Source organism: Micromonospora sp. SCSIO 07396 (assembly GCF_053667945.1).
The window spans coordinates 881,416-1,112,101 of record NZ_CM132210.1 but is presented as its reverse complement, the minus strand read 5'-3'; the positions used below and the strand labels follow the sequence as shown (position 1 = coordinate 1,112,101).

Here is a 230,686-nt window from a genome sequence, read left to right as displayed (position 1 = left end):
CGCCGGGCCACCCCCGACTTCGTCCGCACGCACACCGGGCAGGTGATCGGCGGGGTCGCCCCGGTCGGCCACCCCGGGCCGCTGCGCACCCTGGTCGACACCGCCCTGGCCGGGCACCAGCAGGTGTGGGCCGCCGGTGGCGTACCGCAGGCGGTCTTCCCCACCACCTACCCGGAGCTGCTGCGGATCACCGGCGGCACCCCCGCCGAGGTGGCGTGAACACCACCCCGGAGCTGGTCACCCTGCACGTGTGGCGGGTGCCCCGGGCCGCCCTGGGCCGGGCGTTGGCCCGGATGGCCCGGCATCCGTGGCAGCTGCGACGCACCCCCGGCGTACGGTTCGGCAAACTGCTCGGCACCGGGACCGGCACCGGCTTCGGCCCGGGGGACGCCGACCTGACCCGGTGGGCCGCGCTGGTGGTGTGGGACTCCCCCGCCGCGGCCGTCGACTTCGACGCCTCCCCGGTGGGCCGTTCCTGGGCCCGGATCGCCCGCGCCTCGGCCCGGCTGGAGCTACGCCCGGTGACCAGCCGGGGCGAGTGGTCGGGCCGGCGTCCGTTCGGCGAGCCGGCGGGCGGCCGGGTCGACGGGCCGGTGCTGGCGCTGACCCGGGCCCGGTTGCGTCCCCGCCGTGCGCTCACCTTCTGGCAGGCCGTCCCGCCGGTCGCCGCCGCGCTGAACGCCGCGCCGGGGCTGCTCGCCCGGTTCGGTGTCGGCGAGGCGCCGCTGGGTTGGCAGGGCACGGTCAGCGTGTGGCGCGACCCGACGGACCTCGTGGCCTTCGCGTACCGTCACCCGGAGCACCGGGCGGCGATCACCCGCACCCCCACCGAAGGGTGGTACGCGGAGGAGTTGTTCGCGCGCTTCGAGGTGCGCGCAGTGGTCGGTGACCGGTCGGTGCTGGGCTGGGTCGCCGACGGTGATCCGCAACCGTGAGAGGACGCGCATGAGGTTGGTGCGGTGGACGCCGGAGGATCTCGTCCGGCGGCTCGACGACGTGGTCGCGGTGTACGGGGAGGCGATGGGCTACCGCAGCGACCTGCTGGAGGCCCGCCGTGGTTACATCGCCACCCACGCCCGCCGGCCCGGGTTCCGCGCCGTCGCCAGCCTCACCAGCGAGGGCCACCTGGCCGGCTTCGGGTACGGCTACCTCGGCGCGGGTGGCCAGTGGTGGCACGACCAGGTCTACCGGGCGCTGCCCCCGGACGCCCGGCGGCGCTGGCTGACCCACTGTTTCGAGGTGGTCGAACTGCACGTCCGACCGCCCGCGCAGGGGCACGGCCTGGGCGCCCGGCAGCTCACCGCCCTGCTCAGCCTCGCCGAGGGCGGCACCACCCTGCTGTCCACCCCGGAGGCCGACGAGCGGGCGTCGCGGGCCTGGCGGCTGTACCGCCGGTTCGGCTTCGTCGACGTGCTGCGGCACTTCCGGTTCCCCGGTGACGAACGACCGTTCGGGGTGCTCGGCCGGGACCTGCCGCTGCCCCGACCCGACACGTCCGGCCCGGCCTCGTCGTGACCCGCCGGCACGTCCCCTGGCTGCTGCTGGCCCTGCTGGTGCTGGTCCAGATCTGCTACCCGCTCACCACCGGGGTCACCCGGGCCCGGCTCACCGTCGCCACGGTCGTGCTGGGTTACCTGCTCGCGGTGGGGCACGCGCTGCTCACCCGGGGTGCCCGTACGGCGGCGGCGCTGGTCGCGGTGGCCACCGGCGGCGGGTTCGCCATCGAGGCGCTGGGGGTGGCCACCGGCTTCCCGTTCGGCAGCTACGACTACTCGGGCGAGTTGGGGCCGAAGCTGGCCGGGGTGCCGTTGATCATCCCGCTGGCCTGGACCTGGATGGCCTGGCCCGCCTGGCTGGCCGCCGTCCGGCTGACCACGCCCACCGGTCGGGGACCCGACGCCGCGTCGGCCGGGTGGGCGGGGCGCGTCGGGCGGGTGGCGTTGGCCACCGTCGGACTGGCCGGCTGGGACCTCTTCCTCGACCCGCAGATGGTGGCCGAGGGCTACTGGGTGTGGCGCGACGCCACCCCGGCGCTGCCCGGACTGCCCGGCATCCCGGTCAGCAACTACCTGGGCTGGCTGCTGTTCGCGGTGCTGCTGATGAGCGCGTTGCGCCCGTTGGCCGGGCCGGCCGTCGCGGTCACCGGCCCCCGCGACGACCCGATGTTCGCCCTCTACCTGTGGACGTACTTCTCCAGCGTGCTGGCGCACGCCGTCTTCCTCCGACTGCCCGCCTCGGCGATCTGGGGCGCGGTGGGCATGGCGGTGGTGGCGGTACCGCTGGCGGTGACCCTGCTGCGCGCCCGCCGCCGGCCCGCCGACCGGCCGGCACCGCGACGCACCGGCGTCGACACCCCGGCATGACCGGCACCCGGACCGGCCCGCCGGCACGACGCGGGCCGACGCCGACCCTGTGGCAACCCCGGCCCGGGTCGACGGGGGCGTGGCGGTGACCGTCGTCGCGCTCGTGCTGGCCGTCGCGGTGACCGCGCTGACCGCGCACACCTGGGTCAACGCCCGGTACTTCCTGCGCCGGCCCGTCGACGGGCCGGTCGGGGTCGACGAGACGGTGGCGGTGCTGCTGCCGCTGCGCGACGAGGCCGACCGGGTCACCCCGTGCCTGCGCGCGCTGCTCGCCCAGCAGGGGGTGCCCGGCCTGCGGATCGTGGTGCTCGACGACGGTTCGACCGACGGCACCGCCGAGGTGGTCCGCGCGGTGGTCGGCGACGACCCCCGGGTCACCCTGCACACCGGGGTCACCCCGCCGCCGGGCTGGCTGGGCAAGCCGCACGCCTGCCACCAGCTCGCCGGGCACGCCGGGCCGGCCGCCACCGTGTACGCCTTCGTCGACGCCGACGTGGTGCTCACCCCGTACGCGGTCGCGGCGGCGGTGGGCGAGCTACGGGCGGCGCGGGCGACGCTGCTGTCGGCGTACCCGAGGATTCTGGTGCGGACGGTGGGTGACCGGCTGGTGCAGCCGCTGTTGCAGTGGTTGTGGCTGACCTTCCTGCCGCTGCGCGCGATGGAACGCTCGCCGCGGCCGTCGCTGGCCGCCGCCGGTGGGCAGTTCCTGCTGGTGGACCGGGCCGGCTACGAGCGGGCCGGCGGGCACGCCGCCGTCGCCGACCGGGTGCTGGAGGACATCGAGCTGGCCCGGGCGGTGAAACGCGCAGGCGGCCGGATCGCGCTGGCCGACGGCTCCCGGCTGGCCACCTGCCTGATGTACGAGAGCTGGCCGCAGCTGCGCGACGGCTACACCAAGTCGCTCTGGGCCACCTTCGGCCACCCGGTGGCCGCCGCGGCCGTGGTCGCCGCGCTGCTGCTGCTCTACAGCGCGCCGCCGCTGCTGGCGGTGGCGGCGCTGGTGGCGGGTTCGCCGCCGGCCGCCGGGCTGGCCCTGACCGGGTACGCGGCGGGAGTCGCCGGGCGGATGGTGAGCGCCCGCGCCACCGGCGGCCGGGCCTGGCCCGACGCGCTGGCCCACCCCGGCTCGGTCGTGGTGCTCGGCTGGCTGACGCTGCGGTCGTACCATCTGCGGAAGCGGCGTCGCCTGTCCTGGCGTGGCCGTCCGGTCAGCTAGGAGGCACGGCATGGCGCGGATCGTGGTCATCGGCGCCGGCGTGGGCGGGCTGGCCACCGCCGCCCGGCTCGCCGTCAGCGGGCACGAGGTGACCGTCTTCGAACGGTCCGACACCGTCGGCGGCAAGCTCGGCCGGCACGTCCAGGACACCCCGGCCGGCAGCTTCCACTTCGACACCGGGCCGAGCCTGCTCACCCTGCCGCAGGTCTTCCACGAGCTGTTCGAAGCGACCGGCGCGAAACTCGACGAGTATCTCGACCTGGTCCCGCTGGACCCGATCGTGCGGCACGTCTTCCCCGGCGACGGGCCGGCCCTCGACTCGTGCGCCGACCCCGACGAGTTCGCCGCCCGCATCGGTGCCGCCCTCGGCGACCGGGCCGCCGCGGACTGGCGGCGGCTGTGGCGGCGGGCCGCCCGGGTGTGGACCGCGTCGCACCGGGACATCCTGCGGCGTACCGTCGACTCGCCACGCGACCTGGCCGCGCTGGCCTGGCGGCTGGGTGACCTGGCCGCGATCGGGCCCGGCCGCACCCTGCGCGGGCTGGGCCGCAGCCAGCTGTCCGACCCCCGGCTGCGGATGCTGCTCGACCGGTACGCCACCTACACCGGCGCGGACCCGCGCCGCGCCCCGGCCGCGCTGGTCGCCGTCCCCTACGCCGAGCTGACCTTCGGCGGCTGGTACCTGCGCGGCGGGTTGGGCACCCTGGCCGACGCGCTGCTCTCCCGCTGCCTGGACCTGGGCGTGACGATCCACACCGGGGGGACCGTCACCCGGATCGACGCCGCCGGCGGCCGGGTGCACGGGGTACGCCTGGCCGGGGTGCACGCGCCCGTCCCCGCCGACGTGGTCGTCGCCAACGCCGACGCGCTCACCGTCTACCGGGACCTGCTGCCGCACCCGGGCCGGCTGGCCGCGCTCACCGACCGCAGCCTCGCCGGTTTCGTGCTGCTGCTCGGGGTACGCGGCGACTCCGGGCTGGCCCACCACAACGTCTTCTTCCCCGCCGACTACGACGCCGAGTTCGACGCCGTCTTCGGCGACCCCGGGCGTGGGGTGCGGGCCCGGCCAGCGACCGATCCGACGGTCTTCGTCACCGTGGCCGACGACCCGACCGCCCGCCCGGCCGGGCACGAGGCATGGTTCGTGCTGGTCAACGCCGCCCGCCACGGCACCGCCCCGGACGCCGTGGACTGGCGTCGGCCGGGGCTCGCCGACGCGTACGCCGACCGGGTCCTCGACGTGCTCGCCGCGCGCGGGGTCGACGTGCGGGACCGGCTGGTGTTCCGTGAGATCCGTACCCCCGCCGACCTGGACGCCACGACGGCCGCGCCCGGCGGGTCGATCTACGGCACGGCCGGGGGGCTGCTCCGCCCGGCCAACCGGGGCCCGGTGCACGGGCTGTGGCTGGTCGGCGGCTCCACCCACCCCGGCGGCGGCCTGCCCATGGTCACCCTGTCCGCGCAGATCGTCGCCGACGAGATCGGCCCCGCCTGGTAGGCCCCCGCCCCTGCCCGACCCGTCGGGGCGGGCGGGTCAGCCGGCGTCGAGCAGGGCCCGGCGGACAGTGGACAGCAGCTGGCCCAGGCCGAAGCCGGCCAGCAGCACCCAGACGGCGGCGGCCATGGTGATCGTGCCGGCGGCCAGATCGGGGTCGATCAGCCCGGTCAGCCCGGCCAGCAGCAACCCCACCAGGGCGACACAGACCCGGGTGGGCCGCTCCCCCACGGTGACCGCGCCGATCTCCCGCATCCCGGCGGCGACCGCGCGGGCCCGCACGTACTCGTGCAGCCAGGACAGCGCGCCGGCCGCGACCACCAGCGCTCCGGGCGCTCCGACCAGCCAGAACGCGGCCAGCCAGGCGATCTCACCGAGCCGGTCGGCGACCGAGTCGTAGACGTAGCCGAGCCGGGTGGTCCGGCCGGTGGCCACCGCGACCGCCCCGTCGACGCTGTCGGCGACCGAGGCGAGCAGCACGAACAACGCGCCGACGATCGGCCCGTGGGCCGACCGGGCGCTGAACAGCGGCACGCACAGGCAGAGCAGCACCCCGCCGACGGTCACCGCGGTCGGGGTCACCCGCAGCCGACCCAGCACGTAACCGACGTGGTACGCGAAACGCAGCCAGGCACGGACCACCGGCGCGGCGACCCGGGGGTCGAAGCCGCCGTGCAACCGCGCCCACGCGGTCGCGTACTCGTCCCACTTCAGCTGTGTGCCCACCATCGGTCAACCGTCGCGGCGCGGTCGAGGTGTCGGGGCCGGCGCGTTCACACCCGGGCGTCGGCCCGCAGGCTGCGCCACACCTCCCGGGTCGCGGGAGAACGGTTGAGGGTGATGAAGTGGATGCCGGGCACCCCCTCGTCGAGCAGCCGGGCGCACATCTCGCTGGCCTGTTCGATGCCGAGCCGGCGGACCGCCTCCGGGTCGTCGGCGACCCGCTCGAACCGCGCGGCCAACGCGGGCGGGAACGGCGCGCCGGACAGCTGCACCGAGCGTTCGATGGTGCCGATCTGGGTCACCGGCATCACCCCGGCCAGGATCGGCGTGTCGCAGCCGGCCGCCGCCACCCGGTCGCGCAGCCGCAGGTAGTCGTCGGCGTCGAAGAACATCTGGGTGATGGCGAACTCCGCGCCCGCCCGGCACTTACGCACGAAGTGCGCGGTGTCGCTGGCCACGTCGGCCGAGCGGGGATGCTTGTACGGGAAGGCGGCCACCCCGACGCTGAAGTCGCCGGCCTCACGGACCAGCCGGACCAGGTCCTCGGCGTAGTCGACGCCCTCCGGGTGGCGGACCCACTCGCCGCCCGGGTCGCCGGGCGGGTCACCCCGCACGGCGAGCACGTTGCGTACCCCCACGCCGGCCAGCCGCCCGATCACGTTGCGCAGCTCGGCGACGGAATGGTTGACGGCGGTCAGGTGCGCCATCGGCAGCAGCGTGGTCTCGGTGGCGATCCGCTCGGTCACCGCGACCGTGGTGTCCCGGGTCGAACCGCCGGCCCCGTAGGTGATCGACACGAACGACGGGCGCAGCGGCTCCAGCTCCCGGATCGCCTGCCAGAGCAGCCGCTCCCCCTGCGCCGTCTTGGGCGGGAAGAACTCGAAGGAGAACGTCGGCTGGCGGTCGCGGATCAGCTCCCCGATCGCCGGCTGGGGATTGGGAAGGACGGAGGGAAGACCGAGCGCCACGAGACGACTCTAGCGGGCGTCGCCGCCCACCCCCACGCACTTCCCACCTGAGCATCGACGCCCACCGAAACCCGGTGGCGGTCGCCCGTCGTACCCCGGGGGTAGAACGAGGGGGCGCGGGTGGCGTCGGTGGGGGCCGACGCCCGGGGTCACGCGCGGGGGTCGGCAGCACACGACAGCGGCACGTCGGCCGCCCTGCGGGGCGGGCGGGCCGCGCCGACAACCGCCGGAGGCCCGATGACCCCGTCCGACCCCCGCCCGCTCGGGCGGCTGATCACGCAGCTCCGGCTGGCCCGGGGCTGGAGCCAGCGGCGGCTCGCCGACGAACTCTGCGCCGCCGCCGGCACCGCCACCCTGACCCGGCACGAGGTGTCCCGCTGGGAACGCTCGGTGCGCGTCCCGGGCGACCGCTGGCGGCGGCAGCTCGCCGTCGTGCTCGACGCCCCGATCGGGCCGCCGGCCGCCGGACCGCCGTCGGGGGTCCGCCGGCCGGACCGCACCCGTCGGGCCGGTCCCCGGACGCCGGGCCGTCCCGGGCCGGCCGTCGGTCGGGCCCGGTGCGGGCAACGGCCGGCCCCCGCCGTCGCGGTGCCGCGCCCGCCTGTCGTACGGGGCGGGAGGCGGACCGGGTGACGCGCCGAGACGCTGGTGAGGCGGCAGCGGCGGGGACCGGCTAGCGTCGTGGCGTGACCCACGCTGCTCCCGTCTCCCCCGTCGACCGTGCCGGCCTGCGGCAGCGTGTCGACAAGGCGCTGACCGAGTTCCTGGCCGGCCGGCGTAGCTGGATGGCCGGCATCGACGACGCCCTGACGCCGATCGCCGAGACCGTCGAGGGGTTCGTGCTCGGTGGCGGCAAGCGGCTGCGGCCGGCGTTCGCCTACTGGGGATTCCGGGGCGCCGGCGGGGTGGACGCCGACCAGGTGGTGACCGCCCTGGCGGCGCTGGAGTTCTTCCAGGCCAGCGCCCTGATCCACGACGACCTGATGGACCGCTCCGACACCCGGCGTGGCGAGCCCGCCGTGCACCGGCGGTTCGCCACCCGGCACCGCGCCCACGGGTGGGGCGGCGACCCGGACGCCTTCGGCGACGCGGCGGCGATCCTGCTCGGTGACCTGTGCCTGGTCTGGTCCGACGAGCTGCTGCACTCCGCCGGGCTGGACCCGCACACGGTGGCGCGGGCCCGGCCGGTCTTCGACGAGATGCGCGGCGAGGTCACCGTCGGGCAGTACCTCGACGTGTTGACCCAGGCCACCGGGGAGGTCTCGCTGGACCGGGCGGGCAAGGTGGCCCGGTACAAGTCGGCCAAGTACACCGTCGAGCGGCCGTTGCTGCTCGGTGGCGCGCTCGCCGGCGCGTCCGCCGACGTGTGCACCGCCTACTCGGCGTACGGGTTGCCGCTCGGCGAGGCGTTCCAGCTCCGCGACGACGTGCTCGGGGTGTTCGGCGACCCGGCGCAGACCGGCAAGCCGGCCGGCGACGACCTGCGCGAGGGCAAGCGCACCTACCTGGTCGCGGCGGCGGTCCAGGCCGCCGACGAGGCCGGTCGGGAGCTGTTGCTCGGCCGGCTCGGCGATCCGCAGTTGGACGCGGACGGGGTGGCCCGGCTCCGTGAGGTGATCGCCGGCACCGGCGCGCTGGCCCGCACCGAGCAACGCATCGTCACCCTGACCGACACCGCGCTGGCCGCCCTGACCGGCGTCGACCTCGACACCGAGGCCCGGCAGGCCCTGGTGGACCTCGCCATCGCCGCCACCCGCCGCGCCGACTGACCCACCCCGCTCCCGGCCCGGCTTGAGCACGTCGCTCGGTCGCGTCGCTCGGTCGCGTCGCTTGGGCACGTCGCCGGGTCGCGTTGATCAAGAGGTTTGCGTCACGGATGTCCCCGGGGATGACCGAAACCTCTTGATCAACGCGGTTCGGCGGGCGGCCGGCGCGGTGAAGGCCGGCGGGATCAGGAGTGGGGGTGGGGTCAGAAGCCGAGGGCCTGGGCGCGGCGTTTGACCTCGCGGGCGTGGTCGCCGCCGAGGGTCACCGCGCCCGTGCCGCCGGAGAGGGTGTCGTCGGGCTCGTAGAGCCAGCGCAGGGCGGCCTCGTCGTCGTAGCCGGCATCGGCGAGCAGGGTGAGCACGCCGGGCAGGTGCTTGAGCACCGTCTTGTTGGCGACCAGGTCGGCGGGGATCCGGCGGACACCGTCACGGCGGACGGCGAGCAGCTCGCGGTCCCGGATCATCTGGTGCACCTTGCTGATCGACAGGTCGAGCCGCTCGGCGACGTCCGGGAGGGTGAGCCACGCGGCCGGGTCGCTGGGACCGGCGAGGTCGCTGCCGGCGGCCTGGTCGGCGGGTACGGGTTCGGTCACCCGACCACCCTGCCACGTCGCCCGGCCACCCGTGCAGCGGCACCCCGCCGGGCCGGGGGTGAGCGCGGCGGGACGGACCGGTGCCGGCCCCGGCTGTAGCATCCTGTTCAACCTTCACCCTCAGGACACATAGACTCCCTGCCGATGGACATACAGGTCGCCGACACGTTGCTGGGCTCGCTGCTCGACGGGCGCTACCGCATTCGCGGTCGCGTGGCCCGTGGTGGCATGGCGACCGTGTACACCGCCACCGACGAGCGCCTGGAGCGTACCGTTGCGGTGAAGATCATCCACCCGTCCCAGGCCGCGCAGGCGCGGTCCCGGCTGGCGGGCTTCCCGGACCGGTTCACCGACGAGGCCAAGGCCATCGCCCGGCTGACCCACCCCAACGTGGTCGCCGTCTACGACCAGGGCACCCACCAGGGGCTGCCCTACCTGGTGATGGAGTACGTCAGGGGTCGCACCCTGCGCGAGGTGCTGGCCGAACGCCGCCGGCTCAACCCCGACGAGGCGCTGGCGATCATGGAGCAGATGCTCGCCGCGATCGCCGCCGCGCACCGGGCCGGGCTGGTCCACCGCGACGTCAAACCGGAGAACGTGCTGGTCGCCGAGGCACCCACCGGCGGGGTCGCCAACCTGGTCGACAGCGTGGTCAAGGTCGCCGACTTCGGCCTGGCCCGCGCGGTGGAGGCCAGCGCCGAGGAGGGCGACGGCAACCAGCTGATGGCGACCGTGGCGTACGTGGCGCCGGAGCTGGTCACCGACGGACGCGCCGATCCCCGTACCGACGTCTACTCGGCCGGCATCGTGCTGTTCGAGATGCTCACCGGCCGGGTGCCGTACGACGGGGACCGTCCGGTCGACGTGGCCTGGCAGCACGTCGACAAGGACGTGCCGGCCCCGTCGGTCCTGGTGCCCGGCCTGCCCCGGGTGCTCGACGAGTTGGTCGCGCGGTCGACCCGGCGGGATCCGGGCGCCCGCCCGGCCGACGCGGGTGCCCTGCTGGCCGAGGTGCAGGTGGCCCGGGACGACCTGGGCAACCCGAACGCGCACACCGCCGTGCTGGGCCGGGTGGCCGGGGAGCTGCCGGCGGTGGCCGAGCCGACGATGGTGGTCGCGGCGGTCAGCCCGGTGACCCGGCCGACCTGGGCCCGGCTGCCCGAGCCGGCCGCCCCGCAGCGCCCGCACCGGCGGCGGGCCGCCGAGGACACCGACCTGCGGTCCCGGCTGGCGGAGCTGCGTACCCGGGTGATGGGCACCCCGCGCGGCCGGTTGTCGGTCGCGGCGGCCGTGGTGGTGGTCGGCCTGCTCGCCGCGATGGGCGGCTGGTGGGTGGGGGTGGGCCGGTACACGGTCGCGCCGCAGCTGGTGAACCTGAGCCGGGCCGACGCACAGGCGCAGGCGGACCGGGCAGGCTTCCAGATCGCCTTCGCCGCGCCACGCTACGACGAGAAGGTCCCCCGCGACGGGGTGATCACCCAGGACCCGGGCTCGGCTGCCAAGATCCTCAAGGGTGGCACCATCACGCTGACGCTCTCCCTGGGCCCGGAGCGGTTCCCGCTGCCGGACGTCGTCGGCAAGGAGTTCGACCTGGCCGAGGCCGACCTGACCAGCGCGAAACTGGTGGTCGCCAAGGGCACGCCCCGCTACGACGACAACCTGCCGGCCGGGGTGGTGGTGGACACCAACCCGAAGGTGGGCACCGAGGTGAAGCCGGGCACCAAGGTGACGGTCATCCTGAGCCGGGGCCGCGCCCCGATCACGGTGCCCGACCTGGTCGGCAAGAGCCTCACCGACGCCCGCAGCACCCTGTCCCGGCTCGGCCTGGAGCTGGTCGAGACGTACAAGGAATCCGACAAGCCGCGCGACGAGGTGCTCGGGCAGAGCCCGGCGGACGGCGCGGGCGTGGAGAAGGGCACCAAGGTCAAGCTGGACGTCAGCAAGGGCCCGCCGCAGGTGACCGTCCCCCGGGTGGTCGACCTGCCCTGCCAGCAGGCCAAGCAGCAGTTGGAGGGCGCGGGGTTCACGGTGAACGTCCAGTTCAACCCCAACGGCATCGTCCGGTTCCAGAACCCGGGCGAGAACTCGCAGGTGCCCCCGGGCACCCCGGTCACCCTGGGCTGCCTGTGAGCGCCCACCGGCCGGTCGGCTCGCACACCCCCACCTCGGGTGGGCTGGCCAGGGCGGCCCTGCCGTACGTGGACGCGACCGGCTCCCGGGTGGTGCAGGTCTACGTCGCCAACTCGCGGGGCTGGGCGCTGCCGCCCGGCGACCCGGCCCAGGACGCGCTGTTCGCCGAGGGCTGCGCCGCCCGGGGCGTACCGGTCTACATCCACGCGTCGCTGCTGGTGAACCTCGGTTCGCCCACGGCCGCGACGGTGGAGAAGTCGGCGCAGACGCTGGCGCACGCGCTGCGTCGGGGGCGGGCGATCGGGGCCCGGGGCGTGGTGTTCCACGCCGGCAGCGCGGTCGACGCCGGCTACGCCGAGACCGCCCTACGGCAGGTACGTGAGTCGCTGCTGCCGCTGCTCGACGAGACCACGGCCGGCGGCGGTCCGCTGCTGCTGGTGGAGCCGAGCGCCGGGGGTGGCCGGTCACTGGCCTCCCGGGTGGAGCACCTCGGCCCCTACCTGGACGCGGTCGACAGGCACCCGGGGCTGGGCGTCTGTTTCGACACCTGTCACGCCTGGGCGGCCGGGCACGACCTGGCCGTGCCGGGCGGCATGACGGCGACCCTGGACACCCTGGTCGCCACGGTCGGGGCGGACCGGCTCAAGCTGATCCACGCCAACGACTCCAAGGACCTGTGCGGCTCGACCCGGGACCGGCACGAGAACATCGGCAAGGGCAACATCGGTGAGCCGGCCTTCGCCGAGTTGATGGCCCACCCGGCGACCGCCGGCATCCCCGTCGTCGTGGAGACCCCCACCGAGAAACACGAGGGCCACGCCACCGACATAGCCACCCTGAACCGCCTCCACCCCTGACAGCCCCGTCCTCTCCCCCCGCCCGACACCGCCGGCTCCACGCCCTCGGTGATCAAGAGGTTTGCGCGGTGATCAAGAGGTTTGCGTCAAGTTTGATCTCCACGCTGACGCAAACTTCTTGATCAACACCGGAAGCCGGGAAGGGAATGGAAGGGCGGGGCGGGGCGGCACCGGTAGCGGGGGTCAGGGAGCGAGCAGGTCGGGGAGGATCTTGGCGGCGTGGTCGATGGCGGCGTCGTCGACGTCGAGGTGGGTGACCAGACGGGCGGTCCGGGGGCCGAGCACCGACAGCAGCACCCCCTCCGCGCGGGCGGCGGTGGCCAGGGCCCGCGCGTCGAGCCGGTGCCCGGTCAGGTCCAACGGCACGATGTTCGTGCGTACCGGGCCGGCGAGCACCCCGCACGGGGCGAGCGCCTCGGCGAGCCGGGCGGCCCGGGCGTGATCGTCGACGAGCCGGTCGAGGTGGTGGGCCAGGGCGTACCGGCCGGCGGCGGCGAGCACCCCGACCTGCCGCATCCCGCCCCCCATCCGCTTACGCAGGAACCGGGCCCGCTCGATCCGCTCGGCACTGCCCACGACCAGCGAGCCGACGGGTGCACCGAGGCCCTTGGACAGGCAGACCGACAGGGTGTCGAACAGCGCGCCGTACTCGTGCAGCGGCACCCCGTCGGCGACGTGCGCGTGCCAGATCCGGGCCCCGTCGCAGTGCAGGGCGAGGCCGGCGGTGTCGGCGACCCGGCGCAGCTCCCGCAGGGTCGCCAGCGGGATCACCCCGCCACCGCCCCGGTTGTGGGTCTGCTCCACGGCGATCGCCCGGGTCGGCACCGCGAAGTAGCCGTCCGGCCGGATCATCGCCTCCACCACGCCCGGGTCCAGGCCCGCGCCGAGGGGCGGCCAGGTCCGCGTGGAGATCGCACCGTACGCCGCCGCCGCGCCGACCTCGTACGTCACCACGTGCGCGTCGGCGTCGCAGAGCAGTTCGTCACCGGGTGGGACGACCAGTTGCAGGGCGAGCTGGTTGGCCATCGTCCCGGTCGGGGCGAAGAGCGCCGCCTCGTGCCCGAAGAGCGCGGCGACCTCGGCCTCCAGCGCGTTGACCGTCGGGTCCTCGGCGTAGACGTCGTCGCCGACCTCGGCGGCGGCCATCGCCTCCCGCATTCCGGCGGTGGGTCGGGTCACCGTGTCGGAACGCAGGTCGGCCACCGGGCCGACGCCCGTCGTCGGGTCAGCCACGGAGCATCTCCGCCACCAGGAAGGCCAGCTCCAGCGACTGCTGGGTGTTCAGCCGGGGGTCACACGCCGTCTCGTACCGGCCGGGCAGGTCGAGGTCCTCGATGCCCTGGGCCCCGCCGAGGCACTCGGTGACGTCCTCGCCGGTCAGCTCGACGTGGATGCCGCCCGGGTGGGTGTCCAGCCCCCGGTGCACCTCGAAGTAGCCGAGGACCTCGTCGACGATCCGGTCGAAGTGCCGGGTCTTGTAGCCGTTGGAGGACTCGTGGGTGTTGCCGTGCATCGGGTCGCACTGCCACACCACCTTCGCCCCGGCGGCGGTGACCTTGGCCACGATCGGCGGCAACGCGTCGCGGACCTTGTGGTTGCCCATCCGGCTGATCAGGGTCAGCCGGCCGGGGATGTTGTCCGGGTTGAGCTTCTCGCACAGCTCGATCGCCTCGTCCGGGCTGGTGGTCGGGCCGAGTTTCACGCCGATCGGGTTGGCGATGCGGGAGATGAAGTCGATGTGCGCGCCGTCGAGCTGCCGGGTCCGCTCGCCGACCCACAGGAAGTGCCCGGACAACCCATATGCCCGACGGTCGGAGACCCGGGTCAGCGCCCGGTCGTACTCCAGGGCCAGCGCCTCGTGGGAGCAGTAGAGGGTGACGGTGCGCAACGCCTCGTCCTCGGTCATCCCGCAGGCCCGGATGAACGCGATGGCCCGGTCGATCTCCCGGGCGATCGCCTCGTAGCGCTCCCCCGCCGGGGAGTTCTTGACGAAGCCCTTGTTCCAGTCGTGCACCGCGTGCAGGTCGGCCAGTCCGCCGGCCAGGTAGGCGCGCAGCATGTTCATCGCGGCGGCCGAGTTCGCGTACGCCCGGATCATGCGCTGCGGGTCGGCGACCCGGGCGGCCGGGTCGGCCTCCAGCGCGTTGATCATGTCGCCGCGGTACGCGGGCAGCCCCCGGGCGTCGGTCGGCAGCGACCGGGGCTTGGTGTACTGGCCGGCGACCCGGGCCACCTTCACCACCGGCAGCGACGCGCCGTAGGTGAGCACGATCGCCATCTGGAGCAGGGTGCGGGCGTTGGCCAGCAGGTGGCTCTCGGTGTTGTCGGCGAAGGTCTCGGCGCAGTCGCCGCCCTGGAGCAGGAACGCCTTGCCCTCGCAGACCAGGGCCAGCTTGCGGCGGAGCTGGTCGACCTCGTAGGGGGCGACCACCGACGGCACGGTGTCGAGCACCTTGCACACCTCGGCGACCTGGGCCGGGTCGGACCACGGCGGGATCTGCTCACGGGGCAGGTCACGCCACCTGTCGAGACCGAGGGCGGCGTCCTCCGCCGAGTCGACGGTGGGGCGGCTGGTCTGCAGCCCGGGGCTGCTCACGGCGGGGTAGCTCAGCTGATGCCACTCATGGCGCATGGCAGAAAGCGTACGGCGACGGTCCGGACGTCGCGGCCCCGAGGGGCGGGGTTCCGGCAGTTGGGAGTCACGGGGTCGGCGACGGCGCGGGACTGTGCCCGCCGGGTTCCTCGCCCGCGATGCACCAGTCCGCGCCGTCCCGGGTGACGGTGAACAGCAGCCGCCTGGTGACCTTCGTCGATCCCACCGAAACGGTCACCGTGGTGCTGACCTCCTGCCCCCGGGCACCGGTGCGGATGTCGGTGACGGTCGCCCCGGGCACCTCGAAATGGTCGGCGAAATCACCGTTCGGCCCGGTCGCGGCGGCGTCGAACCCCGCCTGCATCGTCGCGCAGAGCTGGTTGCGGCCGGCGGCCGGGTCCTTGGCGGTCATCGCGTCGAGGTACGCCTGGACCCGCTCGCGGGCCTTGGCCGACGCCTCCTCGGCGGGCACCCTGGTGGGCCCGCCGTCGGCCTCGCCGTCGCCGCTCTGGCCGCAGCCGAGCAGGGCGAACGGCAGCAGGGCCAGCGGTACGACGCCGGCGGTGCGGAGCCTGCGACCCATGCGTCCTCCCCGGGTGCGGATGTCGACGGTGCGGATGTCGACCGGATGCCGAGCGGCGAGTCTGCCACACCGCACCCGTCAGGTGGCAACCCGTCACGGCCGCGCCGCGCCGCCCGGCCGGCGTTTCGTCGGGGCCCGCCACAGCCGGACGGGGAGGGACCGGTGGCCGGTCCCTCCCCGCGCGGGTGGTGCGTCGGACGCTCGGCTCAGCCGAGGCCGCCCTTGATGGCGCCGATCAGCTCACCGTTGCCGGTGTCGCCGGAGAGTTCCCAGAAGAACGCGCCGCCGAGGCCCTGGTTCTTCGCGTAGGTCATCTTGCCGCCGATGGTGGCCGGCGTGTCGTAGCTCCACCAGTTGCTGCCGCACTTGGCGTACGCCGTACCGGCGATCGTGCCGGTGGCCGGGCAGGTGTTCTTCAGCACCTTGTAGTCCTCGATGCCCGCCTCGTAGGTGCCGGGGGCCGCGCCGGTGGCGGTGCCGCCCGGGGCGGCCTGCGTCACCCCGGTCCAGCCGCGACCGTAGAAGCCGATGCCGAGCAGCAGCTTGTTGGCCGGCACGCCCTTGGACTTGAGCTTCTGGATCGCCGCATCGGAGTTGAAGCCCTGCTGCGGAATTCCGGTGTACGAGGTGAGCGGCGAGTGCGGGGCGGTGGGACCCTGGGCGTTGAACGCGCCGAAGTAGTCGTACGTCATCGGCATCAGCCAGTTGAGGTTGCCCACCGCACCGGCGTAGTCGGTGGCGTCGATCTTGCCACCGTTGCTGCCGTCGGCGGTGATCGCGGCGGTGACCAGGGCCGACGAGCCGAACTTGGACCGCAGTGCGGAGATCACGTTCTTGAACGCGTTCGGGCCGCTGCTGTCACAGCTCAGACCGCAGGCGTTGGGGTACTCCCAGTCGACGTCGATCCCGTCGAAGACGTCCGCCCAGCGCGGGTCCTCGACCAGGTTGTAGCAGCTCTCGGCGAACGCGGCCGGGTTCTGCGCGGCCTGGGTGAAGCCACCGGACCAGGTCCAGCCGCCGAAGGACCAGATCACCTTGAGGTGCGGGTACATCTTCTTGAGTTTGCGCAGCTGGTTGAAGCTGCCGCGCAGCGGCTGGTCCCAGGTGTCGGCGACGCCGTCCACGCTGTCGGCCGCGGTGTACGCCTTGTCGTAGTCGGCGTAGCTGTCCCCGATCGTGCAGCGGCCGCCGGTGGTGTTGCCGAAGGCGTACAGGATGTGGGTGAGCTTGGCGGCGGAGCCGCTGGTGGCGATGTTCTTGACGTGGTAGTTGCGGCCGTAGACGCCCCACTCGGCGAAGTAGCCGACGACCTTCTTGTCCCCGCTGGGCGGCGGGGTGGTGGGCGGTGGGGTCGTCGGGGGCGGGGTCGTCGGCGGGGCGGTGGTGGGTGGCGGGGTCGTCGGCGGCTTCGTGGTGGTGGGCGGGGTGCCCCCGCCGCACGACACGCCGTTGATCGTGCAGTTCAGCGGCGCCTTGTACGGCCCGGTGCCGTTGTAGCCCCAGCTGAAGCTGGCCCCCGGGGCGAGCGGCCCGGCCCAGCTCTTCTTCACCGCCACGTAGTGGTTGCCGCTGCTGGTGACGTCGGCGTCCCAGAAGCTGCTGATGGTGGTGCCGGACGGCAGGTCGAACTCGATACGCCAGGTGCTGACGCTGGCGCTGGAGCCGTTGGTGACGGTGACCCGCCCTTCGTGGCCGGTCCCCCAGTCCTGCGCCGAGGCGAATGTCGCGGTGACGCTTCCGGCGCCGAACGCCGAGGTCACCGGTACCGCCGCCACGGTCAGCGCCACGACGGCGCCGGCCCAGAGGGCGCGGCGGAGCGATCTCTTCATGAGGCGCCTCCTCAAACAGTTAGGAAACTTTCCAAATCGATGGGGAGACGCTACTCACACCGTCATCACTTCGTCAAGATGCGTATCCGTCGATTCATCGCACCGACCACGGCCAGGTGGCAGGGCGACCTGGCGTGGCGGGGGGCGCGGCGGCGGCGAACCGGCGGGAGGGCCGGGCAGCGGGAGGGCTGGGCGGCGGGGCCGGGCGCTAACCTCGCGGGATGACCGTCTTCGACATCGAGATCGACGCCCTGGCCGGCGGCCCGGCCAACCTGGCCGGCGGCCCGGCCAACCTGGCCGGCCACCGGGGCCGGGCGCTGCTGGTCGTGAACGTGGCCTCCCGCTGCGGCCTCACCCCGCAGTACGCCGGCCTCCAGGCGCTGGCCACCGAGTACGCCGACCGGGGCCTGGTGGTGCTCGGCGTGCCGTGCAACCAGTTCGCCGGGCAGGAACCCGGCACGGCCACCGAGATCGGCGAGTTCTGCCAGGTCAACTACGGGGTCACCTTCCCGCTGACCGAGAAGGTCGACGTCAACGGCCCGGCCCGCCACCCGCTCTACGCGGCGCTGGTCGACACCCCCGACGCCGAGGGGCACACCGGCGACGTCCGGTGGAACTTCGAGAAGTTCCTGGTCGCCCCGGACGGTACGGTCGCCGCCCGGTTCGCGCCGACTGTCGCTCCGGACTCGGCCGAGCTGCGGGCCGCCATCGAGAAGGTCCTGCCCGGCTGAAAGCCCTCCCCCACCGCGGCCCGCCGCCCACCGGTCCGACCCGGGACACCTCGGCCGAGGGCCGGCTGGGCCGCCGCCGGCCGGCGGCGGCCCGGCCCACCCAGCACCGCCCGTGACGCGCACCACCCGCCGCCACCGATGCCCCTCCGCGCCTTTCGACCTGACGACATCAACGGATCACCCCGTCGGCTGGCGCGGATCACCCGTCGGCCGGCCGGCTGGACTTCCGTCGGTCGCCTCGCCCCTCCCCGCCGGACGCCGCCGACGCCGCGTCGACCGGTGGGGCGGTCGGTCCGGCCGCGCACCGCCCACACCGCAGACGGCCGCCCCGCCACCAGCTATGTCCCTCCACACCCTTTCGACCTGACGACCTCGACGGATCACCCCGGCGGAGAGGGCGGGCGGGGTCACGTCACCTCCTCGCACCGGAAGCAGCGATCGGGCCGCGACCCGCGCCGGGCAGCACCTTTTCGGCTCCGGGTCGGCAACACGCCACGTGGTCACCTGCCGATCACGACAACCCGCCGGGCCGGGAATCCCGCCGGACAGTGCAGTACCGACGACCACCCACGCGCTGCGGGCGACCGGGGCTGCCTCCACCACGCCCGACCCGGAGGGCCCGAGCAGCCCGAACAGCCTGAAGGGCCCGAGCAGCCCGAACGGCCCGAGCAGCCCGAGCAGCCCGAACGGCCCGAACGGCCCGAACGGCCCGAACGGCCCGAAGCGACGGTTCAGGGCTGCACCGAGCACCGAGCACCGACAAACGAGCACCGACAAACGGGCACCGACCAGCGAGTCGTCAACGTCATCAGCTCTAAAGCGTCCGCGACGACTAGGGTCGACGCCGGCGTCCAGCCGGGCCGCTGGCATCCACCGGCCCGGAAGATCCATGGGTCGGCCCGTTCGACGTCCGTCACCGGCAGCCCGGCCGCGCCCGGAAAGCCGGCCCACCCCCGCGTGGTGACCGGCCCACGCAGGGACCGGCCGCGCCGGGTCGCCGTCGGCCAGACCCTGGGCGGCGCACAGCGGGGCCTGCGGACCGGACCGGCAGCCGGCGATCCGGGAAGCGGCCGTGACCGCGCCGCCCCCGGACAGGGCGACGCGGTCACGGTAGAGCCGGGGAACGCGGGTCAGGTCAGCCGGCGGCGGACCGGAAGACCGGGTAGTAGCCGCCGGACTGGCCGGCCGCCGTCGGGTGGTAGGAGACACCGAGGTTGGCGAAGTTCAACGCGTGCAGCCACTTCTCGCCGTAGCTGCACAGCTGGTGGCCGACGAAGATGGACCGCACGTCGGCGAACGTGAAGCCGGCCGAGGTGGCGGCGGTACGGGTGATGTCGTCGATCAGGTTGATACCTTCGTTGATCTTCGTGCGGGAGTTCGCGCTGAGCCCCACGCAGACCGTGCCGAGCTGGTAGAAGACCGGGTAGCCGACGACCACCACGCGGGCCGACGGGGCGCGGGACCTGATGCCGTTGTAGACGGTGGCGAGTTTGGCGGGCAGTTCCGCGCGGGCCTTGTTCTCGGCGGCCTGCACCGCCGCGATGCACTGGGTCTCCCCCTGGAGCACGCAGGTCGACATGATCGAGGTGAAGCCGACGTCGTTGCCGCCGATGGTGACGCTGACCAGGGTGGTGGTGGAGCTGAGCGCGGAGAGCTGGCTGTTGACCACGTCGGTGGTGGTCGCGCCGGAGCAGGCCACCGACTTGTACGATGCCGGCTTGATGTTGGTGTTGTACAGCGCCGGGTACGCGTTGGTGCTGCGCTGGCAGGAACCGCTCTCGGAGGTGTAGCTGCCGGCGCCGACACCCGAGGCGTACGAGTCGCCGAGGGCCACGTACCGGTCGGTGGGGGCGGCCTGGACGGGAACCGCCGCTCCGAGGGTCACGCCGATGGACGCCGCGAGACTCACGGCGAGGGTCACGAGTCGGGATCTCCGCACGTCGCACTCCTGGGGGTGGGGAAGTGGTGGTGGGAGATAGATATCACTCGATCATGTGTTTGGGGAAGGTTGTCGATGGGCAACAGGGGTAGCTAGGGGTTCGCCGGCCCCGACGCTGCGCGACGCCCTGGCCGCCGGCCCACCGTGGTCAGCGGGCCGGGTGCCACTCGTCGGCCAGCACCGCCCAGATCTCCATGTCCACCGGGCCCGCCGGCCCGAGGGCGACCTGCCGCAGGGTGCCCTCGTGCCGCATGCCGAGCCGCCGGGCCACCGCGATGCTGCGGACGTTGCCGACGCTGGTCCGCCACTCGACCCGGCGAATGCCGCGTTCCCGGATCGCCCAATCCACGATCCGGGTCGCCGCCCGGGTGACCAGGCCCCGCCCTTCGGCGGCCGGCTCCAGCCAGCAGCCCGCCTCGGCAACCCCGGTCGCGGTGCTGAACGACACGAACAGCACCCCGCCGACCAGGGTGCCGTCGAGCCAGATCCCCCAGATGCCCCCGGCGTCGTCGGCCCACTTGTCGGCGGACCGGCGCAGCACCCGGCGGGCCGACTCCAGGTCGGTGGCCACGAAGGACGCACCCACCCACGGGGCGATGTGTTCCCGGGCCCGGTCCAGGTGGGCCAGGAACTCCTCGGCCTGCCACGGTGCGAGCGGGCGCAGCTCGGCGTCCCCGGTCAGCGCCAGCGCGAACATCGGTCAGTTCCTCCGGTCCGTGACGGGCAGGCTCAGCCGCAGTGTGGGCCCGGGGGTGGCGACGAAGCCCAACGACCGGTAGAGCGGCTCCCCGTCGGTGGAGGCCCGCAGGTCGACCTTGCCGACCCCGCGCTGCCGGTACCAGTCGAGCAGCGCCTCCAGGCAGGCCCGGGAGTAGCCGCGCCGCCTGTGCACCGGCTCGGTGACCACGTTGAACACGTACCCGGTCAGGCCGTCGGGGTTGCCGGGGCCGCCGAGTCGCTGCTCGATGGTGCCGGTCGCGCAGGCCGCCAGGGCACCGGGCCGGTCCGGGTCGTCGACGACGAAGACCGCCATCAGGTCGACCGGCTCGGCCAGCCGCCGGTGCAGCACCTCCCGGGCCGCCTGCTGCCAGGGTCCCGGGGCGGGCGTCATGTGGTCGATGTCGGCCAGCATCACCCCACGCAGGCGAACGATCTCACCGGCGTCGGCGACCACGGCCCGTCGAACGTTGATCACGAACGGACGGTACCGGATGGCGGGGACGGGCCCCCGGACCGCACCGGGCTGATCGGAAACGACAGGACACGACGGCCGGCCAACTTGCGATCGGGTCCCGTCCACGGGACGCTGAGGGTCGGCACCGACACCACGCCCGGAGGCGAGATGCCCCAGCTCCGTACCGCGCCGCGCCGGCTGCTCGCCGCCGCCGGCACCCTCCTGCTCGGCACCGCACTGGCCACCGTCGGCGGCACGCCGGCCGGGGCGGCGGCCGGCGACGTCGGCTACGTCCGGCTCGCCCACCTCTCCCCCGACACCCCGGCCGTAGACGTCTACCTCTCCGCCCCGGGCGCGGCGACGCCGCAGGTCTTCCCCGCCGTCGGCTACGGCGTCGTCTCCCGTTACCTGCCGCTGGCCGTCGGCCGGTACGCGGTGGCGATGCGGCAGGCCGGCGCCCCGGCCAGCGAACCACCGGTGCTCACCACCGAAGTGGCCCTGCGCGCGGGCGAGGCGTACACGGTGGCCGGGGTGGGCCGGTACGCCGACCTCGGCCTGCGGGTGCTCGCCGACGACCTCAGCGCCCCGGCGGCCGGCCGGGCGAAGGTGCGGGTCGTCCAGGCGTCCGTGCGCGCCCCGGTGGTCGACGTGGCCGCCGACGACGGGCCGGCCATCGCCGACGCCGTCCGGTTCGCCACCACCACCGACTACCGGCAGATCGAGCCGGGACGTTGGCGGCTGCGCCTCGGTGGGGGCAGCGGGCCGGGCACCGAGGCCGAGGTGACCCTCACCGGGGGACGGGTCTACTCGCTGCTGGTGCTCGACGGCAAACAGGGCGGGTTGACAGTCGAACTGCGCGAGGACGCCCGGGACGGCGGGACCGCACCTGCGGGCGGGGTGCCGGCGGGGGCCGGCGGGCTGGCCGGGGGCGGGCTCGGGGCGTACCCGATGATGGCCGGCGGGGTGCTCGCGGGGGCCGTGGTGGTGGGCACGACGGTGCTGGTGCGGCGTCGGCGGCGACCGGTCTGGTGACCCGGCCCGGCTTCGCGGTCCGCCGGCACCGGGCCCGGCCCGCGCCGGCCACCGTCCTGGTCGCGGCCGGCGCGGCGTGCTGCCTCGCCGCCGGCGTCGGCGTCGTGCTGACCGCCGCCACCGGCCTCGGCGGGCCGGGCGGAGCACCCCGGCCGGTCGCGGCAGCCGGATTCTGGCAGCCCGGCTGCGGAACCGGTTGCGCCACCGGGGCCGGCACCCCGCGCGCCACCGGGGCCTCCCCCACCCGGGTACGCGTCGCGCGGATCGGCGTCGACTCCCCGCTCACCGCCCTCGGGCTGGACGGGGCCGGCGCCCTGGTCCCCCCGGCGGACTTCACCCGGGCCGGCTGGTACGGCGGCGGCCCGACGCCGGGCGACCCGGGGCCGGCGGTGATCGCCGGTCACCTGGACTCGCGGCGCGGCCCGGCCGTCTTCGCCCGCCTCGGCGAGTTGCGCCCCGGCGACCGGATCGAGGTGTGGCGGGGCGACCGCCTGGTGACGTTCCGGGTCACCGGCACGCTGCGTACGCCCAAGGACGCCTTCCCCACCGCCACCGTGTACGGCCCGACGCCCGGCCCGGAGCTACGGCTGATCACCTGCGGGGGCGACTTCGACAGGCGCGTCGGCCACTACCGGGACAACGTGGTGGTCTTCGCCGTCGCCGACCCGCCGGTCGACCCCCTCCCCCGGTCCGCAGCCGACTGACCCGCCCACCGGCACGGCCCCGCATACCCCGCTAGGCTCCGGCGGTGCGACTGACCAGCGTGGACGACGTCCTGGCCGCCGAACGCCGGCTCGCCGGGCGGATCGTGCGGACCCCGCTCCTGCCCTGCCCGCAACTCGGCGACGAGTTCGCGCTCGACGTCGCGGTGAAGGCGGAGAACCTCCAGCACACCGGCAGCTTCAAGGTCCGGGGCGCGTTGAACGCGCTCCTCGCCCTGACCGAACGACAGGCGACTCCCACCGGGCTGACCGCCTTCTCGGCCGGCAACCACGCCATGGCGGTGGCCTTCGCCGGGCGTACGTTCGGACTGCCGACCGTCGTCTGCATGCCCCCGCACGCGGTGTCCACCAAGATCGAAGCGGTCCGCCGGTGGGGTGGGGAGGTCGTGCTCACCGACGACCTGCTCGCCACCTGCGAGCAGATCACCGCCGAACGCGGCTACCACCTGCTGCCGCCGTTCGACGACCCGGACGTCATCGCCGGCCAGGCCACCCTGGGGCGGGAACTGCTCGCCGACGGTCCACCGCCGGGCCTGGTACTGGTCCCGGTCGGCGGCGGCGGACTGATCAGCGGGGTGGCCGCCGCCGTCCGGGCCGCCGTCCCGTCCGCCCGGATCGTCGGCGTCGAGCCGGCCACCGCCAACGTCGTCGGCCACGCGCTGCGTACCGGCGGCGGGACCCCGGCGATCCGGCCGGTCTCGATGGCCGACGGGCTGGCCGCCCCGTTCGCCGGCCGGCTCACCCTGGCCCACGTCCGGGACCTGGTGGACGACCTGGTGGAGGTCACCGAGGCGGACATCCGAGCCGCCTGGTGGGACCTGATGGCGGCCACCAGGCTGCTGCTCGAACCGGCGGCCGCGGTCACCCTCGCCGCACTGCGCACCGGCCGGGTGACCGCCACCCCGGGCACCCGCACGATCCTGGTCCTCAGCGGCGGCAACGTCTCCCCCACCCACCTGTCCACCCTGCCCTGACCCCCCACCCCCGCCCAGCCCTCGCCAGACCCGTCGCGCGGCCCCCGCCGGACCCGTCGCGCGATCTTGGACTTGTGGTGCCGGACTCGCATTCATATGCACCCTTTTGCGCCCACCACAACTCCATGATCGACTCGGGGGTGGGGTGGGGGGGGTGGGGTGGGGGGGGTGGGGGGGGTGGGGTGGGGTGGGGGGGTGGGGTTAGCGGAGGGGGCGGCGGCCGGCGAAGCCGCACTCGACGCGGTGGTACCAGCGCACGTCGGGGTCGCCCTCCAGCCAGCACCAGAGCACCGCCCGGCCCTCGTGCTCGCCGGGGAAGTCGAGCAGCACCGGGGCGATCCCCTTGACCTGGATGTCGTGCGAGTTCAGCTCCTCCAGCACGCCGTGCAGCCGGGCCTCCAGGGCCTTGACCTCGGCCCGGCCGCCCAGCGCCGACATTCCCGAGCCGGCCAGGTCGGCCCGCAGCTCGGCCAGGTCGGCCCGGATGGCGATCAGCTCGTGGATGCGGGGATGCAGGGTGGCGACCAGGTACCGCGCCTGGGCGAGAGTGAACACGGGGCCAGTATGGGGCACCCGCGTGATCCGCACCGACCCGTCCGCCGGCCTCAGTCGACTTCCGGGCCGGAGCTTCCTCGGGTGACCTCGTCAGCCAGGACCCGGATGTGAGCCAGGAGCGCCGATGGGTCGGCGGCCAGGTCGAGTGCGTGGCAGACGATCTCGATCCCGGCGTTGCGTACGACGTGCCGGGTCGGTGGGTGCGCACCGAGGGCGTAGACCAGGTGCCCGCGAGACAGCCGGTAGGCGACGCAGTAGGCGAGCATCTGGTAGACGTCCTCGCGGGCGGTGTCGGCCTTGTACTTGGCATCGACCACCGCGCCCACCTCGGCCCGGCTCCGCCGCCATACGATGTCCGGCCGCAGTTCCAGGCGGTCCCGGTCGTCCAGGTGGTGACGTGCCTGGAAGCTGACCACGCCGCCGTGTGTGGACACGATCGCCGTACGGAGGGCGGCCGAGAGGAAGTCCTCGTACACCCGCCACATGTCGAGTAGGAAGGCGTTGGACAGAACGCCACCCCGGCCAGCCTCGATGGAGGTGCCGGCGAGCACCAGTTCGGCGAGCCGGAGCGCGATGACCAGCCGTTCGTTGAGCCGCGTCCGACGCCACTGCGGCGCGGGCTCCCCGGGTCGCAGCCGGGGGATGCCGGCCAGCCGCGCGGCGAGGTGTCGGAGCATCCGCCGGGAGACGGCGTCGATCCCGGGCACGCGCAGCATCCGGTCGATCGCGGTGGCGAGAATGCGGTTCTCCGGGATGTCGACCGTGTACTCGTCGTGGCGGATCTCCAACGGCAGGGGCAGGCCCGGCCGCCGACTCAGTTGTGCGGTCTCGCGGAGACGACCGCGCAGCACCGGGGAGGTGTCGTCGACCGTCCGGTAACCCTGGAGCAGCCCCTGACGCAGCGCCCGGTCGGTCTGCCGCCACAGGGCAGCCGCCAGTGCCGGCACCAGCCCCGCGTGGGCGGCCAACGGTACGGTCTCGTCGCGCCAGCCCGTCGGGTTGCGGGCGTAGCCGACGAGGAACAGCAGTCGTTCGATCGGCACCTTGGGCTCGATGTGCAGCTCGACGGTGCCGATCCGGGCCGCACCGACCTTCCTGCCGGCGCGTACGGTCCACAGCCCGGCAGCCGGTCCGGGCCGCACGTCGACGACACCGGCCACGGCCAGCCGGCGGGCCTCGTCGGCGTCGAGGCGCACCTGCACGGCGGGGCCGGCCTCGCGGAGCTGGACCAGCGTCATGGCCGGGGCGGCAGTGACTCGCGCAACGCGTCGAGGCCGTACCGCTGCTCGACGTCGATATCGTCCGCGTAGTGGTGCTCGACGAGCAGCGGCAGGATGTCGTGCCGCCACACCCGGTCCAGCCCGTCGGGTCTGGTGTGCACCGACTCCCGCATGAGGTGCGACGGGCCGACCGCGTAGTCGGCGTCGGCGAGCCGCCCGTTGAGCGCGTCGAGCAGGTCCGGCGCGTCCGAGTCCAGGCCCTCCCGGTCCAGCCAGCGGCGCAGCAGGCCGGCGACCGGGGGCTTCGTCGGATGCAACTCGACGAACGCGAAGCGACGTCGCATCGCCGCGTCGACCAGGGCGACGGACCGGTCGGCGGTGTTCATGGTGCCGATGACGTAGAGGTTCGTCGGCAGGGTGAAGTCCCCGGCCGAATACTGCAACCGGATGCGCTGGTCGCGGTATTCGAGCAGGAAGTACAGCTCGCCGAAGATCTTCGCGAGATTACCCCGGTTGATCTCGTCGATGATCAGGATGTAGGCGGTGGAGGGGTGTTCCCGGGCTTCGTCGGCGAGCTGGCGCAGTGGACCGGAGGTGAGCTTGAACCGCAGCGTCCCGTCGTCGCCGCTTTCCGGTCGGAAGCCCTCGAAGAAGTCCTCGTAGGTGTAGGAGGGGTGGAACTGGATCAGCTGCACGGCGTGCGGCTCGGTCAGCCGGGCGGCCAACTTCTGGGCCAGGTATGTCTTGCCGGTCCCCGGCGGCCCGTAGAGGATCACCTGTCGCCGCTCGGCGAGCAGGTCACGCAGATCGGTCAGCCACCCGATGTCGGTGAGCACCTCGGCGGCGGTCTGCGGGGTCACGTCTGCCAGCCGGGCCTCCGGGGCAGGTTCGACCCTCGGCTGCTCGGGCACCAGGTCCGCGAAGAGCCGGTCCAGCGCGTCGAGGGCGTCGGTCAGGTCGATCAGGTCGTCCTGACTCTGCGTCAGGGTGGGCAGCGGCCCGACCAGGTCGGTGAGGTCGCGGGGCGATCCCACGTTGAGCCAGCGGGCCGGGCGACGCAGGTTGGATCGCCGGTCCGGCGACTCGACGAAGTAGGCGGACCCGTCGACGTGACCGAGATAGACCTCGCCCCGGTGCATGGTCATCAGGTAGTCCCCGGGCCGCATCTTGCGCAGGAACGCGCTGAAGTAGCCGAACAGCTTCTCGCGGACCGAGTAGCTCTTGTGTCGGTACTCCTCCTCGACGACCTGCTGGAGGCGCTGCGCGTCCACCTCGTCGTCCAGCTCGGGTAGCTGTGAGGCGGCGAGCGACACCCAGCCCCGGGCCAGCCAGTCCGGTACGAGGTCCACGCCATCGACGTTCGAGCCGCGCACCAACCAGGCCCGGCGGGGGGCACTCTCCAGTCCCATCGTCTCGGCCTCCGTCAGCCGCTCCCACAGGAAGTCGGCGGTAATCCGCTGTGCGGCGTTGGCGTGCCGGCCCTCGAACTCGACCCCCTCCTCGGCCAGCTGGGCACGAAGGTCGTTGCCCCGGTGCTTGACGTGTTGGTGCATCGCCAGCGGCACCTGGCCGTCGGCCTGGAGGACCCGGTGCGAGTTCTCGACGTAGGTCTCGGCGAGCAGGTGGGCGATGTCGTCGGCCGAGCCGTCGACGAGGTCGGCGAGGTCGTCGTAGGCGGTCCAGGAGCCGGAGGGGACGAGTTCGAGTGCGCTGGCGAGGGTGTGCAGTCTGCTCTCGTACTTCTTGCGGGCCAGCTTGCGGTTCCGGTACACCTCGCGGTACCGGCGACCGATCTCGGCGTAGAGGTCTTCGGGGGTCGGATAGGTGTCGAGGGCCTTCCGGCCCGCTTCGGTGATCCACCACAGGCCGTCCCGTTTCACCAGCCAGCCGGCCGTCGCGGCGTCTCCGGTGTGGAACCTGGCCGCCACGTTCCAGGCGGGCACGCCGTTCTTGTGCGGTTTCCGTTCGACCTCGGTCAGGTCGATCCGTTTGGCGACCTCGTCGAGCACCTCCCGGCCGTGCATCCGACCGCCGTTGTCGCTCAGCACCTCCAGACAGGTGCGCACCAGCAGCCCGTTCCGGATCGTCTCTGACATCACGCTGACCTTTCGGAGGCGGCGATCGGCGATCACGACACCCTACGGTCCGTGGACACGAGGGAGCTACGGGTGTCCGGCGTCGCGCGGTGGTGGGTCTGGGCGGGCAGGTGAACGGTCAGGCGACACCGGCCACCGGATGACGCGGTCCGTGCCCGGGAGCGGGTGCCAGCGGGGACACGAAGGGCTGGCCCGACCGGATGGTGCGGGTCATGGCGTCGTACCGGTCAAGGATCAGATGCTTCGTCCGGTACTCGCCGTGCGTCCGCTCCTCACGTTGCCGGAACACCGTGAAGGAGTCCAGGACGTGCTCGACCTCGTCGCGGGCGAGGCCGTAGAGCTGGAAGTAGGCCGCGTCCAGCTCGGCGCGGATCAGCTCCCGCCGCTGCGGGTCCCAGACGAACGGTGGTCCGTCGTCGCCCAGGTCGCGGGCGTATGGCGTGAGGTCGTCGGCGGTGTAGGTCAGCTCCAGCACCCGGGCGGTGATCCAGGCCGCCAGGTTGGGCGCGGCCGGCTCCCACGGCACCGGCTGCTCGTAGCTCTCCGGCGGCATCACCGGCAACTGCTTGACGACGAAGTACGCCAGCGAGGTGCCGGAGAGCTTCTGCCGTGTCACGTAGTCGGCCACCATCGCGCTGAGGTTGGCATGCAGGCAGGCTGCGGAGGCGGCGGCGGGGAACATCAGCGGAAACTTGTGGCCGACGCCTGCTCGCGGAATGACCGCCGGGATCAGCGAACGTTCGTCGGTGCTGCGGCAGATGTCCCGCCAGCCGAGCAGCCAGCCGCGCGGCCACCGCTGTCCGAGCCGGTCCGCCACGTCCTGTTCGGCAACCCAGTAGCGCGGCAGCACGGTCGCCGTCGGGTCCCGGTGGGCCTCGTCGCCGAGCCTGGGCAGCGTGCCGACGTTGAGCTGGGCTTGCGTGGCCCCCGCGTACGTGCCGAGCCGGTGGTCGAAGTGGTGCACCATCTTCGCCTCGTGCAGGGGCAGCATCCGCTCCCCGCTCCGGACGAAGACGTTGCGGTCGAGCCGCCAGCCCGCTTCGACGAGTCGGTCGAAGGTGTGGAACAAGGCCGAGTCGGTGGCCATGTTGAACAGGCCCTGACGCAGCCAGAGTCCCCACCGGTTGCCGTCGGGGTCGTCCTCCCGCCAGAGCACGGGCACGCGACGGTAGATGTCGAGGGTGATCTCGGCGTCCCGACGGGACAGGAAGACCGGGCAGGTGCCGGTATTGGGGTTGAGCAGTTCGATCTCGCCGGGCGTCAATCGGTAGGCCCGGGACGCGAGGTCCGCGACCTTCCGGGCCCGGAAAGCCAGCGAGGCCGTGGGCGCGGTTCGCGGGGGCCCGGCCATCGTCAACAGGGCGAAGCGGAGGGCGTGGTGCACGTTCGCGAAGAGCTTCTCCTCATTTTCGAAGTCGTGGAGCGACACGAGGCTCCCGCCGCTCACCACATCCTTGAAGAAGGCCTGGGTGGTCGCGTCGGTCGCGATCCCGGTGGGCAGGATCATCCCGAGCATGCTGTTCGGCGCGGCGACGGCCCGCGCGGCTTCGGCGAACACGACGTACGTGTTGAGTCGGCCGGCACCGGTGAGCGGGTATCTGCCCGAGGCGCGGATGAGGTGGCTCACTCCGCTCACCTCGCGTTGCGCGGTGAGCAGCTCGCCGTGGAGCTCCTGGCCGGTCGTCCGCAGGGCTCGGACGAGTTCGCGGCGGGCGGCGGCGTGCTGCGCCCCGGCGATCCCCTGGTCGCGGCCGGCGAAGAACTCCTCCTGCTTGAGTTCGATCTTCTCCCAGGGCGGGTTGGTGAGGATGCAGGAGAAGCCGCCGGTCCAGCCGGTCGCCGGGTCGACGCCGACGCCGTCGGGTGGGACGGGGAAGATGTGCGGGAACTCGATGTGCCAGTGGAAGAAGCGGTACTGCCGGCTCATCGTCGCCACGATCTGGCGGGCCGCGTCGACCGCGCCGCCCTGTTCTCCCTCGGCCAGTCGTTCCCGCATCCCCTCGGTGATCGCGTACGGGCGGGTGCGTTCGGTTTTCGGCCCGACGAACGCCGCGCACCAGGCGTCGGCGAGCAGCCGCTTGTGCGCGCGTTCCTCGTCCAGCGACGCGGCGCGTTTGGCCTGGACGTGCACGTCGGCCAGTGACTCGCAGGGGGCCAGGTGGGCGATCGCCCGCGCCTCCTCGGCGAGGTCGAGGTTGACGCCCCCGGTGTCGCCAAGGGGCCGCTGGCCGCGCCGTTCGGCGGCGTTCTGCTTGCGGAGCGCGGTGACGACCGTGCGGTCGTCGCCGTCGAGGGCGGCGAAGGCCGAATCCGGGACGCCACCGCGCAGCATGGCCGGCGTCGCGCCGAGCAGGGAGTTGCCGACCCGGATGTTGGCGTCGAGATAGCCGAGCGGCTTGCCGGGTTCGACCGCTTCCAGCCAGAGCGACACCTTGGCCAGTTCGGCGGCCATCTCGTTGAGGTCGACGCCGTAGCAGCACCGGCTGACGACGGTGCGCAGCGCGGCCCGGACGGCGTCGACGCCGGGTTCCGGCTCGTCGGTCTGCTCGGCGGCCAGCCGTTTGGCGAGCCGCCGGGCGGCGGCGATGAGGAAGTGCCCGGACCCGACGGCCGGGTCGCAGATGGTGATGGCGAGCAGGGCCGCCTCCCGTTCGGCCCGGGTCGGCTTGTCGCACGCCTCGTCGAGCAGCGGCTCCAGCGTGCCGTCGAGGAGGCTGTCGACCAGTGTGGTCGGGGTGTAGTAGCTGCCGCTGCGCTTGCGGTCGCTGCCGTTGAGCCGGGAGAAGTGGAATCGCCTGCGGGTGGCGTCCCAGTGCGGGTGCAGTTCGAGGAGGGCCTCGTAGACGCTGCCCAGTTCCTCGGCCCCGAGGTGCCGGAAGTCGACGAGTTGCCGGCCGCCGCGACGCCTGGCCAGCACGCTCAGCGCCTCGACCGCCTGGAGCAGCGCGGCGTTGGTCAGTTCCGCGCCGCAGAGCGGGTCGTCCAGGACGCTGTGCTCGAAGATCCCGCCGATGCCGGGCAGGCCGACGGTGCGGGAGCCGGTTTCCGAGCCGAGAATGCGGAACACGAGTTTGACGCTCTGCCACAGGTCGCCGTGGCGGGAGTAGCGGCGGACCATCGCGAGCCGGCGCAGCCGCTGCGACGACAGGTAGGTGTCGTAGTGCCGGTGCGCGACCTGGTCGGCTGCCGGGTCGAGCAGCAGGTCGCGGTCCTCGACGACCATCCAGAAGAGCAGCTTGTAGATCAGCCGGAGCAGCGAGCGCTTGAAGTCGCCCAGCGACAGTTCGGTGCCGATGACGTCGCGCAGGTGCTGGTTGGCCGGGTGGTCGAGGAAGCCGGTGCCGAGGATTTCCAGGGCGGCCTCGACCCCGCCGCGCAGCCGGGTGAGGGCCCGCTCGCCCTGCTTCGCGCCGTACGCCCGCCACTGCTCCAGCAGGCAGGACGGCGGCCCGACCTCCTCGTCGCGGACCTTGAGCCGGCTCGCGTGCGCCATGCGGAAGAGCAGCACGAAGTCGGGGAACAGCTCGCCCTCGAAGATCGACTGGAGGTCGAACTCGATGTACGAGGACCCGACGAGGCTGGTCGAGTCGCGCAGCAGGCGCAGCCGTTGACCGTTGGACAGCACCGCCCACAGGTGCCTGTCGCTCTGGTTCAGCAGTTGCTGGACCATGGCGTGCGGTGCCGCGCCCGCCGGGCCGCCGGCCCGACCGGTCCGCCGGTCGAGCTCGGCGTGCCACGGCAGCAGGTGCATCGGCACGGTGCGCCGCCACCAGTGGCTGACCGGGAACGACCGTTCCTCGACGGGGATGCCGCCGGCCAACGGCTCGTAGTCGCCGTAGTGCAGCTCCCGCAGCAGCGGACGGAGCCATTCGTCGCGGGTCAGTCGCGCGACCGACGCCGAACGGCGCGTCCGCCGTTTCGTGAAGTCGAGGTAGGTGTCGCGTAGGTAGAGGTATTTGGCATTGGCCAGCCGCCGCACGGATTCGCTGGCGGCCAGGTCGTAGGAGGCCGGGTCGATGCCGGGGACGTCGGGATCGCCCTCGCCGATGCGCTGTACCACGCCGCCGGGCAGCAGGCCCCCGACCACCTGCACGGCCGGATACGACAGTGCCATGTCCGCCCTCCCCAGGCCGGCAGAACCCAGAGCTGACACCCGGCAACGAAATGATCACTCGGGGTGTCGAACCGAGCCTATAGATCCACCTGCATGCCTACAAGGCCGCAGGGGGCGACCGGTTGTCGCCTTGTCGTCACCGGAGCTGACCGCGTCGCTGCGGGACGGGGCCGCCCGCCAGGCGGGACCCGACGAAGGGCCGCCAGCGACAGTCCACATTGGCCACCGGTCGGCCCCGCGTGGCGGGTGCCGGCAACGCGCACCATGATCCAGGATCTTGGGGCGCGCGGCCCTTACGCGCCTTGTCCCCGACGCCCGCACGTACGGGTGCATCCGCTCGACCGAACCAGGAGTCCACAACGTGATCAACAGATTCGCCGGCAACTGCGGCACGTGCCGACGACGGGTGCAGGCCGGGGCCGGACAGCTGATCAGGAGCGGGGCCGGCTGGATCACCTACCACGACGGCTGCGCCCCGGTCGTGACCGCCCCGCCGCCGGGCACCCACCACGGGTGGCACGACCTGCCGGTGGTGGGCTTCGACATCGAGACCACCGACAACGAGCCGTTGGACGCCCGGATCGTCTCCGCCGCGCTGGTGTACTCCGACGGCACGACCGCACGGTGGCTCATCAATCCGGGCGTGCCGATCCCACCCCGCACCACCGAGATCCACGGGATCACCGACGAGATGGTGCGTAGCACCGGACGACCGGCCGGGGAGGCGCTGGCAGAGCTGGGCGCGGCCGTCGGGAAGGTGATCGCCGACGGGACGCCGCTCGTCGCCTTCTGCGCCCACTTCGACGTCACGACGTTGCACGCCGAACTGGCCCGGCACGCCCTGCCGGCGCTGGACTGGGACCGCGCCGTCATCGTCGACCCCTCGATCCTGCACCAGGAGGTCGAACCCCGCTGGTACGGCAGCCAGAAGCTCGGTGACCTGTGCCGGTACTACGAGGTGCAGCTCAGCTCCGCCCATGACGCCACGAGCGACGCCCGCGCCGCCGTCGGGATGGCGCTGTCGATCGCGGCCCGGCACGAACGCATCGCCCGGATGCTCCCCGACGACCTCCACCGGGCGCAGGTCACCTGGTACGCCGCGCAGAAGCGCAAGCTCCAGGCGTACTTCGACCGGCAGGGCCGCGACGAGCGGGTCAGCCTGGAATGGCCGCTGGAGACCAGGCGACGCCGATAGGCCACCCCTTCTCAGCCGCCAGTCCGCACCGAATCGAAACAGGTCAGGGCCAACTACCTTCGGCCAGTTGAAGAGAGACCCGGTGCGCGAACCGGATCGCCCGGCAACCGGCCAGGCCGTTCAAGACGTCGTCCACGCTGAGCTTCGGCCGTCCACCTCTCCCGGTGGCCTCTGCCTGCTGCACGATGATGTCCGCGATTCGTTCCGGGTCATCGTCCAGCAGCAGGCAGAGGAAGTCGTCCGGGTGCAGCGCCTCAATGGCGTACGGTGCGAGCGCGTGGTCCGGGAAGTCGCGAAGGTTGGCGGTGACGATCACCTCCGCGTCGGCGGCCACGGCGGCGGCGAGCACATGGCGGTCCTTGGGATCGTTGGTCATTTCGGCGACGAGGTGCTCATAGCCCGCGACCATCGCGGTTGGGAAGTGTTCTCGCATGACCTCGACCCTGCGTTCGGCCTTGGCACCGGGCACCGACGGCGGCAGGTTCCGGCGAACCTCGTCGAGGATTGCCCGCGTCCAGAGCGGACGGTACAGGTCCTGCTCGGCGCAGCGCAGCAGGGTGTCGGCGAGGACGCTGGGCACGAGGACGCAGGCGTCCAGCACGGCAACGATCATCAGCGGTCGGTCACTCGTCCGGCTGGTCGGCTGACTGCTGGCGACCGCGCCGGATCGCTTCGTCATAGACGCCCATGTCGATTGCGTCCGCCGTCAACTCGTCCAGGGCCTCACGGCGCGCTCTCGACCGGCGTTCCTTGTAGGCCAGCACGTCGTGCAACGCGACGCGGCGGCTGGAGTTGGGGCGGGTGTAGGGCAGCACCCCGTCGTTCATCAGCTTGACCACCGTCGGGCGGGTCACGCCCAGGATCGCGGCGGCCTCCCCGGTCGACAGCTCGACGTTCTCCGCCATCACCCGCACCGGCCGCCCGCGACCGAGGATCGACACGACTTCGGCGAGGGCCTCACCCACCACGGGCGGCACGTCGACCGGTTCTCCGCCGTCGACGATCAGTTGCAGCCGCCGCCCCCGCAGCGACCGCCGGGCGAAGCGCCGCAACTCGTCACCGTTGGGCGCCGATCCGCCTGCTGGTACCACCGTCACAAGACCCTCCGGCGTCATCGATCCCGCCACCACGATACCCGCCAAAGCGAAAAAAACGATAGGGTTAGCCGACAGGCCCGGTCGGCAGGTGGATGCGGTCGGCCGGCACCCCGGCGGCGAGCAGCCGCAGCCGCGACCCGGCCAGCATCGGCGGCGGCCCGCACAGGTGGACCTCCTGCCCCGGCCGGTAATGGTCCAGCGCCACGGTCAACGCGTCGCCCCGCTCCCCCGCCCCGGCCAGCGGATCGTGCGAGAACGCCGGCACCAGGGTGAGCCAGTCGTGGGCGCACTGGAGCTTGTCGAGGCTGATCGCGTCATGCAGGTCGGCGAAGGTGCGTGCGCCGACGACCAGGGTCACCCGCCGCCCGGCCGGTGCGGCGGCGACCTGCTCGACGAGGGCGCGCAGCGGCGCGAGGCCGGTGCCCCCGGCCACCAGCAGCAGGTCCGCCCGCGAGGTCGGGTCGAGGCCCAGCCCGACGTCGTGTGGTGGGCCGAGCCAGAGCGGGTCGCCGGGGCGTACCGCGTGGACCAGCGCGCGGGAGACTGCGGCGACCGCCCGGACATGCAGTTCGACGGTGCCGTCGGGGCGCGGGGCGTTAGCCGGTGAATACCAGCGCCACCGGCCGGGCCAGCGCCCGGTGCAGACCGGCACCGCCTGGCCAGGGCGGAACGGCAGGCGTCGCCAGGGGCGTACGGTCAGGATGGCGACGCCGTCGGCGGGCCGGTCGTGGTCGATCACCTCGGCCGGCCACCAGGCCGGGCCACCACCGGCCCGGGCGACGGCGGGGGTCACCGCCGCCGACGCCCGCCGGGCGGCCACCGCCCAGGCCGCCGCCAGCTCCGGCGTCCCGGGCGCGTGCCGGCCGACGGTGGCGGTGAGCGCGGCCTCGACGGCCACCTGGTGCGGCAGCAGGCGGTAGCGGCGGTAGGCGTGGCCGAGCACGGCCAGCAGCGCCGCCCGCCCGGCCGGGTCGTCGCCGCCGCTGGCGAGCCGCCCCAGCGCGGCGAGGAACACGGCCGCCTCCCGCTCCGGCAGCCGCCCCGGGCAGCGCTCCTCGACCGCGCACCAGAAGTCGTCGGCCGCCGCGCGGGCGTACCGCAGGGTGGTGGACCACGACGCGGCCAGGGCGGCGGTCACGCGCCGGCCTCGTCGGCGAAGGCCCGCCGGGCCGCGTCCACCGCGCCGGCCGGCACGTCCAGCGCCCACAACACCCCGGCCAGGTAGTCGACCACCCGGCAGTGCTGCTCCTCGGTCAGGCCCAGGCCGCGCCACGCCCCGGCCGCCGGCCGGGCGATGTCCCCCGCCGGCCCGCCGAGCGCCACCGTGAGAATCAGCGCCAGGTGTCCGGCGAGCCGGACCCGATCAACCCCGATGAGGTACGGCGCCAGCTCGGCGTCCGCCGCCACCAGCCGCAGCCACCGGGCCACCGCGTCGCGCACCCCCGCCGACCCGAGCGCTTCCAGGGGGTACGGCCCGAGCCCGGTCACGCCCGGATCCAGGTGAAGTCGTCAAGCACCACCGCCATGGCACGCCCTTCCGTCGAGATCGCGAAGTGGACCGGCACCGGGGCGGGCGGGGACGGCGCAGACGCGATGGGGGCCGCGCCCCGCCGGAACCCAGCACCCGCCCCGGGCCATGCGTCCACCCTGGCCAGAACGGCACTCCCTCGGTACGACTACGCTCTGCACCTACGCTGTACCAGTTCTGAAGTCGAGTCGCTGAACTGTTGGCGGCCGGTATCGAAGCGATCGGGGGCGGATGGATGACGACCGTGCAGAGGTGGACCGGCCGGGAAACCCGGGCGCTGCGCCACGCCCTGCGGATGAGCATCCGCGACTTCGCCGAGCACCTCGGCGTCAGCGATCGCACGGTGTCCAAGTGGGAGGCCGGCCGGGAGACGGTGCAGCCCCGACCCGAGATGCAGGCAGCTCTCGACACCGCCCTGCGGAGGGCCAGCGAGGAGGCGGTGAGCCGGTTCAGTGCAATGGCGGGTGAGAGTGCCGTTCCTGCTGCCGCTGGCGGATACCGCATCCAGTCCCACAAGTTCATCCCCGCGTTCATCGGAGCGGAGGCAGCGAAGATCCTGGCCGGACTGCCGCAGGTGAATCCGCGTCCACACGAGTGGCTACAGGTTTCGGCGACGAGGGTCCCGCATCCGAGCGGTCAGTGCACGGCTCACGTCTTCGCCTGCGGCGTGGTGGTGTTCCACCTCGAACAGGAACTCACCCACCCGAACCTTGCCGAATTCGCCGCCTGGCGGTACGCCAGTTACGAAGAAGACCTGCCCTGGGCCACCCGTGAGGTTGGACAGCTCCTGTCGGATCAGACCGAGTGCCGGGCGGCGGCACCGGAGTATGTGATGTCGATGTATCTCCTGCACGAGCCGGGATGCCGCCGCGAGGACCTGGACAACGCCGTGCGATTGTTGAGCCTGCCAGCTGTCCTGGTCGACCGCCACGCGACGCCTCGACCACAGCCCGTTCCGGAGCAGGTGGAGCGAGGGCTGTTGACCGAGGGAGTCGACCAACTCCCCGCCGAGCCATTCGGCATCGCTGGCGTGTCCGTCGGCTTCGCCGCCTGGTCGGGGCTGGCCTACCACGCGATCTCGCCGGACCGTGCCCTCACCGCTGATGAACTGCTCTCGCTGGAGATCGACGTGCAGATGTTCTGGGCCTACTGCCGGCACATCCAACAGGCAGTGGAGGAGGGTCGAGACCCCGTGATGCCGCAGCGGTTCGGCTGGCGCTTCCTGAGGGCCGCCCACTCGCGACTCACCACTGCACGAGTCCAGGAAACGGCACAGCACTGCCTGATGCGTGAGGCAGCCGTGACGACGAGCGGCCTACCGGACCGCCTGGCACAGGCCCAGGCGGCGCTTCGCGAGGCTGAGACGATGAGAGTCGGAGTCAGCGCATGAGCAGCACGCGGGCGGCGTTGGTCGTCATCGACATGCAGAACGGCTTCATCAACGACCAGAGCCGGCACGTCATCCCCAAGGTCGTGGAGCTGGTCGAGCGGTGGGAGGCCACGGGACGGCCGGTCGTCTTCACCCGCTACCACAACTACCCGGGCAGCCCCTTCGAAAGGCTGATCCACTGGTCGAAGGTGCAGCACGCCCCGGAGACGGACATCGTTCCCGAGCTACAACCACACGCCGATCGGGCGCGTGCGGTGATCGACAAACGCATCTACTCGTACTTCACCAGCGAGGGAGCGGACATCGTTGCCCGGGAGGGCTGGACCGACCTCGTGTTCTGCGGTGTCGCCACCGAAAGCTGCGTGCTGAAGTCAGCGGTGGACGCCTTCGAGCGTGATCTCACCCCATGGCTCGTCACGGACGCCTCGGCAAGCCATGGCGGTCCAGTCGCCCACGACGCCGGCCTGCTGGTTGCCCGCCGCTTCATCGGAGCAGGGCAGCTCATCAACGCCAGCGAGGTGAACGTGGATGCCCGCGGGCGGGTTGGCAGCCAAATCGATCCGTCGTAGGAGTCCGCTTGGATATCGACGGGGCAAAACGCGAGGTGCGCGAAGCGGTTTGGTCACGGCTGGAGCAGGCCGGCCAGGCGCTTTCCCCCGGCGCTCACGGGCGCATCCCCAACTTCGTCGGAGCCGGGTGGCCGCCGAGCGGCTTGCACGACATAACGCGTGGCGTAGCGCCAGCGTCGTCATGTCCAACCCGGACCAGGCCCAACTGCCCGTAAGGCTTCGGGCGCTTGCGGACGGCAAACTCCTCTACATGGCGGTGCCGAAGATCGCCGACATCCGGCCCTTCTATCTGCTAGATCCTGCCGACCTGAACGCGGCTCCCGCCGACGTCGCGACCGGCAGCGGCGCGGCGGCCCATGCGCCGAAGGTCGGCATCAGCGAGATGCGGCCGGTGGATCTGGTGATGTGCGGCAGCATCGCGGTCAACCGTGACGGCGTGCGGATCGGGAAGGGCGCGGGCTATTCGGACATCGAAGTCGGGCTACTCACCGAGGCCGGCTTGGTCGGCTCGTCCACCATCCTCGCGACAACGGTCCATCCGTTGCAGATCGTTGACGGGCCACTCCCCGAGTCGTCACACGACTTCGGCCTCGATCTGATCATCACTCCGGATGAGGTGATCGAGTGTCGGCGACGACAACGTCCGACCGGTATCTACTGGGACAGCCTCAGCGCGCAGAAGATCGACGCCATTCCAGTCCTCAAATCATCAGCGACATCCGGATGAGGCCGGTGGGTGTCACTCCTGACAGCCTTAATCGTCAGCCCATCCGGCCACTTCAGAGATGAATTATCCGCCACAACTGGCCTGATATGAGAGATGTTCCCCATTTACGACAAGACCGGCAGTCACCAACTTCTGCAACCCGTCAATGCCATGCGATTCGACCATCTCTGAAACCACTATCGCCTTGTAAGACGAGAGCGCGAGAATCAGCCTTTTGGCCGCCGGAGCCGCCAAGGGAGCAACAACAAGGATGTACTCCTCGGCGTCGCGCTTCAGCCCTCGCAGTTCGTCACGAGCGGGTGACGTCAACCCACTCGTTATCGGCCCGAGGCCCTGGTGCCAGGCGTCATAGGCTTCCCTCTCCGCTCGGCAGGAGTTGCTGACGGAAGCGCTGGGCGATGAATCAGCCCATCCAACAATTGGCCATGGCGACGAGGACGGCGAGGGCCGCGCCTGTTTATCGAGGATCGCAAGGGCACGCCTCCTCTGCTCCTCTTTGGCAACGGGATCGTCCGCGGCGGGGGATCCTAACCAACTCACGAAATTTCCCACCAAGAAGGCCATCACCATGAACGCGATTATACGCCCAACCTTTCCCAATCGCTTTGGTTGAACGGGCGGGGAATAGGGCCGGTAACTCGACTGGGGATTATACAAGGACGGAGGAGGGGAAGGTAGCCAGCCACGCCCGGTCGACAGCCTCGAATGATCACCTCGCCAATGACCTTCTACCCAGAATCCATTACGATAATGACCACGAACGTAGTGGCCCCGAACATGATGCCGCCGCATTTTTATCCCTACCCTCGACTACCTGGAGGGGGGTCCAACGGGGTTTCGTATGCCTGCCCACCGTTAGAAGCTAGAGTCATAGCGTCGTAGCGGTCGAGGATGAGGCGCTTGGCGCGGTATTCGCCGTGGGTGGCTTCGTCCTTCTGACGGACGACCTTGAAGGTGTCCATGATGTAGTCCACGTCATCGCGGTCGACGCCATAGAGATGGAAGTACGCCGCATTCAGCTCAGCACGAACAAGATCACGTCTAGCTGCATCCCAGCGAAACGGTGGACCGTCATAGCCTAGATCGCGAGCATAAGGAGCAAGATCATCGGCAGTATAAGTTAGCTCCACTACCCGCTCCGCGATCCAGTCGGCGAGCGTCCCGCCATTTCGACTCCACGGCACTATGTCGTCATAGCGCACTGGCGGCAGAATTGGAAGCTGCTTGAGTACGTAGTACTTCAAGTGGGTGCCTGATGCTTTCTGCCTGACCACGAAGTCAAGCACAAAAGCGCTGAGATTCGCCTGAAGCCCCGCAGAGACGATCGCCGGAAGTGCCAGCAGGTATGTGTCTCCCACCGCTGCTCGCGGGATGACAGTGGAGATCAGAGTCCGCTCGTCGGTGCTGCGACAGATATCACGCCACCCAAGGATCCAATTTCGCTGCCATGACTTGCCAGCGAGCCGCTCTTTCACCTCCTCGCTGGCCACCCAGTATCGCGGGATCGGCAATTTCCTCGGATCAGCGTGCGCGGTATCATCGAATCGGGGAAGGGTGCCCATACTCGCTTGAGCCTCGGTCTGCCCCTCGTAGCTACCAAGCCGATGGTCGAAATGATGAGCCATCTTGGCCTCATAGAGCGGCAGCATTCGCTCGCCACCCCGAACGAAGGCATTGCCGTCGAGCCGCCAGCCCTGCTCCGACAGTTCTTCCGAACCACGGAAGAGGCCGGAATCATTGGCCATGTGGAACATGGCCATGAATGACAATCCCCAGGGATTACCGTCGGCCACATACTCTCGCCAGAGCACCGGCACCCGGCGATAGATACCGAGCGTGATCTCGGCGTCGCGTCGGGACAGAAAGACCGGGCAGGTGCCGGTGTTCGGGTTGAGCAGGGTGATCTCTTCGGGCGTTAGCGAGTAGGCCCGTGCAGCGATCTGACTTGCTTGGCGCACTCGAAACACCAGCGACACCTGCTCGGCAATCCGCTCGCTTCCGCTGACGGCTAACAGCGCGAAACGGAAGGAGTGATGCACGTTCGGGAAGACCTTGTCTTCGTTCTCGAAGTCGTACAGCGACACCAGAGTCTTGGTGACCACCAGGTCCTTGAAGAAGTCCTGGGTGGTGGCGTCGGTAGCGATGCCTGTGGGGACGATGATGCCGAGCTGACCTCGCGGGTGCAGCACCACCCGGGCCGTCTCGGTGAACACCGAATACGTGTTGATGTCGCCCTTGCCGGTCAGCGGATACCGCCCCGACGACCGGAGCAGGTGACTGAACCCGTCCGCCTCGTGCAGGGCAGCAATCCACTCCGCGTACAGCATCTTCTGGGCCGGCTCGTCGCTGTCGGCCAGTGCGGCGATGGCCTTCTTGCGGGCGGCGGCGTTCTTCGCCCCGGCGATCTCCGGGTCGCGGGAGGCGAAGAACTCCTGCTCCTGGAGCTTGACCCGCTCCCACGGCGGGTTGCCGAGGACGCAGGAGAAGCCGCCCTCCCAGCCCGTCGCCTCGTCCGCCGGGCCGTACTCCGGCACCCGGAAGATGTGCGGGAACTCGATGTGCCAGTGGAAGAAGCGGTACTGCCGGGTCAGCTCCTCCACCAGCGACTCGACCCGGTGCATGTCCAGCGAGGCTTCGCCCTTGTCCAGGCGTTCCAGCACCGCCTGGGTGATGGCGCTCTCCCGGGTCTCCTCGGTCTTCGCCTGGACGAAGGCGGCACACCAGGCGTCGGCCACCGTCTTCGCGTGCCGGCGCTCTGCGTCCAGCGCCTGCGCCCGCTTGGCCTGCACGTGCACGTCGGCGAGCCGGCGCGGCAGCTCCGCGTACACGATCTCTTTGACCTCGGCGGCGAGCGCGCTGTTACCGACCTCGATGCCCGCCGCGCCGAACAGGTCGCCCTGGCCGGTGTTCTCCTTGGCGTTCTGCCGCTTGAGGGCGTTCACCACCGCGCGGTCGTCGCCGGTGAGGGCGGTGAAGGCGGCATCGGGGATGCCCTGCTTGAGCAGCTTCGGGGTGACGCCGAGCAGGGAGTTGCCGACCCGGATGTTGGCGTCGAGATAGCCGAGCGGGCGACCCGGCTCCATCGCCTCCAGCCAGAGCGACACCTTCGCCAGCTCGGCGGCCATCTCGTTGACGTCCACACCGTAGATGCAGCGGGCCACCACCCGGCGCATCGCCGAGCGGACCGCGTCCGGGGCGGGCTCCAGCTCGTCGGTCTCCTCGGCGGCGACCCGCTTGGCGATGCGGCGGGCCGCCGCGATGAGGAAGTGCCCCGACCCACAGGCCGGGTCGCAGACGGTCAGGGCGAGCAGCGCCGTGATCCGCTCCTCGGGGGTGGGCAGCGCCGTGGCCTCGTCCAGCAGTGGGTCGAGCGCCGAGTCGAGCAGGCACTCCACCAGCGACGACGGGGTGTAGTAGGAGCCGGTGGTCTTGCGTTCGTTGCCGGCGAGTCGTTCGGTGTGGAAGCGGCGGGCCGGGGCGTCCCAGCGGGGGCGCAGCTCCAGCAGCGACTCGTAGACGCTGCCCAGCTCCTCCGCGCCCAGGTGCTGGAAGTCGACCCGCTGCCGGCCGGTGCCCCGGCGCGCGGGCAGCACGGCCAGGGCCTCGACGGCGCGCAGCAGCGCGGTGTTGCTGAGGCTGGCCTCGGCGATCGGCCTGTCGAGCGGGCCGGGCTCGTAGAGGCCGCCGATGCCGGGCAGGCCCAGGGTCGCGTTGCCAGCCTCCTCGCCGAGGAACCGGAAGACCAGCCGCACCGCCTCCCACAGGTCGCCGTGGCCGGAGTGCCGGCGGCGCAGCGCCAGCTCGCGCAGCCGACGGGCCGAGAAGAACGCGTCGTAACGCTGCCGGGCCTGCGGGGCGGCCTCCGGGTCGAGCAGGGCGGTGCGGTCCTCGGCGACGAACCAGAACAGCAGCCGGTAGACCAGCCGCAGCAGGGAACGCTTGTAGTCCTCCAGCGACAGGGTGACCTCGATGCGCTCCCGCAGGGCCGCGTTGTCCGGGTGGTCGAGGAAGCCGGTGCCGAGAATCTCCAGCGCCGCCTCCACCCCGTCGCGGAGCTGCGCCAGGGCCCGTTCGCCCTGCTTGGCTCCCTCCGTACGCCAGGCTTCCAGCAGGCACGACGACGGCCCGGCCGCCGCGTCGCGGACGGCGAGCCGGGAGGCGTGCGCCACCCGGTAGAGGAGCACGAAGTCGGGGAACAGGTCGCCCTCGAAGATCGCCTCCAGGTCGAATTCGAGGTACGCGGTGCCGACCAGGCTTGTCGAGTCGCGCAGCAGCCGCAGCCGCTGACCGTTGGCGACGATCCCCCACAGGTGCTGCTCGGCGCGGTTGAGCAGCTGCTGCATCAGCGAGTGCGGGGCGGCAGCCGCCGCGCCGCGCATGCCCGGGGTCCGCCGGTCCAGGTCCGTGCCCCAGCCGAGCAGATGCACGGGTACGGCCCCGAAGCGGTGGCTGACCGGGAACGGCTTCTCGTCCACCGTGATGCCGCCGGGCAACGACTCGATGCCGTCGTAGCCCAGCTCCCGCAGCAGGATCAGCAGCCAGCGCTCCCGGGTCAGCCGGGCCGGCGGGTTGTCGCCGGCCCGCTCCCGCTGCCGCGTGAAGTCCCGCCACACCTCCTGGAGGTAGGCGTAGGAGCGGTTGGCGTAACGGCGCACCGACTCGCCGGACTGGAGGCCGTAGCTCGCCGGGTCCGCGCCGGGCAGCTCGGCGGCGCCGTCGCCGATCCGCTGCACCAGGCCGGCGGGAAGCAGCCCGCCCTCGACCCGTACGGCGGGGTAGGTGACGGCGGTCATGCGGCGGCCTCCGGGAGGTAGACGTAGACGCCGAGCACGTCGGCGGGCTTCTGGGCGGTGACGGCGACCTGGCGGCGGACCCGCTGGCCGGCCGCCTCCCGCACCCGGATGTGCGCGCCGCGCAGCGCCTCAGCGAGGCCGTCGGCCGTCGCGTCGAGGTGCGGCACCACCGCGTCCAGCCCGCCGATCACCCGCTCCAGCAGCGGGGTCGCGGCCTCGGGCAGCACGTTGCCGCTCGGGGTGGCCGCCAGCAGCGCGGCCACCTCCCCATCGGGCAGCCACTCGGCCGCCGCCGGCGCACCCCGGAACGCCAGCAGCCGGGCCTCCTCGGCGACCATCCGGCGGGGCTCGGCGTCGGCGGCCCGGGTGGGCAGGGTCAGGTGCAGCCGGAACCGCACCAGCAGCAGGGTGGTCCGCTTGGCCACCGCCGACGTGCGCATCACCCCGGCCCGACGGGCGGGCCGCTGGTCGGCCGGGACCGTCCGGTCCAGCGCGCTCTCCAGCAGATAGCGGGCCAGCGCCGAGACGTACGGGTCGGTGCGGTCCAGGTGGGCGGCGCGGGCCGGGGTGGGCAGCTCGCGGCGCAGGGCGAGGGTGGCCGGGTAGCCGGCCGGGAAGGCGTCCCGCAGCGGCAACGGCAGCATGCCCGTTGTCGCGTCGAAGCCGTCGCCGTTGGGCACGACGTCCGCGCCGAGCGCGGCGAAGCCGACGCGGGCGAACTCGGCCACCTCGTCGGGTGCGCCGAGGCTGGCCCGGATCTCCGCCAGCTCCGGCTTGACCTCTTCGAGCTGGGCTGCGATGGCGCGCTGGGCGTACTTGGTGCGGGACTTCTTCTCCCGCTGGGCGGCGCTGTCCCACTCCCGGTGCAGCTCCTCGCGGTGCGCCACGCCGAGGCCCTCGATGGTGAGCTGTTCCGGCGTGTCCGGGGCGAGCAGCAGTTCCTGCGCGATGGTCTGCAACACGTCGTCGCTGCGGTCCGGCACCGGCACCGAGACGCCGAGCGCCCTGCGGATCTGCTCATGCTTGCGCAGCAGCACCCGGAGCACGATCTCGTCGATCCGGTTGTCCGTGCCGTAGATCATCACGGCGCGGACCTTCGGCGCACGCTGGCCGAACCGGTCGACGCGGCCCTCCCGCTGCTCGTGCCGGGTCGGGTTCCACGCCAGGTCGTAGTGCACCACCGCCTGGAAATGCTCCTGGAGGTTGACGCCCTCGGAGAGGCAGTCGGTGGCCACCAGCACCGGACGGCGCTTCGGGTCGCCGGTCAGCTCCCTGATCCGCTCCATGCGCTCCTCCGGCGGCAGCGCGCCGGTCACACAGCCGACCGTGAACGCCTTGCCGAGCGCGGCGGTCAGCCGGTCCGCAACGTATTCTGCGGTGTCGATGTAGCGGCAGAACACGACCGGGTTGAAGCCGTCGCCGAGCAGCGCCTTGACCTCCTTGACCAGCAGGTCGAGCTTCGCGTCGCCCTTGGCGGCGAGCGCCTCGGCGCGACGGGCGAAGGCGAGCAGCCGACGCCGCTCCGGGCCGGCCGAGACCTCGGTGTCGGCACCGGGCACCAGGTCCACCGACTCCTGGGTCTCGTCGTCGGGCAGATCCAGCACGGCAGCCCGGCCCAGGGCGTCGGCCTCGGCGGCGTCGGTGGCGTCGGCGTTCGCCGCCCGGGTACGCAGCGTCGCGGCGGCGGCCTGCGGCGAGGAGGCCAGCGCCCGCAGCAGCGCCAGCGCCGACCAGTAGCGCACCCGCTGGCGCACCTGGCCGCCGATCGGGTCCCGCACGGTCTGCCGGGCGTAGCCGACCACGTCGTCGAAGAGGCTGCGGTAGTCGCCGGTCAGCCGGTAGGCGCGCTCGGTCGAATCCCGGTCCTCCGGGAACGGGGTGTCCTCCAGGAAACTGCGGATGTCCACCCGGCGGCGCTGCACGAAATGCCGGGCCAGCAGCTCCCGGCCCTCGACCAGGTCGAGGTCGATGGTCTCCAGGCGCGGGTCGAGCAGGCCGACGAGGTTGCGGAAGCCGGCGTCCTTGCCGCTGTGCGGGGTGGCCGTGACCAGGATCAGGTGCCGGTCGGCGCGGGCGGCCAGCCGGCGGACCAGCTCGTGACGCAGCATCCGCGACCTGCCGCCGGAATTGCTGTCGTCGAGCACGCACGAGTGCGCCTCGTCGACGATCACCAGGTCGGGGGCACCGCGCAGGAACTGGTCGCGCAGCTCGGGCCGCTTGATGTAGTCGGTGGAGACCACCACGTGCCGGTAGCGGTCGAAGATGGACTGCGCGCCGACCAGGTCCCGCTCCAGCCGGCGTACGGTGCCGGGCAGCACCAGCTCGGCGGCGATGCCGAACTTCTCGGCCAGCTCCCGCTGCCACTGCTCGGCCAGGGCCGGGCTGCACAGCACCGCCAGCCCGTTCGCGTCGCCCTGGGCCAGCAGCTCGGCGGCGATCAGGCCGGACTCGACGGTCTTGCCGATGCCCACGTCGTCGGCGATCAGCAGCCGGACGGTGTCCTGCCGCAACGCCATCAGCAGCGGCACGAGCTGATAGGGCCGGGGCTCGACGGCCAGCGCGCCGAGGGACCGGAACGGCCCACCCGTGGAGCGGAAACCGATCCGCAGCGCGGTACGCAGCAGGGCGGCGCGGCTGGCGTTGCCGGCGTCCGACGGGTCGGGGTAGGCGAACGTCGCCGACGCGACGTCCTCCAGGTCGGGTAGGACGGCGGCGCGCTCGTCGTCCGAGCCGCCGAGGGGCCGCAGCACCAGCAGCTCCGGCTCCGACTCGGGGAGCACCACCCACTCCCGGCCCCGCGCCCTGACCAGCGTGCCCGGCTCGAACCGCGCTGCGGTCACCGTCATCAGTTGCTCCCCGTCCTGTGCTGCCCGAACACGCTCGGATACCGGTCCACCGCCTGCTGCCACCCGCCCACCGGCACCCGGATCGGCGTCCACCCCGCGTCGATGAGATTCTCCTCGGCGTCGTCGTCGCGGCCCTCGCCGAAGGGCTCGCCGGGCACGTCGACGAACACCGCCGCCCGCTGCTCCCGGTAGACCAGGTCGGGCGTCGCCCCGGCGACCTGTTCCCGCCCGCCCTCCGGCGTCCGGTAGCCGGCCTGCGTCAACCAGGCCACGAAGTCCGCCGCCGGGCCGGTCAGGTGCAACCCGGCGGCGGGTCGGCCGGCGCTGGTGTTGGTCGTCGTGGACGCGGCCAGGTCCAACAGCACGTCGACCACGAGGTGCCTGTCGACCAGCTTGTGGAACGGCTGGTTGGAGTACGACAGCAGGCAGTCGTAACAGCCCTGGACGCAGCGGTCGCCGCCGGCCACGACGTCCTGCGGCACTTCGTCGCCGGTCTCCGGGTCGAAGTGCGCGATCTCCAACGCCTTCGCCGCCACCCGGCTGATCTTGTCGGGTTCCTCGACGAGGCGACGGAGCACACCGGCCCCACCCTCGGCACTCTCGATGAACAGCATCCGCCCCTGGTCCTCGGAATCGGGCAGCAGCTCACCGGTGAGTTCCGAGTCCTCCACCTGGAAGGTCGCCTCGATGCCCCGCTCGACGGCGTACAGCAGCGAGATCGCCTCCTCACGGCTGGCCTTGCGGGTCAACCGCAACACCAGGACGTTGCGCCGGTCCTCGACGTAGGGGATCACCCGCTGCTTGCGCTTGATGTCATCGGCGGCCCCGACGTCCTCCTCGTCGCTCGTCTTCTCGCCCGCTTTGGACTCCGAGAGCCAGTCCCCGCTGGTGGTGTCCAGGAAGAAGCCACGCTTCCTGCCGTCCTTACGCCTGATCAGCCCCAGGTTGGCCCGGCGCACCGTAGCGGCGTCACCGTAGACCAGGGTCGCCACGGCCGGCGCGTCCTGCGGCCCGACCGTCGCGGTGAGCTTGCCCGGCCGCCCGCCGTGGTGGTGGAAACGGTAGGACGTCTCGATCTCGAAACCGGCCCGCCGCCGCTCCTCCTCGTCGGAGGAGATCCGCTCCCGGCGCTGGGTCCGTACCGTGTAGAGCCGCAGCAGGTTGTCGTCGATGCCGCCGAGCTGCTCGCCGCAGCTCTCGCAGACGTCGACGCCCGCGACATCGTCGTGCAGGTGCCCGCAGGCGCGGCAGCGCCGGGCGGACGTGGTGAACACGCTGTCCCTGCCCGGCTCCGCCGCCTGCTGCAACTGCACGCCCCGCACCATGTAACGCGCACCCTCGTGATAGATCAGCGACTGCGGACCGAACTCGCTGATGCCGATGAACCGCGGCCGGTGGATGTAGTCACCCTGCCGCTGCCCGTTGAGCCCCGGAATGTAGGCGGCCAGCGGCAGCCGGGGAAACGAGTAGCCCGGCAGGAAGCCCTCGGACGCGAGATAGCGGTAGGTGTAGAAGTCGGTCTGCGGCTCGTCGGAGTCCTCGTTGCGCAGCAGGTCGAGCTGTACCCGGGCGTCGTTGGCCCGACGACGTGCCTCCTCACGGCCCTTGTGCGAGACGTTCGTGTCGACCGCCCGGCGGCCCTGCACCTCGTACTCCCGCAACGCGGCGTGATAGAGCTTGCGCCACCGGCCCAGGGCGTTCTCGAAGGTGCGGGGGGCCTGGTCGATCATCTCCGCCGGCCAGCTGGGACGCCACCAGGGGGAGCTGGCCAGCTCTCCCACCACATCCCCGGCGAGCGTCGCCTCGGCCCTGACCAACGCCCGGCGACGGGCCTCCGGATCCTCGACCGACCTCTTCAGCTTCGGCAGCAGTTCCAGCGACGGATTCTCCCCGCCGGTCTCCATCACGGCGGCCAGCGAGCTGGGCAGCTCCTCCCCCGTCTCGGCCAGCCAGATCGCCTGGAGGTGCGAACGGACCAGGTCCTCGTTGGCCAGGTCGAGGCGGGGCGGCTGCACCGCGCCGCCGACCATCAGCGTGGGCCGCTTGAAGTAGTACTGGTCGTGCGCGCTGCCGGTCGAGCAGTAGGTGACCACCAGCGCGGGCTGCCCGGAGCGGCCGGCCCGGCCGGCCCGTTGGGCGTAGTTGGCCGGCGTGGGCGGCACGTTGCGCAACGCCACCGCGTTGAGCGCGTTGATGTCGACGCCGAGCTCCATCGTCGGCGAACAGAACAGCAGGGGCAGATCCCCCTCGCGGAACTCGCGCTCCCGCTCCTGCCGGACATCAGGCGTCACCTGTGCCGTGTGCTCCTTGGCCTGTAGGCCGGTGAGCAGGTGTGAGGTGTCCCGGTAGAGATCGCGGAAGAAGGTGTTGACCCGGGCGCCGACCTCACCGGAGAGCTGCTTGCGGACCCGGTCCTCCGCGCCCGCCCTGCCATCGCCGGCCTGCCACCTCAGCGCATGCGAACGCAGCTGGTAACCGCCGATCAGGTCGTCGCCCTCGGCAGGCGCGGCCTGGATCACCAGGTCGGCCTCGGTGAGCGCCGCCAGTAGATCGCGGATGATGTCCTGGGCGTCGGCGACGCTGCACGGCTGCCGACGCTTGTCGTACTGACGTTTGAGGTACTTGCCCAGCGCACCGCGCCCCGACAGGTGCAGGTGGGAGCGGGGGCGGCCCTTGCCGCTGGGCTTGGGAAAGGCTACCGCCGCGACGGTGGCCCGCTCCCGCAACCCGAGCGCCCACGGCTCGACCAGGTGCTGCTCCGACAGCCGACGGATCTCGTCGAAACCGTCACCGGTGAGGCACCGCACGTCGATGGCCAGATTGCGACGCATCTCGTCGAGCAACGTCGCCGCGATCTCGTAACGGTGCTCCGGGTTGTCGTCGCGCAGGAGATGGTGGCTGCGCTCCCAGATCTCCTGGTCCGCCGCGACCTCGTCCAGATAGCGGTAGCCGACGCGGAGCAGGCCGGTCTGTTCGAGGTTGGGCATGGTCACCCGCCAGCCCCGCTCCAGGTCGAGGTAGAGCCGGTAGTTGACCACCTCGCGCAGGGCCCGCCAGATCTCCTCCCTGCCGAAGCGGGCCTCCGGCCGGCGGGCGAACTCGGTCAGCTGCAACCCGAGCGCCTCGGTGACCCGCTGGGCCACCAACTCGTGGGTGAGACCGTCGGGCTCCTCCGCCGCCGCCCGGTACAGGGCGCCCCGCAGCTGCACCACCTGCACGAAGTCGTTGAAGTGGCCGGCCTGGAGGGAGGCGTCCTGGCGGTTGTCGACGAACGACAGCAGCTTGCGCGCCGGCTTGTCGAGGGTCGGATCGGCACGCAGCGCCCGCACGATGCTGGCGCCGACCACCGAGAGCGCGGAGCTGCGTCCCTCGGTGGAGAGCTTGGCCAACTGGGCGAAGTCCTTGCCCCGCTGCCGCTCGTAGGAGACCCGGCAGCGCAGACAGAAACGGAACGGTGCGGCGACCCAGGCGGCGGTGATCCCCTTCCCCGCCGCGACCTCGAAGCCCTCGGCGTCGACGTGCACCACCTCGGGCAGGTGCTTACGCTTGTCCTCGGCCGGGACGGTGCTGCCGTCGTCGGCGAGGACCGTCCACGAGTACGGCAGCCGGCCGTCCTGCACCGCGATCTCCAGGCTGGCGGGCCAGGGCTGGTCGTCGCTGAGGTAGAGGTAGCCACCGTCTTCGCTGGTGTCCGAATCCTGCCGCGCCTCGAAGCCGTTCGCCGTCCGGCGAACCGTCAGGTATTCCTGCCCGCACTCCCGGCAGAAGGCCAACGGCACGAGGATCTTCCGCTCGGTGGGGCCGCTGTCCGGGGAGACGGTCTGGTAACGACTCGTGATGTGCCGCCGAGCTGGTGACTCGACGGTGACGTAGACGTTGTCGCCCTTGGAGAGGAACTGGTGCAGCCGGAACGCGAAGACCGGTCGCCCGGTCTCCGGGTGCCTGATGCTGGCGCCCGCCTGGAGCACGGCCTGGATGGCCGTCTGGCAGTCGGTGACCGGTTCCCGCGTCAGCTCGGTCAGGTTCTCCGCCGCCTCCGGGACGGTACGCGGGACCCGTCGGCGGACCGGCCGGCCGGTCTCCTCCTCCGGCTCGATGCCGAATGCGCTCTCCACCCAGTGCGCCAACGGATCCGCGCGGAAGTCGTCGATACCCGGTTCATGACCGCCCCGGCACCAGAGCCGCACCTGCTGCGCGAGCGCGTCGGCGCCTGGCTGCCCACCCGTCGTGGCGCGATGGAGCGTTTCGCCGATGATGTGCTCCGGCGCGACCGGCTGACCGAACAGCCGGGTCGCCACGTCCGCCACCGCCTCCCGCTGGTGTGCGGCGTCGCCCTCGGTGGTCATGGTCGCCGAGGTGCCGATGCACTGGAGATCCGGTGCCTGGCATGCCTCCCGCGTCCGGCGGACGAGGAACGCCACGTCGGCGCCCTGTCGCCCCCGGTAGGTGTGCAGCTCGTCGAGGACGAGGAACCACAACCCGCTGGCGGCCCTGATCAGGCGGTCCCGTTCCCGGCGTCGGGTCAGCACCAGTTCCAGCATCACGTAGTTGGTGAGCAGGATGTCCGGTGGATTCTGGAGAATCCGACGTCGGGCCTCCTGGTTCTCCTGACCGGTGTAACGGTCGAACGTGACAAGCGGCGTTCCGTCGGTAAAGCCCCAGCAGAGGAACTTCTCCAACTCGTGCAGCTGACTGTTGGCCAGTGCGTTCATCGGATAGACGATGATCGCCTTCACCCCGGGCCGATAGCTGCCGTCCGCCTTGGCCCGCAGCACCCGGTCGACGATCGGCACGATGTAGGACAGGCTCTTACCCGAGCCGGTGCCGGTGGTCAGGACGTAGCTGTGCCCGGCACGGGCCGTCGCGATGGCCTCCCGCTGGTGCTGGTGCAGCCGCAACGGCTGACTACCCGGGTCACGCGGGTGATCCTTGCGGCGGAAGATCCGCTCGTTGTCCGGATGGAGCAGGCCCGCCGCGACGAGAGCGTCCACAGTGCCACCGGAGGCGAAATTCGGATTCAGTGACAGATAGGGCGCGGGCCACTGGTAGCCGGAGGCGGCGAGCTGCTCGACATGCCTTCTGATCTTCGGATCCCGGGGGTCGACGAAGCTCGATGTGAACTCCTGGTAGTCCCCGATGAGTCGATCACGCACATCGAAGACATCCATTTGTACTCCTCAGGCCCCCACCATTGCAGGCTGATTCAACCATTCCCACACCCCGATTGCGCGTCCCAGGTGCGCCCCGGACCTCAGCGTGACCCGAGCGGTAGGCCATTCCGGCCCGTCCGGGCACGGGTCAAGCGTCCAATCGCCAGACACGAGATCGGAAACCCGACAAGCACGCATGCGCCGGCCCGTCGGCCCCACGCCTGACCCGGCAAACCGGGTCAGTCGGCCTGGGCGGCGAGTTCGCGGGCGCGGTCGCGGGCCGCCTCCAGCGCCGCCAGCAGCGCCGCGCGTACCCCGTGCTTCTCCAGCTCGCGGACGGCGGCGATGGTGGTGCCGGCCGGGGAGGTGACGGCCTCGCGGAGCTTGACCGGGTGTTCGCCGGAGTCGCGCAGCATCACGGCCGAGCCGATCGCGGTCTGCACGATCAGCTCGTGCGCCACCTGCCGGGGCAGGCCGAGCAGGATGCCCGCGTCGATCATGGCCTCGACCAGCAGGTAGAAGTAGGCCGGGCCGGAGCCGGAGAGCGCGGTGACCGCGTCCTGCTGCGACTCGGGCACCCGCAGGGTCGCCCCGAGCGGGGCGAACATCTCCTCGGCCAGGGCCAGGTGTTCGCCGGTGGCGTGGGCGCCGGCCGAGATGGCGCTCATCGCCTGGTCAACCAGGGCCGGGGTGTTGGTCATCACCCGCACCACCGGGGTGCCCTCGGGCAGCCGGCGGCTGAAGAAGCTGGTGGGCAGGCCGGCGCAGAGCGAGACGACCAGCTTGTCGGCCGGCACCTTGGGGCCGATCTCGTCCAGCAGGACGCCGGCGTCCTGCGGCTTCACCACGATGGCCAGCACCGCCGCCTCGTCGACGGCGGTCAGGTTGTCGACCACCCGTACGCCGTACCGGGTGGCCAGCTCCTCGGCCCGGACGGGTCGGCGGGTGGTCGCCAGCAGTCGCTGTGCCGGCCAGCCGGACCGCAACAGCCCGGAGAGCATCAGCTCGCCGATCTTTCCCGCCCCGATCACCGCGACGGTGTGTCTCGCCGCCCCCATGTCACCCTTCCGTCCCGCTCGTCCGGTCCCGTGCCCCTTCCCCTCCGGCGTAGCGGAGGGGAAGGGGGTGGGCTGCGGTCAGCTGCCGAAGAAGACCTCGGCCTCGTCGTAGCGCTCGATCGGGACGGTCTTCAGCTCGCGGGTGGCCTCGGCCAGCGGCACCCGGACGATGTCCGTGCTCTGCATCGCGACCATCTTGCCCCAGTCGCCCTCGTGGGCGGCGTCGATGGCCTGCAGGCCGAGCCGGGTGGCGAGCACCCGGTCGAACGCGGTCGGGGTGCCACCGCGCTGGATGTGCCCGAGCACGACGGTGCGGGCCTCCTTGCCGGTCTTCGCCTCCAGCTGCTCGGCCAGCCACTGGCCGATGCCGCCGAGCCGGACGTGCCCGAAGGCGTCCAGCTCCTGGTTGTGCAGGACCATCTGGCCGTCCAGCGGCTGGGCGCCCTCGGCGACCACGACGATCGGGGCGTACTGGTGCTGGAAGCGCTTCTCGACGTAGCCGGCGACCTGGTCGACGTCGAACTTGCGCTCGGGCAGCAGGATCACGTTGGCGCCGCCGGCGAGGCCGGCGTGCAGGGCGATCCAGCCGGCGTGCCGGCCCATCACCTCGACGACGAGGGTGCGGTGGTGGCTCTCCGCGGTGGTGTGCAGCCGGTCGATCGCCTCCATGGCGATGTTGACGGCGGTGTCGAAGCCGAAGGTGTAGTCGGTGGCGCCCAGGTCGTTGTCGATCGTCTTCGGCACGCCGACCACGTTGACGCCCAGCTCGTGCAGCTTGGTCGCGACGCCCAGGGTGTCCTCGCCGCCGATCGCGACCAGCGCGTCCACGCCCTGCGCGGCGAGGTTCTCCTTGATCCGCTCCACGCCGTTCTCGATCTTGAACGGGTTGGTGCGGGACGAGCCGAGGATGGTGCCACCGCGCGGGAGGATGCCCCGCACCTCGGGAATGCCGAGCGGCTTGGACAGGCCCTCCAGCGGACCCTTCCAGCCGTCCCGGAAACCCACGAACTCGTGACCGTAAGTAGCGACGCCCTTACGGACCACCGCCCGAATGACCGCGTTGAGACCTGGGCAGTCGCCGCCGCCGGTGAGCACGCCGATACGCATGATCTGCTCATCCTCCTGGAACGTCAGGTGAAGCCCGGATAAGCCCCAGGATATGTGTCCGCTCAGACCATCGGCGTCGTTGCCGGCCCGGGGCGGGCCGTCAGTGCGCACTGTAGTCGGCTCGGGTGTACGCCGACACCGCGCCCCGGCCGGTCCCGCCCACCCGGGCGACTACCGGTCAGTAGCTGACCTCGTGGTTCTCCCCCAGCTTCGGCGGCGTCCCGGTCACCGCCGCCTTGGCGAAACCGAGCAGGTTGACCACCGTGCCGCCCGGGGAGTCCCAGTACTCGGCCGAGCTGGCGTGCACCTTGAGCAGGGTCAGCCCGGGGGTGTCCAGCCCGTCCGGGAACCACGCCTTCAGCACCGGGTTCCACAGCTGCTCGGCCCGCGCCCGGTCGTACGCCTCCTGGGCGGTGCCGGAGATCGACACCCAGGCGTGGTGACGCTGGTCGGAGAAGGCGACGTTGACCTCCGGGTTGACCCGGACCTGGCGCATCTTGGCCGAGTCGGCGTAGGCGAAGAACCACAGGTCCCCGTCGAACTCGGCCGCCTGGAGGCCCATCGGCCGGCTGAGCATCCGGCCGTCCACCCCGATGGTGGTCAACATGCAGATCCGGGCGTCCCGGATCAACTCGGTCACCCGCCGCCGGGCGTCGGTGATGGTGGTCGCGTCGTCGGCCATGGCGCACTCCCTCGGATCGGCTCGCCCGAATCCGGTGCCCCCGACGGGACCTGTCAAACCTGCCGATCGTCACCGGCTGTCAGCACCGACGGCCGGCCCCCGGCACCGGGCCACCGAGGCCGGAAACACCGGCGCCGGGCCGCCGAGGCCGGGGTCACCCCGGGCGGGCCGTCATCGCCCGCCAGCGGGCCAGGTTGTGCCGGGCGTCGACCAGCGCGTCGTGCCGCTCAGCCGCCGCCTCGGGCAGCCGTGGCCGGCCGAGGTCGTCCCAGAGCTGCCGCAACTCCTTGGTGAACCGGGGGATCTCCCGGGGCAGCGCCGGCATCGCCCCCCAGAGCTGGGCCAGCACCACGTGGTCGTACGCGGCGTACCAGGCCCACAGCTCCAGTTGCTCGCCCGGCCGGTCCCGGATCGGCTCCAGCAGGAACTCGTGCAGGTCGTCGCGGATACGCGCCCGGGAACGCCAGGCCCGGTCGGCCGGCGAGGGGAGCTTGTCCAGCACGTTACGGCGGACCCAGGGCACGGCGCGGGAGTCGTCGAACTCGGTGGAGACCGCGTAGAACTCGCGGCCGTACTCGTCGACGACACCGATCGACACCAGGTCGACCAGCCGGCCGTCCTCGATGAATTCGCAGTCGTAGAAGTAGCGGTAGACCATCGCCGTCCATCCTCGCCCACCGCCGGTGACCGTCGGCGGGCGGGGCGGGCACCGGCGGCGTCGCCCACCCGCCCGGAACCCCGCCGGCCCCCGGTCCGGCGGTCCGCCGCAGCTGGCGCAGGGTCACGGAAAGGTTTACAGGGGTGTACAGCAAGCGACTGGGCCGTCATGATCTGATGTGTACCGCTACCGGACGCCGAAGCGGTGTCAGTTCACCTCTTGCGGGGCCGTCAGGGTTCACCCGGTGAGCGAAAATTGTGGTCCGTGACCGGGGGAGGGGTGGGGCCGTGGAAATGCGCCTGCCGGAGCCGGGTGACGCCCTCACGGGGGTGGAGATGTTCGCCGGGCTGGAGCCGGAGGTGCGCCAGCGGGTGATCGCCGCGGCCGTGCCGCGCACCTATCGCAAAGGTCAGTTGCTTTTCGTCGAGAACGATCCCGGCGAGTCGCTGATCGTGCTCCGCCGGGGGGCGGTGGCGGTGTTCCGCACCGCACCGACCGGGGAACGCGCGGTGCTGTCGGTCATCCGACCACCCGACGTGTTGGGCGAGGTGTCCCTGCTGGACGCCTCCACCCGTTCCGCGTCGGCCGAGGCGATCGAGGACTGCGCGGCGCTCGCCCTGTCCCGCCCGGCCTTCATGGAGCTGGTGCACTCCAACCCGCGCATCCTGGACGCGGTGATGCGCTCGCTGGGTGCCCTGATCCGGCGGCTCACCGAGCAGAACGCCGACCACGTCTTCCTCGACCTGCCCGGTCGGGTGGCCAAGACGCTGGTCCGGCTGGCCGGTGAGAGCCAGGCCCCGATGATCACCATCGAGCTCAACCAGAGCCAGCTGGCCGAGATGGCAGGCGGTTCCCGGCAGAGCGTCAACCAGGCGATCGGTTCCTTCGCCAGCCGTGGCTGGCTGCGTACCGAAGGTCGTCGGATCGTGGTCACCGACGTGGCGGCGCTGCGCCGACGCGCCGGCATGAGCGACCGCTGAGCAGGGGTTTCCCCGGGCGGTGACGCCCCGGGGGTGACCGGGAACGCCACAGCGGCGCGGCCGGCGGACCGAGGTCCGCCGGCCGCGCCGGTCGTTCACTTGCCGCTGTCGTCGGCCGGCGGGGCGCCCGGCCCCGGTCCGATCTGGTCCGGCGGTGTACCCGGCCCGGGCCCGATCTTCTGTGGCTTCGACGTCGTGGTCGTGGTCGTGTCCGAAGTCGTCTTGCTGTCGGGGTTCTCCACCATGCCGTGCTCCTCCATTCTGGCGAGAGTGACCGCGTCGACGTCGACCGTCTCCCCGGGGGACCGGACGGTGCCGTCCGGATCGGTCCAGTAGGCGGACAATCGCACCTGCACGGCACTCTCCTGACAGTGAGTTTTCCTCGTGAGGAACACTAGTGGCGGCCGACCAGCCGCAGGGTCCGCCCGCACGTCGGGTACCCGACTGGCCCTCCGCGGCGGGATAATGGGATCTCCTCACGTACGGAGTTCGTCATCGACCTCAAGTGTGGACACTGCTCACGGGCGGCGGGACCGGACGACCGCTTCTGCGGCGGCTGCGGACAGGCGCTGACGCTCACCTGTGCCTCCTGCGGCCACGGCAACAGTCCCGAGGCCAACTTCTGCACCAGTTGCGGGCAGCCGCTGCGCGACCACGCGGTCACCGTGCAGGAGGACCGCCGCCAGGTCAGCGTGCTGTTCATCGACATCGTCGACTTCACCACGTACGCCGAACGGGCCGACCCGGAGCAGGCGCGCAGCCTCCAGCAGGCGTACTTCGCCACCGTCCGCAGGCTGGTCCACCAGTACGGCGGGGTGGTGGAGAAGTACATCGGCGACGCGGTGATGGCGCTGTTCGGCGCCCCGGTCGCCACCGACAACGACGCGCTGCGCTGCGTACGGGCCGGGTTGGAGCTGCAACGGAACCTGGCCCGGCAGGCCGCCGGCCCGCACCCGCCGCTGGGTTTCCGGGTCGGCGTGGCCACCGGTGAGGCGCTCGTCGACCTCTCCGCGACCCGCGACGGCGGCCAAGCGTTCGTCACCGGCGACGTGGTGAACACCGCCTCCCGGTTGCAGGCACTGGCCCCCACCGGCGGGGTGGTCGTCGACGAGAGCACCTGGTCGGCCACCCGGCACGAACTGGAGTACGTCGACCGGCCGCCGGTCACCCTGCGGGGACGGTCCACGGTGAGCCGGATCTGGCTCGCCGTACGGGCCCGGCCCCGGACCGACCCGCAGGCCGCCGAGCTGACCCCGATGGTCGACCGGGAACACGAACGCGGCCTGCTGGTCAGCGCCCTGCACCGGACGGTCACCGAACGCACCTCACAGCTGGTGACCGTCTTCGGGCCAGCCGGGGTGGGCAAGAGCCGGCTGCTGCGGGAGCTGTCCCGGCACGCCGCCAACCTGCCCGGCCAGCGGGTCACCTGGCTGGTGGGGCAGTGCCCGCCGTTCGGCGAGAACGTCACCTACGCCGCGCTGGCGGACATCGTCAAGGGGTGGCTGGGCGCGCCGGACACCGACGGCCCGGAACCGCTGCGCGACCGGCTCCGCGACCGGCTGCGGCAGCTCGACGACCCGCACGCCATGCGGTTGGCCGGCGCGCTCGGGCCGCTGCTCGGGATGACCGGGGAACGGCTCACCCCGGGTGAGACCGAGGCGGCCTGGCGACGGTTCCTGCTCACCCTCGCCGGGCGCGGCCCGACGGTGCTGGTCTTCGAGGACATGCACTGGGCCGACCAGGCGATGCTCACCTTCGTCGAGCAGCTCGGCGCGGCGGCCCGGGGCGTACCGCTGCTGGTGGTGGCGACCGCGCGGCCCGAGCTGCGGGAGCGGCAACCGGCCTGGACCGGCACGATCAGCGGCGCGATGTCCATCTCGGTGCCGCCGATGCACGACACGGACATCGACACCCTCTATTCCCTGCTGCTCGGCCAGGCCACCCTGCCGGCCGCGTCGCGGGCACCGCTGATCGAGTTCGCCGACGGCAACCCGCTCTACGCCCAGGAGTACGCCCGGATGCTGATGGACGGCGGGCTGCTGGAGCCGAGCGCCGCCTTCGATCCGGCCGGCACCACCGACATGCCGCGTACCGTGCAGGCGGTCATCGCCAACCGGCTCGACCTGCTCGACCCGGCCGACCGGGCGGTGCTCCAGGCCGCCGCCGTGGTCGGGGTCCAGTTCTGGCCGGCGCCCGTGGCCGCCGCCCTCGGCCGGACCGTCGAGTGGGTGGAGCGGGCGCTGGACCGGTTGCAGCGCCGGGACATGGTCTTCGAGCTGCCCACCTCCACCATGGCCGGTCAGCCGGAGTACCGCTTCCGGCACATCCTGGTCCGTGACGTGTGCTACCAGCGGCTGCCCCGGGCCGAACGGGTGCTGCGCCACCAGCGCACCGCCGACTGGCTGGCCCAGCTCACCCAGGCCGGCCAGCAGGACCTGGCCGAGGTACTGGCCAACCACCGCTGGACCGCCCACGAGATCGCCCGGACGGTCGGGCTCGACCCCATGCCGTACGCGGTGGCGGCCCGCACCGCGCTGCACCGGGCGGCCCGCCGGGCGTACGAGTTGCACGCGCTGGAGAACGCGGCCACGCTCGTCGGCCGGGCGTTGCAGGTCGGCGGGGCGCCCGACCCGGGGCTGGAGCTGTTCGCCGCCCAGTTGGCCCTCTTCCGGGACGGCGACGCGTTCCTGGTCGACGGGGGGACCGAGGCGTTGACCGGGCTCACCGAACGGTTGGCCGCCGTCGGGGACCGGTCCGGCGCGGCCCGCGCCTGGACCCTGCTCGCCACCGCCGCCTGGAGCCGGGCCGACCGGTCCGAGACGCTGCGCTGCCTGGACCGGGCCAACGCGATCTACGCCGAGCTGCCGGAGTCCGAGGAGAAGGCCGAGGCGCTGCTGGAACTGGCCCGGGTCCGGATGCTCAACGCCGAGACCGATCCGGCCTGCGTGGCAGCCTCCGCGGCGGCCGAGCTGGCCGAGCGGCTGCGGCTGCCCGAGGTACGGGCCAACGCCCGGATCACCCTGGCGGTGGCCCGCTACATGGCCGGCGAGGAGCAGGCGTACGCGGAACTGGCCGAGGTGGCCGAGCAGTGCCGGGTGGACCGGCTGGTCAGCCGACGCCGGGCGGTGCACAACCTCGCCTGGGCGGCGCAGGAGGAGGGTGACCTGGCCCGCTCGGCCCGGCTGGTCGACGAGGGGCGTTCGCTCGACCCGGGGGGCGGGCACAGCCTGGCGACCAGCTTCGCCGACAAGTGGGCGCGGGCGTACTACGCCGGTGACTGGGTGGCGGCGCTGGAGCTGGGCACCGAGTCGACCCGGTTGCCGACCGCCGAGTGGGACCTGCACATCGTGGCGGTCTCCGGCTGGATGCGGGCGCTGCGGGCCGACCCCGCACCGGGCGCGGGGGAAGCGGGCGGGGATCACGATCTGGTGGTCCAGGCGCTGGTCGCCGCGCGGCGCAGTGGTTTCCACCGGGTGTTGCAGTCGACGCTGGCGCACGCGGCGCTCTGCCGGGCGGTCCGGGGTCGCCGGGACGAGGCGATGCGACTGCTGGTGGAACTGGACGAGGACTGGAGCCGGACCCGGATGATCCCGTTCGCCGAGTGGGTGCCGGCGGTGGGTCACGTCGCCGCGGTGCTCGGCCCGGACGCCGCCCGGCTGGTGCACGACATGCTCGCCCGGTCGCCCCGGGTGACTCCCTGGGTGGAGGCGGCCGGGCAGGCCGCCGACGCCACCCTGGCCCTCGGCGACGGGGACGCCCGGCGGGCCGCCCGGTTGTTCGCGGCGGCGGCGCAGCGCTACGCCGGGATGCCCGACACCACCGACCACGTGCTGACCACCGCGCTGTCGGTGCCGGCGTTGACCGTGGCCGAGCCCGCCCAGGCCGCGGCCACCCTCGACCGGGTACGCGACTTCGCCGACCGCAACGCCATGCCCGGTCTGCTCCGGCTGGCCACCCGGGCGGCACCCGACCGGAGCTGACCGGGGTCGGTGATCGACCCGCCTGGGCCGACAACGCGGTGTCCGGAAGACCTGATGGCGCTGTTCGGGCCCACAGGAGTCGATCACCCGTGAGCGACGGCCCCGGGGCGGTCACGGCCGCGACGGGTCGCCCGCCCGGGGGGCAGCGAGCCAGCCGGGCGGGGCCCGGGAGAGGTATTCCACTTTCGCGTCGAATGTGACTTCTTGCGGGTGGGGGGCGGCTACGCGGCGGGCGGCGGCGACCGGGCCGGCCGCCGGCCGGGGGCCCCGGCCCGTCGGCGGGCAGCTCCGGCACGCCGCGCGCCGGAGCCGGCGCGCCCGTCGGGTGCGGCGGACCGCCGGTCAACGGCACTACCAGCCGGTACGGCACCGGATTCCCGCCCCGCCCGCCGCCGAAGGCCCCGGGTCGGGGGCCGTCCGGGCAGGTCGCGGGGGTGGTGGGTGGCCCGCCCGGAGGGCCGTCGTCGGGCCCGCCCGTCGACGGCGCGGCCGACGAACCACGAGCGGCGCGCCACAACGCACTCCCGGAACCGGGTGCCGACGTGTCACGATTCAGAGCACGGCGTACGGGGCGCCGACACGACCGCACCGGCAGGTGCGCGGAGGAGGATGTCCGGTGTCAGCGGGTGGCGCCCGCCGGGGACGGCGGGACAACGGGCTCGACGCGAGCGAGTACGCCGTCGCGGGCGACGTCGACCCGCGGGTCGGTGAGCACCTGCTCGACGTGCTCGCCGCGGGCGGGATCGCCGCCTACCTCCAGCCCTCCGCCGACCTGAACCCGATCACCCGGACCACCACCGTGCCGTCCCGGCCGGTGGACCGGCTCTACGTCGACCGCTCGCACCTGACCACCGCCCGCGACTACCTGACTCAGCTCGCCGACGAGGCGACGCCGGAGCCGGCCCGCGCCGAGCCGGACGTCGACGCCGAGTGGGAGCGGCTCGTCGCCGCCTTCCACACCGCGCCGGCCGCCGGCAGCCATCCCTGGCCGGCGTCCGAGGACATCGACGACGACGGGGCCGATCCGGCCGCCCGCGCGGGCGGGCCGACGACCAGGGCGGACGAGCCGACGGGTCCGACCGCCACCGACGTACGCCGGTTGCCGTACGCGGCCGACATCTCCGGCATCTCGGTGACCCCCCGGGGCCGGCAGCAGGACGAGCCGTCGCTGCTGGACGGCCTGGACACGTTCGGGGCCGACCTGCCGGACGACCCGGAGGAGGGCTACACCCCGCCGCCACCTCCGCCGCTGCCCCGGATCTCGAAGTACGCGGTGGTCGGGGTGCTGGGGATCGTGCTCGGTTTCGTGCTCTTCCTCAACCCGTCGCTGCTGCCGGTGGACGCCTCGGTGGTCACCCTGCTCGGTTTCACCGGCATCCTCGCCGGGTTCGTCACGTTGATCTGGCGGCTGCGCCCCGGCGACGACGACGATCACGACCCCGACGACGGCGCGGTCGTCTGACCCCTGCGGCACCCCGTCGGGGGCGCCCCGCCACCCGCCCGCATCCCGGGACACCGCAGCCCTGACGCCTGGCGTAACAGTGGTGTAACTTACGGTCAGTAGGAATACCGTTGTAGGTCACTTCACCCACCGACTGCCCGGTTGTTCCTTGCTCGCGTGGTCGGTCCCCTGCCGATCGGAATGCCCGAGATGCGACAGAGTTCACTGGTGGTGGTGGCCAACCGGCTCCCCATCGACGACAGCGTGGCGCCCGACGGCGCCTGTGAGTGGCGGCGCAGCCCCGGCGGGCTGGTCAGCGCGCTACATCCCCTGCTCCGGCAGACCCCGGCCACCTGGGTCGGCTGGGCCGGCGGCACCGGGCCCGCTCCCGTGCTGCCCGACGTGGACGGTGTGCACATGCGGACCGTCCCGCTCAGCGCCGACGACCTGCGTGACCACTACGAGGGCTTCGCCAACGCGACGCTCTGGCCGCTCTACCACGACGCGGTGGAGCAGCCCGAGTACCACCGCCGCTGGTGGGAGGCGTACCAGCGGGTCAACCAGCGGTTCGCCGAGGCGACCGCCGAGGTGGCCGACCCGGGCGCGGTGGTCTGGGTGCAGGACTACCACCTGCAACTGGTCCCCGGCCTGCTCCGCGAGCTGCGGCCCGACCTGCGGATCGGCTTCTTCCTGCACGTGCCGTTCCCGCCGCCGGAGCTGTTCATGCAGCTCCCCCGCCGGGCGGAACTGCTGCGCGGGATGCTCGGCGCCGACCTGATCGGGTTCCAGCGGGCCCAGGCGGCGCACAACTTCGCCCAGCTCGCCACCAAGGTCCTCGGCCTGCCGGCCACCGACAGGCGGATCGGCGTGCAGGACCGGGTGGTGCGGATCGGGGCGTACCCCGTCTCGATCGACACCGCCGAGATGGCGGCGCTGGCCGCCCGGCCGGACGTCACCGCGCGGGCCCGCCGGCTCCGGCACGACCTGGGCGATCCCGAGCGGGTCATCCTCAGCCTCGACCGGATGGACTACACCAAGGGCATCGAGCAGCGGCTGAAGGCCTACAGCGAGCTGCTCGCCAGCGGTGACGTCAAGGTCCGGGACACGGTGCTGGTGCAGGTCGCCATGCCGAGCCGGGAGCGGGTCGGCCAGTACCAGATCCTGCGGGACCGGATCGAACGCGAGGTCGGCCGGATCAACGGCGAGTTCGGCCGGGTCGGCGAACCGGCCATCCACTACCTCAGCCAGCCCTTCGACCGGGCCGAACTGGCGGCGCTCTACCGGGTCGCCGACGTCATGGCGGTGACCCCGCTGCGCGACGGGATGAACCTGGTCGCCAAGGAGTACGTGGCCGCCCGGGTCGACGACACCGGCGCGCTGCTGCTCAGCGAGTTCGCCGGTGCGGCGGCCGAGCTGGACCGGGCATACCTGGTGAACCCGCACGACCTGGACGGGCTCAAGCAGGGGCTGCTGTCGGCGCTGCGGGCCGGGCCCGCCGACGCCGGTGACCGGATGCGGGCGATGCGCGACCACCTGCACCGGCACGACATCCGGGCCTGGGCCCGCTCGTACCTCAGCGCCCTGGACGACACCGGCTCGCTGCTCACCCGGCTCAGCAGCAGCGGCTGACCGCACCGACCGCCGGGACCTACCCCGGGCGGCGGGCCGCCGCCCGGTGCGGTCCCGGCGGTCAGCTCCGGGCCGGGTCCTTGACCAGCCAGTCCAGGAGCGCGTCCAGCGGCTCCCGCCAGCGGGTGTCGAGCATCAGGTCGTGTCCCATGTCGGGGAAGAGCAGCGGGGCCGCACCGTACCGGCGGGCCGCCCGGGTCAGCGCGGCCGGCGGGACGACCCGGTCGTCCGGGCTGCCCAGCACCAGCACCGGCGGGCGACCGACCGCCGGCTCCGCCGCCCGGCCGGCGAGTAGCTGCCACTGCGCCCGCCGGCCGGCCCGGCCCAGCCGGGCCAGGTGCCGGCGGGCGTCCGCCTCGGGCAGTTCCCGGCTGAACAGTTGCCGGCGGTGCAGCCGCAGCGCGCCACCGAACAGGGCGGGCAGGGTGCCCAGCGGGTTGGCCCGCAACGCCGCGACGGCCGTGGCCGCACCGCCGAGCACCGGCGCGACCAGCACCGCCGCCCGGGCCGGGTACCGCGCCAACGCGTGCGACACCACCAGGGCGCCCGCGCCGTGCCCCACCAGCACCGCCTGGCGGGGCAGCCCCGCCGCCACCTGGACCACGTCATGGGTGTACGCCCGCAGCGTCGCCCCCGACGCCGGTTCGCTGCCGCCGTGCCCGCGCAGACTCATCGCGTACGCGGGGAAACCGCGCGACGCGGCGTGCTCCAGCCAGTGTTCGGCGAACGCCCACGCCCCGTGCCCGAACCCGGGGACGAACAGCAGCGGCGGTCGCCCCTCCTCCAGCTCCGGGTCGACGCCGAGCACCTCGCGGTGGGCCGGACGGACCGGGTGTGCCCACTCCCGGCCCCGCATGATCCGGACCCGCTGATCGGTCGTGCCGGTCACTTGCCCTCCAGCTCGTCGAGGGCGCGCTGCACCGCGCGCAGGTAGTCGACGTGGCCCACCTCGAACCAGTGCCGGCTGCTGTCCTTGACCTTCCCCGCGTACCGCTCGCCCGCGCCGGCCGCCGCCCGGGAGGCGAACGCGGCGGCCCGCTGCGGCTGCTCGCGGCGCAGCCGCAGCGACCTGGCGAACAGCACGGTCTGCCAGTGCGCCAGGGTGAACACCCCCGAGTCGGGCTGCAACAGCCCGGCCACCGCCAGCGTCGGGTGGCCCGGCGGGAACGCGTGCAGCCACAGCCGGGGACGGCCCGAGCCGTCGGCGTCGCCGAGGACACCCGGGTCGAGGAACTCGAAGCGGGGCAGATAGCCGGTGGCGAAGACGACCAGCTCCGGGTCGATCTCCCGGCCGTCGGTGAGGGTCACCCCGCCGGAGTGGAACCGGGCCGGCTCCGGCACGGGGGTGATCTCGCCGTGGCCGACGTAGTAGACGAGTTGGCTGTTGGCGATCGGGTGCGTCTCGTAGACCCGGTGGTCGGGCTTCGGCAGCCCGAACCGGGTCAGGTCGCCGACGGTCAGCCGCAGCGTCCAGTGGTAGAGCCACTGCCGCAGCCGCAGCGGCACCCGCAGCGCCAGCAGTGCGTCGTTGACCTGGTCGGCGGGGCGGCCGAGGACGTACTTCGGGGCGTACCAGTAGCCGCGCCGGGTGGAGTGCCAGCAACGCGACGCCTGCTGGGCCGCCTCGACCGCCAGGTCGCAGCCGGTGTTGCCGGCCCCGACCACCAGCACCCGCTTGCCGCGCAGCTGGGCGGGGTCCTTGTAGGACGAGGCGTGCATGACCTCGCCCCGGAACTCCTCCAGCCCCTCGTAGCGGGGCAGCTTCGGCGACCAGTTGTGCCCGTTGGCGACCAGCACGGCGGCGTACCGGGAGGTGCGTTCCGGGCCGTACCCGCCGGTGCTGCGGGTGGTGACGTCCCACCGGTCACCGTCGACCGGCACCACCCGCACCACCTCGGTGCCGAACCAGATGTGCCGGCGCAGGTCGAAGTGGTCGGCGTACCGCTCGAAGTAGGACAGCAGCTGACTGTGGTGCGGGTAGTCCGGCCAGGAGTCCGGCATCGGGAAGTCGGGGAACTGGGTGAACGGCCGCGACGAGATCAGGTGGGTGCTGGCGTACACCGGGCTGCGGTCGTGCCGCCAGTTCCAGGCGCCACCGACGCCGGTCTCGCGTTCGTAGCAGTCGACGCCGAAGCCGTGTTCGGTGAGGTTCTTGACGGCGGTCAGGCCGCTGGCCCCGGCCCCGATCACGCAGACCGTGTCGCCCCGGTCGGAGACCGGGCGGCCGTCCCGGTTCGCGGGGAGCGTCGTAGGCTCCGGTTCGGGCCGGCCGTGCTCGGTGGAGGGGGACACCGGGAATCTCCTTATGTGCGGCCAGGTACGCCGGTTCGACCGGCATCCTTCCGGGCCCCCGACCCGTTGTCCAGCCCGGCTCGCGGAGGTGTCGCGGCGCGTCGCGGAGCGACCCCCGGCCGGCCGTGGCGGCCGGCCCGGGGACGCTGCTGCCGGTCAGTCGGTGACCGGCAGCAGCAGGTCGACCAGGACCGGGAAGTGGTCGCTGGCCCGGCGGGTGGTCGGGGTGTCCACCACGTCGTAGCCGACCACCTCGACCCGGGGGTCGACGAAGAGGGCGTCGATGCGGCGGCGCGGGTTGGTGCACGAGTAGGTGTGCCGGTCGGCCGCGTCGGCGGCGATCGCGGCGTCGGTCAGGCCGGCCGCCACGGTGCCCCAGGCCGGGCCGTCAGGCCCCTCGTTGAGGTCGGCCCCGAAGACCACCGGCAGGTCGCTTGCGGACAGCTCCCGCCGCAGCAGCGCCGCCTGGCCGGGCCGCTCGGCCGGGTCGGTGGACAGGTGCGAGCCGGCCAGCAGGAACCGGGCCCCGCCGACCTGGCAGCGGGCGTACGCCGCGCCGCGCAGGTGCCGGCCCGGGGTCAACGGGAACCGCTGGCAGTGCGTCCCGGTCACCCGGACCCGCAGGCTGGTCAGCAGCAGGTTGCCCAGCGAGGGCAGCCCACCGGCGGCCACCACCAGGCCGAACGAGTCGGCCAGCGTGGCGGACTTCTGCCGCCACCGGAACCGGCGCGGCGCCTCCTGCACGATCACCACGTCGGGGGCGGCCTCGCGGACCACGCTGGCCAGCGCCGCCGTGTCGTCGCGCTGGCTGTGGATGTTGTATGACACCACCCGCAGCGGCACCCGGCCGGCGTCGGCCGGGCCGGACCCGGCCGCTCCCGTCGGGGCCGGTGCCGGCGGCGCGGCGGCGGCCCCTGCGGCGGCATCGGCCGGCGCAGCGGCGGCCCCTGCGGCGGCATCGGCGGGCGCGGGGGCGGCCGGGCGCGGCCCGGTCGGCGCGGCGCTCATCGACGGCGGGCCAGGTCGGCGGCGCCGATGACGCCGGCGCTGTTGCCTAGTTCGGCGGGACGCACCTCGGCCACCGGGAGCCGGCTGCGCTGGGCCAACGCGTCGGCGAAGGACCGCCGGGTCGGGCCGAGCAGCAGGTCACCGGCGTCGACCACGCCGCCGCCGACCACCAGCACCTGCGGGTCGAGGATCTGGGCCATGTCGGCGAGGCTGGTGCCGAGCCAGCGGCCGATCTGCGCGAACGCCTCGGCCGAGATCGGGTCGCCGGCCTGGGCGGCGGTGGTGACCATCGGGCCGGTGATCGCCTCGGCCTCGCCGCCGGCCAGCTCCAGCAGGGCGGTGGCGCGTTGCGGTTCCTGCCGGGCGCCGGCGCGGGCGAACCGGACCAGGGCGCTGCCGCTGGCGTACTGCTCGATGCAGCCGAGCCGGCCGCAGCCGCACTGGTGGCCGTCGGGGACGGTGAGCATGTGTCCCAGCTCGGCGGCGATGCCGTGGGCGCCGCGCACCAGCTCGCCGCCGAGGACGATGCCGCCGCCGACGCCGGTGCCGATGGTGAACATGACCATGGAGTCGTCGGCGTCGCGGGCCGCGCCGTGCCGGAACTCGGCCCAGGCCGCCACGTTGCCGTCGTTCTCGACGATCACCGGAAGGCCGGTGGCGGCGCTGACGTAGTCGCGCAGCGGTTCGTCGCGCCAGGCCAGGTTGGGGGCGAACAGCACGGTGGAGCGGGACGCGTCGATCCAACCCGCTGCGCCGATCCCCACCGCGTCGACCTGGTGGCCGGTCGCGAGCTGGGTGACCAGTTCGATGATGACGTCGCGGGTCTTGCCGACGTCGTCCGCGGGGGTGTCCCGCCGGGCCTGCACGAGCACCCTGCCGGTGTCGTCCACGACACCGCCGGCCACCTTCGTGCCACCGACGTCGACTCCGATGGTCAGCGTCACCGCGGCCACTCCCCTCTGCTGTGCTGCCCGACATCGGCCGAAACCGGCCGTACGCTGCCGGGATGTCCGGTGGTCAGGCCCCGTCGCCTGGTGCGTCCCCGTCCGCGCCGGCCGGCGCGCGCGAGGCGGGCACCACGGGACCGTCGGCCGCGGGCCGGACCTGCTGGGCCGGCGCGGCCGGCCCGGCGTCGTCGACGGGCGGTGCGGCGACGGCCGGTTCGACCGTGTCCTCCGCCCGGGTGGCGGCGGACCAGACGTCCCGCTCCGGCGCCGACGCAGAATCATGCCCGGTGCGGGTGGCCTCGCGCCACACATGATCGGCACCGGAATCGGAAGGGCTGGTCGGCGCGGTGGCGTCACCTGACGTCCCAGGGGTTGCTTCCCCTGTTGCGGGCGGGGCGAACGCGCGCATCAGACTGGCGACGCCGGCCGCCAGATCCCCGGCGCCGGTGGCGAGCCGCTCGGCGAATTCGGGACTGGGATCGCGCAGTGCGGCGACGGCCCGGCAGACCGGACAGATGCAGCACTCGGGTGATCCGGTGGCGAAACCCTCAGCCCGGTGGCTGCCGCCCGCCGGCCGGGACACGCCGGCACTGTGACCGAGGACACCCGAGACGATCCCACCGAGCGGACCCCACGGTCCCACCCCCGGACCACCGCCGGCGGACGCCAGCCGGGCCGTCGCGAGCAGCGTGGCGACCAGCCGTTCCGCTTCCTCCCGGGCCGAGCCCGGTTCCGTTGCGCCCATGGTCGGCTCCCTCGTCGTGTCGCCGGCCGTCGCGTCGTTACGCCGCACCGGTTGCTTCTACCCGGCGCTTGAGCTGCTTCAACGCCGTATCCATGATCATTTTCTCGGCCTTTCGGCGAAACATGCCGAGCATGCCCACCGACAACTCGACCTCCAGCGTGTAGGTCACCGTGCAGGTGCCGTCCGGGTTGCCGACCAGGTCGTACGAGCCACGCTGGGACTTCTGCATCGTCGAGGGCGTCACCAGGTGCCACTCGATGCGGGACAGGTCCTCGGCGTACTCGTAGGCCAGCACGTACTCGTCGGCCATCACCCCGGCGTCGATGGTGAACCGGACCTGGCTGGCGTAGCCGTCCTCGTACTCCTCGACGATCTCGGTGCGCCGCACCGCCTCGGTCCACTCGGGGTAGCGCGCGAAGTCGCAGACGACCGCCGCGACGCGATCCGGTGACGCGCCGATGATGATCGACTGGGTGGAGGAGTCCGCCATGGGGGGAGGCTACCCGGCGCGGGCGACGGATGCCCCGCTCCACCCCCCGGGCAGGGGTCGGGCCGGTGGGCGGGCAACCTGGCTGGCGCAACCGCCCGCCCGGCCGGGTAGGTTTCGACCATGCCGGCCCGTGGTCGGCCCGGCCAGTGCGAGCACGAGGGAGTGCAGGTGCGCGAGTTCTCCGTCCCGCCGATCGTCACCATCGGCGACGCGGCAAACCTGACCGACCCGGTCTGGGACAACGCCGAGGCCGCGCCGGACGCGGTGCAGTTCGTCCGGCCCGCCGCCGAGGGCCGCGCCGCTGTCGACGTCACCTGCCGGCAGTTCCGCGACGAGGTGGTGGCGGTGGCCCGGGGGCTGGCCGGCGCGGGCGTGGCCCCCGGCGACCGGGTCGCCCTGATGAGCCGCACCCGTTACGAGTGGACCCTGCTCGACTACGCCATCTGGGCCGCCGGCGCGGTCACCGTGCCGATCTACGAGACCTCCAGCGCCGAACAGGCCGCCTGGATCCTGGCCGACTCCGGCGCGGTCGCCCTGGTGGTGGAGACCAACAGCCACGCCACCCTGGTCGCCGGGGTCCGCGACCGGCTGCCCGAGCTGCGCGAGATCTGGCAGATCGAGTTGGGCGGGGTCGACGAGATCGTCGCCGCCGGCGCGTCGGTCGACCCGGACGAGATCGAGCGCCGCCGCACCTCCGTCCACGCCACCGACATCGCCACGATCATCTACACCAGCGGCACCACCGGCCGCCCCAAGGGCTGCGTGCTGACCCACCGCAACATGTACGCCGACATCGCCAACGCGGTGCCGGTGCTGCCGAACCTGTTCCGGCCGGGCGCCTCGACCCTGCTGTTCCTGCCGCTGGCGCACGCCTTCGCCCGGCTCATCCAGATCGGGGTGGTGCAGGCCCGCGTCGCCATGGCGCACTGCGCCGACACCCGGGACCTGGTCGCCCAGCTCCAGGAGTTCCGGCCGACGTTCGTGCTCTCGGTGCCCCGGGTCTTCGAGAAGGTCTACAACGGCGCCCGGCAGAAGGCCGAGGCCGACGGCAAGGGCGCGATCTTCGACCGGGCCGAGAAGGTCGCCATCGCCTGGAGCGAGGCGCAGGAGACCGCCGGCGGTCCCGGGTTCGCACTGCGCGCCCAGCACGCCGTCTTCGACCGGCTGGTCTACCGCAAGCTGCGGGCCGCCCTCGGGGGCCGCTGCCGGGACGCGATCTCCGGCGGCGCCCCGCTCGGTGCCCGGCTCGGGCACTTCTTCCGGGGCATCGGGGTGACCATCTGCGAGGGGTACGGCCTCACCGAGACCTCCCCCGCCGCCGCGGCCAACCTGCCCACCGGCACGAAGATCGGCACGGTCGGCCGGCCGCTGCCCGGCGTGACCATCAGGATCGCCGACGACGGCGAGATCCTGATCGCCGGTGACCTGGTCTTCCAGGGGTACTGGAAGAACGAGGCGGCCACCGCCGAGGCGCTCGCCGACGGCTGGTTCCGCACCGGCGACCTGGGGCACCTCGACGACGACGGTTTCCTGCGCATCACCGGCCGCAAGAAGGAGATCATCGTGACGGCCGCCGGCAAGAACGTCGCCCCGGCCGTGCTGGAGGACCAGGTCCGGGCCCATCCGCTGGTCAGTCAGTGCCTGGTGGTCGGCGACCGGCAGCCGTTCATCGCCGCCCTGGTCACCGTCGACGAGGAGGCGCTGCCGAAGTGGCTGGCCGCGCACGGCCTGCCCGAGGACACCCCGGTCGGTCAGCTCGTGACGCACGACGCGCTGCGCGCCGAGATCCAGGGCGCGGTGGACACCGCCAACCTGGCCGTCTCCAAGGCCGAGGCGATCAAGGTGTTCCGCATCCTGCCCCGCGACTTCACCGAGGCGACCGGTGAGCTGACCCCCTCGCTCAAGGTCAAGCGACAGGTCGTCCACAAGACGTACGCGGCCGAGATCGCGGAGATCTACCAAGGCTGACTACGATCCGTCACGTGTCCGCCTCCACAGCCGTCCGCCCCCAGACGCGTCCCGTCGCCGCCGCCGCGCGTGCGGTGATGCTCGCGCTGGTCGGCGCACTGACCCTGATCGCCACCCGCGAACCCGCCCAGCTCTGGTGGATCGCCCTGCTGGCGGTCGCCGGAGCGCCCGCCCTGTTCGCCCCCGAGCACCGGCTGCTCGGCCCGTTGAGCCGGCTCGCCGAGGCGGTGGTGATCGGGCTGGCCGCCAGCCAGGTCGCCGTCGAGGCCAACCTCGGCTCGTCGGTCGGCGGGCTGGGCGCCTCGGCGGTGCTGCCCTACCTGGCGGTGCCGGTGACCGTGACCGCGCTGCGCCGACAGTTCCGCGAGGGCGCGGTGCTGCTCGGGGTCACCGCGGCCACCCTGCTGGTGGCGGGCGCCTTCACCGAGGTCGACGGTGGGCGGCAGCTCGGCCAGCCCGGCTACCTGGCGGTCTGCGCGCAGTGGCTGATCCTCGCCGGGCTCGGCCTCTACGCCGCCGGCACGCTGCACCAGGTGATGCGGGTCCGGGCCGAGGGCAAGCCCCAGCCGTACGCCGAGGCGACCCGGCTGCTGACCCAGCTGCGTACGGTCGCCAGGCAGCTGCCCGGGGCCACCCTCGACCCGGGCGGCATCTCCGAGCACCTGCTGGAGGAACTGCGGACCGTCGCCCCCGTCAGCCGGGGGGCGGTGCTGTCGGCCAGCGGCGGCGGGCGGCTGGTGGTGCTCGCCCAGGTCGGGGTGGACCGGGTCGACTGGGAGACGACGCTGGACGCCGACTCGGCGATCGCCGACGCCTGGGCCAGCCAGCAGCCGCAGACCTCGGCCCGCTCACAGGCCCGCTCACACACCGGCGGGGACGTCTCGGCGCTGATCGTGCCGCTGGTCGCCGGGGTCCGCACGGTCGGCCTGGTGGTGCTGGAGGCGGACGCGGCGCACGCCTACCCGCCACCGGTGGTGTCCCGGGTGACCGCGCTGACCGGCCCGGCGGCGCTACGCCTGGAGGCGGCGCTGCTCTTCGACGAGGTGCGGTCGCTGGCCACCAACGAGGAGCGGCAACGGCTGGCCCGGGAGATCCACGACGGGGTGGCGCAGGAACTGGTGATGGTCGGCTACGGCATCGACAACGCGCTGGCCTACGTCGACGAGGACCCGAAGGAGACCGCCGAGGCGCTGCGCACCCTGCGCGGCGAGGTGACCCGGGTGATCACCGAGCTGCGGCTGAGCCTGTTCGAGCTGCGCAGCGAGGTGGACCGGCACGGCGGCCTGGCGGCGGCGATCGCCGAGTACGCCCGTACCGTCGGCGCGTCGGGCGGGCTGCGGGTGCACCTGTCGCTCGACGAGTCGACCGCCCGGCTGCCGGCCGCCACCGAGGCCGAGTTGCTGCGCATCGCCCAGGAGGCGGTGACCAACGCCCGCAAGCACGCCGGGGCGTCGAATCTCTGGGTCACCTGCGAGGTGGACCCCCCATACGCACAAATTGAAGTGTCGGATGACGGTCACGGCATCGGTGACCAGCGCACCGACGGTCACTACGGCCTTGCGATCATGGCGGAGAGGGCGGAACGTATCCGGGGCCGGTTGGAGATCAGTCCCCGGCAACCCAGTGGTACGACCGTGGCGGTGGTGGTGGGTTCGTCGCCCCGGCGCGATAACGTGCGTGGCAGCGCAGCAGCAGAAGTGGAGTAATTCCAGGATGACCACAAGCCCTACACCGGCCACCCGTACCAAGGTCCTCCTTGTCGACGATCACGATCTGATCCGCAAGGGGCTGCGGCACGCCTTCGAGCGGGACCGTCAGTTCGAGGTCGTCGGCGAGGCCGCCACGGCGGCGGAGGGCGTGCGCCAGGCCGGCGCGCTGCAACCGGACGTCGTGATCATGGATCTGCGGCTTCCCGACGGCAGCGGCCTGGAGGCCACCCGGGCGCTGCGCAAGTCCAGCGCGTCGATGGGCATCGTGGTGCTCACCATGTACGCCGGTGACGACCAGCTCTTCGGCGCGTTGGAGGCGGGGGCGAGCGCGTTCGTGCCGAAGACCGCGCCGGCCGACGAGGTGGTCGCCGCCGCCCGGCACGCCGCCTCCTCGCCCAGCGCGTTCACCGCAGCCGACCTGGCCGAGGCGATGAAGCGCCGGCTGGCCCCCTCCGGCCCGCAGCTCTCCCCCCGCGAGGGTCAGGTGCTGCGGCTGCTCGCCGACGGCATGAGCGTGGCCGGCATCGCCAAGCAGCTCTTCGTCAGCGAGTCGACGGCCAAGACCCACATCTCGAAGCTCTACGAGAAGCTGGGCGCGGCCAACCGGGCGCAGGCGCTGATGACCGCCCTGCGGCTGGGCCTGCTTGAGGCACCGGACGCCCCCAAGTTCTGAGGCGGGGCACCCCGCCCGAGGGCAGGCCCGGGTCCGCCGTGGACCCGGGCCTGCCCTCGGCACCCACCACCGGTTCGACTGCGCCCGGTGAGGAAGCGGTCGCGCACTGATCGCGGTCTTTGCACCCGGGCAGCGGACGGGCAGAATACCCGGATGAACCGCACGGTCGACCATGTTCGCGGTGGTACTCGACAAAGGGGTTGGGGATGCAGCGACCGAACTGGGCACCCGACGACATCGACATCGAACGCCCCAGTGTCGCCCGCATGTACGACTACTACCTCGGCGGCTCGCACAACTTCGCCGCCGACCGGGTCGCCGCCCGGGCGATGGTGGAGGCGGTGCCCGACGCGCCGCTGATGGCCCAGGCCAACCGGGCCTTCCTGCGCCGGGTGGTGCAGCACCTGGTCGACTCCGGCGTCCGCCAGTTCCTCGACATCGGCTCCGGCATCCCCACCGTCGGCAACGTGCACGAGATCGCCCAGCGGGCCGACCCCCGGGCCCGGGTGGTCTACGTCGACGTCGACCCGATCGCCGTCGCGCACAGCAAGGAGATCCTGGCCGGCAACCCCGCCGCCACGGTCGTACAGGAGGACCTGCGCCGGCCGGAGGCGATCCTGGCGCACCCCGAGGTGACCCGGCTGGTCGACTTCTCCCTGCCGGTGGCCGTGCTGATCGTGGCGGTGCTGCACTTCATCCCGCACTCCGACCATCCCGAGGACATCCTGCGGACCTTGCGCGCCGCGCTGGCCCCGGGCAGCTACCTGGTCCTCTCCCAGGCCAGCGACGACACCCGCGGCGGGGCCGAACGGACCGAGGCGGAACGGGTCTACCGGCGGACCGACAACCCGCTGTGCATCCGCAGCCGAACCGAGCTGACCGCATTCTTCGACGGCTTCACGATCGTCGATCCCGGGGTGGTCTGGGTGCCGCAGTGGCGGCCCGAGACGCCGGAGAGCGCCGAGAACGCCGAGCAGGCCGTGTTCCTCGGTGGCGTCGGGCGTCTCGATGGGTGAGCCGGCGGGCCCCCGGGCGTCCTGCCCGGACACGTTCGCCCGCGCCTGGGCCAAGGCGGTCTCCGGCACCAGCTACCTGCCGATGACCCAGGCCCAGCTGGAGGAGCTGCTGCAACGGCTCACCGTCCGGCTGGCCGCCGCGCTGCGCGCCGAGCCGTTCGACCCGCGCGTCGGCCACCAGGTGGGCGCGGAGCTGGTGGCCGCACACATCGCCTCGGCGGAGGGCCTGGGGCGCACCGTCGAGGTCGTCCAGCTCCGCCTGCTGCGCGACCTCGGGCTGGTCGGCGACGACATCTCCGACCGGCTGGCCCGGTTGCTCGCCACCATCACCACCGGGTACGCCCGCGCGCTGCGTGACCGGACCCTCGACGAGCAGGAGTCCATCAGGCGGGCGGCGATGGTGGCCCGCGCCCAGGCCGAACGGGCGCTGCGCGACAGCGAGTCCCGATTCCGCCACCAGGCCACCCACGACCCGCTCACCGACCTGCCCAACCGCACCCTGTTCACCGAGCGGCTCGCCACCGCCATCGCCGCCCCGGGTCGGGGTTCCGCCCGGGTGGGGGTGTGTTTCCTCGACCTCGACCGGTTCAAGGTGGTCAACGACTCCCTCGGCCACCAGCTCGGCGACGCGCTGCTGGTGCAGGTGGCGCAGCGGCTGAGCCGGGCGGTCGGCGAGCATCTGGTGGCCCGCCTCGGCGGTGACGAGTTCGTCGTCCTCGTCGAGCGCACCGACGGCACCGACGACGTGGTGAAGGTGGCGGAGGCGGCGCTCGCCGCGGTCGCCGAGCCGGCGCTGGTCGAGGGGCACGAGCTGACCGTCACCGCCAGCGCGGGGATCGTGGAGCGGCCGGTGGCCGGCACCACCCCGGGTGAGCTGATGCGCGCCGCCGACAGCACCCTGCACTGGGCCAAGGCGGCCGGCGGCGCCCGCTGGGCGCTGTTCGATCCGGCCCGGCACCGCACCGAGCTGGCCCGGTACGCCCTGTCGGCGGCCATCCCCGCCGCCCTCGACCGGGGTGAGTTCTTCCTCGACTACCAGCCGCTGACGTCGCTGCGGGACGGCACCGTGGTCGGGGTGGAGGCGCTGGTCCGCTGGCGGCATCCCGAGCTGGGGGTGCTCGGCCCGGACAGCTTCATCGGCCTGGCCGAGGAGACCGGGCTGATCGTCCGGCTCGGCGGTTGGGTGCTCGCCGAGGCGTGCCGGGAGGCGGAGAGCTGGGCGGCCGGCGGCGGGCCCGCCCCGTTCGTCAGCGTCAACCTTGCCGTCCGGCAGGTCCACCGCCCCGGCCTGGTGCAGGAGGTACGCGGGCTGCTGGCGCAGACCGGGCTGCCGCCGCAACGGCTCCAGTTGGAGATCACCGAGAGCACCATGATGAGCACCGGCGGGGAGGACCCGGTCCGGGCCCTGCGGATGCTCAACGACCTGGGTGTCCGGATCGCCATCGACGACTTCGGCACCGGCTACAGCAACCTGGTCTACCTGCGGGACCTGCCGGTGACCGAGCTGAAGGTGGCCGGCGAGTTCGTGACCCGGCTGCGCAGCCCGCAGGTCGACCCGGCCAGCCGCAACGATGAGCAGATCCTGGCCTCGCTGGTGTCGCTGGCCCACGCGCTGGACCTGACCGTCACCGCCGAGGGGGTGGAGACCGCCGACCAGGCCGACCTGCTGCGCGCCATCGGCTGCGACGCCGGCCAGGGCTGGCACTTCGGCAAGCCCGCCCCCGCCGCCCGCATCCTCGAACAGATCCGCTGACCTGTCACGCGGACCGGCCGATGTTCAGCCGGGGGCGGTGGTGCCGGTGAGCAGGTCCGTCAGGCGGCGGGCCTGGGTCTCCCAGCGCCACTCCTTCTCCACCCAGGTCCGACCGGCCGCGCCGAGCTGGCGGGCCAGGTCCCGGTCGGCGAGCAGGGTGGCCACCCGGTCGGCGAGCACGGCGACGTCCCGCCCCGGGACGACGTACCCGGTCTCGCCCTCACGGACCGCGTCCGGTGCGCCGCCGGAGTCACCGGCCACCACCGGCAGCCCGGTCGCCGACGCCTCCAGGTAGACGATGCCGAGCCCTTCGACGTCCAGCCCCCGGTTGCGGGTACGGCAGGGCATCGCGTAGACGTCACCGGCCGCGTAGTGGGCGGGCAGCGCCTCCCACGGCACCGAGCCGGTGAACACCACGTCACGTTCCACGCCGGTGGACCGGGCCAGCTTCTCCAGCGTCGCCCGGTAGGGCCCGCCGCCGACCACCAGCAGCGCCGCGTCGGGCACCCGGCGGCGGATCGCCGGCAGGGCCCGGATCAGCATGTCCTGGCCCTTGCGCGGGACCAGCCGGGAGACGCAGACCACCACCGGCCGGTCGGCCAGCCCGAGCCGGGCCCGCACCGGCGCACCGTCCACCCCCGGGTGGTAGGTGTCCACGTCGACTCCCGGGGCGAGCCGGTGCAGCTCGGTGACGCCGCGCAGGGCGCGTTCCAGCCGTACCCGGGTGTAGTCGCCGAGGTAGGTGACCACGTCGGTGTCCCGGCCGATCCGGCGCAGCGCGGCGCGGGCCCCCGGCAGCGTCGCCCAGCCGGCCTCGTGGCCGTGGGTCAGCGCCACCGCGCGGCGGATGCCGGCCCGGCGGCGCAACCCCCCGGCGAGCAGACCCAGCGGGGCGGCGGCACCGAACCAGACGGTGTCGCAGTCGTGCTCCCGGGCCAGCCGGGCGGCCCGGCGGGCGACCCGGGGCGTGGGCAGCAGCACCCGGGTGGCGTCCCGGACCACCGGGAAGGGCTGCGCGGCGTCGAACCCGGCGGTGTCGCGCCAACTGGAGGCGTAGACCACCACCGAGCCGGGCGGCTGACGGACCGCCAGGTGGTGCACGAACGACTGGATGCCGCCGGGGCGGGGCGGGAAGTCGTTGGTGATCAGCAGGGTCCGGGTCACCGGCCGGCCTCCCGGGCGTACGCGCGGGCGGCGGCCATCCGCTCCACCGTGGACGGGTGCGAGGCGAACCAGAGGTACTCCGCCCGGGGCGGGTCGGGATCGGCCAGGTTGACCCCGGCGAGCCGGCGTTGCATCGCCTCGAAGGTGGCCGGGTCACCGGTGAGCGCCAGCGCGTGCGCGTCGGCCCGTGCCTCGACCCGGCGCGACACCAGCGCCTGCACCGGGCCGGCGACCAGCCCGACGACCGTCACCAGGGCGATCAGCAGCGCGAACGCCCGGGGCTCGGCGATCGAGTCGACGCCGGCCCGGCGCAGCAGCGGCGTCCAGGAGCCGACCAGGTAGAGCGCGACGACCGCGGCGGCGGCCCCGAGCGCACCGGTCAGCGTGCCGGTCCAGACGTCGCGGTCCTTGGCGTGGCCCAGCTCGTGCGCCACCACGCTGGTCACCTCGGCCGGGGTGGCCTCGCGCAGCAGGGTGTCGTAGACCACCACCCGCCGGGTCGGCCCCAGGCCGGAGACGTACGCGTTGACCGCCCGGGTGCGGCGGGAGGCGTCGGCGACCAGCACGTCCCGCACCGGTACGCCGTCGCGCGCCGCCAGTGCGGTCAGCTCGGTGCGCAGCGGCCCCTGCTCCATCGGGGTGAACCTGTTGAACACCGGCTCCACCAGCACCGGCAGCACGAAGGACAGCAGCACCACCAGCCCGGCCGCGCCGGCCGCCCCGAACGCCCACCACCAGCGCGGGGCGAGCCGGGTGACGGTGTAGAAGCCGAGCAGCACGGTCGCGGCGAGCACCGCGCTGAGCGCGTACGACTTGAGCAGGTCGACCGTCCAGCCGCCCCAGCCCTGGGTGGCGAGCCCGTACCGGGTCAGCACCGACTGCCGCCAGGCGGCGAACGGGAGGGTGAGCAGGTCGGCGACGAGCACCACGGCGATCCCGCCGAGCACCGCGCGGGCGATCCAGTGGTCACCGAACGGCCTACCGGCCAGCTCGACCAACCGAGCGCCGAGCGGGGTCAGCCCGAGCAGCAGGGCCACCAGCAGGCCGACGGCCAGCCCGGTGTAGCGGCCGGGGCGCAGGGCGGCCTGCAACGCGCGCCCCCGGGCCACCTGGTCGGCGGGCAGGTCACGCAGGGCGGCGAGCTGGTCGGCGCGGGGGGCCGGGGGCCGGCTCCACGGCACCAGCAGGGCACCGAGGACGACCAGGGCCAGCACCAGCGCCGCCAGGGTGAGCACCGCCCAGCCGCGCGGGGTCACCGGGACGCCCCGGCGTCGGGTCCGCGGGCGTGGCGTCGTACCCGTGTCATGCCGCCGCTCCTCCCGCCGTGAGCGCCCATCCTATGGCCCGCCGGCGCGGCGGCGGTCAGGCGACCCGGCGGTGGGTCGACCGGGGCCGACGGGTCTCGTGGGCCAGCACCTCCACCTCGAAGCCGGAGCGGGTGAGCACCTCGATCGCCCGGTGCTCGGCGGCACCCAGGCCGGCGGCCGGCGAGTCGGTGTCGAGCAGGGCCGTCACCAGGCAGCCGGCGCAGCCCGCGCCCCGGACCCGGCAACCGTCGCAGTCGATGAGCATCGTGCCTCCTGACGCTGTGCGGCGTCGGGCGGAGGACCTCGTCACCACCCGAGCACCGTCGGTCAGGTCGGACACTAACCATCGGGTACGACACAACCGGACAACCGGTGATCAACCAGAGCCGAACCGGTGGAGAGCAGCGTCGAAGCGTGCAGAGCGTCACCCTGGCGCACCGGGTGGCCGACCGGGCTCGGCAGGGCTCGACGCGGTCAGCCCCCGGCGGTGACCGTCGTGGCGGTGACCGTGCCGTCGGTCGCCGGGCCGCCCTGCACGGTGACGCTCTGTCCGGCCTTGAGCGCGCTCAACGTGCTGGCCCTGGCGGTGCGGACCGCGGTGGCGTCGGTGGTGCGCACCGTGATCACGGTGCCGTCGGCGGTCTCCACGTAGAGCGTCCCACCCTCGACCAGCTTCACCGTGCCGGTGGTCGTCGCCGCAGCGGTCGCGCCACCAGGCTGACCTGCGCCGCCCGGTCCGACGCCGCTCTGGCCACGCCCGCCGACGCCGGGAAAGGCGGTGGGCACACCACCCGGGAATCCGGCCCTCCCCGCCCCGGCGGTGCCCGACTCCGCACCACCCCAGCGCTGCTGCACGTGAACCCCGCCCAGGAAGCCGGCCAACACCAGCACCAGCACACCGAGCGCCAGGGTGGTCCGGTCCCACCAGCGTCGCGGTGCCGCCGCGGCGAGCGCGGCGGTCAGCTCCCGGTCCGTGGCATCCGCCGGGGCCGGTGGTTGGTCGTCGACCCGGTCGAAGACGACGGTGTCGCTGCTGTCCATGTCGGTTCCTCGCATGTCGGCCTACTCGTAGCGCAGGGCGTCGATGGGGCGCAGCCGGGCCGCCCGGGCCGCCGGAAGACCACCGAAGAACAGGCCGATCGCGACCGAGACCCCGAGGGCCAGCCCCACCGAGCTGGGCACGATCACCGGGTGGACCCCGACGATGGTGAACCGGGCACCGATCAGGGCCGCCGCCACCCCGAGCGCCCCACCGAGCAGGCTCAGCAGGGTCGCCTCCACCAGGAACTGGGTCAGCACCGCACGCCGACGGGCGCCCAGCGCCTTGCGGATGCCGATCTCCCGGGTCCGTTCGGTCACCGTCACCAACATGATGTTGGTGATGCCGATGCCGCCGACCAGCAGGCTGATCGCGGCCACCGCGCCCAGCAGCACGGTGAACGTGTCGGCCGTCTCGGACTGGGTCTGCAACAGCTGCGCGGCGTTCTGGATCCGGTACGGGGTGCTGCCCGAGGCCGACGTCGGCAGGCGCTGGGCGAGCACGGTGGAGATCTGCCCCTGCACCGCCGACACCCGGTCCGGATCACCCGCCTCCACCAGGATCGAGCTCAGCGACCCGTACCCGGTGAGCACCTCGCGTACCGCCCGCAGTGGCGCGATCGCGGTGTCGTTGGCGTCCTGGAAGCCGGTCGAGGACTTCGCCGCCAACACCCCGACCACGGTGAACAGCGCGCCGCCCGCGGTCACCTGCCGGCCCACCGGGTCCACCCCGGCGAACAGCTCGTCGGCCACGGTCCGACCGAGGACCACCACCCGGCGGCCCTGCGCCTCGTCGTCGGCGCTGAACGCCGTGCCGGCGGCCAGCGGCGAGTTCGACGCGGCGAACCAGCTCGGCCGGGTACCCACGAACTGCGGCACCTCGTGGTCGGCCCCCTCGAAGGTCAGGGTGGTGCTCGTGGTGGCCAGCGGCGAGACCGACCGTACGTCGGGCGCGAGCACCGGGTCGGCGAGCGCGTCGGCGACCTCCAGGGTCAGCACGCCGCCGCTGCCGCCCCGGTTGGTGCCGGTGACGGTCAGCGTGTTGGTGCCCAGCGCCTCGATCCGGTCGTTGACCGCCTGGGCCGAGCCGTTGCCGACCGCGACCAGCAGGATCACCGCGGCGACACCGATCAGGATGCCGAGCATGGTCAACGCCGAGCGCAGCTTGTTGGCGGCCACGCCACGCAGCGCGAACCGGACGGTCTCGGTGAAGCTCATCGGCCCGCCCCCGGCACCGCGTGCCGCCCGCCCTGGCGGACGTCCGAGCGGACCTGACCGTCGAGCAGCCGGATCAGCCGCCCGGCCCGGGCACCCACCTCCGGCTCGTGGGTGATCAGCACGATCGTCCGCCCGGCCGCGTTGAGCTGGTCGAAGACGGCCAGGATGTCCTCGGTGGACGTGCTGTCGAGGTTGCCGGTCGGCTCGTCGGCGAGCACCAGTGCCGGCTCGGTGACCAGCGCCCGGGCCACCGCGACCCGCTGCTGCTGACCACCGGAGAGCTGGTTGGGCTGGTGGTCGGCGCGATCGGCCAGCCCCACCGCGTCCAGCGCGGCGAGCGCCCGCTGCCGCCGCCGGCCGGCCCGCACCCCGGCGTACGCCAGCGGCAGCTCGACGTTGGCCAGCGCACTGGTCCGGGGGATCAGGTTGAACGCCTGGAAGACGAAGCCGATCAGGCGGTTGCGGACCAGGGCGAGCTGACGGTCGGCGAGGCTGCCCACGTCCACCCCGTCCAGCAGGTACTGCCCGCCGGAGGGCACGTCGAGGCAGCCGAGGATGTTCATCAGGGTGGACTTGCCCGAACCGGAGGAGCCCATGATGGCCACGTAGTCACCGGCGGCGACGGTCAGCGAGACACCGCGCAGGGCGTGCACGGCGGCCGGACCCTCGCCGTACACCTTGGTCAGCATCCGGACGTCCAGGACCGGCCGGCGGGCGGGTGCCGGGGTCATCAGCGGGTTCCGTTCCCGCCCCGGACGCCGCCGCCGGGGCCGGCGCCCCCGCCGGGCAGGCCACCGCCCGGGAAGCCACCCCCGCCGGGCAGACCGCCTCCGCCGGGGATTCCGCCGCCGGTGCTGCCCGTGCCGGTGCTCTGCGGCAGCACCACCCGCTCCCCCTCGGTCAGCCCCGAGGTGACCTCGTACGCCTGGTCGCCGGCGAGGCCCACGGTGACCCGCCGGCTCTCCTGCCCCGTCTCGGTGAGCACGGTGGCGGTGCGCCGGTCGCCGGTGCCGCTGATCGCCGCCGAGCTGACCGTCAGGACGTCCGCGGCGGTGCCGGTGACCACCGAGACCCGTACGGTCTGCCCCGGCCTGGCCCCGGCGGGCAGCTCGTCAACGCTGACCGTGACGCCGTAGGTGACCACGTTGTTGGTGGTGGTGGCCTGCGGGTCGATCGCGACGACCTGCCCGCCGGCCTGGGCCCCCGGCAACGCGTTCCACGTGACGGTGGCCGCCTGACCGTCCTTGAGCCGGGTCGCGTCCGCCTCGGCGAAACCGGCGCTGACCTGGAGCTTCGTCAGGTCGGCCAGCTCGACGAACCCGCTGGCGGAGGTGGACCCGGAGCCGCTGGCACCCGTCGAACCGCTGCCACCCTGCTGCCCGGTCGAGCCGCCGCCGGTGGCCGACCCGCCGGAGGAACTGCCCACGGTGCCGTTGACCGCGACGACCGTACCGGCCATCGGCGCGGTCAGCCGGGTGCCGGTCACCGCGGCCTCGGCCTCGGACACCGCCAACTCGGCCTGGGTGACCGAGGTCTGCGCCGACGAGGTGTCCGAACCGGCGTCCTCGGCGCGGTCCAGGGCGTCCCGCGCGGCGGTCAGGTCCGCCGTCGCCACGTCGAGGTCGCGTTGCGCGGCGGCCGGGTCGACGGTGGCCAGCAGTTGGCCCTTCTTCACCCGGTCGCCCACCCGCACCCGGACGGCGGTGACGGTGCCGGCGGTGGCGAAGCTGGCACTGGCCGTCGAGGCGCTGCGCACCGAGCCGTCGGCGGTGACGGTGGCGGTCACCGTGCCCCGGGACACACTGACGGTCCGGATGCCGGTGGGCCGGGCGTCCGCCGCCGCGTCGCCGCGCACCGACAGCCACGCCCAGCAGCCGCCGCCGGCCAACAGCAGCACCAGGGCGGCGTTGACCGCGACGGGAGGCCGGCGCAGGACGGCCGGCAGGCGCACTCGCATGGCGGTCAGCTTCGCCGGCACGGCTGGGAGAAGCTTCGGCGCAAGCTCAGAGCTGGCTCGGAATCGACGCCGCCGGGTCGTCGCGCGACGAGGTAGGCGGCGACGGTACGGCGGGCAGCAGCACCCGGAAGGTCGTCCCCGCACCCGGACCGGTGTCCAGCTCGATCCAGCCGCCGTGCGCGTGGACGATCGACGCGGCGATGGACAGTCCCAGGCCGGAGCCGCCCCCGCCGGCCCGGCCCCGGCTCGGGTCGGCCCGGTACAGCCGCTCGAAGACCCGACCGGCGTGCCCGGCGGGGATGCCCGGCCCGTCGTCGTGCACCTCCAGCACGGCGTATCCGTCCGCGTCCGACGCGGGCACCGGCCCCGAGCGGACGACCGGCCCGGCCGGCGGGAGGGCGAGCCGACCGACGCGGACGGTCACCCGGACCGTCGGCCCGGTGTGCTGTACCGCGTTGTCGACCAGGTTCGCGGCGACCTGGCGCAGCCGGTGCTCGTCGCCGAGCACGGTCGGTGTCTCGAAGGTCGGATCGTGCTCGACGAGGGTGCTCAGCCGCACGGGCCGGCCCGGCGTCCGGGCGTGCGCGTCGCGGATGGTGTCGGCGGCGATCCCCAGCAGATCCACCGGACGCCGCGCGGGGGTGCGCTGCCGGTCCAGTCGGGCGAGCAGGAGCAGGTCCTCCACCAGCACACCCATCCGGGCCGCCTCGCTCTCGATCCGGCCCATCGTCTCGTCCAGCACGGCACCGGGTGGGGCGCCCCCGCGCCGGTACAGCTCGGCGAAGCCGCGGATCGAGGTCAGCGGCGTCCGCAGCTCGTGCGACGCGTCCGCGACGAACTGCCGCAGCCGGCGTTCGGAGGCGGCGCGGGCGCTCATCTCGGTGCCGATCCGGTCCAGCATCAGGTTGACCGCGGCACCGAGCCGACCGGGCTCGGTGTGCGGGTCGGTGTCGTCCACCCGGTGGGTCAGGTCGCCGCCGGTGATGCCGGCGACGACCCGCTCCATCCGGGTCAACGGGCGCAGCCCGAGCCGCACCACCGAAGCGGCCAGCAGCCCGAGGCCGAGCAGCACCCCGCCGGTGACCGCGACGTCGATGAGCAGCAACCGGTCGGCGGTCCGGTTCACCTCGGCCAGCGAGGCACCGACCACCACGACCGCGCCGGTGCCGTCCGCCGGCACCGCGAACAGCCGCCAGTCGTCGTCGCCGTGAGCACCCGCGACGGTGTACGGCCGGCCGGTACGGGCCCGGGCGGTCACCTCGGCCAGCGTGCCCGGGTCCGGTGCCGTTGCGCTGGGGGTGCTGCTGTGCGCGGCGTCGCGGGTGCCGTCGGCGCGGTAGAACAGCACGAATTGGTCCGGCCCGAGCCGGGCGAGCCGCCCGGCCGGCGCACCCGCCGACCCGCTGGCCGCCGACCCGCTGGCCGCCGACCCGCTGCCCGGTGACCCGGTGACCGGGCGGGGCTCGCCGGTGAACGGGCGGACCTGTCCGGCGAGTCGCTCGTCGACCCGGTCCACCAGGTAGCTGCGCAGCAGCAGCAGGCCGGCGGTGTTCGCCCCGAGCAGGGCCAGCATGGCGAGCGCCCCGACGACCAGGACCAGTCGGGACCGCAGCGTCCAGTGCGACCAGGGGCGCACCCGGGCCAGCCGCCTCACTCGTTGCCGCGCGGCAGCCGCAGGGTGTAGCCCACGCCGCGCACCGTGTGGATCAACGGGGGATCAGCGCGGTCGACCTTGCGCCGCAGGTAGTAGACGTACGACTCGACGACCCGCCCGTCGCCCCCGAAGTCGTAGTTCCAGACCTGCTCCAGGATCTGCGCCTTGCTCACCACCCGACCGGCGTTGATCAGCAGGTAGCGCAGCAGCCGGAACTCGGTGGGCGACAGGTCGACCGGCCGCCCGGCCCGGCGTACCTCGTGGGCGTCGTCGTCCAGCTCCAGGTCGGCGTAGCGCAGCAGCCGGCTGCCCGGGGCCGGCGGCAGCTCCGCCCGGGTACGCCGCAGGATCGCCCGGATCCGCAGCACCACCTCCTCCAGGCTGAAGGGCTTGGCCACGTAGTCGTCCGCACCGGCCACCAGCCCGGCGACCCGGTCCTCGACGGTGTCCCGGGCGGTCAGGAAGAGCACCGGCACCGGCCGGCCGGCGGCGCGCAGCCGCCGGGCCACCTCGAAGCCGTCCAGGTCGGGCAGCATCACGTCGAGGATCACCAGGTCCGGAGCGAACTCCTCCACACCGGCCAGCGCGGCCCTCCCGGATCCCGCCACCCGCACGTCGTACGCGACCAACCGCAGGGTGGCGGCCAGCAGGGTGCAGATGTTCGGCTCGTCGTCGACCACCAGCAGGCGGGCACGGGCGGGTTCGCCCTCGACGCTCGGGATGGGGCCGGCCGTGGGCGGCCGGAGGATGTCGGTGTGCACCCGAACTGCGTATCGGACGAGCCTTCACGCCTGCTGTGCCGGACCTGTGCGCCGGCTGTCACCAGGAGCGCCGCACCAGTTCACCGGCGTCGACCCCGGAGGTGATCTCGGTGTACCGGCCACCGCGCAGCCCGACGGTGACGGTGCGGGCCGGACCGCCGTCCGCCGGCAGCACCCTGCCGGTACGGTCGGGCCCCTCGTGTACCGCGCTGGACGGCACGCGCACCGCGTCCTGCACCGCACCGGTCTGCACCGTCACGGCGGCGCTCTGCCCGACCAGCAGGTCCTCCGGGGCGGTGGTGAAGGACAACACGACGCCGTAGCGGACCATCGTGCCGTCGATGGTGCCGACCGGATCGACCTGCACCACGCTCGCCTCGAACGGCTGCTCGGGCCGGCCGGCCAGGGCCAGTGTGGCGCTCTGCCCGACCGCGAGCGCCCCGGCGTCGGCCTCCGGGAACGTCGCCACCACCTGCATGGCGTACGTGTCGGCCAGGGTGATGAAGGTGCTGTCCCGGTTCACCCGGCTGCCCACCGGCCCGGCCACGGAGAGCACGGTGCCGGCCATCGGCGCGCTGATGGTGGCACCGTCGAGGGCCTCCTGCGCCTGCGCGAGGGCGGCCTCGGCCCGGTTGACCCGGCGTTGGGCGGCCAGGATCGGGTCGGTGCCCCGGGCAGCGTCCCCGGCGTCCGCGCCGCAGTCCGCGCCACCGCTCCCGGGGCCTGCCGGGGCCGGGGCCGCGCCCGGTCCACCGGTGGCGGTCGGCACGGGGCCACCTGGCGTACGGCTCGGCGAGGCCGAGCTCGCGGTGGGTCGGGACGTGGGGCTGCCGCCGGTGGTGGGCGTGCCGGTGGTCGGTGTCGCCCCGGTCGTGCCGGTGGGCTCCGGCGAGTGCCAGAGCACCGGTCGTGCCCCGGCGCCGGACCCGGTGCCGGTGGCGCAGTCCGGTGCCGGGTCGTCGGCCGCGTCCCATGCCGTGGTCAGCGCGTCCCGCGCCTCGGCCAGCTCGGTCCTGGCGTCCTGGACGGTGTCCGCCGCGTCGGCCGTGTCGGCCTCGGCGAGCGTGGCGAGCTGCTGGCCGACCGTGACCACGCTGCCCGGCCGCACGCTGACCGTCTGCACCGTGCCGGCGACGGTGAAGCTGAGGCCGCGGGTGGTGGCCGGCTGGACGGTGCCCGTGGTGGCCACCTCGACGACGACCGGCCCCCGGTCGACGGCCACCGTCACCGGTCGGGTCGGCGCGTGCGGGGTGTCCGCCGTCCAGACGCGTACGCCGGCCGCGCCGAGCAGCAGCAGACCGGCGGCACCGGCCGCCCACCACCGGGTCCGCCGGGTACGCCAGCGTCGTCTCAGACCGATCCCCATGGTCGGGCAGTCTGCGCAGCCCGCCTCGCGGTCGGCTCGACCGCACCTCAGAGTTCGCTCGGAACCGGACTCCTGCGGCAGGTGCCCCGGGTCGCGCTCCGAGGGAACTCCGAGCCGGGTCCGAGCCGCCGACGAGGTACGACGGGTTCGCTGAGCAGCTACCGGATGAAGCCTGAGGAGGGCCCGTGCCGTTGACCAAGAGGTTCCGTCGGTTGGCGACCGTGATGACCGCCGCCGCCTCGGCCACGTTGCTGCTGGCCGCCTGCGGCGGTGGGTCCGACGACGACGGGCCGGGTGACGCGGGTGGGACCGGGAACTCCTTCGCGGCCTACCAGGAGTGCCTGCGGAACAACGGTGTGGCGCTGCCGACGATGGGCCCGTCCCGCGGCCCCGGCGGCGCACGCCCGTCCGGCCTGCCGTCGGGCTTCCCGACCGACCGCCCGACCGACCGCCCGACCGCCCGACCGTCGGGCTTCCCGACCGGCAGCGCCGACCCGTCGCGGGGCGCGGGGCGCGGCTTCCCGGGCGGCGGCCGACCCGAGGGGGTCGACGAACAGACCTGGCAGAAGGCGCAGCAGGCGTGTGCGTCGGTGCAGCCCAGCGGCCGGCCGGGCGGCCCCGGCGCATCCGGCGCACCGGGCGCACGTCCGGCTGGCTCGGACGACGGGCGGTCCACTGCCTACCGCACCTGCCTCACCGACCGGGGCCAGGATCCGGACCGGCTCGTCGACAGCGACCCGAAGACCCGCGAGGCGTTGGCCGCCTGCGCGGTGCTCAGCCCGTCCCCGACGACCTGACCACCGCCGCGCGCCGCGGTGCTGCGGCTGCCGGGCGGCACGGGACCGCCGCGCGCCGCCCGGCTCAGGAGCGGGCCAGCCGGCGCAGCAGCGAGTCGGCCCCCAGTGGGTACGCCCCGTGCCGGCGTACCCCGTCGGCGACCTCCCGGTCGGAGGAGACCACGACCACCGGGCGGCCTGGCGGTTCGGCCCGGACCAGCCGACGGATCAACTCGTCGGCGGTCTCACCCTTGCGGGAGAAGAGCACCCGTACCCCGCGCGGGGTGGGCGGCAGGCCGTGCATCCGCTCCGCCCCGTCGAAGACCACGGTCACCTCGTCGCCGGTCTGCGCGGCGATCCCGCCGAGCCCGGTGATCAACCGCTTGCGCTGCTGCTCCAGGGACATCTCCCCGAACCCGCGCTTGGTGACGTTGTAGCCGTCCACCACCAGGTGGGCGCGGGGCAGGGCGAGCAGCTGGTCCAGCCGGGCCGGGTCGTCGGTGTCCCGGGCGCGGGCGGCCGGCCCGCCCTGGGTGGTGACCGGGGCGTCGGTGAAGGCGTCGGCCACGAAGTCGGCGGGGAGCTTGTCCACCGGGTCCAGGGCCAGTTCCCGGCGCAGCCCCACGGCGGCCTGGCCGATCGTCTCCAGCAGCAGCCACAGCCGGGCGTCGTCGACCGAGCGGGCCTCCTTGGCGCTGGACCGGGCCACCCCGGCCGCCGCCTCGGCCTCGGCCAGCCGGGCCCGCGCCCGGCGCAGCTCGGCGTCGCTGTCGGCGGCGGCCCGGGCGGCCCGGCCGCGTTCGGTGGCGAGCAGCTCGTTGGCCCGGCGCTCCCGGACCTGGGTCTCCCGCAGGCTGCGCTGGAGCTGGCGGCTCTCCTCCCGGAGTTGACCCAGTTCCTCGCGGACCCGGGCCAACTCGTCGCGGAGCTTCTCCGCCTCCACCCGGGCCACCGCCCGGTCGTGCTCGGCGCGGGTGGCCCGCTGCTCGGCCTCCCGGACCAGCTCGGCGACGACCGCGCTGTCCGCCTCGGCGCGGACCGCCGCGCCGCTGGCGTCGATCAGCTCCCGCCAGCCCCGGGGGCGGACCAGATAGGCCAGGGCGGCCACCTCGACCGGGTCGGCGGCGGCCGGCGCGGTGCCCTCGACCACTGCCGCGCCGAGGTCACCGGCGTCGGTCAGCACCCGGGCGGTGACCCGCTGCCGGAACAGCGGGTCGGCGGTGAGCTGGGCGGCGATCACCGAGCCACCGAGCCGGGCCCGCCGGTTGGGGGCGAACTTGGCCACCCGGCGCAGCGGCACCGGCACCTCGTCGGCGGGTAGGCCGGGCAGGACGGCGGCGGTCAGCGCCACGATCCGCTGCCGGACCGGCTCGGGCAGGACGGGCTCCGGTTCCGGCGGCGTCGCCTCGGCGGCGTCCGTGTCGGCTGCACCGTCACCGGGCGGGTCCGCGTCGGATCCGGCCGCCCCGGCACCGGTCGCCGGCACCGGGTCGCCCCCGGTCGGGACGGCGTCGGGCAGGACGTCGGGATCGGGCCGGGCCGGCTCGGGCGCCCCCGCACCCAGGTCCCCGCCGGCCCCGGGCGCGGCGGTGGACGACCCCTCCAGCGGGAGGTGGTCGTCGTGCGGGTCGGTGAGGGGCATGGGGCAAGTCTCCCACCGCGACCGGGCCCACCGCCGGATGAGTGAGCCGATCTCTCATCCTACGCCGCCAGGGGCCCCTGGGGCTGCGGTGACGGGAGTGTCGCACCGAACGGTTAGCCTGCCGCCCGTGGCACCTGGGGAGTACGTCCAGCAGACCCTGGCCGGTCTGGACCGGTCGGCCGGTGGCGTCGATCCGGCCCTGCCGCTGTACGCGACGACGTTCGTGGTGGTCGACCTGGAGACCACCGGCGGCTCGCCCGACGGCGGGGGGATCACCGAGATCGGCGCGGTCAAGGTGCGCGGCGGAGAGGAGCTGGGGGTGCTCGCCACCCTGGTCAACCCGGGGGTGCCGATCCCGCCGTTCATCACCGTGCTGACCGGCATCACCCAGGCCATGCTGGTGCCCGCCCCGCCGGTCGAGCAGGTGCTGCCGAGCTTCCTGGAGTTCATCACCGACGCCGTGCTGGTGGCCCACAACGCGCCGTACGACGTGGGGTTCCTCAAGGCCGCCTGCGCCAGGCACGGTTACCGCTGGCCCAACCCCCGGGTGCTGGACACGGCGGCGCTGGCCCGGCGGGTGCTCAGCCGCGACGAGGTGCCCAACCGCAAGCTGGGCACCCTGGCCGCCTACTTCCGCACCGCCACCCAGCCCACCCACCGCGCGCTCGACGACGCCAAGGCCACCGTGGACGTGCTGCACGGGCTGATCGCCCGGCTCGGTGGGCACCGGGTCGACACCGTCGGCGAGGCGATCGAGTTCACCCGCGCGGTCAGCCCCACCCAGCGGCGCAAGCGGCACCTCGCCGACGGCCTGCCCAAGGGGCCCGGGGTCTACATCTTCCGGGCCGCCGACGACCGGCCGCTCTACGTCGGCACGTCGGGCGACATCGCCACCCGGGTCCGCAGCTACTTCACCGCCGCCGAGAAGCGGGCCCGGATGTCGGAGATGCTGGCCGCCGCCGAGCGGGTGGAGGCGGTCCCGTGCGCCCACCCGCTGGAGGCGGAGGTCCGCGAGCTGCGGCTGATCGCCGCGCACGCGCCGCCGTACAACAGGCGGTCGAAGTATCCGGAACGGATGGTGTGGCTCAAGCTGACCGGCGGGCCGTACCCCCGGTTGTCGGTGGTGCGCGGCCTGGCCCCCGGCGACACCGCCTTCCTCGGCCCGTTCCGCTCGACCCGGGCCGCCGAGCTGGCCGCCGCCGGGTTCCACGACGCGGTGCCGCTGCGCCAGTGCACCCACCGGCTGTCGCTGCGCACCGTCACGCCGGCCTGCGCGCTGGCCGAGCTGGGCCGCTGCCCGGCACCCTGCGAGCACCGGATCACCCCGCAGGAGTACGACGACCGCGCGGTCGCCCCGTTCCGCACCGCCACCACCAGCGACCCGCAGGTGGTGGTGGACGCCCTGCTGGCCCGGATCGAGGCGCTGGCCGCCGCGCAGCGCTACGAGGAGGCGGCGGTGGTGCGTTCCCGGCTGGCGGCGGTGCTGCGGGCCACCGTCCGGATGCAGCGGCTGGCGGGGTTGACCCGGATCGCCGAGGTGGCCGCCGCCCGGCCCGCCGCCGGGGGCGGCTGGGAGCTGGCGCTGGTCCGGCACGGGCGGCTCGCCGGGGCCGGGGTGTCCCCGCCGGGCGTCCATCCCCGACCGACGATCACCGCGATCCGGGCGACCGCCGAGACGGTGGAGCCGGGCGGGCACGGGCCGGTGCCCCGGGCCACCGCCGAGGAGACCGAGCGCATCCTGTCCTGGTTGGAACGACCGGAGACCCGGCTGGTGGAGATGACCTCCGTTTGGTCGTCCCCGGTGGCCGGCGCGGGCCGGTTCCGTGACCTGCTGGCGAAGGCCGAGGGCGGGGGGTCCCACCAACTCTCGACCGAACGCTCATGAGCAAGTGTCCGATCGGACGACCCCGCCTCGCTTAGTCTGTTAAGGGAGTGCAGTCCTGCCCGTTTCGTGGGCCTGCTTCCGGTTGCCGGCGACGGTGACCGAGGAGCCGGGGTGAGGAGGTGTCCCTCGTGGACGTCGACGCCGGACACGGCGCCGCCCTGGGGGGTGCGCTCCCGGCCCAGCCGGGTGAGCTTCCCCTGGCCCGTCGGCTACGGTCCCTGTTGAGTTGGCCGGCCAACGATGCCGACCCGGTGACCCAGTTGGTGCGTACCCACCGCGGCATCCATTCGAGCGCGGACGCCTCGGTGCTGCGCCGGGCGTACACGATCGCCGAGAACATGCACCGCGGGCAGTTCCGCAAGAGCGGCGAGCCGTACATCACCCACCCGCTGGCGGTCGCCCAGATCTGCGCCGACCTCGGGATGGACACCACCACCCTGGTCGCGGCGCTGCTGCACGACACGGTGGAGGACACCCGCTACACCCTCCAGGCGCTCAGCGAGGACTTCGGCCACGAGGTGGCGCACCTGGTCGACGGGGTGACGAAGTTCGACAAGGCGTTCTACGGCAAGGCCGCCGAGGCGGAGACGATCCGCAAGATGATCATCGCGGCCGGCAAGGACGTCCGGGTGCTGATCATCAAGCTGGCCGACCGGCTGCACAACATGCGTACCCTCGGGGTCCGCTCGGCCGCCTCCCGGGAGCGGATCGCCCGCAAGACCCAGGAGGTCCTGGTCCCGCTCTGCGACCGGCTCGGCATCCAGACCCTCAAGCGTGACCTGGACGACGTGGTGCTGCTGCACCTGGAACCCGACGAGCACGCCCGGCTGGCCCGCCACGTGCACGACCGGCCCGGCTGGGACGCCTACCTCGACGACGTGGTGGCCCAGGCCAAGGTGGCGCTGCGGCGCAGCCGGGTCGACGCCGAGGTGAGCGCCCGGCCCCGGCACCTCTACTCGATCTGGAAGGACACCGTGGCCGGCGGGCACGCCCAGCCGTACGACCTGCCCCGGATCGTGATCGTGGTGGACGGCCCGGCGACCGACTGTTACGCCGCCCTCGGCGCGGTGCACGGCCGCTGGCGGCCGGTCCCCGGCCGGTTCAAGGACTTCATCGCCTCCCCCAAGAACAACCTCTACCGCTCCCTGCACACCAGCGTCTGCGGCCCGCAGGACCGCACCGTCGAGGTGCTGATCCGGACCCGGGAGATGCACCGCTGCGCCGAGTACGGCGTGGCCGCCGACTTCCGCTTCCCCGGGGCCGCCACCGGGGCCAGCAACACCGACCAGCTCTCCTGGCTGCGTCGGGTGCTCGACTGGGAGCAGGAGGCCCCCGACCCGGCCCAGTTCCTCCAGTCGCTGCGGTGCGACCTGGCCGAGGCGCAGATCCAGGTGGTCGCCGACGGTCGGCAGGTGGTGCTCCCGGCCGGGGCCACCCCGGTCGACCTGGCCTACGAGCTGGGCACCGAGCGGGGCGACCACTGCCTCGCCGCGCGGATCAACGGCCGGCTCGCCCCGCTGGCGTCCGAACTGGACGAGGGCGACGTGGTGGAGATCTACTCGGAGAGCAGCGTCGAGAGCGGCCTCGAGGCTGACGTCGCTCCCCGGGGCCCCCGCCGCGAGTGGCTCGACTTCGTCAAGTCGCCGCACGCGCAGATGCAGATCAGCCGCTGGTTCACCGAGCACACCGAGCCCGGCATCTCCATCGCCGACAAGGTCCGCCTCGGGCGGGCCACCATCGGCCTGGCGCTGCGCAAGCACGACCGGGGCCTGGCCAGCGACCTGCCGCTGCTGCGGCTGTCGGAGGAACTCGGCTATCCCGACCTGGAGACCCTGCTGGTCGCGGTCTTCGACCGGGCCGTCGAACCGGACACCGTGGTCCGCCAGCTCATCGACCTGGTCGACCATCGACAGTGAGCCCTGGCCGGGTGACCGGTCGCCCCGCACCCCACCACGCCGCGCCGACGGCCTAGCCTGGAGGCCATGATCCTCCGTTCCCGCGCCACCGGCCGGGCCGTCGCGTACAAGGTCTTCTACCGGCTGCCGGTCTCGGTGCGTCGCCGCCTGGTCCGGCTCGCCGGCCCGAAGTACGTCGTCGGCGCGGTGGCCCTGGTCCGGGACAGCGGGGCCGCCGGGGCCGGCCGGCTCCTGCTGCTGCGCCAGCCCCCCGGGCACAGCTGGACGCTGCCCGCCGGCCTGCTCCAGCGCGGTGAGGCCCCGGTCGTCGGCGCGGCCCGCGAGCTGTACGAGGAATCCGGCGTCCGGCTCGCCCCGGAGCAGCTCCGCCCGGCCGTGCCGAACGCCGTGGTGCACACCCGGGGCTGGGTGGACATGGTCTTCGAGGCGGAGGTGCCCGCCGACACCACCACCCTGAAGGTGGACGGCGCGGAGGTCTTCGAGGCGGCCTGGCACCCGCTGGACGACCTGCCCCGGCTGAGCCGGGCCACCGCCAACCTGCTCGGCCACTACGGCATCGGGCCGCAGGCCGGCCGGCCGACGACGTGACCGCCCCGGACGGCCTGTGCGCGGTGGTGCTGGCCGCCGGTGAGGGCACCCGGCTGCGTCCGCTGACCGCCCGGGTACCCAAGGCGCTCTGCCCGGTCGGTAACGTGCCGCTGCTGGACCGGGCCCTGCACCGGCTCGCCGGCCTGGGCCTGACCGGGCCGGACCGGGTCGCGGTGAACGCCTGCTACCTGGCCGACCAGGTGGTGACGCACGTCGGCGACCGGGCACACCTGTCGGTGGAGCCGGGTGACCCGTTGGGCACCGCCGGCGGGTTGGGCAACCTGCGGGACTGGATCGCCGGCCGGGGGGTGCTGGTCGGCAACGCCGACGCGTACCTGGCCGATCCGGGTGTCGACCCCGGCCCGGACGTCGCGGCGTTGCTGGCCGGCTGGGACTTCCGGTCCGTACGCCTGCTGGGGCGGCCGGCACCCGACCCGCACGCCCCCGGCACCTTCGACGGGCACGTCTTCACCGGCTTCTCGCTGTTGCCCTGGCACCGGGTGCGGGAGCTGCCGGCCAGCTTCGGTGACCTGGTCCGCACGGTGTGGCGGCCGGCGGAGGCGGCCGGTGAGCTGACCGTGGTGCCGTACCCGGGCACGTTCTTCGACACCGGCACGCCCGCCGACTACCTGGCGGCCAACCTGCACGCCGCAGGCGACGGCACGCTGGTCGCCCCGGACGCCACCGTCACCGGCCACGCCCGGCACGCGGTGGTCGGCGCGGGCGCGGTGGTACGCGGCGACGTGGAACGGGTGGTGGTGTGGCCCGGCGCGACGGTCGGCCCCGACGAACGGCTCCGCGACGTGATCCGGGCGGCCGACGGGCTCACCGTGGCCGCCTCATCGGGCAAAGGTTGATCACCGGTGTCAGAATCACCGGCATGCAGCCCTCCGCGCCCCGAATCCCCCTGTCAATCGGCTACCGGTCGAGCCGTACCGGTCGGGTCGTCTCGTTGGTGGTGCTGGGTGTCCTGCTCACGGTGACCTGCGGCTGTGTCGGTGCCGTCCTCGGGATCGTCCTGAACGCGTCGGTCGGTGCGGGCACCTCGGGCAGCGCGGCGGTGCCGGCACTCGTCGCCCTCCTGTCGGCCGGGCTGGTCGCCGTCCTCGTCGGCCTGCTGGTCACCAGCGTCGTGCGGACGAACGCCTGGTTGGAGGGCACCCGACTCACCGTGGTCCGGCTCACCACGAAGAGCGTCGACCTGCGGGCCGCCCGGTCGGTGACGTTGCAGGCCACCGCCGTCGCGCACACCGGCGTCGCCAGCGACGGCTCGGTGGTCGCCACCGGCGCGGTCACCCGTACCCCGGTGCTCACCGTCACCACTGACACCGGCACGGTCAAGCTGGGGCTGCGCAGCAGGGAGAGCCTGCTCATCCCGCCGCCCGAGATGTACGCCCTGGCCGCCGCGCTGGACACCGCCCGCTGCCCGGGAGCGGCCGAGGCGGCCGGCTGGCTGCGCGCCATGGCCGCCGACCCCCGCACCATGCTGCTCTGACCGACGTCGTGCGGCACTAGCATGGTCGACGACACCAGGCCGGCGTCGCGCCGGGCACGACGAACGGAGAATCGTCAAGTGATCACCGCGATCGTCCTGATCGACTGCGCCACCGACTCGATCCCCGAGGTGGCCGAGAACCTGGCCAACCTGCCCGGGGTCAGCGAGGTCTACTCGGTGGCCGGGCACGTCGACCTGATCGCCATCGTCCGGGTCCGGGAGTTCGAGCAGATCGCCAAGGTCATCGCCGGCAGCATCTCCAAGGTCCCCGGGGTGCTCAACACCGAGTCGCACATCGCCTTCCGCGCCTACTCCCAGCACGACCTGGAGGAGGCGTTCGCGATCGGCCTGGCCAGCGCCGACTGACCGACGCCCGACAGGCGACGGTGGCCGGCCCCGTCGGGGACCGGCCACCGTCAGGTGGTACGGGACGTCAGCTGTTGCCCGGCACCGGCGTCTCGGTGGTGCCACCCGGTTCCGGCGACTCCGTGGTGCCGCCCGGGGCCGGGGACTCGGTCGTGCCGCCCGGAGCCGGCGTGCCGTTGCCGGGGCTCGCGGTGCCGCTGGCGCTGGTCTGCGGGACCGGAACGCCCAACTCCTGGGCCAGGGCGACCAGCGCGTCGTAGTGCGCCTGCAACACCGGCAGCGCGTCCTGCGCGAGCTGGACCACCGACTGCTCGGAGCCCTGCGAGATCTCGGTCTGGGTGGCCTGGATGGCCTGCACGTGACCGGCCAGCTCAGCGGTCACCCAGGCCTTGTCGAACGCGGCGCCGTTGAGACCGTTGAGCTTGTCGATCACCTTCTGCTGGTCGGCCGTCGGCGCGTTCGGCAGGGTCACGTTCAGCTGCTGGGCGGTGCTCTTCACCGTCTGGTCGAGCTGGGTGTGATCGGTGACGAACTGCTGCCCCAGCTGCTTGACCTGCTCGTTCTGCCCCTTCTTCTGGGCCAGGTTGCCGGTGACGATCTCCGCCAGGTTGACCTGGTGCACCGCCTGCAGATACTGGGTGTCCTGCGCCGACGGCTGCGCGGCGGCCTGCGCGGCAGCCGCGGGAGCCAGGCCGACCACCACCAGCGTGGCCAGCAGTCCCAGGCGTTTGATACCCACCATGTTCCCTCCCCGTTTTCGTTGGACCGCACGGATACCCGGCTGGCGCGGGTTATTCCTGTGCTTTCCACCCGTTGGTGGCCGGTCACGCCACCACCGACCGCCGGGCCGGCAGCCGCCGGAACGGACGAAGCGCCCGCCGAGGACTCCGGCGGGCGCTTCGGCGCAGTGGGTACGGGCAGGTCAGCGGCGGGAATCCCCGCTGCCGATCTCCTCCCGCTCGGGGCGGGGTTCCACCGGCGGGTGCCCCGGCGAGACCGGCGCCTCGACCGGCTTCTCGATCGGGTAGAAGAAGCCCCGGATCGCCGGGCCGAGCGCCCCGAGCCGGTTCATCTTCTTCGGCACCACCCAGCCGACGTAGTCCAGTTCGCCGTGCCCGTGGCCGTCACCGGCGCTGAGCGGCTGGTGGACCTCCTCGAACCGGCCGTCGGGCAGCCGCCTGATGATGCCGGTCTCCACGCCGTGGGCCAGCACCTCCCGGTCGTGCTGCTGGAGACCGAGGCAGATCCGGTACGTGACGTAGTACGCCAGCGGCGGGACGAACAGCAGACCGATCCGGCCCGCCCAGGTCATCGCGTTCAGGCTGATGTGGAACTTGTCGGCGATCACGTCGTTGGCCCCGGAGAGGGTCAGCACGATGTAGAAGGCGACGGCCATCGCGCCCACCGCGGTCCGGGCCGGGACGTCCCGGGGCCGTTGCAGCAGGTTGTGGTGCCGGTAGTCCTTGAGCTGCCGCGCCTCCACGAACGGGTAGAGCGTGGAGAGGCCGACCAGGATGCCGGGCAGCACGACCGTCGGCCAGAACAGCGGCGGGATGACGTACCCGTTGCCGATCGGGATGTTGATCTCCCAGGCGGGCATCAGTCGGGTCGAACCGTCGAGGAACATGACGTACCAGTCGGGCTGGCTCGCGGCCGAGACCACCCACGCCTCGTACGGGCCGAAGTACCAGATCGGGTTGATCTGGAACAGGCCGCCCATCAGCGCGATCACGCCGAAGACGACCATGAAGAAGCCGCCCTGCTTGAGCGCGTAGCGCGGGAACATCCGCTCGCCGACCACGTTGTCGTTGGTCCGGCCGGGGCCGGGCCACTGGGTGTGCTTCTGCTTGAACACCAGGCCCAGGTGGGCGCTGATCAGCGCGACCAGCAGGCCCGGGATGAGCAGCACGTGGGCGATGAAGAACCGGCTGATGATGATCTCACCGGGGAACTCGCCGCCGAAGACCGACGAGGTGACCCAGGAGCCGATCACCGGGATCGACAGCATGATGCCGGAGGCGATCCGCAGGCCGGTGCCGGACAGGCCGTCGTCCGGCAGCGAGTAGCCGGTGAAGCCGGCCAGGAAGCCGACCCAGAACAGCAGCGAGCCGATGATCCAGTTGGTCTCCCGCGGCTTGCGGAACGCGCCGGTGAAGAAGACCCGCATCATGTGCACCACGATCGCGGCCATGAACAGCAGCGCCGACCAGTGGTGCATCTGCCGCATGATCAGGCCACCCCGGACATCGAACGAGATGTCCAGGCTGGAGGCGTACGCGGCGGACATCGGGGTGCCCCGCAGCGGGGCGTAGCTGCCGTTGTAGACCACCTCGGTCATCGCCGGCTCGTAGAAGAAGGTCAGGAAGACCCCGGTGAGCAGCAGCACGACGAACGAGAAGAGCGCGATCTCGCCGAGCAGGAACGACCAGTGGTCCGGGAAGACCTTGTTCAGCAGCTTGCGCAGCGGGGTGGCGACCTGGAAGCGGTCGTCCACTCCCCCGGCGGCCTTGCCCGGCACCGCTGCTACGTCAAACTTTCGGCGCTTCATGGCCGCTCCCAGAAGTCGGGGCCGACGGTTTCGGTGTAGTCGGACTTCGCCACGAAGAAGCCTTCCTCGTCCACCTCGATCGGCAGCTGGGGCAGCCGCCGGCTCGCCGGGCCGAAGACCGGCCGGGCGTTGTCGGTGATCAGGAACTGGCTCTGGTGACACGGGCAGAGCAGCCGGTTGGTCTGCTGCTCGTACAGGCTCGCCGGGCAACCGGCGTGGGTGCAGATCTTGGAGTACGCCGCGTAGTTGCCCCACATGTAGTCACCGTGGCCGACCCGCGAGTTGGCCTGCCGGGACTTCTCCGCGTCGGTCTCCCGCAGGTGGATCAGCAGGGTCGGCGAGTCGGCGTGCTTGTTGCTCACCCCGTGCTCGATGCCCGGGAACACGGTGAGCTGGCCGCCGGCGCTGACGTCGGCCGGGCGGATCGGCCGGCCGTCCTCGCGGACCAGCCGGATCTTCTTGCCGTCCTGCGGGGCGAAGCCGGTGGTGAACATCTGGTTGTTCTTGTGCGGGTTGGAGATCAGCCCGCCGACCAGCGGGGCCGCGGCGACCGCGCCGACCGGCAGCAGGCCGGCGACCAGCGAGACGCCGAGCAGCGGACGACGCCGTACCCCCATCTCGTCGGCGAGGTAGAGCATGGTCTCGCCGGTGATCTTCCGGTCCTCCGCCGACCCGGGACCGTCGTGCCGGTCCTGGATCGAGACCTCCTTGGGCAGCAGCTTCTTGCCCCAGGTGAGGATGCCGAAGCCGATGCCGAGCAGGGCGACGCCCAGGGTGAGGCCGAGCAGCGGGGTGTACCACTTGTCGCCACCGCGACCCGGCTCGTACTCCCAGGGCCACCAGATGTAGACCACCAGGAACGCGGTGGCGGCCAGGCCGGTGAGCAGGAACATCGCCGCGACCGTACGGGTCAGCCGGCGCTCGGCCTTGCTGCCCGGGACGACCTGCTCCTCGTAGTGGACGATCTCGATGTCGTCCCGGCGGGCACCCTCGGTGACGATGTCGAACCGGGACAGCCGGGGGTCGTGGACGTCGAGCGGCTCCCGGTCCTGCGGGGCGTGCTGCTCGGTCGTGGTGCTCATGCCGTCACCTCGCTACGGGCGGTGCCGACGCACGGCACCACGGCAATGGTGTTGACGATCCGCCCGGTCACGACTTGCCCGCAATCCACAGGCTCGCGAAGACCAGCGCGACGATGCCCACCAGGAAGATCGCCAGGCCCTCGGTGGAGGGGCCGTACCGGCCGAGGTTGAAGCCGCCCTGGTCCTGGTCGGCCTTCAGGGTCTCCTGGATGTAGGCGATGATGTCCGCCTTCTGCTCCGGGGTGATCTGGTTGTCGCCGAACACCGGCATGTTCTGCGGGCCGCTGAGCATCGCGGCGTAGATCTGCGCGTCGCTGGCCGGGTTCAGGCTCGGGGCGTACTTGCCGGAGGAGAGCGCGCCGCCGCCACCGCCGAACGCGTGGCACTGCGAGCAGTTGATCCGGAACAGCTCGCCACCGGTGGCCAGGTTGGCCCCCTCGCGGAGGTTGCCCTGCGGGACCTGCGGGCCCCCGCCGAGCTCCTGGATGTACTGACCGAGCTGACGCACCTGCTCGTCGGTGAAGACCGGCGGCTTGCGCATGGCCTGCGCCTCCTGCCGGGCCATCGGCATCCGACCGCTGCCGACCTGGAACTCGACCGACGCGGCACCGACCCCGATCAGGCTCGGGCCCCGACCCTCGACGCCCTGGGCGTTGCGGCCGTGGCAGGTCACGCAGCTCACGTCGAACAGCGCCCGACCCTCGGCTGCGGCACCGGTCAGCGGCGGGTTTTCCTGCGCCTGCACGCCCGGGGCGAAGACGGTGTAGGCGCCGCCGGCCAGCGTCAACGCGGCGATCAGCCGGAACGCCGCGCCCAGCCGGCGGCGGCCCCTGCTGCGCGCCGCGGGCCGCCCGCGCAGGCGCGCGAGCAGACCGCGTCGGCGGTCGTTGTCAGAAGTCATGACCTGTGTCCTTAACCGGTTGGACCTTGTCTCAGGGGACGGAGCAGCGGCGCGGAACGTGACACGCCAAGATCACTGAAGCCAGTAGATCATGCCGTACAGCCCGATCCACACGACGTCGACGAAGTGCCAGTAGTACGACACGACGATCGCCGACGTGGCCTGGGCCGGGGTGAACCGGCCCATGGTGGTGCGGATCATGAAGATGATGAAGGCGATGAGACCGCCGGTCACGTGCAGGCCGTGGAAGCCGGTGGTCAGGTAGAACATCGACCCGTAACCGTCTTCGTTGATCTTCACGCCCTCGTGCACCAGGGTCAGGTACTCGTTCGCCTGGCCGAGCACGAAGATCAGGCCCATCACGAAGGTGACAGTGAACCAGCGCCGCAGGGCGTGCACGTCACCCTTCTCGGCCGCGAACACACCGAGCTGGCAGGTCACCGAGGACAGCACCAGGATCACCGTGAAGGTGGTCGCATAGGGGATGTTGAGGACCTCGGTGTGCTTCTCCCACTGCTCCGGCGCCGCCGCGCGGATCGAGAAGTACATCGCGAACAGCGCCGCGAAGAACATGAGTTCGCTGGAGAGCCACACGATCGTCCCGACGCTGACCATGTTGGGCCGCGTCAGAGAGTGGATCCGGCTCTTGTCAATGGCTGGGGCCGCAGTCACGCGGTCATTATTGCCCTTGACCGGGGCGGGCGATCAGCGGGGGGCCAAACCCGGGTGAGGGATGGCCCGATCGTGGCGGTCCGGTTCGCCTGGCCTAGCCTGAAAAGCGTGCTGCACGTCGATTCGATCTTCGCCGCCACCTCGACGGCCCCGCCCATCAGCCTCGCGGCGGGCGGCGTCGAGGTACCGCCGCCGTTCGACATCACCCGGGTCTTCACCGAGACCCGGCTGGACAGCTGGCTCGCCCTGGGCCTGGTCCTCGCCGCCGGCCTCTACCTCTACGGGGTGCACCGGCTACGGCTGCGCGGCGACCGCTGGCCGGTCATCCGTACCGTCTGCTTCCTCGGGCCGGGGCTGGGCGGCATCGCCGCGGTCACGGTCAGCGGCCTGCACGCCTACGACACCGCCCTGCTCTCGGTGCACATGGTGCAGCACATGGTGCTGTCGATGATCTCCCCGATCTTCCTGGCCCTGGGTGCGCCAGTCACCCTGGCGCTGCGCACCCTGCCGGTCGGCCCGCGCAAGCGGCTGCTGGCGGTCGTGCACAGCCGGATCGCCCGGATCTACGGCTTCCCGCTGGTGGCGTTCGCCATCTTCGTGGTCAACCCGTTCGCGCTCTACTTCACCGACCTGTACCGCTACACCCTCGAACACGCCTGGGCGCACGAGCTGGTGCACGCGCACTTCATCATGACCGGCTGCGTGTTCTTCTGGCCGCTGCTCGGGCTCGACCCGCTGCCCGGCCGCTGGCCGTACCCGGCGCGGGCGCTGCTGATGCTGCTGTCGGTGCCGTTCCACACCGTGCTCGGGCTCACCATCATGCAGAGCACCACGCTGTTCGGCGGCGACTGGTACCCCTCGCTGGGCCTGGCCTGGTCGGACCCGTGGAACGACCAGGTGGTCGCCGGCGGCATCCTGTGGGCCGGTGGCGAGTTCGTCAGCGTGACGATGATCGCCGTGCTGGTGGTGCAGTGGATCAAGCAGTCCGAGCGGGAGGCCCGCCGGGTGGACCGCGAACTGGACCGGCAGGAGGCCCGCGACCGCGCCGCCGCGGCCACCGCTGTCCCCGCCTCCGACGCCGTGACCACCGCCCCCGCAGGTCCGCCCGCCACCCCCGCCACGGCCCCCGGAACCCCGTCCTGAGCTGCCGGGACACCTGGTCCGCCGGGGGCCGGCAGGCGGGATGTCGGGTACGCCACACCGCCCGGTACGATCAACGGGCAGCAACGAGGAGTACAGCCCATGAGTGAGCGCAGCGAGCCAGTCAGGCTCAGTGCGACGGTGCCTCATCACGGCACGGAGCGAAGCGGAGTGTCGGCATGAGCGAGCGTCTCTGCACCGTCCTGCTCTACAGCGACGACCAGCAGGTCCGCGACCGGATGCGGCTGGCCGTCGGCACCCGTCCCGCGCCGGGCATCCAGATCGAGTTCGTCGAGGCGTCCGACTACTTCGGCTGCGTCCGGCTGGTCGACGACTACGAGATCGACCTGATGCTGCTCGACGGCGAAGCCAGCCCCGGCGGCGGCATCGGCATCGCCCGCCAGATCAAGGACGACCGGGACGACGCACCGCCCACGTGCGTGGTCATCGCCCGGGCCGCCGACCGATGGCTCGCCTCGTACGCGCAGGTCGACGGCGTGCTGATGCACCCGCTCGACCCGGTGACCACCGGCACCACGGTCGCCGAGCTGCTGCGTACGCACGCCGCCGCCTGAGTCGCAGACACTCGGCGGCGCCCAGGCGCCCGGGGTGACGGGCGCACCCGTCCACCCGCACCCACGCCCGCTCGGGAGGCCCACCATGGGCGATCGGACCTGGCCGCACCTGCTCAACGCGCTGCTGCGTGGCGACGAGCTGTCCACCGCCGACACCGCCTGGGCGATGAACGAGATCATGGCCGGTGCCGCCGTACCGGCACAGATCGCCGGGTTCGCGGTCGCGCTGCGGGCGAAGGGCGAGACCCCGGCCGAGCTGGCCGGCCTGGTCGAGGCGATGCTCGGCAACGCGGTGCCGGTGACGCTGCCGGAGGAGCTGCGGCGCACCGCGGTCGACGTGGTGGGCACCGGCGGTGACCTCGCCCACACGGTCAACATCTCGACGATGACCGCGTTGGTGGTGGCCGGGGCCGGGGTCCGGGTGGTCAAACACGGCAACCGGGCCGCCTCGTCCCTGTGCGGCACCGCCGACCTGCTGGAGTTCTTCGGCGTACCGCTGGATCTCGGCCCGGAGCAGGTGGCCCGGTGCGTGGCCGAGGCGGGGATCGCCTTCTGCTTCGCGGCCCGGTTCCACCCCGGGATGCGTCACGCCGGCCCGGTCCGGCGGGAGATCGGCGTGCCGACCGCGTTCAACTTCCTCGGCCCGCTGACCAACCCGGCCCGGCCGCACGCCGGGGCGGTCGGCTGCTTCGACGCCCGGATGGCCCCGGTGATGGCCGAGGTCTTCGCCGGCCGAGGCGACTCGGTGATCGTGATGCGCGGCGAGGACGGCCTGGACGAGTTCACCACCGCCGCGCCGACCCGGGTCTGGGTGGCCCAGCACGGCACCGTACGGGAGGCGCTGCTGGACGCGGCCGACCTCGGGGTACCCCGGTCCACCCTGGCCGACCTGCGGGGCGGCGACGCGGCGCACAATGCCGCCGTGGCCCGGCGACTGCTGGCCGGCGAGGCCGGTCCGGTCCGCGACGCGGTCCTGGTCAACGCGGCCGTCGCGCTGGCCACCCAGACCCCGCTGGACGGTGACCTCACCGAGGCGGTCCGCGCCGGCATGGCCCGGGCCGCCGAGTCCGTCGACTCGGGGGCGGCGGCGGCCGTCCTGGACCGCTGGGTCGACGTCGCCCGGTCCCTCTGACCCTCTCCCGTCCCGCTGACTCCCGACCGCCTCCGCAACGGCGGACCGGCCGGCCCGGTCGGCGCGTCACGCGGGGTGGCACCCTGCCCGCGTGACGCGGGCGGGCGGCGTGACGCGCGGAACGTCGAGGTGACGGGCTGGTGGGGTGGCGGGGAACTGTCGGAGGGGCGTGGGAAACTACATCGGAGTAGTTTTCCGTTTCCGGTGATGGCGGCGATGGCCATCGGCGGCTTCCGGAGCGAGAGGAGACGCCCGTGTCGGACCGCGAGCTCTACTGCGACACCTGCGAGGGCGTTCAGCCGTTCGAGACACCGCCGTGCCCCGACGGTCACGGCGTCGACTGCCCCGAGCTGGCCTGCACCGGCTGCGGGGCGGCGGTGCTGATCGCGACCTTCGCCTTCCAGCCCACCCGCCTGGCCGACCGTCGCCGCCGCCCGTCGGCCGGTCGTCACGCGGCCTGACCCCTGCGGCTCCCGGTCCCGTCGCGGGCTCCGTCCCGCTGGGCGGCATGGCAGGATCACCTGATGCTCCGACTCACGGATTTCATCATCGACTGCCCGGACACGATAAAGCTGGCGGACTTCTATGCCGCGGTGACGGGTCGCCCGGTCAAGGCGGGCAGCGACGAGGAGTGGGCCGGCATCCGGTTCGGCGAGATCGAGCTGGCCTTCATCAGGGTGGCGGACTACCGCGCCCCGCAGTGGCCCGACGGCGCACACCCCAAACAGTTCCACCTCGACTTCGAAGTCGACGACATCGAGGCCGAGCAGCGTCGTGTCCTGACCCTCGGCGCGACGCTGGCGCAGGACTTCGTCGGCCCCGACGGCTACGGATGGCGGGTCTACACCGACCCCGTCGGTCACCCCTTCTGCCTCTGCCGCAACCGGGGCGTCACCTGGACCGACCAGGGACCCGTCTGGCTCGAGCCGGCCTGATCCACCCAACCGGGCCGAAACAGCGGCATCAGGCCCGCCGGGATACCGCGACTCCGGCCCGCCGGAGTCGATCACCTGACGACGACGGGCCCGCCTCCCGGGTAGGGAGCGGCGGGCCCGTCGTCGTCAGGTCAGTGCTCGGCGGTGCGCCGGGTGCCGGAGTAGTACTCGAAGAGCAGGCCGCAGGCGGCGAAGATGACCATCACCAGGCCCAGCCCGAGCAGCCAGAACTGCCAGAACACCAGGCCCAGACCGGCGACCGCGGCGGCCAGTGCCAGCCCGAACGGCCAGTAGCTGCCGGGGCTGAAGAAGCCGATCTCGCCCGCGCCGTCGGCGATCTCACCGTCCGGCCGGTCCTCCGGGCGCAGGTCGATACGGCGGGAGACGAACCAGAAGAAGCCGCCGCACATCGCGCAGAGCAGGAAGGACAGCAACAGCGCCACCGTGCCGACCCACTCGACCTGGCCGCCGTCGCCGTAGGTCCACGCGCCGTAGAGGGCCGTCGCGCCGAGCAGGAACACGGCGATGATCAGGAAGATACGCCACTCGGTCTTCATGCCGGATACCTCAGTTTCCCGCGCTCGCGGACGCGTCGTCCGGGTTGAAGTTGTCCTTCGTACGACGGGTGTCGAACGGCTGTGTGGTCGTCGCGTACGGATCCTGGCCGATGGCGGTCAGCGCCTCCTGCGTCGACTTGCCGTCCCGCTTGGCCGCGAGGAACTGGTCGTACGCCTCCGGCGAGACCACCCGCAGCTCGAAGTTCATGAAGGCGTGGTAGCTGCCGCACAGCTCGGCGCAGCGGCCCACGTACGCGCCCTCGGACTCCAGCTTGGAGACCTCGAACACGTTACGGATCTTGCCGGGCATCACGTCCCGCTTGAACAGCAGCTCCGGCACCCAGAAGGAGTGGATGACGTCGCGGCTGGTCTCCTCGAACCGGATGGACCGGTCGGTCGGCAGCACCAGCACCGGAATGACCTCGCTGGTGCCCAGCACCGATGCCACGGTGTTGGCCTCGGTGCCCTGGCCGTCGCGGTAGTTGAACTGCCAGTTCCACTTGAAGGCGACGACCTCGACGGTGACGTCGGGGTTCTTCGTCGTGCGCACCACGTCGGTCTGCACCACGGCCGTGTAGTAGAACAGCACGGAGACGATCAGGATCGGTGCGATGGTGTAGAGGAACTCCATCGGCAGGTTGTAGCGGGTCTGCACCGGCAGCTCGTTGCCGCGCTTGCGGTAACGCACGACGCACCAGAAGATCAGGCCCCAGACGAAGACACCGACCGCCAGGGCGGCGATGCAGGAGGCGATCCACAGGTCGTACATCCGGTGCGACTCGGGGGTGATGCCGCCCTGCGGCCAGCCGAAGCCGTCGACCGAGCGGCCGACGTCACACCCGGTGAGCAGAACCAGCAGCGCAGCTCCGCCGAGACCGAGCCCGGCGAGCCGGCCAGCACCACGCCGCCGACGCACACCGGCTCCGGGGGAAGCACCGTGCCGTACGGCCGACGGCCGTACCTCCGAACTCCTTGCGACCACCTGGTCCTGCCTCCCTAGCGCGCCGCGGTGGGGCTTTCCATCAGCACCGACGGCAAAGGCGTCACCGACGGTCGCAGATTACTCGACCATGGCGGGCTCGACGGTCTTGGGGTCAGTGTCCGCCCCCATCGGGGGGGTGCCTCCGTCCCCGACGCGATAGCGTCTGCGGTCGTGAGTGCCCACCCGGTCTACCTGGACGCGGCCACCGCCGCGCCGCTGCACCCGGTCGCCCGGCAGGCGCTGCTGGCCGCCCTCGACGACGGCTGGGCCGACCCCGCCCGCCTCTACAGCCGGGCCCGCCGCGCCGGCCAGCTCCTCGACGCCGCCCGCGAGGCCACCGCCGCCACCCTCGGCGTCCGCCCCGACGAGGTCTCCTTCACCCCCAGCGGTACGCACGCCGCGCACTCCGCCGTGCTCGGTGGCCTGGTCGGCCGGCAGCGGACCGGGGCGACGCTGGTGCACTCGGCGATCGAACACTCGGCGGTGCTGCACGCCGCGCAGCGGCACGTCGCGGCCGGTGGGACCGCCACCTCCGTACCGGTGGACCGGCTCGGCCGGCTCGACCTGGATGCCTGGTCGGCGGCGGTGCACTCCCCCGGGGTGGCGCTGGCGGCGTTGATCGGGGCCAGCCACGAGGTGGGCACCGTGCAGCCGGTCGCCGTGGCCGCCGAGTCCTGCACCGCCGCCGGGGTGCCGCTGTACGTCGACGCGGCCCAGTTGGTGGGCCGGGTGCCGGTGCCCGCCGGCTGGTCGGTGCTGACCGCCAGCGCGCACAAGTGGGGCGGTCCGCCCGGGGTCGGGCTGCTGGTGGTCCGCAAGGGCACCCGCTGGGAGTCGCCGTGGCCGGCCGACGAACGGGAGTTCGGGCGTACCCCCGGGGTGGTGAACCTGCCGGCGGTGGTGGCGGCGGCGGCGAGCCTGCGCGCGGCGGCGGCCGACGCGGCGGCCGAGGCGGCGAGGCTGACGCCCCTGGTGGACCTGATCCGGTCCCGGGTCGCCGCCGAGGTGCCGGACGTGGAGGTGGTCGGCGACCCGGTCGACCGGCTCCCCCACCTGGTGACGTTCTCCTGCCTGTACGTCGACGGCGAGGTGCTGCTGCACGCGCTGGACCGGCGCGGCTTCGCCGTCTCCTCCGGTTCCTCCTGCACCTCCTCCACGCTGCGCCCGTCGCACGTGCTGGAGGCGATGGGGGTGCTGTCGCACGGCAACGTCCGGGTCTCGCTGCACCGGGAGACCACCGGGGCGGACGTCGAGCGGTTCCTCGCCGAGCTGCCCGGGATCGTCGCCGAGCTGCGCGCCGACGCCGGCGTGGTGGGCCTGTGACCGGGCCGGACGACCTCCCCACCGGGCCGGCCGGCGACGGGCCGGTGACCACCCCGCCCGACCCGACCCGCCCGCCGACCAGGACGGGCGACGACGGGGCCGGGCCGGTGGGCCGCCCGACCGGGGCCAGCAACGACGGGGCCGGGCCGGTGGGCCGGTGGGCCCGGGCCAGCGGCGGCGGGGCTGGGCCGGTGGAGGTGCTGGACTGTCGGGGGCAGCGCTGCCCGCTGCCGGTGATCGCGCTGGCCCGCCGGCTACCCAAGCTGCCCGTCGGCGCGGTGCTACGGGTCCTCGCCGACGACCCGGCCGCCGCCGTCGACATCCCCGCCTGGTGCCGCATGCGCGCCCACGAGTTCGTCACCACCCTCCCCGAGGGCCCAGGCTACGAAGTACGCCGCACCCACTAACCCCACCCCACCCCGCCCCACCCCACCCACCCGCTCCGTCGATCATGGAGTTGTGGTGGCCGATCTGCGGCATTACTGCCGGTTCGAAGGCACCACAACTCCATGATCGACAGAAGCGGGGGTGGTGGGGGTGGGGGTGGGGGTGTCGATCCAGATCAGGTGGAGGCGGCGGCCGGTGCGGGTGAAGAGGCGCAACGCGCTCTCGGCGGTGGCGAAGTGCCCGGTCGACGTTCTCCCGTCGTGGCGCAGCAGGGCGCTGTCGGGGAAGGCCAGGCCCCAGGCGAAGACCGCGCCGTCGAGGCGGTCGCCGTACTCCTCGCAGAGCGCGAACCGGCGTGGGGCGAACTCGTTCGCGAGGTCGACGAGCATCAGGTGGAACTCCTCGGGCGTGCCGAGCGGCGCGGGGTCAGGCATGAGCACCTCCAAGAGTCGTTGCTATACGTATAGCTTCTATCCTTGCTCTTCGGAAGACTCGACGGCATGATGTTCTCGTCGGTACACATGGTGGAGGCGATACATGGGCAGGCGAACAGATCCTTCGGCGCTGCGTTGGCTGATCGGTGCCGAGCTGGGTCGGTACCGCCGCGAAGCACCGATGACGCTGACCGAGCTGTCGGCCAGCACCGGCATCGGCAAGCCGAAGCTCGGCCACATGGAGACCGGCCGTTACCAGCAGTTTCCCGAGGACATCGCCGCCGTGCTCCGCGCCTGCGGGGCCGACCAGCCCGCGATCGACCGGCTGACCACGCTGGCCGGCCGCTCCGACGCCAAGACCTGGTGGGCACCCTGGGCCGCGGTGATGCCGGACTGGTTCAAGACGTACGTCGGGCTGGAAGGGCTGGCCGACGGGGCGTTCGTGTTCGAGTCGATGGTCATCCCCGGTCTGCTCCAGACCGAGGAGTACGCCCAGGCGCTGACCCTGGGCACCGGGTTCGTCCGCCCCGACCACGCCGAGCGCTTCGTGTCGTTCCGGCAGACCCGGGCCCGGCGGCTCACCGACGACGACCCGCTCACCCTGCACGCGGTGATCGGCGAGGCGGCGCTGCGACTACGGGTCAACGGCGACGAGACCCGACGGGCCCAGCTCGCCCACCTGGCCACCATGTCCGAGCTGCCGAACGTCACCGTGCAGGTGCTCCGCCCCGAGGACGGCCCGCACGCCGCCGGTGCGATCGGCAAATTCGTCCTGCTGGACTTCGCCAACGTCCGCCCGATCGCCTACACCGAGGTACTGGACGGGGCGATGTACGTGCAGGACCCGGACGGGGTCCGCACCTATAGCATGGTGGCAGACAACCTGCGCCAGGTCGCCCTCTCGCCCGCCGAGTCACGCGCGCTGATCAGGGAGTTGGCCGGCGCGGCCTGACCCCCCGGAGGCCACCGTGCGCACCCCCGACCCCACCACCGCCCGCTGGTTCACCAGCAGCCGCAGCACCAACAACGGCGACTGCGTCGAGTGTGCCGTCCTGCCCGACGGGGTGGCGGTGCGGGACAGCAAGGACCGGTCCGGCCCGGTGCTGACCTTCCCCGCCCGTCAGTGGGCGGCGTTCGTCGCCGCCACCCCGACCCGCTCCCCCGGTCACGCCGGCTGACCCCGCCCGGCTCGGGCCGCCTTCCCCGAAACCGGCCGCCAGCCGAACCGGCCGCACGCCAGGTGCCCGAACCGGCCGCACGCCAGGTGCCCGGACCGGGACCGCCAGGTGCCCGGACCGGGACCGCCAGGAGGGCCGGGATCAGGTGAGGTAGCGGAGGATCGCCGGGAGCGGGTCGATCGGGATGGTGGTGTCGACCACCAGGCGGGGGCCGATCAGCGGTTCGTACCCCGTGCCGCGCTGCCGGGTCTGCTCCCAGGTCGGGGCGAGCGGGTCGGCCGTGTGCCGGGCCTCGACCCGGCGGCGCAGTTCCGCCTCGTCGCCGCAGTACACCTCGATCAGCTGCAGCGGCACCCCGGCGCGTTCGGCCAGCTCGAACCAGAGCTCCCGGGTGCCGGCTGCGGGGTTGGCCGCGTCGACCACCACGCTCGCGCCCAGCCCCAGCTGCACCTCGACCAGCCCGGCCAGCGCGTCGTAGCCGGCCTGGCCCGCCCCGGGGCCGGTCAGCCCGTGCCGGGCCAGCGCCCGCTCGATCGGGTCGACCGCCAGCACTGTCGCGCCCAGTGCCACGCCGACCTGCCCGGCGAGGGTGCTCTTACCCACCCCCGGCAGGCCGGCGAACACGACAAGCATCTGCGTCATGGCACCAGGTGCGGTCGGACATCCTCGGCGGCGTCGTCCCCGTACGACTCGGCGATCCGCTTGACGAACAGGTCGCGGCGCACCTCGTACTCCTGGGTGCCGACGGTCTCCAGCACCAGGGTGGCCAGCAGCGAACCGACCTGGGCGGCGCGTTCCAGGCCGAGCCCCCAGGACAGGGCGGCGAAGAAACCGGCCCGGAAACCGTCGCCGACACCGGTCGGGTCGACGGCCCGGATCTCCCGGGCGATCGGCACCCGGAACGGCTCAGCGTCCCGGGTGGCGATCTCGACGCCGTCCTTGCCGAGGGTGGTGACCCGCACCTTCACCCGCTCCAGGAGCTGGGCGTCGGTCAGGCCGGCCTTGCTCTGCAACAGCGACTTCTCGTAGTCGTTGGTCATCAGGTACTCGGCGTCGTCGATCAGCGAGACCACGTCGTCGCCGTCCATCCGGGCGAGCTGCTGGGACGGGTCGGCGACGAAGGGGTAGCCCCGGTCCCGGCACTCGGCCGAGTGCCGGATCATCGCCTCCGGGTCGTTGGCGCTGACCAGGACCAGGTCGAGGCCGCCGAGCCGGTCCGCGACGGGACCCAGCTCGATGTTGCGGGCCTCGCTCATCGCGCCGGCGTAGAACGAGGCGATCTGGCACATGTCGGTGTCGGTGGTGCAGACGAAGCGGGCGGTGTGCGCCACCTCACTGACGTGCACCGAGTCACAGTCCACGCCGTGCCGCTCCAGCCAGGAGCGGTAGTCGGCGAAGTCGGCACCGACCGCGCCGAGCAGGACCGGACGCAGCCCGAGCTGCCCCATGCCGAAGGCGATGTTGGCGGCCACCCCGCCCCGCCGCAGCACCAGGTCGTCCACCAGGAAGGAGAGCGACACCTTGTGCAGCTGGTCGGCGATGAGCTGGTCGGCGAAGCGACCCGGGAAGCTCATCAGGTGGTCGGTCGCGATCGAGCCGGTCACGGCGATCTTCATGTCAACCCTCGGGGTCGGGAGCAGGGCGCGGGTCAGCCTACCGGTCCGGGCGGGACGACGAGGGGGCCGTCCCGGCGCGGGACGGCCCCCTCGGACGGACCTGGACTCAGCTGAACGAGTCGCCGCAGGCGCAGGAGCTGCCCGCGTTCGGGTTGTCGATGGTGAAGCCCTGGGCGTCGATCCGGTCGGCGAAGTCGATGGTCGCCCCGGCCAGGTAGGGGGCGCTCATCCGGTCGACGACGACCTCGACCCCGTCGAAGTCGGTGACGACGTCACCGTCGAGCGAACGCTCGTCGAAGAAGAGCTGGTACCGCAGGCCGGAGCAGCCACCCGGCTGCACCGCGACCCGCAGCCGCAGGTCGTCGCGGCCCTCCTGCTCGATCAGGGCCTTGACCTTCTGCGCCGCGACGTCGGTGAGGACGACGGAAGTGGGGGCCTGGGCCTCGGTCGGGTCGGTCTGCGCTGGCGTGGTCACGTGGAAATCTCCCTGCGCGGTATGGGTCCGGACACCCTGGCCAACAGCACGTGTCGCCCAGTGATTCCCGGTGTGGTCCAGCTCCGATCGTACGCCGCCCCGGCGGCGTCCACCCGGGCGGCGCGATCGCCGCCCGGCGGCCGCCCCCGGAACCGGCCGGATCCGCCCCGGCAGCTCAGCGGCTCCACTGCCGGGCCAGCCGCGCGCCGAGCGCCCGCAGCCCCTCGGCGGGCCGGCCCATCGCCGCCGCCAGCCCGCCGCGTTCCTCGCCGCCGAAGTGCTCCACCAGGCTGTACGCCTCGGTCACCCCGGCGGAGGCGGCCTCCCGTCGGCCGGTGCTCACCCGCCCCGCCAGCACCACGCAGGGCACCCCCCGGTCGCGGGCCGCGCCCGCCACCCCGGCGACCACCTTGCCGCGCAGCGACTGGTGGTCGAACGAACCCTCTCCGGTGATCACCAGATCGCAGTCGTCAAGCGCGGCCTCCAGCCCGATCGCCCGGCCGACCAGGTCGATGCCGGATTCGCAGCGCCCACCGAGGGCGAGGATCGCCGCGCCGAGGCCGCCGGCCGCACCGCCCCCGGGCAGCGTGCCCAGGCCGGGCGGGCAGCCGGGCAGGTCCCGTTCCAGCACCGCCGCCCAGCGCTCCAACGCGGCGTCGAGCAGCAGCACGTCGGCCCGGTCGGCGCCCTTCTGCGGGCCGTAGACGCTGCTCGCGCCGTGCAGGCCGAGCAGCGGGTTGTCCACGTCGGTGGCGGCGACCAGGGTCGCGCCGCGCAGCCGGGGGACGCCGTCGAGGGCCGCGACGGCGGTCAGCGCCGCCCCGCCGTACGGCAGGGCCCGGCCGGCGTCGTCGAGCGGGGTCGCGCCGAGCGCGGCGAACAGGCCGGCTCCGCCGTCGTTGGTGCCGGAACCACCCAGCCCGACCACCACCGTGCGGGCCCCGTGCTCGACGGCGGCGGCGACCAGCGCGCCGAGGCCGTACGAGGTGGTGGCCTTCGGGTCGCGTTCGGCGGCGGACAGCAGGTGCAGCCCGCACGCCTGGGCGCTCTCCAGGTAGCCGACGCCGTCGGCGGTGAGCAGGATCTCACCGGAGACGGGCCGGCCCAGCGGGTCGACGGTCGGCACCGGCACCCGGCGGCCGTCGAGCGCGCCCGCGAGCACCGTGACGAAGCCCGGCCCGCCGTCGGCGAGGGGACGGATCAGCAGCTCGTCCGCGTCGGCCACCTCGCGCCAACCGGCGGCGACGGCCGCCGCCACCTCGGGGGCCTCGATGGTGCCGGCGAACTTGTCCGGGCAGAGCAGCACGCGCATGCCCCCGAGTGTGGCAGGCCACATCGGCGCGCAGCAGTGTGGCAGCCCACACCGGCAGCGGTCGTGCGAACGGCCCGTTGTGGGACCATGAGGACGTGACTTCGACCTGGGTGGAACCCTCCAACACGGCGACCGCGCTGCTGCTCCTCGGCCGTGGCAGCGACCCCGCCACCGAGCGTGGCGTGGAGTGTCCGGGAGACCTGCCGGCGCCGAGCGACCCGGACCTGGTGGCCCGGGCGACGGCGGCGAAGGCCGCGCTGGGCACGAAGGTGTTCGTCCTCGGCCACCACTACCAGCGCGACGAGGTGATCCAGTTCGCCGACGTCACCGGCGACTCGTTCAAGCTGGCGCGGGAGGCCGCGGCCCGGCCCGACGCGGAGTACATCGTCTTCTGCGGCGTGCACTTCATGGCCGAGAGCGCGGACATCCTCACCACCGACGCGCAACGGGTGATCCTGCCCGACCTGGCCGCCGGCTGCTCGATGGCCGACATGGCGGTGCTGTCGCAGGTCGAGCGGGCCTGGGAGGTGCTGACCGACCTGGGTGTCGCGGCGGACACCGTCCCGGTGACGTACATGAACTCCTCGGCGGACATCAAGGGTTTCGTCGGCCGTAACGGCGGGGTGGTCTGCACCTCGTCGAACGCCAAGCGGGCGCTGGACTGGGCCTACGCCCAGGGTTCGAAGGTGCTGTTCCTGCCCGACCAGCACCTGGGCCGCAACACCGCGGTGCTGGAGCTGGGCTACTCGCTCGACGACTGCGTGCTCTACGACCCGCACAAGCCGAACGGCGGGCTCACCGCCGAGCAGGTCCGCGACGCGAAGATGATCCTGTGGCGGGGGCACTGCTCGGTGCACGGCCGGTTCACCCTGGACAGCGTGAACGACGTCCGGGCCCGGGTGCCCGGGGTCACCGTGCTGGTGCACCCCGAGTGCCGGCACGAGGTGGTCACCGCCGCCGACCAGGTCGGCTCCACGGAGTACATCATCAAGGCGATCGAGGCGGCCCCGGCCGGGTCGGCGTGGGCGGTCGGCACCGAGCTGAACCTGGTCCGCCGGCTGGCGCTGGCCCACCCGGACAAGCAGATCATGTTCCTGGACAAGGCGGTCTGCTACTGCTCCACGATGAACCGGATCGACCTGCCGCACCTGGTCTGGGCGCTGGAGGAGCTGGTCGCCGGCCGGGTCGTCAATCAGATCACCGTCGATCCGGACACCGCGCACCACGCCCGGGTGGCGCTGGACCAGATGCTCGCGTTGCCGGGTGCCGACACCCCGCCGCCGGCCACCACCTGATCACCCGAAGTCACCGTCGAGGTACGGAAACGTGCCGGAATCCCCGGTTCGTTCCCGTACCGGTGCGGTGACCAATTCCCAATTCGTCACGGAGGGCTATGCTGCCGGGGCGACGTACCACGGGGACCGTTTTGGGCCGGCCCCGTTCCGGGTAGCTGCACAGCTCGTACCGGACAGCTGGACAGCATGCCCCACCATCGACTCACCCCGCACCACCCGACGCGCTGGAGGTTTGCGTTGACGGACGACGTCCTGGTCGTACACGGAGGTACTCCGCTCGAAGGGCGGATCCGCGTGCGCGGCGCGAAGAACCTGGTCTCCAAGGCGATGGTCGCGGCCCTGCTGGGCGACTCGCCCAGCCGGCTCTTCGACGTTCCCAAGATCCGTGACGTCGAGGTGGTCCGCGGGCTGCTCGGCCTGCACGGGGTGAAGGTGACCGACGGCGTCGAGGACGGCGAGTTGGTCTTCGACCCGTCCAACGTCGAGAGCGCCAGCACCGACCAGATCAACGTGCACGCCGGATCCAGCCGGATCCCGATCCTGTTCTGCGGCCCGCTGCTGCACCGCCTCGGCCACGCCTTCATCCCCGACCTGGGCGGCTGCCACATCGGCCCCCGCCCGATCGACTTCCACCTGCAGGCGCTGCGCGAGTTCGGCGCGACTGTCGACAAGACCCCCGAGGGTCTGCACCTGTCCGCGCCGAACGGGCTGCACGGCACCAAGTTCGCCCTGCCGTACCCGAGCGTCGGCGCGACCGAGCAGGTGCTGCTGACCGCGGTGATGGCCGAGGGCGTCACCGAGCTGCGCAACGCCGCCGTCGAGCCCGAGATCATCGACCTGATCTGCATCCTGCAGAAGATGGGCGCGATCATCAAGGTGCACACCGACCGGGTGATCGAGATCCAGGGCGTCAAGAAGCTGCACGGCTACACCCACCGGCCGATCCCGGACCGGATCGAGGCGGCGAGCTGGGCGGCGGCGGCGCTGGCCACCCGGGGCCACGTCGAGGTGCTCGGCGCGCAGCAGGCCGACATGATGACCTTCCTCAACATCTTCCGCTCCGTCGGCGGCGAGTACGAGGTCACCGACGCCCGCCCGCCGAAGCTCGGCGACCCGGGCCAGGAGGGCGGCATCCGCTTCTGGCACCCGGGCGGCGAGCTGAACGCGGTGGCGCTGGAGACCGACGTGCACCCCGGGTTCATGACCGACTGGCAGCAGCCCCTCGTGGTGGCGCTGACCCAGGCCCGGGGCCTGTCGATCGTCCACGAGACGGTCTACGAGCAGCGGCTGGGCTACACCGAGGCGCTGAACTCCATGGGTGCCAACATCCAGGTCTACCGGGACTGCCTCGGTGGCACCCCGTGCCGGTTCGGCAGGCGCAACTTCAAGCACTCCGCGGTGATCGCCGGCCCGAGCAAGCTGCACGCCGCCGACCTGGTCATCCCGGACCTGCGGGCCGGGTTCAGCCACCTGATCGCGGCGCTCGCCGCCGAGGGCACCTCCCGGGTGTACGGCGTCGACCTGATCAACCGGGGCTACGAGGACTTCGAGGCCAAGCTGGCCAACCTCGGCGCGCACGTCGAGCGGCCGTAACCACACGCGTTCCGCGGCCGGTCCGACCGCTGCCCGTCGGCCCGGCCGACCCGCTCCACCGAGCGCCCGGTGCACCGTGATGTGCACCGGGCGCCGTCGTATGGCTACCCTTCACCTCGTGCCGTCGCTGTTTCGCCGCAAGTCCGCCGACTCCGACTCCTCCGCCACCGCCCCGGTGGTGACCGAGGAGCCACCCGCCGCGCGCCCCCGGGGCTACACCCCGAGCAAGAAGGAACTGGGCGTCGAAACCCCGAAACGGCCGGTCGCCGGTCGTCGGCCGGCCGGCCCGACCCGGCCGCTGACCAAGGAGGAGGCCCGGGAGCAGCGCCGCAAGGCGCGCACCGAGGCCGCCGCCGAGTTCCGCCGCGAGGGCGGCCCCCGGGACCGGGGGCCGGAACGGCTGCTGGCCCGCAACGTGGTCGACTCCCGGCGGACCATCGGCACCTGGTTCTTCGGCGGCGCGTTGATCGTGCTGATCGGGTCGAACGCGGCGATGCCGCAGGCGATCCGGCTCGCCTCCAACGTGGTGTGGGGCGCGCTCGCGCTCGGCGTGGTGATCGACTCGGTGCTGATCTCCCGGCGGATCAAGAAGCTGGTGCGGGAGCGCCACCCCAACAGCGGCGAGCGGATGGGGTCGCTCTACCTCTACGCGATCATGCGGTCGATCACCTTCCGCCGGATGCGCGCGCCGGCCCCCCGGGTGAACATCGGCGACCCGATCTGACCGACGTCTCCCGACGGCCCCGCCCGGTGGCGGGGCCGTCGTCGCGTCCGGCCGGCCTCGTCGCGTCCGGCGGGACCGGACGGCGGAGCGGGAGAGGACCCGGTCAGGCCGGGCGACGCGGGTCGGGGGCCGGGCTGCGGTAGAGCCGGGCCACCACGTCCTCGATGTCCGGTTCGACGATCGAGAGGTCCCGCAGCGCGGCCACCCCGGCCAACGCGGAGATCACCTCCGCCACCCCCGCCGACTCCAGGGCGTAGACCAGCCGGTGTCCGTCCGCCTCGACCCGGTGCAGCGCCGCCCCCGCCGGCTGCGGCGGGACCGCCAGCGGGGCGTCCAGGTCGGCGACGACGAGCCGACGGGAGCCGTACCGGGCGTGCAGGGCGGCGATGGACCCGTCGTGCACCACCCGGCCGTGGTCGACCACCACCAGCCGGGCGCAGAGCCGCTCGATGTCGGCGAGGTCGTGGGTGGTGAGGACCAGCGTGGTGTCGCCGGCCCGGCCCAGCTCGGCGAGGAACCCCCGCACCGCCTGCTTGCTCACCACGTCCAACCCGATCGTCGGTTCGTCGAGGAAGAGCACCTGCGGGTCGTGCAGCAGCGCGGCGGTCAACTCGCCGCGCATCCGCTGCCCCAGCGAGAGCTGGCGGACCGGGGTGGTCAGGAAGTCGTCCAGGTCGAGCAGGTCGCGGCAGCGGCGCAGCCGGGCGGCGTGCGCGGCGGCCGGTACCCGGTAGAGGTGCCGCAGCAGGTCGAACGAGTCGGCCAGCGGCAGGTCCCACCAGAGCTGGGACCGCTGGCCGAAGACCACCCCGATCCGCAGCGCCAGCCGGGTCCGGTCGGCGACCGGGCGCAGCCCGCACACCCGGGCCTGACCCGCCGACGGGCTCAGCACCCCGGTGAGCATCTTCAGGGTGGTCGACTTGCCCGCCCCGTTCGGGCCGATGTAGCCGAGCAGCTCGCCCCGCTCCACCCGCAGGTCGATGCCGTCCACGGCGGTGACGGTCCGCCTCTGTCGACGCAGCCGGCCCGCCTTCACCCGTACCGTGAACTCCTTGCGCAGCCCGTCCAGCTCGATGACGCTCATGACCCCGTACTCCGGTAGTGGCGGATGCCGGTGCGCCAGGCCGCCGCCGCGACCGCGACGGCGACCAGCGCCACCCCCGGCGCCGCCCAGCCGGCCCACGACGGCAGGCCCAGCGGGTCGGCGCGACCCAGCAGCGCCAGCGCCGGCTGGTAACTGACGAAGGCGAACCCCAGGCCGTACGCGAAGGCGGCCCGGAACCACCCGTCGAAGACGGTCACCGGGTACGTGGTGAAGTCCCGCCCGCCGTAGGTGACCGAGTTGGCCAGCTCACCGGAGTCGACCCACCAGAACGACACGGTGGCGGTGGCCACGAAGAGCGACCCGAAGAACACCACCCCGGCCAGCGGGGCGAGCACCGCCAACGCCACCCGGGCCGGCGTCCAGTCGATCCCGGCCGAGGTCAACGCCACCACCAGCACACCCACCCCGAACAGGCCCCGGGACACCTTGCGCAGCGGCAGGTTCATCAGCAGCAGCTGGGGCAGCGCGCCGAGCGGGCGCAGCAGCACCGCGTCGAACAGGCCGGTCCGCACGTGGGCGGGCAGCCGCTCGATGTTGCCGACCAGCAGGTCCGCCACCGCGAAGGCGCTGGAGGACAGCCCCACCATCACCAGCGTCTCGCGCAGCGTGAACCCGCCCAGCTCCCGGGTCACCCCGTAGATCACCAGGACGGCCACCACGTCGAACACGGTGGCCCCGACGTTGCCCACCAGGTCGAGCAGGAACGACGCCCGGTAGGTGGTCTGCGCACGGGCCTGCGCCCCCGCCAACGCCAGGTACGCCCCGAACGTCCCGCCGGCCCGTGACTCAACCACCCTGCACCACCAGGCGACGTTCGGCCCGCCGCTGCACCAGCCGGCAGGCCGCCAGCACCAGCACCGCCCAGCCGACCTGGAGCGCGACCAGGCCGACCTGGACGGCCGGCGGGTCCCGCTCCACCAGCACGTCGAGCGGGGTCTGCAGCAGGCTCGGGAACGGCGTGCCGCACCACAGCACCAGTTGCAGCCAGTCGGGCAGGAAGCGCAGCGGGAAGTAGAGCCCGGCCAGCACCCCCGAACCGAGGGTCCACAGCAGCACCGGGCCCCGCGCGTCCTGCCACCAGTAGGCGGTGGCGTTGACCAGGAACCGGCAGCCGAAACAGAGCACCACGGCGGTCACCACCGAGACCACGAAGAGCCCGACCGTCGGCCACCGCGACGGCAGGTAGACGTCGAAGAACAGCGGCCCCACCACGGCCGGCGGAAGCAGCCGGGCCAGTGCGGCGTACCCGGCCCGGCCCAGGTCGGTGGCGAGATAGCTGGTCACCGGGTGCACCGGGCGGAGCAGGTCGGCGGCCACGTCGCCGGTACGGATCCGGTCGGCCAGGTCGGTCCAGCCCCAGAGCAGCACCACGGCGATCAGCCCCTGACCCGCCCACACGAACGTGGCGAGCTGGGCCTTGTCGTACCCGCCGACGCTCCCGGCACCGGCGGCGGCCAGCAGCACCGCGCAGTGCAGGAAGCCGAACACGGTGTTGGTCACGGCCCCGGCCAGGGCCGCCTGCCGGTAGGTGGAGTAGCGCCGGAAACCGGCCCGGGATATGGCCCCGAATGTCCGGAACCATCGGGTAACGTTTGCGCTCGTGGACGGTGCCGCAGTGGCGGTGACCGAGCCCACGCCGTTACCCTCCTTCCGCAGCCCCGCCATGCCGGACGGGGGACTTTACCGGCATCCCGGGGCGCCCTGCACGACAATTTGCAACGAGGTGACACCGCCGTGAGCGAGCGACGCGAGCCGGGCATCGGGCCGCGCCGCACGCGTGGAGCCGGAGCCACCAGGTGACGGGCGGCTGGTCCGACCGCTGGGACGCCCCGGAGGAACCGTCCTGGGTGATCGAGCCCACCGGCGAGTGGCATCCGCAGTTCCCCGGCCAGCGTTATCCCGGCGACCTCGGCTCCCAGTACGCCGACCCCCGGGGACGGGTCACCGCCTCCGGCCGCGCCGAGGTGCCCCCGCTCGCCCCGACCCGCTCCGACGGCACGTACCTCGGCCGGTCCTGGTCCGACCTGGCTGACGAGCCGCCCCGTCGGGACGACCCCGAGCGGCGCGGCGACCACGACCCGTACCGCCGGCTGGCCGACCAGACCTACCGGGAGCCCGCCGACGACGCGTACCGGCGGCCCGCCGACGAGGCGTACCGGCGGCCGGCGGACGGGCCGATCTGGCAGCGGGAACGCCGGCAGCCCGCACCCGAGCGGTACGACGACCGGCAGGCCGACCGGATCAGCTGGTCGGACCGTCGGCGGGGCGACGCCGAACCGGCACCCACCGGTTGGCACCGCGACCGGGCCGACACCGACAGGTACGACAGCCCGCCCCGGCAGGAGCGGAGCGCGCCCGTGTCCCCCGGCCGCCCGCCCGTGTCCCCCGCGCCCCGGCACGAGCCGCCCCACGCCCGCCCCGACCGGTCCACCGAACCGGACTGGCCGCGCGAACCCGGCGAGGGCCTGCCGAGGCGGCGCACCACCAGCGAACGCCCCACCGCCGACCGCCGCCGGGTCGACGACGAGCCGCACCGCCGCACCGCCGACCGGTACGACCCGTACCCGGCCGGGCCCGCACCCGGCGGGGACCCGCCGACCCGGTTCCGGGAGGACGACCCGCCGCGGCGGGACCCCGACCGACGGCCCGCCGCCCCCGGACACCCGGACCGGTGGCAGCGCGCACCCCACGACGCCCCGCCGGCCCGCCCGCTCGACGACACCCCGCCCGGCCGCCCGCCACGCCACGACAGCCGGTCGACGACGTCGGCCATCCCCGAGGAGCGGTGGCAGCATCCGCGTGGCCACGACGAGCGCCGACCGGCGCAGCCGTACGAGCCGGCGGCCCGCCACCTGGCGTACCCCGACCTGCGTCCGCAGGACGAGCCGTCCCGCGAGCCGTGGGGTCGTACCGGCACCGACCCCCGCCCGACGCGGGAACCGGACCACGGCCGCGACGACCGGCCGGCGTACCCCCCACGGCATCCGGCCGAGCCGCCCACCCGGCACGGGGACCGTCCGGCGGCCCGGACCACTCCGGGGTTCCCCGGCGACCGTCGCCCCGGTGCGGCGACCCCGGGACGTCCGGACGCCGGTTCGCCGCCCCTGGACCCACCGCCCGGCCACCCGGTGTCCGGAGCACCGGTCTCCGGGCTGCCGGTGTCACCGGCCCCGGTGTCGTCGCCGCCCGGCACGACCACTGCGGGCCCACCCGCGACCGGCCCGTGGGGCCCCCGACCCGTGCCTGCGCCACCGTCGGCCGGCACCCGGCCAGGTGGCCCCGACACGCCGGCCCCGACGGCCGCCCGGCAGACCACCCTGCCGCCGGACGCCCCCACCGAGCTGCCCGTCCGCAAGCGCCACGCCGCCGGCCCCCCGCCCCTGCCCGCCCCGGACCAGGCCACCCCGGTCTCCGCCCCGCCGGCCGCCCGGTTGAACATCGAGTTCCGCCGGCCACCGGAGCACACGCCACCGGTCGACCGGCCCGCCGGCCGCCCTCCGGCACCGCCCGCCACCGGCACCGGAGCCGACGGGCCCACCGGCCCGGGCCCGGCCGCCCGCCCCCCGACGGCACCCGTCACCGGCCTGGGAGCCGACGGGCCCACCGACCCGGGTGCCGCCGGTCGACCCCCGGCGACACCCACCGCCGACCGACCCGCCCTGGAGATCACCCCCGACCGGCCGCGCCGCTACGTTCCGCCGGCACCGGAGACCGGCGGCACCGACCGTCCGGTCGACGCCGCCCCGACCCCGTCGGGCGGCTCGGCGGCCTGGTTCCGGCCCGGCCGGTCGACCCCCACGCCGACCACCCCGACGGACAGTACGACGCCTGCCGCCCGCCCGACGGGCGGCAGCCCGCCGGGCCCGTCCACGGCCGGCCGTCCGGCCGCCTCCGACGGGACCTCGACGGGTGGCCCCGACGTGCCCGTACCCCGGTCGCCGGCACCACCGTCGCAGCCCGCCGACCCGGGTCCGGTCCCACCGGCCGCCACCGGCGACCCGGGCCGGTCGACCATCCCCGCCGACGCCGGGGCGCACACCGGCGACGGCCCGGCCGAGGGCGGAGCCGCCGCCGGGCCACCCGGTGCCGGGCGTCCCCGCCCGACGGTCCCCGACGCCTCCGATCCGCCAGGCGGCACCTTCCGGAGCGCCCTGAGTGGTCCTCCCGCGACCACGGACCCGGCCGCGTTGCTGGCCGTGCCCGGCGGGGACACCCCGCAGGACCGGTCCGGCACGGTGGACGTCGACGCCGGCCCGACGCGGCACGCCGCTCCGGTCACCCCCGCCGGCCCCGACCCGGCCGGCGACCACGCCGTCCCGGTGGCAGTCCCCGACCACGCCGTCCCGGTGCCCCCCGCACCCGTCACCGGCAGCACCGGCACCGTCCTGCCCGGCACCGATCCGGTCGACATGGCCCTCGCCCACACCGCCCTGCCCGACACCACCCCGGCCGACACCACCCCGGTCGACACCGATCCGGTCGACCTGGCACCGACCGACACCGCAGCGGGCGGCGTCATGACCGACGGCACGGTGGGGTCCGTCGACGGCGGGATCCACCACGACACCGACCCGACGGCCACGACGACGGTCGGCGACCCGCCCGGACCGCCCCCGTCGCCGGGCCGGGCCGTCCCCGCGAACCCGGTCACCACCGAGGACCGGCCGACACCACCGGACCGGGCCACCGGCACCGACCCGGCGACGACCGAGGACCGGGCCGACACCACCGAACGGGCCGCTGCGGCGGGCCCGACCGCGGGCACCCCGGCCGAATCCCGGGACGCCGCGACGCCCCGGCAGGCCGACCCGGAGCAGGTCCTCGCCGGCTACCGGTGGCGGCTGGACCCGGAGACCCTGCGCGAGGTGGTCGACGACCCGGCGGAGCTACGGATCATCCGCCGCCGGTTGACCGAGAAGCTCGCCTCGGCCCTGGACAACCGGGCCCGCGCCCGGCTGCTCAGCCTGCGGGCGGTGCTGTCCCGGCTGGTCGACGACCTGGACGACGCGGTGGCCGACGGCCGGCTCGCGTTGACCTACGCCGAGGCGACAGGGGAGCTGCGGCGTACCGCGTTGGCCCGGGCACGGCTGGCCGAGGCGCTGCGGTGGAAGGGTGAGTTCACCGAGGCCGACCGGCTGTTCACCGAGGCCAACTCGACCGAGCTGCCGGACCGGCTGCGTTCGGCGCTGCACGAGCACGCCGGCCGGTCCTGCTACGACCAGGGTCGGTTGATCGAGGCGTGTGGACACTTCGAACGGGCCCTGGACCTGCGCCGGGCCGACGACCCGGAGCTGACCGGGCGGATCGCGGTGTGCCTGGACGCGGTGCACGCCCGCGCAGCCGCCGGGGGCGGCTTCGGGCCGTACCCGCGTAGTCGGGACGAGGTGCGGCACGGCCGCCGGTCCCCGCGCCCCACCCACGACGGCCGGGGTCGCTGGGGGTACGCCGACACCGACGGCGAACTCGTCGTCGACTACCGGTACGTCGAGGCGCAGCCGTTCCACGAGCGGATGGCCTGGGTACGCCGCCCCGACCAGACCGGGTGGGAGCTGATCGACGAGACCGGCGGCACCCTGCTCGGTCCCGCGTACGCCCGGGTGCTGGCCTTCTCCGACGGCCTGGCCTGGGTGTCGCAGGGCGGCGACGCCGACTGGTCGGCCATCGAACCCGACGGGACGGTGGTGGTGGCGGCGGGGTTCGAGGAGGTCAGGCCGTTCCGGGCCGGGGTGGCGGCGGTACGCCGGGGCGGCTGGGGGGCGGTGGACCGGCACGGGCGGCTGGTCGTCCCGCCGCGCTACCACGGGATCGACACGACGCTGTCCGACGGCCGCCGGCTCGACGGGTTCACCGACGAGGGGCTGGCCGTGGTGGAGCTGGCCGGCCGGCGGGGGGTGCTCGACCGCACCGGCGCCGTGCTGGTCCGGCCGGTGCACCCGGCGCTGGTGGTGCACCCGGTGGCGTTCCTGGTCGGCGATGGGATGAACCACTGGGGGGCGTTGGACCGGCGGGGCGAACCGCTGATCCCCCCGGTGCACCCCGACTGGGACACGGTGGTGGCGGAGATCGAACGGCTGCTCGCCGACACCCACCCGGTGCTCTGACACCGGCTGCGCCGACGGGTGCGGCGCACCGGACGGGGCTAGGGTCGGAGCATGGAATTCCGACACCTTGGCCGCTCGGGCCTCATGGTCAGTGAGATCTCGTACGGCAACTGGATCACCCACGGTTCCCAGGTCGAGGAGGAGGCGGCGCTGGCGTGTGTCCGGGCCGCCCTGGACACCGGCATCACCACCTTCGACACCGCCGACGTCTACGCCGGTACGCGGGCCGAGACGGTGCTCGGCAAGGCGCTGGCCGGGGAGCGCCGGGAAGGGCTGGAGATCTTCACGAAGGTCTACTGGCCGACCGGTCCCGGCCGTAACGACCGGGGCCTGTCCCGCAAGCACATCATGGAGTCGATCGACGGCTCGCTGCGTCGCCTCCAGACCGACCACGTGGACCTCTACCAGGCCCACCGGTACGACTACAGCACGCCGCTGGAGGAGACGATGGAGGCGTTCGCCGACGTCGTACGCGCCGGCAAGGCGCACTACATCGGCGTGTCGGAGTGGAAGGCGTCGCAGCTGCGCGAGGCGCACGCCCTCGCCCGGGAACTGCGCATCCCGCTGGTGTCCAACCAGCCGCAGTACTCGATGCTGTGGCGGGTCATCGAGGCCGAGGTGGTGCCCGCCAGCGAGGAGCTGGGCATCTCCCAGATCGTCTGGTCGCCGATGGCCCAGGGCGTGCTGTCCGGCAAGTACCTGCCGGGCCAGCCGCCGCCGGCTGGTTCCCGGGCCACCGACGAGAAGTCCGGGGCCAACTTCATCGCCCAGTGGCTGGGCGACGAGGTGCTGACCCGGGTGCAGCAGCTCAAGCCGCTCGCCGAGCAGGCCGGGCTGACCATGCCACAGCTCGCCGTCGCCTGGGTGCTCCAGAACCGCAACGTCGCCTCGGCGATCATCGGCGCGTCCCGCCCCGACCAGGTGCACGACAACGTCAAGGCGGCCGGGGTGACCCTGGAGGCCGACCTGCTCAAGGCCATCGACGAGATCGTCGCCCCGGTCACCGAGCGGGACCCGGCCAAGACGGAGAGCCCGGCCAAGCGGCCCTGACCGGCACCGGCCGCACCCCACCCCGGATCGTCGCGGGGTGGGGTGCGGTCAGTTCTGCCAGAAGCGGATCAGGGACAGCGCGGTGCCGTAGAGCCATGGCGGCAGCCCCAGCAGGTCGCTGAGCCAGAACACGGCGCTGAAGAACCAGCCGCCGATGCGCGGGTTCCACAGCAGCGCGAACAGCAGGATGAACCCGAACGGCGCGAAGAGGTCGTACATCCGGCGGTACTGCGGGCCGAGCCACGGCTGGATCATGTTGCCGCCGTCCAGGCCGGGCACCGGCAGCAGGTTGAGCACGCTCGCGGTGAGCTGGAGGAACCCCAGCAGCGCCACCCCGGCCCAGAACTCGACCGGGCCGCCCGCGTCGATGCCCACCCGCAGCACCACCACCAGCAGCAGGGTGAACAGCACGTTGGTGGCCGGGCCGGCGAGGCTGACCAGGGTGTGCCGCAGCCGGCCCGGGATGGCGTGCCGGTCCACCCAGACCGCCCCGCCGGGCAGGCCGATGCCGCCGAGCAGCACCACCACCACCGGCAGCACGATCGACAGCAGCGGGTGGGTGTATTTCAGCGGGTTCAACGTCAGGTAGCCCCGGTGGGCGATGTCCCGGTCGCCGGCCCGGTAGGCGACCACGGCGTGCGCGTACTCGTGCAGGCAGAGCGAGACCAGCCAGCCGGAGACGACGAAGAGGAACACGTCGAACCGGACGTTGCCGACCCCGTTCCAGGTCAGCACGCCACTGGTGACGAAGAGCGCGACCAGGGCCAGGAAGACCGGACTGGGCCGGAACGCCGCCCGGGGCACGCCGAGCACCAGCGGCTCGCCCCCCGGGCGGTCGCCGGCCATCACTCCGCCGTCGGCAGCAGGCTCATCCGGTAGTCCACCCGGTCGTCCTCGACGAGCGTGACCGCGGTGACGCCTGACGACGCGAGCTCCCGCCAGGTCTGGCCGATCCAGGACTCGGCGTCCGCCTGGCTGCTGAACGTCTCGGCCGGCCCGTCGACCGCTGCGCCGTCCGTGCCCTCGTACCGCCAGCTCCACGCCATGCCGCGTCTCCCCTCGCCGCTCAACCGTCCCCGGGGGACGGATCCCCGCAAGCGTAGTCGGCCGGCACCGCGGCGCACCCGACGCACGCCCCCGGGCTGCCGGGTTCCGCGCAGCGTGACGGGTCCGGGCCGGCGGGCGGGGCCGGGTCGGGCGGCCTTAAGGTACGGGCATGTCCGTTGAGGGGTGGAACACGGTCCTGGTGCTCGGCGGTATCCGTTCGGGCAAGTCGGAGTTCGCCGAGTCCCTGGTGGCCGACGCGCCGACGGTGCGCTACGTGGCGACCGCGGCCGCCGCCGACCCGGAGGACACCGAGTGGGCCACCCGGCTGGCCGCCCACCGGGCCCGTCGACCGGGCAGCTGGACCACCGAGGAGACCGCCGACGACCCGCGCCGGTTGGCCGACGTGCTCGCCTCGGCCGGGCCGAACGAGACGCTGCTCGTGGACGACCTGGGCGGTTGGGTGACCGTGCTGCTCGACCCGGCCCACCAGCCCGCCGACGACGTCGCCACCATCACCGAACTGGCCGACGCGGTGCGCGCCAGCGAGGCGCGGATCGTGCTGGTCAGCCCGGAGGTGGGGCTGTCGCTGGTGCCGACCACCCCGCTGGGGCGGGCGTTCGCCGACGCGCTGGGCGCCGCCAACCGGGCCGTCGCGGACGCCTGCGACGCGGTCGCCCTGGTGGTCGCCGGCCAGCCGGTCTGGTTGAAGCCGTCCGCACCGGTCCCGCCGGTCGACGTACCCGCCCGCGCCGTCCCGGTCGACGGGGTGGACGGCGTCGCCCCGGCCGCAGCGACGCTGCCGGCCGACGGGCCGCTGCCGGAGGTGCTCACCCCCACCGTGCCGCCGGCCCCGCCGACCGCGACCGGCACGACCTGGACCACGTCGACCATGGCGCTGCCGGTGATCGCCACCGGGCTGGTCATCCAGCCCGGCATGGAACTGCCGATGCCCGACGAGTACGCCGGCCCGCAGGCGGTGCAGCGGCTCGGCACCCTGGACCTGCCGGGCGCCGGCCTGGGCGTGCTGGAACGGGTGGTCGAGTTCGCCGCCGCCACCCAGGGCACCTCCACCCCGACGCCGTGGACGGACGTGCGGGTGCTGCTGCTGCACGGCGACCACACCGGGGGCGTGGCGGCCGGGGCCCCGGTCGGCGAGTCGACCCGGCTGGCCCGGCAGGCCCGCGCCGGTCGGGGGACGCTGGCCCGGCTGGCCGCCGAGAACGGGGCCGGCCTGCAGGTGGTGGACGCCCCGCCGGCCGCACCGATCGAACACGGGCCGGCGCTGGACGCCGACACCGTCGAGTCGGCGCTGCGCTACGGCTGGCGGCTGGCCGAGGAGGCCGCCGAGGCGGGCGTACGGCTGCTGGTGCTGGGGGCGTGCGGCGCGGGCGCGGAGGCCGCCGCCGCGGCGGTGCTGGTCGCGACGGCCGGCGCGGAGGCCCCGACGGTGCTCGGCCGGGTGCACACCGCCGACGGTGAGATCGACGACGCGGCCTGGATGGTGCGGTGCGCGACCATCCGGGACGCGCTGCACCGCACCCGCCGCTCCCCCCGCGGCGCCAAGGACATCCTGGCCGAGCTGGGCGGCGGTGACGTGGCGGTGGCCTGCGGGGTGCTGCTCGGGGCGACCGCCCGCCGGGTGCCGGTGCTGCTCGACGGCCCGGTCGGGCTGGCCGCCGGCATGGTCGCCCGGGATCTGGCCGGCCAGGCCCGGCACTGGTGCCTGCTGGTCGACCACGGCGGTCACCCGGCGGTCCGGCTGGCCGCCGACGTGCTCGGCCTGACCCCGCTGCTGGATCTGCGGCTCGACCTGGGCGAGGGGGCGAACGCGCTGGCCGCCCTGCCGCTGCTGCGCTCGGTGCTGGCGCTGGCCGGGTCGCTGCCCGTGCACCCGTACCACGGCGGCCCCGACGACGAGCCCACCGACACCACGCCGACCGACGACGCCGCGACCGCTCCGGCCGACGGCGATGTCGCAGCCACCACCGCGCCAACCGCCCCCGGCCTCGCTCGCACCGACCTCCCGGCCGACTCCGATGCCGCGCCGGCCGCCGCCGGGGCCGGGGCGGACGACGTCACCCCGGAGTTCGCCGAGCCGACGCCGGCCGGTCCGGGGCCGACCACCACCGCCCCCGCCGACGCCGGGCCGGAGCCCGACCCGTCCGGCCGGCGTGCCGGCTGAGTCGGGGCGCGGCGACGGGTTCCGGCTGGCGCTGACCACCCTCACCACCGTCCCGGTCCGGGCCGGGCGGATCGACCGGGCGACGGCGGGCACCGCGATGGCGCTCGCGCCCCTGGTCGGGCTGCTGCTCGGGGCGGTGCTGGGCGCGCTGCTGCTCGGCCTGGCCGCGCTCGCCCCGCCCCTGGTCGCCGCCGGGGTGACCGTCGCGGCGGCGGCCCTGCTCACCCGGGGGCTGCATCTGGACGGGCTGGCCGACACCGTGGACGCGCTGGGCTCCTACCGGCGGGGCACGGCGGCACTGGAGATCATGAAGAAGCCGGACGTCGGCCCGTTCGGCGTGGTCGCGCTGGTGGTCGTGCTGCTGGTCCAGACGGCGACGCTGGCCGAGTTGGCCGGGCGGTCCTGGCCGGCGGCGCTCGCGGCGGTGCTGGCCGGCACCGCCGCCGGCCGGCTCGGGGTGACCCTGGCCTGCCGCCGGGGGGTGCCGGCCGCCCGCCCCGACGGGCTGGGCGCGCTGGTCGCCGGGACGGTCGGGCCGCTCGCGCCGGTCGTCGGCACGGTCGCTGTCGCGCTGGTGGCGGTGCCGGCCGTCCCGGGCCGGCCGTGGCAGGGGCCGCTGGTCGTGCTGGCCGCCCTCGCCGTCGCCACCGGTCTGCTGCGCCACCTGGTACGCCGGCTCGGCGGCATCACCGGCGACGTGCTGGGGGCCACCGTGGAGGTGGTGACCACGCTGGTCTACCTGGGCTTGGTGCTGTCCGGCTGAGGACGACGCGGCGCGCCGGGTAGCGTTTGCCCCGACAGCACCGGCACGGCCTTCCGGGGGACGACTTGCTCATCACGGACGACTTCCTGCCCGTACCGGTCCCGGAGTCGCTCAGCGCGACCTACCTGGTGCCGGTGGCGGGGTTGCCACCGGTGAGCCCGAAGACGGCGGTACGGGGTCTCGCCGGCCGCCTCGCCGACCCGGTGTACGGCCTGGCCACGCAGATGCTGGACAGCCCGCTGATGTCGGTGGACACCCGGTCGATCGACGAGTTCCCGCAGTTGCCGCCGGACCTGCTCACCGCGTTCGGCGCCACCGAGGCCCAGTTGGGCCGGCTCGCCGCCGCCAGTCACCTGGTGGTGGTGCAGGCCGAGTACCGGCCGGGTTGGCCACCGGCGCACGAGTGGGCGGCCCGTGCGGTGGCCGCCGCCGTCGCCGAGTCCGTCGGCGGTGACGTGGTGGACGTGTTCGGGTTGCAGTTCCTCGACCCGGCGACGGCGTTGCGGTCACTGCCCGACGCGCAGGGCCGCATCCGGCTGGTCGACTGGGTGCTCGTGCCGTACTCCTCGGACACCGAGGGGCTGTGGTTCACCACCAAGGGGCTGCGCCGTTTCGGGCTGCTGGAGTTGCAGACCCAGGGGGTGCCCGACCATCTCACCCGGGCCTGGGGTGCGGTGCTCACCGGTGCCGCCCGCCGGCTGCTGCGGGACTGGACCGACGGGCTGGCCGGCGAGGAGGTGCCGGCGTTCGTGCAGCTACCGGTGCTGGCCACGGTGACCGGGCACGACATCGCGGTGGCGTACGGCAATCCGGAGCAGCACGGCGCGACGGCCCCGGTGCTGCTGCGGCTGGAGCTGGACCCGGCGACCGACCCGGACGCCGACTCGTTCCTGAGCCTGCGCCCGCCACCCGGCCACCCCGGCCCGGACGGCCGCTACTACGCGGCGGCCTGCGCGACCCTCTTCTCCGGTATCGAGCCCGACGTCCGGTACGCCCGCTCCGGCGACGCGATGAGCCGGGCCGTCGCCACCGCCCGCGCCGGGCTGGACGACATCCGGGCCCGGTTCCTCGCCGACGGGCTGCCCCCGGAGGCGCAACTGGTGGTCAAGTACGGCCTGCCCGGCGACGACGGCCCCGAGTACGTGTGGGCCGGGGTGAGCTCGTGGGACGCCCCGGAGCGGATCGTCGGGGCCAGCGCCAGCGACGCCAACACCGACCCTGCCGTGCGGATCGGCTCCCCGGTCGAGGTGGCGGTCACCGAGGTCGTCGACTGGGCGGTCCTGGACGGCACCGGCGTCATCGAGGGTGGCTGGACCCAGGCCGTCCTCGACGCCGGTGAACGCCCCCACCCCACCCACTGACCCGGCCCCTCTCCCACCCCCAGCACTCCCCTGCGCTCGCTCCCGCACTCGGCTCGCCCTCCCCACCCCGGTTCGCCCTCGCCCCGGTTCGCCCCGGTGATCAAGAGGTTCGCGTCAGAAATCCGCTCCGAGATGACGCAAACCTCTTGATCACCGACGCCGGCGGGGTGGCCGAGGCGGTGATCAAGAGGAAAAAGCCAACCGGGTGGGGCGGGGTGACGCAAACCTCTTGATCACCGGGGCGAACCGGAGCCGGGGCGAACCGGAGCCGGGGTGAGCCGGGCCCGGGGCGAAGCCGGGTGGGGTCAGCGGACGGACGGGGTGACGAAGGGGGGTCGGGTGATCCGCATCTGGGCGCGGCGGCCCCGGATGTCGACCTCGACGAGGTCACCGTCGGCGAGTTTCGGGTCGGTGTCCAGCAGGGCCAGGGCGATGCCCTGCTTGCGGGTGGGGCTGAAGGTGCCGCTGGTGACCGTGCCGACCGGGGCGTCATCGGCGTACACGGTCATGCCGGCGCGCGGGATGGCCCGGTCGACGGCCTCCAGGCCGCGCAGCGTACGGCGGGGGCCGGCGGTCTTCTCGGCGCGCAGTACGTCACGGCCCCAGAAGGCCGGCTTGTCCCAGCCCACGGCCCAGCCGGAGCGTGCCTGCACGGGGGTGATGTCCAGGGAGAGGTCCTGTCCGTGCAGCGGGTAGCCCATCTCGGTGCGCAGGGTGTCCCGGGCGCCCAGCCCACAGGCCCGCAGGTCGAAGGCCGCCCCGGCGGCGAACAGCGCGTCCCAGACCGCGACGGCGTCCCCGGCCGGCACCACCAGTTCGTAGCCCAGCTCACCGGTGTAACCGGTACGGCAGACGGTCAGTTCGGCACCGGCCAGCGTCGCCGGGGAGAAGCTCATGTAGTCGTGGCCGGTGGGCAGGTCGAGGGTGTCGAGCAGTTCGGCCGAGCGGGGGCCCTGCACGGCCAGCACGGCGTACCTGTCGTGCTCGTCGGTGACCTCGACGTCGGCCGGGGCGGCGGCGCGCAGCCGGCGGACCACCTCGGCGGTGTTCGCCGCGTTGGGGATGAGGAAGACGTGGTCGTCGGCGTACCGGTAGGCGATGATGTCGTCGACCACCCCGCCGGTGGCGTCGTCGCAGCACAGCGTGTACTGCGCCTTGCCCGCCCCGATCCGGTCCAGGTCGTTGGTCAGGCAGGAGTTGACGAACCGGGCCGCGCCGGGGCCGGTGACCCGCGCCTTGCCCAGGTGTGAGACGTCGAAGACCCCGGCCGCCGTCCGGACCGCCGTGTGTTCCCTGAGCACGCCGCCGCCGGCGTACTCCAGGGGCATCTCCCAGCCCCCGAAGGGGGCGAACTTGGCACCGAGCGCGGTGTGCCGCGCGTGCAGCGGGGAACGGCGCAGCCGGGTCACGGCGGCGTCGGAGGTCACGTCCGTCATGGGTGGCAACTTACCGCCGGCTGTCCCGCTGGTTAGCATCGGCGGGACCCGTCGGCAGTTCGGCGGGACGCACCCGCGCTCCGGCGGGTAGGTTGCCGCCGGAGACCATCACCGCCGGTACGCGACGACGCGACCGGCCCGGCCCGCCCGGAGTAGCTTCAGTGACATCGTCCAGCACCACCCTCAGCCTGGTCGACACCGACCCCGCCGAGCTCGCGGTCGACGCGATCGTGATCGGCGTGCACAGCCAGACCACCGGCCCGGACGCCACGAGCGGTCCGACCGGCACCCTGCTGCTCGCCGACGGCGCGGAGAGCATCGCCGCCGCTTTCGACGGCAAGCTGACCGCGACGCTGGCCCTGCTCGGCGCGACCGGTGGCCCGGGTGAGGTGATCAAGCTGGCCACGCTGGGCACCGTCACCGCCCCGCTGGTCGTGGCGGTCGGGTTGGGTCCGGAGCCGACCGGTGCCGCCCCCGCCCCGGAGACCCTGCGCCGGGCTGCCGGCGCGGCGGTCCGGGTGCTGGCCGGTGCGCCCCGGGTGGCGCTGAGCCTGCCGCTGCCCGACGATGCCGACGCGCCGGCCGCGCTGCGCGCGGTGGCCGAGGGGGCGCTGCTCGGCGGCTACCGGTTCGCCGGCTACAAGACCAAGCCGCAGCCGTCCCGGCGGGAGCCGGTGGCCGAGGTGCTGATCGCCGTGCCGGATGCCGCCGACGCGACCGCGCGGGCCGAGGTCGACCGGGCCACCGCCGTGGCCGCTGCGGTGCGCACCAGCCGGGACTGGGTCAACACCGCGCCGAACGAGCTGCGCCCGCCGGCCTTCGCCGACGCGGTCGCCACCGCCGCCCGTGCCGCCGGGCTCGACGTCGAGGTGCTCGACGAGGAGCAGCTGCGGGCCGGCGGGTACGGCGGCATCACCGCCGTCGGGCAGGGCTCGGAGGCCCCGCCGCGGCTGGTCAAGCTGACCTGGACCCCGCAGGGCGAGACCAACGGCAAGCGGGTGGCGTTGGTCGGCAAGGGCATCACGTTCGACACCGGCGGTATCTCGATCAAGCCGGCGCAGGGCATGTGGGAGATGAAGTCCGACATGGCCGGCGCCGCGGCCGTCGGGGCGGCGATGCTGGCGATCGCCGCGCTCAAGCCGGCCGTGACGGTGACCGGTTACCTGCCGATGGCGGAGAACATGCCGTCGGGCACCAGCTACCGGCCGGGTGACGTGGTCACCATGTTCAACGGCAAGCGGGTCGAGGTGCTCAACACCGACGCCGAGGGCCGGATGGTCCTGGGCGACGCGATGGCCCGCGCCTGCGCCGACGGCACCGACTACCTGTTCGAGACGTCCACCCTCACCGGCGGTCAGGTGATCTCGCTGGGCAAGCGGATCGCCGGGGTGATGGGCACCCCCGAGCTGTGCGAGCGGGTCAAGGTGGCCGGTGACACGGTCGGCGAGCCGGCCTGGCCGATGCCGCTGCCGGACGACGTCCGCAAGGGCATGGATTCCGACGTGGCGGACATCTCGCAGGTCAACGCGGGCATGGACCGGGCCGGTCACATGCTCCAGGGCGGGGTGTTCCTGCGCGAGTTCGTCACCGACGAGGTGGCCTGGGCGCACATCGACATCGCCGGTCCGAGCTACCACTCGGGTGAGCCGACCGGCTACTGGACCAAGGGTGGCACCGGGGTGCCGGTGCGTACCCTGCTGCACCTGGTCGAGGACGTCGCCGCCAACGGCTGACGGATTCGCGACACCACGACGGGACGCCCTCGGGCGTCCCGTCCGCGTTTTCCGGATCGTCGGCTCCGGGGTCGCCGTCAGTACCGCTCGGGGCGGCGTTTGCGGCGTTCGTTGTAGTCGCGCATCCGCTGCGGGTAGCCCATCAGCCGGACGTCGTAGATCGGGATGCCCAGGGCGTGCGCGAAGCGGCGGGCGCCGTCCGGGCCGTCGATGCGTCGCCGGGTCCACTCGCCGTCGTCGGCGATCATGATGACGGTGGTCTCGGTCATCGTGGTGCGGGGTTCGAGGTACGCCTCGACCCCCCGGCGGGTGCGGGCGAAGTTGGCCAGGTGATCCAGGTCGGCCCGGTCGGCCGGCCGGTCACGGTTGGCCGGCGTCGGCGGTTTGCGTCGCCGGAACAGCGCCACCGGGCTACTCCTCTCCCCCGTCCGTCGTCGCGGACGGTGACAAGAGTACGTGTCGGGGACGTGTCGTTGGGCACCTCGGTACGCGCCCCGGACGGGCAAGTGACAAGATGACCGAGGTGGGGTCTGCCCGTACCGCCCCGCCGTGACCCCCCGATGCAGCGAAGCGACCAGGGAGTTGGACGTGAGCGAGCCGAACGACGCAACCTTCGACATCGTCATTCTCGGAGGTGGCAGCGGCGGCTACGCGGCGGCGCTGCGTGCCGCCCAGCTTGATCTCTCCGTCGCGCTGATCGAGAAGGGCAAGCTCGGCGGCACCTGCCTGCACAACGGCTGCATCCCGACCAAGGCGCTGCTGCACGCGGCGGAGATCGCCGACCAGACCCGCGAGTCGGCGCAGTTCGGGGTCAAGGCCGAGCTGGTCGGCATCGACATGGCCGGGGTCAACTCGTACAAGGACGGGGTGATCTCCCGCCTCTACAAGGGCCTGCAGGGGCTGGTCGGCGGCAACAAGAACATCACCTTCGTGGCGGGCGCCGGCAAGCTGGTCGGCCCGAACGTCGTCGAGGTGGACGGCAAGCGGTACACCGGCCGCAACGTGGTGCTGGCCTCCGGCTCGTACGCGAGGAGCCTGCCCGGCCTGGAGGTCGACGGCGAGCGGATCATCACCAGCGACCACGCGCTGACCCTGGACCGGGTGCCGGCGTCGGCGATCGTGCTGGGTGGCGGCGTGATCGGCGTCGAGTTCGCCAGCGTGTGGAAGTCCTTCGGGGTGGACGTCACCATCGTCGAGGCGCTGCCCCGGCTGGTGGCCGCCGAGGACGAGGAGTCGTCCAAGGCGCTGGAGCGGGCGTTCCGCAAGCGGAAGATCAACTTCAAGGTCGGCAAGCCGTTCGAGAAGGTCGAGAAGACCGAGAACGGCGTCAAGCTGACCATCGCCGGCGGCGAGACCGTCGAGGCCGAGCTGCTGCTGGTCGCCGTCGGCCGGGGCCCGAACACCGCCGACCTCGGTTACGCCGAGCAGGGCGTCAAGCTCGACCGGGGGTACGTGCTGACCGACGAGCGGCTGCGCACCGGCGTGCCGAACGTCTACGCGGTCGGCGACATCGTGCCCGGCCTCCAGCTCGCCCACCGGGGTTTCGCCCAGGGCATCTTCGTCGCCGAGGAGATCGCCGGCCTGAACCCGGCCGTGATCGACGAGGTCGGCATCCCGCGCGTGACCTACTCCGACCCGGAGCTGGCGTCGGTGGGCCTGACCGAGGCGAAGGCCAAGGAGCAGTACGGCGACAAGGTCAAGGTCTACAACTACAACCTGGGCGGCAACGGCAAGAGCCAGATCCTCAAGACCGCCGGTTTCGTCAAGCTGGTCCGGGTCGAGGACGGCCCGGTGGTCGGCGTCCACATGGTCGGTGCCCGGGTCGGTGAGCTGATCGGCGAGGCGCAGCTCATCTACAACTGGGAGGCCTACCCGGCGGAGGTGGCGCAGCTCGTGCACGCCCACCCGACCCAGAACGAGGCGCTGGGCGAGGCGCACCTGGCCCTGGCCGGCAAGCCGCTGCACGCGCACGCCTGACCCACACTCATTCCGCGACGCCGGCGGCAAGCGGGCGAGGATCGCACCAGGCCACGAAGGAGTTTCAGAACATGCCGGTATCGGTCACCATGCCTCGGCTCGGCGAGAGCGTCACCGAGGGCACCGTCACCCGCTGGCTCAAGCAGGAGGGCGAGACCGTCGAGGTCGACGAGCCGCTGCTGGAGGTCTCCACCGACAAGGTCGACACCGAGATCCCCTCCCCCGCCGCGGGGGTGCTGAGCCGGATCGTGGTCGGCGAGGACGAGACCGCCGAGGTGGGCAGCGAGCTGGCCGTCATCTCCGGCGAGGGCGAGTCGGCCGGATCGCCGGACGACGGCGGGTCCGCCGAGCCGGAGCAGGCCGAGCCGGCCGCCGAGCCGACGGCCGCCGCCGAGGGCACCGGCCCGGAGCCGGAGCAGGAGCAGCCGGCGGCGCAGGCCGCCCCGGCGTCGTCGGGCGAGGGCACCCCGGTGAAGATGCCGGCCCTGGGTGAGAGCGTCACCGAGGGTACGGTCACCCGCTGGCTCAAGCAGGTGGGCGAGACCGTCGAGGTCGACGAGCCGCTGCTGGAGGTCTCCACCGACAAGGTCGACACCGAGATCCCGTCGCCCGTCGCCGGCACCGTCCTGGAGATCAAGGTCCCCGAGGACGAGACCGCCGCCGTCGGCGCGGACCTGGCGATCATCGGTGCGGCGGGTGCCGCGCCGGCCGAGTCGAAGCCCGAGCCGGAGCCCGCCCCGAAGGCGGCGGCCCCGAAGGCGGAGCAGCCCAAGGCCGAGCCGAAGCCCGAGGCCGCCGAGCCGACCCAGGGGGCGGGATACAACGAGCCGGCCGCCGAGGCCGAGTCGGCGGCCCAGCCGGTGCAGGCCGAGCGGGCCGCCCAGCCGGCCGCGCCGGCGGCACCGGCCGCGCCCGCCCAGGGTGGCGGTGACACCCCCGGTTACGTGACCCCGCTGGTGCGCAAGCTGGCCGGCGAGCACGGCGTCGACCTGGCCTCGGTCAACGGCACCGGCGTGGGTGGCCGGATCCGCAAGCAGGACGTGCTGGAGGCGGCGGAGAAGGCCAAGGCCGCCAAGGCGACGCCGGCCCCCGCCGCGCAGCCGGCCGCCGCGGCGACCCCGGCCGCACCGGCGGCGAAGCCGCAGCCGAGCGGCAAGCGGGGCACCACCGAGAAGCTGACCCGCATCCGCAAGGCCATCGCCAACCGCCTGCAGGAGTCGCTGCACGAGATGGCGCAGCTCACCACGGTGATCGAGGTGGACGTCACCCGGATCGCCAGGCTGCGGGCACAGGCGAAGGACTCGTTCCAGCAGCGGCACGGCGTGAAGCTGTCGTTCCTGCCGTTCTTCGCGCTGGCCGCCATCGAGGCCCTGCAGACGTACCCGATCGTGAACGCCCGGATGGACCTCGACGCGGGCACCATCACCTACCCGGACGCCGAGAACCTCGGCATCGCGGTGGACACCGAGCGGGGCCTGCTGACGCCGGTCATCCACAACGCCGGTGACCTCAACCTGGGCGGCATCGCCAAGCGCGTCGCCGACCTGGCCGAGCGCACCCGGACCAACAAGATCAGCCCGGACGAGATCGCCGGGGCGACCTTCACGCTGACCAACACCGGCAGCCGGGGGGCGCTCTTCGACACCCCGATCGTGCCGTCGCCGCAGTCGGCGATGCTCGGTACCGGTGCCGTGGTGAAGCGTCCGGTCGTGGTGAACGACCCGGACCTCGGCGAGGTCGTCGCGGTCCGGTCGATGGTCTACCTGGCCCTGTCCTACGACCACCGGCTGATCGACGGCGCCGACGCGGCCCGTTTCCTGGTCGCGGTCAAGGAGCGGCTGGAGGGCGGCAACTTCGAGGCCGAGCTGGGCCTGTAACACCCGTCCACGGCGGCGCCCCCGGTCGATCGACCGGGGGCGCCGCCGTCGTTCACCGGGCGGGTCAGCCGCGCAGGGTCTGCTCGGAGACCGTCCAGAGCCGCTCGGCGGCGGCCGGGTCGAGGGCGTACGCGGCGACGCCGGTGCGGGTGCCGGGCTGGTGCGGGGCGGCCTGCTGGCAGTCCTCGAAGTACCGGCCGCCGATCCCGTCGAGCAGCGGCGAGGTGGCGACCAGCACCGAGGTGGCGGCACCCTGCTCGACGGTCTTCCAGCTGGCCGCGCCGCCTCCGCTGGCGGCCCGCATCCGCTCCAGTTCCTCGGCGCTGACGTAGCGCTGGAGGTTGGTGCGGATCGCGCCGGGCATCAGCGCGTTGCTGACGATGCCGTCGTCGGCCCAGCGCCGGGTCGCCTCGACGGCGAAGAGCACGTTCGCGGTCTTCGACTGCCCGTAGGCCTCCCACGGGTCGTAGGGGCGCTGCCGGAAGTGGATGTCGTCGAAGACCACCGGGGAGCGCAGGTGCCCGGCGGAGCTGACCGAGACGATGCGGGCCCCCTCGGCGGCGGCGAGGGCGCGGTGCAGCCCGGCGGCGAGGGCGAAGTGGCCGAGATGGTTGGTGGCGAACTGCAACTCCCAACCCTCGGGGGTGCGCCGCTCGGGCGAGGCCATGATGCCGGCGTTGTTCACCAACATGTGCAGCGGCCCGTCCCAGCTGGCCACGAAGGCGGCCACCGACGCCTGGTCGGCGAGGTCGAGCGGGGCGACCAGCAGCCGGTCGTTGCCGGTGCTGGCGGTGATGTCCCGGGCCGCCCGCTGACCGGCGTCGAGGTCCCGTACGGCCAGGGTGACGTCGGCGCCGGCGGCGGCGAGGGCGCGGGCGGTCTCCACGCCGATGCCGGAGGCGCCGCCGGTCACCACGGCCCGGCGGCCGGTGAGGTCGACGTCGCGGACCACCTCCAGGGCGGTGGTCCGGGCGTCGAAGGGGGTGTGGACTGGCGTGTCGGTGGTCATGATCCGTCCTTGTCGGTGCGGCGTGGGCCGGGCGGCCCGACCGGTACGATGAGAAGTGGAGGGCCCTCCGCTACGGCTCCGAGCTTAACCGGAGGTTCCTCCGGTTGCCACCCGACCCGCGAACGGGACCGACCGCCGCCGACACCACCCGTCGGCACCACTGCACCAGACCAGGAGGCGACGTGTCGCAGAACCGCTCAGGAGGCGACGCGCCGGAGCGTGGTTCCCGGCCGTTGCGCGCCGACGCGCTGCGCAACCGGCAGCGGCTGCTCGACACCGCCGTGCGGGCGTTCTCCCGACAGGGGCCGGAGGTGACCCTGGAGTCGATCGCCCGGGACGCCGGGGTCGGCATCGGCACCCTCTACCGGCACTTCCCCACCCGGGAGGCACTGGTCGAGGCCGCCTACCGCAGCGAACTGGCCAAGCTCTGCGCCGCCGCCGACGACCTGCTGACCCGACTGCCACCCGCCGAGGCGACCCGGGCCTGGATGGACCGCTTCGTCGACTACCTGGCCACCAAACGGGGCATGGCCGACGCCCTGCGCCTGGTGATCGCCGCCGGCACCAACCCGTACGCGCAGAGCCGGGACCTGCTGGTCGCGGCACTGACCCGGCTGCTGGCGGCCGGCGTCACCGCCGGCACGATCCGCCCGGACGTCGACCCGGGCGACGTGCTGGCCGGGCTGAGCGGGATGTCACTGGCGGCGCAGGGGCCGGAGCAACGGGACCTCGCCGGTCGCCTGCTCGACCTGCTCATGGCGGGACTGCGCCGACACTGACGGCGAGGACACCGACCGGACGGGCAGCCGACCCACCAGGCGCGCCCGGCTGACCTCGCCCCGGCCGGGTCGGCACCCAGCCGAGCGTGACCGGCGTGGCCCGGCGTTCAGGGGGCGGGGGTCGCCCCGGTGAGGCCCTGGTAGAAGCGGATCTTCTCGCGCAGATGGGCGTACTGGCGCTGGAGCAGGGTCAGCTGTTCCTCGACCCGGGCGGCGTGCTGCTCCAGCAGCTCCTGCCGGGCGGCCACGGTGTGCTCCCCCTCGCGGGACAGCTCGGCATAGCGGCACATCTCGGCGATCGGCATGCCCGTGTCGCGCAGGCAGCGGAAGATCACCAGCCAGCTCAGGTCGTCGTCGGTGAAGACCCGACGGCCACCCGAGGTGCGGCCGACGCCGCTGAGCAGGCCGATCTTCTCGTAGTAGCGGAGGGTGTCGAGGCTGAACCCGCTGCGCCGGGCGGCCTCCGAGGGCGGGTACATGGGCCGGATGTTACCGCTTGACCTGGAGCGCACTCCAGGTTGAAAACTGGTCGGCATGACGACGACACGGACTCTGGGCCGCAGTGGAATCGAGGTTGGCGCGATCGGCATGGGGTGCTGGGCGATCGGTGGCCCGCTGTGGGGCGACGACGGCCAGCCGTACGGCTGGGGTGAGGTGGACGACGACGAGTCGGTCGCCACCATCCACCAGGCCCTCGACCTGGGCGTCAACCTCTTCGACACGGCCAGCAACTACGGGGCCGGGCACAGCGAGCGGGTGCTCGGCCGGGCGCTCGCCGGCCGGCGGGACAAGGCGGTGATCGTCACCAAGTTCGGCAACCGATCCGACGAGGCGACCCGGCGGGCGCTGGGCGTGGACGCCAGTCCGGCGTACGCGGTGGCCAGCCTGGAGGGGTCGCTGCGCCGGCTCGGCACCGACCACGTCGACCTCTACCTGCTGCACCTCAACGACCTGCCGGCGTCCGCCGCGCTCGACCTGGTCGACACCCTGGAGGGCCTGGTCACCCAGGGCAAGATCCGGGGGTACGGCTGGAGCACCGACAACCCGGAGTCGGCACGGGTGTTCGCCGGGGCGGGGCCGCACTGCATCGCCGTCGAACACGACGAGTCGGTGCTGAGCGACAATCCGGAAATGCTCGCCGTCTGCGACGCCTTCGACCTGGCCAGCCTCAACCGGGGACCACTGGCGATGGGCCTGCTCACCGGGGCCACCCGCACGCCGGGCGCGGACGACGTGCGGGGCCGGGCGCCGGAGTGGCTGGTCTGGTTCCGCGACGGCCGGCCCACGCCCGAGTGGGCGTCCCGGGTGGCGGCGATCCGGGCGGCGTTGACCGTGGACGGCCGTACCCTCAGCCAGGGCGCGCTGGGCTGGCTGCTGGCCCGCAGCCCCCGTACGCTGCCGATCCCCGGCTGCCGGACGGTGGCACAGGCCCGGGAGAACTTCGCCACCCTCGCCCTCGGCCCGCTCCCGACCGACGCGTTCGCCGAGGTGGAGCGGCTCCTGGCCGACCTGCGCCCGACCCCGGCCCGCGACACGGCCGCCCGGTAGGTCCCGCCGCCGCGCGTCCGCTGCCCCCGCCGCCTCCCCGGCCCCGGTCCTCCCGCCTCCCCGCCCACCCCCGCCCCGACTCTCCACCCCGCCCGGTTCGACCGCCGCCCCGCCCGCGGTGATCAAGAGCTTTAGGTCAGTTGATCAAGAGGTTTAGGGCAAGTTGAAGATCAACCTTGACGCAAACCTCTTGATCACCGGGGCGGAGCGGTCGGAGGGCGGGGTGGTCGGAGGGCGGGGTGGGGGTGGGTGGTCGGCGCATCTGGTCGGGGGCTCGTGCCCGAAGATAGGGGTATGCGGATCCTGATGGCCGGCGTGTCCGGCTTCCTCGGCACCCGGCTGGTCGACCGCCTCACCAACGACGGGCACCAGGTCACCCGGCTGGTCCGGCGGTCGCCGCGGACCCCCGACGAGCAGCGGTGGGACCCGACCGCCGGGCAGCTCGACCCGGCCGTGGTGGCCGGGGTCGACGCGGTGGTCAACCTGGCCGGCGCCGGGGTGGGCGACAAGCGGTGGACCGACGACTACCGCCGGGTGATCCGGTCCAGCCGGGTCGACACCACCACCACGCTCGCCGTCACGATCGCCGGGTTGCCGGCGGCCGACCGGCCCCGGGTGCTGCTCAACTCCTCGGCGGTCGGCTGGTACGGCAACACCGGCGACCGGGTGGTCGAGGAGGACGCCCCGGCGGGTGAGGGGTTCCTCGCCGACGTGTGCCGGGTCTGGGAGGCGGCGACCCGACCCGCCGAGGACGCCGGGGTCCGGGTGGTACGGCTGCGGACCGGTCTGCCGCTGCACCGCGACGGCGGGCTGCTCAAGCCGCAGTTGCTGCCGTTCAAGCTGGGCATCGCCGGCCGGCTCGGCAGCGGGCGGCAGTGGCTGCCGTGGATCTCGTTGCGGGACTGGCTGGACGCGACGGTGTTCCTGCTGACCGCCGGGGAGGTCGCCGGCGCGGTCAACGTGGTCGGCCCGAACCCGGTCACCAACGCCGAGTTCACCCGGGAGTTCGCCCGCCAACTGCACCGGCCGGCGATCGTGCCGATCCCGGCGGTCGCCCTGAAGGTCGCCCTGGGCGGCTTCGCCCAGGAGGCGCTGACCAGCACCCGGGTCCTGCCCGCCGTGCTCACCCGGGCCGGTTTCCCCTGGACCCACCCCGAGCTGCCCGCCGCGCTGCACGCCGCCCTGCACGACTGACCCGGACGGCCGCCGACCGACGACCGGCCGGGCCGGTGCTACGGCTAGGTCGGCCCGGTGGCCGGGCACCCGGCGCAACCGGGGGCGGTCGGGGTCCCGGGTCCGACCGGTCGGTCCAGTTCGGGTTGGTAACGTCCGCTCCGTGCCGACTTCCCCGACCCTGGCCGCCGACCAGCCGCCCACCGCCGCGCCGGATGCCGCCCGGGGTCGGCGGGCCGACCTGATCGTGCTGGTCGTCGCGGTGGCGTTGGCGGTCTGGGTGACCAGTGGGCTGTGGCGCGACCCGAACCAGCGGGCGATCACCGTGAACTCCAGCGACCAGGCGCTCTTCGAGTGGCTGCTCGCCTTCGGCGGGCACGCGGTCACGCACGGGGAGAATCCGCTCTTCACCCATCTGCTCAACGTGCCGGACGGGGTGAACCTCGCCGTCAACACCTCGATCACCGTGTACGCGGTGGTCTTCGCGCCGCTGACGTACCTGATCGGACCACCGGCGACGTTCCTGGTCGTCCTCACCCTCAACCTCGTCGCCACCGCGCTGGCCTGGTACTGGCTGTTCTCCCGGCACCTGGTCGCCAGTCGGCTCGCGGCGGGCGTCGGGGCGTTGTTCATCGCCTTCTCCCCCGGCATGGTCGCGCACGCCAACGCTCACCTGAACTGGACCGCCGGCTGGTTGGTGCCGCTGCTGGTGTCGGCGGTGTTCGCGTTGCGTCGGCCGGGGCGCTGGTGGCGGGGCGGGCTGGTGCTCGGCGTGCTGGTCGCGGTGGCCTTCTCGATCGCCGCCGAGGGGTTGTTCTTCACCGCGCTGGCGGTCGCCGTCTTCCTCGCTGTCTGGGCGTTGCACCCGGCCCGACGAGCCGAGGCCCGCGCCGCGCTGCCGGACTTCCTGCGCGGGCTGGGCGTGACCGCGCTGGTCGCCGGGGTGCTGCTGGCGTACCCGCTGTGGTTGCACTTCGCCGGGCCGCAGCGGTTCCACGGCACCGGATTCGACCCGGTCATCCACGCCGAGGACATCGCCGCGTTCGGGGCGTACCCGAGCCGGTCGGTGGCCGGCGCGCTGGGCTGGGACACCTCGCTGGCGCCCAATCCGACCGAGGAGAACAGCTTCTTCGGGCTACCGCTGTTGCTGCTCACCGTGGCCTGCTTCGGGTGGCTGTGGCGACGGGCCAGCCCCGGCCGGCGGGCCACGCTGACCGCCCTCGGGGTGACCGCCGTGGTCTTCGCGGTGCTCTCCTGGGGACCGCTGGCGAAGTGGAACGGCCGACGCACGGGTCAACTGCTGCCCTTCGGGGTGCTGGACAACCTGCCGGTGGTCAACGCCGCCCTGCCGTCCCGGTTGGCCCTGGTGGTGGCCCCGGTGATCGGGGTGCTGCTGGCGTACACGATCGACCGGTTGCGGACGACGCCGCCGGGCCGCACGGCGGCCTGGGCGTGGCTGGTGGGTTTCGCGGCGGCGCTGCTGCCGCTGTTGCCGACCCCGCTGCTGACCAGCGTCCGCCCGCCGGTGCCGGAGTTCGTCACCGCCGGCACCTGGCGGGAGTACGTCTCACCGGGCGGGGTGCTCACCCCGATCCCGTTGACCCTGGACGTGACCCCCGACGGGCAGCGCTGGCAGGCGTACGCCCTGTCGCACCGGCAGGGCGAGTTCCGGTTGCCGGCCGGCTTCTTCCTCGGCCCCGGCGGCCCGGACGGACGGGGTCGGATCGGGCCGCCGCCGCGCACCTTCGACACGCTGATGGACCAGGCCGGCCGGACCGGGCTGGTGCCGATCGTCACCGAGGGCAGCATCCGCCTGTCCCGGGCGGATCTGCGGTCCTGGGGGGTCGAGGCGGTCGTCCTCCCCGACGAGGTGCACGGGGCCAAGTACGACCTCGACGAGGACGCCCTGCGCCGCACCGCCACCGCCCTGCTCGGCGAGCCCCGCCGGGTGGACGACGTGTGGCTCTGGTCGGTCCCCGCCGCCTGACCGGTGCACACCGTTCTGCGGGGTCACCCACGGTGGCGCGACGAGGCTCACGGGGCGCGGCGGCGGCGGGCGGGGCTAGGGTGGCAGGGTGAGCGTGACGACTTCCGGGGTGACCGCCGTCCGGGCGGGCGTGGTCGACTACCCGACCGCGTGGGACGAGCAGCGGCGGCTGCACGCGGCGGTGGTGGCCGGTGAGCGCGGCGACACCGTGCTGCTGCTGGAACACCCGAGCGTCTACACCGCCGGCAAGCGCACCGAGCCCTGGGACCGGCCGATGGACGGCACCCCCGTCGTCGACGTCGACCGGGGCGGCAAGATCACCTGGCACGGTCCGGGGCAGCTCGTCGGCTACCCGATCGTCCGGCTACCCGACCCGGTCGACGTGGTCGCCTACGTCCGCCGCACCGAGCAGTTGCTGATCGACGTCTGCGCCGAGTTCGGGCTGACCGCCGGCCGGGTCGAGGGGCGCAGCGGCGTCTGGGTGCCCGCCGACGGCCGGGGGCCGGCCCGCAAGGTGGCCGCCATCGGCATCCGGGTCGCCCGCGGGGTCACCCAGCACGGCTTCGCGATCAACTGTGACTGCGACCTGTCGTACTACGACCGGATCGTGCCCTGCGGCATCGCCGACGCCGGCACCACCTCGCTCACCGCCGAGCTGGGCCGTCCGGTCCCGGTGACCGAGGTGCTGCCCGTGGTGGAGCGGCACCTGCCCACCCTGCTCGGCTGAGCCGGTGCGGATCGACCTCGTCACCCTCGTCGTCGCCGACTACGACCCGGCCATCGCGTTCTTCACCGGGATTCTCGGCTTCGAGCTGGTCGAGGACGCGCCCTCGCTGACCAACGACGGCCGCCCGAAACGGTGGGTGGTGGTCCGTCCGCCCGGCGCGCAGACCGGCATCCTGCTGGCCCGCGCCGACGGCGAGCGGCAGGACGCGGCAGTCGGTGACCAGGTCGCCGGCCGGGTCGGCTTCTTCCTCCGGGTCGACGACTTCGACGCCGTCCACCGGCGGATGGTCGACGCCGGCGTGGAGTTCGTGACGCCGCCGCGCACCGAACCGTACGGTCGGGTGGCCGTGTTCCGGGACATCGCCGGCAACCGCTGGGACCTGCTCGGCCCGGCCTGACCCCGCTGACCCCGCTGCACCCGTCGGGCCGCCGCAGATCCACCGGCACCGGATCCGCCACGCTGCCGCCCAGCGCCGTCCGCCGCAACCCCGCTCAGGCCGCTCAGGCCGCTCAGGCCGCTCAGGCCGCTCAGGCCGCTACGCAGCGTAAGAAAAGCTACCGGGTAGCACCTACCCCTCTCCCCCGCTTTGCTCTGCTGCCCTGGAGGCACCGCATCCGGAAAGTGACCGTCGCGTCGATGGCAGCAGAGCAAAGCGCGGATAGGCAGGTAGGTGGGGTAGGGAGAAGTAGCGACGAAACCCCTGATCAGCGAGGTGCGGGGCTGAGACGTGACAAGAACGGGCTTCACTTACACCCCGCACCGATCACGGAGGGCAATCAACGGCGACACCGGTGAGGCCGCTACCCAGAGTGCAAGCCCGGTGGGCGACCACGGACGGCCGGGCAGACCAGGCGGCCGCCGCAGGCCAGCATCGTCGGCCCGGCCGCCCGGCCCGGTCCGCCCCACCAGCCTCCAGGCCGGCCCAGCTCGTTCGCGCGGACACCCGGCGGTTCAGGGGGTCAGCCGGTGCAGGTCGCGCGGGAAGGCGGTCACCTCCCGGACGTTGGCCGCGCCGACCAGCCGGGCCACGAACCGCTCCAGGCCGATCGCGAAGCCGCCGTGCGGCGGCATCCCGTGCCGGAACGCGTCCACGTAGCCGGCGTACGGCTCGACCGGCTCGCCGCGCGCCGCGAGGGCCGCCAGGTAGTCGGCGTGGCGGTGCAGCCGCTGCCCGCCGGTGACCAGCTCCAGGCCCCGGAAGAGCAGGTCGAACCCGTTCGAGTACGCCGGCCGGGCCGGGTCGGGGTGGGTGTAGAACGGCCGCTTCGCCATCGGGTACCCGGTGACGAAGAGGAAGTCCGACCCGTGGGTGGCGCGGGCCCACTCCCCCAGCGTCCGCTCGTGGGCGGGGGCCAGGTCGGGTTCGTCGGGGGGTGCGCCGGCGATCCGCAGCGCCTCGGTGAAGTGCACGGCGGGGATCTCGGCCGGCACCTCGGGCAGGGTCAGGCCCAGGGTCGCCACCGCGCCGCCGGCCCGCCGGGCCACCTCGGCGAGCATCCCGGCGAGGGTGTCCCGCAGCACCGCCATCACGTCCCGGTGGTCGTCGACGAAGCCCAGCTCGGCGTCGAGCGAGGTGTACTGGGCCAGGTGCCGGACGGTGTCGTGCGGTTCGGCCCGGAACACCGGCCCCACCTCGTAGACCCGCTCGAAGACGCCCACCATGAGCTGCTTGTAGAACTGCGGCGACTGGGCCAGGTACGCCGGTCGACCGAACCAGTCCAGGGCGAAGACGTTCGCCCCGCTCTCGGTGGACGTGGCGACCACCTTTGGGGTGTGCACCTCCACGAAGTCACGGGTGTCCAGGGTGGCCCGGAAGCCGGCCACCGCCGCCGCCGCGATCCGCAGGGCCGCCGCGCGGGTCGGGTGCCGCAGCGCCACCGGCGCGTGGTCGAGCTGGGTGGGCAGGGTCGCGGTGAGCGCCGGCCGGTACAGGTCGAACGGCGGCGGTACGGCGGGCGGGCCGAGCGGTCGTACGGTCGGGTGGGTCAGCTCGACCCCGGCGGGCGCGGTGCCGTTCGCGGTGACCGTGCCGACCACCTCGACCACCGTCTCCTCGGGCAGCGCCGTCACGGCGGCCCGCACGGCCGGGTCGGTGACCACCACCTGGGTCAGGCCGGTGGTGTCCCGGACGATCAGGAAGGCCACCGACTTGAGCAGTCGGCGGCGGTGCACCCAGCCGGCGATCCGCACGGTCGTGCCGGTGCGGGTGGGCAGGTGGGCGGAAAGGATGCGTTGCACGGCGGTTACCTCCTCGATCAATCGCAACGCGATCCCCGGGAGGTGTGGGCGAGCGGGAACCTCGCGGTGCCACCACACCTTCGCTCCCGCCGTGGCGGGAGCCTCATTCGTCGCCTTTTCACCGGGGCCAGCCGGGCGGGCTCTACTGGGCGTGCGGGCACGCCGTTCTTCCCGCGGCTCGGGAGGGTCTTCGCGCCCCGGCGTCAGACCGCCTTCCAGCAACCGGCGGCTCTCTGCACTGGCGGATCGGGGCGGTACTCGGCTCCGTCACAGCTCTGCCGGCACGCTAGCACCCGTTCCGTCGGCCTGTAACGGGCTTTTCCGGTCGCCGGGTGGCCGGTGTCACAACACCGGTGACGTGACGCCGGTCGCCCGACGTGCATCGATCGCCGCCGTCGGGCGTAGGCTCGGTTTTGTGACGATCGAGCACTCCGCGCCGACGACCCAGCAGGCAGCGCGCTCCGCGACGGTCGCCCCCGAGGGGCGACGGATGCTGCGGATCGAGGCGCGCAACGCCGAGACGCCGATCGAGCGCAAACCGCCGTGGATCAAGGTCAAGGCCAAGATGGGGCCGGAGTACACCGAGCTGCGGGGGCTGGTCTCGCGCGAGGGGTTGCACACCGTCTGCCAGGAGGCCGGCTGCCCCAACATCTACGAGTGCTGGGAGGACCGGGAGGCCACCTTCCTCATCGGTGGCGACCAGTGCACCAGGCGCTGCGACTTCTGCCAGATCGACACCGGCAAGCCGGCCGAGTTCGACGCCGACGAGCCGCGTCGGGTGGCCGAGTCGGTGGCCACCATGGGCCTACGCTACGCCACCATCACCGGGGTGGCCCGCGACGACCTGCCCGACGGCGGTGCCTGGCTCTACGCCGAGACGGTCCGGCAGATCCACGCGTTGCGCTCCGGCTGCGGTGTCGAGCTGCTGATCCCCGACTTCAACGCCGTCCCCGAGCAGCTCGCCGAGGTGTTCGGGGCCCGGCCGGAGGTGCTGGCGCACAACGTCGAGACGGTGCCGCGGATCTTCAAGCGGATCCGTCCGGCGTTCCGCTACGAGCGTTCGCTCGACGTGATCCGGCAGGCCCGCGCCGCCGGCCTGGTCACCAAGAGCAACCTGATCCTGGGCATGGGCGAGGAGCGGGCCGAGGTCTCCCAGGCGCTGCGCGACCTGCACTCCGCCGGCTGCGAGCTGATCACCATCACCCAGTACCTGCGCCCCACCCCCCGGCACCACCCGGTGAACCGCTGGGTCAAGCCGGAGGAGTTCGTCGAGCTGCGCGAGGAGGCCGAGGAGATCGGCTTCGCCGGGGTGATGAGCGGGCCGCTGGTGCGGTCGTCGTACCGGGCGGGGCGGCTCTACCAGCAGGCGCTGGCGGCCCGTCAGGACACCCCGGTCACCGTCGGCTGACCCTGGGACGCCACCGGGCCACGCCCGCAGAAAACCACCGGGCACGACTGCGGAGGAACACCGGCACGACGACGCCCGCCGGGCATTCGAGTGTGTCGATCTTCCCAGACCTCGGCGGCACCCGCAAGAGGTGTCGGGCCGCAGCTCGGCGTCGATTCGGCGACGCTGTCCGGGCACGGCGGGATCGTGTTAGATTCCGCCAGCCCTGACCCGCAACTCATCGATGGTGGTGTCTTTGATGGCGCAGCCGCACACGGTTGTCATCGGCGCCGGCCCTGCCGGCCTCACAGCCGCGTACGAGTTGACCCGGCGACACGCCCCGGTCGACGTGGTGGAGGCCGACGACGTGGTGGGCGGGATCAGCCGCACCGTGGAGCGGGAGGGCTGGCGGTTCGACATCGGCGGGCACCGGTTCTTCACCAAGGTGTCCCGGGTCGAGGCGTTCTGGCACGAGCTGCTCTCCGACGACGACTTCCTGCTGCGCCCCCGGATGAGCCGCATCCACTACCAGGGGCGGCTCTTCGACTACCCGCTGCGGGCCGGCAACGCGCTGCGCAACCTGGGCGTGTGGGAGGCGTGCCGGTGCGTCGGGTCGTACCTGTGGGCGCGGGTGCGTCCGCCGGCCGACCAGAGCCACTTCGAGGGCTGGGTGTCGGCCCGGTTCGGGGCCCGGCTGTACCGGATGTTCTTCAAGACGTACACCGAGAAGGTCTGGGGCATCCCCGCGACGGAGCTGCAGGCGGACTGGGCGGCCCAGCGCATCCGCAACCTCTCCCTCGGCGCGGCGATCCGGGGCGCGCTGCTGCCCCAGCGCGGCGGCACCGAGGTGACCAGCCTGATCGAGGAGTTCCGCTACCCCCGGCTCGGCCCGGGGATGATGTGGGAACGCTGCGCCGAACTGGTGGTCAAGGGCGGCGGGACGGTCGAGCTGGAGACGGCCGTGCGCACCGTGCACCGCGAGGAGGGCCGGGCGGTCGCGGTGACCGTCGACGGCCCGTCCGGCCAGCGGCGGATCGCCGCCGACCAGGTGGTCTCCAGCATGCCGATCTCGGCCCTGGTCCGGGCGATGGACCCGCCCGCCCCGGCCGAGGTACGCGAGGCCGCCGACGCGCTGCGGCACCGGGACTTCCTGACCGTGGCGCTGGTGGTGCCGGCCGAGGCCGGGTTCCCCGACAACTGGATCTACGTGCACACCCCCGGGGTGCAGGTCGGGCGGATCCAGAACTACGGCGCCTGGTCGCCGGAGATGGTCCGGGCCGGCGGCACCTGCCTGGGCCTGGAGTACTTCGTCAACGAGGGCGACGAGCTGTGGTCGACCCCCGACCCGGAGCTGGTCGCCTTCGGCACCGCCGAGCTGGAGCGGCTCGGCCTGGTCCGCCCCGGCTCGGTCACCACCGGGTACGTGGTGCGGATGCCGAAGGCCTACCCGGTCTACGACGAGGGGTACGCCGAGGCCGTCGAGGTGATCCGCCGCTGGCTGGCCGAGGCGGTGCCGAACGTGCACCCGGTGGGTCGCAACGGCATGCACCGGTACAACAACCAGGACCACTCCATGCTCACCGCGATGCTGGCCGCGGAGAACATCCTCGACGGCACCGACCACGACGTCTGGGCGGTCAACGTCGAGGAGGACTACCACGAGGAGGGCGGCACCGGCAGCGCCGACGCCGGTCGCGGCGAGGGTGGCACCGGCCGCGCCGCCCCGGTGGTGCCCCGTCCCCGTACCGCGCCGGTCGGGGACCGCTCGCCCACCGGCTGACCACCACCACGGACGGACCCCGGCCGACCACCGGCCGGGGATCATCCGTCCTGGCGGCGACCACTAGACTCGGCGGCATGGCAAAGCCCCAGGAGAAGGTGTCGTTCGGCCAACGGCTGAAGCAGATCGGGATGGTGTTCCGGTTCACCGCCAAGCAGGACAGGTGGTTCGCGCCGCTGGCCGCCGGGGCGGTGCTGATCCCGCTCGCGCTGACCGTGGTCGCGGTGATCCTCTGGGGCTGGCTCTGGCTGCCGATCGGCATCCTGTTCGCCCTGCTCGCGCTGCTGGTTGTGCTCAACCTGCGGTCCAACAAGGCGATGATGAACGCGGCCGAGGGGCAGCCCGGCGCGGCGGCGCAGATCATGGAGAGCATGCGTGGTGACTGGCGGGTCACCCCGGCGGTCAGCTCCACCACCCAGATGGACATGGTGCACCTGGTGATCGGCCGGCCCGGGGTGATCCTGCTGGCCGAGGGGCACCCGCAGCGGGTCCGGGGCCTGCTGGGCCAGGAGAAGCGCCGGCTGGCCAAGGTCATCGGCTCGGCGCCGCTGCACGACTACGTGATCGGCCAGGGCGAGGGCGAACTGCCGATCCGCAAGCTGCGGATGACCCTGATGCGGCTGCCGCGCACCCTCAACGGCAAGGACGTCAACTCGCTCGACAAGCGGCTCAAGGCGCTCACCGCCCGGCCGCAGATGCCCAAGGGCGCGATTCCCAAGAACATGCGGCCGCCGGGCCGCGCGTTCCGCCAGACCCGGGGCCGCTGAACCCCCATCCGGTACGCCTCCGCGAGCCGGGCCCGTCCGTCGGGTCCGGCTCGCGTCGGGTCCGGGGCCAGCGGGGTGGTGCTGGTTCAGCGGGCGGGGCGGGGAGCGTCGGCGATGACCGCGCCGGTGAGCCGGTCGTGCAGGCCACGACGCTGAGCGTCCATGATCAGGGGCGGTACCACCAGGGCCAGGAGCAGGCCGCGCAGGAGCGCCCGGGGGATCCCGAGCCGCCCGCCGTCGGACCAGTCGAGGCAGCGCAGCCTGGTGATCCACATGCCGGGGGTCTGGGCGAAGAGGCCGAGGAAGAAGCCGTACTCGACGATGAGCACCAGCACCGGGGCCCAGCCGTCACGGACCGGGTCGGCGAAGAAGTTCGACACCAGCAGGCAGAGCACCCAGTCGATCACCAGGGCACCGAACCGTCGGCCGAGGCCGGGCGGGTCGAAGGTGGGGTCGGTGGCGGGCGGCACCGGTGCCGCAGCGGGCGGACTCGTCACGGTGGTCCAGGGTAGTCAGCGCCGGCCCGGGGCCGCCCCGCAGCCCGTCGTCGGGCGGCGGACGCTCCGGAACCGCTCCAGGATGGCCCCGGGACGACCAGCAGGTGGACCCCGGGGGCGTTCCCGCAGTCTGTGCAAATTCGGTCTTTTCATCCTGAACAGCGATACAGCGCTTCAGCCGGTATCGTCCGAACGGACAACCCGGCGGGTACTGAGCGGCGCAGATGACGCTCCGCTAGCGGCGTAACACGGCAGAAACATTGGAGACACGGGCGAGCAACCCCATGGTCATAGCGTCGCCAGAGCCCAGCCACCGGAGTGGACGTGCCAGGAGGACGTGTGTTTGCCAATCCCGAGGAACTCCTGCGATACCTCAAGAACGAGGACGTAAAGTTCGTCGACGTACGTTTTTGTGACCTGCCCGGCGTGATGCAGCACTTCAACCTGCCGGTGGAGTCCTTCGACGACAGCGTCTTCACCGACGGTCTCGCGTTCGACGGTTCGTCGATCCGCGGTTTCCAGGCGATCCACGAGTCGGACATGCTCCTGCTCCCGGACGTCGCGACCGCCTTCATCGACCCGTTCCGCGCGCAGAAGACCCTCGCGCTCAACTTCTTCATCCACGACCCGTTCACCCGTGAGGCGTACTCCCGGGACCCGCGCAACGTGGCCAAGAAGGCCGAGGCCTACCTCGCCGCCAGCGGCATCGCCGACACCGCGTACTTCGGCGCCGAGGCGGAGTTCTACATCTTCGACTCGATCCGCCACGAGACCTCGGCGCACCAGTCGTTCTACTACATCGACTCGGTCGAGGGCGCGTGGAACACGGGGCGTGAGGAGGCCGGCGGCAACCGCGGCTACAAGACCGCGTACAAGGGCGGCTACTTCCCGGTGCCGCCGGTGGACCACTACGCCGACCTGCGCGACTCGATCGTGCGTCGGCTGGTCGACGGCGGTTTCACCGTGGAGCGTTCGCACCACGAGGTCGGCACCGCCGGCCAGTCGGAGATCAACTACAAGTTCTCCACCCTGCTGCACGCCGGTGACCAGCTCCAGCTCTTCAAGTACATCGTGAAGAACGAGGCCTGGGCCAACGGCAAGACGGCCACCTTCATGCCCAAGCCGCTCTTCGGCGACAACGGCTCCGGCATGCACACCCACCAGAGCCTCTGGCTCAACGGCGAGCCGCTGTTCTACGACGAGACCGGCTACGCCGGCCTGTCGGACACCGCCCGCTGGTACATCGGTGGCCTGCTGCACCACGCCCCGTCGCTGCTGGCGTTCACCAACCCGACGGTCAACTCGTACCGTCGGCTGGTGCCCGGCTACGAGGCCCCGGTCAACCTGGTCTACTCGCAGCGCAACCGCTCCGCCTGCACCCGCATCCCGGTCACCGGCAGCAACGCCAAGGCCAAGCGGGTCGAGTTCCGGGTGCCGGACCCGTCCAGCAACCCCTACCTCGCCTTCTCGGCGATGATGATGGCCGGCCTGGACGGCATCAAGAGCAAGATGGAGCCGCCGGCCCCGATCGACAAGGACCTCTACGACCTCCCGCCGGAGGAGTGGGGCGACGTCAAGCAGGTGCCGGGCTCGCTGCCAGAGGTGCTCGACGCCCTGGAGGCCGACCACGACTACCTGCTCGACGGTGGTGTCTTCACCCCCGACCTGATCTCCACCTGGATCGGGTGGAAGCGGGCCAACGAGGTCGACCCGGTGCGTCTGCGCCCGACCCCGCACGAGTTCGCGATGTACTTCGACTGCTGAGCGGTCACGCACACGGAGCAGGCCCCCGGATCTCCGGGGGCCTGCTCCGTGTGGTGGTGCGGACGTGTCGACCGGCCTGCGGGTGTGACGCGCTCACAGCGGTCCGAAGACCACGTGTGGGTCCGCGTCCAGGGCGAGCGTCTCCAGCACCGACAGGAGCTGCCGCTCCTCGTACCGGAAGTGACTCTCCATGACCGCGGCCACCCCCTCCAGATGTCGGCTGATCTCGGCGGGGGTGGCGGCCCGCTCCACGGCGGCCCGCAGGCCGGAGAGCAGATGCCCGATCATCGAGTGGTCCTGTCTCAGGTGCCGCAGGGTGTCGCCCAGCTCGGGGTACGCCGCCGCGACAGCAGGGAACAGCAGCTCGTCCTCGCCCTCGTGGTGGCCGGTCAGCGCGGCACAGAACCCGTGGCAGAACACCAGCAGATCCCGGGTCGCCGGCTCGGCGTCCGCGCCGTCCCGCAGCGCGTCCCGGGTCACCCGTAGGGCCTCGCGCAGGCGATGGTGGACGGTGCGCATTTCCTGACTCCAGGCGATCAGCCTGGTCTGCTCGCCCTCAGACACGCGAGGGCGAAGGGAACGACGGCATCACGTCGGCTCCTTCGATGGTTCGACGCCTCCATGCCTGACACGGTCTGCCACCGGCACGCGACGTTGCCGTCACCCTACTCGAAACCGCCCATCCGGGCAGCCCGCGCCCACCCCGCACCCCGGCCCGTCAGGGCGGGTCAGGCAGGTCACGGCGGGTCGGGTACCGGCGCAGCGCCCCGAGCGCGCCCGCGAGTACCAGGACGGTCATCGCGATCGCCCCGGGTGCCTTGGTGTAGCGGGCGACCGAGGTGCCGTCGGGCAGGGTGAGGAAGGCCGCCACCGCCGCCGCCGTCACGAACCAGGTGGTCCGGGTCGCCGCCACCGCGAGCAGCAGCAGCGGCCCGGTCACGTACCACGGGTGCAGGACCGGGGCGAGCAGCACCGTCGCGGCCAGCGCCGCGCCCGCCGCACCCAGGGTGACCCGGGGCCGGGCCGCCGCAAGCCGGTGCACCCGCTGCCGGACGTCGTTGAGCCGGCGCAGCGCCGTCCACGCCCGCCACCACAACACCACCAGCAGCGCCACCAGCGCCACCAGGCCCACCGCCCGGGTCACCGGCACCGCGTCCGGCCGCCGACCGGCCAACTCGCCGACGTAGTCGACGACGAAGCCGACCGCCGTCGGTGGTGACGTCCACTGCTGCGAGTCCCCGCTACGGGCCAGCCCGGCCACCCAGCCCAACCCCAGGCCGGACAGCGCCGACACCGCCGCCAGGGTGGCCAGGACCGCCCCGGCGAGCCGGCCGCCGTCGCGCAGCAGGGCCCGCAGGGTGTAGCGGCCGTGCACCGCCGTCAACGCCGCGAACGGCAGCACCACCAGCGCGGTCGCCTTCACCGCCACCGCCAGCCCGAACAGCACCCCGGCGACGAGCAGCCCCCGGGTCCGGCCCGGCGACCGCACCAGCACCAGCAGACCCAGCGCGAGCAGGCCGAGCAGCACCGCGTCGTTGTGCGCGCCGGCCACCAGGTGCACCCCGACCAGCGGCGAGGCCAGCCCCAGCCAGGCCGCCCGGCGGGTCGGCACCCCGGCGGCACGGGCCAGGCCGGGCAGGCACAGCGCCACCAGCAGCACCCCGGCCACCGCGTACAGCCGCAGCACCAGCAGGGTGCCGAGCAGGGAACCGCCGGCTCCGGCAGCCAGGGCGGTCAACAGGACGAAGACCGGGCCGTACGGGGCCGGGGTGTCCCGCCAGATCGGCGCGACCGCGTCCACCCACGGGCAGCCGGCCGCCGCCACCCCCACCCGGTACGGGTCGTGCCCGGCCGCGTACGACCAGCCCTGGCAGGCGTACGAGTAGACGTCCCGGCTGGCCAGGGGCGGGGTGAGCAGCAGCGGCAGCGACCACAGCCCGGCGGTGACGTACGCCCACCGGGTCGACGGGGCACCGGCGCGCAACACACACCAGGCCCCCACCATCAGCGCCGTGCCGGCCAGCCAGCAGCTCACGGCAGCCGGACCGTGCGGCGCACGCCACGGGCCGGTCGGCGGCACCTCGGGCAGCACCCCGCCCAGCCAGCCGGCCACGGCGAGCAGCACCGCTCCGGTCAGCCCGCCGTAGCGGGCCACGCGGGCCCGTCCGGTCGGTGCGCCGGCCTCGGTCACCGGCCACCTCTCCTCAGTCGGCGGGCGCATCCACGGTGGCGGGTCGCCTTCCCGCCCGAGCCGACCGTACCAACCGGACAGCCACCACGATCACCAACAGCGTCATCAGCGGGGCGCCGGGCATCTTGGTGAACCGGGGCAGCCCGGTGCCGTCCGGCAGCACCAGGAACGACGAGACCAACGCCACCAGCGCGAACCACCGGGTCGACCGGTGGGTCGTCGCGGCGAGCACGGCCATCGGCCACAGCCAGTACCAGGGGTGGAACAGCGGCGCGAGGGCCACCGTCGCAGCCAGCGCCAGGCCGGCGTGCCACAGCGGGTCGCGGGTGCGGGCCCGCCACCACAGCCAGACCAGCAGCACCGCCAGCACCAGCATGCCGATCGTCCGGGTCACCGGCAGCGCGTCGACGTCCGCGCCGAACAGGGCCGCGACGTAGCCGGCGGTCTGCCCGACCGCGGTCGGCGGTGAGGTCCAGGCGATCACCAGACCGCCCTGTTCCAGGCCGGCGATCCATCCGAAGTCCAGTCCCGCCGCCAGGGTCGCGCCGGCCACCGCGACCAGCGCGCCGCCGGCGACCGGCAGGCCGTCGCGCAGCAGTGCCCTGATCCGGTACGGCCCGACCAGCGCGGCCAGCACCGCGAACGGCACCACCACCAGCGCGGTCACCTTCACCGCGCCGGCCAGCCCGAGCAGCACCCCGCCGGCCAGCAGCGGCCAGCGCCGGCCCGGGTTGGCCGCCACCACGGCCAGGCCGGCGACCAGCAGGCCGATCATCAGCGCGTCGTTGTGCGCCCCCGAGACCAGGTGTACGCCGACCAGCGGCGAGGCCAGCGCCAGCCACACCGCCCGCTGCGCCGGTACGCCGCAGCGCCGGGCCAGCGTCGGCAGGCAGGCGGCGGTCAGCGCCACCCCGGCCACGGCGAGCAGCCGGAACAGGGCGATGTTGACGGTCAGCGCGGTGTCCGGGTCGAGACCACCGGTGAGCCGTACCACCGCCCCGGCGATCATCACGAACAGCGGCCCGTACGGGGCGGGGGTGTCCCGCCAGATGTAGGAGATGGTGTCGATCCACGGGCAGGGCAGCGCCGACACCCCCTGCTCGTACGGGTTGATCCCGGCCGCGTAACTCGCGCCCTGGCAGGAGTACGCGTACACGTCGCGGCTGGCCAGCGGCGGCGCGACCAGCAGCGGCAGCACCCACAGCCCGGCGGTGACCAGGGCCCACCGGGTCGACGGCACCCGATCGCGCAGCGTCCACCACGCCCAGGCCAGCAGCCCGGTGCCGACCAGCCAGAGCACGATGATCAGCGGCCCGTGCCGGCTCTGCCAGATGCTGACCGGGGTGGGTCGCAACTCCGACCCGGGCAGCGCACCCCCGAGGTACGCGGCGACGGCGAGCAGCACCGAACCGGACAGACCGAGCCAGCGGGACAGGTGGTGAGGCACGTCCGTCATGCTGCCAGTAGCGTGGGCGCGGACCGGAGGTGGGCATGCGGGGCAGCAGGGTGGTGGGGTCGGCCACCGTGGTCGCCGTCGTGCTCGCCGGGGTGTGGCTGGCGTCGCCCCCGCTCGGGTCGGACCTGTCGGCCCAGGTGGCCCGCGCCGACTTCTTCGCCGGGCACGGCTGGGCCCTGGTCGACCTGCGCTGGTACGCCGGCATCCGGCCGCTCGGCTACAGCCTGGTCTCACCGCCGCTGATGGCAACCCTCGGGGTACGTCCCACGGGGGCACTGGCATTGGTCGTCTCGGCCGCCGCGTTCGCCGCCCTGCTGGTGCGTACCCGGGTGCCCCGGCCGCTGCTCGGCAGCCTGGTCGGGGTGCTGACGATCACCGGCAACCTGGTCTCCGGCCGGGTCACCTACGCCCTCGGGGTGGCTTTCGGGCTGGTCGCCCTGCTCGCCCTGACCCTGCCTGCCGACCGGCACGGCCCCGACGGACCGGGTTTCGCGCCAGGCACCCGGGCCGGGGCGGACCGCCGAGGCAGCGCGGGCGGGGCGGACCGCCGAGGCAGCGCGGCCGGGGCGGACCGCCGGGGCAGCGCGGCCGGGGCGGACCGCCGGGGCAGCGCGGCCGGGGCGGACCGCCGGGGCGGGCGCTGGACACGGGGCGGGGGCTGGGGCCGGCCGGCCCTGGCGGTGGCCGGTGCGGCGCTGGCGTCGGCGAGCAGCCCGGTGGCGGGTCTGTTCGTCGGCCTGGTCGGGGTGGCGCTGCTGGTCACCCGCCGATGGGCCGATGGCCTGCTGCTCGGGGTCGCGGCGGCGGTGCCGCTGGCGGTCACCGGGCTGTTGTTCGGTGAGGGCGGCTGGATGAACATCAGCGGCTCCGACGCCCTCCGGTCGGTCACGGTCAGCCTGCTGGTGGCGGCGGTGGTGGCGTACCGGCCGGTGCGGGTGGGGGCGTTGCTGTCGGCGGGCGGGGTGCTGGCGGCGGCGCTGGTGCACACCCCGGTCGGGCTGAACGCGACCCGCCTGGTGACGATGTTCGCGCTGCCGGTGCTGGCCGCCGCCGCCCGGCCACCCGCCTGGCTCACCACCCGACTCCCGCGCCGGGCCGCCCCCGGGTCCGGCGGGGCCACCCGACCGGTCCCGCCGGTCAGCCCGCCCGTCGGGACCGGCGCGGTGGCGTTGGCCGTGCTGCTGGCGGCGGTGTGCTGGTGGCTGCCCCCGGTGGTCCCCGCCGACGTCCGCAGTGCCGACGATCCGACCGCCGATCGCAGCTACTTCGCCCCGCTCGCCGCCGAGCTGGGCCGGCGCGGGCTCACCGGGCGGGTGGAGGTGCCGCCGACCCGCAACTACTGGGAGGCGGCACAGCTCGGCGAGGTGCCGCTGGCTCGGGGTTGGCTGCGTCAGGTCGACATCGGCCGCAACCCGCTGTTCTTCACCACCGTCCCCGGGGCCCGCGGCACCGGTGTGCCGTTGACCGCCGACAGCTACCGGGCCTGGCTGGACGAGTACGCCGTGCAGTACGTCGCCGTCGCCGACGCGCCGCTGTCCTGGGTGGGCCGGACCGAGGCGGACCTGGTCGGGGCGGGGTTGCCGTACCTGACCGAGGTCTGGTCGGACCGGCACTGGCGGTTGTACGCGGTGACCGACCCGATGCCCCTGGTCGCCGGGCCCGGGGTGCTGGTCCGGCAGGACGCCGCCACGCTGACGTTCCGGACCACCGCCGCCGGCCAGGTCCCGGTCCGGGTCCGCCACTCCCCCTGGCTGACCGTCTCACCCGGGGCCACCGTCACCCCCGATGGCCCCTGGACCCTGGTCACCGTCCCCCACGCCGGCACCTGGACCCTCCACTCCTGACCCGCCGGCCCCCCACCCCGCCCGCCCTCGCGCCCGCTCGCGCCCGCTCGCGCCCGCTCGTGTCGATCAAGAGGTTGGCGTCAGCCTGGTCGCCGTTCCTGACGTAAACCTCTTGATCACCGCAGACCACCCCGTCCGGGCCGGGCGATCAAGAGGTTTGCGTCAGCCCCGCCCGGATCTTCGACGCCAACCTCTTGATCACCACGCCGTTGCCCCGTGATCAAGAAGTTGGCGTCACGGATTCGCGGTAGGGTGACGCGAACCTCTTGATCAACTCGACTGGGCGGGGGCGGTGGGGCGGGCGCGGACGTGCAGGCGTTCGCCCTGGGGGCCGAAAAGGCTGAGGATCTCGGCCGGCACGTCGAACGGGTTGCCGAACCAGTGCGGGGTGCGGGTGTCGAACTCGGCGACCTCACCGGCGTCGAGGGTGAGGTCGTGCCTGCCGAGCAGCAGCCGGATCCGGCCGGAGAGCACGTAGAGCCACTCGTACCCCTCGTGCACCTGCGGGGCCGGCTCCCCCACCGGCGTCTGCGGCGGATACATCATCTTGTACGCCTGGACGCCACCCGGGCGGCGGGTCAACGGCACGATGGTGACGCCGTGCCTGACGACCGGCCGGCGGTGGACCCGGGGATCCCTGGTCATCGGCGTGCCGACGAGGTCGTCGAGCGGCACCCGGTGGAAGCGGGCCAGGGCGAGCAGGAGTTCCAGGGTGGGCCGCCGGCCGCCGGACTCCAGCCGGGACAGGGTGCTGACCGAGATCCCGGTCGCCGCGCCGAGCTGACTCAGCGTCACGCCACGCTGCTGCCGTAACGCCCGCAGCCGCGGCCCGACGGTGGTGAGCACCTCCTCCTCGATGGTGACACCGGTATCGCCCGGCACCACCCACTGCCCCGGTCCGGGCCCCTGCCCCGCCGCTGCGGCCCGCCCGGGGCCGTCGCGCACCGGGCTTGGGCCGGCGCGTCGGGATGCCGCCGTCTGGTCGCTGTGATCGTCGGTCACCGCACCAGTTTGCCATTCCGGCAAAGAAATTTGGCAGTACGGTGAGCCGGGCGGACGATCCGGGGCATCGGCGGGACGGACCCGCCCGGAGGGAGGCAGTGGTCATGACGTACCCGGTGGTGCACGACGTGGTGGTGGTCGGTGGCGGCGCGGCCGGGCTCAGCGGTGCCCTCGCCCTGGGCCGGTTCCGCCGCGACGTGGTGGTGGTCGACGGCGGCGCCCCGCGCAACGCCCCGGCCGACCACGTGCACAACTTCCTGACCAACGAGGGCGTCCCACCCGCCAGCCTGTACGCGACGGGCCGGGCCGAGGTGGCCCGGTACGGCGTGACCCTGCTCGACGCCACCGTCACCGCCGCCCACCCGCTCGACGGCGCACCCGCGACCACCGGTGCGAACCCGACCGGTGGCGCAGGCGAGAGCAGCGCAGGAGAGAACGGCGCAGGAGAGAGCAGCGCAGGCGAGAGCAGCCCGGCCGACAGTGCCGGGCCGGCGCGGTTCGCCGTGACGCTGGCCGACGGCCGGGTGCTGCACGCCCGGCGGTTGCTGGTCACCACCGGCCTGGTCGACGAGCTGCCCGACGTGCCGGGGCTGGCCGGGCGGTGGGGCCGCGACGTGCTGCACTGCCCGTACTGCCACGGGTGGGAGGTGCGCGACCAGGCCGTCGGGGTGCTCGCCACCGGACCGATGGCCGCCCACCAGGCGCTGCTGTTCCGGCAGCTCACCGACGACGTGGTGGTCTTCACGCACACCGCCGGGCCGTTGCCCGCCGACGAGGCCGAGCGGCTGGCCGCCCGGGGCGTCACCGTGGTCGACGGCGAGGTGGCGGAGCTGGAGGTCACCGCCGACCGGCTCACCGGCGTACGGCTGCGGTCCGGGCGGGTGGTCCCCCGGGAGGCGCTGGTGGTGGCGCCCCGGTTCGGCGTCCGGGCCGCCTTCCTCGCCGGGCTGGGGTTGGCCCCGGAGGACTTCGTCGTCGGCGGGCACGCCGCCGGCGACCGGATCGCCGCCGACGCCAGCGGCGCGGCCGGGGTGCCCGGGGTCTGGGTGGCCGGCAACGTCACCGATCCGCAGGCCACCCTCATCGCCGCGGCGGCGGCGGGGCTGAAGGCCGCCGCCGCGCTCAACGCCGACCTGATCGCGGAGGACACCGACCTGGCCGTCGCCGCACGACGTACCGCCGCCGGGCAGGCCGGGGCGGCGCACACGCAGACCGGGGTCGTGGCCGGGCAGGCCGGGCCGGACGGGGGGCAGGCCGGCCCGGTGGACGAGGCGACCGCCAGGCACTGGGATGAGCTGTACCGGGGCCGGGAGCGGTACTGGAGCGGGCGGCCCAATCCGCACCTGGTCGACGTGGCCGGGACGCTGCCGCCGGGCACCGCGTTGGACCTGGGCTGCGGCGAGGGCGGCGACACGGTGTGGTTGGCCCGGCAGGGCTGGCGGGTGACCGCCGTCGACGTCTCCACCGCCGCCCTGGAGCGGTCGGCCGCCGCGGTGGCTGCCGCCGGGATGGCGGCACTGGTCGACTTCCAGCGGCACGACCTGGCCCGGACCTTCCCGACCGGCGTGTTCGACCTGGTCTCTGCGCAGTTCCTCCAGTCGCCGCTGGAGTTTCCCCGGGCCGAGGTGCTGCGGGCGGCGGCGCGGGCGGTCGCCCCGGGCGGGCGGCTGCTGGTGGTCGAGCACGGGGCGGTGCCGCCGTGGGGCAACGCCGCGCACCACCACACCCGGTTCCCCACCCCGCAGGAGACCCTGGCGGTCCTCGACCTCGACCCGGACGGCTGGCACGTCGAGCGGCTCGACGTGCCGCAGCGGCAGGCGACCGGCCCCGACGGCCAGACCGGCACCCTGGTCGACCACCTGGTGCTGGTGCGCCGCCGGTAGGCCCGGCGTACCCGTCCCCGACGCCGGGGCTCAGACCCCGGCGTCGAGGACGCGTTGCATCGCGGCCCGGGAACGCCTGGCGGTGCGCAGGTAGTCGTCGAGGAACTCACCCGGGTCGTCCGCGCCGAGCAGCCGCACCACCCCGGCCAGCTCCACCCCGTGCCGGGGAAGCTGGTCACCGGCGCGTCCCCGGACCAGCATCAACGCGTTGCGGACCTGCGCGGCGAGGGTCCACCCGGCGGTCATCGCGACGGCGTCCGCCGGGTCGACCAGCTTGGCGTCCCGGGCCGCCGCGAGCGCGTCGAGGGTACGCGTGCCGCGCAGCTGCGGGTACGCCCCGGCGTGCCGGAGCTGGAGCAGTTGCACCGCCCACTCGACGTCGGCGAGGCCACCCCGGCCGAGCTTCGTGTGGGTGGCCGGATCGGCGCCCCGGGGCAGCCGTTCGTTCTCCACCCGGGCCTTGATCCGGCGGATCTCGACCACCTGTTCCCGGGTCAACCCGTCGGCCGGGTAACGGACCGGGTCGACCATCTGCTCGAACTCGGTGCCCAGGTCGGCGTCGCCGCAGACGAACCGGGCCCGCAGCAGCGCCTGCGCCTCCCACACCCGCGACCAGCGGGCGTAGTACTGGGCGTACGCGGCGAGGCTGCGCACCAGCGGGCCCTGCCGCCCCTCGGGGCGCAGGTCGGCGTCGACGCCGAGCGCCGGATCGGGGGCGGGGGCACCGAGCAGGCGGCGCAGTTCCTCGGCGATCGCGTGCGCGGCGGCGCTGGCCGTGCTCTCCGCCGTCCCGGCCGGTGGGTCGTAGACGAAGAGCACGTCGGCGTCGGAGAGGTAGTTCGACTCGTACCCGCCGAGGCGACCGAGGCCGATCACCGCGAACCGCAGGCCGGGCAGCTCCGGCTGGGCGGCCCGGACGGCGCGCAGCGCGGCGGACAGGGTGGCGTCGGTGACGTACGACAGGCCGGTGCCGACCCGGGTGACGTCGGCCAGCGGGCCGGCAGGTGCGCCGCGCTCGGGTCGCGGGGCCAACCCGCCGGCCCGGCTGAGCACGTCGGCGCAGGCGATCCGGACGAGTTCCCGGCGACGCAGCGCGCGTACCGCCCGGGTCGCCTCGACCGGGTCGGCGTGCCGGGCCGCGGCGGCGGCGAACCCGTCGCAGAGCACCTCCCGGGGCCGGGGGGTCAGTTCGTTCTCCTCGGCCAGCAGCCGCAGCGCCTCCGGTTCCCGGGCCAGCAGGTCGGCCGCGTACCGGGACGAGGACAGCACCCGGGCCAGCCGGCGGGCCACCGGGCCGGAGTCGCGCAGCAGCCGCAGGTACCACGGGGTGCTGCCGAGCTTGTCGGAGACCTGGCGGTAGTTGAGCAGCCCCCGGTCCGGTTCGGGCGCGTCGGCGAACTCGCTGAGCAGCACCGGCAGCAGGGTGCGCTGGATGGCCGCCGTCCGGCTCACCCCGCCGGTGAGGGCCTGCAGGTGCCGCAGCGCCCCGGCCGGGTCGGCGAAGCCGAGGACCTCCAGCCGGTGCCGGGCCGCCTCCGGGGTGAGCCGCAGACCGTCGGCGGGCACCCGGGCCACCGACTCCAGCAGCGGCCGGTAGAGCAGCTTGGCGTGCAGCCGGCGTACCTCGGTGGCGTGGGCGACCCAGTCGGCCCGGAAGCTCTCCACGGCGCTGCGGCCGGGGATGGCGGCGTAGCCGAGCGCGGCGGCCAGCCAGCGCAGCGCGGCCGGCTCGGTCGGCACGGTGTGGGTGCGCCGCAGCGCCTGGAGCTGGAGCCGATGTTCGACACCGCGCAGGAAGCGGTATCCGCGTAGCAGCGCCTCGCCGTCGGCCCGCCCGACGTAGCCACCGGCCACCAGCGCGCGCAGCGCCGGCACGGTGCCCGGCACCCGCAGCGACTCGTCGCCCCGGCCGTGCACCAGTTGCAGCAGTTGGACGGCGAACTCGATGTCCCGCAGCCCGCCCGGACCCCGTTTGATCTCGCGGTCCAGCTCCTTCGGCGGGATGTTGTCGATGATCCGGCGGCGCATGGCGCGTACGTCGGAGACCGCCTCGGGACGTTCGGACGCCCGCCAGACCAGCGGGGCGAGGGCGTCGATCCACTCGCCGGCCAGCGCCAGGTCACCGGCGGCCGGCCGGGCCTTGAGCAGCGCCTGGAACTCCCAGGTGCGGGCCCACCGCTGGTAGTAGGCGAGGTGGCTGGCCAGGGTGCGCACCAGCGGCCCCCGGTTGCCCTCGGGGCGCAGCGCGGCATCCACCGGCCAGGCGACCAGCCCGCAGACGTGGATCAGCCGGGCGGCGACGGTGGTCGCGGCGGGCAGGTCCTCGTCGGTCGCGGCCACGAAGATCACGTCGACGTCGGAGACGTAGTTCAGCTCGTCGCCGCCGCACTTGCCCATCGCCACCACGGCCAGCCGGGGCCGGGGCGTGCCCGCCGGCAGCTCGCCCACCGCGATCTCGTACGCCGCCGCGAGGGTGGCGTCGGCCAGTGCGGACAGCGCCGACATCACCTGCTCCAGGCCGCGTCCGCCGGTCAGGTCGGCCGCCGCGATCCGCAGCAGCGCCAGCCGGTACGCCTGCCGCAGCACCGCCACCGGCGCGGTGGCGGTGGTCAGCCGGCCGGCGAGCGCCAGGTCGAGCCGCCCGTCGGCGGTGGGGGCCAGCCCGTCCGGGGCGGTGCCGAGCACCGTCCACTGTCCGGGGTTGGCGACCAGGTGGTCACCCAGGGCGGAGGAGGCCCCGAGCACGGCGACCAGCCGGCGGCGCAGCCCCGGGTCGGCGGCGAGCGCGGCCAGCAGCTCCGACCCGGTCGCCCCGTCGTCGGCGGTACGGCGTTCGGTCTCCACCATCCGGTGCAGCTGGCGCAGCGCCAGATCCGGGTCGGCGGCCCGGGAGAGCGCGGCCAGCAGGTCGGCCGCCGACCGGTCGGCGGGTTCCTGCTCGTCGGCCTGCCACAGCCCGAGGCCGTCCGCCCCGAGCAGGTCGGCGGCGCGGACCCCACCGTCACCCTCGGCGAACCCGTAGCGGGCCAACCGTCCCCTGGTCGGTCTGCTCATCTCAGTGCCCGAGCAGGGGCAGGCTGCGGCGGGTGTCGTCGTCCAGTTCACCGAGGGCGAGGGCGGCGAACCGGACGGCGAACGGCTGCCACACCTCCTCGACGTCGGCCATCACCCGGTCGCAGGCGGCCACCACCAGGTCCTCGTCGTAGCCCAGCTCGGCGAGCAGCGCGGAGCCGCGCGCCCATTCGGCGATCATGGCGGTGTCGCACTCGATGTGGAACTGGAGACCCCAGGCCCGGTCGCCGAGCCGGAACGCCTGGTGCGGGTAGCGGGTCGAGGCGGCCAGCAGGGTGGCGGCCCGGGGCAGCTCGGTGATCTCGTCGGCGTGCCACTGGAGCACGTCCGGGATCAGCGGCACGTACCGGAACAGCAGGTCGCTCTCGGCGGCGTCGCGCCGGCCGACCACTCCCGGGCCCACCTCGGGGCCGGACGGGCTGCGCTCGACCAGGCCGGCGTGCGCGGTGGCGAGCAGCTGTGCGCCGAGGCAGACGCCGAGGGTCGGCACCCGGTGCCGGACCGCCTTGCGCAGCAGCCCTTCGAGCTTCGGGAACCAGGGTGCGCCGGGGGTGCCGTCGGGGGCCGGGTAGGCGTGCTGGTCACCGCCGAGCACCACCAGCGCCACGTACCCGGTGAGGTCGTCGGGGATCTCGTCGCCGGCGTGCGGGCGCAGCACCCGCAGCTCAAGTCCCCCCTCCGCCAGCCACTCCCCCAGCCGTCGGGGGTCGTCGGTCGGGTCGTTCTCGATCACCAGTGCGGTTCCCACGCCGTCGAGGCTATCGGGTGCGTCGACCGCCGCCGGGAACGCCTCGGTCCGCCCGGCGGGGCGGCTATGCTCGGCCGCTGTGATCGCCGACGACCCGTCCGTCCTGCGCCCGCCCGTGCTCCGCGAGGGCGACACGGTGCTGCTGGTCTCGCCGTCCGGGCCGACCCGGCCGGAGCGGGTGGCCCGGGGCATCGAGCTGCTGACCGGCTGGGGGCTGTGCCCGCAGGTGGCGCCGAACGCGTACGCCAGGCGGGGTTACCTCGCCGGTGACGACGCGCTGCGCGCCGCGGACCTGAACGCCGCCTTCGCCGACCCGCAGGTGCGCGGGGTGATCTGCACCCGGGGCGGGTACGGCGCACAGCGGGTGGTCGACCTGATCGACATGGCCGCCGTCCGGCGGGACCCGAAGGTGGTGGCCGGGTTCTCCGACATCACCGCCCTGCAGTTCGCGCTCTGGCGGGGTGCCCGGTTGGCCGGCGTGCACGGCCCCGGGGCGGCCTGGGTGGACGAGCGGACCCCGCTGCGCTCGGCGGAGTCGCTGCACGCCGCGCTGATGACCACCGCGCCGGTGACCGTCGCGGCGGTGCCTACCGAGGAGACCTACCCGGTGCGGGTTCCCGGCCGGGCGGTGGGCCGGCTGCTCGGCGGGAACCTCTGCCTGATCACCGCCACCCTCGGCACCCCGGACATGCCGGACCTGACCGGGGCGGTACTGCTCGTCGAGGAGGTGCAGGAGCCGCCGTACAAGGTCGACCGGATGCTCACCCACCTGCGCCGCGCCGGGGTGCTCGACGGCCTGGCCGGGGTGGCGGTGGGCCAGTTCACCGACTGCGCCGACGGCTGGGACACGACCGTCGTGGACGTGCTCACCGACCGGCTGGGCGACCTCGGCGTGCCGGTCCTCGGCGGCCTGCCGATCGGCCACGGCCCCGGCCAGCTCACCGTCCCGGTCGGCACCACCGCCACCCTCGACGCCACCGCCGGCACCCTCACCACCACCCCCGCCGTCCGCTGACCCCACCCCCACCCCCGCCCCGCATTCCTCGTCTCGCCCCGCCTTGCCTCGGTGATCAAGAGGTTTGCGTCGCGGGAAAGCGCGTTCCTGACCGAAACCTCTTGATCACCGGGGCGAGGCGGTGGAACTTTCAGCTGGCGGACAGGGTCGGGACGGGAGTTTTCCAGGTTCAGTGGTCACTGTCGGTGACGTCAACATCACCACCGACCCATGGAGGACTGATGTCCCGCACGATGTCGAAGAAGCAGCTGCTGGTCGGCCTCGCTGCCGCCGGCGTGCTCGGGGTGGGGATCGCCGCTCCGACGGTGGCCTTCGCCGAGGAGTCGGCGACCCCGACCGCCGGCGTCAGCAGCGAGGCCGAGCCGGGTGCCGACCAGCAGCAGCGCGCCGACCGCAAGAACGAGCTCGCCGAGGCGCTCGCCAAGGAACTGGGGGTGGACACCGACAAGGTGACCGCCGCCCTGGAGAAGGTGCGCGAGCAGCACCGGCCCAAGGGTGACCGGCCGGAGCGCCCGTCGCCGCAGGACCGGCAGGAGAAGCTGGCCGTGCGGCTGGCCCAGGCGGTCAAGGACGGCAAGCTCACCCAGGAGCAGGCCGACGCGATCACCAAGGCCGTCGAGGCCGGGGTCTTCCCGGGTCCGGCCGGTCGCGGCCACCACGGCGGCCCGGAGGGTACGCCCGACAAGTGACCCGCTGCGGCCCGCCCGACCCGGGCGGGCCGCCCGACCCGGGCGGGCCGCCCGACCCGGGCGGGCCGAAGATCGACGCGACAGGGCCGACGTTGTGGTGTCCGACGCACTGGGACACCGCAACGTCGGCCCCCTGGCGTCAGGCGCGGTCGCCCGAGGAGAAGAGACCGAGGTGGGTGCCCACCGGGTCACGCACCACGGCGCGGGTCAGGCCGCTCGGCGTGGTCCGGGGCGGGGTCAGCACCGTGCCGCCCGCCGCCTCGATCCGCTTGCAGGTCTGCGCCACGTCGGCCACCTCGGCGTAGAGGATCGCGTAGCCGGGTGCGCCCTCGGCGAGAGCCCGGATGCCGCCGCCGATGCCGGTCGACTCCCCCGCTGGGGTCGTCCGGTAGGAACCGCCCTCGGCCGTGCCCTCCTCGGTGAAGGTCCAGCCGAACAGCTCCGCGTAGAAGCTCTGCGCCTCGTCCGGCCGGTCGGTGCCGATCTCGAACCAGGTGACGGGTGTGCTGGTCACGCGTTGCCTCCTGTTCCCCCGCCGACCGGGCGGCCGGCGGGCTCGCAGCCAGCTTCCCGGGTGTCCGCGACACCGTCCTGTCGGTGTTTACCGCCCGGTCCACCCGGCCACGCACACCGATCCCTCCGGACAGCCCCCGCACCGATCCGTCCGGACAGCCCCGCACCGACCGGCCTGGGCGACCACGCGGCCGGCCTGGGCGGCTCACGCGCCGGCCGACCCGGGCAGCCGGCATGCCGGGTCAGACCAGGGTCAGCCGGCGCACCCGCGCGGCGGGGACGTCCAGATCGGCCGGGGAGAACTCCCGGGTCACCCGCTCCGACAACGCCTCGACCCCGACGATCCGGTCGGTACGGAAGCAGCGCAGCCCGGCGCGCAGCCGGCACCAGGCGAGCAGATACCAGTGCCGGTCGTTGCCGAGGTAGCCCAGCGGCTCGACCTCGCGCGACGAGGGCACGTCGTAGCGGTCGGCGTACCGCAGGCGTAGCACCCGGCGGGCGGCGACCGCGTCGGCGACGACGGCCGGGACGGACGTGGTCGGCCCGGTGCCGGCCAGCAGCACCCGGCCGGCGAGCAGGCGCGCGTCGGCGGCGTCGGCGGCCGGCAGCACCGCGAGCAGTTTGCGCAGCGCCGTGCCACCGGCCACGGCGAACGGGGTGCCGGCGAGCCGGTGCAGGGCCACCGCCATCGCCACCGCCTCGGTGGCGGTCAGGTTGACCGGCGGCAGGGTGTGCGACCGGTCGACCACGTAACCGCCGGTGCGACCGGGCTCGGCCCAGATCGGCACGCCGGACTCCTGGAGGGCGACGATGTCACGTTCGACGGTGCGGGTGCTCACCTCGAACCGGTGGGCCAGCCAGCGGGCGCTGCGCGGCCGGGGCGAGACCGCCCGCAGCTCCTCCACCAGGGCATAGAGACGATCCGTCCGGTTCACCCCCGCACGCTACGACGGGGGTACGACACCCGACCCCGGCCACCCCGGCAGGGACGGACGACACCCGGCCCCCGGCTCAGGCGATGCAGGCGCAGACGATCAGGGCCGCGCCGAAGTGGGTGGCGGCGCTGACCCGGGCCGCCGGGTGCGGCTGGTCCGAGCAGATGACCTCACCGAGCTTGCCCGGGGTGAGCAGGTCCAGCACGCCGAAGGCGAGCGCCATCACGGCCAGCCCGATCAGCCCGAAGAGCACCGTCGAGGCGAGCCCCTTGGCGAAGTCGTCGTAGCTGGTCACGATCGCGGTGAAGACGATGCCGGCGACACCGAGCTGGTTGGCGGCCAGCAGCAGCCCGGCGTTGCCGTTGCGCTGCACCCAGATCAGCTCGCGCAGCTTGCCCGGGGTGAGCACGTCGACCAGCACGAAGCCGGCCGCCATCAGCGCCACCCCGACGACACCGAACACGACGCTCTGCCATGCTCCGGTGAGCAGATCTTCCAGCACCGACAGCCTCCCGACCTCCTGCGTCCGGCGGAGGTGCCGGCACGGTGATCGAGACGATAGCGGCCCCGGGCAACCCCCGACACCCCCCGGACCGGCGCAGCAGCCGGCCGTCCCGCCACCGGCCCGGTACGGACGACCAGGCCGGCGGCGCTCCGCGCTACAGCGACAGGTAGCGCTGCCGCTCGTACGGGGTGACCTCGCGGCGGTACTGCTCCCACTCGGCCCGCTTGTTGCGCAGGAAGAAGTCGAACACGTGCTCGCCGAGGACCTCGGCGACCAGCTCGGAACCGGCCATCACGTCGATCGCCTCGGACAGGTTCTCCGGCAGCGCCTCGTAGCCCATCGCCCGCCGTTCGGCGCTGCTCAGCGACCAGACGTCGTCCTCCGCGCCGGGCGGCAGTTCGTAGCCCTCCTCGATGCCCTTGAGGCCGGCGCCGAGCATCACGGCGAACGCCAGGTACGGGTTGGTCGCCGAGTCCAGCGACCGGACCTCCACCCGGGCCGAGTTCGGCTTGCCGTACGCCGGCACGCGGACCAGCGCGGACCGGTTCAGGTGCCCCCAGCAGACGTACGCCGGGCTCTCGGTGATCCGGTCCGGCAGCGCCTGCGGGAACAGCCGCTTGTACGAGTTGACCCACTGGTTGGTGACGGCGGTGTACTCGCGGGCGTGCATCAGCAGGCCGGCGATGAACGACTTCGCCACCTTCGACAGTTTCATCGGGTCGCCGGAGTCGTGGAACGCGTTGCGCTCCCCCTCGAACAGCGACAGGTGGGTGTGCATGCCGCTGCCCGGCTGGTCGGTGAACGGCTTCGGCATGAAGCTGGCCTGCACGCCGGTGGAGAGCGCCACCTCCTTGACCACGTGCCGGAAGGTCATGATGTTGTCGGCGGTGGTCAGCGCGTCGGCGTACCGCAGGTCGATCTCCTGCTGGCCGGGGGCGACCTCGTGGTGGCTGAACTCCACCGAGATGCCGATCCGCTCCAGCGCCAGCACGGCCTGGCGGCGGAAGTCCCGCGCGACGGCGTGCGTGGTGTGCTCGAAGTAGCCGCCGGTGTCCACGGCGGTGGGCACCGAGCCGTCCTGCGGGCCGTTCTCCAGCAGGAAGAACTCGATCTCCGGGTGGGTGTAGAAGGTGAAGCCCTTCTCGGCCGCCTTGGACAGCATCCGGCGCAGCACGTGCCGCGGGTCGGCCCAGGACGGGCCGCCGTCGGGCAGCAGGATGTCGCAGAACATCCGGGCGCTCTCGCCGCTGACCCCGCCCTCGAACGGGAACACCTGGAAGGTCGTCGGGTCCGGCATGGCGACCATGTCGGACTCGAAGACCCGGGCGAAGCCCTCGATCGCCGAACCGTCGAACCCGATGCCCTCCTCGAAGGCCGCCTCCAGCTCCGCCGGGGCGACTGAGACGCTCTTGAGCGTGCCCAGCACGTCGGTGAACCACAGCCGGACGAACCGGATGTCCCGCTCTTCCAGCGTACGGAGGACGAACTCCTGCTGACGGTCCACTTCCCCAACCCCTCGCCACGTACGTCCGGCACCGGTCGGCCGGTCCGTCCTGACCGCCCAGTCTTCACCGGCCTGGTTAAGCAGACGTTACGCGACCTGCCCTCGCTCGTCCTGCGGTGTCCCGACGGCCGGATCAACGGGCGGCCCCGTCACCAGCACCGGGCCCGCCGGGGACCGGGAAAGGGTGGCCGTCGTCTCGTCGCAGCCGCCGGGTCGACCGGCTGCCGCTGGGGCAAGATGAGGGCATGCCCACCCTGCGTCTGGCCCTGTGCCAGGTCAACCCGACAGTCGGCGACACGGCCGGCAACGCCGAGCTGATCCGCGCCTGGACCCGTCGGGCCGCCGACGCCGGCGCCCAACTCGTCGCCTTCCCGGAGATGGTGCTCACCGGCTACCCGGTGGAGGACCTGGTCTTCCGTCGTTCCTTCGTCGCCGCCTCGCAGGCCGCGCTGCGGCAGCTCGCCGCCGACCTGGCCGCCGACGGCCTCGGCGACCTGCCGGTCGTGGTCGGCTACCTGGACGCCGACGGGCCGCCGCAGGTCAGCGGGGACGCCCAACCGGGCCGGGGGGCCCGCAACGCCGCCGCGCTGCTGCACCGGGGCGGGGTGGTGGCCCACTACTTCAAGCACCACCTGCCCAACTACGGCGTCTTCGACGAGGACCGCTACTTCGTGCCCGGTGACACCCTGACCGTGGTCCGGGTGGGCGGGGTGGACGTGGCGTTGACCATCTGCGAGGACCTGTGGCAGGCCGGTGGCCCGTTCGCGGTGGCCCGGCAGGCCGGCGTCGGGCTGGTGGTCAACATCAACGGCTCGCCGTACGAGCTGAACAAGGACGACGTCCGGCTACCGCTGGTGCGCCGCCGGGCCGCCGAGGCCGGCGCACCTATCGCGTACGTCAACATGGTCGGCGGCCAGGACGAGCTGGTCTTCGAGGGCGACTCGATGATCGTCACCCCCGACGGCGACCTGCTCACCCGCGCGCCGCAGTTCGTCGAGCATCTGCTCGTGCACGACGTGGAGCTGGCCGGGGCGGGCCGGCACGCCGCCGACACCGAGGATCTCGCCGACGGGATGCGGGTGGTCCGCCGTACCGTCGAGGTGGTGCCGGCGGCCCCGAGCGGGCCGGCGGCCGACGGCGGCCTGCTGGCCCCGGTGGCCGACGAGGCCGAGGTGTGGCAGGCGCTGGTGCTGGGCCTGCGCGACTACGTCAACAAGAACCGGTTCCCCTCGGTGGTGCTGGGCCTGTCCGGCGGCATCGACTCGGCGGTGGTGGCCGCGCTGGCCGTCGACGCGCTCGGGCCGCAGCGGGTGGTCGGCGTGTCACTGCCCAGCCAGCACTCCTCGGAGCACTCCCGGGCCGACGCGGAGGACCTGGCCAAGCGCACCGGCCTGGACTACCGGGTCGAGCCGATCCAGCCGATGGTGGACACCTTCCTGGCGAACATCTCGCTGTCCGGGGTGGCGGTGGAGAACCTCCAGGCCCGGGTACGCGGGGTGATCCTGATGGCACTGTCGAACCAGGAGGGCCACCTGGTCCTCACCACCGGCAACAAGAGTGAGCTGGCGGTCGGCTACTCGACCCTCTACGGCGACTCGGTCGGCGGGTTCAACCCGGTCAAGGACGTCTGGAAGACGCTGATCTGGCGGCTGGCGAAGTGGCGCAACGCCGACGCGGCCCGCCGGGGCGAGACCCCGCCGATCCCGGAGAACTCCATCGGCAAGCCCCCGTCGGCCGAGCTGAGCCCCGGCCAGCTCGACAGCGACAGCCTGCCCGACTACGACGTGCTGGACCCGATCCTGATCGGCTACGTCGACGGCGACCTGGGCCGGGCCGGCCTGGTGGAGTCCGGCCACGACCCGGCGGTCGTCGACCGGGTGCTGCGGCTGGTGGACACCGCCGAGTACAAGCGCCGGCAGTCCGCGCCGGGCACGAAGATCTCGATGAAGGCGTTCGGCCGGGACCGTCGGCTGCCGATCACCAACCGCTGGCGCGAGGACGGCTGAGCAGCCGGGCCCGACCGACACCGACCGGCTCCGGTCGGCCGGTGTCGCCCCGGCGGAGTGAAATCCTGCACTGTTCCCTGCCGTCGACCCGTCGCGCGGTGCGACGATCGCGGCAGAACCCGGGGACCGCGACAGCGGCCTCGAGGAAAGGAGACAGTCATGGTGGAGTCCACCCCGACCGAGGTGACCGCCCTGTACGGCGGGCCGGCCACCCGCCGGGTCCGCACCCGCGACCTGATCGCCGCCAAGGAGCGCGGCGACCGGTGGGCCATGCTCACCTCGTACGACCAGTACACCGCCGGGATCTTCGACCAGGCGGGGATTCCGGCGCTGCTGGTCGGCGACTCGGCGGCGAACAACGTGTTCGGCTACGAGACCACCCTGCCGGTGACGGTCGACGAGCTGTTGCCGCTGGTGCGCGCCGTGGTCCGGGCCACCCGGCACACCCTGGTCGTCGGCGACCTGCCCTTCGGCTCGTACGAGGAGGGGCCGACGCAGGCGTTGCGCACGGCGGTGCGGTTCATGAAGGAGGGCGGCTGCCACGCGGTGAAGCTGGAGGGCGGTCGGCGCTGCGCCGACCAGATCGCGGCGATCACCGGGGCGGGCATCCCGGTGATGGCGCACATCGGTTTCACCCCGCAGAGCGAACACACCCTGGGCGGCTACCGGGTGCAGGGGCGCGGCGACACCGCCGAGGAGGTGCTCGCCGACGCGCGGGCGGTGGCCGGGGCGGGCGCGTTCGCGGTGGTGCTGGAGATGGTGCCGGGCGAGGTCGCCAAGCGGGTCACCGCCGAACTGGCGATCCCCACCGTCGGCATCGGCGCGGGCCCCGACACCGACGCCCAGGTGCTGGTCTGGCAGGACATGGCCGGGCTGCGCACCGGGAAGGCCCCCCGGTTCGTCAAGCGCTACGCCGACCTGGCCGGGACGCTGACCGAGGCGACCCGCCGGTTCGCCGACGAGGTGCGCGGCGGCGACTTCCCCGCCACCGAGCACACCTTCTGAGTACGGGCGGTGGGGCGGCACCCCCGCCCCACCGCCCTGGAACGAGCCACCGCAGGCCGGGGGTGACCGTGGTGCGGCAAAAGCGGTTAGGGTTCCGCCCGTGGATCATGTTCGCTTGTCAACAGTCGTCCTGACCTGTGTCTCCGTGCTGGCCCTCGCGGCGTGCAGCGAGGCGGAACCGTCGACCACTGCCGCACCGTCGACGTCCGCCGGTGCGTCGGCCACCGCCGCCACCCCGTCGGCCGCCACCGACCCGACCACCACCGACCCGGGCACCGGCGGCCCGACCGCCGCCGCCGACCCGGCGGCCGACAAGAAGCTCTGCACGGCGGCCAAGAAGATCGCCGACACGACGAAGGCCGACGTGGTGAAGGCCGCGACGTCGGGTGGCGACCCCACGCCGACCATCCGGAAGGCCTACACGGAGATGGCGCAGGAGTTGGCGAAGGCCACCGCCGGCATCCCCACCAGCGAGGCGGTCACCGCGCTGGCCGCGTTCGGGGCCGCGTCCGGCCGGGCGGCGACCGCGCCGAACCTGGACACCGCCGCCGACGCCCCCGAGTTCCAGAAGACCAGCGCGATGGCGAACGCCGCCTGCAAGAAGGCCGGCGTCGACACCAACTTCTGACCGCCGCCCCCACCCGCCGCCATCTCGGAGGGCACCGGCCCCCTGGGGGCACTTTCCCTCCAGGACGGCGGCGGGAAGCGGGGGTCGGGTCTCAGAGGTCGGTGACCCGGATGCCGGCGTGGGCCTTGTAGCGCTTGTTGATGGCGATCAGGTTGGCGGTGAACGCCTCGATCTGGTGGGCGTTGCGCAGCCGGCCGGCGTAGATGCCGCGCATGCCGGGGATCCGGGCGGCCAACGCACCGACGATGTCGACCAGTTCCCGTTCCTCGGTGCAGATCAGCACGTCGAGGTCGATCCGGTCGATCTCCGGGTCGGCCAGCAGCGGTGCGCTGACGTGGTTGAACGCCGCGCAGACCCGGGAGTCGGGCAGCAGGGCCGCCGCCTGCTGCACCGCGCTGCCCTCGGCGACCGGCAGCGCGTACGGGCCCTGCTTGTCGAAGCCGAGCGGGTTGACGCAGTCCACGACGATCTTGCCGGCCAGTGGTCCGGCCAGCGCGCCGACGGTGGCCGCGTGCCCGTCCCACGGCACCGCGATCACCACCACGTCGCTACGGCGGGCCACCTCGTCGTTGTCCGCGCCGGTCACGTCGACCCCGGCGGGCAGCCGGGGCAGCGCGGCGATCTCGGCCGCCGCCTCGGCCGCCCGCTCCGCGGAACGGGACCCGATCAGCACCTGCTGACCGGCACGGGCGAACCGGTAGGCCAGCCCCCGTCCCTGGTCGCCGGTGCCGCCGATGATGCCGACGGTCAGCCCGGACACGTCGGGGAGGGTGCTCGCGTCGTATGCCATGGCGTCATCCTCGCAAACCGCCACGCCACCAGCGGCGCAAGGCGCTGTGACGCCGACCGCCCCGCCGGGCCGGGCCGGGTTCAGGCCCGTTCGAAGAGCACCTTCCGGCCGGCCGGGTCGGCGGTGACCAGGCGTACGGTGACCCGCTCCCCCAACGGCAGCTCCCCCGTGCAGCGGGCCCGTACCGGCGGATCGTCCAACGCCACCGTCCCGCCGGGCACCCGGCCGGGCTTCGCCGGGCCGTTCGGGGGCGTGTCGGTGTCCAGCACCGCCGCCGAGAACGTCTGACCCACCCGGTGTTCCAGCAGCACCGCCTCGGCCAGTTCGATCGCGCCCCGGGTGGCCGCGCCCGCCGTCCGGTCGGTCGAGGCCATCACCTCCGGCAGCCGGGGCAGCGCCGACCGGGCCCACTGCGGCACCTCGCGGCCCTCGTGCAGGGCCAGGCACACCTGGGTGGCGTACCGGTCGGCCAGCCGGCGCAACGGGGCGGTGACGTGGGCGTACGCGGCGGCCACCCCGCCGTGTTCCGGCTGCTCGGGCAGCTCGCCGTCGAACGCCGTGTACGCCGCACCGCGCATCAGCTCGGCCGCCTGGTCGACGAAGGCGGCGGCCCGGGGCTGGGAGGCGTCCAACCCGGCCAGCACCTCGCCGACCCGTACCCCGTCCGGCCAGTGCACGCCCAACGGGGCCGCCGCCGCGCGCAGCCGGGCCACCGCCTCCGGTTTCGGGGCCGGCATGGTGCGCAGCAACCCGATCCGGCCGGCCAGCATGATGTCCGCCGCCGCCATGCCGGTGAGCAACGAGATCTGAGCGTTGTGGTCCTCCATCGGGCCGGGACCGCGCAGCACCAGCCGCCACCCGTCCCCGTCGGGTTCGACGTCCTGCTCGGGCAGCGGCAGGTTGACCGCGCCCCGGCGCAGGCCACGGGCGGTGAGCAGGGTGCCGATCTCGGGCAGCAGCGCGATCGGGTCGGGCAGCCGGCCGGCGTCGGCGGCCACCTGCACACCCGGGTAGTCCAGTTTGGCGCGGCTGCGGACCAGGGCGCGTTCCAGCCCGACGGCGACGGTGGCCCCGTCGGCGTCGAGGTCGATGGTCCACAGCACGGCCGCCCGGTCGACGTCGGGCAGCAGGCTGGCGGCCCCCTCGCTGAGGGTGTGCGGGTGCAGCGGCACGTTGCCGTCGGGCAGGTAGACGGTCTGCCCGCGTCGCCAGGTCTCCTCCTCCAGCGGCCCGCCGGGGCGGACGTGGGTGGCGACGTCGGCGATGGCGTACCGCACCCGGTAGCCGCCGGGGCGACGGCTGAGGTGCATCGCCTGGTCAAGGTCGCGGGAGGTGGCGGGGTCGACCGTGACGAACGGGACGTCGGTACGGTCGGCCACGGCGGGCGGTGGGGCGTCGGCCGCCTCGTCGGCCTCGCGCTGCGCCGCGGCCGGGAAACTGTCAGGCAGTCCCAGCTCACGGCGCAGCGCGCCGAAGTCGATGCGGGGCGCGAGCACACGTCGGATGACCACGGGTCAATCCTGGCAGCGTGCCGCGTGATCCGCTCTCCGGCGGGCGGACCGCAGCCTCCGTACGGTCAGCCGGTGGCCTTGCGGGCGCGCGCCGGTGTGGTGGCCCGCGCCGTCCGCGCGGGCGCGGTGCGGGCGGTGGCCTTACGGGCGGTCGTCTTGCGGGCGGTGGTGGCCGTGGTCTTCTTCACCGCCGCCTTGCGGGTGGCCGGCGCGCTGGTCCTGCGGGCCGGCGCCGCCTTCGCAGTCGACTTCGACGCGGGAGCGGTCTTCGCGGTCGACTTGCGGGCCGGTGCCTTCGTGGCCGTGGCGGTCTTCTTCGCGGGCGTGGCCCTCTTCGCCGCAGTGGCCTTCTTCGCCGCAGTGGTCTTCGTCGGCGTCGTCTTCCTGGCGGCCGTGCTCTTCGTGGCGGCCGTGCTCCTCGTGCCGGGCATCGCCTTGTTCGCGGGCATCGCCTTCTTCGCGGCCGTCGCCTTACCGGCGGGCATCGCCTTCCGGGCGGCCGTGGTCTTCGTCGCGGCGGTGGTCTTCCTGGCGGCGGTCCGGGCGGTCGCGGTGGTCTTCTTCGCCGCCGCCGCTGTCGTCCGCTTCGCCGCGGTGGCCTTCTTCGCCGCCGTGCTCCGGGCGGCGGTGGTGGTCTTCCTGGCCGCCCCGGCGGTGGTGCGGGCGGCGGTCTTCTTGGCCGGGGCCTTGCGCGCGGTCGACTTCGACGCGGTGCTCCTGGCCGCCGGGGCCTTCTTCGCCGTCGACTTCGAGGCGGGCGCCTTCGAGGCAGCGGACTTCGAGGCGGTGCTCCGGGTGGCCGGGGCCTTCTTCGCCGTGCCGGTCGCCGCCGTCCGGGCGGTGCCGGTAGACGGGGTCCGGCCCGAGCCGGCACCCGCCGCGCTCGCCGTGGCCCGGCCGGCCGACGCCCTGCGGGCCGCGGTCGTGGTCGTAGTCGAGCGGCGGGCCGCGGTGCTCCGGGTCGCGCCTGCGGTCCGTTGCGCGGCTGCGGTCTTCGTCGCGGCCGGGCGGGTGGTGGCCTTTGCTGCTTCGGCCATCTCGGTTCCCTCCTTGGGGACATGCTCCCGCGTGCCCCCTCACGGAGGCACGGAGTCCTCGGCGCGGGCCGTCCCGCGCCGTTCAGTTGCCCTCCCCGGCCCAGCGGGCGTCTTCGGCCTCCCACGCCTCGTTGCGCTCCTGCACCTTCTGCAGGGCGTTCTCCGCGTCGGCAGCCGAGGGATACGGTCCGAGAACGTGCTTGGCAGGGCACACGTCGGCATCGGTCTCGACCCGGTGGTGTCGGGTGCACCAGTAGTAGTGCCCACCACGTCCGCTGTCGTTCATGAGATCACTGTGCACCGGGCGCAGCCCGACCGCCACCGGATCGCCACAATTGGTCGCGACCACATCCACAGTAGACGTGTCCGGCGGCGTCCGGGGCAGAATCGCGAAATCGGCCCTGACCTGCCCGGACACCGCCGGAGACAGCCCCGCCGGCACCGCGTCGGCCCGGGTTGCGGGGCCGCCGCGCGGGGTGAGCCGGAAAGCCGGTGGTACGACGCCGGACGCCCCGGCAGGATCGAACATCGCGACAGCACAGGGACGTGTCCGCGCTGCACGACGGCGACGGTGTCCGTATCTCGCGGTCCTGCTCGGGCTGGTCACCCAGCCTGCGCTGACCATGCCCGGTGACGCCGCCGGCCTGTTCCGGGAGCCGGATGGAACGCCTCGACGCGGAGTCGATCCGGCACTTCGACCGGATGGCGCGGACCGTCGCCCGGTCCGGCTGAACCGTCGTGCGTGGTGTCCACGGTCGGGACGGTCGCCCGGCCGTGGCGCGCGCTGGCGGACCGGGCCGGGACTTCCGGCCCTACCGCATCAACCAGGTACTTGGTATCAGGTCACCCCGAGCCGGACCATCCCTCGGCCCGGTCCTCTTGACGGGACCGCCGGCCGCTGCGGGTCGGCCGGACAGCCCCGATGCGGCGGCCCCGAGTGCAACCACCCGGGGGTGTGTGCGAGCCTCGTCAGACCTCTTGCGGCGCTGCCACCGCCCGTCACCTGGGCGGGACGACGACGATGTCGACGGCGCCGCCCTGTCGAAGCGGGAGAACACCACCGTGGCTAGCCTGGACGTCGCCCTGAAGAACGCGATGAATATCGACGGAGCGATCGGGGTGGCGCTCGTCGACTACAGCAGCGGCATGACCCTCGGCGTGGCCGGCGGCACCGGCGAGATCGACCTGACCGTCGCCGCCGCCGGCAACACCGACGTCGTCCGCGCCAAGATGCGCACCCTGGAGATGCTCAAGATCGAGGACGAGATCGAGGACATCCTGATCACCCTCGGCAGCCAGTACCACCTGATCCGCCCGCTGACCGGCCGCACCGGCAAGGGCCTCTTCCTCTACCTGATGGTGAGCAAGAGCCGGGCCAACCTGGCGATGGCCCGACACCAGCTGCGCAGCATCGAGGAGAGCCTGGAACTGTGACCACGGACAAGACCGAAACCGTCCTGCCCCGCCGCTCGGCCCGTGCCGCCCGCACCGCCACCCCGCCCGCCGCCCGGCAGCTCCCGCCGTCGCTGGCCGGGGACCGTTCGCTGCCGTACCCGGCGATCAGTCGCGAACTGGCGGAGTTGCGGCACGAGATCCCCGGGGTACACGGTTGCGTGCTGGGGGGCGTCGACGGCCTGCTCATCACGCACAACCTGCAGAACGAGGTCGACCCGAACGATCTGGCCGCGCTCGCCGCGACCACCTTCGGCCTCGGCCGGCAGGTCGGCATGCGCCTCGGGCAGGGCGACTTCCAACAGTCCACGGTCCGCAACCAGGGCGGCTACCTGAGCGTCTACGCGGTCAGCGAGCAGGCCCTGCTCGCCGTGATCGGCACGGACGCCGTCAACGTCGCCCGGCTGCACCTGCACGCCCCGGGGGTGGCCGGCCGGATCGCGGCCCTGCTGACCCGGGTACCGACGGAGGCCTGAGCCACCCGGTGGGGGCACGGCCGAGCGCGCCGTGCCCCCTCCCGGCCGGGACGAAGACCTACGGTAACGGGCGAATCCCGACCTCTGTCCACACTCCACCGCAGCAGCCGACCAGATCCCCTGGAAGTAGCTTTTCCGAAATAAACTCCACTGCCGGGAAATAGTAATCCCAGACACGCTGAAACGTGCGACACAGCAACGATAATTGACCGTGAAAGTAACCATGTCGACACATATTTCTGATCAAGTCGACGCATGCCACTCTCTGTATCCACACCGGCTACGCGGGCCACGCGTCGACCGTTTCTGTTGCTGTCCGGACTGATCGCCCTGGCCGCCCCCCTGGTAGCCACCCCCGCCGAGGCGGAGCGCGTCGCCGGCACCGCCGTCACCATGCCCACCTGCGCCTGGTCGTCGAAGTACGGGGCGACAAGCCTGAACGCCTACTGGCCGGACACCGCCGCCACGTACTGGTCGACCATCTATCCGGTCACGCCGGGCCTGGAAATCACCCTCTCCGGGGCCTTTCCCGACGCCAGATACGCGTCTTTCAACGTGTACGACGACAAGCCCACGTACTTCACCCGCAATGGCGTCAGCTCCAGCATGCCGGACTACCTCATCACGCCGGACGCGGGCAGCCAGAATCCGTGGCAGACCGGTGCCGCGCCGGGTGGGCGGTTCACCCTCACCATCACCCCCGACGTGGCCTTCGGACAGACCAACCGGCTGCCCCTGGCCCGGGAGGACGCCCTGCCCGGTGCGAAGGCATCGGTCATCTTCCGGGTCTATCTGCCGGCCGGCGGTGACGCGGCCGTCACCCTGCCCAGCATGACCCTCACCCTCGACGGGGTGTCGCAGACCCTGCCGCCCTGCCCGCCGGGGGGCGGCGGCACCCCCACCACAACCCCGGCACCCGCGAACGCCCGGGAGGCGGGGCTGTCCGGCGCGGGCGGTCCCGGCGACGGGCCGGGTGGGCCTGGTCACCCCGGCGGACCCGGCGGCCCCGGCGGCCCCGGGCATCCCGGAGGGCCTGGGCATCCCGGAGGGCCTGGGCATCCCGGTGGACCTGGCGGACCCAGTGGGCCTGGCGGGCCGCACGGGCCCGGCGGGCCGGGTGGACCCGGTGGACCCGGCGGACCCAGTGGGCCGGGTGGGCCTGGCGGACCCCACGGACCCGGCGGGCCGGGTGGGCCTGGCGGACCCCACGGACCCGGGGGGCCTGGCGGGCCTGGCGGACCCGGGGGGCCTGGCGGGCCTGGCGGACCCGGCGGGCCGGGGGGGCCGGAGGAGACCGGGCAGAAGCTCTTCACCCGGACCTCGGAGGTGGAGAACCTCGCCCCCAACCCGGACAATGCCTACCTGGGCACCTGGATCACCCCGCCTGCGGCGGACCAGGTGCTGGTGATCCGGGGTAGGGCGCCCCGGGCGGTCACCGGCAACCATCCGGACGTCTGGCCACGCCGACACGCCGACCTACGCTACTTCTCGATGTGCACCAACCTCGGCGGCCAGGTCAAGCCCGTCGTGATCAACCGGTTCACCGACGCACCGCCGAGCCTCGGTTGCCGCTACGACGACGACACCCGCCTCGACCGACACGGCTACTACACGTACGTGATCGGCCGGGAGCAGCAGCGGACGGCCATCGAGGCGGTCGACGACGCGACCTTCCTGCCGTTCTCCGTCTCGTATCCGGTGGCCCCGCACATGGTGCTGCTGCGGAACCTGCTGCCGGTGGCCAATTTCCCGCACGCCACCCAGAACGTGCCGGTGGACAGTTCGGCGGAGACCGCCGCCACCGTGATGGGGCCGCACTATCCGCTGCTGAAGGTGTGCTCCCTGGCCAGCCTGACCGCTGACGGGGGTCGCGTGTGCACCGCCTGAACTGAACGGACAGGTCGTCCGGGCGTCGCCGACGCCCGGACACTCCCGTCGTTGCACCGCGAAGCACCCGCCCGATCGGATGCCCGACAGCGGCAACCTCGCCCGCCGTCCAGGGGTGTACTCCACAGAGTCCCGGCGACGTCCGATCCGGAGGAACGATGTCCCTGAACGCCCTGCGCGCCCTCGTACCCCTCGCCCTGCTGGCGGCGGTCGCCGCCTGCGACCCCGCGCCGTCCGGCCCGGTGACCGGTTCGGACGCCGCGTCGTCCCCGCCCGGCGGCACGGCCTCCCCCTCCTCCCCCGGCAGCCCGTCGCCGACGCGCGGCACGGCGTCCGCCACCCCGGTGGCCACCCAAGCGGCCTGCCCGGTCGATGCCGCGACCCTTCAGCAGGTGTCCGGGCTGGACAGGAAGACGCACAAGATCGACCCCGACCACATCAAGTGCGCCCGGCAGTGGGCGACCGCCGGGGTGATCGCCGTCGACCCGTCGCAGCAGGGGGACGGGGTGCTGGTGTTCGCGCACTCGACGAAGGGGTGGAAGAAGATCGGTGAAGGCAGCGCGCTGGAGTGCAGCCCGTACGGCATCCCGAAGGAGATCGGCGACCAGGTCGGCTGCCGCGACCATGACTGATACGGGCGCTACGGCCGGCCTATCGGCAGCGGGTGGAGTCAACCCGGCACGCGACGGCGACCCTTCGGAGGCCGGCTCACAGTCAGTCCAGGTCCCCCCGCCGGGTGGCGATCCACGCCTCGACGTCTTCGGCCAGCCAGACGTTGCCCATCTGGAGGCTGGCCACCGGCTCGGGGAAGTCCCTGCGGTTGGTGATCTGGTAGACGCGCTGCCGGGAGACGCCGCCGAGCATGGTCCGGATCTCCCCGGAACCCACCAACCGCAGCTTCTTACCCATGACGCTGACGCTAGGCATCCGTCGACTAGGCATGTATCAACTTGACGGAGGGCTAGTTCATACTCGCTCTAGTCGTTTAATCTTTACGCATGACTAGAGTCAAGTGGTTCCAGCGCCCCCACCAACCGGTGGACGTCGTCACGGTCGAACCCGCCGCCACCCCGAGCGGTCCGGATGCGGGGCGGCGGACCGACCTGTCCACCGCCCCGGACGCAGAACTGCGGACGATGGCCAACGCCGGAGTCTGGCGCTGGGCCAGGATCATCATGCGCTCCAGCCGGAGGTGAACCGTGCCCATGCCACAGAGGCCGGCCGAGCCTCCGTTCTCCGTACTGATGGCCGGTTACGTCGTCGACTTCCACCACCGTTCCACCTGCACCAAGTGCTCCGACGAAGGGTGCCCGCGACTGGCCACGGCAGGCAGGACGCTACGCGCCTGGCGGGACAGGGAGCACCGACGTGAAGCCCGGTGACGTGCTGCATCTGACCCGCGCAGCTGGCCCCCAGTTCGTCCGGCCGGTATTCGTCCGCCTTATCAAGATCCGCGCAGAACCTTGCGCCTACCACGGCTGGACGTGGCTTGACGGCTATCGACTGGACGAGAAGGGCAATGCGGTGGCGCGCCGGGAGTTGTACGTCCTGAAGGAAGGAGTGCGGGTCGTGTCGTCGCACCCCATCACGACAACTCGCGAAGCAGGTGGCTCAGCGCCGCGATCGAAGCTCTGAGCTGGTGGGCGACGGACGAGTCGACCTGTACGCCGGATTCTGTGCGCGGCGCGTACCCCTCGCGGGGCCCGCACCGGCGGCGGCCATCCATCTCGGCCTGCCGTCGCCGGCAGGCTCCTGCGGCCTACCCGCAGACATCGGGCGGGCAGCCCTCAAGCGTCTGCGCCGGGTCGTCAACGTGCGGTGACGCCCTTGCTTGGCCTTGCTCCGGGTGGGGTTTACCGAGCCACCCCGGTCACCCGGGGTGCTGGTGGGCTCTTACCCCACCGTTTCACCCTTACCGTCCCCGAGTGGGGTCGGCGGTCTGTTTTCTGTGGCACTGTCCCGCGGGTCGCCCCGGGTTGCCGTTAACAACCACCCTGCCCTGTGGAGTCCGGACGTTCCTCGGCGGCGGGCCGCAGCCCGCCGACGCGACCGCCCGGTCGACTCGTCCGTCGCGTTCCCATCCTAACGGCGCGGCGTCCCGCACCCATCCCACCCCGGGCCGGGCCGCAACGAAGCCGAAAATGGTACGCGGTCGACTCGGTGGAGGGGCTCTGATCAGGGCCTACTAGCCTCTGGGCACCATGGAGCTCTCCGATGCCGTACTGCTGGTCATCGCCGGTCTCGCTGCGGGCACGGTGAACGCGGCGGCCGGCGGTGGTTCCCTGATCACCTTCCCGGCGATGATCGCGGTCGGTATCCCGCCGGTGGCGGCCAACGTCAGCAACTCGGTGTCGGTCTTCCCCGGCTACGCGGCAAGTGTGGCGGGCAGCCGGATGGACCTGCCGCCCCGGCGGACGCTGTGGCCGTTGTTGCCGACGGCGGTGCTCGGCACAGGGGTCGGCTGTCTGCTCCTGCTGGCCACCCCGGCGCGGGCGTTCGACCTGGTGGTGCCGTTCCTGGTGCTCGGAGCCACTGCGGTGCTGGCCTTCCAGGGGCCGCTACGCCGGCTGGTCGGCCACCCGGCCGAGTTGGGCCCGCGCCGCCGTACCCTCACGGTGCAGGCGATGGTCGCGGTCGGCACGGTGTACGGCGGCTATTTCGGCGCGGCGCTCGGGGTGATGCTGGTGGCCGGCCTGGCCCTGGTGCTGGATGCGACGCTGACCCGGGTGTCGGCGGTGAAGAACCTGCTCTCGGCCGTGGTGGGGTTGACCACGCTGGTGGTGTTCGCCCTGTTCGGGCCGGTCAACTGGGCGGCGGTCGCGGTGGTCGCGCCGGCCACCATGCTCGGCGGGTACGTGGGAGCCCGGGTGACCCGCCGGCTGCCACCGGTGGTGCTCCGGACGCTGATCGTCTGCTTCGGCACGGCGATCGGCCTCTACCTGCTCTGGCGGGCGCTGGGCTGAGCGGCCACCGGCCCGCTCAGTACACCTCGCCGACCGGTTCCTCGGGGGCGTGCTCGGCCTGCCGGGCGGCCCGGTTCCAGCGGGACCAGCGCAGCCGTTCGCCGTAGCCGGCGGCCATCAGGTGAGCGAAGGCCAGGTAGACGAGCAGCCCGACGGCGAGCACCCCGAAGCCGACCCAGAACGGCAACGCCAGGCTGTGCTCGGCGAGCTTGCCGGACAGGATCGGGGCGGGTGCGGCGGCCCCCCAGCGGACCAGGTTGAACGCGCCGGTGGCGACCCGTCGGTCGGCGGAGCCGAGGCCGAGGGCCAGGTCGGTGAGGTTGGCGTTGGCCAGGCCCATGCACAGGCCGGCGACGACGAGCACCACCAGCGACTCGACGGTGCCGGTCGAGGTGGCGAAGAGGACCATGCAGGCCAGCAGGCCGAGCAGCGCCACCCCGACGGTCTGCACCGCGCCGATCCGGTGGGCGAGCCGGTGGCCGATGAGCAGGATGCCGGCGGCCAGGCCGAGACCCCAGCCGGTGAACGCGAGGCCGAGCGGGATGACGTCGAGGCCGAGGAAGAGCGGCGTGTAGCCGAGCACCACGAAGAAGACGAAGTTGTACGCGGCGGTGACCACGCAGAGGATGAGGAACGCCGGACGGCGGTAGGTGGCGAAGATCTGGCCCAGCCGTACGGGCGACTGCCGGTGGGTCGGCTCGCGGAGCCGGCGGGCGGCCACCAGCAGGGCGAGCACCATGAACATGCCGCAGACGAAGAACGGCAGCCGCCAGCTGATCTCGCCGAGCAGGCCACCGATCAGCGGTCCGATGGCGAAGCCGAGGCCGAGCGCGGTCTCGAAGAGGCCGACCACCCATTCCCGGTCGTTGGCCAGGTTGACCAGGACCACCATGGCGGTGGCGAAGAACATGGCGTTGCCCAGCCCCCACACGCCGCGCAGCACGGACAGTTGCACGATGTCGTTGCTGAACGAGGCGGCGATGGCGGCCAGCCCGACCACGGAGACGCCGGTGACGAGCACCGGCTTGAAGCCGAAGCGTCCGCTGGCCAGGGTCGCCGGGATCATCCCGACCGCCATCACCGCGATGTACGCGGTGAAGAGCAGTTCGACCTGCCAGGCGGTGACGCCGATGGCGGTGCCGATGGCGGGCAGGATGGGGTCCACCACGGCGATGCCGGCGATGGCGAGGAAGGCCACCAGCGTGGTGGCGTAGATGGCACTGCGGTGGGGCTCGGTACGCCGGTCCACTCCGCGCTCTCCCGTCCGGCCGAAGCCGCATATAACTGCATCGTACAGGTAATTCCGTTGTATCGTACAGCTATGAGTGACGACCACGCGACGCGAACGGAGTCGGACGAGGCCGCCCTCGGTCGGATCGAGACCGAGGTGGCCCTACTCATGCGACTGGGCGAGGCCACCCGCCGGGCCACCGGCAGCGCCGAGCACCGGGTCCTCGACCGGGCGGCGTACGTCATCCTGCGCCACCTCGACGCCTCCGGCCCGCAGAACGTCTCGGCGCTGGCCGCCCGGCTCAACCTGGACGGCTCCACGGTCACCCGGCAGGTCTCGGCGCTGCAGCGCGACGGCCTGATCGCCCGCGCCCCCGACCCCGCTGACGGGCGGGGCACGGTGATCTCCCCCACCCCCGCCGGCCTGCACCGGATGGCAGCCGTCCGGGCCGCCCGGACCCGGCTCTACGGCGACATCCTGGCCGACTGGACCCCCACCGACCGGGACACCCTGGCCACCCTCCTGACCCGCCTCAACCACGCCCTCGACTCCCGCACCCGCCGCCGCTGACCCTCGCCCCCTTCCCCGCCCCCCTCCCCCTCTCCCCCGCCCGACCCGGTGATCAAGAGGTTTACGTCACCTCCACACCGGAAGTTGACGCAAACCTCTTGATCACCGCCCCCCACCCGCCCCCACCCGCCCGGATGGTGGCCGACGGCCACGTCGGTCGCGTGATCAAGAGGTTCGGGTCAATTCTCGGCGGGATGTTGACGTAAAGCTCTTGATCAACGGGGGCGGGCGGGCACCCCGCTCCCGGAGCGAGCCCGGGGCAGCCCGACCGGGGCAGCCCGACCGGGGCAGCCCGCTTTGGGAGCGGGGCGTCGGGGGTGGGGGTCAGGCGACCGGTTCGCGGGCGGAGTCGGCGTCGCGGTCGGGGCCGGGGGTGACGCGGGGGTCGCCCTCGTCGGCGAAGTAGTCGTCGGGGGTGGTGCCGTCCACGCCCTCGGCCACCTTCGCCGCCCGCAGCACCAGCGTGACCAGCGCCGCCACCACCAGGTTCACCAGCACGGCGACGATGCCCACGTAGATCGTCTTCTTGGTGTCGAAGCCGAAGTCGGACAGCGGGAACGCCGACCCACCGAAATGTGCGCGCTTCGACGCCGGGTTGGGGATCTGGTAGAGCATCCACATGCCCAGCCCCATGCCGGCCACCCAGCCGGCGATCAACGCGCCCCGGTGGAACCAGCGGGTGTAGAGGCCCAACGCCACCGCCGGCAGCGTCTGGAGGATGATCACGCCACCGATGAGCTGGAGGTCGATGGAGAACTGCGGGTCGAGGAAGACGATGCAGGCCACCGCGCCGACCTTGACCACCAGCGAGGTGATCTTCGAGACGTTCGCCTCCTGCGCCGGGCTGGCGTCCCGCTTCAGGTACTCCTTGTAGATGTTGCGGGTGAACAGGTTCGCCGCCGCGATCGACATGATGGCCGCCGGCACCAGCGCGCCGATGCCGATCGCCGCGTACGCCACCCCGGCGAACCAGTCCGGGAACTGCTGGTCGAACAGCACCGGCACCACCGTGTTGCTGTCGACGGTGCCCTCCTTCGCCCCGGGCAGCGGCTTCACCCCGGCCGCGATCGCCATGAAACCGAGCAGCGCGATCAGGCCGAGCAGCAGACTGTACGCCGGCAGCGCCGACATGTTCCGCTTGATCACGTCCCGGTTCCGGCTGGCCAGCACGCCGGTGATGCTGTGCGGGTAGAGGAACAGCGCCAGCGCCGAACCGAACGCCAGGGTGACGTACTGGAGCTGGTTGTTGGCGTTGAGCAGGATGCCGTCGTTCGGGTTCGGCGAGGCGGCGAACTTCGCGTCCGCCGCGTCGAAGATCGAACCCCAACCCCCCAGCTTGTACGGCAGGTAGATCACCGCCACCAGGATCACGATGTAGATCAGGGTGTCCTTGACGAACGCGATGAGCGCCGGGGCGCGCAACCCGGACTGGTAGGTGTAGGCGGCCAGGATCGCGAAGGCGATGATGATCGGCAGGTGCCGCGCCACCGCGCTGTCCCCGGTGACCCCCATCGTCTTGAGCACCGCCTCGATGCCCACCAGCTGCAACGCGATGTACGGCATGGTCGCCACGATGCCGGTGATCGCGATCAGCAGGGCCAGCACCGGCGAGTCGAACCGGCGGCGGACGAAGTCGGCCGGGGTGACGAACCCGTGCCGGTGCGACACCGACCAGAGCCGGCAGAGCACCAGGAACACCAGCGGATAGATGACGATCGTGTACGGCACGGCGAAGAACCCGGCCGCGCCCGCGCCGAACATCAGCGCCGGCACCGCCACGAACGTGTACGCCGTGTAGAGGTCACCGCCGACCAGGAACCAGGTGATCCAGCCGCCGAAGCTGCGCCCGCCCAGCCCCCACTCGTCGAGGTGTGCCATGTCCTTCGGCGCCCGCCACCGGGCCGCCACGAAACCCATCCCGCTGACCAGCAAAAAGAGTGCCGAGAAAACGATGATCTCGGTCAGATGATCACGCCACATCAGTGGTTTCCCCGCTTCTTGGTCATCTGGTAGACCAGCGTGGTGGTGGCCACCCCGAGCAGGATCCAGACCAGTTGCAGCCAGTAGAAGCGCGGGAAACCGAACAACCGGGGGGCGTCCGCGTTGAACAGCGCCGGGATCAGCGGCACCACGATCGGGATGAAGAGCAACCAGTTCCAGGGGCTGTGGTCCTTCGCCCTGGACGACGCCGTGCGCGGCGTCTCCGGTTCGGCAGCGGTCATCTGACCTACCTCCGGTAGTCGTTCCGGCCAGTAACGGCCGGACGCTACGACCCGGTGCGGCCAAGCACGATCAATTGGCGCTTGACGATGCGCCCAACGGTGTTCCGGCTGCGCCGAACGGCACGACGAACGGCGCGGCGCATCGACCGTCCCCGAACCGGCCCAGGAATCCCGGTCCGGTTCGGGGACGGTCCGGAATCAGCGGACCGGAAGGTGGGCGGTGTCGTTGACGGAACGGACCGCGACGCCCCCGTCGGGCCACATGTCGAGCACCGAGATACCCGCCGCGTCCAGGTAGAGCCGGTGCAGGAGGGCGTCGCCGGCCGCGAGGGCGTCGCGCAGGGCCAGCTTGATCGGCGAGACGTGCGAGACGACCACCACGGTCTCCCCCGGGTACGCCTCCCGCAGCTCCACCATCGCCCGGTCGACCCGCTGCCCGACCTCGGTGAACGACTCACCACCCGGCGGGGCGACCCGGGTCGAGGCGAGCCAGGCGTCCAGTTCGCCGGGCCACCGGTCCCGCACCTCGGCGAAGGTGTGCCCGTCCCAGTCGCCGAAGTCGCACTCGATCCAGTCGTCCTGTGGTCGTACCGGCAGACCGCCGAGCGCGGCGGCGATCGCCTCGGCGGTGGCCGTACACCGGGACAGCGGTGAGCTGAGCACGGCCGCGACGGACGGGGCCAGCGCGGCCACCCGGGTGGCGGTGGCCCGCGCCTGGGCCTGACCGGACTCGGACAGCGGCACGTCGGCGCGGCCGGCGTAGCGGTGCTGCACGGTCCACTCGGTCTCCCCGTGCCGGACCAGGATCAGCCGGGTGGCGGTGAAGCTCGGCCTCGGCTCCCAGGACGCCTTGGTGGTCGCCGGGTCGGTGCCGGTGGACCGGGTGGCGGCACGGGCGGCCACCTCGCGGGCCTGCGCCCGGCCCGGCGAGTCGACGCCCGCCACCACCCGGGACGCCTCGCCGCCGGGAGACCGGGACGCCTCGCCGCCGGCCGGCACGGGCGTCGCGCGGGACGGTTTGCCGGCGGCGGTGTCCATCGCCGCGTTCGCCAGGGCGTCGGCGTGCCGGTTGCGGTCGCGGGGGATCCAACTGAACCGGACCGACTCGAAGCGGTCGACCAGCGCGGCGGCCCGCGCGGCGAGCGGACGCAGCCCGGGGTGTTTGATCTGCCACCGGCCGCACATCTGCTCGACCACCAGCTTCGAGTCCATCCGGGCGTCGACCTCGGCCGCACCCAGCTCGGCGGCGGCCTCCAGCCCGGCGATCAGACCGCGGTACTCGGCGACGTTGTTGGTGGCCGTCCCGATCGACTCGGCCCGTTCGAGCAGCACCTCGCCGGTGGCCGGGTCCCGGACCACGGCACCGTAACCGGCCGGCCCGGGGTTGCCCCGGGACCCGCCGTCGGCCTCGACGACGACCGCGCGCACCGCCACCGGGCTACAGCCCCGACTCGTTGGTACGCACCATGATCCGGCGGCAGTCCTCGCAGCGGACCACCTCGTCCGGGGCCGACCGGCGGATCCGGGCCAGGTCGGCGCCGGACAGCTCCAGCCGGCAGCCGCCGCAGCGGCCGGCGGTGAGCAGTGCCGCGCCGAGGCCGGTGTCCTCACGGATCTTGTCGTAGAGGGTGACCAGGTCGGCGGGGAGGTCGGCGGCGAGCGGCTTGCGGGCGCCCTGCTTGAACTCCTCCTCCTTGGCGATCTCGGCCAGGTTCTCGTCGCGGCGCTGCTCGACGGCGGCCCGCCGGTCCCTGGCCTCGGCGATGCGGGTCTCGATCCCGTCGAGGGTCGCCTGCGCCGTCTCCCGCTGTTCCATCAGCTCCAGCTCGGCGTCCTCCAGGTCACCCTGGCGACGGTTGAGCGAGACCAGCTCGTGCTGGAGCGCCTCCAACTCCCGGGCCGGCCCGCTGCCGCTGGCCAGCCGGGCCTCGTCCTTGCTCTTGCGGGCCCGCACCTGGTCGATGTCCTTCTCCAGGCGGGCGATGTCCCGGTCCAGGTCGTCCACGGCGACCTGGGCGCGGACCCGCTCGTCCTCCAGGGCGGACAGCTCCCGGGCCAGCCCCTCCAGCTCCGCCCGCTCGGGCAGTGACCGGCGGCGGTGAGCGAGCTGGGCGAGTGTGGTGTCGATCGCCTGGAGGTCGAGCAGGCGGCGCTGGACCTGGGGTTCAGCCTTCACGGTCGGGGCTCCTTGTCGTCCATCGCGGGTGCGGCGGCGTGCACGGTCCACGGGTCGGTGTCCAGGTCGGACACCACGGTCTCGACGCCGAAGCCGGCCCGCAGGTGGGCGGCCACGTCGTCCAGCCAGGGTCGTTCGGTCGCCCAGTGTGCGGCGTCCAGCAGGGCGGGCCCACCGGCGGCGAGGTGCTCACCGGCAGGATGGTGCCGCAGGTCGGAGGTGAGGAACGCGTCCGCACCGGCGGCGGTCGCCGCGGCCAGGAAGCCGTCGCCGGAGCCGCCGCTGACCGCGAGGGTACGCACGATACGCGCGGGATCGCCTCCGGCGCGAACCCCCCAGACGGTGGCCGGCAGGACGGCGGCGGCGTGCCCGGTCAGCTCGGCGAGCGTCAGCGGGGCGGGCAACTCGCCGATGCGGCCGATGCCCCGGCCGCCACCGGCGGACGGGGAACCGGGGGCGGACGGCGCGAGGGGACGCAGACCGGTCAGCCCGAACCGGGCGGCCAGCGCGTCGGAGACGCCCGGCGCGGCGATGTCGGCGTTGGTGTGCGCCACGTACAGGGCCACCCCGGCGCGGATCAGGTCGTGCACGATCCGCCCCTTCCAGGTGGTCGGGGCGACCGAGGAGACGCCGCGCAGCAGCAGCGGGTGGTGCGCGACGATCAGGTCGGCACCGGCGGCGAGCGCCTCGGCGACGGTCTCGGGGACGACGTCCACCGTGCCGAAGACGCGGCGGACCGGGTCGGTGGGCTCACCGAGCACCAGACCGACCCGGTCCCACTCCTCGGCCCAGGCGGGCGGGTAACGCCGATCCAGCTCGGCAACCACATCGGCGACGGACGGCGGGGACGCGGTTGTGCTCACGGCCGGTCAGCTTACCGGCGCACGGTGCCGGCCACGCCCACGCCCGTCGCCGGGTCAGGCCGCCGAGGTGGCCCGGGAGCGGCCCGCTAGAGCCGCCACCGCCGCCTCCCAGGGGAAGGCGTGCAGGTGGCGTTCCCCCGTACCGGGTGGGTGCAGTGGGTAGACGTCGTCGCCGAAGAGCACCGTGGCGCCCCACTCGGCCAGCCGGCGCAGGCCGCTGAGGAAGGCCGGGTGCGCGGCCATCGCCACGTTGGTGAACGGCACCACCACCACCGGTACGCCCCGGCCCTGCCCCTCGACGAGCAGACCCAGCGCCAGCGTGTCGGTGATCCCGGCCGCCCACTTGTTGACCGTGTTGACGGTGGCCGGGCAGACCAGCATCGCGTCGGCCGGGGGCAGCAGGTCCGGGTCGCCCGGGTTCTTGTAGTGGGTGCGCACCGGATGCCCGGTCTGCCGGGCCAGCGCGGCCCGGTCGACGAACTTCGCCCCGTCGGGCGTGGTGACGACGCAGACCTCCCAGCCGTCGTCCTGGGCCAGGCCGACGAGTCGGTCGAGGTGACGGGCCAGCGGCGAACCGCAGGCGATGACGTAGAGCACTCCGCGGTGCTCACTGCTCTGGTGGGGGCTGCCGCTCATCCGGCCGCCGCCGTGTTCATACTCCGACTCCCATCTGCTCAGCCAACTCCGCAATCGGCGCGGGCAACGCACCACGTGTGCGACGCAGCACGTCGGTCATCACTTCGTGGGCGATGGGTCGGCAGCGGATCTCGGACGGGGCGAGCCGGTCGCCGCGCAGCAGCATCTCCCCCGCCATCGCGACGTCACCGAGCTGGGCGTAGCCCCGGGCCAGGTCGAGCAGGTGGTGGGCCCGCCGCTCGGGCAGCAGCCCGTTGAAGCTCGGCTCGGGGATGCGCTGGTGGATCTCCACCGCCCGCCCGCCGTCGCCCAGCTCCACGGCGGCGGCGGCCCGGTGTAGTTCCAGGTTGGTCGGGCCGAACGAGGTCCAGTAGTGGTTCTGGTCGCTGCCGAGCATCAGCGCCGCCTCGCCTGCCCCGTACAGCAGATCCTCGACGGCGTCGGAGTCGCCGAACCGGGCGGCGGCCATCGCCCCCTGCAACAGCAGCATGCCGTAGACGGAGAGCCGGTCCGGCGTGCTGTCGTTCATGCCGCCGGGGGCGAGCTGGTTGGCGATGCTGAGGTTCAGCTCCAGCGCTGGCCGGGCCCGGCCCATCGCCACCAGCGCGTTGCACACCCGGGCCGTGGCGACACCGGCCAGCAGCTGGTCGTCGGCGCGCTGGGCGACCGCCATCGACCGGTCGGCGGCCAGCCAGGCCAGCTCGCACTCGCCCAGTTTGCGCAGCACCGAGGAGGCGATCTGGTAGACCTGCCCGAGCAGGTGGGCGGCGTCGCGGCCCGGCTCGCCACCGTAGCCGGCGTCGGCGGCCTGGGCGTCGCGCAGCAGTTTCGGCAGCGCCCGGGTGAGCATCGCGTAGCGGCCGTACTGGTAGGTGAGCCAGGCGTGGGTGACGGCCTTGCGCAGGTCGGTCAGGGGCGGCGGGTACGACACCCCGTCGAAGTACGCGGTCATCGAGGAGTACTGCTCCAGGGCGGCCCGGATCTCCTGCACCTCGAACTGGTCGATGCAGCTCATCGCGTCGGTACGCCGTTCCGGGTCCTTGCCGAGCAGCAGTTGCACGTCGATCCGCAGGATCACGGCGATCTCGTACAGCACGGAGAACTTGTCCAGCCGGCGGACCCCGCGTTCGACCTTGTCGACCCAGCTCTTGGACTTGCCGAGTCGGTCGGCGAAGACCTGCTGGGACATCTTGCGTCGCCCGCGCCAGTAGGCCACCCGTCGCCCGATCGGAAGCTCGTCCATCTTCTGCCGTTCCTCCCCCTCGTGGGTCGTCCGGTCGGGCTCCGGACGCCCCACGCCGGGCGTCTCCGATCCGTCCGCCCAGGTTGCCGCTGGTCGCACAGCGTGTACGTCACACGTACAGCCAGTTCTCATACCTTCGTGCAAGTTGCACGAGCCGTTCGTCAGGTCAAACGATCCCGGATCACGACAGTGACGGCGCTCGACGTGAGGGGTGGCGGTGACCGGTCGAAGCCAGAGGAGAGCACGGGACATGTGGGGGAACGTCGGGCCACGGGTCGCCCAGCTGGCACCGATCGAACGGGTGCGCCTGCGCCGGATCGCCGTCCGGTACGCGGTGCACGGCTGGGAGGTGACCCCCGGTGCCTGCCTGGCACGCAGCCGTTTCGTGTGCGGCCGGGCCGGTTGTCCCACCGTCGGCTGCCACCCCGCGCTGGAGAACTGGGAGCGGGGGGCGAGCACCGACCCGGCCCGGGTGGCCACCTGGTGGCGCAGCCGCCCGCACGGGGTGCTGCTGCCCACCGGCCGGGCGTTCGACGTGCTGGAGGTGTCGGCGCACCTGGGCCGGCGACTGCTCGACGCCGTACCCGGGCACCCCGCCGGGCCGGGCGTCCGGGGTCCGGTGGTGGTGACCCCGACCGGGCGGTGGATGTTCCTGGTCCGCCCCGGCGACCCGCTGCGCCCCGAGCTGGAACACTGCTTCCACGTCGTCCGGCACGGCACCGGCTCGTGGATCCCGGCGCCCCCCACCCGGCTGCCCGAGGGCCCGGTGCGCTGGGCGGTCGCCCCGGAACAGGCCCGCTGGCGGCTGCCCGACTCGTACCTGTTGCAGAACAGCCTGATCGACGCCCTGCGGGCCGACGGGGTGACGCTGACCCCGGAGCTGCTGCCCGGCCAGCTCCCCCTGCCCCGGCGCGGCCACTGACCAACCAGCCCCACACCGGCCGGCCACCGGACGGACGGCCGCTGACCAGCCGGCCGCAGGCGGCGGGACGTGGCCGGGTCGGGTTCCCGCCAGCGTCCCCGCCCACGCCGGACTCGTTGCACACCACGACGGCGCGCACGCGCCACCGGAGCGGGGGTACGACATGGCCAGGGACGAGATGCGGCACACCGGCGGCACCGAACCGCCGTACCGGCGACGGCCCCGCCACTGGTCGGACACCCGGCCGGCCGGCTCCCGCCCGGGTCGCCCCCGGCCGACCGGCTCCCGACCGGCCGGCACCCACCGCACGGCCCGGTGAACGCACCCACCGGCAGGTGACCCCGCCACCACGTCGACGCCTCAGTCGGCCAGCGGCAGGGCGGTCGACCGCAGCAGCCGCCCGTCGTCGGTGACCACCGCGTGCAGGTGGCCGGGGAGCCGGTCGAGCCAGCCGATGCCGGCCACGCCCATCGCCACCGCCGCCGTGGCGTACGCGTCGGCGACACCCAGGTCCGGGCCGACCACGGTGACCGAACGCAACCCCCGGGCCGGTACGCCCCGGCGCGGATCGAGCACGTGGTGCCCCCGTTCGTAGACGCCCGAGGTGGCGACGGCCAGGTCGGTGCCGGTGAGCACCAGGCAGGTGGCCTCCGGGTCCCACGGGTGCCGCACACCGATCCGCCACGGCAGCCCGGACGACGAGTGCCCGCGTACCCGGACGTCGCCGCCGGCGTTGAGGCAGTGGTCGACCGCCCCGGCGGCCACCAGCCGGTCCGAGGCGACCTGGGCGGCCCAGCCCTTCACGTAGCCGGAGGGGTCCAGCCGGCCGGTGGCGTACGCGTCGAAGAAGCCGTCGGTGTCGGCCCACAGGTCGGCGCAGCGGGCCAGCACCGCGCGCAGGTCCGCCGACGCCCCGGCCGGCGGCAGGTCCCCCCGGTCGACGCGGCGCACCTCGCTGTCCTCGCGGTAGGTGGTGAACCGGGCGTCGACCTCCCGCAGCCAGCGGAACGTCTCGTCGGCCAACTCCCGCAGGGTGGCGGCGGGCAGGTCGGTGGCGAGGTCCAGGCTGATCGCCGTACCCATCACCTGTTCGACCCGGCGCAGGCCGGGCCGGGTCGACGCCGCGCCCACCTAGCGGGCCTGGTCGAGGGCGGCCTGCAACGACCGCCGGTAGCCGTCGCTGGTGGCGGTCGCCTGGGAGACGGTGTCCAGGTTGGCGTCCTGCTGGCGCACCACGTCGCCGGTGGTGCCGCTGTAGGCGGCGTCGACCCGGTCGCTGCGCAGGTCGGACTGGCCGCCCTGGGGCAGTTCCAGGGCCACCGCGTCGACGATCCGGGTGCCGGCGACGGTGATCCGCACCTGCACGTTGCCGAACTCGGTGGAGACCACCGGGCCGGTGACCGTACGGGTGGTGGGCTTCGGCGCGGTGGTCCGGCCGGCGGCCGGGGTGCGGCGGGCGCCGGCGTCCCCGCCGGGGGTGGTCCGTCGGGTGGCCGGGGTAGGGCTGACGGTGGCGTCGGGCCGGCCGGTCGGCCGGGGTGTCGCGGCGGTCCGCTGCGGCGTCGCACCGGGGGTGACCGGGTCGGTGCGGTCCGCCGTGCCGACCGGCGCACCGGCTGGCAGGTCCACGGCGACCTGGCGGTCCTGCGGTGCGCCCTTGAGCACCACCAGGGCGGTGGTGCCGGCGGCCAGCCCGGTGATCGCGAGCAGCGCGCGACGCATGTCAGGTGTCCTCCTACAGCTCGAACGGGGCGAGGTGGATCTGCCGGCGGGGCACGCCGGCCTGCCGGAGCATCCGCACCGAGGAGTCGACCAGCCCCTGCGGCCCGCACAGGTAGACGTCGCGGCGGGTCAGGTCGGGCACCAGCCGGCGCAGCCCGTCCGGGTTCATCACCTGGCGGGGACCGGCGTCGTCGCGGGAGCCGACGACGTACCAGACGTCAGTCCGCCGGGCCTGGGCCAACCAGTCCAGCTCGTGCTGCAACAGCACGTCGGCCGGGGTGCGGGCCCGGTAGATCAGGGCCGCGCCGGCGGGCAGTTCCTCAAGCATCGCCCGCAACGGGCCGATGCCGCTGCCGCCGGCGATCAGCAGGGCCCGGTCCCGGGTCCGGTGCGCGGCGGTGAACGTGCCGGAGGGCCCCTCCGCCCAGACCCGGGTGCCCGGGTCGAGGTCACGCAGGTCCCTGGTGTGCCCGCCGACCACCTTCACGGTCAGCCGCAGCCAGCGGCCGTTCGCGGCGGCGGAGAGCGAGAACGGGTGCGACTGCCACCAGCAGCCCCGGGCCAGGAACCGCCAGCGCAGGTACTGCCCGCCGAGCGGGTCGAGCTGGTGCAGCCGGCGGCCGGTCAGGTAGATCGAGACGGTGTCCGGGCTCTCCGCCACCACGTCGGCCACCCGCAGCCGGTGCCGCAGGTTGAGCAGCACCGGCGCGACCAGCCGACCCCACACCAGGGCGGCGGCGACCAGCAGATATGCGGCGATCCAGCCGGTGCGGACCGGGCCGGGCGGGAAGAGCTGCGCGCCGTTGCTGAACTGGTGGCCGAAGCCGAGCAGCAGCGCCAGGTAGCTGGTCAGGTGCAGGTGGTGCCAGAGTTCGTAGGGCAGCGCCCGGCGGACCGCCCGGATGCCGGTGCCGCCGACCAGCACCAGGATGCCGGCCGCGGCGAACGCGGACACCATGTCGTCGAAGTCGCGCAGCAGCACCCCCGGCTGGGCGGTGACCGGGTTGCCCTGGGTCCGCGCGTAGCCGACCACCAGCAGCGACAGGTGCGCCAGCACCGCCACCAGCAGGGTCGCGCCGAGGTCCCGGTGCACCCGGGACAGCCGCTCGCCGCCGACCCCGCGTTCCAGCACGCCGAGGCGGCTCATCATCAGCACCTGCACCAGCAGCAGGTAGCCGGCGACCAGACCGGTGACCCGACCGGCGGCGGTGAGCACGTCGGCGGTGCCGGCCAGCGAGCCGGCCGGGGTGTCCAGCCACCACGGCAGCACCGCGGCCACCAGGCCGGCCCAGAACAGTCCGGACAGCACCCGCCGGCCGGCGGACCCACGCCGGGGCCGGGCCGGCGGCGGGGGTACGGACGCAGCCGGCCGGCCGGCGTACCGGGACGGCTCCCGGGTACGCCGACCGGCGGCGTGCGTGTCCCGGTAGGTCACGCGTAGAGCTTCATCGGGGTGTACTTGCGCCGCGGGAAGATCCGGTCGACCTGGGCGGTGGTCAGCCCGAACCGGCCCTGCGCCACCGCGCCGTAGACGTCGAACATGTTGTTGTACTCGGGGACGTCCCCCGAGTCCAGATCGCCCAGCCCGTCCCAGCGGCCCAGCAGTGAGCCGGCGAGCTTACGCCCGGACAGGATGGTGACCACCCCGCCGTGGCCGTGGTCGGTGCCGCCGCCGTTGGAGGCGACCCGACGGCCGAACTCGCTGGACACCATGATGGTGACGTCGGCGGCCCGGTCGCCCAGGTCGGTGAAGAAGGCGGCCATCGCGGTGGCCAGCTCGCCGAGGCGTCGGTGCAACTGGCCACCGGAGCGGGTGCCCTGGTTCTCGTGGGTGTCGTAGCCGCCCATCCCGACCGTGGCGACCCGGACGTTCGCCCCGCCCTTGATCAGCTGGGCGAGCTGCCCGAAGGCGTACCCGACGCCCTGGTAGGTCACGCCCTCGGCCGGCTGGTACGGCTTCGCGGCGAGCTGCTGGGCGGTCGACAACGCGCCCATCCCCTCGATCACCGCCTCCTCGACCGGGTGGTTGATCCCGGTGAACAGGCCCCGGATCGCCTTCTCGGTGGCCGCCCGGTAGCGGTCGTCGCCGTTGAGCCGCAGCGAGCCGACGCTGTTGAGCGACAACGCGCCGTTGGTGCCGACCAGCGAGCGGGGCAGGGTGCTGCCGATGCCGACGCTGCGGAACGCGGTGCCCTTGCCGAGGGAGTCGACCAGGCTGTCCAGCCAGCCCCGGCCACCGGTCTCGTTGGGCAGGCCGCCCAGGTTGCAGGCGTCGGCGGCCTGGAAGTGGCTGCGGGACAGCCGTTCGTCGGAGGCCGCCGGGACGAACCCGAGCTGGCCGGCCTTGAGCCACTTCTCCAGCGGGGCGAACGCGCTGGTCAGCTTGAAGCCCCGGCCCAGGGCCAGTGAGTCGTCGCCGAGCAGCAGGTCGGGGCGGGCCTTGGCCAGCACCGGGTCGTCGGCCGGGGCGACCAGGCTCAGCCCGTCCAGCCCGCCGTAGAGGAACACGTGGATCAGGGTGCCGGTCCTCGTCGCCGCGAACGACGCGGAGGTGGTGACGAACTGGGCGGTGGCCAGCGCGGTGGCGGTGGCGGCGGCCCCGGCGACGAAGGTCCGTCGGGTCACCCCGCGCCCGTCCTGCTGGGCCTCCTCCAGGTCCTCCAGTCGGCGGTAGCGGTCGGCCTCGGCGGCGTTCTCGGCGGCGACGATGTCGGCCTCGGCGCGCAGCAGCGCCTGCGCCGGGTCGTCGGCGAGCCGACGCAGGTCGGGGCACTCGGGGTGCAGGGGGAACGCGGGCACGGTCTTCTCCATCGGGTGCGTCACCGGCTTCTCCATCGTCTGCCTCACCGCAGGTGGTGCTGGGGGGACGCGAGGATCGCCCGCGCGACGGCGGCGATCGCCCCGTCGAACGTGGCGTCGACCTTGGCGGTGGCGGACACCCCGGCCACCCCGAGGATCAGGTTCCGCTCCCGGGTCGACAGCTTCTGGTGCACCAGCCGCTGCGCCAACGCGTCCACGTACGCCCCGGCGGTCGACGGTGGCCTGGCCACCAGCTTCTCCGGCCTGGTGTAGGTGAACTGGGTGCGGCGGCCGGCGATCAGGTCGGCGGCCTCGTTCCACCCGTTGACCATCGTGCCGGCCGACGTCCAGGCGACGTAGACGTCCGGGTAGCCGTCGGGGGTGGGCTGGCCCATCGGGTACTGGCCCAGCTCGCGCAGCTTGTCGTGGATCTGGCGCAGCCCCTGGGCGAACGCGGTGCGCTTGCTGTCGCCCTGCCGGAAACCCGGCCCGGCCTGCGGTCCGACGCCCAGCGTCCGGTAGGTGGCGACCAGGTACTCCATCGGCCGGCGGACCTTCTGGCCGACGGCCGCCCAGAACTCCGAGGAGCTGAACAGCGACATCAGCAGCGGCTTCACCGAGCCCTTGTTGACGATGTAGATCTGGGTGAGCCGGTCCACCAGGGACTTCGGCGGGGTGTCCGAGACGAACCGGGTGGCCAGGCTGCGGGCCACGTACCTCGCGGTCGACGGGTGCAGCGCAAGGTAGGTGAGGTACGCGTCGATGACCTGGTCGGCCTTCTTCGGGTCGGTCGAGTCGTTGGGGTGGCTGAAGCCGAGGATCTTCACCTTGCCCCGGTAGTGCCGGTCGTGGCGGAAGACGTACTTTCCGTCGTCGACGCCCCGGCCGGTCTGGAGCAGGGCGGCCTGCCGGACGTCCTTCTCGGTGTAGCCGCCGTCGACCCCGACCGAGTACAGCTCCAGGTTCTCCCGGGCCAGGTTCTCGTTGACCGCGTCGGCGCGGGAGTCGTTCTGGTTGAGGTAGAGCAGCAGCGCCGGGTGCTTGTTCGCCGCCACCAGCATGTCCGGGTAGCTGCCCATGGCGTGCTTGCGGATCACGTCCCGGTCGAACGAGTTCCGGTACGCCTCACCCCCGTCGAAGTCCGCCGCGACGTGCAGGAAGTCGTTCCAGAAGTCGACCATCACCTCGTAGAGCTGCCGTTCCGACCAGATCTGCCGGGCCAGCGTGCCGTCGACCATCTCCTTCTCCGGCTGCGCGCCCCGCTCGTTGAGCTGCTCCCGCTGGTCGCGTAACTGCTGGCTGGTCAGGGCGAGGGTGGGCAGCTCGGCGAGCTTCAGCTCGGCGGCGCTCGGGGCGATCTTCTCCGGGTCGAGCTGCTGACGCACCCAGGCGTCGATGCCCATCCGGCGGATGTCGGCGAGCACCTTCGGGGTGGCGCCGAAGGTGGCCCGGCTGGCCAGGTGCCGGACCGGGTCCTTGGCCAGCACCGTCTTCACCGTCACCGGGGTATGCGCCGCCGCGTCGGCCGGGCCGGAGAAGGTCCGGCCACCGCTGGGCGAGTTCCGCTTCAGCGCCGCACCGGCCCGGGAGCCCATGTAGCTCTCGTTCTGCTCGGTGTAGGTGCGTACCGTGCTGGGCTGCTGGCCGCTCGGGCGGGCCGGCGTGCCGTCGGTGGTGGTCGCGCCGGTGGCGTCCCCGGCGGCGTCGTCGCCGAACAGGCCCCGCACCTGGGGACTCAGCGCCAGCGCCGCGCCACCGGCCACCACGGCGGCGGTGCCGCCCAACGCGACCAGGGCGCGCCGCCGGCCGACCCGGTCCCGGCCGTCGCCGTCGTCGTCCAGATGGGGCAGTCCGGTACCGGCCGGCTGGTGGAACGCCTGCCGGCCCAACCCCTCGGGCCCCACCCACTGCGGGCCCCGGGACACCGGCGGCGGACCGTACGGCGCGGCCGTGACCTCGTACGCCGGGGTGTGCCCGCCGGGGGTGTGCGGTCGATGCGGTGGCACGTTCTGGTCGGCCATGTACCGGTCCCGTTTTCTTTCGATGCGCCGTACCGCTGCGACCGGGGGCGGGTGCGGCGGCGGCTGCCGGAGGAGTTGCCACGGGAAGGTAGTCAAGGGCTGAGCTGCCGACAAGGCTGGTCAGGGCCGTCGGCGGGGGCACTTAAGGTGCCGCTGTGCGAGGGTGCCGGCCGGGTGGTTCCACCCCGGCCGGACCGCACCGTCCCCAGCAGGGACGACGTGTCCGGCCGCAGCCCCGCCGTACCGTTTGGCGGTACGTGTCACGGGACGTGGCGTTCACCGGCACAGCGAAACTTAAGCCGCCGGTAAGCCGGTATTGAGGTGCTCCGCACCCGCCGACCCGGTTGCGGGCGGCCCGCCGGCCCGGTTTCGGACGGCCCGTCCCCGGCGACCCCGACCCGCACACCGGCGGCGACGCCCGGAGCCGAAAGTAGCAGCAGCAGGAGGGCGTGACCGGCCGCCGCAGCGGGTAAGCCGCCGAACCGCTGAAGCCTGAGGGGAAGGCACCGCCATGCTCAGCAAAGAGGATCAGCGCAGGTTCGAACAGATCACCCGGCAGCTCCGGGACAGCGATCCGAGGTTCTTCGCACGACTCGACCGTCGGATCCGGGCCGGACGCGGGCGCTGGCTGATGCTGCTGACGGTCGTCCTGTGGGCGTCGCTGCCCGCGATGACCGTCCTGGCCGGACGGACGGCGGGTGCGGCGTGCGTCGTCGTCCTGGCGGCCAACACCGGCCTGATGTGGCACTTCCGGCACCGCTGGCGCTGACCCGCGCCATGATCGACACCAGGGGCGCGATGATGCGGGATCGCAGGCGACGGGACACCCCGACATCGCCCCACTGGTGTCGATCATGACCGCGCCGGGTCAGCCCGGGTCGAGGGCCTGGTAGGCCCGGCGCAGACGTTCCAGCAGGCCGGGGCCGCCGATCGCCGCAGCAGGCGCGCCGAGCTGCCGCAGCAGCAGCTCCGGGCCGGTGGCTAGGATGGGCGGCCGGTCCGGCAGCGGCACCGGCGACACCCAGAACCGGTCCACCGCCTCGGTGGGCGGCACGTCGGGCACGTCGGCGAGCACCCGGGCCGCCCCCGCCACCGCAGCCGGCGGCCCGCCCGGCGCACCGTCCACCACCGACGGCGTCGGGCCGGGCATACCGGCGTCCCGCCCGGTGGGCGCGGCCGAACCGACCGCGTCGGCCCGGAGGGTACGCAGCCGGCTCAGCAACGCGTCGCGGCTGCGGCCCCGCCAGTGCAGCAACTGGAACGGGTCGGCGTCGAACGCCTCGGCGAGCAGGTAGAACGTCGCCGCCAGATGCTTGCACGGCACCGCCACGTCGGGGCAGCCGCAGCGCTGGCTCAGCTCCCCCACCGACCGGGGGAACAGGGGCGCGCCCGCAGCGGCGAACACCTCCTCCAGCTCGGCCGGCAGGTCACCGGCGAGCAGCCGGGCGCTGAAGATCGCCTGCCCGGCCAGCTCCCGTTCGACCCGGTCCCAGAGCGCGTCCGGAAACGGTGGCAGGGCGATCGTCACCGGGTACGGCCGGGGCCGGGAACCCTGCACGCTCGCCTCGACCCGCCCGGGTGACACGTCGAGCCGCAGCACCTGCCCCCGGCGCGCGTACGCCCGGCCCCGGGTGAGCCGGGTGCCCAACGCGAACGACTCCAGCACCTCCAGGAAGCGTCGGGACCACCAGGAGACCCCGATCGCGCCCCGGGTGCTACGTGCCCGCAGCCCGCCGTCGACCCGCAGGGCCGGACCGAAGTCGGCGTACCGGCCCGTCGGCGTCGGGTCGTCCGGCCCGGTGCCGGCCGGTCGGGGGGTCATTCGACCACCGCCCCGGCGTCGAGCGTGAACAGCTCCCGCAGTTGCCCGGTGGACAACTCGGTGACCCACTGTTCGCCGCTGCCCACCACCGACGCGGCCAGCCCCCGCTTGTCGGCGATCATCGCGGCCACCTTCTCCTCGACGGTGCCGGCGCAGACGAACTTGCGGACCTGCACCCGCCGTCGCTGGCCGATCCGGAACGCCCGGTCGGTGGCCTGGTCCTCCACCGCCGGGTTCCACCACCTGTCGACGTGCACCACGTGGTTGGCGGCGGTCAGGGTCAGCCCGGTGCCGCCGGCCTTCAGGGAGAGCACGAACAGGGCCGGGCCGTCCGGGGACTGGAACCGGGTGACCAGGTCGTCCCGCTCGGCCTTGCCGACCCCGCCGTGCAGGTAGAGCACCTCCCGGCCGAAGCGGGCCGACAGGTGGCCGCGCAGCAGCGCGCCGAACTCGGCGTACTGGGTGAACAGCAGGGCCTTCTCGCCGGCCGCGAGCACCTCGTCGACGATCTCCTCCAACCGTTGCAGCTTGCCCGAACGCCCGGCCAGCGGCGAGCCGTCGTGCAGCAGCTGGGCCGGATGGTTGCAGACCTGCTTGAGCCGGGTCATCGTGGCCAGCACCAGGCCCCGGCGTTCCATCCCGTCGCTCGACTCGATCCTGGCCAGCATCTCGTCGACGACCGCCCGGTAGAGCGACGCCTGCTCGGCGGTGAGGTTGCAGACCACCTCCATCTCCAGCTTCTCCGGCAGGTCGCTGATGATCGAGGAGTCGGTCTTGAGCCGCCGCAGCACGAACGGGCCGGTGACCCGGCGCAGCCGGGCCGCCGCCTCGGCGTCGCCGTGCCGCTCGATCGGCACCGCGTACGACTGCCGGAAACTACTGGCCGGGCCGAGCAGGCCGGGGTTGGCGAACTGCATGATCGACCACAGGTCGGCCAGCCGGTTCTCCACAGGCGTGCCGGTGACGGCGATCCGGTGCCGGGCGGGCAGCGCCCGGACCGCCTCGGCCTGCCGGGTGGCCGCGTTCTTGATCGCCTGGGCCTCGTCGACCACCACCCGGTGCCAGCCGACCGACGCCAGCGCCACCGCGTCCCGCGCCGCCACCGCGTAGGTGGTGAGCACCAGGTCGGCGGCGTGCACCGCCGAGGTGAACGAGTCGTCCCGGGCCCGGTCCGCGCCGTGGTGCACGTGCACCCGCAACCCGGGGGTGAACCGGGCCGCCTCCCGCTGCCAGTTGCCGACCAGCGACATCGGACAGACCAGCAGGGTCGGCCCGGCGTCCGGCGGGTCCCCGGCGAGCAGGGCCAGCAGCTGCACCGTCTTGCCCAACCCCATGTCGTCGGCGAGCACCCCGCCGAGCCCGAGCGACTGGAGGAACACCAGCCAGGCCAGGCCGCGCCGCTGGTACGGCCGCAGGGTGCCCTTGAAGGCCGGCGGCGGGTCCAACGGGACGAGCCGCCGTTCGGCCTGCCCCGCCAGCAGGTCACCGAGCGGGCCGTCGGCGGTCACCGCAAGCACCGGCAGGGCCTCCGGGCGGTCCGCCCCGGCCAGCCCCATCCGCAGCAGGTCGGCCACTGTCAGCTCGCCGGAGGACCGCAGCAGCCGCAGGCCGGCGGCCAGCCGCTTCGGGTCCAGCTCCACCCACCGGCCGCGCAACCGCACCAGCGGGGTCTTCAGGGCGGCCAGCGCGGCCAACTCGTCGGCGTCGACCGTCTCGTCGCCGAGCGCCACCTCCCAGCGGTAGTCGACGAGCGCGTCCAGCCCGAGCGCCCCGGCCGTGGCGACCGTGCCCGGGGCGGTGCGGCTGCGGGCCTGCAACCGGGCACCGAGCCGGGCCGCCGGCCGCCGCCACCAGGACGGCAGCAGCACCCCGAAGCCGGCGGCGTGCAGCACCGGCGCGCCGTCGCGCAGGAACCGGTGCGCCCCCTCGACGTCCAGCTCCAGCTGTTCCGGGGCGGGGATGCGCAGGGCCCCGTCCAGCTCCGGCCAGAGCCGCCCGGCCCGGCCCAACTCGGCCAGCAGGGTCTCCTGCGGATCGCCGCAGCCGCCGGCCAGCGCCGGCAGCCGTTCCGGGTGCCGCCAGACGTCACCGGCGGCGACGTGCAGACCCGGCTCGTCGGCGGCCTGGAGACCGAACTCGATACGCCACCGTCCCCCCTGCCCGACGACCGCCGACGGGTCGGCCGGCACCACGGTCAGCGTGTCGACGATCTCGTCGTCGGCCGGCTCCACCAGCCGGAAACTCGCCCGGACCGGGCCGCCGACGGCGTCGCGCTGCCAGGCGTCCAGTTCGGTGCGGAGGGTGCCCAGCCCGTCGGGTTCGGCGGTGAACCGTCGGTGCGGGCCGGTCAGTGCCGCCAGCCACCCGGCCGTCACCCCGTCGCGCCGCCCACCCCGGAGCAGGTCGACGTCGGCCAGCGCCCGGCGGGCGGCGGCATCGGTGAGCAGATCCAGCGCGTCCGCGACCAGCCCGCCGGCCCCGTCGACGCCGCTGGCACCGGTGGGCACGCCGGGTCGACCGGCCGGGCCGGCACCGGCGGGCGGTGCGTCTGCCTCGCGCTGCGCCGAGGCGGGCACCCCCTCGGGGCCGGTCCGCCTCCCGGCACCGGGACGCGGGCGGGCGGGGGGCGATCCGGGGTCGACGGCGGCACGGACCGCCGGGGGCAGGGCGAGGGCCAGCGACCGGGCCCAGGCCGCGTCCGCGCCGGTGAGCAGGGGCCGCCACACCGCCCACCCGACCGCCTTCCCCGTCGACCGGCCGCCCGCCCGCCGGTCCACCGGCCCGTCGCCGTCCGGCGTCCGGTCCCCCAGACCGCGTTCTTCCGGTCTCCGGTCCACCGGCCCGTCGGAGTCCCGACGGACGGTCGGGCGCCGGTCCGCTGGCGCGTCCCCGGGCGGGCGGTCGGCCACGCCGGGCAGCAGCCGGCCCCGGGCCACCAGGTCGACCGCGAACCCCGCCAGCTCGGCGAGGTGCCGCAGGTCGGCCCCCACCACGGCGTCGAGGCCGTCGAGGGTACGCAGCAGGTCGAACGCGTCGTCCGGGGCGTACCGGAGGACGGGGGTGCGCCAGGCGGCGAGGGTGACCGGGCCACGGGCCGGTTCCGCGACGGTGGCCGGGACCAGCTCCGGCGAGTGCAGCGGTGCGCCCGCCCGGGTGGGGAGGGTGAGCGGCACGGTGCCGGGCGGGCGGTCACCGAGCAGCGCGGTCAGGGTGCCCGGGTCGGCGGCGAAGGGGTGGGGGCGCTCACGCGGGGCCCGGCCGGGGCGGCGCGGCACCCGGGTCGGCCGGGTCGAGTCCTCCGCCCACACCGCCAGACCGGCCCCGACCAGCCACACCCCGTGGACGACCAGCACTCGTTCCCCCTCGTCGACGCCCGGGGGTCAGGATAGGGCGAGGGCCGGTCACCGTCGCTCAGACCGCGCCGGTGCTGCCGTCGGTCAGCTCACGGAGGATGTCGGCGTGGCCGGCGTGCCGGGCGGTTTCCTCGATCATGTGCACCATGATCCAACGTAGGGACACCTCGCCGAGCTGCGGCTGCGCCACGACATGGTCCAGCGGGAATCGGGCGGCCAGCTCACGGGACCGGGCGCAGGCCCGCTCGTAGGCGTCGGCGAGCTGGTCGAGGGTTTCCCCCTCGGCCAGGGCGAAACTGGCCGCCGCGTCCTCCTCGGAGGTCGGGAAGACGTCGCCGGGGGCCGGATCGAGCAGGAACGGGAACCAGTTCCGCTCGACCAGGGTGAGATGCTGCAGGATGCCGGCCAGGGTGGTGGCCGACGGCACCAGCCGGCGGGCCGCCTCGGCGTCGCTCAGGCCCCGTGCCTTGCGCAGCACGATCGCCCGGTGGAAATCGAGGAACGCGTCGAGCACCGCCCGCTCGTCGCCGGTGCGCGCCAGCACCGGGGCGAGCGTCGGATCGATCTGGATTTCCGCCATCAGCGGACGATAGCGACGGCCGTGCCGTCCCGCTGTCCCCCGGCAAACCCTGCGGGCCGGCGGCCGGCTTGGCAGGATGGGCGCATGGCTGCGACGGTACGGATTCCCCTGGCGGACGGCCCGGCTGACGGCGAGGCGGTCGACGTCGAGCTGGACAGCAACGAGCGTCCCCCGCTGACCCATCACCACCTCGGCCCGCAGGGTCTGGTCGACGCCCAGATCTACGAGCTGGAGTCCGCCGGCGACCAGTGGCGCTACCGCTGGCGCGGCCCGGCCGTCTGACCCGACCGGTACGACCGCCCCCGACGGTGCCGGTCGTGCCGGTTCTCAGCCTTGGTCGTGCCGGTCGTGCCGGTCGTGCCGGTCGTGCCGGAGCCGGCCCTGGTCGTGCCGGTCACCGGTGTCGGGCGGACCGGACGGTCGGAGCCGCCGGTGAAGGCGGTCCCGACCGTCAGGTCCGCCAGTGTGACGGCGGTCCGTTTCGTTGGGGTCGCCGGTCAGGCGGCCATCCGGGGGTCGCCGGTCAGGCGGCCATCCGGGCCAAAGTACGCGAGCGCAGGCCGTCCAGTACGGCACGGGTGACCTGGGAGGTACCCCGGGCCTGGTCGCACACCTCGGCGACCCGGCGGGCGGTGGCCTCGCGGCGGGCGTCCCGTTCGTCCCAGAGCCTGTCGACCTCCGCCAGCAGCGGACCCTCCACCTCGCGTTCCACGCCGCGCAGCGCCGGCACCCCGAGCCGCTGGGCAAGATCGAAGACCTTCCCCGCGTACGGCAGGGGCAGGAACGGGGTACCGACCATCGCCGCGAAGATCAGGAAGTGCAGCCGCATGCCGACCGCCAGGTCGAAGTGCTTCATCAGGCCGAGCACCTGCCGGGGCGAATAGTCGCCGTGCAGGATGCGCCCCCGGTCGGCGGCGATCATGTGGGACAGCACCCCGTGCGAGTGCCGGATGTCGTCGCGTTCCATCGGGACGAACAGCACGTGCGCGTCGATCCGCTGCACCAGGAAGTCGCCGATCTGGGCGAGCAACCGGTGGTACCCGTCGACGTCCAGTCGTTCGGCCGCCCGCCCCGGCTCCCGGACACTCAGCCCGACCAGCCGCTTTCCGGCGGGAACCCCTTCCTCGCGCAGCAGCCGGGCGGGGAAGTCCTCCGGCTCCAGCAGGAACGCCGGGTCGGCGGTGACGGTGATCGGATTGAGCAGTCCCGCCTCCTCCAGCACCATCCGGGACTCCTGGTCGCGGACGGTCACCTCGGTCGCCCCGGCCAGCGTCTCCCGGACCATGCCGGTGTCCACCCCGTCGTTGAGCGGACCGACACCCACCGCGTACGTCAGCAGGGGCAGACCGCGTTCCTGGGCGACCCGGACCACCCGCAGGTAACGGCGGGCCTCCTTGTCGTACAGGATGCCGCCGCCGCCGAGAATCAGCAGGTCGAGTTGGCCGAGCACCTCGGCCGAGTCGACCCGGCTGACACCCTCCCAGGGCACCGCCTCGACGTCGGGATGGGCCAGCGCGGTGTGCGCCGGGTTACGGGAGAACACGATGATCCGCGCATTCGGCTCCTGCTCCCGCAGATCGGCCAGCAGACCGGTGAGGATCGCCTCGTCCCCCAGGTTCCGACCGCCGTACGAGCCGAGCACACCGATGGTCAAGCCGGTGGGACCCCTCATCCGTCACTCCTCCCCAGGACCGTCCCGCCGCGCATTCCCCCTCCCACCCCACCCATGCCCCCACCCCGCTCCCCTCCCCCTCCCGCTACCACCCAGCCCGCTCCCCTCCCCCGCTCCCGTCCCCTACCGCTCCGGCTCCCACCCGTCCCCGGCCCCCACCCCGGCCCTGGCCCCGTCCCCGACCTCGGCCCCACCCCTGGCCCCGGTGATCAAGAGGTTTGCGTCAACCCATCCGCGGTTTCCGCCCCAAACCTCTTGATCAGCCGGCGACAACGAGGGAGTGGACGGATGACCAAGAGGTTTGCGTCAACCTGCACCGCCCGGCCGACCCAAACCTCTTGATCAACAGGGACAACAAGGGAGTCAGCGGTTGACCAAGAGGTTTGCGTCAACCTGTACCGCTTGACTGACGCAAACCTCTTGATCAACGGAGACATCGACGACGACGGAGGGGTGATCAAGAGGTTTGCGTCGGTTCGGGACGGGCTGTTGACGTAAAGCTCTTGATCACGGAGGGGGCCGGGGCGAGGAGCAGAGGCTGAGGTGGGAGCGGGAGCTGGGCCGGGGGCGGGTGGGGGCGGGTGGGGTGGGGTGGGGGTGGGGTGGGGGTGGGGTGGGGTGGGGGTGGGGTGGGGTAATCGGGTTGCCCGGGGTGTGGGGGCTCGCCAGGGTGGGGGGATGGCGGGTGTGAGCGCGGGTGGGGGCAGGATCGGGTGGGATGAGCTGCCCGGGCATGTCCGGCACGCGGTGGAGCGGATCATCGGTGACCGGGTGGTCGGGGCGGTCTCCCAGCCTGGCGGCTACTCCCCGGGCACCGCCGACCGGGTGCGGACCGCCGGTGGTCGACGGGCGTTCGTCAAGGCGGTCAGCCCGGCGCAGAACCCGGACACTCCCCGGATGCACCGCGCGGAGGCCCGGCACACCGCCGCAATGCCCCTGTCGGCACCGACGCCCCGGCTGCTCGGCTGCCACGACGACGGCGAGTGGGTGGCGCTCGTGTTGACCGACGTGGACGGACGACACCCGTACACCCCCTGGCGGGACGCCGAACTCGACTTGACGCTGCGTACGCTGGAAACCCTGGCCGGGACGCTCACGCCGAACCCGGTGCCGGACACGCCGACCGCCGCCGAACGGCTGGCCCACGATTTCGGCGGCTGGCGGCGGATCGTCGCCGACCCGCCGCCCCGGCTCGACCCGTGGGTCACCGGGCACCTCGACGAGTTGTGCGCGGCGGCCGACCGGGGGCTGACCGGGCTGACCGGGGACACCCTGTGCCATCTGGACGTGCGGGCCGACAACCTGTTGATCGGCCCGGACGGCACGGTCACCGTGGTGGACTGGCCGTGGGCCTGCCGGGGCCCCGCCTGGCTGGACACGGCGTTGCTGCTGGTCAACGTACGGTTGCACGGCGGGCACGACACCGAGGCGCTGCTGCGCCGGCTGCCGCTCACCGCCGGGGCCGACCCGGCCGCCCTGACCGGTTTCTACGCCGGGCTGGCCGGCTTCTTCACCGACAGCGCGCGCCGCCCGCCGCCGCCCAACATTCCCACCGTCCGCGCCTTCCAGCAGGCCCAGGCCGACGCTCTGCTGCCCTGGCTGCGCCACCGCCTCTCCCGCCCGCAGAATGCTGGCTGATCAAGAGGTTCGCGTCACCGCCAGCGGATTCCGTGACGCAAACCTCTTGATCAACGCGGACGGGCGACGGAAGGCAGCGCGCGGACGGGCGACGGAAGGCAGCGCGCGGACGGGCGACGGAAGGCAGCGCGCGGACGGGCGACGGAAGGCAGCGCGCGGACGGGCGACGGAAGGCAGGGCGCGGACGGGCGGGCGGTGGAAGGGGCGCGGGCGGGGGGAGAGAGGCCGGGGGTCAGTGGAGTTGGTGGGTGAGGAAGGGGAGAACGAGGTGGGGTAGCAGGGGGGTGGTGGGGATGTCCTGGTGGGTGAGGCCGGGGAGGATCGCGAGGCGGGAGGTCGGACGCGAGGTGCCGTCGCCGCCCGGGTCACGGTGCCCACCGCCGAGCAGCCCGTAGAACTCGGCCATGTGGGCGACCGGGATCGCGTCCGCGTCGGCGAAGACCAGCAGGGTCGGTACGGCCAGCGCCGCCACCTGCGGTGTCCAGTCGTACTCGCGGCGGAGCAGGTCACCGGTCTTGGCCCAGAGCACCGGCCAGTCCTGCGGCCGGGGGGCGATCCGCGTGTAGAGCTGGTGCGGGGGCGTGCCGCGCATCCGTTCGCCGGCCCGCTCGTCCTGGCCGGACATGGCGGCCAGCACCCCGGGATACCAACCCCGCCGCCGGAACGGGGTGGAGACCAGCACCAGCCGGCGTACCAGGTCCGGATGCTGGACGGCGGTCCGCAGCGCCACCCCGCCGCCCAGGGAGTAGCCGAGCAGCTGCGCCCCGGGCAGGTCGAGGTGCCGCAGCAGCGCGGCGACGTCGTCGGCCATCGACTCGTAGCGCAGTGGACGGTCCACGTCGGCGGTGCGACCGTGCCCCTGGAGGTCGACCGCAATCACCCGACGGCGGTGGGCCAGCGCCGGCAGGATCGGGGCGAACATCTCCGCCGCGCCGTAGCCGCCGTGCAGCAGCACCAGCGGGGGTCCGTCACCGTGTTCCTCGTACCAGAGCCGCAGCCCGTTGACGTCGGCATAGCTCACCGGGTCTCCTCCGACCTGCTCCGGGCCTCGGGCCGACCGGGGACGCCCTGACGGCGACCCCGCGGACCTGCGGCGGGACGGGCGCGGGGTGGGAGGGGTACGGGCGCGTCGGCAGGGCCGGTGACCTGCGGGTTCGCGGTGGCGCAGGGGTGGGTGGGCGCGGCAGGTTTCGAACCTGCGACCCCCCGCTTGTAAGGCGGGTGCTCTCCCACTGAGCTACGCGCCCGGAACGCCCGTGCGGGCGGGCCGGTGGCTGGCAAGCTTACCTGCCGGCCGCCGGCCCGTCGCAACGGTATGCCCGGAGACCGGTCAGGCGGCGACCGTGTCGGCGAGGGCCTTGCGCCAGCTCTGCTGGTCGCGCGCCTCACCCGGCATGTTCATCTCGGCGAACCGGACGATGCCGGCCTTGTCGATGACGAAGGTGCCCCGGTTGGCGATGCCGGCGAGGTCGTTGAAGACGCCGTACGCCTGGGCGACCGCCCCGTGCGGCCAGAAGTCGGCCAGCAGCGGGAACTGGTAGCCCTCCTTCTCGGCCCAGATCTTGTGCGCGTAGATCGAGTCGACGCTGACGGTGAGCACCTGCACGTCGTCGTTGACGTAGTCGTTGAGGTTGTCCCGCACCTCGCACAGCTCGCCCTGGCAGATGCCGGTGAAGGCGAGCGGGTAGAAGACCAGCAGCACGGTGCGGTTGCCCCGGTAGTCCGAGAGCCGTACCTCCTGGTTGTTCTGGTCCTTCAGCAGGAAGTCGGGTGCCTCGGCACCAACCTCGATCGGCATGCGAACTCCTTGGGTCGAGTCTGAGGTGGGTCCAGCCTGCCACACCCGGCGCGGACGCCCCGGGTGCGGGATTGCTCAGTCGCGTACGGCCTACTACTTGCGGCCCTTGGATCCGCGGCGCAGCACGAGCCGGGCACCGCTCCAGTCCTTGCCGGCGTTGAGGGTCGAGGTCTGCTGGAGCCCCGCGGTCTGCGCCGACTCGGCGACCTCGCTCGGCTCGACGTGCCCGTCCCGGCCGGCCTTCGGGGTCAACAGCCACACGACTCCGGCGTCGGCCAGCGGACCGAGGGCGTCGACGAGGAGCTCGAAGAGGTCACCGTCACCGTCGCGGTACCAGACGAGCACCGCGTCGACCACCTCGTCGGTGTCCTCGTCGACCAGTTCTCCACAGCGGTCGGTCAGGGCGTCCCGGAGATCCTGGTCGACGTCCTCGTCGTACCCCATCTCCATGACGACCATGCCCGGTTCGATCCCGAACCGGTCCGCCAGGAGACGTACCCCGTCGGCGGCCTGACCAGCGGTCGCGCTCACTGTCGCGTGCCTCCTCATCTCGTCCCTGCCCGGCGGCGTCGCGGTGACGCCGTCAGGCAGAGTCCACACAGTTGTGGTCCGTCGCGCAAGTGGCGCACCGGGTGGAACGGAATTTACCGTGCCAGCAGCGTACGGGCACCCTGGGTAATGGCATCCTCGGAGACCAGGACCTGACGGGCGGCCGGACCTAATGGTACAAACGAGTCAACTGCCGCCACCCGCCGCGCCGCCCCCACGTATCCCGCGTCGACCAGCGCCGCGAGAATGCCCTCGCCCACCCCGCCGGAGCGCCGCGTCTCGTCCACCACCAGCACCCGCCCGGTCACCGACGCCTCCCGGATCAGGTCCGCCACCGGCAGCGGAGCCAGCCACCGCAGGTCCACCACCCGGCAGCCGATCCCCTCGTCGGCCAGGGTCGACGCCGCCCGCAGCGACATCCGCACCCCGTTACCGAACGTGACGATGGTGACGTCCTCGGCGGAGCCGACGCCGTACACCCGGGCCCGGCCGATCGGGGCGTGACCGGCAGCCCAGGCGGACGGCTCAGCGTAGGCGCCCAGCCACTCACCGTCACCAGCCTCGTACAGATCCCGGGTGTGGTAGAGGGCGATCGGCTCCAGGAACACCGAGACCGTGCCGTCCACCACCGCGGCGGCCAGGCAGGTCCGCAGCAGCGGCCCGGCGTCGTCCGGCCGCGCCGGCACCGCGACCACCAGACCGGGCACGTCCCGCAGTACGGCCACCGAGTTGTCGTTGTGGAAGTGCCCCCCGAACCCCTCCTGGTACGCCAGCCCCGGCACCCGCACCACCATCGGGTTGCGGAACGCCCCCTGCGAGAAGAACTGCAACGTGGCCGCCTCGCCCCGCAACTGGTCCTCGGCGTTGTGCAGGTACGCCAGGTACTGGATCTCCGGCACCGGCAGCATCCCGGCCAGCCCGGCGCCCAGCCCCAGCCCCAGCACCGACGTCTCGTCCAGCAGGGTGTCGAAGACCCGGGCCGCCCCGAACCGCTCCCGCAGCCCCTTGGTCACCCCGTACACCCCGCCCTTGGCGGCGACGTCCTCGCCGAAGACCGCCAACTGCGGATGGCTGAGCATCCCGTCGGCGAGGGCCGCGTTGATGCTCTGCGCGAGGGTCAACGGGCCGGCCAGTTCCGGCGGCTTGCCGCCGAACGCCTCCGCCCGGCCGGCCGCGTCCGGTCCGGCCGCCCGCTGGGCGGCCTGCGCCACGGCGGCGGCGACCCGCGACGGCCGGCGCGGCGACAGCGGGGCCACCACCTCGGCCACCGCGGCCAGCTTCGGCTCGTCGAGCACCTCCTCGGCGGTCCGTCGCACCTGCCAGCCCCGCTCGTCGTAGCGGGCCAGCAACTCCTCCCCGGTGGCCACCCCGGCCTCGACGAGCAGCCGGGCGGTGGCCAGCACCGGGTCGCGCGCCTCGTCGGCGGCGATCTCGGCGGTGCTGCGGTACGCCTGCTCGGCGTCGGCACCGGCGTGGCCCAGCAACCGCACGGTACGCAGGTGCAGCACCGCCGGGCGACGGTGCCGCCGCACCCAGCCGGCGGCCTCGGCGGCCACCGCGTGCACGGCCACCGGATCAGTGCCGTCGGCGGTGAAGTACCGCACCCCCGGCCGGGCCCGCAGGGTCCGCTCCACCCAGCCCTCCGGTGACCGGACGCTGATGCCCAGGCCGTTGTCCTCGCAGACGAAGAGCACCGGGATCCGCAGGCCGGTGTGGTCGTACCAGCCGGCGGTGTTGAAGGCGGCGGTGGCGCTGGCGTGGTTGACCGAGGCGTCGCCGAACGAACAGACGACGATGGCGTCCCGGGGCCACGGCGAGCGCGGCGGGCCGTCCGGGTCGTCGCGCCGGCCGGCGGTGTCCATCCGGCGTAGCCGCTCCACGGCCAGCCCCAACCCGACCGCCCGGGGCAGGTGCGAGGCGATGGTGGAGGTGGTCGGCACCACGGCCAGGTCGGCGCGGCCGAAGACCTTGTGCCGGCCCCCGGCGATCGGGTCCCGGGTCGAGGCGACCATACCGCGCAGCACGTCCCGGGCCGCCCCGGCGTACGCCTCCTGCCATCCGTCCCGGTCCGGGCCGCCCGCCGGGTCGGCCACCGCCGGCTCGGGGCGAGGGCCGGTGGCGACGGAGGTTCCGGGCCCGACGTCGGCCGGGTCTCCCGCCGGGCCGGACGGGTCGGCGGCGGAACCGGCGGACGTGACGGTCTGAGCGGAACCGGCGGACGTGACGGTCTGAGCGGAACCGGCGGACGTGACGGTCTGAGCGGAACCGGCGGACGTGACGGTCTGACCGGTGGGGACGGCTGCTACCGGGGTGGCGGTCCGCTGGCGGGGCACCGGCTCGGCGGTGCCGTCGGCACCCACCCGGTAGGCGACCGCTCCGGCCGGGGACGGCGGCACGGCGAGGCCGTCGACCGCGTCCGCGTCCGGCGGGCCGGCGTCAGGGGTTCCCGAGGACGCGGCAACGGCGTCCGGCAGACCGGTCGACGGGCCGGCGGCGTCCGGGGCTCCGGGCGGCGCGGCGACGGCGTGCGACGCCCCGGTGACCGCCGGGGAACCGGGCGCGTCCGGGTGACCGGGCCGGGAGCCGGCGTCCGGACCTGCGGCGGGCGGGCCGGTGTGGTGCGCTCCGGCGGGCGCGGGGACGTCGTCGACCGCCGGGTGGCCGCCGTCGGTGGGGGCGGCGGCCGGCCGACTGCCGCCGTCAGGGGTGTCGGCGGGCTCATGGACGCCGTCGGGGGTGTCGGTCGGCTCATGGACGCCGTCGGGGTCTCCGGTCGTCGGCTGGTCGTCGGCGTCCGGGTCACCGGTCGCCGCCGCGAGATCCCCGCCGGTCCCGGCGTCGCCGCCGGGGAAGTCGCCGGCGGCCTGGGCGGCGCGTAGGCAGTAGAACGCGCCGGAGCGGTAGTGCAGCAGGGCGGGGTCGGTGGGGCGCAGCGCGGCGGCCACCGCCGCGTTGGCCTCGTGCCCGGCCGAGCCGATCGTGTAGAAGCCCTCGTCAAAGCTGCGCAGCCACCGCGCGGCCAGGTCGAGCTGGCGGCTGGTCACCTGCGCGTCGAACAGGGCGAGCACCTGTCGCCCGGTCAGCGCGGCACCGGGCCGGACGGGTTGCCCGGGGTCACGCCGCCGCTCGGGCTCGGGCAACGCGCCCAGGGTCTCCCGGAACCGGTCGTCGAGATCTTGCGGGGTGGTCACGCGATCAGCATTACCGACGGAGGCCACGGTCGCCCAGTCAGACACGACCCGACCGGGCCACGACGCCGGGCCGCACCCCGCTGTGGACGGTCCCCGTGGGGCACCGTCCCGCCCCGTTTCCGCAGTGTGGACAGCCTGCCCGCTGGTCGGGCGACGGGCCGGCGCGGCGGGCACCCGGTCCGCCGGACGCTGTTCGGCTGCCGGAGACGGTGCCGGTCTCCGATCGTCACCTGACGGCCACCGTGGGTCGCGACGCTGCCGGGGTCAGGAACGCACCGGACCCTGGGGAGGCTCCCATGGCACTGTCCCGACGTACCGTCCTGCTCTCCGGCGCGGCGCTCGGCGCGGTCGGCGCGACCGGCGGCCGGTCCACGCCCGCCGACGCCGCCGACGGCCGTCCCGCCCGGCCGGCGGTGCCGGCCCGGCACCGGCCGCTGGTCTGGCCGTTCACCCTCGGGGTGGCCTCCGGTGACCCCGACCACCAGGGGGTGGTGCTGTGGACCCGGCTGGCGCCGCAGCCGTTGGCCGAGGACGGCCTGGGCGGCATGCCCGGCCGGACGGTCGAGGTGCAGTGGGAGGTCGCCGCCGACGCACTGTTCCGGCACGTCGTCCAGCGGGGTACCCAGACCGCCCGGCCCGAGGCGGCGCACAGCGTGCACGTCGAGCTGACCGGGCTGCTGCCGGGACGGGAGTACTTCTACCGGTTCCGGGCCGAGGGGCACCTCTCCCCCACCGCGCGCACCCGGACCGCGCCCGACCCGGCGTCCCTGCCCACCGCGCTGGCGATGGGTTTCGTCTCCTGCTCCCACTACGAGCAGGGGTACTTCACCGCGTACCGGCGGCTGGCCGAGAGCGCGCCGGAGCTGATCCTGCACCTCGGCGACTACCAGTACGAGTACGCCCGGGAGTACGGCCCCGAACGACCGCGCGGGCACGAGGGGCCGGAGACCCGGACGCTGGCCAACTACCGGCAGCGGCACGCCCAGTACAAGACCGATCCGGATCTGCAGGCGGCGCACGCGGTGGCCCCCTGGGCGGTGGTCTTCGACGACCATGAGGTGGAGAACAACTGGGCCGGCGCGGTGCCGGAGGAGCCGGACCCGGACTTCCTGGCCCGGCGGGCCGCCGCCTTCCAGGCGTACCACGAGAACATGCCGTTGCGGCGGTCCTCGGTGCCGCGCGGTCCGGACATCGCGCTGTACCGGCGGTTGCGCTGGGGTCGGCTGGCCACCTTCCACCTGCTCGACACCCGGCAGTACCGGGACGACCAGGCGTGCGGGGACGGCTACCGGGACTGCCCGGCGGCGGCCGACCCGGGTCGCACCATCACCGGGACGGCGCAGGAGCAGTGGCTGCTGGACGGGTTCCGCCGCTCCGACACCCGCTGGGACCTGCTCGCCCAGCAGGTGTTCTTCGCCGCCCGGGACCGTGACCCCGGGCCGACCCGGCTGACCAGCATGGACGCCTGGGACGGCTACCTGGCCTCCCGGGACCGGATCACCAGGGGCTGGGTAGCCGCCGGGGTCCGCAACCCGGTGGTGCTCACCGGCGACGTGCACGCGCACTGGGCGGCCGACCTGAAGCTGGACTACCTCGACCCGGCGGCGCGGACGGTCGGCACCGAGCTGGTCTGTTCCTCGGTCACCTCGGGCGGGGACGGTTTCGACTCGGCCAGCGGCTCGCACCCGTGGCTGCGGACCAACCCGCACCTGCGGTTCCAGAACGACCTGCGCGGTTTCGTCCGGACCACGATCACCCCCGCGCAGCTCAGTGCGGACTTCATGGTGCTGCCGTACGTGAGCCGGGCGGGTGCGCCGGCGTACCCCCGGGCGTCGTTCGTGGTCGAGGACCGGGTGCCCGGCCTGCACCAGACGTACGACCGGCCGCCGTCCACCGCCCGCGTCCGGCCGGTGGACCGGGACCGCTACACGGTCGAGACGGAGACCGGGCTGCGCTGATCGCGGCCGGTCGGGGCCCTGGGGGCCGGCCGGGCGTCGGCCGGGGCCGGGGCGGGTCAGCCGGGGAGGAAGGAGAAGCGGACCTGGCGCGACGGGTTGTCGCCGTTGGGGTCGACCAGGCAGACCGACTGCCAGGTGCCGAGTTGGAGCCGGCCGCCGAGCACCGGCAGCGTCGCGTACGGCGGGACGAAGGCGGGCAGCACGTGGTCGCGGCCGTGGCCGGGCGAGCCGTGCCGGTGCCGCCAACGGTCGTCGGTGGGCAGCAGGTCGTCCAGGGCCCGCAGCAGGTCGTCGTCGGAGCCGGCGCCGGTCTCGATGATCGCCACCCCGGCGGTGGCGTGCGGCACGAAGACGTGCAGCAGGCCGTCGCCCTGCCCGGCGACGAACCGTTCGGCCTCGGCCGTGATGTCGGCGACGGTGGGACGGGAACCGGTCCGGACGGTGATCACCTCACTGCGCATAGGGCGGATTCTGCCGCATGCGTCGCACTGCCGCCGCCGCCCGGGGGCGCTGCCGCCGCCGTCCGGGGGCGCTATCGCCGCCCGCCCGGGGGCGCTGGCGGTCCCCGGCGACGGCGCGGCCGTCCACGCAAAGTTACCGACGGGTACCTGTGTTCAGCGTCGCGTCTGAGGGAGCTACAGGTGACGCCGGGTGCCACCAGAGGGCAGGATGGCGCTAGAGACCTATCCCACACACAACCGAGGGAACGCCTGTGGCTACGGAACGCAAGCGCCCGGTGATCACCGCTGGTCTGCCGAGCCAGCTTCCGGACATCGACCCTGAAGAGACCGGCGAATGGGTCGAGTCGCTCGACGGTGTCATCGACGAGCGCGGAACCAAGCGCGCCCGGTACGTCATGCTGAGCCTGCTGGAGCGGGCCCGCGAGCGGCAGGTCGGGGTTCCGTCCCTGACCACCACCGACTACATCAACACGATCGCCCCGGAGCAGGAACCCTGGTTCCCGGGTGACGAGCACATCGAGCGACGGATCCGGGCGTACGTCAGGTGGAACGCGGCGATGCTGGTGCACCGGGCGCAGCGGCCGGAGATCGGCGTCGGCGGGCACATCTCCACCTTCGCCAGCTCCGCCTCCCTCTACGAGGTGGGCTTCAACCACTTCTTCCGGGGCAAGAACCACCCGGGCGGCGGGGACCACATCTTCTACCAGGGCCACGCCTCCCCCGGCATGTACGGGCGGGCGTTCCTGGAGGGCCGGCTCTCGGAGGACCAGCTCGACGGGTTCCGGCAGGAGCTGTCGCACCCGGGCGGCGGGCTGCCGTCGTACCCGCACCCGCGGCTGATGCCGGACTTCTGGGAGTTCCCCACGGTGTCCATGGGCCTGGGCCCGCTGAACGCGATCTACCAGGCCCGGTTCAACCGCTACCTGCACCACCGGGGCATCAAGGACACCTCCCAGCAGCACGTCTGGGCGTTCCTCGGCGACGGCGAGATGGACGAGGTGGAGTCGCTCGGCGCGATCGGCGTCGCCGCCCGCGAGGAGCTGGACAACCTCACCTTCGTGATCAACTGCAACCTCCAGCGGCTGGACGGCCCGGTCCGGGGCAACGGCAAGGTGATGCAGGAGCTGGAGGCGTTCTTCCGGGGCGCCGGCTGGAACGTGATCAAGGTGGTCTGGGGCCGGGAGTGGGACCCGCTGCTCGCCGCGGACACCGACGGCGCGCTGGTCAACCTGATGAACACCACCCCCGACGGCGACTACCAGACCTACAAGGCGGAGTCCGGGGCGTACGTGCGGGAGCACTTCTTCGGCCGCGACCAGCGGACCCGCAGGATGGTCGAGCACCTGTCCGACGACGAGATCTGGAACCTCAAGCGGGGCGGGCACGACTACCGCAAGCTCTACGCGGCCTACAAGGCGGCCACCGAGCACACCGGGCAGCCGACCGTCATCCTGGCCAAGACCATCAAGGGCTGGACGCTGGGCTCGCACTTCGAGGGCCGTAACGCCACGCACCAGATGAAGAAGCTGACGCTTGACGACCTCAAGCTGTTCCGCGACCGCCTCTATCTGGACATCCCGGACAAGGTGCTGGAGGAGAACCCGTACCTGCCGCCGTACTACACCCCTGGTGAGTCCTCCGACGAGCTGGCCTACCTGCGGGAGCGGCGCGAGCAGCTCGGCGGTTTCCTGCCGTCGCGGCGGACCAGCCACAAGAAGCTGGCGATCCCGGGGCCGGAGCGGTTCGCCGACGTCAAGCGCGGTTCGGGCAAGCAGAAGGTGGCCACCACGATGGCCTTCGTCCGCCTGCTCAAGGACATCATGAAGGACAAGGAGTTCGGCAAGCGCTGGGTGCCGATCATCCCGGACGAGGCGCGCACCTTCGGCCTCGACTCGATCTTCCCGACCGCGAAGATCTACTCGCCGCACGGCCAGCGGTACACCTCGGTCGACCGGGACCTGTTCCTGTCCTACAAGGAGTCGACCACCGGGCAGATCCTGCACGAGGGGATCAACGAGGCCGGCTCGGTCGCCTCGTTCACCGCCGCCGGCACCGCGTACGCCACCCACGACGAGCCGATGATCCCGATGTACATCTTCTATTCGATGTTCGGGTTCCAGCGCACCGGTGACGGCTTCTGGGCGGCGGCCGACCAGATGGCCCGGGGCTTCGTCCTCGGCGCGACGGCCGGGCGGACCACGCTCAACGGTGAGGGTCTCCAGCACGAGGACGGCCACTCGCTGCTGCTGGCCGCCACCAACCCGGCGGTGGTCGCCTACGACGCGGCGTTCGCCTTCGAGCTGGCCCACATCGTCGAGAACGGCCTGCACCGGATGTACGGCGAGGAGCAGGAGAACATCTTCTACTACCTCACCATCTACAACGAGCCCATCCACCAGCCGGTGGAGCCGGCCGACGTGGACGTCGACGGGCTGCTCAAGGGCATCTACCGCTACGCGCCGGCCCCGCAGGTCGACGGCCCGAAGGCGAACATCCTGGCCTCCGGCACCGGCATGCAGTGGGCGCTCAAGGCGCAGCAGCTGCTCGCCCAGGACTGGGGGGTGGCCGCCGACGTCTGGTCGGTGACCTCCTGGACGGAGCTGCGCCGGGACGCGGTGCTCTGCGAGGAGCACAACCTGCTCAACCCGGGCGCGGAGCAGCGGGTGCCGTACATCGCGCAGAAGCTGGCCGACGCCGACGGGCCGAAGGTCGCGGTCAGCGACTGGATGCGCGCGGTACCGGACCTGATCGCCCGTTGGGTACCTGGCGACTACACCTCGCTCGGCACCGACGGCTTCGGCATGTCGGACACCCGGCACGCGCTGCGGCGGCACTTCCACGTCGACGCCGAGTCGGTGGCGGTGGCGACGCTGCGGCAGCTCGCCCTGCGCGGCACGGTCCCGGCCGGTGTCCCGGCCGAGGCCGCCAAGAAGTACGCGATCGACGACGTCAACGCCGCCCCGGTCGGCGAGACCGGCGGGGACAGCTAGTCCCCGAGGTACGACGCAGGGCCCGGCGCGGTGCGCCGGGCCCTTCCGCGTTGCCGGGTCGGGGTCAGCCGACGGCGGCCAGGTCGGTGAGCCGGGCCAGCGACTCCTCCAGGTCGGCACCGACCCGGCGCAGCCCGAGGCGCAGCAGGGCACCCTTGACCGGGCCGGCCGGCCAGCGCACCACGATCAGCCGGACGATCGTGCCGCCCTCCTCCTCGTCGGCGGTGAGCTGCACGTAGATCTCGGTACGCGCCTCGGCGCGGGCCCCGGCCCCCCGGGCGCGTTCCCGCCAGCCGATCAGGGTGGGTTCCTGGTAGGCGATCACCTCGGCCTCGTGCGCCGAGCCGCGCCCGGCCTGGACGAGTTGTCGGCGACCGAAGCCCTCCCCCGAAAGGACCTCGGCGGCCCGGACCCCGGCCAGCCAGGCGGGCAACTGCTCGGCCCGCTGGACGACTTCCCATACCGCTTCCACCGGCGCCATCACGTGCGCACTGCGTTCGACGAGGATCATTCTGTTCTTCCCCCACTGAGGACATCCGCGATATTCCGCACTCTATGCGCTAAATCGGACTTACTGGGACGTGTTCGGAAAAAGACACGCCGACAGCCCTTGCGCCCGCATTGCCTCGCACCTATGGCGCTCGCGGACTTCGCGCCCTAGAGTGCGAACACGTTTCGCGTTCTGGGAGGGTGGATGACGACCGCACCGATCCCCGGTTTCCCCGCCGGTTTCCGTTGGGGGGTGTCCACCTCGGCGTACCAGATCGAGGGGGGTGCCGACGCCGACGGCCGGGGACCGTCCATCTGGGACACCTTCGCGCACACCCCCGGCCGGATCATCGACGGCAGCACCGGCGACGTGGCCTGCGACCACTACCACCGGCACCGGGAGGACGTCGCGCTGCTGGCCGGGCTCGGGGTCTCGGCGTACCGGTTCTCGATCGCCTGGCCCCGGGTACGCCCCGGCGGCACCGGCCCGGTCAACGCCGCCGGCCTGGACTTCTACGACCGGCTCGTGGACGACCTGCTGGCCGCCGGCATCGACCCGGTCGCCACCCTGTTCCACTGGGACCTGCCACAGCCCCTCCAGGACGCCGGCGGCTGGCTCAACCGGGACACCGCCGCCCACTTCGCCGAGTACGCCGACGTGACCGCCGCCCGCCTCGGCGACCGGGTGAAGCTCTGGATCACCCTCAACGAACCGTTCATCCACCTGAGCCTCGGCCACGGCACCGGCGAACACGCCCCCGGCCAGACCCTGCTCTTCGACTCCTTCCCCGCCGCCCACCACCAACTGCTCGGGCACGGACTGGCCGTCGCCGCGCTGCGCGCGCACAGCACCGCGCCGGTGGCCATCGCCAACAACTACTCGCCTGTCATCCGCCACGGCGACACCGACGCCGACCGGGCCGCCGCGGCGGCGTACGACGCCCTGCACAACCACCTGTTCACCGACCCGCTGCTGGGCCGGGGCTACCCCGACGGTTTCGACCCGGGCGTGGTCCGCGACGGCGACCTCACGGTGATCGCCGCGCCGCTGGACGTGCTCGGCGTCAACTACTACAACCCGACCGGGGTACGCGCCCCCGAGGAGGGCTCCCCGCTGCCGTTCGAGCTGGTCCCGCTGGAGGGCTACCCGCTGACCGCGTTCGACTGGCCGGTGGTCCCGGACGGGCTGCGTACCCTGCTCGTCGGCCTGCGCGACAGGTACGGCGACGCGCTGCCGCCGATCCAGGTCACCGAGGGCGGCTGCGCCTACGACGACGTCCCGGACGCCGACGGTCTGGTGCCCGACCCGGACCGGATCGCCTACCTCGACGGGCACCTGCGCGCCGTGCGGGCCGCCATCGACGAGGGCGTCGACGTGACCGGGTACTTCGTCTGGTCGCTGCTGGACAACTGGGAGTGGGCGGAGGGCTTCACCAAGCGCTTCGGCCTGGTGCACGTCGACTTCGCCACCGGAACCCGCACGCCCAAGTCCTCGTACGCCTGGTACCGGGCCCAGGTCGGCCGGGGGTGACCACCGTCGACCCGACGCCGGCCTCGCTGCCGGCGGCGCTCGCCGACCCGGTCGTCCCGGTCCGGCGGAGCTGGATCGCGTTGATCTTCGCGGCCAACCTCGGGGTGTGGATGGCCTTCTTCACCCCCATCCAGGTGCTGCTGCCCCAACAGGTGGAACGGATCTCGCCGGACCACAAGGAGGCGATGCTGGCCGTCGTCACCGGGCTGGGCGCGCTCGCGGCGGTGCTGGCCAACCCGCTCGCCGGGGCGCTGTCGGACCGCACCTGCCTGCGCATCGGCGGGCGGGAGTTCGGCCGCCGGCACGTCTGGACGGCCGGCGGCGCGGTGCTCGGCGCGTTGGCGCTGGTGCTGCTGGCCCGGCAGCAGACCATCGCCGGGGTCGCGCTGGGCTGGGTCGCCGCCCAGGTCTGCTTCAACGCGATGCTGGCCAGCCTCACCGCCGGCATCCCCGACCGGGTGCCGGTGGTGCAGCGCGGCGGGGTCTCCGGCTGGGTGGGCATCCCGCAGGCGCTCGGCCTGGTGCTCGGCGCGGTACTGGTCACCGCCCTGGTCAGCGGCACCGTGCCCGGCTACACCGCGATGGCGTTGGCGGTGCTGCTGCTGTCGTTGCCGTTCGCCCTCCTCACCCCCGACGACCCGCTGCCCCGGCAGCACCGCCCGCCGCTGCGGCTACGCGCGCTGGTCGCCTCGATGTGGATCGACCCGCGCCGGCACCCGGACTTCGCCTGGGCCTGGATCACCCGGTTCCTGGTGCAGATCGGCAACGCCCTGGGCACCCTCTACCTGCTGTACTTCCTCACCGACGGGGTGCGCTACCCCGACCCCGAGGGCGGGCTGCTGGTGCTGATCCTGCTCTACACCCTCGGCATGATGCTCACCGCCGTGGTCGCCGGGATGCTGTCCGACCGGTCCGGCCGGCGCAAGGTCTACGTGATCGTGTCCGGGGTGGTGATGGCGGTGGCCGCGCTGCTGCTGGCGGTCGCGCCGACCTGGCCGATGGCGCTGGTCGCGGCCGTGCTGCTCGGTGCCGGCTACGGCGTCTACCTGTCGGTCGACGCGGCGCTGATCACCGAGGTGCTGCCGCGCGCCACCGACCGGGCCAAGGACCTCGGGGTGATCAACATCGCGAACTCGGCACCCCAGGTGCTCGGCCCGGCGCTCTCCGCCCCGATCGTGGTCCACCTGGGCGGCTACCCGACGCTGTACGCGGTGACCGCCGTGGTGACCCTGCTCGGCAGCGCCCTGGTCCTCAAGATCCGGGGAGTGCGCTGACCCCCGGCGGCGACCCGGCCGGGCGGGTCGGGCCGCCGCCGTCGTCGTCGCCGTCGCCGTCGCCGTCGCCGTCCAAGGGTCGACAACGCCCGGCGGCGGCGTCCCGGCCCCCTGGCGAAACCCGGTCGCGGCCGGCCGTAGGCTGGACGGCGTGACGGTACGTGTGCGCTTCGCCCCCTCCCCGACCGGTATGTTCCACGTCGGCGGCGCCCGCTCGGCGCTGCAGAACTGGATCTTCGCCAAGCAGCAGGGTGGGGTGTTCGTGCTGCGCGTCGAGGACACCGACGCCGCCCGCAACAAGCCCGAGTGGACCGAGGGCATCCTGTCCGCGCTGGAGTGGATCGGCATCGCCCGCGACACCTACGAGGGCCCCTACTTCCAGTCGGCGTACGCCGGTGAGCACCGGGCCGCCGCCGGGCGGCTGCACGACGCCGGCCGGGCCTACTACTGCGACTGCACCCGGGAGGCGGTGCAGGCCCGTACCGGCTCGCAGTACCAGGGCTACGACGGCTTCTGCCGGGACCGGGGCCTGCCCCCGGGCGAGGGTCGGGCGCTGCGCTTCCGTACCCCCGACGAGGGCACGACCGTGGTGGTCGACCTGATCCGGGGCGAGCCGACGTTCGAGAACAAGCTGATCGAGGACTTCGTCATCGCCCGGGGCGACGGCTCCCCGGTGTTCCTGCTCGCCAACGTCGTGGACGACATGACGATGGGCATCACCCACGTGATCCGGGCCGAGGAGCACCTGCCGAACACCCCGAAGCAGCAACTCCTCTGGGACGCGCTCGGGGTGAAGCCGCCGATCTGGGCGCACGTGCCGGTGGTGGTCAACGAGAAGCGGCAGAAGCTCTCCAAGCGCCGCGACAAGGTGGCCCTGGAGGCGTACCGGGACGAGGGTTACCTCGCCGCCGCGATGCGCAACTACCTGATGCTGCTCGGCTGGGCGCCCTCGGGCGACCGGGAGATCGTGCCCTGGTCGGTGATCGAGGAGGAGTTCCGGTTGGCCGAGGTCAACCCCTCCCCCGCCTTCTTCGACGAGAAGAAGCTGCGCGCGTTCAACGGCGAGTACATCCGCGCGCTGCCGGTCGACGAGTTCGTGGCCGCCTGCCGGCCGTGGCTGACCGGCACCGGCACCATCGCGCCGCCACCGTGGCAGCCGGAGGAGTTCGACGCCGACGCGTTCGCCGCGGTGGCGCCGCTGGCGCAGACCCGGATCGCGGTGCTCAGCGAGATCGTGCCCAACGTCGACTTCCTCTTCCTCGCCGACCCGCTGATCGACGAGGCGGCCTGGGCCAAGGCGATGAAGGAGGGGGCGGCCGAGCTGCTCGACGCGGCCGTCGCCGGCTACACGGCACTGGAGTCCTGGGACGCGGAGTCGCTGAAGTCGACGCTGGAGGCGGTCGGCGCGGAACGCGGTCTCAAGCTGGGCAAGGCGCAGGCCCCGGTCCGGGTGGCGGTCACCGGCCGTACCGTCGGGCTGCCGCTGTTCGAGTCGCTTGAGGTGCTCGGTCGGGAACGCACCCTGGCCCGGCTGCGCGCCGCCCGGCTCCGCCTGGTCTAGCCGCCACGACACCGACGCGGGGCCCACCGGTGACCGGTGGGCCCCGCGTCGGTGTCCGGTCAGGTCCGGCTGGCCCGGCGGCGGCGCAGGAACAGCCCGGCGGCGAGCGCGGCGAGCAGCACCAGGCCACCGGCCGCCCAGAGCCAGCCCCGGCCGGCGTCGTCGGTGCCGGCGGCGGCGACCGGGGTGGTCGACGGGGAGGCGGGTGCCGTGCTGCTCGGCGTCGGTGACGGGGTGGGGCTGGCCGACGGGGTGACCGACGGCGACGGGGGCGCGGCGGCAGTGCCGGTGGTGAGGGTGAACCGCACCTCCCCCTTGACCGGGTGCCCGTCACTGGAAGGCAATTGATAGTCGACGATATAGAGACCGGCCGCGCCCGGGGCGAACGGCACCCTGACCCGGCTGCCGGAGAAGGTCGGCTCGCCACCGGCGGCCGGGACGTTGTCCGGCCCGGTCACTGTGATCTTCGTCCTGCCCGGATCGAGTTTGGCCAGGAAACGCAGCTCGACGGCGGCCGGCGCGGCGGCGACCTTGGCCCCGTTGGCCGGATTGCTCCCGGTCAGCGAGTTGTGTGCCAGCGCCGGCGACGCCGGCAACAACGCCACGCCGAGCGCCACGCCGACCAGCACTGGCACCGCCCGCACCAGCCGTGGGACCCTGCCCCCCATGAAGTCCTCCGCAAAGGTACGATCCGCCCGCTGATCACGCGGCTGAGCATTGGTCGTTCCAGGATCGCAGATAGTTCCACATATTGTTCCCAGAGCTGCATCCGAGCGATGTTCCAGGAAGTCTGTGCGGTGTGGCCGGCGCTGCCCGGTCACGCGCCGATGCCGACCGACCCGCGCGTGACCCGCAGCACAGCCATCCATCGAACGGGGCGAGGAGGCGGCGATGGTCGACAGGGTGAGGCGGCTGCTGGCAGCGGTCGCCGTGGGCGTGGCGGCGGTGGTGCTGCTCGGCACCGGGCCGGCCGCGCAGGCGGCCGGAGCACAGCGGGCGGCGCCGAAGACGCCACCCGCCGGAGTGGACATCACCGGGGTCGGGCTGACCGAACCGCTGCGTCTGCGCACCGACACCGCCCCGACCCACGTGGTCGCGGTCATCGACCAGGTCAGCTGGTTCGGCCGCACCGGTGAGGCCAAGGGGCCCAAGGCCGCCGACCTCGGTCCGAAGTACACCATCGTGGTGCTCGCCGGGGACACCCCCAAGCAGACGTTCGACCTCTATCCGCTGGCCAAGGGCGGTCCGCGGGCCTTCCGACCGGCCAAGCAGCCCGACCAGCACAAGACCACCGCCGGCTGGTTCCTCGGCCGGCTCACCATGTCCGAGACGCTGCGCGCCGCCGGGGTGCCGCTGGAGCGGCAGTTCGACACGGTCAGCGGCGGCGTGGGTGGCGGCGAGCGGGCCCTTGCCGACGACGCCCTCAACCCGGGCCGGGACATCGACGACGCGATCGCCGAACTCCAGCGGTTGCTGCTGCTCAACGTGGGCGTGATGCTGGTGATCACGCTCGGCCTGGCGGGCATCGCCCTGCTGGTCCGCCGCCGCACCCGCTGACCACCGGCCGGCCGGCGACCACCGGCCGACCACGAGCACGGGCCGGCCGACCGCCACCGGGCCCGGCGAGGCCACCGGGCCCGACAGCCTCGCCGGCCCGCCGGGTGCACCGCGCCCGGTGCCGGTCAGGTCGGCCGGTCGGCCGCCGTACCCGCCGCCGACCACACCGCCAGCACCACCTTGCCCCGGACGTGCCCGGCCTCGACCAGCCGGTGCGCGTCCGCGGCCTGCGCCAGCGGGAGCACCCGTTCGATGTGGACGGTGAGCCGGCCCGCGTCGACGAGCGCGGCCAGCAGCCCCAGGTCCGCCGAGGACGGCTGCACGAACAGGTAGCTGCCGCCGAGCCGGGTGACGTGTTCCGGATCGGCGACGGAGACCAGCCGGGCCGGGCTGGACAGCAGCACCGCGGACGCGTCCAGCGCCGCACCGCCGAACAGGTCGAGCACCACGTCCACCCCGTCGGGCGCGAGCGTGCGGATCCGGTCGGCCAGGCCGTCGCCGTGGGCGACCGGTTCGGCGCCCAACGACCTGACGAAGTCGTGGTTGGCCGGGCCCGCCGTGCCGATCACCCGGGTCGCCCCCAGCGCCCGCGCCACCTGCACCGCGAGATGCCCCACCCCGCCCGACGCGCCGTGCACCAGCACGGTGTCCCCCGCGCCGGTGCCGGCCCGCCGCAACGCCTGGTAGGCGGTCAGCCCGGCCAGCGGCAGGCCGGCCGCCTCGGCCCAGGACGCCCGCGCCGGCCTGATCGCCAGGCAGCGTTGCGGGGCGGGGACCAGTTCGGCGTAGGTGCCGTACTGGAGGTGGTCGCGGCGGACGTACCCGATCACCTCGTCGCCGACGGCGAACCCGGTGACCGCCGGACCGGCCGCCACCACCACGCCCGCCGCGTCCCAGCCGGGGACCAGGGGGAAGTGCGCGGGGATCGCCCCGGCGAGCTGCCCGGCGCGGACCTTCGCGTCGACCGGGTTCACCCCGGCGGCGCGGACCCGCACCAGCACCGTGTCCGGCCCCACCGGGGGGTCGGGCAGTTCCCGTGGGGTCAGCCGGTCGGCCGTACCCCACCCGTCGATCGCGATCGCCTGCACGTCACCACGCTAACGGCCGACGGGCCGTCGGGTGATCAGCACCAGCGGTGTGGCGGGCGTTGGACCCGCTGCCGACGCCGGCCGGGGCGGACCGGGCCGTGCCGGTGCGCGCCGGCCCACCCGGCCAGGTCGCTGCGGCAGGCTCCGGCCGAGGTGTCCGGTTGACCGGTCGGGCCGGGCTCCGCCGCCGGTCGGCACGCCGCGCCGTCGACGGTCTCGGTGCCGCGCTGGCGGGGCAGGATCAGCTCGTCGTCGACCCGCTCGGCCGCCCGGCAGACCTGCTCCGTGACCATCCGGCGGTGCGGTCGGCCCGCCGGCGGCTGGTCGGGGTGGCCCGGTCGGCAGGGCTCGCCCTGGGCGCAGCCGTGGTCGGCCTCGCCGTGCGCCATCCAGGTCTCCTCACACTCGCGTCGCCCGCCGGGACGACACCCCGGCGCGGCAGTGCCACCGTACTGGCCGGCACCGACGCGCCGTGCAGCGCGTACCCCCGGTGTCAGGACCTCGGGCGACGCGGGAAGATCGTCTCCCAGACCGGGAACGCGACCAGCCAGATCAGCAGTCCGACGGTGAGGTTGCGGATCCAGCCGGCCAACTCCCGGGTGCGTTCGGCGTCCCCGACGACGACGATCGCGGCGGCCAGCAGGGCGCAGGCGACCGCCCAGCCGAGCAGCGCCTTACCCCACTCCCGCCACTCGTGGCGGGCCCGCGCCCAGCCGTACCTGGGTGGTTTCACCGGCGGCGGGCCGCCCGCGAAACGGTGCGCGAAGCGCTGGTCGGCCCAGCGGACCAGGGAGTGCCCGAACGCCACCGAGAACCCGAGGTAGACGGCGGCCAGCCCGTGGGTGGCGTCCGCGGTCGCCCCCCGGCGCAGGTCCACCGCCGCCGCGCCCAGCAGCACCAGGTCAACCAGGGGTACGCAGACCAGCAGCGCCGCCCCCAGCCGGGGCCGGCGCAGCGGGTACCTGGCGACCAGCCCGGCCACGAGCAGCACCCAGAACCCGATCTCACACCCGACGATGACCGCCAGCAGCATGTCCACCTCCCCGTCCCGGTCCAGCGTGCCGGGGCGGGGAGGTGGTCACCTCACCGGCGGGGACGAGTTGCGGGTCCCTCCTTCGGCGGAGCGGCGGCCCGGCGTACCCCCTTCGGCGGACGGCCGACCGGGCGGCCTCCTCCGCAGGTGGGAGGGGTGCCGACCCGGGATGTGGTGGGATCGGGACCATGCGGATGCCGGGCTGGGTCGGCTCCGGCCGGCCGGGACGCGACCTGGCGCTGGCCGGGGTGTCCCTGGTCGGCGGCCTGGCGGCCTACGGCGTCGGCCTGCAACCCCAGTTCCCCTGGGCGCCGGACGTGCCACGGGTGTCCTTCCTGCTGCCGCTGCTGGCGGTGAGCGTGGCGGTCGGGCTGCGGCGGGTCGCCACCCGGACCGGCCTGGCGGTGGGCACGGTGGCGGTGCTCGCCGACGCCGCGCTCGGCGTGTCGGTGGGCGTCACGGTGATCTTCACCCAGGTGTTGTACGACACGTGCGTGTACGGCCCGCCTCGGTGGTGGCGCTGGCTGCTGCGGGTCACCGTCGGGCTCAGCGTCGGCGGCGTGGTGCTGGGCCTGCTCTGCTGGGGCTGGCGGGGTGCCGCCGTCGGGATGCCGTTCGCGCTGCTCGGGGTGTTGCCGGTGGTCACCGGGGTCAGCGTGCGGCAGTACCGGGACCAGGCGGCGACCGAGCGGGCCCGCGCCGAGCAGACCGCCCGGCTGGTCGAGCTGGACCGGCGGCAGGCGGTGCTGGCCGAACGGGCCCGGATGGCGCGGGAGTTGCACGACGTGGTGGCGAACCAGCTCAGCGCGGTGGCCCTGCACGCCACCGCCGTACTCGCCGCCCCCGGGCTGGATAGGCCCCGCATCGACGCGGCGCTGCGGGTGATCCGGGACAGCAGCGTGCAGGGCATGGCCGAGATGCGGCAACTCGTCGGGCTGCTGCGGGAGCCGTCCGTGGACCCGGTCCAGGAGGCCACCCGGGTCCGGCTGGACGAGTTGGACCGGCTGCTGGCCCGGATGGCCGACGCCGGCCTGCGGGTCCGCTCGACGGTGCGGGGGCGGCCCCGGGCGCTGCCGGTCGGGGTCGACCTGGCGGCGTACCGGATCGTGCAGGAGTCGTTGACCAACGCGTTGCGCCACGGCACGGGTACGGCGGAGCTGACCGTGGCGTACCTGTCGACGGAGGTGACGGTGACGGTGGAGAATCCGGTCCGGTCCGACGGGCCCGGCAGCGGCGCGGGGTTGCCAACCGGGGGTGCGGGCCTGATCGGGATGCGGGAGCGGGCCGCCCTGCTCGACGGCGAGTTCACCGCCGGTCCCCGGGACGGCTGCTGGCGGGTGCGGGCGACGCTGCCGGCCGGGGAGCAGCCGTGACCGCCCCGGTCCGGGTCGTGCTGGCCGACGACCAGGCGGCGGTCCGGGCCGGTCTGGTGCTGATCCTGGCCGGCGCGCCGGAGATCGAGGTGGTGGGCGAGGCGGCCGACGGGGAGGCGGCGGTGCGGCTCTGCCGGGAGCTGCGTCCCGACGTGGCGGTGCTGGACATCCGGATGCCCCGGCTGGACGGGGTGTCGGCGACCCGGGAGATCGTCGCCGCCGGCACCGCCGAGGTGCTGGTACTGACCACCTTCGACCTGGACGAGTACGTCTTCGGCGCGCTGCGTGCCGGGGCGGCCGGTTTCCTGCTCAAGGACACCGATGCGGCCGGTCTGGTGGCGGCGGTCCGGACGGTGGCCCGGGGCGAGGGGGTGATCGCCCCGACGGTGACCCGGCGGCTGATCGCGGCGTTCGCGGCGACCGCGCCGGGCGTCGACGCGGCGGACCGCGCCGCCGTGGCCGGGCTGACCCCCCGGGAGCGTGACGTGCTGGCCTGCCTGGGCATCGGCCTGTCCAACCGGGAGATCGCCGACCGGCTGGCGGTGGCGGAGAGCACCGCGAAGACCCACGTGAGCCGGGTGCTGGCGAAGTTGGCGCTGCGCAGTCGGGTGCAGGCGGCGATCCTGGCGCAGGAGCTGGGGCTGCCCGCGCCACCACCATAACATAGATCTATGTCTATATTGACGGCGACCACCGGATGGTCGTAGGGTGCGGACGGCACCATGGGCTTCCCGGCCGGCGGCCGGCCCGACGCCGCCCCGGCAGGAGCTCCGACGGGGATCGGAGGAATCATCATGATCGCTTCCAGGCGGTCCGTCCTGACGGCCGGCGGCATCCTCGCCGCCACCACCGTCGCCGCCCTCGGCATGACCACGGTCGCCGGTGGCGCACCCGCCACGGCCACCCCGGCCGGCGGCTGCACCGCCACGGTCCGGGTCGACTCGCGCTGGGGCAGCGGCGCCAGCGGCGGCCAGATCGTCACCTTCACCGTCGCCAACACCGCGTCGGCGACCGCCACCCGGTGGACGGTCACCTGGCCGCTCACCGACGGCCAACGGATCGTGTCGTCCTGGAACACCTCGGTCAGCGCGACGGGCGGCACCGCGACCGCGACCAACGCGCCGTACAACGGGGTGCTGACACCTGGCGCGTCGACCACCTTCGGCGTCCAGCTCGCCGGCCCCACCACCGCACCCACCCCGAGCTGCACCAACGACGCCGTCCCGCCGACCACCGCCAGCCCGCCGGCCGGGGCCGACGTCACCGTCCGCGAGGCCGACAACCAGCGCACCGTCACCCTGTACGTCGGGCAGACGCTGGGCGTGACCCTGGCGGCCGACTACCTGCCGGTCAGCACCACCGGGAACGCGCTGACCCCGGTGTCGACCAGTGGCGGCTTCCCGACCGGGCAGCCGCTCGTGGCGACGCTGCGGGCCGTGTCCCCGGGCACCGCCGAGCTGACCACCCGCACCGACCACGCCTGCCAGCACACCACCCCACCGTGCACCCTGCCGACCGTGCTGTGGGCGCTGCACGTCGCGGTCATCGCGCTGCCACCGACCGACGCCGGGCAGACCGTCGTCGTCTCCGCTCCCGACAACCAGCGTGACCTCACGCTGCGCGTCGGTGACACGCTCGTGGTGAGCCTGCCCAGCAACTACCTGCCCCCGACGCTCACCCCCGCCGGGGTCGTCGTGCCCGGCGAGGTGACCGGCGGCTACCCGAGCGGCCAACCGCTGATCGCCCGCTACGTGGCGACCGCACCCGGCCAGGTCGACGTCTCCACCATCACCGACAACCTCTGCCGGCACGCGCCGACCCCCTGCCCGTCCCCGCAGGTGCGCTGGGTGGTGCACGTCACCGTC

General features: G+C 73.4%; 200 protein-coding genes, 1 tRNA gene, 1 other RNA gene and 3 pseudogenes (2 of these 205 running past the window's edge). 94 read left to right on the top strand and 111 right to left on the bottom strand.

Annotated features, from left to right (window positions below; genetic code table 11):
- The 6 genes from ACWCHM_RS05040 to ACWCHM_RS05015 form a co-directional block, all read left to right on the top strand.
- Positions 1-219: the end of a YbaK/EbsC family protein gene (locus ACWCHM_RS05040; protein WP_421487771.1), read on the top strand. It extends 270 nt beyond the left edge of the window; 219 of the gene's 489 nt are visible here — the last part of the coding sequence; its start codon lies off the left edge, out of view; the stop codon is at positions 217-219.
- Complete coding sequence (locus ACWCHM_RS05035; protein WP_454221618.1) at positions 216-935, top strand: monooxygenase; 720 nt, start codon at positions 216-218, stop codon at positions 933-935. Before ACWCHM_RS05040 ends, ACWCHM_RS05035 begins: the two co-directional genes overlap by 4 nt.
- A 10-nt stretch (positions 936-945) precedes the next feature.
- Positions 946-1,515 (top strand): GNAT family N-acetyltransferase, encoded by a 570-nt coding sequence (locus ACWCHM_RS05030; RefSeq protein ID WP_454221617.1) that lies wholly within the window; start codon positions 946-948, stop codon positions 1,513-1,515.
- Positions 1,512-2,363 carry a carotenoid biosynthesis protein gene (locus tag ACWCHM_RS05025; protein ID WP_281895548.1) on the top strand — a complete coding sequence of 284 codons (852 nt, stop codon included), beginning with the start codon at positions 1,512-1,514 and terminating at the stop codon, positions 2,361-2,363. The genes ACWCHM_RS05030 and ACWCHM_RS05025 overlap by 4 nt, the downstream gene beginning before the upstream one ends.
- Positions 2,364-2,466: 103 nt before the next feature.
- A complete protein-coding gene (locus tag ACWCHM_RS05020) occupies positions 2,467-3,579 on the top strand; it encodes a glycosyltransferase (RefSeq protein WP_454223019.1) in 1,113 nt (370 codons plus the stop codon).
- Between the two features lie 10 nt (positions 3,580-3,589).
- Positions 3,590-5,077, top strand: coding sequence for a phytoene desaturase family protein (locus ACWCHM_RS05015; protein ID WP_454221616.1), 1,488 nt, complete (start codon positions 3,590-3,592; stop codon positions 5,075-5,077).
- A gap of 36 nt (positions 5,078-5,113) precedes the next feature.
- Here ACWCHM_RS05015 and ACWCHM_RS05010 read toward each other — a convergent pair whose 3' ends face one another.
- A complete protein-coding gene (locus ACWCHM_RS05010; RefSeq protein WP_204959300.1) occupies positions 5,114-5,803 on the bottom strand; it encodes a CDP-alcohol phosphatidyltransferase family protein in 690 nt (229 codons plus the stop codon).
- A gap of 44 nt (positions 5,804-5,847) precedes the next feature.
- On the bottom strand, positions 5,848-6,765 hold the full coding sequence (metF, locus tag ACWCHM_RS05005) for a methylenetetrahydrofolate reductase [NAD(P)H] (protein ID WP_088643011.1): 918 nt from the start codon (positions 6,763-6,765) through the stop codon (positions 5,848-5,850).
- Positions 6,766-7,002: 237 nt separating this feature from the next.
- On the opposite strand from metF, the gene ACWCHM_RS05000 reads away from it, so the two are divergent.
- Positions 7,003-7,398: a helix-turn-helix domain-containing protein gene (locus tag ACWCHM_RS05000; protein WP_421487767.1), complete on the top strand. Its 396-nt coding sequence runs from the start codon at positions 7,003-7,005 to the stop codon at positions 7,396-7,398.
- Positions 7,399-7,451: 53 nt separating this feature from the next.
- Complete coding sequence (locus ACWCHM_RS04995) at positions 7,452-8,534, top strand: polyprenyl synthetase family protein (protein WP_204959302.1); 1,083 nt, start codon at positions 7,452-7,454, stop codon at positions 8,532-8,534.
- Positions 8,535-8,734: 200 nt separating this feature from the next.
- On the opposite strand, the gene ACWCHM_RS04990 is transcribed toward ACWCHM_RS04995, so the two are convergent.
- The gene (locus ACWCHM_RS04990) at positions 8,735-9,124 is read right to left on the bottom strand and encodes an Rv2175c family DNA-binding protein (protein ID WP_281895534.1); all 390 of its coding nucleotides are present in this window, start codon (positions 9,122-9,124) and stop codon (positions 8,735-8,737) included.
- A 144-nt stretch (positions 9,125-9,268) separates the two neighbouring features.
- Here ACWCHM_RS04990 and pknB point away from each other — a divergent pair, with 144 nt between their 5' ends.
- Positions 9,269-11,254 carry a Stk1 family PASTA domain-containing Ser/Thr kinase gene (gene pknB, locus ACWCHM_RS04985; RefSeq protein ID WP_454221615.1) on the top strand — a complete coding sequence of 662 codons (1,986 nt, stop codon included), beginning with the start codon at positions 9,269-9,271 and terminating at the stop codon, positions 11,252-11,254.
- On the top strand, positions 11,251-12,111 hold the full coding sequence (locus ACWCHM_RS04980; protein WP_204959305.1) for a deoxyribonuclease IV: 861 nt from the start codon (positions 11,251-11,253) through the stop codon (positions 12,109-12,111). The genes pknB and ACWCHM_RS04980 overlap by 4 nt, the downstream gene beginning before the upstream one ends.
- Before the next feature lie 183 nt (positions 12,112-12,294).
- Here the strand turns inward: ACWCHM_RS04980 and ACWCHM_RS04975 are convergent, their stop codons facing one another.
- The 4 genes from ACWCHM_RS04975 to ACWCHM_RS04960 all read right to left on the bottom strand — a co-directional run bounded on the left by ACWCHM_RS04975 (position 12,295) and on the right by ACWCHM_RS04960 (position 17,116).
- Positions 12,295-13,314, bottom strand: a complete 1,020-nt coding sequence (locus tag ACWCHM_RS04975; RefSeq protein ID WP_204959636.1) for a threonine aldolase family protein — start codon at positions 13,312-13,314, stop codon at positions 12,295-12,297.
- Positions 13,315-13,336: 22 nt separating this feature from the next.
- Positions 13,337-14,743, bottom strand: coding sequence for a class II 3-deoxy-7-phosphoheptulonate synthase (locus ACWCHM_RS04970; RefSeq protein ID WP_204959306.1), 1,407 nt, complete (start codon positions 14,741-14,743; stop codon positions 13,337-13,339).
- A 67-nt stretch (positions 14,744-14,810) separates the two neighbouring features.
- Positions 14,811-15,287, bottom strand: coding sequence for a hypothetical protein (locus ACWCHM_RS04965; RefSeq protein WP_204959307.1), 477 nt, complete (start codon positions 15,285-15,287; stop codon positions 14,811-14,813).
- Positions 15,288-15,493: 206 nt separating this feature from the next.
- The gene (locus ACWCHM_RS04960) at positions 15,494-17,116 is read right to left on the bottom strand and encodes a glycosyl hydrolase family 18 protein (protein WP_204959308.1); all 1,623 of its coding nucleotides are present in this window, start codon (positions 17,114-17,116) and stop codon (positions 15,494-15,496) included.
- Between the two features lie 221 nt (positions 17,117-17,337).
- Here ACWCHM_RS04960 and ACWCHM_RS04955 point away from each other — a divergent pair, with 221 nt between their 5' ends.
- Positions 17,338-17,847, top strand: coding sequence for a glutathione peroxidase (locus ACWCHM_RS04955; RefSeq protein WP_454221614.1), 510 nt, complete (start codon positions 17,338-17,340; stop codon positions 17,845-17,847).
- Between the two features lie 1,135 nt (positions 17,848-18,982).
- Here ACWCHM_RS04955 and ACWCHM_RS04950 read toward each other — a convergent pair.
- From ACWCHM_RS04950 to ACWCHM_RS04940, 3 genes are all read right to left on the bottom strand, one after another.
- Entirely contained in the window at positions 18,983-19,786 is an 804-nt protein-coding gene (locus ACWCHM_RS04950) for an SGNH/GDSL hydrolase family protein (RefSeq protein WP_204959310.1), read from the bottom strand.
- A gap of 148 nt (positions 19,787-19,934) precedes the next feature.
- Positions 19,935-20,483: a GNAT family N-acetyltransferase gene (locus tag ACWCHM_RS04945; protein ID WP_204959311.1), complete on the bottom strand. Its 549-nt coding sequence runs from the start codon at positions 20,481-20,483 to the stop codon at positions 19,935-19,937.
- A 3-nt stretch (positions 20,484-20,486) separates the two neighbouring features.
- Positions 20,487-20,981 carry a GNAT family N-acetyltransferase gene (locus ACWCHM_RS04940; protein WP_307821261.1) on the bottom strand — a complete coding sequence of 165 codons (495 nt, stop codon included), beginning with the start codon at positions 20,979-20,981 and terminating at the stop codon, positions 20,487-20,489.
- Positions 20,982-21,128: 147 nt separating this feature from the next.
- Between ACWCHM_RS04940 and ACWCHM_RS04935 the strand changes: the two genes are divergently transcribed.
- The 3 genes from ACWCHM_RS04935 to ACWCHM_RS04925 are packed head-to-tail and all read left to right on the top strand — an operon-like array spanning position 21,129 to position 23,688.
- The gene (locus ACWCHM_RS04935; RefSeq protein WP_454221613.1) at positions 21,129-21,992 is read left to right on the top strand and encodes a DUF4397 domain-containing protein; all 864 of its coding nucleotides are present in this window, start codon (positions 21,129-21,131) and stop codon (positions 21,990-21,992) included.
- Entirely contained in the window at positions 21,989-22,696 is a 708-nt protein-coding gene (locus ACWCHM_RS04930; protein WP_454221612.1) for a class F sortase, read from the top strand. Before ACWCHM_RS04935 ends, ACWCHM_RS04930 begins: the two co-directional genes overlap by 4 nt.
- Before the next feature lie 44 nt (positions 22,697-22,740).
- Entirely contained in the window at positions 22,741-23,688 is a 948-nt protein-coding gene (locus ACWCHM_RS04925) for a threonine ammonia-lyase (protein WP_454221611.1), read from the top strand.
- Positions 23,689-23,889: 201 nt separating this feature from the next.
- On the opposite strand, the gene ACWCHM_RS04920 is transcribed toward ACWCHM_RS04925, so the two are convergent.
- The 4 genes from ACWCHM_RS04920 to ACWCHM_RS04905 all read right to left on the bottom strand — a co-directional run bounded on the left by ACWCHM_RS04920 (position 23,890) and on the right by ACWCHM_RS04905 (position 31,673).
- Positions 23,890-24,243: a DUF2203 domain-containing protein gene (locus ACWCHM_RS04920; RefSeq protein ID WP_204959314.1), complete on the bottom strand. Its 354-nt coding sequence runs from the start codon at positions 24,241-24,243 to the stop codon at positions 23,890-23,892.
- A 50-nt stretch (positions 24,244-24,293) separates the two neighbouring features.
- Positions 24,294-25,481: an McrC family protein gene (locus tag ACWCHM_RS04915; RefSeq protein ID WP_454221610.1), complete on the bottom strand. Its 1,188-nt coding sequence runs from the start codon at positions 25,479-25,481 to the stop codon at positions 24,294-24,296.
- Positions 25,478-27,559: an AAA family ATPase gene (locus ACWCHM_RS04910; protein WP_454221609.1), complete on the bottom strand. Its 2,082-nt coding sequence runs from the start codon at positions 27,557-27,559 to the stop codon at positions 25,478-25,480. The genes ACWCHM_RS04915 and ACWCHM_RS04910 overlap by 4 nt, the downstream gene beginning before the upstream one ends.
- A 118-nt stretch (positions 27,560-27,677) precedes the next feature.
- The gene (locus tag ACWCHM_RS04905) at positions 27,678-31,673 is read right to left on the bottom strand and encodes an Eco57I restriction-modification methylase domain-containing protein (protein ID WP_454221608.1); all 3,996 of its coding nucleotides are present in this window, start codon (positions 31,671-31,673) and stop codon (positions 27,678-27,680) included.
- A gap of 361 nt (positions 31,674-32,034) precedes the next feature.
- Between ACWCHM_RS04905 and ACWCHM_RS04900 the strand changes: the two genes are divergently transcribed.
- Positions 32,035-32,868 carry an exonuclease domain-containing protein gene (locus tag ACWCHM_RS04900; RefSeq protein ID WP_454221607.1) on the top strand — a complete coding sequence of 278 codons (834 nt, stop codon included), beginning with the start codon at positions 32,035-32,037 and terminating at the stop codon, positions 32,866-32,868.
- Between the two features lie 43 nt (positions 32,869-32,911).
- Here ACWCHM_RS04900 and ACWCHM_RS04895 read toward each other — a convergent pair whose 3' ends face one another.
- The 4 genes from ACWCHM_RS04895 to ACWCHM_RS04880 are packed head-to-tail and all read right to left on the bottom strand — an operon-like array spanning position 32,912 to position 35,453.
- Entirely contained in the window at positions 32,912-33,481 is a 570-nt protein-coding gene (locus tag ACWCHM_RS04895) for a PIN domain-containing protein (RefSeq protein ID WP_454221606.1), read from the bottom strand.
- A gap of 10 nt (positions 33,482-33,491) precedes the next feature.
- The gene (locus tag ACWCHM_RS04890; RefSeq protein ID WP_454221605.1) at positions 33,492-34,010 is read right to left on the bottom strand and encodes a helix-turn-helix domain-containing protein; all 519 of its coding nucleotides are present in this window, start codon (positions 34,008-34,010) and stop codon (positions 33,492-33,494) included.
- A 19-nt stretch (positions 34,011-34,029) separates the two neighbouring features.
- The gene (locus tag ACWCHM_RS04885; protein ID WP_454221604.1) at positions 34,030-35,103 is read right to left on the bottom strand and encodes an FAD-binding oxidoreductase; all 1,074 of its coding nucleotides are present in this window, start codon (positions 35,101-35,103) and stop codon (positions 34,030-34,032) included.
- Complete coding sequence (locus tag ACWCHM_RS04880) at positions 35,100-35,453, bottom strand: globin (RefSeq protein ID WP_454221603.1); 354 nt, start codon at positions 35,451-35,453, stop codon at positions 35,100-35,102. Before ACWCHM_RS04880 ends, ACWCHM_RS04885 begins: the two co-directional genes overlap by 4 nt.
- Positions 35,454-35,728: 275 nt before the next feature.
- On the opposite strand from ACWCHM_RS04880, the gene ACWCHM_RS04875 reads away from it, so the two are divergent.
- The 3 genes from ACWCHM_RS04875 (at position 35,729) to ACWCHM_RS04865 (ending at position 38,179) form a co-directional block, all read left to right on the top strand.
- The gene (locus tag ACWCHM_RS04875; protein ID WP_454221602.1) at positions 35,729-36,883 is read left to right on the top strand and encodes a helix-turn-helix domain-containing protein; all 1,155 of its coding nucleotides are present in this window, start codon (positions 35,729-35,731) and stop codon (positions 36,881-36,883) included.
- Complete coding sequence (locus ACWCHM_RS04870; protein WP_422755284.1) at positions 36,880-37,452, top strand: isochorismatase family cysteine hydrolase; 573 nt, start codon at positions 36,880-36,882, stop codon at positions 37,450-37,452. Before ACWCHM_RS04875 ends, ACWCHM_RS04870 begins: the two co-directional genes overlap by 4 nt.
- A 127-nt stretch (positions 37,453-37,579) precedes the next feature.
- On the top strand, positions 37,580-38,179 hold the full coding sequence (locus tag ACWCHM_RS04865; RefSeq protein ID WP_454221601.1) for a 5-formyltetrahydrofolate cyclo-ligase: 600 nt from the start codon (positions 37,580-37,582) through the stop codon (positions 38,177-38,179).
- 63 nt (positions 38,180-38,242) lie between these two features.
- Here the strand turns inward: ACWCHM_RS04865 and ACWCHM_RS04860 are convergent, their stop codons facing one another.
- The 8 genes from ACWCHM_RS04860 to ACWCHM_RS04825 all read right to left on the bottom strand — a co-directional run bounded on the left by ACWCHM_RS04860 (position 38,243) and on the right by ACWCHM_RS04825 (position 54,473).
- Complete coding sequence (locus tag ACWCHM_RS04860; RefSeq protein ID WP_454221600.1) at positions 38,243-38,749, bottom strand: hypothetical protein; 507 nt, start codon at positions 38,747-38,749, stop codon at positions 38,243-38,245.
- Positions 38,750-38,979: 230 nt separating this feature from the next.
- A complete protein-coding gene (locus ACWCHM_RS04855; protein WP_454221599.1) occupies positions 38,980-42,972 on the bottom strand; it encodes an Eco57I restriction-modification methylase domain-containing protein in 3,993 nt (1,330 codons plus the stop codon).
- Positions 42,969-45,818, bottom strand: a complete 2,850-nt coding sequence (locus ACWCHM_RS04850; protein ID WP_454221598.1) for a helicase-related protein — start codon at positions 45,816-45,818, stop codon at positions 42,969-42,971. The genes ACWCHM_RS04855 and ACWCHM_RS04850 overlap by 4 nt, the downstream gene beginning before the upstream one ends.
- A complete protein-coding gene (locus ACWCHM_RS04845) occupies positions 45,818-50,986 on the bottom strand; it encodes a DEAD/DEAH box helicase (protein WP_454221597.1) in 5,169 nt (1,722 codons plus the stop codon). Before ACWCHM_RS04845 ends, ACWCHM_RS04850 begins: the two co-directional genes overlap by 1 nt.
- Positions 50,987-51,207: 221 nt before the next feature.
- Positions 51,208-52,026, bottom strand: coding sequence for a pyrroline-5-carboxylate reductase (gene proC, locus ACWCHM_RS04840; RefSeq protein ID WP_454221596.1), 819 nt, complete (start codon positions 52,024-52,026; stop codon positions 51,208-51,210).
- Positions 52,027-52,104: 78 nt separating this feature from the next.
- Positions 52,105-53,133 carry a 6-phosphofructokinase gene (locus ACWCHM_RS04835; protein WP_067313555.1) on the bottom strand — a complete coding sequence of 343 codons (1,029 nt, stop codon included), beginning with the start codon at positions 53,131-53,133 and terminating at the stop codon, positions 52,105-52,107.
- 178 nt (positions 53,134-53,311) lie between these two features.
- Positions 53,312-53,815 (bottom strand): pyridoxamine 5'-phosphate oxidase family protein, encoded by a 504-nt coding sequence (locus tag ACWCHM_RS04830; protein WP_145921026.1) that lies wholly within the window; start codon positions 53,813-53,815, stop codon positions 53,312-53,314.
- 154 nt (positions 53,816-53,969) lie between these two features.
- Entirely contained in the window at positions 53,970-54,473 is a 504-nt protein-coding gene (locus tag ACWCHM_RS04825) for a polyadenylate-specific 3'-exoribonuclease AS (protein WP_204959318.1), read from the bottom strand.
- A 287-nt stretch (positions 54,474-54,760) separates the two neighbouring features.
- On the opposite strand from ACWCHM_RS04825, the gene ACWCHM_RS04820 reads away from it, so the two are divergent.
- Positions 54,761-55,453, top strand: coding sequence for a Crp/Fnr family transcriptional regulator (locus ACWCHM_RS04820; RefSeq protein WP_204959319.1), 693 nt, complete (start codon positions 54,761-54,763; stop codon positions 55,451-55,453).
- A gap of 95 nt (positions 55,454-55,548) precedes the next feature.
- On the opposite strand, the gene ACWCHM_RS04815 is transcribed toward ACWCHM_RS04820, so the two are convergent.
- Complete coding sequence (locus tag ACWCHM_RS04815; RefSeq protein WP_204959320.1) at positions 55,549-55,809, bottom strand: hypothetical protein; 261 nt, start codon at positions 55,807-55,809, stop codon at positions 55,549-55,551.
- A 114-nt stretch (positions 55,810-55,923) separates the two neighbouring features.
- Here ACWCHM_RS04815 and ACWCHM_RS04810 point away from each other — a divergent pair, with 114 nt between their 5' ends.
- The 3 genes from ACWCHM_RS04810 (at position 55,924) to ACWCHM_RS04800 (ending at position 62,503) form a co-directional block, all read left to right on the top strand.
- Entirely contained in the window at positions 55,924-59,433 is a 3,510-nt protein-coding gene (locus ACWCHM_RS04810; protein WP_454223018.1) for an ATP-binding protein, read from the top strand.
- Between the two features lie 616 nt (positions 59,434-60,049).
- Entirely contained in the window at positions 60,050-60,895 is an 846-nt protein-coding gene (locus ACWCHM_RS04805; protein WP_421487758.1) for a DUF308 domain-containing protein, read from the top strand.
- A gap of 189 nt (positions 60,896-61,084) precedes the next feature.
- Positions 61,085-62,503, top strand: coding sequence for an alpha,alpha-trehalose-phosphate synthase (UDP-forming) (locus tag ACWCHM_RS04800; protein WP_204959322.1), 1,419 nt, complete (start codon positions 61,085-61,087; stop codon positions 62,501-62,503).
- Positions 62,504-62,564: 61 nt separating this feature from the next.
- Here ACWCHM_RS04800 and ACWCHM_RS04795 read toward each other — a convergent pair whose 3' ends face one another.
- From ACWCHM_RS04795 to ACWCHM_RS04770, 6 genes are all read right to left on the bottom strand, one after another.
- Positions 62,565-63,359 carry an alpha/beta hydrolase gene (locus ACWCHM_RS04795; RefSeq protein ID WP_454223016.1) on the bottom strand — a complete coding sequence of 265 codons (795 nt, stop codon included), beginning with the start codon at positions 63,357-63,359 and terminating at the stop codon, positions 62,565-62,567.
- 29 nt (positions 63,360-63,388) lie between these two features.
- Entirely contained in the window at positions 63,389-64,795 is a 1,407-nt protein-coding gene (locus ACWCHM_RS04790) for a flavin-containing monooxygenase (protein WP_421487757.1), read from the bottom strand.
- A 156-nt stretch (positions 64,796-64,951) separates the two neighbouring features.
- Entirely contained in the window at positions 64,952-65,638 is a 687-nt protein-coding gene (locus ACWCHM_RS04785; RefSeq protein WP_281902931.1) for an endonuclease/exonuclease/phosphatase family protein, read from the bottom strand.
- Positions 65,639-65,799: 161 nt separating this feature from the next.
- A complete protein-coding gene (locus ACWCHM_RS04780) occupies positions 65,800-66,747 on the bottom strand; it encodes an ROK family glucokinase (protein WP_204927818.1) in 948 nt (315 codons plus the stop codon).
- 73 nt (positions 66,748-66,820) lie between these two features.
- Positions 66,821-67,495, bottom strand: coding sequence for a hypothetical protein (locus ACWCHM_RS04775; RefSeq protein WP_204959324.1), 675 nt, complete (start codon positions 67,493-67,495; stop codon positions 66,821-66,823).
- Positions 67,496-67,532: 37 nt separating this feature from the next.
- Entirely contained in the window at positions 67,533-67,985 is a 453-nt protein-coding gene (locus tag ACWCHM_RS04770; protein ID WP_204959325.1) for an SRPBCC family protein, read from the bottom strand.
- 168 nt (positions 67,986-68,153) lie between these two features.
- Between ACWCHM_RS04770 and ACWCHM_RS04765 the strand changes: the two genes are divergently transcribed.
- The 5 genes from ACWCHM_RS04765 (at position 68,154) to ACWCHM_RS04745 (ending at position 75,104) form a co-directional block, all read left to right on the top strand.
- Positions 68,154-69,953, top strand: a complete 1,800-nt coding sequence (locus tag ACWCHM_RS04765) for an AMP-dependent synthetase/ligase (protein ID WP_204959326.1) — start codon at positions 68,154-68,156, stop codon at positions 69,951-69,953.
- Positions 69,954-69,967: 14 nt separating this feature from the next.
- Complete coding sequence (locus ACWCHM_RS04760; protein WP_454221595.1) at positions 69,968-71,659, top strand: GAF domain-containing sensor histidine kinase; 1,692 nt, start codon at positions 69,968-69,970, stop codon at positions 71,657-71,659.
- A 7-nt stretch (positions 71,660-71,666) separates the two neighbouring features.
- Complete coding sequence (locus ACWCHM_RS04755; RefSeq protein ID WP_007072219.1) at positions 71,667-72,335, top strand: response regulator transcription factor; 669 nt, start codon at positions 71,667-71,669, stop codon at positions 72,333-72,335.
- Positions 72,336-72,541: 206 nt separating this feature from the next.
- Positions 72,542-73,351 carry an SAM-dependent methyltransferase gene (locus ACWCHM_RS04750; protein ID WP_204959328.1) on the top strand — a complete coding sequence of 270 codons (810 nt, stop codon included), beginning with the start codon at positions 72,542-72,544 and terminating at the stop codon, positions 73,349-73,351.
- Positions 73,344-75,104, top strand: coding sequence for a putative bifunctional diguanylate cyclase/phosphodiesterase (locus ACWCHM_RS04745; protein ID WP_454221594.1), 1,761 nt, complete (start codon positions 73,344-73,346; stop codon positions 75,102-75,104). Before ACWCHM_RS04750 ends, ACWCHM_RS04745 begins: the two co-directional genes overlap by 8 nt.
- A 24-nt stretch (positions 75,105-75,128) precedes the next feature.
- On the opposite strand, the gene ACWCHM_RS04740 is transcribed toward ACWCHM_RS04745, so the two are convergent.
- The 10 genes from ACWCHM_RS04740 to ACWCHM_RS04695 all read right to left on the bottom strand — a co-directional run bounded on the left by ACWCHM_RS04740 (position 75,129) and on the right by ACWCHM_RS04695 (position 85,569).
- On the bottom strand, positions 75,129-76,268 hold the full coding sequence (locus ACWCHM_RS04740) for a glycosyltransferase family 4 protein (RefSeq protein WP_454221593.1): 1,140 nt from the start codon (positions 76,266-76,268) through the stop codon (positions 75,129-75,131).
- Positions 76,265-77,524: a M48 family metallopeptidase gene (locus ACWCHM_RS04735; protein ID WP_204959331.1), complete on the bottom strand. Its 1,260-nt coding sequence runs from the start codon at positions 77,522-77,524 to the stop codon at positions 76,265-76,267. The genes ACWCHM_RS04740 and ACWCHM_RS04735 overlap by 4 nt, the downstream gene beginning before the upstream one ends.
- A gap of 106 nt (positions 77,525-77,630) precedes the next feature.
- Positions 77,631-77,840, bottom strand: a complete 210-nt coding sequence (locus ACWCHM_RS04730; RefSeq protein WP_204959332.1) for a hypothetical protein — start codon at positions 77,838-77,840, stop codon at positions 77,631-77,633.
- Positions 77,841-78,049: 209 nt separating this feature from the next.
- A complete protein-coding gene (locus ACWCHM_RS04725; protein ID WP_454221592.1) occupies positions 78,050-78,616 on the bottom strand; it encodes a hypothetical protein in 567 nt (188 codons plus the stop codon).
- 21 nt (positions 78,617-78,637) lie between these two features.
- The gene (locus tag ACWCHM_RS04720; RefSeq protein ID WP_454221591.1) at positions 78,638-79,831 is read right to left on the bottom strand and encodes an ABC transporter permease; all 1,194 of its coding nucleotides are present in this window, start codon (positions 79,829-79,831) and stop codon (positions 78,638-78,640) included.
- A complete protein-coding gene (locus ACWCHM_RS04715) occupies positions 79,828-80,562 on the bottom strand; it encodes an ABC transporter ATP-binding protein (RefSeq protein ID WP_239485523.1) in 735 nt (244 codons plus the stop codon). The genes ACWCHM_RS04720 and ACWCHM_RS04715 overlap by 4 nt, the downstream gene beginning before the upstream one ends.
- The gene (locus tag ACWCHM_RS04710) at positions 80,562-81,788 is read right to left on the bottom strand and encodes an efflux RND transporter periplasmic adaptor subunit (protein ID WP_454221590.1); all 1,227 of its coding nucleotides are present in this window, start codon (positions 81,786-81,788) and stop codon (positions 80,562-80,564) included. The genes ACWCHM_RS04715 and ACWCHM_RS04710 overlap by 1 nt, the downstream gene beginning before the upstream one ends.
- A gap of 46 nt (positions 81,789-81,834) precedes the next feature.
- Positions 81,835-83,442, bottom strand: coding sequence for a sensor histidine kinase (locus ACWCHM_RS04705; RefSeq protein ID WP_454221589.1), 1,608 nt, complete (start codon positions 83,440-83,442; stop codon positions 81,835-81,837).
- The gene (locus ACWCHM_RS04700; protein ID WP_454223015.1) at positions 83,439-84,164 is read right to left on the bottom strand and encodes a response regulator transcription factor; all 726 of its coding nucleotides are present in this window, start codon (positions 84,162-84,164) and stop codon (positions 83,439-83,441) included. Before ACWCHM_RS04700 ends, ACWCHM_RS04705 begins: the two co-directional genes overlap by 4 nt.
- Positions 84,165-84,261: 97 nt before the next feature.
- Positions 84,262-85,569, bottom strand: coding sequence for an efflux RND transporter periplasmic adaptor subunit (locus ACWCHM_RS04695; protein WP_454221588.1), 1,308 nt, complete (start codon positions 85,567-85,569; stop codon positions 84,262-84,264).
- A gap of 185 nt (positions 85,570-85,754) precedes the next feature.
- Here ACWCHM_RS04695 and ACWCHM_RS04690 point away from each other — a divergent pair, with 185 nt between their 5' ends.
- On the top strand, positions 85,755-86,366 hold the full coding sequence (locus ACWCHM_RS04690; RefSeq protein WP_454221587.1) for a hypothetical protein: 612 nt from the start codon (positions 85,755-85,757) through the stop codon (positions 86,364-86,366).
- 64 nt (positions 86,367-86,430) lie between these two features.
- Here the strand turns inward: ACWCHM_RS04690 and ACWCHM_RS04685 are convergent, their stop codons facing one another.
- A complete protein-coding gene (locus tag ACWCHM_RS04685; RefSeq protein WP_281895442.1) occupies positions 86,431-87,987 on the bottom strand; it encodes an NYN domain-containing protein in 1,557 nt (518 codons plus the stop codon).
- 127 nt (positions 87,988-88,114) lie between these two features.
- Between ACWCHM_RS04685 and ACWCHM_RS04680 the strand changes: the two genes are divergently transcribed.
- The 6 genes from ACWCHM_RS04680 to ACWCHM_RS04655 all read left to right on the top strand — a co-directional run bounded on the left by ACWCHM_RS04680 (position 88,115) and on the right by ACWCHM_RS04655 (position 94,237).
- Positions 88,115-89,872 carry a DEDD exonuclease domain-containing protein gene (locus ACWCHM_RS04680; RefSeq protein ID WP_204959339.1) on the top strand — a complete coding sequence of 586 codons (1,758 nt, stop codon included), beginning with the start codon at positions 88,115-88,117 and terminating at the stop codon, positions 89,870-89,872.
- Positions 89,873-90,000: 128 nt separating this feature from the next.
- Positions 90,001-91,788: a RelA/SpoT family protein gene (locus ACWCHM_RS04675; protein ID WP_204959645.1), complete on the top strand. Its 1,788-nt coding sequence runs from the start codon at positions 90,001-90,003 to the stop codon at positions 91,786-91,788.
- 66 nt (positions 91,789-91,854) lie between these two features.
- The gene (locus ACWCHM_RS04670) at positions 91,855-92,376 is read left to right on the top strand and encodes an NUDIX hydrolase (protein WP_281895436.1); all 522 of its coding nucleotides are present in this window, start codon (positions 91,855-91,857) and stop codon (positions 92,374-92,376) included.
- Positions 92,373-93,233, top strand: a complete 861-nt coding sequence (locus ACWCHM_RS04665) for a sugar phosphate nucleotidyltransferase (protein ID WP_454221586.1) — start codon at positions 92,373-92,375, stop codon at positions 93,231-93,233. The genes ACWCHM_RS04670 and ACWCHM_RS04665 overlap by 4 nt, the downstream gene beginning before the upstream one ends.
- A gap of 23 nt (positions 93,234-93,256) precedes the next feature.
- Positions 93,257-93,871 (top strand): hypothetical protein, encoded by a 615-nt coding sequence (locus tag ACWCHM_RS04660; protein WP_454221585.1) that lies wholly within the window; start codon positions 93,257-93,259, stop codon positions 93,869-93,871.
- A 78-nt stretch (positions 93,872-93,949) separates the two neighbouring features.
- On the top strand, positions 93,950-94,237 hold the full coding sequence (locus ACWCHM_RS04655) for an Lrp/AsnC family transcriptional regulator (protein ID WP_088644676.1): 288 nt from the start codon (positions 93,950-93,952) through the stop codon (positions 94,235-94,237).
- A gap of 67 nt (positions 94,238-94,304) precedes the next feature.
- On the opposite strand, the gene ACWCHM_RS04650 is transcribed toward ACWCHM_RS04655, so the two are convergent.
- The 5 genes from ACWCHM_RS04650 to ctaE form a co-directional block, all read right to left on the bottom strand.
- Positions 94,305-94,979 (bottom strand): DUF4142 domain-containing protein, encoded by a 675-nt coding sequence (locus ACWCHM_RS04650; protein ID WP_204959343.1) that lies wholly within the window; start codon positions 94,977-94,979, stop codon positions 94,305-94,307.
- A gap of 180 nt (positions 94,980-95,159) precedes the next feature.
- The gene (qcrB, locus tag ACWCHM_RS04645; RefSeq protein WP_204959344.1) at positions 95,160-96,785 is read right to left on the bottom strand and encodes a cytochrome bc1 complex cytochrome b subunit; all 1,626 of its coding nucleotides are present in this window, start codon (positions 96,783-96,785) and stop codon (positions 95,160-95,162) included.
- Positions 96,782-97,867 (bottom strand): cytochrome bc1 complex Rieske iron-sulfur subunit, encoded by a 1,086-nt coding sequence (gene qcrA / locus ACWCHM_RS04640; protein ID WP_204959345.1) that lies wholly within the window; start codon positions 97,865-97,867, stop codon positions 96,782-96,784. The genes qcrB and qcrA overlap by 4 nt, the downstream gene beginning before the upstream one ends.
- Positions 97,868-97,934: 67 nt before the next feature.
- Positions 97,935-98,768 (bottom strand): cytochrome bc1 complex diheme cytochrome c subunit, encoded by an 834-nt coding sequence (qcrC, locus tag ACWCHM_RS04635; protein WP_204959346.1) that lies wholly within the window; start codon positions 98,766-98,768, stop codon positions 97,935-97,937.
- Between the two features lie 72 nt (positions 98,769-98,840).
- Complete coding sequence (ctaE, locus tag ACWCHM_RS04630) at positions 98,841-99,440, bottom strand: aa3-type cytochrome oxidase subunit III (RefSeq protein WP_204959347.1); 600 nt, start codon at positions 99,438-99,440, stop codon at positions 98,841-98,843.
- Positions 99,441-99,548: 108 nt separating this feature from the next.
- Between ctaE and ACWCHM_RS04625 the strand changes: the two genes are divergently transcribed.
- The 5 genes from ACWCHM_RS04625 to ACWCHM_RS04605 all read left to right on the top strand — a co-directional run bounded on the left by ACWCHM_RS04625 (position 99,549) and on the right by ACWCHM_RS04605 (position 103,222).
- Positions 99,549-100,583 (top strand): cytochrome c oxidase assembly protein, encoded by a 1,035-nt coding sequence (locus ACWCHM_RS04625; protein ID WP_204959348.1) that lies wholly within the window; start codon positions 99,549-99,551, stop codon positions 100,581-100,583.
- Between the two features lie 176 nt (positions 100,584-100,759).
- Positions 100,760-101,155: a hypothetical protein gene (locus ACWCHM_RS04620; RefSeq protein WP_204959349.1), complete on the top strand. Its 396-nt coding sequence runs from the start codon at positions 100,760-100,762 to the stop codon at positions 101,153-101,155.
- 85 nt (positions 101,156-101,240) lie between these two features.
- Positions 101,241-102,287 (top strand): anthranilate phosphoribosyltransferase, encoded by a 1,047-nt coding sequence (gene trpD, locus ACWCHM_RS04615; protein ID WP_454221584.1) that lies wholly within the window; start codon positions 101,241-101,243, stop codon positions 102,285-102,287.
- Between the two features lie 254 nt (positions 102,288-102,541).
- The gene (locus ACWCHM_RS04610) at positions 102,542-102,748 is read left to right on the top strand and encodes a hypothetical protein (RefSeq protein WP_204959351.1); all 207 of its coding nucleotides are present in this window, start codon (positions 102,542-102,544) and stop codon (positions 102,746-102,748) included.
- Positions 102,749-102,811: 63 nt separating this feature from the next.
- Positions 102,812-103,222 carry a VOC family protein gene (locus tag ACWCHM_RS04605; RefSeq protein WP_454221583.1) on the top strand — a complete coding sequence of 137 codons (411 nt, stop codon included), beginning with the start codon at positions 102,812-102,814 and terminating at the stop codon, positions 103,220-103,222.
- Between the two features lie 131 nt (positions 103,223-103,353).
- On the opposite strand, the gene ACWCHM_RS04600 is transcribed toward ACWCHM_RS04605, so the two are convergent.
- Together ACWCHM_RS04600 and ctaC are read right to left on the bottom strand one after the other, a co-directional pair.
- Positions 103,354-103,779 carry a cytochrome c oxidase subunit 4 gene (locus tag ACWCHM_RS04600; RefSeq protein WP_204927841.1) on the bottom strand — a complete coding sequence of 142 codons (426 nt, stop codon included), beginning with the start codon at positions 103,777-103,779 and terminating at the stop codon, positions 103,354-103,356.
- A 10-nt stretch (positions 103,780-103,789) separates the two neighbouring features.
- Positions 103,790-104,761, bottom strand: a complete 972-nt coding sequence (gene ctaC, locus ACWCHM_RS04595; RefSeq protein WP_204959353.1) for an aa3-type cytochrome oxidase subunit II — start codon at positions 104,759-104,761, stop codon at positions 103,790-103,792.
- 171 nt (positions 104,762-104,932) lie between these two features.
- Between ctaC and ACWCHM_RS04590 the strand changes: the two genes are divergently transcribed.
- Positions 104,933-106,084, top strand: a complete 1,152-nt coding sequence (locus ACWCHM_RS04590) for a cysteine desulfurase family protein (protein ID WP_454221582.1) — start codon at positions 104,933-104,935, stop codon at positions 106,082-106,084.
- A 191-nt stretch (positions 106,085-106,275) separates the two neighbouring features.
- Positions 106,276-106,491: a sulfurtransferase TusA family protein gene (locus tag ACWCHM_RS04585; RefSeq protein ID WP_454223014.1), complete on the top strand. Its 216-nt coding sequence runs from the start codon at positions 106,276-106,278 to the stop codon at positions 106,489-106,491.
- 72 nt (positions 106,492-106,563) lie between these two features.
- Here ACWCHM_RS04585 and ACWCHM_RS04580 read toward each other — a convergent pair whose 3' ends face one another.
- Positions 106,564-106,905: a hypothetical protein gene (locus ACWCHM_RS04580; RefSeq protein ID WP_454221581.1), complete on the bottom strand. Its 342-nt coding sequence runs from the start codon at positions 106,903-106,905 to the stop codon at positions 106,564-106,566.
- A 103-nt stretch (positions 106,906-107,008) separates the two neighbouring features.
- Here ACWCHM_RS04580 and ACWCHM_RS04575 point away from each other — a divergent pair, with 103 nt between their 5' ends.
- Together ACWCHM_RS04575 and ACWCHM_RS04570 are read left to right on the top strand one after the other, a co-directional pair.
- Positions 107,009-107,857, top strand: a complete 849-nt coding sequence (locus ACWCHM_RS04575; protein ID WP_363792291.1) for a helix-turn-helix domain-containing protein — start codon at positions 107,009-107,011, stop codon at positions 107,855-107,857.
- Positions 107,858-107,873: 16 nt separating this feature from the next.
- Complete coding sequence (locus ACWCHM_RS04570; protein ID WP_454221580.1) at positions 107,874-108,083, top strand: DUF397 domain-containing protein; 210 nt, start codon at positions 107,874-107,876, stop codon at positions 108,081-108,083.
- 141 nt (positions 108,084-108,224) lie between these two features.
- On the opposite strand, the gene ACWCHM_RS04565 is transcribed toward ACWCHM_RS04570, so the two are convergent.
- The 4 genes from ACWCHM_RS04565 to ACWCHM_RS04550 form a co-directional block, all read right to left on the bottom strand.
- Positions 108,225-108,725 (bottom strand): AAA family ATPase, encoded by a 501-nt coding sequence (locus tag ACWCHM_RS04565; RefSeq protein WP_454221579.1) that lies wholly within the window; start codon positions 108,723-108,725, stop codon positions 108,225-108,227.
- Positions 108,722-109,699 (bottom strand): carbohydrate kinase family protein, encoded by a 978-nt coding sequence (locus ACWCHM_RS04560; protein WP_204959359.1) that lies wholly within the window; start codon positions 109,697-109,699, stop codon positions 108,722-108,724. Before ACWCHM_RS04560 ends, ACWCHM_RS04565 begins: the two co-directional genes overlap by 4 nt.
- Before the next feature lie 106 nt (positions 109,700-109,805).
- A complete protein-coding gene (gene erpA, locus ACWCHM_RS04555; RefSeq protein WP_204959360.1) occupies positions 109,806-110,174 on the bottom strand; it encodes an iron-sulfur cluster insertion protein ErpA in 369 nt (122 codons plus the stop codon).
- Positions 110,175-110,349: 175 nt separating this feature from the next.
- Positions 110,350-111,510: a glycerate kinase family protein gene (locus ACWCHM_RS04550; RefSeq protein WP_204959361.1), complete on the bottom strand. Its 1,161-nt coding sequence runs from the start codon at positions 111,508-111,510 to the stop codon at positions 110,350-110,352.
- 71 nt (positions 111,511-111,581) lie between these two features.
- On the opposite strand from ACWCHM_RS04550, the gene nadA reads away from it, so the two are divergent.
- The 3 genes from nadA (at position 111,582) to ACWCHM_RS04535 (ending at position 115,098) form a co-directional block, all read left to right on the top strand.
- Positions 111,582-112,781: a quinolinate synthase NadA gene (gene nadA / locus ACWCHM_RS04545; RefSeq protein ID WP_454221578.1), complete on the top strand. Its 1,200-nt coding sequence runs from the start codon at positions 111,582-111,584 to the stop codon at positions 112,779-112,781.
- 237 nt (positions 112,782-113,018) lie between these two features.
- Positions 113,019-114,374: a UDP-N-acetylglucosamine 1-carboxyvinyltransferase gene (gene murA, locus ACWCHM_RS04540; RefSeq protein WP_204959363.1), complete on the top strand. Its 1,356-nt coding sequence runs from the start codon at positions 113,019-113,021 to the stop codon at positions 114,372-114,374.
- Between the two features lie 118 nt (positions 114,375-114,492).
- Positions 114,493-115,098: a DUF3043 domain-containing protein gene (locus tag ACWCHM_RS04535; RefSeq protein ID WP_281895406.1), complete on the top strand. Its 606-nt coding sequence runs from the start codon at positions 114,493-114,495 to the stop codon at positions 115,096-115,098.
- A gap of 103 nt (positions 115,099-115,201) precedes the next feature.
- On the opposite strand, the gene ACWCHM_RS04530 is transcribed toward ACWCHM_RS04535, so the two are convergent.
- From ACWCHM_RS04530 to ACWCHM_RS04520, 3 genes are read right to left on the bottom strand one after another with little or no spacing between them, the layout of a single operon-like run.
- On the bottom strand, positions 115,202-116,182 hold the full coding sequence (locus tag ACWCHM_RS04530; protein WP_281895403.1) for an ABC transporter ATP-binding protein: 981 nt from the start codon (positions 116,180-116,182) through the stop codon (positions 115,202-115,204).
- Positions 116,179-116,997: an ABC transporter permease gene (locus tag ACWCHM_RS04525; RefSeq protein WP_281895400.1), complete on the bottom strand. Its 819-nt coding sequence runs from the start codon at positions 116,995-116,997 to the stop codon at positions 116,179-116,181. The genes ACWCHM_RS04530 and ACWCHM_RS04525 overlap by 4 nt, the downstream gene beginning before the upstream one ends.
- Positions 116,990-117,838 carry an ABC transporter permease gene (locus ACWCHM_RS04520; protein WP_454223013.1) on the bottom strand — a complete coding sequence of 283 codons (849 nt, stop codon included), beginning with the start codon at positions 117,836-117,838 and terminating at the stop codon, positions 116,990-116,992. Before ACWCHM_RS04520 ends, ACWCHM_RS04525 begins: the two co-directional genes overlap by 8 nt.
- Positions 117,839-117,999: 161 nt before the next feature.
- On the opposite strand from ACWCHM_RS04520, the gene ACWCHM_RS04515 reads away from it, so the two are divergent.
- Both ACWCHM_RS04515 and ACWCHM_RS04510 read left to right on the top strand, forming a co-directional pair.
- Positions 118,000-122,304 (top strand): WG repeat-containing protein, encoded by a 4,305-nt coding sequence (locus tag ACWCHM_RS04515; RefSeq protein ID WP_454221577.1) that lies wholly within the window; start codon positions 118,000-118,002, stop codon positions 122,302-122,304.
- Positions 122,305-122,355: 51 nt separating this feature from the next.
- The gene (locus ACWCHM_RS04510) at positions 122,356-123,354 is read left to right on the top strand and encodes an aldo/keto reductase family protein (RefSeq protein WP_204959368.1); all 999 of its coding nucleotides are present in this window, start codon (positions 122,356-122,358) and stop codon (positions 123,352-123,354) included.
- 48 nt (positions 123,355-123,402) lie between these two features.
- Here the strand turns inward: ACWCHM_RS04510 and ACWCHM_RS04505 are convergent, their stop codons facing one another.
- Positions 123,403-124,200, bottom strand: a complete 798-nt coding sequence (locus tag ACWCHM_RS04505; protein WP_454221576.1) for a site-2 protease family protein — start codon at positions 124,198-124,200, stop codon at positions 123,403-123,405.
- Entirely contained in the window at positions 124,200-124,400 is a 201-nt protein-coding gene (locus tag ACWCHM_RS04500) for a hypothetical protein (RefSeq protein WP_088644650.1), read from the bottom strand. The genes ACWCHM_RS04505 and ACWCHM_RS04500 overlap by 1 nt, the downstream gene beginning before the upstream one ends.
- Positions 124,401-124,570: 170 nt before the next feature.
- On the opposite strand from ACWCHM_RS04500, the gene ACWCHM_RS04495 reads away from it, so the two are divergent.
- From ACWCHM_RS04495 to ACWCHM_RS04485, 3 genes are all read left to right on the top strand, one after another.
- Positions 124,571-126,583: a bifunctional adenosylcobinamide kinase/adenosylcobinamide-phosphate guanylyltransferase gene (locus ACWCHM_RS04495; RefSeq protein WP_454221575.1), complete on the top strand. Its 2,013-nt coding sequence runs from the start codon at positions 124,571-124,573 to the stop codon at positions 126,581-126,583.
- Positions 126,573-127,346, top strand: coding sequence for an adenosylcobinamide-GDP ribazoletransferase (cobS, locus tag ACWCHM_RS04490; protein WP_454221574.1), 774 nt, complete (start codon positions 126,573-126,575; stop codon positions 127,344-127,346). The genes ACWCHM_RS04495 and cobS overlap by 11 nt, the downstream gene beginning before the upstream one ends.
- 65 nt (positions 127,347-127,411) lie before the next feature.
- A complete protein-coding gene (locus tag ACWCHM_RS04485; protein ID WP_204959371.1) occupies positions 127,412-128,707 on the top strand; it encodes a DUF2314 domain-containing protein in 1,296 nt (431 codons plus the stop codon).
- Between the two features lie 305 nt (positions 128,708-129,012).
- Here ACWCHM_RS04485 and gcvT read toward each other — a convergent pair whose 3' ends face one another.
- Positions 129,013-130,143, bottom strand: a complete 1,131-nt coding sequence (gene gcvT / locus ACWCHM_RS04480; RefSeq protein ID WP_454221573.1) for a glycine cleavage system aminomethyltransferase GcvT — start codon at positions 130,141-130,143, stop codon at positions 129,013-129,015.
- Between the two features lie 161 nt (positions 130,144-130,304).
- Between gcvT and ACWCHM_RS04475 the strand changes: the two genes are divergently transcribed.
- Positions 130,305-131,876 (top strand): leucyl aminopeptidase, encoded by a 1,572-nt coding sequence (locus ACWCHM_RS04475; protein ID WP_204959373.1) that lies wholly within the window; start codon positions 130,305-130,307, stop codon positions 131,874-131,876.
- A 77-nt stretch (positions 131,877-131,953) separates the two neighbouring features.
- Here the strand turns inward: ACWCHM_RS04475 and ACWCHM_RS04470 are convergent, their stop codons facing one another.
- On the bottom strand, positions 131,954-132,283 hold the full coding sequence (locus tag ACWCHM_RS04470; protein WP_145921071.1) for a hypothetical protein: 330 nt from the start codon (positions 132,281-132,283) through the stop codon (positions 131,954-131,956).
- Positions 132,284-132,425: 142 nt separating this feature from the next.
- Between ACWCHM_RS04470 and lpdA the strand changes: the two genes are divergently transcribed.
- Together lpdA and sucB are read left to right on the top strand one after the other, a co-directional pair.
- On the top strand, positions 132,426-133,853 hold the full coding sequence (lpdA, locus tag ACWCHM_RS04465; RefSeq protein WP_204959374.1) for a dihydrolipoyl dehydrogenase: 1,428 nt from the start codon (positions 132,426-132,428) through the stop codon (positions 133,851-133,853).
- A gap of 71 nt (positions 133,854-133,924) precedes the next feature.
- Entirely contained in the window at positions 133,925-135,730 is a 1,806-nt protein-coding gene (sucB, locus tag ACWCHM_RS04460; protein WP_454221572.1) for a 2-oxoglutarate dehydrogenase, E2 component, dihydrolipoamide succinyltransferase, read from the top strand.
- A gap of 64 nt (positions 135,731-135,794) precedes the next feature.
- Here the strand turns inward: sucB and ACWCHM_RS04455 are convergent, their stop codons facing one another.
- On the bottom strand, positions 135,795-136,739 hold the full coding sequence (locus tag ACWCHM_RS04455) for an SDR family NAD(P)-dependent oxidoreductase (RefSeq protein WP_454221571.1): 945 nt from the start codon (positions 136,737-136,739) through the stop codon (positions 135,795-135,797).
- Positions 136,740-136,921: 182 nt separating this feature from the next.
- On the opposite strand from ACWCHM_RS04455, the gene ACWCHM_RS04450 reads away from it, so the two are divergent.
- On the top strand, positions 136,922-137,518 hold the full coding sequence (locus tag ACWCHM_RS04450) for a TetR/AcrR family transcriptional regulator (RefSeq protein ID WP_281895383.1): 597 nt from the start codon (positions 136,922-136,924) through the stop codon (positions 137,516-137,518).
- A gap of 107 nt (positions 137,519-137,625) precedes the next feature.
- Here ACWCHM_RS04450 and ACWCHM_RS04445 read toward each other — a convergent pair whose 3' ends face one another.
- Positions 137,626-137,997: a MerR family transcriptional regulator gene (locus ACWCHM_RS04445; protein WP_204959377.1), complete on the bottom strand. Its 372-nt coding sequence runs from the start codon at positions 137,995-137,997 to the stop codon at positions 137,626-137,628.
- A 55-nt stretch (positions 137,998-138,052) separates the two neighbouring features.
- On the opposite strand from ACWCHM_RS04445, the gene ACWCHM_RS04440 reads away from it, so the two are divergent.
- The 5 genes from ACWCHM_RS04440 (at position 138,053) to ACWCHM_RS04420 (ending at position 143,350) form a co-directional block, all read left to right on the top strand.
- On the top strand, positions 138,053-139,066 hold the full coding sequence (locus tag ACWCHM_RS04440) for an aldo/keto reductase (RefSeq protein WP_454221570.1): 1,014 nt from the start codon (positions 138,053-138,055) through the stop codon (positions 139,064-139,066).
- A gap of 294 nt (positions 139,067-139,360) precedes the next feature.
- Entirely contained in the window at positions 139,361-140,260 is a 900-nt protein-coding gene (locus ACWCHM_RS04435; protein WP_454221569.1) for a TIGR01777 family oxidoreductase, read from the top strand.
- A 142-nt stretch (positions 140,261-140,402) separates the two neighbouring features.
- Positions 140,403-142,226 (top strand): DUF2079 domain-containing protein, encoded by a 1,824-nt coding sequence (locus tag ACWCHM_RS04430; protein ID WP_454221568.1) that lies wholly within the window; start codon positions 140,403-140,405, stop codon positions 142,224-142,226.
- An 88-nt stretch (positions 142,227-142,314) separates the two neighbouring features.
- Entirely contained in the window at positions 142,315-142,953 is a 639-nt protein-coding gene (gene lipB, locus ACWCHM_RS04425; protein WP_204959381.1) for a lipoyl(octanoyl) transferase LipB, read from the top strand.
- Positions 142,954-142,957: 4 nt separating this feature from the next.
- Positions 142,958-143,350 carry a VOC family protein gene (locus ACWCHM_RS04420; protein WP_088644634.1) on the top strand — a complete coding sequence of 131 codons (393 nt, stop codon included), beginning with the start codon at positions 142,958-142,960 and terminating at the stop codon, positions 143,348-143,350.
- Between the two features lie 554 nt (positions 143,351-143,904).
- Here the strand turns inward: ACWCHM_RS04420 and aspS are convergent.
- Entirely contained in the window at positions 143,905-145,191 is a 1,287-nt protein-coding gene (gene aspS, locus ACWCHM_RS04415) for an aspartate--tRNA(Asn) ligase (RefSeq protein ID WP_454221567.1), read from the bottom strand.
- Positions 145,192-145,549: 358 nt separating this feature from the next.
- Here aspS and lipA point away from each other — a divergent pair, with 358 nt between their 5' ends.
- The 3 genes from lipA to ACWCHM_RS04400 all read left to right on the top strand — a co-directional run bounded on the left by lipA (position 145,550) and on the right by ACWCHM_RS04400 (position 149,125).
- The gene (lipA, locus tag ACWCHM_RS04410) at positions 145,550-146,599 is read left to right on the top strand and encodes a lipoyl synthase (RefSeq protein WP_454221566.1); all 1,050 of its coding nucleotides are present in this window, start codon (positions 145,550-145,552) and stop codon (positions 146,597-146,599) included.
- A 238-nt stretch (positions 146,600-146,837) separates the two neighbouring features.
- Entirely contained in the window at positions 146,838-148,358 is a 1,521-nt protein-coding gene (locus ACWCHM_RS04405; RefSeq protein WP_454221565.1) for an NAD(P)/FAD-dependent oxidoreductase, read from the top strand.
- 77 nt (positions 148,359-148,435) lie between these two features.
- Complete coding sequence (locus ACWCHM_RS04400; RefSeq protein WP_204959385.1) at positions 148,436-149,125, top strand: DUF4191 domain-containing protein; 690 nt, start codon at positions 148,436-148,438, stop codon at positions 149,123-149,125.
- A gap of 86 nt (positions 149,126-149,211) precedes the next feature.
- On the opposite strand, the gene ACWCHM_RS04395 is transcribed toward ACWCHM_RS04400, so the two are convergent.
- Complete coding sequence (locus tag ACWCHM_RS04395; RefSeq protein ID WP_421487734.1) at positions 149,212-149,622, bottom strand: RDD family protein; 411 nt, start codon at positions 149,620-149,622, stop codon at positions 149,212-149,214.
- 339 nt (positions 149,623-149,961) lie between these two features.
- Here ACWCHM_RS04395 and glnA (ACWCHM_RS04390) point away from each other — a divergent pair, with 339 nt between their 5' ends.
- Positions 149,962-151,386 (top strand): type I glutamate--ammonia ligase, encoded by a 1,425-nt coding sequence (glnA, locus tag ACWCHM_RS04390; protein ID WP_088644628.1) that lies wholly within the window; start codon positions 149,962-149,964, stop codon positions 151,384-151,386.
- Between the two features lie 93 nt (positions 151,387-151,479).
- Here the strand turns inward: glnA (ACWCHM_RS04390) and ACWCHM_RS04385 are convergent, their stop codons facing one another.
- The 3 genes from ACWCHM_RS04385 to mptB (ACWCHM_RS04375) all read right to left on the bottom strand — a co-directional run bounded on the left by ACWCHM_RS04385 (position 151,480) and on the right by mptB (ACWCHM_RS04375) (position 155,024).
- Complete coding sequence (locus ACWCHM_RS04385; protein ID WP_454221564.1) at positions 151,480-151,950, bottom strand: hemerythrin domain-containing protein; 471 nt, start codon at positions 151,948-151,950, stop codon at positions 151,480-151,482.
- 154 nt (positions 151,951-152,104) lie between these two features.
- Complete coding sequence (mptB, locus tag ACWCHM_RS04380) at positions 152,105-153,607, bottom strand: polyprenol phosphomannose-dependent alpha 1,6 mannosyltransferase MptB (protein WP_454221563.1); 1,503 nt, start codon at positions 153,605-153,607, stop codon at positions 152,105-152,107.
- Positions 153,591-155,024, bottom strand: a complete 1,434-nt coding sequence (gene mptB, locus ACWCHM_RS04375) for a polyprenol phosphomannose-dependent alpha 1,6 mannosyltransferase MptB (protein WP_454223012.1) — start codon at positions 155,022-155,024, stop codon at positions 153,591-153,593. Before mptB (ACWCHM_RS04375) ends, mptB (ACWCHM_RS04380) begins: the two co-directional genes overlap by 17 nt.
- Positions 155,025-155,068: 44 nt before the next feature.
- Between mptB (ACWCHM_RS04375) and ACWCHM_RS04370 the strand changes: the two are divergent.
- Positions 155,069-155,503, top strand: a pseudogene (locus ACWCHM_RS04370) (hypothetical protein); the annotation flags it as partial.
- 195 nt (positions 155,504-155,698) lie between these two features.
- Positions 155,699-156,877: pseudogene (locus tag ACWCHM_RS04365) on the top strand (hypothetical protein); the annotation flags it as partial.
- Between the two features lie 270 nt (positions 156,878-157,147).
- Here the strand turns inward: ACWCHM_RS04365 and ACWCHM_RS04360 are convergent.
- Positions 157,148-157,735 carry a helix-turn-helix domain-containing protein gene (locus ACWCHM_RS04360; RefSeq protein ID WP_204959651.1) on the bottom strand — a complete coding sequence of 196 codons (588 nt, stop codon included), beginning with the start codon at positions 157,733-157,735 and terminating at the stop codon, positions 157,148-157,150.
- A gap of 248 nt (positions 157,736-157,983) precedes the next feature.
- On the opposite strand from ACWCHM_RS04360, the pseudogene ACWCHM_RS04355 reads away from it, so the two are divergent.
- Together ACWCHM_RS04355 and ACWCHM_RS04350 are read left to right on the top strand one after the other, a co-directional pair.
- Positions 157,984-159,111, top strand: a pseudogene (locus ACWCHM_RS04355) (NAD(P)/FAD-dependent oxidoreductase); the annotation flags it as partial.
- The gene (locus tag ACWCHM_RS04350) at positions 159,100-159,762 is read left to right on the top strand and encodes a class I SAM-dependent methyltransferase (RefSeq protein ID WP_454223010.1); all 663 of its coding nucleotides are present in this window, start codon (positions 159,100-159,102) and stop codon (positions 159,760-159,762) included. The pseudogene ACWCHM_RS04355 and the gene ACWCHM_RS04350, both read left to right, overlap by 12 nt.
- Before the next feature lie 30 nt (positions 159,763-159,792).
- On the opposite strand, the gene ACWCHM_RS04345 is transcribed toward ACWCHM_RS04350, so the two are convergent.
- Both ACWCHM_RS04345 and ACWCHM_RS04340 read right to left on the bottom strand, forming a co-directional pair.
- Positions 159,793-162,816 (bottom strand): bifunctional [glutamine synthetase] adenylyltransferase/[glutamine synthetase]-adenylyl-L-tyrosine phosphorylase, encoded by a 3,024-nt coding sequence (locus ACWCHM_RS04345; protein WP_454221562.1) that lies wholly within the window; start codon positions 162,814-162,816, stop codon positions 159,793-159,795.
- Between the two features lies 1 nt (position 162,817).
- The gene (locus tag ACWCHM_RS04340) at positions 162,818-163,582 is read right to left on the bottom strand and encodes a type 1 glutamine amidotransferase (protein WP_454221561.1); all 765 of its coding nucleotides are present in this window, start codon (positions 163,580-163,582) and stop codon (positions 162,818-162,820) included.
- 79 nt (positions 163,583-163,661) lie between these two features.
- On the opposite strand from ACWCHM_RS04340, the gene ACWCHM_RS04335 reads away from it, so the two are divergent.
- Together ACWCHM_RS04335 and ACWCHM_RS04330 are read left to right on the top strand one after the other, a co-directional pair.
- Positions 163,662-164,597, top strand: coding sequence for a S66 peptidase family protein (locus ACWCHM_RS04335; RefSeq protein ID WP_204959391.1), 936 nt, complete (start codon positions 163,662-163,664; stop codon positions 164,595-164,597).
- A gap of 221 nt (positions 164,598-164,818) precedes the next feature.
- Positions 164,819-165,286 carry a hypothetical protein gene (locus ACWCHM_RS04330; RefSeq protein ID WP_454221560.1) on the top strand — a complete coding sequence of 156 codons (468 nt, stop codon included), beginning with the start codon at positions 164,819-164,821 and terminating at the stop codon, positions 165,284-165,286.
- 139 nt (positions 165,287-165,425) lie between these two features.
- Here ACWCHM_RS04330 and ACWCHM_RS04325 read toward each other — a convergent pair whose 3' ends face one another.
- From ACWCHM_RS04325 to glnA (ACWCHM_RS04310), 4 genes are all read right to left on the bottom strand, one after another.
- Positions 165,426-165,800, bottom strand: coding sequence for a VOC family protein (locus ACWCHM_RS04325; protein WP_454221559.1), 375 nt, complete (start codon positions 165,798-165,800; stop codon positions 165,426-165,428).
- A 241-nt stretch (positions 165,801-166,041) separates the two neighbouring features.
- Complete coding sequence (locus ACWCHM_RS04320; RefSeq protein WP_204959394.1) at positions 166,042-166,734, bottom strand: helix-turn-helix transcriptional regulator; 693 nt, start codon at positions 166,732-166,734, stop codon at positions 166,042-166,044.
- 76 nt (positions 166,735-166,810) lie between these two features.
- Positions 166,811-167,236, bottom strand: a complete 426-nt coding sequence (locus ACWCHM_RS04315) for a DUF350 domain-containing protein (protein WP_088644812.1) — start codon at positions 167,234-167,236, stop codon at positions 166,811-166,813.
- 157 nt (positions 167,237-167,393) lie between these two features.
- Positions 167,394-168,743, bottom strand: coding sequence for a type I glutamate--ammonia ligase (gene glnA / locus ACWCHM_RS04310; protein WP_088644813.1), 1,350 nt, complete (start codon positions 168,741-168,743; stop codon positions 167,394-167,396).
- A gap of 245 nt (positions 168,744-168,988) precedes the next feature.
- Between glnA (ACWCHM_RS04310) and ACWCHM_RS04305 the strand changes: the two genes are divergently transcribed.
- The 3 genes from ACWCHM_RS04305 to ACWCHM_RS04295 all read left to right on the top strand — a co-directional run bounded on the left by ACWCHM_RS04305 (position 168,989) and on the right by ACWCHM_RS04295 (position 172,382).
- Positions 168,989-170,749, top strand: a complete 1,761-nt coding sequence (locus ACWCHM_RS04305) for an NAD+ synthase (RefSeq protein WP_454221558.1) — start codon at positions 168,989-168,991, stop codon at positions 170,747-170,749.
- A gap of 159 nt (positions 170,750-170,908) precedes the next feature.
- On the top strand, positions 170,909-171,754 hold the full coding sequence (panB, locus tag ACWCHM_RS04300) for a 3-methyl-2-oxobutanoate hydroxymethyltransferase (RefSeq protein WP_454221557.1): 846 nt from the start codon (positions 170,909-170,911) through the stop codon (positions 171,752-171,754).
- Positions 171,755-171,869: 115 nt separating this feature from the next.
- Positions 171,870-172,382: a hypothetical protein gene (locus ACWCHM_RS04295; RefSeq protein ID WP_204959397.1), complete on the top strand. Its 513-nt coding sequence runs from the start codon at positions 171,870-171,872 to the stop codon at positions 172,380-172,382.
- A 91-nt stretch (positions 172,383-172,473) separates the two neighbouring features.
- Here ACWCHM_RS04295 and npdG read toward each other — a convergent pair whose 3' ends face one another.
- The 4 genes from npdG to ACWCHM_RS04275 form a co-directional block, all read right to left on the bottom strand.
- Positions 172,474-173,172, bottom strand: coding sequence for an NADPH-dependent F420 reductase (gene npdG / locus ACWCHM_RS04290; RefSeq protein WP_204959398.1), 699 nt, complete (start codon positions 173,170-173,172; stop codon positions 172,474-172,476).
- Positions 173,173-173,252: 80 nt separating this feature from the next.
- A complete protein-coding gene (locus ACWCHM_RS04285) occupies positions 173,253-174,683 on the bottom strand; it encodes an RNB domain-containing ribonuclease (RefSeq protein ID WP_454221556.1) in 1,431 nt (476 codons plus the stop codon).
- A 65-nt stretch (positions 174,684-174,748) separates the two neighbouring features.
- Positions 174,749-175,720 (bottom strand): histone, encoded by a 972-nt coding sequence (locus tag ACWCHM_RS04280; protein ID WP_454221555.1) that lies wholly within the window; start codon positions 175,718-175,720, stop codon positions 174,749-174,751.
- Between the two features lie 82 nt (positions 175,721-175,802).
- Positions 175,803-176,249 carry a hypothetical protein gene (locus ACWCHM_RS04275; RefSeq protein ID WP_454221554.1) on the bottom strand — a complete coding sequence of 149 codons (447 nt, stop codon included), beginning with the start codon at positions 176,247-176,249 and terminating at the stop codon, positions 175,803-175,805.
- Positions 176,250-176,782: 533 nt separating this feature from the next.
- Here ACWCHM_RS04275 and ACWCHM_RS04270 point away from each other — a divergent pair.
- The 4 genes from ACWCHM_RS04270 (at position 176,783) to ACWCHM_RS04255 (ending at position 180,167) form a co-directional block, all read left to right on the top strand.
- Positions 176,783-177,154 (top strand): hypothetical protein, encoded by a 372-nt coding sequence (locus ACWCHM_RS04270; protein ID WP_204959401.1) that lies wholly within the window; start codon positions 176,783-176,785, stop codon positions 177,152-177,154.
- Positions 177,151-177,648: a roadblock/LC7 domain-containing protein gene (locus ACWCHM_RS04265; RefSeq protein ID WP_454221553.1), complete on the top strand. Its 498-nt coding sequence runs from the start codon at positions 177,151-177,153 to the stop codon at positions 177,646-177,648. The genes ACWCHM_RS04270 and ACWCHM_RS04265 overlap by 4 nt, the downstream gene beginning before the upstream one ends.
- Before the next feature lie 309 nt (positions 177,649-177,957).
- Entirely contained in the window at positions 177,958-179,535 is a 1,578-nt protein-coding gene (locus ACWCHM_RS04260) for a hypothetical protein (RefSeq protein ID WP_454221552.1), read from the top strand.
- A gap of 158 nt (positions 179,536-179,693) precedes the next feature.
- Positions 179,694-180,167: a hypothetical protein gene (locus tag ACWCHM_RS04255; protein WP_204959404.1), complete on the top strand. Its 474-nt coding sequence runs from the start codon at positions 179,694-179,696 to the stop codon at positions 180,165-180,167.
- A gap of 82 nt (positions 180,168-180,249) precedes the next feature.
- On the opposite strand, the gene ACWCHM_RS04250 is transcribed toward ACWCHM_RS04255, so the two are convergent.
- Positions 180,250-180,444: a helix-turn-helix transcriptional regulator gene (locus ACWCHM_RS04250; protein WP_228543537.1), complete on the bottom strand. Its 195-nt coding sequence runs from the start codon at positions 180,442-180,444 to the stop codon at positions 180,250-180,252.
- Positions 180,445-180,533: 89 nt separating this feature from the next.
- Here ACWCHM_RS04250 and ACWCHM_RS04245 point away from each other — a divergent pair, with 89 nt between their 5' ends.
- Both ACWCHM_RS04245 and ACWCHM_RS04240 read left to right on the top strand, forming a co-directional pair.
- Positions 180,534-180,731, top strand: coding sequence for a hypothetical protein (locus tag ACWCHM_RS04245; protein ID WP_204959405.1), 198 nt, complete (start codon positions 180,534-180,536; stop codon positions 180,729-180,731).
- A gap of 172 nt (positions 180,732-180,903) precedes the next feature.
- Positions 180,904-181,170, top strand: coding sequence for a hypothetical protein (locus ACWCHM_RS04240; protein WP_204959406.1), 267 nt, complete (start codon positions 180,904-180,906; stop codon positions 181,168-181,170).
- A 12-nt stretch (positions 181,171-181,182) separates the two neighbouring features.
- On the opposite strand, the gene rnpB is transcribed toward ACWCHM_RS04240, so the two are convergent.
- Positions 181,183-181,600, bottom strand: an RNA gene (rnpB, locus tag ACWCHM_RS04235) — RNase P RNA component class A.
- A gap of 136 nt (positions 181,601-181,736) precedes the next feature.
- Between rnpB and ACWCHM_RS04230 the strand changes: the two genes are divergently transcribed.
- Positions 181,737-182,498 carry a sulfite exporter TauE/SafE family protein gene (locus ACWCHM_RS04230; RefSeq protein ID WP_454221551.1) on the top strand — a complete coding sequence of 254 codons (762 nt, stop codon included), beginning with the start codon at positions 181,737-181,739 and terminating at the stop codon, positions 182,496-182,498.
- A gap of 16 nt (positions 182,499-182,514) precedes the next feature.
- Here ACWCHM_RS04230 and ACWCHM_RS04225 read toward each other — a convergent pair whose 3' ends face one another.
- Positions 182,515-183,747: an MFS transporter gene (locus ACWCHM_RS04225; RefSeq protein WP_454221550.1), complete on the bottom strand. Its 1,233-nt coding sequence runs from the start codon at positions 183,745-183,747 to the stop codon at positions 182,515-182,517.
- A gap of 72 nt (positions 183,748-183,819) precedes the next feature.
- Here ACWCHM_RS04225 and ACWCHM_RS04220 point away from each other — a divergent pair, with 72 nt between their 5' ends.
- Entirely contained in the window at positions 183,820-184,299 is a 480-nt protein-coding gene (locus ACWCHM_RS04220; RefSeq protein ID WP_204959419.1) for a MarR family winged helix-turn-helix transcriptional regulator, read from the top strand.
- A 324-nt stretch (positions 184,300-184,623) separates the two neighbouring features.
- Here ACWCHM_RS04220 and mctP read toward each other — a convergent pair whose 3' ends face one another.
- From mctP to ACWCHM_RS04185, 7 genes are all read right to left on the bottom strand, one after another.
- Positions 184,624-186,279, bottom strand: coding sequence for a monocarboxylate uptake permease MctP (mctP, locus tag ACWCHM_RS04215; RefSeq protein WP_281895290.1), 1,656 nt, complete (start codon positions 186,277-186,279; stop codon positions 184,624-184,626).
- Complete coding sequence (locus tag ACWCHM_RS04210; protein ID WP_421487718.1) at positions 186,279-186,521, bottom strand: DUF3311 domain-containing protein; 243 nt, start codon at positions 186,519-186,521, stop codon at positions 186,279-186,281. The genes mctP and ACWCHM_RS04210 overlap by 1 nt, the downstream gene beginning before the upstream one ends.
- A gap of 198 nt (positions 186,522-186,719) precedes the next feature.
- Entirely contained in the window at positions 186,720-187,955 is a 1,236-nt protein-coding gene (locus ACWCHM_RS04205; RefSeq protein ID WP_454221549.1) for a bifunctional RNase H/acid phosphatase, read from the bottom strand.
- 4 nt (positions 187,956-187,959) lie between these two features.
- Entirely contained in the window at positions 187,960-188,697 is a 738-nt protein-coding gene (locus ACWCHM_RS04200; protein WP_204959423.1) for a zinc ribbon domain-containing protein, read from the bottom strand.
- Positions 188,694-189,524 carry a Nif3-like dinuclear metal center hexameric protein gene (locus tag ACWCHM_RS04195; RefSeq protein ID WP_204959656.1) on the bottom strand — a complete coding sequence of 277 codons (831 nt, stop codon included), beginning with the start codon at positions 189,522-189,524 and terminating at the stop codon, positions 188,694-188,696. Before ACWCHM_RS04195 ends, ACWCHM_RS04200 begins: the two co-directional genes overlap by 4 nt.
- Positions 189,525-189,614: 90 nt before the next feature.
- Complete coding sequence (locus ACWCHM_RS04190; protein WP_454221548.1) at positions 189,615-190,196, bottom strand: flavoprotein; 582 nt, start codon at positions 190,194-190,196, stop codon at positions 189,615-189,617.
- Between the two features lie 16 nt (positions 190,197-190,212).
- Positions 190,213-191,439 carry a helix-turn-helix domain-containing protein gene (locus ACWCHM_RS04185; RefSeq protein WP_204959425.1) on the bottom strand — a complete coding sequence of 409 codons (1,227 nt, stop codon included), beginning with the start codon at positions 191,437-191,439 and terminating at the stop codon, positions 190,213-190,215.
- A gap of 250 nt (positions 191,440-191,689) precedes the next feature.
- Here ACWCHM_RS04185 and ACWCHM_RS04180 point away from each other — a divergent pair, with 250 nt between their 5' ends.
- A complete protein-coding gene (locus tag ACWCHM_RS04180) occupies positions 191,690-192,361 on the top strand; it encodes a bifunctional DNA primase/polymerase (protein ID WP_204959426.1) in 672 nt (223 codons plus the stop codon).
- Positions 192,362-192,721: 360 nt separating this feature from the next.
- On the opposite strand, the gene ACWCHM_RS04175 is transcribed toward ACWCHM_RS04180, so the two are convergent.
- The 5 genes from ACWCHM_RS04175 to ACWCHM_RS04155 are packed head-to-tail and all read right to left on the bottom strand — an operon-like array spanning position 192,722 to position 198,903.
- Positions 192,722-193,444, bottom strand: a complete 723-nt coding sequence (locus ACWCHM_RS04175; protein WP_454223009.1) for an FAD:protein FMN transferase — start codon at positions 193,442-193,444, stop codon at positions 192,722-192,724.
- A 48-nt stretch (positions 193,445-193,492) separates the two neighbouring features.
- Positions 193,493-194,083 carry an FMN-binding protein gene (locus ACWCHM_RS04170; protein ID WP_204959427.1) on the bottom strand — a complete coding sequence of 197 codons (591 nt, stop codon included), beginning with the start codon at positions 194,081-194,083 and terminating at the stop codon, positions 193,493-193,495.
- Between the two features lie 13 nt (positions 194,084-194,096).
- Positions 194,097-195,518: a ferredoxin reductase family protein gene (locus tag ACWCHM_RS04165; RefSeq protein ID WP_454221547.1), complete on the bottom strand. Its 1,422-nt coding sequence runs from the start codon at positions 195,516-195,518 to the stop codon at positions 194,097-194,099.
- Positions 195,515-196,906: a DUF1501 domain-containing protein gene (locus ACWCHM_RS04160; protein WP_454221546.1), complete on the bottom strand. Its 1,392-nt coding sequence runs from the start codon at positions 196,904-196,906 to the stop codon at positions 195,515-195,517. Before ACWCHM_RS04160 ends, ACWCHM_RS04165 begins: the two co-directional genes overlap by 4 nt.
- A gap of 20 nt (positions 196,907-196,926) precedes the next feature.
- Positions 196,927-198,903 (bottom strand): DUF1800 domain-containing protein, encoded by a 1,977-nt coding sequence (locus ACWCHM_RS04155; protein ID WP_454221545.1) that lies wholly within the window; start codon positions 198,901-198,903, stop codon positions 196,927-196,929.
- 511 nt (positions 198,904-199,414) lie between these two features.
- Here ACWCHM_RS04155 and ACWCHM_RS04150 point away from each other — a divergent pair.
- Positions 199,415-199,672, top strand: coding sequence for a DUF3040 domain-containing protein (locus ACWCHM_RS04150; protein ID WP_281895274.1), 258 nt, complete (start codon positions 199,415-199,417; stop codon positions 199,670-199,672).
- A gap of 99 nt (positions 199,673-199,771) precedes the next feature.
- Here the strand turns inward: ACWCHM_RS04150 and ACWCHM_RS04145 are convergent, their stop codons facing one another.
- Genes ACWCHM_RS04145 through ACWCHM_RS04135 form a run of 3 tightly spaced genes read right to left on the bottom strand, consistent with a single transcriptional unit; the run spans position 199,772 to position 204,658 of the window.
- A complete protein-coding gene (locus ACWCHM_RS04145) occupies positions 199,772-200,725 on the bottom strand; it encodes an SWIM zinc finger family protein (RefSeq protein ID WP_454221544.1) in 954 nt (317 codons plus the stop codon).
- Positions 200,722-204,078: an SNF2-related protein gene (locus ACWCHM_RS04140; RefSeq protein WP_454221543.1), complete on the bottom strand. Its 3,357-nt coding sequence runs from the start codon at positions 204,076-204,078 to the stop codon at positions 200,722-200,724. Before ACWCHM_RS04140 ends, ACWCHM_RS04145 begins: the two co-directional genes overlap by 4 nt.
- A 58-nt stretch (positions 204,079-204,136) precedes the next feature.
- A complete protein-coding gene (locus ACWCHM_RS04135; protein WP_204959433.1) occupies positions 204,137-204,658 on the bottom strand; it encodes a DinB family protein in 522 nt (173 codons plus the stop codon).
- Positions 204,659-204,742: 84 nt separating this feature from the next.
- Here ACWCHM_RS04135 and ACWCHM_RS04130 point away from each other — a divergent pair, with 84 nt between their 5' ends.
- The gene (locus ACWCHM_RS04130; protein WP_088644837.1) at positions 204,743-204,940 is read left to right on the top strand and encodes a hypothetical protein; all 198 of its coding nucleotides are present in this window, start codon (positions 204,743-204,745) and stop codon (positions 204,938-204,940) included.
- Positions 204,941-205,181: 241 nt separating this feature from the next.
- On the opposite strand, the gene ACWCHM_RS04125 is transcribed toward ACWCHM_RS04130, so the two are convergent.
- Complete coding sequence (locus ACWCHM_RS04125; protein ID WP_204959434.1) at positions 205,182-206,330, bottom strand: polysaccharide pyruvyl transferase family protein; 1,149 nt, start codon at positions 206,328-206,330, stop codon at positions 205,182-205,184.
- A gap of 678 nt (positions 206,331-207,008) precedes the next feature.
- Between ACWCHM_RS04125 and ACWCHM_RS04120 the strand changes: the two genes are divergently transcribed.
- Entirely contained in the window at positions 207,009-207,968 is a 960-nt protein-coding gene (locus tag ACWCHM_RS04120; RefSeq protein ID WP_454221542.1) for a phosphotransferase family protein, read from the top strand.
- A gap of 232 nt (positions 207,969-208,200) precedes the next feature.
- On the opposite strand, the gene ACWCHM_RS04115 is transcribed toward ACWCHM_RS04120, so the two are convergent.
- The 5 genes from ACWCHM_RS04115 to ACWCHM_RS04095 all read right to left on the bottom strand — a co-directional run bounded on the left by ACWCHM_RS04115 (position 208,201) and on the right by ACWCHM_RS04095 (position 212,789).
- Positions 208,201-208,989: an alpha/beta fold hydrolase gene (locus ACWCHM_RS04115; protein WP_454221541.1), complete on the bottom strand. Its 789-nt coding sequence runs from the start codon at positions 208,987-208,989 to the stop codon at positions 208,201-208,203.
- 154 nt (positions 208,990-209,143) lie between these two features.
- Positions 209,144-209,215: transfer RNA gene (locus ACWCHM_RS04110), tRNA-Val, on the bottom strand.
- Between the two features lie 83 nt (positions 209,216-209,298).
- A complete protein-coding gene (locus ACWCHM_RS04105; RefSeq protein ID WP_204959437.1) occupies positions 209,299-209,766 on the bottom strand; it encodes a peroxiredoxin in 468 nt (155 codons plus the stop codon).
- A 93-nt stretch (positions 209,767-209,859) separates the two neighbouring features.
- The gene (locus tag ACWCHM_RS04100; protein WP_067315614.1) at positions 209,860-210,297 is read right to left on the bottom strand and encodes a DUF3052 domain-containing protein; all 438 of its coding nucleotides are present in this window, start codon (positions 210,295-210,297) and stop codon (positions 209,860-209,862) included.
- A 113-nt stretch (positions 210,298-210,410) separates the two neighbouring features.
- Positions 210,411-212,789, bottom strand: coding sequence for a thiamine pyrophosphate-dependent enzyme (locus ACWCHM_RS04095; protein WP_454223008.1), 2,379 nt, complete (start codon positions 212,787-212,789; stop codon positions 210,411-210,413).
- A 1,013-nt stretch (positions 212,790-213,802) separates the two neighbouring features.
- On the opposite strand from ACWCHM_RS04095, the gene ACWCHM_RS04090 reads away from it, so the two are divergent.
- Entirely contained in the window at positions 213,803-215,464 is a 1,662-nt protein-coding gene (locus ACWCHM_RS04090; protein ID WP_454221540.1) for an alkaline phosphatase D family protein, read from the top strand.
- Positions 215,465-215,520: 56 nt separating this feature from the next.
- Here ACWCHM_RS04090 and ACWCHM_RS04085 read toward each other — a convergent pair whose 3' ends face one another.
- Positions 215,521-215,925 carry a YjbQ family protein gene (locus ACWCHM_RS04085; protein WP_168222548.1) on the bottom strand — a complete coding sequence of 135 codons (405 nt, stop codon included), beginning with the start codon at positions 215,923-215,925 and terminating at the stop codon, positions 215,521-215,523.
- 251 nt (positions 215,926-216,176) lie between these two features.
- Between ACWCHM_RS04085 and aceE the strand changes: the two genes are divergently transcribed.
- Positions 216,177-218,915, top strand: coding sequence for a pyruvate dehydrogenase (acetyl-transferring), homodimeric type (gene aceE, locus ACWCHM_RS04080; RefSeq protein WP_204959439.1), 2,739 nt, complete (start codon positions 216,177-216,179; stop codon positions 218,913-218,915).
- Between the two features lie 64 nt (positions 218,916-218,979).
- Here the strand turns inward: aceE and ACWCHM_RS04075 are convergent, their stop codons facing one another.
- Positions 218,980-219,426 (bottom strand): SRPBCC family protein, encoded by a 447-nt coding sequence (locus ACWCHM_RS04075; protein ID WP_204959440.1) that lies wholly within the window; start codon positions 219,424-219,426, stop codon positions 218,980-218,982.
- A 183-nt stretch (positions 219,427-219,609) separates the two neighbouring features.
- On the opposite strand from ACWCHM_RS04075, the gene ACWCHM_RS04070 reads away from it, so the two are divergent.
- The 3 genes from ACWCHM_RS04070 to gltX all read left to right on the top strand — a co-directional run bounded on the left by ACWCHM_RS04070 (position 219,610) and on the right by gltX (position 223,770).
- Positions 219,610-220,935, top strand: a complete 1,326-nt coding sequence (locus tag ACWCHM_RS04070) for a GH1 family beta-glucosidase (RefSeq protein WP_454221539.1) — start codon at positions 219,610-219,612, stop codon at positions 220,933-220,935.
- Positions 220,932-222,209, top strand: a complete 1,278-nt coding sequence (locus tag ACWCHM_RS04065; RefSeq protein WP_454221538.1) for an MFS transporter — start codon at positions 220,932-220,934, stop codon at positions 222,207-222,209. Before ACWCHM_RS04070 ends, ACWCHM_RS04065 begins: the two co-directional genes overlap by 4 nt.
- Before the next feature lie 151 nt (positions 222,210-222,360).
- Positions 222,361-223,770 (top strand): glutamate--tRNA ligase, encoded by a 1,410-nt coding sequence (gltX, locus tag ACWCHM_RS04060; protein ID WP_454221537.1) that lies wholly within the window; start codon positions 222,361-222,363, stop codon positions 223,768-223,770.
- A gap of 59 nt (positions 223,771-223,829) precedes the next feature.
- On the opposite strand, the gene ACWCHM_RS04055 is transcribed toward gltX, so the two are convergent.
- Positions 223,830-224,438, bottom strand: a complete 609-nt coding sequence (locus tag ACWCHM_RS04055; protein WP_454221536.1) for a copper resistance CopC family protein — start codon at positions 224,436-224,438, stop codon at positions 223,830-223,832.
- A gap of 223 nt (positions 224,439-224,661) precedes the next feature.
- On the opposite strand from ACWCHM_RS04055, the gene ACWCHM_RS04050 reads away from it, so the two are divergent.
- Positions 224,662-225,327: a hypothetical protein gene (locus tag ACWCHM_RS04050; RefSeq protein ID WP_204959444.1), complete on the top strand. Its 666-nt coding sequence runs from the start codon at positions 224,662-224,664 to the stop codon at positions 225,325-225,327.
- A gap of 125 nt (positions 225,328-225,452) precedes the next feature.
- On the opposite strand, the gene ACWCHM_RS04045 is transcribed toward ACWCHM_RS04050, so the two are convergent.
- The 3 genes from ACWCHM_RS04045 to ACWCHM_RS04035 all read right to left on the bottom strand — a co-directional run bounded on the left by ACWCHM_RS04045 (position 225,453) and on the right by ACWCHM_RS04035 (position 227,448).
- Complete coding sequence (locus ACWCHM_RS04045; RefSeq protein WP_204959445.1) at positions 225,453-226,415, bottom strand: NADP-dependent oxidoreductase; 963 nt, start codon at positions 226,413-226,415, stop codon at positions 225,453-225,455.
- Between the two features lie 35 nt (positions 226,416-226,450).
- A complete protein-coding gene (locus ACWCHM_RS04040) occupies positions 226,451-226,804 on the bottom strand; it encodes a hypothetical protein (protein WP_204959446.1) in 354 nt (117 codons plus the stop codon).
- A gap of 104 nt (positions 226,805-226,908) precedes the next feature.
- Positions 226,909-227,448 (bottom strand): hypothetical protein, encoded by a 540-nt coding sequence (locus ACWCHM_RS04035; RefSeq protein WP_204959447.1) that lies wholly within the window; start codon positions 227,446-227,448, stop codon positions 226,909-226,911.
- Between the two features lie 188 nt (positions 227,449-227,636).
- Between ACWCHM_RS04035 and ACWCHM_RS04030 the strand changes: the two genes are divergently transcribed.
- From ACWCHM_RS04030 to ACWCHM_RS04020, 3 genes are all read left to right on the top strand, one after another.
- Positions 227,637-228,821: a sensor histidine kinase gene (locus ACWCHM_RS04030; protein WP_454221535.1), complete on the top strand. Its 1,185-nt coding sequence runs from the start codon at positions 227,637-227,639 to the stop codon at positions 228,819-228,821.
- Complete coding sequence (locus tag ACWCHM_RS04025) at positions 228,818-229,483, top strand: response regulator (protein ID WP_204959449.1); 666 nt, start codon at positions 228,818-228,820, stop codon at positions 229,481-229,483. Before ACWCHM_RS04030 ends, ACWCHM_RS04025 begins: the two co-directional genes overlap by 4 nt.
- Before the next feature lie 132 nt (positions 229,484-229,615).
- On the top strand, positions 229,616-230,686 hold the 5' portion of the coding sequence (locus ACWCHM_RS04020; protein WP_454221534.1) for a cellulose binding domain-containing protein. The gene runs 9 nt beyond the window's last position; 1,071 of the gene's 1,080 nt are visible here — the first part of the coding sequence; the start codon lies at positions 229,616-229,618; its stop codon lies beyond the right edge, outside the window.

Coding starts and splice junctions, on each gene's coding strand:
- ACWCHM_RS04970 (WP_204959306.1), bottom strand. CDS start 14,743: ATGCGCCATGAGTGGCATCAGCTGAGCTACCCCGCCGTGAGCAGCCCC.
- mctP (WP_281895290.1), bottom strand. CDS start 186,279: ATGTGGCGTGATCATCTGACCGAGATCATCGTTTTCTCGGCACTCTTT.
- ACWCHM_RS05030 (WP_454221617.1), top strand. CDS start 946: ATGAGGTTGGTGCGGTGGACGCCGGAGGATCTCGTCCGGCGGCTCGAC.
- ACWCHM_RS04135 (WP_204959433.1), bottom strand. CDS start 204,658: ATGGCGGAAATCCAGATCGATCCGACGCTCGCCCCGGTGCTGGCGCGC.
- ACWCHM_RS04870 (WP_422755284.1), top strand. CDS start 36,880: ATGAGCAGCACGCGGGCGGCGTTGGTCGTCATCGACATGCAGAACGGC.
- ACWCHM_RS04955 (WP_454221614.1), top strand. CDS start 17,338: ATGACCGTCTTCGACATCGAGATCGACGCCCTGGCCGGCGGCCCGGCC.
- pknB (WP_454221615.1), top strand. CDS start 9,269: ATGGACATACAGGTCGCCGACACGTTGCTGGGCTCGCTGCTCGACGGG.
- ACWCHM_RS04720 (WP_454221591.1), bottom strand. CDS start 79,831: ATGAGCTTCACCGAGACCGTCCGGTTCGCGCTGCGTGGCGTGGCCGCC.
- ACWCHM_RS04175 (WP_454223009.1), bottom strand. CDS start 193,444: ATGGGTACGGCGATCAGCCTGGACCTCGCCACCGACCTGCCCGCCGCC.
- ACWCHM_RS04910 (WP_454221609.1), bottom strand. CDS start 27,559: ATGTCAGAGACGATCCGGAACGGGCTGCTGGTGCGCACCTGTCTGGAG.
- qcrC (WP_204959346.1), bottom strand. CDS start 98,768: ATGACTTCTGACAACGACCGCCGACGCGGTCTGCTCGCGCGCCTGCGC.
- ACWCHM_RS04845 (WP_454221597.1), bottom strand. CDS start 50,986: ATGGATGTCTTCGATGTGCGTGATCGACTCATCGGGGACTACCAGGAG.
- ACWCHM_RS04035 (WP_204959447.1), bottom strand. CDS start 227,448: ATGCTGCTGGCGGTCATCGTCGGGTGTGAGATCGGGTTCTGGGTGCTG.
- ACWCHM_RS04190 (WP_454221548.1), bottom strand. CDS start 190,196: ATGAGCGGCAGCCCCCACCAGAGCAGTGAGCACCGCGGAGTGCTCTAC.
- sucB (WP_454221572.1), top strand. CDS start 133,925: ATGCCGGTATCGGTCACCATGCCTCGGCTCGGCGAGAGCGTCACCGAG.
- ACWCHM_RS04405 (WP_454221565.1), top strand. CDS start 146,838: ATGGCGCAGCCGCACACGGTTGTCATCGGCGCCGGCCCTGCCGGCCTC.
- ACWCHM_RS04685 (WP_281895442.1), bottom strand. CDS start 87,987: ATGCCCCTCACCGACCCGCACGACGACCACCTCCCGCTGGAGGGGTCG.
- ACWCHM_RS04905 (WP_454221608.1), bottom strand. CDS start 31,673: ATGGCACTGTCGTATCCGGCCGTGCAGGTGGTCGGGGGCCTGCTGCCC.
- ACWCHM_RS05010 (WP_204959300.1), bottom strand. CDS start 5,803: ATGGTGGGCACACAGCTGAAGTGGGACGAGTACGCGACCGCGTGGGCG.
- ACWCHM_RS04725 (WP_454221592.1), bottom strand. CDS start 78,616: ATGGACAGCAGCGACACCGTCGTCTTCGACCGGGTCGACGACCAACCA.
- ACWCHM_RS04495 (WP_454221575.1), top strand. CDS start 124,571: ATGTCCGTTGAGGGGTGGAACACGGTCCTGGTGCTCGGCGGTATCCGT.
- ACWCHM_RS04230 (WP_454221551.1), top strand. CDS start 181,737: ATGGAGCTCTCCGATGCCGTACTGCTGGTCATCGCCGGTCTCGCTGCG.
- ACWCHM_RS04730 (WP_204959332.1), bottom strand. CDS start 77,840: ATGCTCATCGACTGCGACGGTTGCCGGGTCCGGGGCGCGGGCTGCGCC.
- ACWCHM_RS04670 (WP_281895436.1), top strand. CDS start 91,855: ATGATCCTCCGTTCCCGCGCCACCGGCCGGGCCGTCGCGTACAAGGTC.
- proC (WP_454221596.1), bottom strand. CDS start 52,026: ATGGGGGCGGCGAGACACACCGTCGCGGTGATCGGGGCGGGAAAGATC.
- ACWCHM_RS04180 (WP_204959426.1), top strand. CDS start 191,690: ATGTGGGGGAACGTCGGGCCACGGGTCGCCCAGCTGGCACCGATCGAA.
- ACWCHM_RS04280 (WP_454221555.1), bottom strand. CDS start 175,720: ATGGCCGAAGCAGCAAAGGCCACCACCCGCCCGGCCGCGACGAAGACC.
- ACWCHM_RS04835 (WP_067313555.1), bottom strand. CDS start 53,133: ATGCGTATCGGCGTGCTCACCGGCGGCGGCGACTGCCCAGGTCTCAAC.
- ACWCHM_RS04185 (WP_204959425.1), bottom strand. CDS start 191,439: ATGGACGAGCTTCCGATCGGGCGACGGGTGGCCTACTGGCGCGGGCGA.
- ACWCHM_RS04125 (WP_204959434.1), bottom strand. CDS start 206,330: ATGAGGGGTCCCACCGGCTTGACCATCGGTGTGCTCGGCTCGTACGGC.
- ACWCHM_RS04345 (WP_454221562.1), bottom strand. CDS start 162,816: ATGAGCAGACCGACCAGGGGACGGTTGGCCCGCTACGGGTTCGCCGAG.
- ACWCHM_RS04245 (WP_204959405.1), top strand. CDS start 180,534: ATGACTAGAGTCAAGTGGTTCCAGCGCCCCCACCAACCGGTGGACGTC.
- panB (WP_454221557.1), top strand. CDS start 170,909: ATGGTGGAGTCCACCCCGACCGAGGTGACCGCCCTGTACGGCGGGCCG.
- ACWCHM_RS05000 (WP_421487767.1), top strand. CDS start 7,003: ATGACCCCGTCCGACCCCCGCCCGCTCGGGCGGCTGATCACGCAGCTC.
- ACWCHM_RS04895 (WP_454221606.1), bottom strand. CDS start 33,481: ATGATCGTTGCCGTGCTGGACGCCTGCGTCCTCGTGCCCAGCGTCCTC.
- ACWCHM_RS04145 (WP_454221544.1), bottom strand. CDS start 200,725: ATGACCCCCCGACCGGCCGGCACCGGGCCGGACGACCCGACGCCGACG.
- ACWCHM_RS05015 (WP_454221616.1), top strand. CDS start 3,590: ATGGCGCGGATCGTGGTCATCGGCGCCGGCGTGGGCGGGCTGGCCACC.
- ACWCHM_RS04715 (WP_239485523.1), bottom strand. CDS start 80,562: ATGACCCCGGCACCCGCCCGCCGGCCGGTCCTGGACGTCCGGATGCTG.
- ACWCHM_RS04305 (WP_454221558.1), top strand. CDS start 168,989: ATGCCCACCCTGCGTCTGGCCCTGTGCCAGGTCAACCCGACAGTCGGC.
- ACWCHM_RS04505 (WP_454221576.1), bottom strand. CDS start 124,200: ATGGCCGGCGACCGCCCGGGGGGCGAGCCGCTGGTGCTCGGCGTGCCC.
- ACWCHM_RS04855 (WP_454221599.1), bottom strand. CDS start 42,972: ATGACCGCCGTCACCTACCCCGCCGTACGGGTCGAGGGCGGGCTGCTT.
- ACWCHM_RS04620 (WP_204959349.1), top strand. CDS start 100,760: ATGAGCGAGCGTCTCTGCACCGTCCTGCTCTACAGCGACGACCAGCAG.
- ACWCHM_RS04330 (WP_454221560.1), top strand. CDS start 164,819: ATGTCCCGCACGATGTCGAAGAAGCAGCTGCTGGTCGGCCTCGCTGCC.
- ACWCHM_RS04530 (WP_281895403.1), bottom strand. CDS start 116,182: ATGAGCGTCATCGAGCTGGACGGGCTGCGCAAGGAGTTCACGGTACGG.
- qcrA (WP_204959345.1), bottom strand. CDS start 97,867: ATGAGCACCACGACCGAGCAGCACGCCCCGCAGGACCGGGAGCCGCTC.
- ACWCHM_RS04550 (WP_204959361.1), bottom strand. CDS start 111,510: ATGTGGCCTGCCACACTCGGGGGCATGCGCGTGCTGCTCTGCCCGGAC.
- ACWCHM_RS04085 (WP_168222548.1), bottom strand. CDS start 215,925: ATGCGCAGTGAGGTGATCACCGTCCGGACCGGTTCCCGTCCCACCGTC.
- ACWCHM_RS04210 (WP_421487718.1), bottom strand. CDS start 186,521: ATGACCGCTGCCGAACCGGAGACGCCGCGCACGGCGTCGTCCAGGGCG.
- ACWCHM_RS04120 (WP_454221542.1), top strand. CDS start 207,009: ATGGCGGGTGTGAGCGCGGGTGGGGGCAGGATCGGGTGGGATGAGCTG.
- ACWCHM_RS04500 (WP_088644650.1), bottom strand. CDS start 124,400: ATGGCGTGGAGCTGGCGGTACGAGGGCACGGACGGCGCAGCGGTCGAC.
- ACWCHM_RS04650 (WP_204959343.1), bottom strand. CDS start 94,979: ATGGTGGGTATCAAACGCCTGGGACTGCTGGCCACGCTGGTGGTGGTC.
- ACWCHM_RS04435 (WP_454221569.1), top strand. CDS start 139,361: ATGCGGATCCTGATGGCCGGCGTGTCCGGCTTCCTCGGCACCCGGCTG.
- ACWCHM_RS04600 (WP_204927841.1), bottom strand. CDS start 103,779: ATGAAGACCGAGTGGCGTATCTTCCTGATCATCGCCGTGTTCCTGCTC.
- ACWCHM_RS04875 (WP_454221602.1), top strand. CDS start 35,729: ATGACGACCGTGCAGAGGTGGACCGGCCGGGAAACCCGGGCGCTGCGC.
- ACWCHM_RS04850 (WP_454221598.1), bottom strand. CDS start 45,818: ATGACGGTGACCGCAGCGCGGTTCGAGCCGGGCACGCTGGTCAGGGCG.
- ACWCHM_RS04440 (WP_454221570.1), top strand. CDS start 138,053: ATGACGACGACACGGACTCTGGGCCGCAGTGGAATCGAGGTTGGCGCG.
- ACWCHM_RS04150 (WP_281895274.1), top strand. CDS start 199,415: ATGCTCAGCAAAGAGGATCAGCGCAGGTTCGAACAGATCACCCGGCAG.
- ACWCHM_RS04275 (WP_454221554.1), bottom strand. CDS start 176,249: ATGTTCGATCCTGCCGGGGCGTCCGGCGTCGTACCACCGGCTTTCCGG.
- ACWCHM_RS04560 (WP_204959359.1), bottom strand. CDS start 109,699: ATGAAGATCGCCGTGACCGGCTCGATCGCGACCGACCACCTGATGAGC.
- ACWCHM_RS04775 (WP_204959324.1), bottom strand. CDS start 67,495: ATGGGCGCAACGGAACCGGGCTCGGCCCGGGAGGAAGCGGAACGGCTG.
- ACWCHM_RS04575 (WP_363792291.1), top strand. CDS start 107,009: ATGGGCAGGCGAACAGATCCTTCGGCGCTGCGTTGGCTGATCGGTGCC.
- ACWCHM_RS04935 (WP_454221613.1), top strand. CDS start 21,129: ATGCCCCAGCTCCGTACCGCGCCGCGCCGGCTGCTCGCCGCCGCCGGC.
- ACWCHM_RS04050 (WP_204959444.1), top strand. CDS start 224,662: ATGGTCGACAGGGTGAGGCGGCTGCTGGCAGCGGTCGCCGTGGGCGTG.
- ACWCHM_RS04745 (WP_454221594.1), top strand. CDS start 73,344: ATGGGTGAGCCGGCGGGCCCCCGGGCGTCCTGCCCGGACACGTTCGCC.
- ACWCHM_RS04250 (WP_228543537.1), bottom strand. CDS start 180,444: ATGGGTAAGAAGCTGCGGTTGGTGGGTTCCGGGGAGATCCGGACCATG.
- ACWCHM_RS04755 (WP_007072219.1), top strand. CDS start 71,667: ATGACCACAAGCCCTACACCGGCCACCCGTACCAAGGTCCTCCTTGTC.
- qcrB (WP_204959344.1), bottom strand. CDS start 96,785: ATGAAGCGCCGAAAGTTTGACGTAGCAGCGGTGCCGGGCAAGGCCGCC.
- ACWCHM_RS04800 (WP_204959322.1), top strand. CDS start 61,085: ATGCGACAGAGTTCACTGGTGGTGGTGGCCAACCGGCTCCCCATCGAC.
- ACWCHM_RS04220 (WP_204959419.1), top strand. CDS start 183,820: ATGAGTGACGACCACGCGACGCGAACGGAGTCGGACGAGGCCGCCCTC.
- ACWCHM_RS04660 (WP_454221585.1), top strand. CDS start 93,257: ATGCAGCCCTCCGCGCCCCGAATCCCCCTGTCAATCGGCTACCGGTCG.
- ACWCHM_RS04565 (WP_454221579.1), bottom strand. CDS start 108,725: ATGACGCAGATGCTTGTCGTGTTCGCCGGCCTGCCGGGGGTGGGTAAG.
- ACWCHM_RS04400 (WP_204959385.1), top strand. CDS start 148,436: ATGGCAAAGCCCCAGGAGAAGGTGTCGTTCGGCCAACGGCTGAAGCAG.
- ACWCHM_RS04770 (WP_204959325.1), bottom strand. CDS start 67,985: ATGGCGGACTCCTCCACCCAGTCGATCATCATCGGCGCGTCACCGGAT.
- ACWCHM_RS04960 (WP_204959308.1), bottom strand. CDS start 17,116: ATGAAGAGATCGCTCCGCCGCGCCCTCTGGGCCGGCGCCGTCGTGGCG.
- ACWCHM_RS04030 (WP_454221535.1), top strand. CDS start 227,637: ATGCGGATGCCGGGCTGGGTCGGCTCCGGCCGGCCGGGACGCGACCTG.
- ACWCHM_RS04860 (WP_454221600.1), bottom strand. CDS start 38,749: ATGGTGATGGCCTTCTTGGTGGGAAATTTCGTGAGTTGGTTAGGATCC.
- ACWCHM_RS04915 (WP_454221610.1), bottom strand. CDS start 25,481: ATGACGCTGGTCCAGCTCCGCGAGGCCGGCCCCGCCGTGCAGGTGCGC.
- ACWCHM_RS04105 (WP_204959437.1), bottom strand. CDS start 209,766: ATGCCGATCGAGGTTGGTGCCGAGGCACCCGACTTCCTGCTGAAGGAC.
- ACWCHM_RS04170 (WP_204959427.1), bottom strand. CDS start 194,083: ATGCGTCGCGCGCTGCTCGCGATCACCGGGCTGGCCGCCGGCACCACC.
- mptB (WP_454221563.1), bottom strand. CDS start 153,607: ATGCGCCCGCCGACTGAGGAGAGGTGGCCGGTGACCGAGGCCGGCGCA.
- ACWCHM_RS04455 (WP_454221571.1), bottom strand. CDS start 136,739: ATGACCACCGACACGCCAGTCCACACCCCCTTCGACGCCCGGACCACC.
- ACWCHM_RS04830 (WP_145921026.1), bottom strand. CDS start 53,815: ATGGCCGACGACGCGACCACCATCACCGACGCCCGGCGGCGGGTGACC.
- ACWCHM_RS04130 (WP_088644837.1), top strand. CDS start 204,743: ATGGCTGCGACGGTACGGATTCCCCTGGCGGACGGCCCGGCTGACGGC.
- ACWCHM_RS04040 (WP_204959446.1), bottom strand. CDS start 226,804: ATGGCGCACGGCGAGGCCGACCACGGCTGCGCCCAGGGCGAGCCCTGC.
- ACWCHM_RS04825 (WP_204959318.1), bottom strand. CDS start 54,473: ATGGTCTACCGCTACTTCTACGACTGCGAATTCATCGAGGACGGCCGG.
- ACWCHM_RS04075 (WP_204959440.1), bottom strand. CDS start 219,426: ATGATCCTCGTCGAACGCAGTGCGCACGTGATGGCGCCGGTGGAAGCG.
- ACWCHM_RS04795 (WP_454223016.1), bottom strand. CDS start 63,359: ATGCGGGGCCGGGAGTGGGCACACCCGGTCCGTCCGGCCCACCGCGAG.
- ACWCHM_RS04090 (WP_454221540.1), top strand. CDS start 213,803: ATGGCACTGTCCCGACGTACCGTCCTGCTCTCCGGCGCGGCGCTCGGC.
- ACWCHM_RS04945 (WP_204959311.1), bottom strand. CDS start 20,483: ATGTTCGCGCTGGCGCTGACCGGGGACGCCGAGCTGCGCCCGCTCGCA.
- ACWCHM_RS04580 (WP_454221581.1), bottom strand. CDS start 106,905: ATGCCTGACCCCGCGCCGCTCGGCACGCCCGAGGAGTTCCACCTGATG.
- npdG (WP_204959398.1), bottom strand. CDS start 173,172: ATGGCATACGACGCGAGCACCCTCCCCGACGTGTCCGGGCTGACCGTC.
- trpD (WP_454221584.1), top strand. CDS start 101,241: ATGGGCGATCGGACCTGGCCGCACCTGCTCAACGCGCTGCTGCGTGGC.
- ACWCHM_RS04255 (WP_204959404.1), top strand. CDS start 179,694: ATGTCCCTGAACGCCCTGCGCGCCCTCGTACCCCTCGCCCTGCTGGCG.
- ACWCHM_RS04070 (WP_454221539.1), top strand. CDS start 219,610: ATGACGACCGCACCGATCCCCGGTTTCCCCGCCGGTTTCCGTTGGGGG.
- ACWCHM_RS04710 (WP_454221590.1), bottom strand. CDS start 81,788: ATGCGAGTGCGCCTGCCGGCCGTCCTGCGCCGGCCTCCCGTCGCGGTC.
- ACWCHM_RS04965 (WP_204959307.1), bottom strand. CDS start 15,287: ATGGGTCGCAGGCTCCGCACCGCCGGCGTCGTACCGCTGGCCCTGCTG.
- ACWCHM_RS04510 (WP_204959368.1), top strand. CDS start 122,356: ATGGAATTCCGACACCTTGGCCGCTCGGGCCTCATGGTCAGTGAGATC.
- ACWCHM_RS04445 (WP_204959377.1), bottom strand. CDS start 137,997: ATGTACCCGCCCTCGGAGGCCGCCCGGCGCAGCGGGTTCAGCCTCGAC.
- ACWCHM_RS04055 (WP_454221536.1), bottom strand. CDS start 224,438: ATGGGGGGCAGGGTCCCACGGCTGGTGCGGGCGGTGCCAGTGCTGGTC.
- gcvT (WP_454221573.1), bottom strand. CDS start 130,143: ATGACGGACGTGACCTCCGACGCCGCCGTGACCCGGCTGCGCCGTTCC.
- ACWCHM_RS04605 (WP_454221583.1), top strand. CDS start 102,812: ATGCTCCGACTCACGGATTTCATCATCGACTGCCCGGACACGATAAAG.
- ACWCHM_RS04695 (WP_454221588.1), bottom strand. CDS start 85,569: ATGGGGATCGGTCTGAGACGACGCTGGCGTACCCGGCGGACCCGGTGG.
- ACWCHM_RS04155 (WP_454221545.1), bottom strand. CDS start 198,903: ATGGCCGACCAGAACGTGCCACCGCATCGACCGCACACCCCCGGCGGG.
- ACWCHM_RS04750 (WP_204959328.1), top strand. CDS start 72,542: ATGCAGCGACCGAACTGGGCACCCGACGACATCGACATCGAACGCCCC.